The organism is Haloarcula sp. CBA1127, from assembly GCF_001485575.1.
GTDB lineage: Archaea > Halobacteriota > Halobacteria > Halobacteriales > Haloarculaceae > Haloarcula.
The window spans coordinates 1-163,503 of record NZ_BCNB01000004.1; the positions used below are offsets into that span (position 1 = coordinate 1).

At 55.7% G+C, this 163,503-nt stretch carries 144 protein-coding genes, 6 rRNA genes and 18 pseudogenes; 69 read left to right on the top strand and 99 right to left on the bottom strand.

Features of this window, described 5'->3' with window-relative positions; all coding sequences use genetic code 11:
• Nucleotides 1-691, top strand: a pseudogene (locus tag AV059_RS03285) (tRNA sulfurtransferase); the annotation flags it as partial.
• Between the two features lie 27 nt (nt 692-718).
• A pseudogene (locus AV059_RS03290) lies at nt 719-1,263 on the top strand (DUF5804 family protein).
• A gap of 34 nt (nt 1,264-1,297) precedes the next feature.
• Here AV059_RS03290 and AV059_RS03295 read toward each other — a convergent pair.
• The 7 genes and pseudogenes from AV059_RS03295 to AV059_RS03320 all read right to left on the bottom strand — a co-directional run bounded on the left by AV059_RS03295 (nt 1,298) and on the right by AV059_RS03320 (nt 11,203).
• Nucleotides 1,298-2,209: pseudogene (locus tag AV059_RS03295) on the bottom strand (PLP-dependent cysteine synthase family protein).
• Nucleotides 2,210-2,310: 101 nt separating this feature from the next.
• Nucleotides 2,311-2,729: pseudogene (locus tag AV059_RS21390) on the bottom strand (CopG family ribbon-helix-helix protein).
• Nucleotides 2,730-2,923: 194 nt separating this feature from the next.
• Nucleotides 2,924-3,046 (bottom strand): 5S ribosomal RNA (gene rrf, locus AV059_RS03300).
• A 134-nt stretch (nt 3,047-3,180) separates the two neighbouring features.
• Nucleotides 3,181-6,111: ribosomal RNA gene (locus AV059_RS03305) — 23S ribosomal RNA — on the bottom strand.
• Nucleotides 6,112-6,480: 369 nt separating this feature from the next.
• Nucleotides 6,481-7,952, bottom strand: a 16S ribosomal RNA gene (locus AV059_RS03310).
• Together the 16S, 23S and 5S rRNA genes form the textbook arrangement of a ribosomal RNA operon.
• 466 nt (nt 7,953-8,418) lie before the next feature.
• The gene (locus AV059_RS03315) at nt 8,419-9,306 is read right to left on the bottom strand and encodes a site-specific integrase (RefSeq protein WP_058992314.1); all 888 of its coding nucleotides are present in this window, start codon (nt 9,304-9,306) and stop codon (nt 8,419-8,421) included.
• 658 nt (nt 9,307-9,964) lie between these two features.
• Nucleotides 9,965-11,203, bottom strand: coding sequence for an orc1/cdc6 family replication initiation protein (locus AV059_RS03320; RefSeq protein WP_058992315.1), 1,239 nt, complete (start codon nt 11,201-11,203; stop codon nt 9,965-9,967).
• A 1,304-nt stretch (nt 11,204-12,507) separates the two neighbouring features.
• Between AV059_RS03320 and AV059_RS03325 the strand changes: the two genes are divergently transcribed.
• Nucleotides 12,508-13,437 carry an ADP-ribosylglycohydrolase family protein gene (locus AV059_RS03325; RefSeq protein ID WP_058992316.1) on the top strand — a complete coding sequence of 310 codons (930 nt, stop codon included), beginning with the start codon at nt 12,508-12,510 and terminating at the stop codon, nt 13,435-13,437.
• Between the two features lie 341 nt (nt 13,438-13,778).
• Nucleotides 13,779-15,506: a DUF262 domain-containing protein gene (locus AV059_RS03330; protein WP_058992318.1), complete on the top strand. Its 1,728-nt coding sequence runs from the start codon at nt 13,779-13,781 to the stop codon at nt 15,504-15,506.
• 296 nt (nt 15,507-15,802) lie between these two features.
• Here the strand turns inward: AV059_RS03330 and AV059_RS03335 are convergent, their stop codons facing one another.
• From AV059_RS03335 to AV059_RS03345, 3 genes are all read right to left on the bottom strand, one after another.
• Nucleotides 15,803-16,795, bottom strand: coding sequence for a metallophosphoesterase (locus tag AV059_RS03335; protein ID WP_058992320.1), 993 nt, complete (start codon nt 16,793-16,795; stop codon nt 15,803-15,805).
• 161 nt (nt 16,796-16,956) lie between these two features.
• On the bottom strand, nt 16,957-17,808 hold the full coding sequence (locus tag AV059_RS03340) for a hypothetical protein (protein ID WP_228841723.1): 852 nt from the start codon (nt 17,806-17,808) through the stop codon (nt 16,957-16,959).
• A 121-nt stretch (nt 17,809-17,929) separates the two neighbouring features.
• Complete coding sequence (locus tag AV059_RS03345; protein ID WP_058992323.1) at nt 17,930-18,283, bottom strand: hypothetical protein; 354 nt, start codon at nt 18,281-18,283, stop codon at nt 17,930-17,932.
• Between the two features lie 77 nt (nt 18,284-18,360).
• On the opposite strand from AV059_RS03345, the gene AV059_RS03350 reads away from it, so the two are divergent.
• The gene (locus AV059_RS03350) at nt 18,361-19,149 is read left to right on the top strand and encodes a CBS domain-containing protein (RefSeq protein WP_154020983.1); all 789 of its coding nucleotides are present in this window, start codon (nt 18,361-18,363) and stop codon (nt 19,147-19,149) included.
• 416 nt (nt 19,150-19,565) lie between these two features.
• Here AV059_RS03350 and AV059_RS21845 read toward each other — a convergent pair.
• From AV059_RS21845 to AV059_RS03365, 5 genes and pseudogenes are all read right to left on the bottom strand, one after another.
• Nucleotides 19,566-19,841, bottom strand: a pseudogene (locus AV059_RS21845) (SAM-dependent DNA methyltransferase); the annotation flags it as partial.
• 318 nt (nt 19,842-20,159) lie between these two features.
• Nucleotides 20,160-20,330 (bottom strand): annotated as a pseudogene (locus AV059_RS21850) (TFIIB-type zinc ribbon-containing protein); the annotation flags it as partial.
• A 155-nt stretch (nt 20,331-20,485) separates the two neighbouring features.
• Nucleotides 20,486-21,454, bottom strand: a complete 969-nt coding sequence (locus AV059_RS03360) for a hypothetical protein (RefSeq protein WP_058992326.1) — start codon at nt 21,452-21,454, stop codon at nt 20,486-20,488.
• A gap of 71 nt (nt 21,455-21,525) precedes the next feature.
• Entirely contained in the window at nt 21,526-22,170 is a 645-nt protein-coding gene (locus AV059_RS21405) for a helix-turn-helix domain-containing protein (RefSeq protein WP_079990715.1), read from the bottom strand.
• 172 nt (nt 22,171-22,342) lie between these two features.
• Nucleotides 22,343-22,759 (bottom strand): annotated as a pseudogene (locus AV059_RS03365) (hypothetical protein); the annotation flags it as partial.
• A 268-nt stretch (nt 22,760-23,027) separates the two neighbouring features.
• On the opposite strand from AV059_RS03365, the gene AV059_RS03370 reads away from it, so the two are divergent.
• The gene (locus AV059_RS03370; RefSeq protein WP_058992328.1) at nt 23,028-23,426 is read left to right on the top strand and encodes a hypothetical protein; all 399 of its coding nucleotides are present in this window, start codon (nt 23,028-23,030) and stop codon (nt 23,424-23,426) included.
• A gap of 145 nt (nt 23,427-23,571) precedes the next feature.
• Here AV059_RS03370 and AV059_RS03375 read toward each other — a convergent pair whose 3' ends face one another.
• The 3 genes and pseudogenes from AV059_RS03375 to AV059_RS23135 form a co-directional block, all read right to left on the bottom strand.
• A complete protein-coding gene (locus AV059_RS03375; RefSeq protein WP_154020984.1) occupies nt 23,572-23,874 on the bottom strand; it encodes a hypothetical protein in 303 nt (100 codons plus the stop codon).
• Between the two features lie 50 nt (nt 23,875-23,924).
• Nucleotides 23,925-24,218 (bottom strand): annotated as a pseudogene (locus AV059_RS23130) (DUF6884 domain-containing protein); the annotation flags it as partial.
• Between the two features lie 57 nt (nt 24,219-24,275).
• Nucleotides 24,276-24,972: pseudogene (locus AV059_RS23135) on the bottom strand (DUF6610 family protein); the annotation flags it as partial.
• 40 nt (nt 24,973-25,012) lie between these two features.
• Here AV059_RS23135 and AV059_RS03385 point away from each other — a divergent pair.
• The 4 genes from AV059_RS03385 to AV059_RS03400 all read left to right on the top strand — a co-directional run bounded on the left by AV059_RS03385 (nt 25,013) and on the right by AV059_RS03400 (nt 27,949).
• Complete coding sequence (locus tag AV059_RS03385; protein ID WP_228841726.1) at nt 25,013-25,654, top strand: hypothetical protein; 642 nt, start codon at nt 25,013-25,015, stop codon at nt 25,652-25,654.
• A 276-nt stretch (nt 25,655-25,930) separates the two neighbouring features.
• Nucleotides 25,931-27,172, top strand: coding sequence for a hypothetical protein (locus AV059_RS03390; RefSeq protein ID WP_195156613.1), 1,242 nt, complete (start codon nt 25,931-25,933; stop codon nt 27,170-27,172).
• An 80-nt stretch (nt 27,173-27,252) separates the two neighbouring features.
• Complete coding sequence (locus AV059_RS03395) at nt 27,253-27,612, top strand: winged helix-turn-helix domain-containing protein (protein WP_005532717.1); 360 nt, start codon at nt 27,253-27,255, stop codon at nt 27,610-27,612.
• 1 nt (nt 27,613) lies between these two features.
• Nucleotides 27,614-27,949, top strand: coding sequence for a hypothetical protein (locus AV059_RS03400; RefSeq protein ID WP_058992333.1), 336 nt, complete (start codon nt 27,614-27,616; stop codon nt 27,947-27,949).
• Here AV059_RS03400 and AV059_RS22735 read toward each other — a convergent pair.
• On the bottom strand, nt 27,946-28,455 hold the full coding sequence (locus tag AV059_RS22735; RefSeq protein ID WP_228841727.1) for a hypothetical protein: 510 nt from the start codon (nt 28,453-28,455) through the stop codon (nt 27,946-27,948). The genes AV059_RS03400 and AV059_RS22735 overlap by 4 nt on opposite strands.
• 997 nt (nt 28,456-29,452) lie before the next feature.
• Between AV059_RS22735 and AV059_RS03410 the strand changes: the two genes are divergently transcribed.
• Complete coding sequence (locus AV059_RS03410; protein WP_058992334.1) at nt 29,453-30,661, top strand: Cdc6/Cdc18 family protein; 1,209 nt, start codon at nt 29,453-29,455, stop codon at nt 30,659-30,661.
• A 318-nt stretch (nt 30,662-30,979) separates the two neighbouring features.
• Here the strand turns inward: AV059_RS03410 and AV059_RS03415 are convergent, their stop codons facing one another.
• The 4 genes and pseudogenes from AV059_RS03415 to AV059_RS03430 all read right to left on the bottom strand — a co-directional run bounded on the left by AV059_RS03415 (nt 30,980) and on the right by AV059_RS03430 (nt 33,163).
• Nucleotides 30,980-31,303 (bottom strand): hypothetical protein, encoded by a 324-nt coding sequence (locus tag AV059_RS03415; RefSeq protein WP_058992337.1) that lies wholly within the window; start codon nt 31,301-31,303, stop codon nt 30,980-30,982.
• 166 nt (nt 31,304-31,469) lie between these two features.
• Nucleotides 31,470-31,733, bottom strand: a pseudogene (locus AV059_RS03420) (hypothetical protein).
• Nucleotides 31,734-31,854: 121 nt separating this feature from the next.
• Nucleotides 31,855-32,619: a hypothetical protein gene (locus tag AV059_RS03425; protein ID WP_058992339.1), complete on the bottom strand. Its 765-nt coding sequence runs from the start codon at nt 32,617-32,619 to the stop codon at nt 31,855-31,857.
• Entirely contained in the window at nt 32,612-33,163 is a 552-nt protein-coding gene (locus AV059_RS03430) for a nucleotidyltransferase domain-containing protein (protein WP_228841728.1), read from the bottom strand. The genes AV059_RS03425 and AV059_RS03430 overlap by 8 nt, the downstream gene beginning before the upstream one ends.
• 1,079 nt (nt 33,164-34,242) lie before the next feature.
• Here AV059_RS03430 and AV059_RS03435 point away from each other — a divergent pair.
• The 10 genes from AV059_RS03435 (at nt 34,243) to AV059_RS03480 (ending at nt 48,374) form a co-directional block, all read left to right on the top strand.
• The gene (locus tag AV059_RS03435; RefSeq protein WP_058992341.1) at nt 34,243-35,472 is read left to right on the top strand and encodes a Cdc6/Cdc18 family protein; all 1,230 of its coding nucleotides are present in this window, start codon (nt 34,243-34,245) and stop codon (nt 35,470-35,472) included.
• A 765-nt stretch (nt 35,473-36,237) separates the two neighbouring features.
• Complete coding sequence (locus tag AV059_RS03440; RefSeq protein ID WP_058992343.1) at nt 36,238-36,693, top strand: pilin; 456 nt, start codon at nt 36,238-36,240, stop codon at nt 36,691-36,693.
• 9 nt (nt 36,694-36,702) lie between these two features.
• Entirely contained in the window at nt 36,703-38,769 is a 2,067-nt protein-coding gene (locus AV059_RS03445) for a hypothetical protein (RefSeq protein WP_058992346.1), read from the top strand.
• Nucleotides 38,766-39,596 carry a hypothetical protein gene (locus tag AV059_RS03450; protein WP_058992348.1) on the top strand — a complete coding sequence of 277 codons (831 nt, stop codon included), beginning with the start codon at nt 38,766-38,768 and terminating at the stop codon, nt 39,594-39,596. Before AV059_RS03445 ends, AV059_RS03450 begins: the two co-directional genes overlap by 4 nt.
• Before the next feature lie 2 nt (nt 39,597-39,598).
• Nucleotides 39,599-41,308, top strand: coding sequence for a hypothetical protein (locus AV059_RS03455; protein ID WP_058992349.1), 1,710 nt, complete (start codon nt 39,599-39,601; stop codon nt 41,306-41,308).
• Nucleotides 41,308-44,562, top strand: a complete 3,255-nt coding sequence (locus AV059_RS03460) for a VirB4 family type IV secretion system protein (RefSeq protein WP_058992351.1) — start codon at nt 41,308-41,310, stop codon at nt 44,560-44,562. Before AV059_RS03455 ends, AV059_RS03460 begins: the two co-directional genes overlap by 1 nt.
• 5 nt (nt 44,563-44,567) lie before the next feature.
• The gene (locus tag AV059_RS03465; protein WP_058992353.1) at nt 44,568-44,945 is read left to right on the top strand and encodes a hypothetical protein; all 378 of its coding nucleotides are present in this window, start codon (nt 44,568-44,570) and stop codon (nt 44,943-44,945) included.
• The gene (locus AV059_RS03470) at nt 44,942-45,406 is read left to right on the top strand and encodes a hypothetical protein (RefSeq protein ID WP_058992355.1); all 465 of its coding nucleotides are present in this window, start codon (nt 44,942-44,944) and stop codon (nt 45,404-45,406) included. Before AV059_RS03465 ends, AV059_RS03470 begins: the two co-directional genes overlap by 4 nt.
• Nucleotides 45,403-46,158 (top strand): relaxase/mobilization nuclease domain-containing protein, encoded by a 756-nt coding sequence (locus AV059_RS03475; RefSeq protein WP_058992357.1) that lies wholly within the window; start codon nt 45,403-45,405, stop codon nt 46,156-46,158. Before AV059_RS03470 ends, AV059_RS03475 begins: the two co-directional genes overlap by 4 nt.
• A complete protein-coding gene (locus tag AV059_RS03480; RefSeq protein WP_058992533.1) occupies nt 46,155-48,374 on the top strand; it encodes a type IV secretory system conjugative DNA transfer family protein in 2,220 nt (739 codons plus the stop codon). The genes AV059_RS03475 and AV059_RS03480 overlap by 4 nt, the downstream gene beginning before the upstream one ends.
• Nucleotides 48,375-49,003: 629 nt before the next feature.
• On the opposite strand, the gene AV059_RS03485 is transcribed toward AV059_RS03480, so the two are convergent.
• From AV059_RS03485 to AV059_RS22740, 11 genes are all read right to left on the bottom strand, one after another.
• The gene (locus AV059_RS03485) at nt 49,004-49,294 is read right to left on the bottom strand and encodes a hypothetical protein (RefSeq protein ID WP_058992359.1); all 291 of its coding nucleotides are present in this window, start codon (nt 49,292-49,294) and stop codon (nt 49,004-49,006) included.
• Nucleotides 49,295-49,437: 143 nt separating this feature from the next.
• Nucleotides 49,438-49,995, bottom strand: coding sequence for a hypothetical protein (locus tag AV059_RS03490; RefSeq protein WP_228841729.1), 558 nt, complete (start codon nt 49,993-49,995; stop codon nt 49,438-49,440).
• 173 nt (nt 49,996-50,168) lie between these two features.
• On the bottom strand, nt 50,169-50,414 hold the full coding sequence (locus AV059_RS03495; protein ID WP_228841730.1) for a hypothetical protein: 246 nt from the start codon (nt 50,412-50,414) through the stop codon (nt 50,169-50,171).
• A 128-nt stretch (nt 50,415-50,542) separates the two neighbouring features.
• Nucleotides 50,543-51,091, bottom strand: a complete 549-nt coding sequence (locus tag AV059_RS03500) for a hypothetical protein (RefSeq protein WP_050038647.1) — start codon at nt 51,089-51,091, stop codon at nt 50,543-50,545.
• Between the two features lie 197 nt (nt 51,092-51,288).
• Complete coding sequence (locus tag AV059_RS03505; protein ID WP_058992363.1) at nt 51,289-51,621, bottom strand: hypothetical protein; 333 nt, start codon at nt 51,619-51,621, stop codon at nt 51,289-51,291.
• 93 nt (nt 51,622-51,714) lie between these two features.
• A complete protein-coding gene (locus AV059_RS03510) occupies nt 51,715-51,948 on the bottom strand; it encodes a hypothetical protein (RefSeq protein ID WP_058992366.1) in 234 nt (77 codons plus the stop codon).
• A 138-nt stretch (nt 51,949-52,086) separates the two neighbouring features.
• Entirely contained in the window at nt 52,087-52,827 is a 741-nt protein-coding gene (locus AV059_RS03515; protein ID WP_058992368.1) for a hypothetical protein, read from the bottom strand.
• A 257-nt stretch (nt 52,828-53,084) separates the two neighbouring features.
• The gene (locus AV059_RS03520; protein WP_154020986.1) at nt 53,085-53,654 is read right to left on the bottom strand and encodes a hypothetical protein; all 570 of its coding nucleotides are present in this window, start codon (nt 53,652-53,654) and stop codon (nt 53,085-53,087) included.
• Nucleotides 53,655-53,814: 160 nt separating this feature from the next.
• Nucleotides 53,815-54,396, bottom strand: coding sequence for a hypothetical protein (locus AV059_RS03525; protein ID WP_058992372.1), 582 nt, complete (start codon nt 54,394-54,396; stop codon nt 53,815-53,817).
• A 194-nt stretch (nt 54,397-54,590) separates the two neighbouring features.
• Complete coding sequence (locus tag AV059_RS03530; RefSeq protein ID WP_058992374.1) at nt 54,591-55,319, bottom strand: hypothetical protein; 729 nt, start codon at nt 55,317-55,319, stop codon at nt 54,591-54,593.
• 3 nt (nt 55,320-55,322) lie between these two features.
• Nucleotides 55,323-56,207 carry a hypothetical protein gene (locus AV059_RS22740; RefSeq protein ID WP_228841731.1) on the bottom strand — a complete coding sequence of 295 codons (885 nt, stop codon included), beginning with the start codon at nt 56,205-56,207 and terminating at the stop codon, nt 55,323-55,325.
• Nucleotides 56,208-56,887: 680 nt separating this feature from the next.
• Here AV059_RS22740 and AV059_RS03540 point away from each other — a divergent pair.
• Complete coding sequence (locus AV059_RS03540; protein WP_058992376.1) at nt 56,888-57,568, top strand: nucleotidyltransferase domain-containing protein; 681 nt, start codon at nt 56,888-56,890, stop codon at nt 57,566-57,568.
• Nucleotides 57,561-58,061 carry a hypothetical protein gene (locus AV059_RS03545; protein ID WP_058992378.1) on the top strand — a complete coding sequence of 167 codons (501 nt, stop codon included), beginning with the start codon at nt 57,561-57,563 and terminating at the stop codon, nt 58,059-58,061. Before AV059_RS03540 ends, AV059_RS03545 begins: the two co-directional genes overlap by 8 nt.
• Before the next feature lie 530 nt (nt 58,062-58,591).
• On the opposite strand, the gene AV059_RS03550 is transcribed toward AV059_RS03545, so the two are convergent.
• The 9 genes from AV059_RS03550 to AV059_RS22245 all read right to left on the bottom strand — a co-directional run bounded on the left by AV059_RS03550 (nt 58,592) and on the right by AV059_RS22245 (nt 67,138).
• Entirely contained in the window at nt 58,592-59,461 is an 870-nt protein-coding gene (locus tag AV059_RS03550) for a hypothetical protein (protein WP_058992380.1), read from the bottom strand.
• A complete protein-coding gene (locus tag AV059_RS03555) occupies nt 59,458-60,408 on the bottom strand; it encodes a MarR family transcriptional regulator (protein WP_058992382.1) in 951 nt (316 codons plus the stop codon). The genes AV059_RS03550 and AV059_RS03555 overlap by 4 nt, the downstream gene beginning before the upstream one ends.
• Before the next feature lie 78 nt (nt 60,409-60,486).
• The gene (locus tag AV059_RS03560) at nt 60,487-61,149 is read right to left on the bottom strand and encodes a DUF6735 family protein (RefSeq protein ID WP_058992384.1); all 663 of its coding nucleotides are present in this window, start codon (nt 61,147-61,149) and stop codon (nt 60,487-60,489) included.
• Between the two features lie 136 nt (nt 61,150-61,285).
• Nucleotides 61,286-61,651 carry a hypothetical protein gene (locus AV059_RS03565; RefSeq protein ID WP_058992386.1) on the bottom strand — a complete coding sequence of 122 codons (366 nt, stop codon included), beginning with the start codon at nt 61,649-61,651 and terminating at the stop codon, nt 61,286-61,288.
• Nucleotides 61,652-61,748: 97 nt separating this feature from the next.
• Nucleotides 61,749-62,078: a hypothetical protein gene (locus tag AV059_RS03570; RefSeq protein ID WP_058992388.1), complete on the bottom strand. Its 330-nt coding sequence runs from the start codon at nt 62,076-62,078 to the stop codon at nt 61,749-61,751.
• Between the two features lie 469 nt (nt 62,079-62,547).
• Complete coding sequence (locus AV059_RS03575; protein ID WP_058992390.1) at nt 62,548-63,693, bottom strand: SOSS complex subunit B family protein; 1,146 nt, start codon at nt 63,691-63,693, stop codon at nt 62,548-62,550.
• A gap of 1,106 nt (nt 63,694-64,799) precedes the next feature.
• Entirely contained in the window at nt 64,800-66,221 is a 1,422-nt protein-coding gene (locus AV059_RS03580; RefSeq protein ID WP_195156615.1) for an ATP-binding protein, read from the bottom strand.
• Between the two features lie 413 nt (nt 66,222-66,634).
• Nucleotides 66,635-67,000 (bottom strand): hypothetical protein, encoded by a 366-nt coding sequence (locus AV059_RS03585; RefSeq protein WP_058992394.1) that lies wholly within the window; start codon nt 66,998-67,000, stop codon nt 66,635-66,637.
• Entirely contained in the window at nt 67,001-67,138 is a 138-nt protein-coding gene (locus AV059_RS22245) for a hypothetical protein (protein WP_195156616.1), read from the bottom strand.
• Between the two features lie 101 nt (nt 67,139-67,239).
• On the opposite strand from AV059_RS22245, the gene AV059_RS03590 reads away from it, so the two are divergent.
• The 4 genes and pseudogenes from AV059_RS03590 to AV059_RS21430 all read left to right on the top strand — a co-directional run bounded on the left by AV059_RS03590 (nt 67,240) and on the right by AV059_RS21430 (nt 70,068).
• A complete protein-coding gene (locus AV059_RS03590) occupies nt 67,240-67,449 on the top strand; it encodes a hypothetical protein (RefSeq protein WP_058992396.1) in 210 nt (69 codons plus the stop codon).
• Nucleotides 67,450-67,876: 427 nt separating this feature from the next.
• A pseudogene (locus tag AV059_RS22745) lies at nt 67,877-68,457 on the top strand (transposase); the annotation flags it as partial.
• Between the two features lie 154 nt (nt 68,458-68,611).
• Nucleotides 68,612-69,286 (top strand): hypothetical protein, encoded by a 675-nt coding sequence (locus AV059_RS21855; protein WP_154020987.1) that lies wholly within the window; start codon nt 68,612-68,614, stop codon nt 69,284-69,286.
• A gap of 278 nt (nt 69,287-69,564) precedes the next feature.
• Nucleotides 69,565-70,068, top strand: a complete 504-nt coding sequence (locus AV059_RS21430) for a hypothetical protein (RefSeq protein ID WP_228841732.1) — start codon at nt 69,565-69,567, stop codon at nt 70,066-70,068.
• A gap of 364 nt (nt 70,069-70,432) precedes the next feature.
• Here AV059_RS21430 and AV059_RS03595 read toward each other — a convergent pair whose 3' ends face one another.
• From AV059_RS03595 to AV059_RS21860, 4 genes are all read right to left on the bottom strand, one after another.
• Nucleotides 70,433-70,924: a hypothetical protein gene (locus AV059_RS03595; RefSeq protein WP_058992397.1), complete on the bottom strand. Its 492-nt coding sequence runs from the start codon at nt 70,922-70,924 to the stop codon at nt 70,433-70,435.
• A 10-nt stretch (nt 70,925-70,934) separates the two neighbouring features.
• Nucleotides 70,935-71,234, bottom strand: coding sequence for a ribbon-helix-helix protein, CopG family (locus tag AV059_RS03600; protein ID WP_058992399.1), 300 nt, complete (start codon nt 71,232-71,234; stop codon nt 70,935-70,937).
• Between the two features lie 335 nt (nt 71,235-71,569).
• Nucleotides 71,570-72,100, bottom strand: coding sequence for a hypothetical protein (locus tag AV059_RS03605; protein WP_058992401.1), 531 nt, complete (start codon nt 72,098-72,100; stop codon nt 71,570-71,572).
• Nucleotides 72,100-72,630, bottom strand: coding sequence for a hypothetical protein (locus AV059_RS21860; protein ID WP_154020988.1), 531 nt, complete (start codon nt 72,628-72,630; stop codon nt 72,100-72,102). The genes AV059_RS03605 and AV059_RS21860 overlap by 1 nt, the downstream gene beginning before the upstream one ends.
• Before the next feature lie 373 nt (nt 72,631-73,003).
• Between AV059_RS21860 and AV059_RS03610 the strand changes: the two genes are divergently transcribed.
• The 4 genes from AV059_RS03610 to AV059_RS03625 all read left to right on the top strand — a co-directional run bounded on the left by AV059_RS03610 (nt 73,004) and on the right by AV059_RS03625 (nt 74,956).
• A complete protein-coding gene (locus AV059_RS03610) occupies nt 73,004-73,216 on the top strand; it encodes a hypothetical protein (protein WP_058992403.1) in 213 nt (70 codons plus the stop codon).
• 123 nt (nt 73,217-73,339) lie between these two features.
• On the top strand, nt 73,340-73,936 hold the full coding sequence (locus AV059_RS03615; protein ID WP_154020989.1) for a hypothetical protein: 597 nt from the start codon (nt 73,340-73,342) through the stop codon (nt 73,934-73,936).
• Nucleotides 73,937-74,166: 230 nt separating this feature from the next.
• Nucleotides 74,167-74,424, top strand: coding sequence for a hypothetical protein (locus tag AV059_RS03620; RefSeq protein ID WP_228841733.1), 258 nt, complete (start codon nt 74,167-74,169; stop codon nt 74,422-74,424).
• 217 nt (nt 74,425-74,641) lie between these two features.
• Nucleotides 74,642-74,956, top strand: coding sequence for a hypothetical protein (locus AV059_RS03625; RefSeq protein ID WP_058992407.1), 315 nt, complete (start codon nt 74,642-74,644; stop codon nt 74,954-74,956).
• 342 nt (nt 74,957-75,298) lie between these two features.
• Here the strand turns inward: AV059_RS03625 and AV059_RS03630 are convergent, their stop codons facing one another.
• Together AV059_RS03630 and AV059_RS22750 are read right to left on the bottom strand one after the other, a co-directional pair.
• A complete protein-coding gene (locus tag AV059_RS03630; protein WP_058992409.1) occupies nt 75,299-75,562 on the bottom strand; it encodes a hypothetical protein in 264 nt (87 codons plus the stop codon).
• Nucleotides 75,559-75,828: pseudogene (locus tag AV059_RS22750) on the bottom strand (hypothetical protein); the annotation flags it as partial. The pseudogene AV059_RS22750 and the gene AV059_RS03630, both read right to left, overlap by 4 nt.
• A gap of 82 nt (nt 75,829-75,910) precedes the next feature.
• On the opposite strand from AV059_RS22750, the gene AV059_RS21865 reads away from it, so the two are divergent.
• Nucleotides 75,911-76,132 carry a hypothetical protein gene (locus AV059_RS21865; protein WP_154020990.1) on the top strand — a complete coding sequence of 74 codons (222 nt, stop codon included), beginning with the start codon at nt 75,911-75,913 and terminating at the stop codon, nt 76,130-76,132.
• A gap of 93 nt (nt 76,133-76,225) precedes the next feature.
• Nucleotides 76,226-76,588, top strand: a complete 363-nt coding sequence (locus AV059_RS03635; protein WP_154020991.1) for a hypothetical protein — start codon at nt 76,226-76,228, stop codon at nt 76,586-76,588.
• A gap of 1 nt (nt 76,589) precedes the next feature.
• Here the strand turns inward: AV059_RS03635 and AV059_RS03640 are convergent, their stop codons facing one another.
• From AV059_RS03640 to AV059_RS22915, 4 genes are all read right to left on the bottom strand, one after another.
• Nucleotides 76,590-76,850 carry a hypothetical protein gene (locus AV059_RS03640; RefSeq protein ID WP_058992414.1) on the bottom strand — a complete coding sequence of 87 codons (261 nt, stop codon included), beginning with the start codon at nt 76,848-76,850 and terminating at the stop codon, nt 76,590-76,592.
• Nucleotides 76,847-76,981, bottom strand: a complete 135-nt coding sequence (locus AV059_RS22910) for a hypothetical protein (protein ID WP_255356099.1) — start codon at nt 76,979-76,981, stop codon at nt 76,847-76,849. Before AV059_RS22910 ends, AV059_RS03640 begins: the two co-directional genes overlap by 4 nt.
• A gap of 807 nt (nt 76,982-77,788) precedes the next feature.
• Nucleotides 77,789-78,040, bottom strand: a complete 252-nt coding sequence (locus AV059_RS03650; RefSeq protein WP_058992418.1) for a hypothetical protein — start codon at nt 78,038-78,040, stop codon at nt 77,789-77,791.
• A complete protein-coding gene (locus AV059_RS22915) occupies nt 78,037-78,168 on the bottom strand; it encodes a hypothetical protein (RefSeq protein WP_255356100.1) in 132 nt (43 codons plus the stop codon). Before AV059_RS22915 ends, AV059_RS03650 begins: the two co-directional genes overlap by 4 nt.
• A 75-nt stretch (nt 78,169-78,243) precedes the next feature.
• Here AV059_RS22915 and AV059_RS03660 point away from each other — a divergent pair, with 75 nt between their 5' ends.
• Nucleotides 78,244-79,590, top strand: coding sequence for a hypothetical protein (locus AV059_RS03660; RefSeq protein ID WP_154020992.1), 1,347 nt, complete (start codon nt 78,244-78,246; stop codon nt 79,588-79,590).
• A gap of 95 nt (nt 79,591-79,685) precedes the next feature.
• Here the strand turns inward: AV059_RS03660 and AV059_RS03665 are convergent, their stop codons facing one another.
• From AV059_RS03665 to AV059_RS22920, 3 genes are all read right to left on the bottom strand, one after another.
• On the bottom strand, nt 79,686-79,937 hold the full coding sequence (locus AV059_RS03665; RefSeq protein WP_058992422.1) for a hypothetical protein: 252 nt from the start codon (nt 79,935-79,937) through the stop codon (nt 79,686-79,688).
• A complete protein-coding gene (locus AV059_RS03670; protein WP_058992423.1) occupies nt 79,934-80,230 on the bottom strand; it encodes a hypothetical protein in 297 nt (98 codons plus the stop codon). The genes AV059_RS03665 and AV059_RS03670 overlap by 4 nt, the downstream gene beginning before the upstream one ends.
• A 352-nt stretch (nt 80,231-80,582) precedes the next feature.
• The gene (locus AV059_RS22920; RefSeq protein ID WP_255356101.1) at nt 80,583-80,846 is read right to left on the bottom strand and encodes a winged helix-turn-helix transcriptional regulator; all 264 of its coding nucleotides are present in this window, start codon (nt 80,844-80,846) and stop codon (nt 80,583-80,585) included.
• Between the two features lie 268 nt (nt 80,847-81,114).
• Here AV059_RS22920 and AV059_RS03675 point away from each other — a divergent pair, with 268 nt between their 5' ends.
• The 6 genes from AV059_RS03675 (at nt 81,115) to AV059_RS03695 (ending at nt 84,590) form a co-directional block, all read left to right on the top strand.
• On the top strand, nt 81,115-81,432 hold the full coding sequence (locus tag AV059_RS03675) for a helix-turn-helix transcriptional regulator (protein ID WP_058992425.1): 318 nt from the start codon (nt 81,115-81,117) through the stop codon (nt 81,430-81,432).
• A 63-nt stretch (nt 81,433-81,495) separates the two neighbouring features.
• Nucleotides 81,496-81,795, top strand: coding sequence for a hypothetical protein (locus tag AV059_RS03680; protein ID WP_058992427.1), 300 nt, complete (start codon nt 81,496-81,498; stop codon nt 81,793-81,795).
• Complete coding sequence (locus AV059_RS22250; RefSeq protein WP_195156617.1) at nt 81,795-81,932, top strand: hypothetical protein; 138 nt, start codon at nt 81,795-81,797, stop codon at nt 81,930-81,932. Before AV059_RS03680 ends, AV059_RS22250 begins: the two co-directional genes overlap by 1 nt.
• Before the next feature lie 278 nt (nt 81,933-82,210).
• Nucleotides 82,211-83,092, top strand: a complete 882-nt coding sequence (locus tag AV059_RS03685) for a hypothetical protein (RefSeq protein WP_058992429.1) — start codon at nt 82,211-82,213, stop codon at nt 83,090-83,092.
• A 354-nt stretch (nt 83,093-83,446) separates the two neighbouring features.
• The gene (locus AV059_RS03690; protein ID WP_228841734.1) at nt 83,447-84,115 is read left to right on the top strand and encodes a nucleotidyltransferase domain-containing protein; all 669 of its coding nucleotides are present in this window, start codon (nt 83,447-83,449) and stop codon (nt 84,113-84,115) included.
• Nucleotides 84,105-84,590 carry a hypothetical protein gene (locus AV059_RS03695; RefSeq protein WP_058992431.1) on the top strand — a complete coding sequence of 162 codons (486 nt, stop codon included), beginning with the start codon at nt 84,105-84,107 and terminating at the stop codon, nt 84,588-84,590. The genes AV059_RS03690 and AV059_RS03695 overlap by 11 nt, the downstream gene beginning before the upstream one ends.
• A 239-nt stretch (nt 84,591-84,829) precedes the next feature.
• On the opposite strand, the gene AV059_RS21870 is transcribed toward AV059_RS03695, so the two are convergent.
• The 3 genes from AV059_RS21870 to AV059_RS03700 form a co-directional block, all read right to left on the bottom strand.
• Complete coding sequence (locus AV059_RS21870) at nt 84,830-84,976, bottom strand: hypothetical protein (RefSeq protein ID WP_154020993.1); 147 nt, start codon at nt 84,974-84,976, stop codon at nt 84,830-84,832.
• Nucleotides 84,977-85,067: 91 nt separating this feature from the next.
• Complete coding sequence (locus tag AV059_RS22255) at nt 85,068-85,205, bottom strand: hypothetical protein (protein WP_195156618.1); 138 nt, start codon at nt 85,203-85,205, stop codon at nt 85,068-85,070.
• A gap of 423 nt (nt 85,206-85,628) precedes the next feature.
• On the bottom strand, nt 85,629-85,955 hold the full coding sequence (locus AV059_RS03700) for a hypothetical protein (protein ID WP_228841735.1): 327 nt from the start codon (nt 85,953-85,955) through the stop codon (nt 85,629-85,631).
• A gap of 2,302 nt (nt 85,956-88,257) precedes the next feature.
• Between AV059_RS03700 and AV059_RS03710 the strand changes: the two genes are divergently transcribed.
• Together AV059_RS03710 and AV059_RS03715 are read left to right on the top strand one after the other, a co-directional pair.
• Nucleotides 88,258-88,542: a hypothetical protein gene (locus AV059_RS03710; RefSeq protein ID WP_058992433.1), complete on the top strand. Its 285-nt coding sequence runs from the start codon at nt 88,258-88,260 to the stop codon at nt 88,540-88,542.
• A gap of 386 nt (nt 88,543-88,928) precedes the next feature.
• Nucleotides 88,929-90,077, top strand: coding sequence for a Fic family protein (locus AV059_RS03715; RefSeq protein ID WP_058992435.1), 1,149 nt, complete (start codon nt 88,929-88,931; stop codon nt 90,075-90,077).
• Nucleotides 90,078-90,311: 234 nt separating this feature from the next.
• Here the strand turns inward: AV059_RS03715 and AV059_RS03720 are convergent, their stop codons facing one another.
• The 4 genes and pseudogenes from AV059_RS03720 to AV059_RS03735 all read right to left on the bottom strand — a co-directional run bounded on the left by AV059_RS03720 (nt 90,312) and on the right by AV059_RS03735 (nt 91,816).
• A complete protein-coding gene (locus AV059_RS03720; RefSeq protein WP_050007856.1) occupies nt 90,312-90,695 on the bottom strand; it encodes a type II toxin-antitoxin system VapC family toxin in 384 nt (127 codons plus the stop codon).
• A complete protein-coding gene (locus AV059_RS03725) occupies nt 90,692-90,916 on the bottom strand; it encodes an antitoxin VapB family protein (RefSeq protein WP_050007857.1) in 225 nt (74 codons plus the stop codon). The genes AV059_RS03720 and AV059_RS03725 overlap by 4 nt, the downstream gene beginning before the upstream one ends.
• A gap of 30 nt (nt 90,917-90,946) precedes the next feature.
• Entirely contained in the window at nt 90,947-91,195 is a 249-nt protein-coding gene (locus AV059_RS03730; protein WP_058992539.1) for a hypothetical protein, read from the bottom strand.
• A gap of 382 nt (nt 91,196-91,577) precedes the next feature.
• Nucleotides 91,578-91,816 (bottom strand): annotated as a pseudogene (locus AV059_RS03735) (hypothetical protein).
• A gap of 83 nt (nt 91,817-91,899) precedes the next feature.
• Here AV059_RS03735 and AV059_RS03740 point away from each other — a divergent pair.
• Together AV059_RS03740 and AV059_RS03745 are read left to right on the top strand one after the other, a co-directional pair.
• Complete coding sequence (locus AV059_RS03740; protein WP_058992438.1) at nt 91,900-92,160, top strand: hypothetical protein; 261 nt, start codon at nt 91,900-91,902, stop codon at nt 92,158-92,160.
• A 360-nt stretch (nt 92,161-92,520) separates the two neighbouring features.
• A complete protein-coding gene (locus AV059_RS03745) occupies nt 92,521-93,234 on the top strand; it encodes a hypothetical protein (protein WP_058992440.1) in 714 nt (237 codons plus the stop codon).
• A 351-nt stretch (nt 93,235-93,585) separates the two neighbouring features.
• On the opposite strand, the gene AV059_RS03750 is transcribed toward AV059_RS03745, so the two are convergent.
• Nucleotides 93,586-94,599: a hypothetical protein gene (locus AV059_RS03750; RefSeq protein WP_058992442.1), complete on the bottom strand. Its 1,014-nt coding sequence runs from the start codon at nt 94,597-94,599 to the stop codon at nt 93,586-93,588.
• Between the two features lie 539 nt (nt 94,600-95,138).
• Between AV059_RS03750 and AV059_RS03755 the strand changes: the two genes are divergently transcribed.
• The 6 genes from AV059_RS03755 to AV059_RS03780 all read left to right on the top strand — a co-directional run bounded on the left by AV059_RS03755 (nt 95,139) and on the right by AV059_RS03780 (nt 101,224).
• Nucleotides 95,139-95,879 carry a hypothetical protein gene (locus AV059_RS03755; RefSeq protein ID WP_228841736.1) on the top strand — a complete coding sequence of 247 codons (741 nt, stop codon included), beginning with the start codon at nt 95,139-95,141 and terminating at the stop codon, nt 95,877-95,879.
• Between the two features lies 1 nt (nt 95,880).
• A complete protein-coding gene (locus AV059_RS03760) occupies nt 95,881-97,626 on the top strand; it encodes an ABC transporter ATP-binding protein (RefSeq protein ID WP_058992448.1) in 1,746 nt (581 codons plus the stop codon).
• A complete protein-coding gene (locus tag AV059_RS03765) occupies nt 97,626-98,435 on the top strand; it encodes an energy-coupling factor transporter transmembrane protein EcfT (RefSeq protein ID WP_058992450.1) in 810 nt (269 codons plus the stop codon). Before AV059_RS03760 ends, AV059_RS03765 begins: the two co-directional genes overlap by 1 nt.
• A gap of 185 nt (nt 98,436-98,620) precedes the next feature.
• Nucleotides 98,621-99,367: a 2-phosphosulfolactate phosphatase gene (locus AV059_RS03770; protein ID WP_058992452.1), complete on the top strand. Its 747-nt coding sequence runs from the start codon at nt 98,621-98,623 to the stop codon at nt 99,365-99,367.
• The gene (locus AV059_RS03775; protein WP_058992454.1) at nt 99,367-100,143 is read left to right on the top strand and encodes a PHP domain-containing protein; all 777 of its coding nucleotides are present in this window, start codon (nt 99,367-99,369) and stop codon (nt 100,141-100,143) included. The genes AV059_RS03770 and AV059_RS03775 overlap by 1 nt, the downstream gene beginning before the upstream one ends.
• Before the next feature lie 352 nt (nt 100,144-100,495).
• Nucleotides 100,496-101,224: a hypothetical protein gene (locus AV059_RS03780; RefSeq protein WP_058992456.1), complete on the top strand. Its 729-nt coding sequence runs from the start codon at nt 100,496-100,498 to the stop codon at nt 101,222-101,224.
• A gap of 262 nt (nt 101,225-101,486) precedes the next feature.
• On the opposite strand, the gene AV059_RS22925 is transcribed toward AV059_RS03780, so the two are convergent.
• Nucleotides 101,487-101,618 carry a hypothetical protein gene (locus tag AV059_RS22925; RefSeq protein WP_255356103.1) on the bottom strand — a complete coding sequence of 44 codons (132 nt, stop codon included), beginning with the start codon at nt 101,616-101,618 and terminating at the stop codon, nt 101,487-101,489.
• A 311-nt stretch (nt 101,619-101,929) separates the two neighbouring features.
• On the opposite strand from AV059_RS22925, the gene AV059_RS03785 reads away from it, so the two are divergent.
• From AV059_RS03785 to AV059_RS03795, 3 genes are all read left to right on the top strand, one after another.
• Complete coding sequence (locus AV059_RS03785; protein ID WP_058992459.1) at nt 101,930-102,808, top strand: ParA family protein; 879 nt, start codon at nt 101,930-101,932, stop codon at nt 102,806-102,808.
• Complete coding sequence (locus AV059_RS03790) at nt 102,808-103,191, top strand: hypothetical protein (protein ID WP_058992461.1); 384 nt, start codon at nt 102,808-102,810, stop codon at nt 103,189-103,191. The genes AV059_RS03785 and AV059_RS03790 overlap by 1 nt, the downstream gene beginning before the upstream one ends.
• Before the next feature lie 331 nt (nt 103,192-103,522).
• Nucleotides 103,523-104,197 (top strand): dimethylmenaquinone methyltransferase, encoded by a 675-nt coding sequence (locus tag AV059_RS03795; protein WP_058992541.1) that lies wholly within the window; start codon nt 103,523-103,525, stop codon nt 104,195-104,197.
• 11 nt (nt 104,198-104,208) lie between these two features.
• Here the strand turns inward: AV059_RS03795 and AV059_RS03800 are convergent, their stop codons facing one another.
• The 4 genes from AV059_RS03800 to glnA2 form a co-directional block, all read right to left on the bottom strand.
• Nucleotides 104,209-106,026, bottom strand: coding sequence for an IucA/IucC family siderophore biosynthesis protein (locus AV059_RS03800; RefSeq protein WP_058992463.1), 1,818 nt, complete (start codon nt 106,024-106,026; stop codon nt 104,209-104,211).
• A complete protein-coding gene (locus AV059_RS03805) occupies nt 106,023-107,624 on the bottom strand; it encodes an aspartate aminotransferase family protein (RefSeq protein WP_058992465.1) in 1,602 nt (533 codons plus the stop codon). The genes AV059_RS03800 and AV059_RS03805 overlap by 4 nt, the downstream gene beginning before the upstream one ends.
• Nucleotides 107,621-109,018: a diaminobutyrate--2-oxoglutarate transaminase gene (locus tag AV059_RS03810; protein WP_079990717.1), complete on the bottom strand. Its 1,398-nt coding sequence runs from the start codon at nt 109,016-109,018 to the stop codon at nt 107,621-107,623. Before AV059_RS03810 ends, AV059_RS03805 begins: the two co-directional genes overlap by 4 nt.
• Before the next feature lie 113 nt (nt 109,019-109,131).
• The gene (glnA2, locus tag AV059_RS03815) at nt 109,132-110,469 is read right to left on the bottom strand and encodes a gamma-glutamylputrescine synthetase (protein ID WP_058992544.1); all 1,338 of its coding nucleotides are present in this window, start codon (nt 110,467-110,469) and stop codon (nt 109,132-109,134) included.
• Nucleotides 110,470-110,670: 201 nt separating this feature from the next.
• Between glnA2 and AV059_RS03820 the strand changes: the two genes are divergently transcribed.
• From AV059_RS03820 to AV059_RS03850, 7 genes and pseudogenes are all read left to right on the top strand, one after another.
• Nucleotides 110,671-112,524 carry an IucA/IucC family siderophore biosynthesis protein gene (locus tag AV059_RS03820; protein WP_058992467.1) on the top strand — a complete coding sequence of 618 codons (1,854 nt, stop codon included), beginning with the start codon at nt 110,671-110,673 and terminating at the stop codon, nt 112,522-112,524.
• 184 nt (nt 112,525-112,708) lie between these two features.
• A complete protein-coding gene (locus tag AV059_RS03825; RefSeq protein WP_058992469.1) occupies nt 112,709-113,899 on the top strand; it encodes an ABC transporter substrate-binding protein in 1,191 nt (396 codons plus the stop codon).
• Nucleotides 113,900-114,010: 111 nt separating this feature from the next.
• Nucleotides 114,011-115,924 (top strand): ABC transporter ATP-binding protein, encoded by a 1,914-nt coding sequence (locus tag AV059_RS03830; protein ID WP_058992471.1) that lies wholly within the window; start codon nt 114,011-114,013, stop codon nt 115,922-115,924.
• A gap of 74 nt (nt 115,925-115,998) precedes the next feature.
• Nucleotides 115,999-118,083 carry an IucA/IucC family siderophore biosynthesis protein gene (locus AV059_RS03835; protein WP_058992473.1) on the top strand — a complete coding sequence of 695 codons (2,085 nt, stop codon included), beginning with the start codon at nt 115,999-116,001 and terminating at the stop codon, nt 118,081-118,083.
• A gap of 132 nt (nt 118,084-118,215) precedes the next feature.
• A pseudogene (locus tag AV059_RS03840) lies at nt 118,216-118,547 on the top strand (transposase); the annotation flags it as partial.
• A 633-nt stretch (nt 118,548-119,180) separates the two neighbouring features.
• Complete coding sequence (locus AV059_RS03845; RefSeq protein ID WP_369815287.1) at nt 119,181-120,008, top strand: sulfite exporter TauE/SafE family protein; 828 nt, start codon at nt 119,181-119,183, stop codon at nt 120,006-120,008.
• A 1-nt stretch (nt 120,009) separates the two neighbouring features.
• A complete protein-coding gene (locus tag AV059_RS03850; RefSeq protein WP_058992477.1) occupies nt 120,010-122,463 on the top strand; it encodes a heavy metal translocating P-type ATPase in 2,454 nt (817 codons plus the stop codon).
• A gap of 412 nt (nt 122,464-122,875) precedes the next feature.
• Here the strand turns inward: AV059_RS03850 and AV059_RS03855 are convergent, their stop codons facing one another.
• The 6 genes from AV059_RS03855 to AV059_RS03880 all read right to left on the bottom strand — a co-directional run bounded on the left by AV059_RS03855 (nt 122,876) and on the right by AV059_RS03880 (nt 128,296).
• Nucleotides 122,876-123,871 carry a cytochrome d ubiquinol oxidase subunit II gene (locus AV059_RS03855; RefSeq protein WP_058992479.1) on the bottom strand — a complete coding sequence of 332 codons (996 nt, stop codon included), beginning with the start codon at nt 123,869-123,871 and terminating at the stop codon, nt 122,876-122,878.
• The gene (locus AV059_RS03860) at nt 123,864-125,312 is read right to left on the bottom strand and encodes a cytochrome ubiquinol oxidase subunit I (RefSeq protein WP_058992481.1); all 1,449 of its coding nucleotides are present in this window, start codon (nt 125,310-125,312) and stop codon (nt 123,864-123,866) included. The genes AV059_RS03855 and AV059_RS03860 overlap by 8 nt, the downstream gene beginning before the upstream one ends.
• Nucleotides 125,313-125,859: 547 nt before the next feature.
• Complete coding sequence (locus tag AV059_RS21880) at nt 125,860-126,411, bottom strand: hypothetical protein (RefSeq protein ID WP_154020995.1); 552 nt, start codon at nt 126,409-126,411, stop codon at nt 125,860-125,862.
• Nucleotides 126,401-126,613, bottom strand: coding sequence for a hypothetical protein (locus AV059_RS03865; RefSeq protein WP_058992482.1), 213 nt, complete (start codon nt 126,611-126,613; stop codon nt 126,401-126,403). The genes AV059_RS21880 and AV059_RS03865 overlap by 11 nt, the downstream gene beginning before the upstream one ends.
• 683 nt (nt 126,614-127,296) lie before the next feature.
• Nucleotides 127,297-127,908 carry a hypothetical protein gene (locus AV059_RS03875; protein ID WP_058992486.1) on the bottom strand — a complete coding sequence of 204 codons (612 nt, stop codon included), beginning with the start codon at nt 127,906-127,908 and terminating at the stop codon, nt 127,297-127,299.
• 139 nt (nt 127,909-128,047) lie between these two features.
• The gene (locus AV059_RS03880) at nt 128,048-128,296 is read right to left on the bottom strand and encodes a hypothetical protein (RefSeq protein WP_058992487.1); all 249 of its coding nucleotides are present in this window, start codon (nt 128,294-128,296) and stop codon (nt 128,048-128,050) included.
• 283 nt (nt 128,297-128,579) lie between these two features.
• Between AV059_RS03880 and AV059_RS21450 the strand changes: the two genes are divergently transcribed.
• From AV059_RS21450 to AV059_RS03890, 3 genes and pseudogenes are all read left to right on the top strand, one after another.
• A complete protein-coding gene (locus AV059_RS21450) occupies nt 128,580-129,038 on the top strand; it encodes a hypothetical protein (protein WP_079990718.1) in 459 nt (152 codons plus the stop codon).
• 166 nt (nt 129,039-129,204) lie between these two features.
• A pseudogene (locus tag AV059_RS03885) lies at nt 129,205-130,880 on the top strand (transposase).
• A 354-nt stretch (nt 130,881-131,234) separates the two neighbouring features.
• Nucleotides 131,235-132,257, top strand: coding sequence for a tyrosine-type recombinase/integrase (locus tag AV059_RS03890; RefSeq protein ID WP_058992491.1), 1,023 nt, complete (start codon nt 131,235-131,237; stop codon nt 132,255-132,257).
• 94 nt (nt 132,258-132,351) lie between these two features.
• Here AV059_RS03890 and AV059_RS03895 read toward each other — a convergent pair whose 3' ends face one another.
• Nucleotides 132,352-133,260 (bottom strand): hypothetical protein, encoded by a 909-nt coding sequence (locus AV059_RS03895; RefSeq protein WP_079990724.1) that lies wholly within the window; start codon nt 133,258-133,260, stop codon nt 132,352-132,354.
• Nucleotides 133,261-133,364: 104 nt separating this feature from the next.
• On the opposite strand from AV059_RS03895, the gene AV059_RS03900 reads away from it, so the two are divergent.
• The 4 genes from AV059_RS03900 (at nt 133,365) to AV059_RS03920 (ending at nt 144,295) form a co-directional block, all read left to right on the top strand.
• A complete protein-coding gene (locus tag AV059_RS03900) occupies nt 133,365-142,070 on the top strand; it encodes a right-handed parallel beta-helix repeat-containing protein (protein WP_058992493.1) in 8,706 nt (2,901 codons plus the stop codon).
• A 10-nt stretch (nt 142,071-142,080) separates the two neighbouring features.
• Nucleotides 142,081-142,824 (top strand): hypothetical protein, encoded by a 744-nt coding sequence (locus AV059_RS22760; RefSeq protein ID WP_228841740.1) that lies wholly within the window; start codon nt 142,081-142,083, stop codon nt 142,822-142,824.
• Nucleotides 142,825-143,177: 353 nt separating this feature from the next.
• A complete protein-coding gene (locus AV059_RS03915) occupies nt 143,178-143,978 on the top strand; it encodes a colicin D domain-containing protein (protein ID WP_058992499.1) in 801 nt (266 codons plus the stop codon).
• A gap of 2 nt (nt 143,979-143,980) precedes the next feature.
• Nucleotides 143,981-144,295 carry a colicin immunity domain-containing protein gene (locus tag AV059_RS03920; protein WP_195156619.1) on the top strand — a complete coding sequence of 105 codons (315 nt, stop codon included), beginning with the start codon at nt 143,981-143,983 and terminating at the stop codon, nt 144,293-144,295.
• Nucleotides 144,296-144,512: 217 nt separating this feature from the next.
• Here the strand turns inward: AV059_RS03920 and AV059_RS03925 are convergent, their stop codons facing one another.
• The 3 genes and pseudogenes from AV059_RS03925 to AV059_RS03935 all read right to left on the bottom strand — a co-directional run bounded on the left by AV059_RS03925 (nt 144,513) and on the right by AV059_RS03935 (nt 146,566).
• Nucleotides 144,513-144,782: a hypothetical protein gene (locus AV059_RS03925; protein ID WP_058992503.1), complete on the bottom strand. Its 270-nt coding sequence runs from the start codon at nt 144,780-144,782 to the stop codon at nt 144,513-144,515.
• A gap of 63 nt (nt 144,783-144,845) precedes the next feature.
• Nucleotides 144,846-145,669: pseudogene (locus tag AV059_RS03930) on the bottom strand (N-6 DNA methylase).
• Between the two features lie 456 nt (nt 145,670-146,125).
• The gene (locus tag AV059_RS03935) at nt 146,126-146,566 is read right to left on the bottom strand and encodes a hypothetical protein (RefSeq protein WP_058992504.1); all 441 of its coding nucleotides are present in this window, start codon (nt 146,564-146,566) and stop codon (nt 146,126-146,128) included.
• A 108-nt stretch (nt 146,567-146,674) separates the two neighbouring features.
• On the opposite strand from AV059_RS03935, the gene AV059_RS03940 reads away from it, so the two are divergent.
• Complete coding sequence (locus AV059_RS03940) at nt 146,675-147,064, top strand: hypothetical protein (protein ID WP_058992551.1); 390 nt, start codon at nt 146,675-146,677, stop codon at nt 147,062-147,064.
• On the opposite strand, the gene AV059_RS03945 is transcribed toward AV059_RS03940, so the two are convergent.
• The 15 genes and pseudogenes from AV059_RS03945 to AV059_RS21455 form a co-directional block, all read right to left on the bottom strand.
• Nucleotides 147,043-147,330, bottom strand: a complete 288-nt coding sequence (locus AV059_RS03945) for a type II toxin-antitoxin system RelE/ParE family toxin (protein ID WP_005532770.1) — start codon at nt 147,328-147,330, stop codon at nt 147,043-147,045. The genes AV059_RS03940 and AV059_RS03945 overlap by 22 nt on opposite strands.
• Entirely contained in the window at nt 147,320-147,616 is a 297-nt protein-coding gene (locus AV059_RS03950) for a ribbon-helix-helix domain-containing protein (protein ID WP_058992507.1), read from the bottom strand. Before AV059_RS03950 ends, AV059_RS03945 begins: the two co-directional genes overlap by 11 nt.
• An 82-nt stretch (nt 147,617-147,698) precedes the next feature.
• A complete protein-coding gene (locus tag AV059_RS03955; protein ID WP_058992509.1) occupies nt 147,699-148,085 on the bottom strand; it encodes a hypothetical protein in 387 nt (128 codons plus the stop codon).
• Nucleotides 148,086-148,161: 76 nt separating this feature from the next.
• Nucleotides 148,162-149,061: a transcription initiation factor IIB family protein gene (locus AV059_RS03960; protein ID WP_058992510.1), complete on the bottom strand. Its 900-nt coding sequence runs from the start codon at nt 149,059-149,061 to the stop codon at nt 148,162-148,164.
• A 55-nt stretch (nt 149,062-149,116) separates the two neighbouring features.
• On the bottom strand, nt 149,117-149,803 hold the full coding sequence (locus AV059_RS03965; RefSeq protein WP_058992512.1) for an SWIM zinc finger family protein: 687 nt from the start codon (nt 149,801-149,803) through the stop codon (nt 149,117-149,119).
• Nucleotides 149,804-149,932: 129 nt separating this feature from the next.
• A complete protein-coding gene (locus AV059_RS21885; protein WP_154020996.1) occupies nt 149,933-150,325 on the bottom strand; it encodes a hypothetical protein in 393 nt (130 codons plus the stop codon).
• Nucleotides 150,326-150,444: 119 nt separating this feature from the next.
• A complete protein-coding gene (locus AV059_RS03970) occupies nt 150,445-150,660 on the bottom strand; it encodes a hypothetical protein (RefSeq protein WP_058992514.1) in 216 nt (71 codons plus the stop codon).
• On the bottom strand, nt 150,653-150,856 hold the full coding sequence (locus tag AV059_RS03975) for a hypothetical protein (protein ID WP_058992517.1): 204 nt from the start codon (nt 150,854-150,856) through the stop codon (nt 150,653-150,655). The genes AV059_RS03970 and AV059_RS03975 overlap by 8 nt, the downstream gene beginning before the upstream one ends.
• Nucleotides 150,857-151,089: 233 nt before the next feature.
• Complete coding sequence (locus AV059_RS03980) at nt 151,090-151,455, bottom strand: hypothetical protein (protein WP_058992519.1); 366 nt, start codon at nt 151,453-151,455, stop codon at nt 151,090-151,092.
• Nucleotides 151,456-151,512: 57 nt separating this feature from the next.
• Nucleotides 151,513-151,743 (bottom strand): hypothetical protein, encoded by a 231-nt coding sequence (locus tag AV059_RS03985; RefSeq protein ID WP_058992520.1) that lies wholly within the window; start codon nt 151,741-151,743, stop codon nt 151,513-151,515.
• Nucleotides 151,740-151,946, bottom strand: coding sequence for a hypothetical protein (locus tag AV059_RS03990; protein WP_058992522.1), 207 nt, complete (start codon nt 151,944-151,946; stop codon nt 151,740-151,742). Before AV059_RS03990 ends, AV059_RS03985 begins: the two co-directional genes overlap by 4 nt.
• Nucleotides 151,937-152,251, bottom strand: a complete 315-nt coding sequence (locus AV059_RS03995; protein ID WP_058992524.1) for a hypothetical protein — start codon at nt 152,249-152,251, stop codon at nt 151,937-151,939. The genes AV059_RS03990 and AV059_RS03995 overlap by 10 nt, the downstream gene beginning before the upstream one ends.
• Complete coding sequence (locus AV059_RS04000; RefSeq protein ID WP_058992552.1) at nt 152,248-152,538, bottom strand: hypothetical protein; 291 nt, start codon at nt 152,536-152,538, stop codon at nt 152,248-152,250. Before AV059_RS04000 ends, AV059_RS03995 begins: the two co-directional genes overlap by 4 nt.
• Before the next feature lie 766 nt (nt 152,539-153,304).
• Nucleotides 153,305-154,188, bottom strand: a pseudogene (locus tag AV059_RS04005) (IS1595 family transposase).
• 203 nt (nt 154,189-154,391) lie between these two features.
• Nucleotides 154,392-154,715 (bottom strand): hypothetical protein, encoded by a 324-nt coding sequence (locus AV059_RS21455; RefSeq protein ID WP_079990719.1) that lies wholly within the window; start codon nt 154,713-154,715, stop codon nt 154,392-154,394.
• A gap of 719 nt (nt 154,716-155,434) precedes the next feature.
• On the opposite strand from AV059_RS21455, the pseudogene AV059_RS04010 reads away from it, so the two are divergent.
• Nucleotides 155,435-155,668 (top strand): annotated as a pseudogene (locus tag AV059_RS04010) (tyrosine-type recombinase/integrase); the annotation flags it as partial.
• 105 nt (nt 155,669-155,773) lie between these two features.
• Here the strand turns inward: AV059_RS04010 and AV059_RS04015 are convergent.
• The 5 genes from AV059_RS04015 to AV059_RS04035 form a co-directional block, all read right to left on the bottom strand.
• Nucleotides 155,774-156,727, bottom strand: a complete 954-nt coding sequence (locus AV059_RS04015) for a homing endonuclease associated repeat-containing protein (RefSeq protein ID WP_058992525.1) — start codon at nt 156,725-156,727, stop codon at nt 155,774-155,776.
• Between the two features lie 170 nt (nt 156,728-156,897).
• Nucleotides 156,898-157,020 (bottom strand): 5S ribosomal RNA (gene rrf / locus AV059_RS04020).
• A gap of 134 nt (nt 157,021-157,154) precedes the next feature.
• Nucleotides 157,155-160,085, bottom strand: a 23S ribosomal RNA gene (locus AV059_RS04025).
• 369 nt (nt 160,086-160,454) lie between these two features.
• Nucleotides 160,455-161,926 (bottom strand): 16S ribosomal RNA (locus AV059_RS04030).
• A gap of 466 nt (nt 161,927-162,392) precedes the next feature.
• Entirely contained in the window at nt 162,393-163,280 is an 888-nt protein-coding gene (locus tag AV059_RS04035) for a site-specific integrase (RefSeq protein WP_058992314.1), read from the bottom strand.
• Nucleotides 163,281-163,503 lie beyond the last annotated feature (223 nt).

Here is a 163,503-nt window from a genome sequence, read left to right on the forward strand (position 1 = left end):
GAGGCCTACGTCTTCTGTGAGAAACGTTCGGGACCCGGTGGCCTCCCGCTCGGGACCCAGCGACCCGTCGTCGCCCTCGTCAGCGGCGGCATCGACTCGCCTGTCGCTGCCTGGAAAGTGATGAAACGCGGCGCACCCGTGCTCCCCGTCTACGTTGACCTCGGTGACTACGGTGGCCCCGATCACCGGGCGCGAGCCGTTTCGACCGTCGAAACGCTCGCCACGTACGCACCCGGACACGACCTGTCGCTGTCCGTAATCGACGCCGGTGACATCGTCACCGACCTCTCTCAAAACCTCGGGTCCCCGAATGCTCGTTCTCCGCCGGTTCATGCTCGCAGCCGCCGAAGCTATCGCGAACGAGTGTGACGCCGTCGGCATCGTCACCGGCGAAGCAATCGGGCAGAAGTCCAGCCAGACGAGCGCGAACATTGCCGTCACCGATGCCGCAACTACGCTTCCAGTACACCGACCGAACCTCACCGTTGATAAGTCCAAGATTACCAATCACGCACGGTCTATCGGGACCTTCGAGGACTCGACAATCGACACCGGTTGCAACCGCGTCGCGCCATCACATCCGGAAACTAATGCCTCGCTCGAAGCAATTCGGGCGGCCGAGCCCGACGACCTGTTCGAGGCGCCCGAAGCCTGTGCCCGGGACCGCACTGTCGTCCCCATCGAAAGCTAAATTTCCGGGGCGGGCCAGGGTTGAGCCATGACGCAGGTCTGTCTCGTCGGGAGCGAGGACGTGAATCTCCGGTACGAACTCCTCTCTCGCGAGACCGCTCGGAACGCACTCGCCACCTACGACCTGCAGGAACCGTTCGAGAACACCGTCGCCGTCGACACCGTGAGCCTCGGCGCAGCTGTGGCGCTCCTGAACGATCTGAACTGGTATCTCGTCCGCTTTGCTGACGCCGCGTTCGTCCGTGACCCTTCGATCAGCGAGACGGAATGGCTCTCCCGGAACCTCGCCGCAGCGATCCGGACGACGACGTTGCTCCCGAGGATACCGGTCGCTTTCTCAAGGTGTACGGTATCGTCGAGTCGGACGTACCCGACGAATCTACTGACGAAGCCTCGTCTGAAGGTGAACCGGAGCCAACGCCCGACACACAGGCGATGGAGACCGAGCGCCCACCCGAGCTTGTCGAGCCGATGCTCCTGACACGGACTGGAGACACGATTCCCGAGTACGACCTTCGAGACGTGGACGACACGCTCACCGTCAGGGTGACCGAATCGGAGTTCGGGGCCTGACTCAATCACGCCGCGCGCGCAGAACAGACTGTTCTCAGTCGAACATTCCGGTCGACATATACCGCTCGCCGCTGTCCCAGTAGACTGTGACCACGAGTGGGTCGTCGACGCCGTCCGCGACGAGTTGCTCGGCTACCTCGCGCGCGGCGAGGTTCGACGCACCCGAGGATTGGCCGACGAGGATACCCTCATCGTGGGCGAGTCGTCGGCACTCGTCTTCTGCATCCGGGAGTTCGACCGTCAGCACGTCGTCCAGCAGATCGGTGTCTAAGTTGTCGCTGACGAAGCCCGGTCCCATTCCCTGGAAGCTATCTTCACCAGTGCCCGGCTCCATCCCCGAGAGGACGGCGTTGTCCGCGGGTTCGACCGCGACGATATCCATCTCGGGGTACGCTTCCCGTAGCCGACGGCCGGTACCGGTGAGTGTGCCGCCGGTTCCGACGCCCGCAACCAGCGCATCGACAGTCCGGTCGCCCACCTGTTCGAGTATTTCCTCGCCCGTCGTCTCGTAGTGCGCCGTCGGATTCGCCGGGTTTTCGAACTGCCGTAACTGGACGTGGTCGTCGCGGTCGCACAGTTCGTCCGCACGCTCTTTCGCGTCGGAGATGTCGCCCTCGACCAGTTCGATCTCCGCGCCGTAGGCTTTCATTATCTGGCGGCGCTCCGGTGACTTCGAGGACGGCATCACCAGCACCACGTCGTAGCCTTTGGTCGCGCCAACCATCGCCATCCCGATGCCGGTGTTGCCACTCGTCGGTTCGACCAGCGTATCACCCGGTTCGAGTGTGCCGTTTCGCTCGGCGTCGCCGATCATGTACTTCGCCGGCCGTCCTTCGCGGACCCGCCTGGGTTGAACGACTCGATCTTCGCTGCAACGGTTGCACCCTCCGGTGCGTGAACCGAGACCAGCGGGGACCCCGATTGTATCGAGAATAGAGTCTTCCATCGCCGCCGGCTACGCGGCCCCGACTTAAACGCCTACTGAAGGTCTCAAACGGTTCGTGGACTTCCAAGACACGGCAGCGCTTTCCGGCGTCGACACCCCCTTCACCTGAACAGGTTTATGTCGTCGACCGGCAGCACCGAGTAATCGACTGACAGCGTGTCTTTCGTAGCTCGGACTTTGCCCACGAACGCGGAAATGTCATCTAGCTGTCCTCCAGCACGAATAGTTCATACAGTACCCGGTCGCCGACGTGGACTGTGGAAGTTCGACGCAACAATGGACTCGTGGTCGTGACGGAGATGCATCATTTTCTCCTCGACGGTTGTCGTCTCGTAGTCGAACAACACAGTGACGATCGCCATCAGTTCGCGGTCCTCCAGCCGCTTGTCCTCGAACTCCCCATCAGATTCCTGACCGCTTCCCGAACAAACTCGCTGCGACCCGTGTACCCGTGTTCGTCGGCGAACGTGTCGATTCGCTCCTCCAGTTCGTCCGGCATCGAGATACTAACAACGCCCATGTATTAACTCGGCTCCGTTGGAGTATTAATAGTTTCATATCCGCTCGCACAGACTGGAATCACTCCGGATAGCGCTGCCGCTAGCTCGTATCTTGTAAACGACTGGCTTGCTGTGCTGATAGCCCTCACTTTGTATAAATACGGAAAGCCCACTCGGGAGAGACGATTCTCCTGAGTGGGCTGAAAGGTATGAATGGTGGCGGCGAACCAGATTTCCCAGAGGCTCGCGCACTCCAGTACTCCCCGGAACGCTGGTGGGCTTATCTTCCGTGTTCGGGATGGGTACGGGAGGCAACCCCACCGCTGTGGCCGCCTAACGTCGAGTCGCGGAATCGAACCGCGATAGTACCAGTCTCGATCGATCTCCACCGTGTGATTACGTGCGATCCAGTTTGCGCCTGGACTCGTTCAGCGACGAGATAATTCGTCGGTGAATGAGTCACAGTGCGTATGAATGATGGCTTTGGTCTATTAGTGCTCGTGGGCTTAACGTCTCGTTACCTCGACGCGCACACCCCGAGTCTATCGACCGCGTCTTATACGCGGGACCTCAGCGGTGTCTCTTTTCCAAGTGGGTTTCGAGCTTAGATGCGTTCAGCTCTTACCCCGTGTGGCGTGGCTACCCGGCACGTGCTCTCTCGAACAACCGGTACACCAGTGGCCACCAACCGTAGTTCCTCTCGTACTATACGGTCGTTCTTGTCAGACACCATAACACACCCAGTAGATAGCAGCCGACCTGTCTCACGACGGTCTAAACCCAGCTCACGACCTCCTTTAATAGGCGAACAACCTCACCCTTGCCCGCTTCTGCACGGGCAGGATGGAGGGAACCGACATCGAGGTAGCAAGCCACTCGGTCGATATGTGCTCTTGCGAGTGACGACTCTGTTATCCCTAGGGTAGCTTTTCTGTCATCAATTGCCCGCATCAAGCAGGCTAATTGGTTCGCTAGACCACGCTTTCGCGTCAGCGTTCCTCGTTGGGAAGAACACTGTCAAGCTATCTTTTGCTCTTGCACTCTTCGCCGGGTCTCTGTCCCGGCTGAGATAGCCATAGGGCGCGCTCGATATCTTTTCGAGCGCGTACCGCCCCAGTCAAACTGCCCGGCTATCGGTGTCCTCCTCCCGGAGTGAGAGTCGCAGTCACCGACGGGTAGTATTTCACTGTTGACTCGGTGGCCCGCTAGCGCGGGTACCTGTGTAATGTCTCCTACCTATGCTGCACATCGGCGACCACGTCTCAGCGACAGCCTGCAGTAAAGCTCCATAGGGTCTTCGCTTCCCCCTGGGTGTCTCCAGACTCCGCACTGGAATGTACAGTTCACCGGGCCCAACGTTGGGACAGTGAAGCTCTGGTTAATCCATTCATGCAAGCCGCTACTGATGCGGCAAGGTACTACGCTACCTTAAGAGGGTCATAGTTACCCCCGCCGTTGACAGGTCCTTCGTCCTCTTGTACGAGGTGTTCAGATACCTGCACTGGGCAGGATTCAGTGACCGTACGAGTCCTTGCGGATTTGCGGTCACCTATGTTGTTACTAGACAGTCCGAGCTTCCGAGTCACTGCGACCTGCTCCGTTCCGGAGCAGGCATCCCTTCTTCCGAAGGTACGGGACTAACTTGCCGAATTCCCTAACGTTGGTTGCTCCCGACAGGCCTTGGCTTTCGCCGCCATGGACACCTGTGTCGGTTCTCGGTACGGACACTATGCTCGTCTTTTCATGGGCCCCAGGTTGAATCACGTTTCCCTATACCGCCGTTCGTCCGCTTCGTGCCATTACGGCTTCCACGGAGTTGGACGGTTCGACCGGGCGAGTGCCCGGCGTGATCGACCCCAGGGCGTCAACTTTCACTGCATAGTGGCACGGGAATATTAACCCGTTTCCCATTTCGTCTCAGTCGAGTTGCGGTGAGACTTAGGACCGGCTAACCCTCAGCTGATCAGCAGTGCTGAGGAACCCTTATCCATTAGGCCGTCGGGGTTCTCACCCGACTATCGCTGCTACTATGGCCAGGATTTTCGTCACTAATCGGTCCACAGGAGCTCTCGCCCCCGCTTCCATCCAATTAGAGCGCCAATCTACTCGATTACCAGTATGAGTGGTACGGACAGGTCTCGGTGGTGGATTTGAGTCCCGATCATTTTGGGCGCCTCAAACCTCGGCCGGTAAGCTGTTACGCTTTTCTTAGAGGGTAGCTGCTTCTAAGCTCACCTCCCGGCTGTCTAGGGCTCGAGACCACCTTCAGAGGATTACACTTAATCCACACTTGGGGACCTTAACCTATCTCTGGGTTGTTCCCCTCCTGGTACACAGGCTTACCCCGCGCACCGGAATCCCCGCGTCAAACGGCGTCTGTAGGTTTGGAGTTTGACAGGTGTGCCGACTCCTCTCGGAGGCGGACACACCAATCGGTCGCTCTACCCCACAGACTACCTCGGCGGAGGTCATGCTTCGACATGTTTCGATTGGAACCAGCTGTTGCCGGACTCGATGGGCCTTTCACCCCTACACATAGATCACGAGAGGGTATTGTAGGACACCAACTCTAACAGACTTCCACGTGCCTTTCGGCACGCTTCATCTTGTCCATGCGTAGATCGTCCGGATTCGGGTCGTGTCCGTGTGGCTCCCCGCCCTTGAAGACGGCGGCCCTCGGGCAAAGCCCTGCGGCCATGTCGGTTTCCCTGTGCCTCCCCGGATGCTCCGGTTAGACTTGCCATACAGACACACTCCCTGGCTCGTTTTTCAAAACGTACGACAGAACATCGGCTTCCCGTGAGTCTTACTGGAGACTCGCGTCTCGGTCATTCGTCATGGGACCTTGTATGCCCTGTCGCTCGATCGCCAACTGATTTCATGCTCTATTTCGCCTCCCTTCTGAGGGTACTTTGCAGCGTTCGTTCACACTACTTGTTCACTATCGGTCTCAGGTTGTGTTTAGCCTTCGCAGTCGATGCCTGCGTTATTCGCGAGGGATATCCAACCCCCGCTACTCTGGCACTACCGCACAGCGTACTGGTCTCGAGTACGGGGTTGTCACCCTGTATCACGCTCTGTTCCAAGAGACTTCGTCGAGACGGTCGGCTGATGAGAGGTAGCCCTGACACCACATTGCCCGTGAGGGCTTCGGTTTGGGCTGTATCGCGTTCACTCGCGGTTACTGACGACATCACATTGCGTTTTCTGTTCCTCCCGATACTGAGATGTTTCAGTTCTCGGGGTTCCTCATTGCGCGAAGCAATTGTTAGAGAGATTCTCATTCGGAAATCCATGGTTCTTCGCCTCCGTGCGGCTCCCCATGGCTTATCGCAGCTTGGCACGTCCTTCATCAGCGCCTGAGCCGAGCAATCCACCAGCTGGCATAGTAGCCAACGTCGTTGTGACTCGTTCAACTGAACGAGTCCAGTGGACGCCTGGATCGCACGTACACACGGTTTCATACTCGCCCCCAAGGTGGAGATGGTGGGCGAATCGACCCTTCCCAGGCTCGGTTTTACCCGGCCTGGTGCATCTGTTGCCGTACCACATTCGAACGCCATCCCACACTTAAGGGGACGGATTCGTCCGCGATACGAAGTACGGACCCGTCGGGAGTTGCACCCGACATCCCGGTGAGGGGACATCCGCCTCGGATAGGTCTTGTGAGCCCAGCGGGCCCATGCAGTAGTCGGCGCTTGCCGACTCGCGGTGACTTGTGGTCACCAGTCAATGTAGGTGGGTCAGGCCAGAGGCCTGATCCCGGTCAGTAGGAGGTGATCCAGCCGCAGATTCCTCTACGGCTACCTTGTTACGACTTAAGCCCCCTTGCGGAGCCCAGATTCGACCGTCGCATGACGGCCTCATCCGGACCCCACTCGGGTGCTTTGACGGGCGGTGTGTGCAAGGAGCAGGGACGTATTCACCGCGCGCTTCTGACACGCGATTACTACCGAATCCAGCTTCATGCGGGCGGGTTTCAGCCCGCAATCCGAACTACGACTCCGTTTGGAGATTAGCTTCGCCTCTCGGCGTTGCATCCCACTGTCAGAGCCATTGTAGCCCGCGTGTTGCCCGGTCCATTCGGGGCATACTGACCTACCGTTGCCCATTCCTTCCTCCATTTTAGCAATGGCAGTCCTCCTAGTGTACCCAACCACCGCAGGGGTGTTGCTGGCAACTAGAAGTGTGGGTCTCGCTCGTTGCCTGACTTAACAGGACGCCTCACGGTACGAGCTGACGGCGGCCATGCACCTCCTCTCAGTAGCGTCGAGTAAAGTCGTCAACCTGACTGTCATTACTACTGTCGGGACCGGTGAGATGTCCGGCGTTGAGTCCAATTAAACCGCAGGCTCCTCCGGTTGTGGTGCTCCCCCGCCAATTCCTTTAAGTTTCATCCTTGCGGACGTACTTCCCAGGCGGCTCGCTTATCGTCTTCACTACGGCACATCACGTGCTCATGGCGCGTGACATACCTAGCGAGCATTGTTTACAGCCAGGACTACCCGGGTATCTAATCCGGTTCGAGACCCTGGCTTTCGTCCCTCACTGTCGGGTCCGGTCTCTCAACGTGGTTTCCCCATTGGTGGTCCGTCCAGGATTACAGGATTTCACTCCTACCCCGGACGTACCCGTTGAGTCTCTCGGCCCCAAGCTGTGTAGTTTCCACCGGACGCCGACCAGTTGAGCTGGTCGATTTCCCAATGGACTTACACAGCAAGCTACGGACGCTTTAGGCCCAATAATATCGGCCATCACTTGGACTGCCGGTATTACCGCGGCGGCTGGCACCGGTCTTGCCCAGTCCTTGTTCCTGTACCACCTTACGGTACAGAAAAGCGAGGGCTATATGCCCTCACACTCGGAGTCCCCCTATCGCACTGTCGTGCAGTGTAAAGGTTTCGCGCCTGCTGCGCCCCGTAGGGCCCGGTATCTTGTCTCAGATACCGTCTCCAGGCTCTTGCTCTCACAACCTGTACCGATTATCGGCATGGTGGGCCGTTACCCCACCATCTACCTAATCGGCCGCAGCCACATCCTACAGCGCCGGAACGTTTCCAACTCTCAGCACTCCAGCATGAGAGTTGTATCCGCTATTGGCCTCAGTTTCCCGAGGTTATTGCGGTCTGTAGGGTAGTTTGGCCACGTGTTACTGAGCTATATGCTACGAGTCTAAACTCGTGCAACTAGCATGGCTAAATCGGACTCCGATAGCAATGGCCTCCGGCAGGATCAACCGGAATGTGCTGATATACATCAGCGGCGGAAGTGGTTGCACTCCGTCGGAAGCAAACACATTGGTTCCTACGCCAATGTTGACTACTGCATGGGTCCGTGGGCTCACATCAGATTCCATCTTAACGGCGGACCGCAGGGGTGGAATCCTCATACACGAACACGAAGCCTCGGTGGCCTCGCGTTCTAAGCGAGTGACCCAACCCACCGTGTAGGTGGCGTTGGGGTGTCGTTCCGAGAACGCTGCCCGGCGCGACCTTCGCATTACATCCGATGAGAGGGGAGTATATAAATCAACGGTCTCGAAGGCGTCCTGTGCAGACCACACACGGCACACACGAGACCGATAGACTCGGTCGTCAGGTGGACGATTTGCGTAGACGGCCCAACGCACGGCGAGGGCTGTCAACACTGCCCGACACAACATATTGAAAAATCCGCTTCAAGCCCTCTGTCTAGCAGTTCAAAAGTCAGTTAGTCAATCGTCGTTTTGGACAGGGCAGAGCTATTTTCGATCCCAAAAGCGTCAGTCAGTTTCGCAGCCATTGCCTGTCGTCGGCGGCGGCGTCGATCAGTTTTAGAGAGGTATTGTTCCCAGACGACGGTCCCGGATTGGGCGCCTTGTTCGTCAGCGATTTCGTCCATTTCTGCGCGGATATCGACCATGGCGCTGGAATACGTCGAGTACCAGAACCGTCGTGCCGTTCGAGGCGTCGCCAGTTGGCCGTCGACGGACACATCAGCGCGGTCAGCGAGTCGTTTGGATCGGTTGGTAATCGTGTCGGAATGAACGTGTTTGTTTGAGTTGGCCGGCGAAGGGAATAGATACCCCTGCCAGTCGTCCGCCTCGGCCAGCTGGTCGATACGGTCGGTAACTGTGTGCACACCGTAGTGAATAGCGACAGTGCCCGGTCCATTCTTCCGCTCTTCGAAGACGATATGTGGGTCATCTCCTTCGAGAACAAATTGTGAAACGTGCAACTGGGCAACTTCGGATGGACGTAGACCCCACCCTGGGAGTGAAGTGACAAGGAGCGTTTCAGCTGGCGTGTCCGCGGCCGCAAGGAGGTGCTGGACATCGGCCGTCTGCAGCGATTGGTTATCGGCGTCTGGGCGTTCCCAGCCGTATTCGGATTCAACGCCGTCGAGTAGGTTGAAGGCGAGGTAGCCTTCGTCTGTCAGCCAGCTGTAGACCGGTCGAACATCCGCAACGAACGTGAGGCGTGATTGATCGCTCCCAAGGGTGTCAGCGATGTCGTCAAGTACCTCACGGGCTCGGCGTCGTTCAGCTGCTTTCTTGTCGATATCGTCCGCGTGTGCGAGGAGTGCATCCGTACCGTGGTGGTTTCGATAGGTTTCCACCCACGTTCGGAACCGAAAGCGCGGGACGCAAGCGTTGATTCAGCCAGCAGTTCATGCTCTTCCCGGCGGGTGAAATACGCGTCGACGGCTGTTTCTGTAGCCTCGTGTTCGATATCGAAGCGGCGCTGCGGTGATTCTGACCCCCGGATATCGATTTGTAACGCATCACCACTGACATTGTCGTGGATGAACTCGGTGAATGTTTGGCCGTGATGCTCTCGGAGTGCGTAGCGAATACCAGGACCGACTTAAGATCGGCCGAGTTCTTCGCAGGGGCTCGTGCCACCCCCCTTCCGACCATTGAATTCGTTTGCACGTCAATTTCATCGAAGGTTTCTCGTGGCGTTTGTATGCTGCCCGTTCTTGACGGAGTTCTGCACGACCGTCATCGACATTAACAACTGTCCCGTAGATGGCCCTACCGGGGGTCATCGAACTTGAACCTGCTACTTCTGCTACTTCGATAGTATCGATCGCTGTCCACGAGGGGGGCTGCGCTTCAACCTTATTATTATCTACTGACGAAAACGATTGAGGATCGGGAGTACTACTACCTGCAGTGGCGTGACGGTGAAAAAGTGAGAAGAGCCAGTACGTCGCGCCGGGCAGCCAAGTGTAGGCAAATTACTCCGGGAACGGTGGTGTGGCGTTTTCCTCATTACATCGTGGCGAACTCTTCGCCAGAGTCGGGCAGGTACTCAATGATACTTTGATGGGCTCCAAACTCGCTAATAATCGTCTGGAGAGCATCAACGACAGTCGCGATATCGCGATTGAGTTCATGCTGACGGTATGTACCACCGTCTTGCCCACGATGCTCCATCTCAGACAGTGTGAGATTAAGAATTTCGAAATCCGAGAGGAAACTACGCATGCGACGTGCAGTTCGCGGCTCTCGACCCTGGAACTCACAGAGCTCTTTGTATCGCTGATAGACGATCCGAGAGCGAGCGGGTGTTTCCCCCTCTGCAGCAAGCGTAGTCAGCGCGTAGAGGGTGAGTTGCTCGTGTTCGGTAAGGTCCCGCATAATGTCCATGCTCTGCTGGGCCTCGAGTTTCTCCTGGGCGCGTTCGACATGATCAGTCGTAACTGAATTTGCGTTTTCAGTGCGAGCGAGATCGCCAGCCTTCCGAAGAAGCGTGATCGCCCGTCGAGCATCACCACCATCTTGGCGACCAAGCGCGGCACACAGCGGAATGACGCCATCCTCAAGCGCACTCTCGTGGAAGGCTATCTCGGCCCGCTGTTCGAGGACCTTCTGGAGTTCTTCGGTGCCGTATGGTGGGAAGGAGATTTCTGTCTCACAGAGCGATGACTGGACCTTCGCATCGAGCTGTTCGCGGAACGTCGAATCGTTACTGATTCCGATGACACCAAGCTGGATGTTATCGATGTAGCCGTTGTTGTCAGCCCGGGTGATCTGATAGAGGAAGGTGTCATCCGTGATGTGGTCAATTTCGTCGAGAACAATGATGACGCTGCCAGAGAGCTTATTCAGTTCGTTCCAGAGGAGACGGTAAACCTTCGACTGGGGATGGCCAGTCTCGGCGATATGGTTTTCGTGACCGCGGAGATTATTCACGAGACTAATTGCAGCCTGATAGCTCGTACTCAGCCCGTCACAGTTCAGCGAGATGACGGTCAGATCGATTTCAAAGTGGTCTGCTGATTCCTGGAGTTCATTGAGTAGAAAGTTCGTGACAGCAGTCTTCCCGACACCGGTCTTGCCATAGATGAAGATGTTATCGGGGTACTCACCATTGATGATTGGCTGTAGGGCGGCTTCGTATTCCTCGATTTCATTGTCCCGGCCGACGATATCATCCGGCACGTACTCGACTTTGAGTGTATTCCGGCGCTTGTATAGCGTGTCGTCCGGTTGAAATCGAGGACCCATATTATGCGTGAGTGAGTCAGGCTACCGCAATAGTTGTTTCGACCATCGTTTCCGCTATTTCCAGTATAACCAGTCCTGGGTAGGCCTTCCACTATAGGAGAGGCACCCCAGTATTTCCACTGTATCGGCTGCGTTCTGTCGCGAGGTGGTTGAAGTCCGACAGGATGAGATTAGATAGCTACGGGATACCTGCCACTTGCTGCGATATGGATTAATGTTACCCCACTATTTCCAGTAAATGGTGTATCGTGGGGTACTGGACACACCCCACCGTTTCCAGTAAACTACAGTCATTACGCGATGAGTGGTGAGGGGTGGCGGAGACCACCGGCTTCCGGTATTTCCAGTAATCGCTTCTTTATATACGTTGGAGACCCCAACGTTTCCAGTATATCGGTGGAGTAGGTGTAACCACCAGAAGGAAGTGGGAAAGGTTTGCGTGGGTTATCGATACACCCTCTACACCCTCCCCCACTGTTTCCAGTAAAAAGCGGTGAAATAGCAACGGCTGTACAGAATGAACTCTGAATGACGGAAAATTTTATACACACGGCGTTATAGCTAGACCGTAGTACAACTAGAGCGGTATTGTTGTAGAGGCTAGTGCTGGTGAAAGAATCTTGTAGTGGAGTCCGATCCACAGATCTTCCTAGTTTTAGTGGAAATAATGGGGGGTGGGTGAACATTCCTGACTGTTCTATCTCTCTCTCATTCTAATAGTGGAAATGGTGGGGTCTGACGGACGTCAGACGATAGGGTGGTACACTCTTCCGGGGGTCTCAAAACCTACTTCGCGCCATCTTGAGCTTCGCCACGGTTGCCCTAATCTGTCTTCTTAATCCTAATCCGTATCTTGATCACATGGTTTTTGTCGAACACATCGTGAAGAGCTCTAAGAGTCGCACATTCTTCGCGCAGTGTCTCCAAACTTGCTGCATCTACCAACTTTGAGCGGAGCGCCGAACTGTCATGAAGACGGTCAAGCTACAAGAAAGACTTCATGTTACCATTTCACAGAGGTATGCGGCGGCGTCGAATATATACCTGCGTGAACCCGTCCTCATACTCTGTCCCTTCATATAACCCTGACAAAGATTCAGGATATTCAAATTCTTTTATTCCACCCTCGACAATATCGTCCACACGTTCACTGTACGTATCCGCTGTTACCCATGAAGGTTTTTAGCCATATGCCACGCAGTATTCGCTGAAATAAGTAAGCCTGACCGCTCTGGATTATAATTCCTGCAGTGGACAGAGTGTGAGACCAAACCTCTACACCGGCCGCGCTACCGTGTGTATCTATGTCGACAGACGAGATCACCGAGCGGGCGAAGGGAACGTTGCTGGGCCTCGCTTGTGGGGACGCTCTCGGCCGGCCTGTTGAGTTTCGGTCACCGGACTGGATCGCCGATCAGCACGGCACCGTGACAGAGATGCTCGGCCACGGGACCCACGGCCAACCACCTGGGGCCGTCACTGACGACACGGACATGATGTTGTGTCTCGCGCGTAGCCTTGCCAAGCAGCAGGCGTTCGACGGAGAGGATATTGCTGACCGGTTCGCCGAGTGGTGCGAGGACGGCCCCTTCGATATCGGGCTCATGACTGCTGACGCAATTAGTGAATACCAGAGCGGCACGTCATGGCGCGATGCCGGCCGTGAAGTCTGGCAGCGCCGCGCTGAAGGGTCGAACGCCGGGAACGGCAGCATCATGCGGTGTGCTCCGCACGCCATCGCGTTCGCTGAGGAGCCAGACACGCTTGAACGCGTGAGCAAGCAGTCCTCAGCGATTACGCATCATGACCCTCGCTGTCAGTACGGCTGTGCACTCCTCAATCAGACTATCGCTGGGTTCCTCCGTGGCGAAGAGTCGCCGCTCGCTGCTGCGATCGCACGTGTCGACGGCGATGGGCCGGACGAACTTGTCGAGACTATCCGTCTCGTTCCGGACCTCATCAATGAACAGCAACTGGAGAACACCGGCTATATCGTCCACACGCTACAGACCTCACTGTACGACGCACTGACGGCTGATAGCGCGGAAGAGGCCGTCGTTACCTCGGTCAACCGCGGCGGTGACACGGACACGCTGGGCGCTGTGACTGGGGCTCTTGCCGGCGCGCGTTTCGGTGCTTCGGGGCTTCCTGACCGGTGGCTTGAGACAGTCGAGTACCGGGAAGAGTTAGCTCTTCTCGGGCAAGCGCTTGCTACTAGCCAGATTAGTGGATAAGACACGGCACGGACGACTCCGAAAGCGTCGAGGAATCTGTGAAGCGGTCCAGTCCCTCAGAGTTGGTCGTCTTTCTGTTTCTGTTTCTGTTTTGCAATCTCGTGTCGTTCCCCAATTTAGATACTGAAAATCGGCTATGTGTTCTGAGGGATTTGAACCACAGTGGTGCCTGCTCCTCTCTGATTCAAATCACACAGTCGAAGCTCTTCTTCATCCTTGCACCCCCTCTTGCCCCCGCTGTTGTTCTAAAACTCTTCGGAAGGAAATAGGCAGGAGTGACTAAGTGTTATACAATTGGGTACTGACACAGATTTTATTCGTAGGCCATTTACAAGTAGTCTATGGCAAGCAAGTTTGATGCTGAACCGGTTCCAGTTCATCAACTCTTTGAGGGTAGGAACACTCTCTACAAGATTCCGGAGTACCAGCGCCCATACAGCTGGGAGAAAAGCCACATTGATCAACTGTGGGACGACCTCTACAAGGCTTGGGACAATAGCGGGGATGTCGATGATTCGTATTTTCTTGGAACCATCATACTGGTAGATAACGGTAATGACCGTCTGGATATATTGGATGGTCAGCAGCGGATTACCACGTTGATGATATTCTACGCTGTACTTCGGGACTTCTTTGATGAAGAACTGTCCGGCCAGCGCAACAGGATTAACCGGCGAATAGAGGAGTCCCCGGACAGTGATGATTCGAAGTACAGACTGATGACTGGGGAGAAGCATCATGACGTATTTGAGTCCACAGTCTTGTCTAGTGTCAACCTTGACGAGCAGAACAGATACACCGAAGCTGTCAAATACACAAAGAACGCCTTGGAGGACAAGTTTGACGACCCTGATGAACTGGAGGACTTTTTCGACTTTGTGGAGGAAGACACCGAGATAATACAGATAGAGACCTCTGAGCTGTCCTACGCCATCCGCTTGTTCCAGACAGTCAACAACCGTGGGAAGGACCTGACTGTCTCCGATCTGACTAAGAGCTACCTGCTTAGCCTTACTTCCGACGAGCAGCGAGACATTGTCACGGAGTCTTGGAAGAAGCTGTCCAGCAAGTTCGATGATGACTACGACCGATTGGACAGTGTTCTGTCCAGCTACCGGCTACATCTTCAGGATGCGAAGGCTGAGGAGGCAATCTATGAAGAACTGAAAAGCGAGTTTGATGCATCTCTGGAGGAAGGGACTTCGGTGGTGGAAATTGCCCGTGATATCAACAAGTACGCTGAAGAGTACCGGAACGTGGAGAACGAAGAGTCGCGGGAGATGTATATGATGTCTAACTTGAGTCATAGCCAACAGTGGAAGACTATCTTGACGACGGCCAAGAAGGAGGGTTTCTCTGAATACGATGAACTCGTTGATGCCTTAGTTGGGTTGTACTATTCGTACTGGGTTGGAGGCCACAATAGCCAGAAAATCAAGAGACCGTCCTACAAGATTCTGAGAAAAATCAAGGACGGTGAGGGTATCGAGGGAATTCGGGACTATATTGAGAGTAAACGGAGTGGCGATGATATCGCTCAGAAAGTCCAGAACAATTTGTATTCTGAGGTCTATGGCGAAAACTGGCATCGACCGCTTCTCTTGGCCTTGGAGTATAATCTTAGTGTGGACAAGAAGACGGGTGAGATCAAGCCTGGTCAGGATATCCACATTGAGCATATTTTACCGAAATCATACGAGACGGCGATGGAGAAGAAGGAGTATTGGCGCGAGCAGTTCGACCCTGAAGAGGCTGCCAAGTTGAGACATACTCTGGGTAATTTGACTCCGTTGGAGCAGGAGGTTCACGACGTTGTCTTGCAGAAACCTTTCCGGACGAAGAAGGCGCACTACATGGGTAAGGACGATACTTTGGCATCTCTTGGTGATGACCGTGAGGCGACGAGTTTCGATTTGACGCGGCGTGTTGTGGATGAGTATGAAGACTGGAATCCGGAGAATATCAGGGAGCATCGTAATTTCATCGTGGAGCAGTCTGCAGATCTCTTGAATTTTGAGACTGATCGTCTGCTTCAGGTAGAGGAGGTTGAAGTTGAGATTGAGCCATAGATCTGGGTGGGTTCGATAAGTACCGAACTAATATAAAATATATTATAAAACAGTGTTTTGCACGACACTTGTTCTGCTGACTACATCCTTTCAATCTTGCACAGTATCTCTAATTGAGTCGTGATAAGTAGTCGCAGGGTGCGGTAGGTATGTTCCTTCATTAACCGGATGACGTCTGTAGAGAACAGGAATTAGAACCCTTGCATCTCTCCTCCGTTGTCATGCTACAATGGGGTCGCCAGACCCGAGCTAATTTGTCTATCAAGAAGCGTTCAGGGGTGATGACGGGTCTGAGATCAGCCGATCACCAGTCGCTGCAAATCGGCATCATTGGGTGTGACGCGTACCAGCCACGCTGAGTCATACTGTGCATTGCCAATCGCGCTGATAGCGGCTGTCGATCCGAGATGCTGGATTATTGTGCCTGACCAAGTTGCGGTTTCTGGACTGTGGAGATGCCCTGCCAATATACAGTCAAATGTCACTCCAGAGGCACCAATCAACTTCCAAGCCGGTATCCCACTGTCCTGCCGTGGAGGGTCAATCTCGTTGTGGACCACGAGGATTTGCCGATCGATGGCAGCTGAGCTTGATATATCAGCGGCTTGTGAGAGAACAGTCTCTGGAGAGCCATGATCAATACCGAACAGTTCGACAGTCTGGTCGAGGGAGACACCCTCGGCGCCAAGATGGAATGTCTCGGCATCTGCGAGCTCATCATAGAAGTCTAGAGCGAGTTGGACACCGTGATTACCGGAGATGAAATACACCGGAATATTATGTTGAGCGAGGATTGCGAAGGCATTCTTGATGATTAAGAAATCCTCTTCGGTTGGCGCATCATCGAACAGATCGCCGGCGTGGACGATGGCCGCAACATCGTACCGAGTCGCATAGCCTACCGCGGCGAGGAACTGTCGTGCAGTACGATGTGGCTCGCCAGTCGCATCGGGACGGTTTTCGCGTCCGATATGACTATCACCGATTACGAGTAGGTCGACAGTGTTGTCTGGCCGACTCACTTTGAAATCAGCGGTACTGTGTAGCACAACAGCACCAGAGTCCCAGCGCGCACCCCGCCCCTGCTCTAACACATACCACCACCCCTCACGCCACCAGACATCAACCTCGTGTGTATGCCATATCTTCACCTCGAATTCGTTTTCTAGGTGGTCCTCGACAGTGAGGTGCCATCCCAGCGATGAAGTTGAGTGGTGCTGTGCTTCTTTTACCCTGACCTGGATCCTCTCAAGCCGTTCCCCATCGGCGATATCATCTTTAGACGGCAATAGCCCAGAGAAAGCGGAACAAGAGTATAGTTCTACGGAATGGAAAAAGGGAGATAGACCTCAAAAGTAGAATCTGACTCGTATTGTGAGTGATTGGGCACGCGTTCTCAACTCTGGCGTCCTTTCACTCTATCTCAGAGGGCGTAATTCAACAGAATCGTCTATTCCGCCCTGGACTGGTATTGCTGGACACGCTCAGCAATGGCAGACTGGAACGCGGACAGTGAGGTGACAAACTCGCCATCCACGAAGAGATCCACATACGCCTCGCGGGCCACATCCGCGACGAGTCGGTCACCTACTGTGTCGACAGTCACCGGCTGTCCATCTGCCTGCAGAGCAGCGACAGTCTGCTCGATTCGCTCGTCAGTCGCATACTCCGTCGCCAGCTCCACCGTTGACTGCGGATCAGACGCAGGCGCTGCATTTTGTTCTTGACGCCACGCGAGGCCACGGCCACCGGATTTGTCCCGGATCAGTATGCCCGCTGCCTGTCCCTCCCGCCACTCTGACTCAGGGAATCTCCCTTGATTTTCGTACCGAGTGAGATCAGTGTGTGCAGCGGCCAGTTCCTTCTCAATAGCCGGGATCGTCGGCAGTCCCAACCGTTTGAACACGCCAGCGGCCGCATCCGGCGAGAGAAACTGCTCCTTGCGACCGGACCAGATGTCGACACCGACGAACGGTGGGACCATGCTCCAGTCGTACTCAACCCCCTCGTTTCGAGTGGCGATCCCACAAAAGGTCACGTCGCTCGGGTCGTCAGTCGCCGCTTCGAGTGCCTCACGATCCAGACGCTCGTCGATCAGTTCGGCTGCTCGACGGAACTGCGGTGGGACAGCGGTGGCTGTATCGAAGGACTGCTGGGCTGTGGCGGACGTGACCAGTCCCGACGGCGCCACTTGAAATCGGAACTCCCCACCGGTCGGGAGTTCCTGCACCCAGACGTGTCCGGAGAACTCAACCTCGTCAAGCACGGGCGTCTCGGGGCACTGCTTCACGGGCCAACTCACACTGCCGACGATGGTAAAGGAGGTGGGCTACTCCGATCCAATCGGACACCCCGCGGTTCTCGACGTTCAAGTGTGGCCTTCCATAGAACCGTCCGTGAACACGGCTGGAGTGCAGTACCGCTCAACTCTTGAACTCAGCCAGAGAGCGGTTCTGTCCGCTCGCTACTGTCCGGCCAAGACGCACGTAGCGATACGTGCTGAGTGGATCATCGAGGGTCGCCTCGATCGCTTCCCGCTGGTCGTCAGGTAACTCCGCAACCGGAACGAGGGTCAGCGGATGCTGCGCTAGGAAGTATCCACTCGCCATGCCGTCGGGCGTGACCGTCAGTACTGACCTCGATTCCAGTTGCTCTAACTGTAGTTGTGCATCTCGATTCTGCAACACCGAACACGCTAGTTCGTCAACTGGAAAGAGCGAGGTGACTTCCCCGTGTGGCACCGTGGAACGTTCCGCCCAGTTATGTCCTGTGCGCATCTAAATGAGTATTATTATGCCCTATATTTATACTTTGGGTGAAAAGCTCCATATTCTGTTCGTCAGTATGAGTTGGCGTGACCGGATCTTTGTTTCAGTGTACGGCAGCTGACTTAGCGACAAAAAATCCCGACACACTCCCACCGGATCTGTCGGTCGGTGAGGCACACGAGTGGCTGGTAGCGAACGAGTACGATGTTGCCCCAGTCGTAACGGAGGACGGGCCACAGGGCTATGCCGATATTGAGATCCTATCAGAGGCGCCCGCAGAGGCTGCACTCCAGTCGCACCTGTCCACCATCTCACTCGCAAACATCATCAGTTCGGATGCGGCGTTTGGTGATGTGCTAACTGCGCTGTACGAGACACCGCGCTATTTTTTGGGTGGTCGCAACGAAGTGACTGGCATCCTGACCCGTGCGGATCTGAACAAGTCTCCGGCGTACATCCATCTCTTCGACCGCCTCTCAACACTTGAAGAGCAACTCGCCGAGTTGATTATCCAGCAGGATATCGATTGGAAGACGACTGTGTCGTTCGATGACGAGACGGTCAAGCGTATTGGCAAGCGTCACCAGCGTGCGCAGCAAGCCAACATCGAACTGGCCGAAATTCACTACGCACAGTTTTCGACACTGACACGGATCATCTCGGAATTCGAGTCCTGCTGGCGTGCTTGTGGGTTCTCGAGTCCAGGGAGTGCGAGTCGACAACTGAACGAACTCCGGACGCTCCGGAACGCCGTTGCTCACTCGAATCTGGTTCTCGAGACGACGAGTGATGGTGTACTCGAACAGGGTCGGACGATCAGTGATCTCGAACAGATCTATCGGACGTTACAACAGTGTCTCGCTGCGTTGGGATGATACAGGTTTGTCTGTCTCTTGGCCGACCGTCTGCAGTGGACAATGTGTGACACATAACAGACGGGCTACGTCATCGTCGGAGCGGAACAGAACGGCACAAAGGAGCCAACCACACTGACTCTGAAACCTACGAAGTGCGTGAGGAAGCCATGCGTGGAGACGATGACCGACTCGTTTCCCCACTGTTCACACTTCTAGAAGAGGGCTATCGGTTCGCGCCAGACAGGAATGCTCGGGCACTCGGTATCCTTCGAACCATTGTCTCCGAAGGCCCGAAATTCGGCTTCAATGTCGGCATTATCTCACAACGCCCGTCTAAATTGGATGCTGATATTCTCTCGCAGTGTGGGACACAAATCATCACGGGCATCACAAACTCAAACGACCAGCAAGCTATCCGACAATCCGTTGAAAGCGCCGGCGATTTCAGCCATCATCTCGCAGACCGTATGTGGCGTGAAGTGCTGGTCAAAGGCATCGCTCGACATCCCGTATTCCTCGTAAACAGCGCCCAGAACGTCCGCATCGGTGGCTGCCATTCGTTCTTGCAGCTGACCGAAGACTTTCGAGAAGAGGTCGACTGACCGTTGTCCCTCGGGATGGTCCATATCGCCGCGCTCGCGATAGTCATCCACGATTTCCAGATATGGATTGTCCCGGGCCTGAAGGGCGAACAGCATGAGATTGACCCACCTACTGTTTTGTCTGAGGGGAAGTTCTCTCAACAACTCGGTGACGGCTCTTACTCGACTTGGCTATTTGGGTCAAGTATGTAATAAACCACGGCTATTGTGACAGACATCGACACCGCCTGAATAGGTATCCAATTGCCCAGTAACAGGGAGAATACAAGGACAGCAATGCCAGTTAGAATACCTGCCAGAACTGCGAATGCTCCGCGCGAGAGAGTCCGTATCCGCGCATCTACACGACGATAGAGATGCTTCACAGTACCAATATAATCTCAACTGTTCCACATAAGTCTGGTCGATTTGGACGCTCACTGAATAGTCGCGATCGTACGTTCGCCACTCCGGCCCGTGGTCGATCTGGTCTTGTTCGGTCACCAGACCACAGTTCTCACAGTGCGTTTCCCGCCCGCTGCTGTCGAGTGTGCCGCCACATTCGGGACAGCCCTGTGCAACTGCAAACAGCTCTGTCTGGACAGTTTGCGAAGACATATTTCGAGACATCCTCTCACCCACCAGAGGAACACAAAATTGGGGCTCGCTGTCGCTGTGGGTAGTTTTTATTATTGTGTTGGCTGGATTGCCCACTCGATAAGACTGGTAATGTAGACTCTCGTTGAGATATGGTGGAAGCTACGGTAGGAAGCCTACGATGAGGACTCGTTAGTCGAGTTTATTTCGGTATCACAAGCCATGAGTGTCGAGACGGTGTTTGCCGTGAGTTCTCCCGAAGTATCAATGTCTACCTGTGTTGACGACTGATTACAATCGAAGTTTTCGGGAGTTACTTCTCTAGATACCATGGCTTCTGTTTCGACGACACTTACCGAGAGGGTGTATGTTCCGCTCTCACTGAGAGTGATCGCTACTGTACTTTCGGGTTCGAGGGTGTAGACCCCATCAAATTGAGTCACCGAGTTGTTCTCAACCAAAATTCGAGTTGTCCACGTTTTGTCCGACGGGTTCTGAAGCATGAGCGTGTGGCTACGTTTCTCAGAATCTGTGAGGGTTGAATCGCCGCCAAGTGTATACGACGCTATCTTATCTGTAGAGGCCGTTTCGGCGACAACACTGGGACACGCCATACGCGTTGAAACGCTTCTTGAATCGAGTGTATTGTCCTCTTGGATGCTGACCGTCGTCCTAGTCACATTACAGGTGAATTGGCTAGGATCAATAGTAACCTCTTCAGTCGCGTCCACCTCGGGAACCGTTACACGAGTGGTATACGTATTGAGGTCGGTAAGCGACACCACAATGTCCGCATTCGCTTCGAGTTCCACAGATTCCTCAAACACAGTCTCGTTGGCCTCCGAAATCGTAATCGTTCCCTGGCGGGTTTCTTTGGTTGGGTTCCCGAACGCGATGTGGTGAGCCTTTCTGAGACCACGCTCTTCGAGTGATGCGTCCCCGATAGTCCGCTCAGCGGTGTTGCTGGCTTCAATCAATGTCTGCTCCGGCAGTTGTTCAGCCTCTGTCTGTGCTTCCGCAGAAGTGGTTGTTGTCGTTTCTGAGTTTCCCTCGGACCCTCCGCTCGAAGGTATTCGGGAGATGCAGCCCGCCGAGATAGTTGTGAGGCCAATTCCAGCACTTGACAGAAACGTTCTGCGTTTCATATGCTATCATTGGAAGGGTAACGTATCGTCCTATCCCAGATTCAAAGGCCTCTTTAAGTCCCAGAAACCGTTCACATCGATTGGTTGTGATTTCGTGCTGGACGGTATGTCCGAAAGTACCACACTACGGCGAGGGACAGGATCACAAAGATGCCGGCTACGAAGACGAACCCACCTGGGCCAGTCCCAAACATGGCCAGCGAGTCCCACAGAGTTGGATCAGGCTGCTGAACAGGGAGTTCAGCAGTTCGGGGTGATGGTGAAGTTGTTGGCGCTGACCAGCGTAAATGAGTGATGGCACTGACTACTCCGACAATGCCCACTGCACCGAAGACGCGACGCAACGCGGTTGTGAGTGATGGGTTGTTCCGCTCTGCTCCTACAAAAAGGACAAGCGCACTATTGGTCGGAGCGTATACATCCATTTCACGCCCCTGCTCGGAATACCACGTTTCGATGACTTCCACCAAGTCTGCGTCTTGGAGTCGGTCGAGATGATAGCTAACATTCTGGACTGAGGAATCGATCTCAGTAGCAATCTCTGAAGCCGTGGTCGGTTCGGTATATATCTGGTTGAGAATGCGGCGTGCTGTTGCTGAGGCGACTGCTGACAGAATCTGCTCCGCAGATTCATCTTCGAATCCAACAAGCCTCGGCTCTAATTCACGGTCAGAAACGGTTCCGGGAGCAGGCTTTAGGGGTAATAGTGGAGACATAGTCGTCTTGTCTGCTTGCGTTACTATGTGACTGTGGCAGACTCAAAGAGATGTTTGAATCCAACTCAGATATGAGACAACGACCGGCGGAATAGATTCTTTGACAGGTGTTCTGATTCTTATTCTATTTTGACTACATATTAGAAGCAGATTCACCAGTTCCGTGGGACTGTTAGCTACTCGACCCACCCCCGATCTCAACCTGTTCGCTGTCTGTCGGGGCGTCGTCCGCAGTCTTCGTAGCTGAGTCAAACGGTGGCTCAGCGAGATAGAGCACTTCCTCGTCGTATGTCCGCTCGGGACGTTTCACACAGTCGACCGGCACGATAGGACTGCACTCAGTGCAAGAGGTTGCTGTTCCGTCGAAGCCGTTGATATTCACCGACCAGGGGATGACGCTTGCGAGCCGATACGTCTCTGCTGCTGGACGACGAGTACTAGCAGACCCGCAGCCAACGGCCCCACAGACATCGCAGGTGAGGAGATGGTCTCGATCTGCCTCGTGGAAGAGCGACGCCGCCTGCTCGACGTTGTCGCGGTCCTGAAGCGCACAGTCCCGGCAAATCGTGAACTCGAACACGCCATCCTCATCCTAATCTAGAACGTTCGAACTCCCGTGGAAGGGTTGGTGACAACGGCTCACTCATGCAGTCCAGAGCAGTACGTCGATGCCGATCAGTACAGACCGCCTCGAGATGACCGGCGACGCGGGCCATGCTCCTTAGCCAGGTTTGAATATCAGGCCGGCAGGGGACTGAGCCTGTACCTGTTCCGCGCTTCCTAACGGATCCGACGTCCACGACGAGTTTCACAGCCGCTGGCAACAGAGTTATTTCCAACTACACGCACCAGCACGTATGAGCGAACGAGCAGGCGTCGAGACGACAGAGGCGGAACGCTACGACGTGCTGGAGTACTCTGACGGGACCCACAGGGCAGTCCCAGCCGGGGACGGAACCGCCGTCCGGCAGGCCCACGAGGCAGAGGCACGGAAGCAACGCCGGTTCGCAACGCTCAGCCTCGCGGTCATGCTGTCAGTTGTCGCGGTGTCCGTCGGCGCTACCGTTCTCGGCGACATTCTTGATTCATCGATCGCCGGTCTCGTCGTCGGGATCGTCGGCGGTATCTGGCGATTCCGTCGCTGGGAACACGACGACATGCTGCCCGACCTCGTGGCAACGGCGGCCTCCGCTCACGTGGTTTCGGACTACATCGATGGGTTCGACCCCGACGAGGTCACCTCACCGTTTAATTGATGCGAGGGAGACTCCATGAGAATCTCGCTGAAATCCCTAAAGCGTGAACTGCGTCATAGAGTCCCGACGGTCGACCTATGACAGAGTGAACTATGGACTTACCCGGTGTGGCGACAAGCGGTCCAGCTGATGAGGCTAGGGCCGATCAATACTCCTCTGCGACCTCGTCGCGGAGCTGCTGCCCCAGGTCGGTGAAATAGAGTCGCCAGTACAGGGTCGCACCCATCGCCGATACCGTCAATAGCAAGTGGGTAACTTCGGAGGCCGTGTCCGGGGGGTTCGTCCGGCTGTACTCCAGCCCAGTTTGGGCGTACACCACAGGTGCCACCGAGTGAAGAAACGGCTCGATCGCGATCAGGTACGCCGCCATCACGAGCAGGGATGCCCCGAGAACCTCGATCGCGATCCGCATTCCGCCTTCCATCTTGAGGATATCGAACTCGTCCATCTCCATCTCCGCTCGCACGGTTGGTGAACTAAAGTGTCACGGTCAAAGTCATGTGTGTGCGACTCGATGCGTTCTCCACGCAGGTCCTCGATGGGCGTGTCGTATGGGGCGACCGTCTGCCGAGGTATCAAGATCCTGTGCTCTGCGGAGAGGACACCCCAAGTATTCGCTTGTCGGTCAGCAGTTCGAGCCCACTGGACAGCGGCCTCAGCATACGATCGCTTGACTGAGAAATAGGACGATGTGTAGAGGTTGCGAACCTCCACTGGATTATCGGCTTTCGCGTCACCGCACCCGGCAAGCACGAAGCGGCCCCGAGTCCGTTGTGTCTGTGTTGTCATTATCAGTCTCCCTCGTCCAGAGAGGGAGTCACAAAATCCTCTGAGGCTGCGTGGCCGGGTTCACTCGTGAACCCCAGTGGGGATGAGTCCTGCCCGGTATTCCACTCTGTCCCGCTCGTGTTGGCTCCGGTACGCGAGTGTCTGTCCGTTCTCGTACTCGACGACAATCGCATCCTCAAGGCCGTCCACAGTCGCTCTCGTGCCGTCAGCAGCCCAGACGGGGTCCATCGGTTCCGCTGTTAGCGGGGTCCGGTCTTTCTCCACGATCGGCCACACACCCCGGGATTTCCAGTATGACCGGATGTGTCGCAAACTCTCTCGAACCGTCTCTCGAATCGAGAGATGGTCCGCACTCCCGTAGCCGTGTGGTGAGAAGTACTCCCCGTGAAGTGCCGCTAAGTGGACCCCGTTCCAGTCGACGCCAACGATATCGGCTGGCTCCTCGCTGGTCACACGCGGTTGTGTTAGTTCCTCAATCACTGGATACTGTTTTGTCGGACTTGCCCCAGTAGATGCACTCGCCGTCCTCGCCAGTCCACGATGTCCGTGTACTCGTCGGCAGTCTGGTCAGAATACCCCATGGGTAGCCAAGTATCATGTCCTCGTCGATTACGTCGATTGCTTCGTGGCATTTCGGAACGATGATGACCTCAGTCCCCGGAAACTTCCGTTTCAGCTCCCGTCCGGCTTGGTTGTACCGTCTTGCCTCCTGTCGGTCGTATGCGTCCCCGAGCATCCCAACCGACGGCTCGTACCGCGACTACGATCTGTACGCTCGCTCGGACATCCCGCGCCGCGTGGCCGTCCGGGACGGTGTCGTCGTCTCGACGAGCGCGTCGCTCCACAGCACGCCGGATCTGGAGGCGACGATCGATGCCGGACACGGAGACACCAAGCGGTACCACGAGGTCGATACCACGTTCGAAGCGGTCACCGATGCGGTCGGTGCCAGCCGAATGGTGTCGATCGGCGATCACCCGACCCTCAACCCGACCGTCGCCGAACTCGGTGCCTACGCGTTCCGAGTCGACGACGAGGCCGCGTATCCCTTCCTGCTCGAACGGTACCCGGAGACGGTCGACCAGCCCGGCGAGCGGATGAAAGATGCCATCGAGGATCAACACTATACCGGCATGGCGGCGGCCGATACCATCGACATCAGGGTCGACGGCCAGCTGGCGACGGCGGGTGCTCGCATGCCGTTGCAGCCGGACGAACCTCGCGATCTGATCCACGATCCCCCCAGATCACCTGGGGCGTGGCCTTCGACGCGGAGAGTGAGACGGCCACGCTCCGTCACGAGCTCGGTCCGGAACTCGACGCCGACCGCCTGTGGTACGATCTCGTTCCCGTCGACGCGGTCAATCGGGTCGAGAACCGGTCGCTGTGGCCCGGTCGAGACACCGTCGGACCGGGCGACGAGACGACGGTCGACATGAGTGACCATCCGGACGCAGACGGCGTTGACGTGCGCTGGGGCCCGAAAGATCATCCCTACGGACTGCGGCTGTTCAGCTACGTCCCCGACCGCGGCGAGTGATATCGGGAGCTATCCGGCCGTGACGTATTTTACCACCTTCAACTGACAAATATCGCGACGATCGTCCCAGCGGGCGATCGATCACTTCTACATATATATCTGTCGCCGATGTTTGCCAGTGCGCGGCCGACGGGCCGGTATAAAGATAGCTGGCTGTCATCGATTACGTACCACGATGGTTCCACCAGACGATCCCTTCCGGCCGACGCGACGCTCGTTTCTCAACGGCAGTGCGACGGCCGTCGCGCTCGGTCTGACGACTGGGCTCAGTGGCTGTACTGGCAGCTTACCACCGCTGAGCAGCAAACCGAGGTACGGCCGTGTCGACGTTCCCGACGCCGGCCCGCCGGAGTACCGCCGCTGGCTCCCCGCAGGATGGGAGAGCGAGACCGACGAAGACTGGGTCATCACCTACGCCGAACCCGGGCGCTTTGACGGCCCTGTCCCCGAGGAGTTCGTCGCCAGACGCGGTTTCCAGAAGATGGAACTGGACTACTTCGGAATCGGGTACGAGAACTACGACAGTGTCACGAGCACGAACCTCGCCACGGTGATCGAGGCCGAGTTCACAGCCGACGACGTGGCGTCAACGCTCGCAGACACCGGCTACGAGCCTGACGGCTCGTATCGCGGCTACGACGTGTACGCCCGTTCAGACGTACGCAGACGGGCTGCAGTACGAGACGGCGTCCTCGTGTGGTCGAGTACTCGCAATCACAACGCACCGGACATTGAGGCGACGATCGACGCCGGACACGGTCACAGTCGACAGTTCCACGAAGAGAGTGACGCGTTCGCGGCGGTCACCGACGCGGTCGGCGCAAGCCGGATGTTGTTCATTGGCGGCTCTCATCCGGGGATCAACCCCGAGGTTTCCGAACTTGGTGCCGACGCGTTTCGAATCGACGACGATGTCGCATACCACCTGTTGATCGAACGGTACGAAACCGAGACCAGCCTCTCTGAAGAGCAGATGAAGCGTGCCCTCGGACAGCAGCGACACGAACTCACGAAAGAGGCACAGACCGTCGATGTCAGGAAGGACGGCCGATTCATGACGGTCTCTGCTCGAGTACCGGCCCGGCCGGATCGTGAGCGTGATCCGATGGACGATCCGCCACACGTCACGTGGGGTGGAGTGTTCGATGCCGAGACCCAAACCGTCACGCTTCGTCACGAGGTCGGCGAGTCGGCCGACGCGGACCTGATCTGCTACGACATCGATACGCCCGAGGATAAGGGCCAGGTCGAGAAGAAGCCACTCTGGCCAGACCAGAACACCGTGAGTGCCGGTGACGAGACGACGATCGACCTGGGTGACACTCCGACTGCGGAAGGGATCAGTGTGGTGTACGGCCCGATGAACGACGTTAGCTTCCGGATACTGTTCGAGCTGCCACTGGAGGGCGACCGATGAGCGCCACGGCCGTCCCTCGTTTCAGCACCTCACAGACGCCACGACCTCGGCCAACCGAGGGCAAGATACTTGTTCCACGTATGTCAGATGACGCTGTGGACGAGGACCCCGACGTTGCCGACGTCGTCGCTCTGCTGGACGACGAGCACGTTCGGTCGATCCTCGTCGCGACGAGTGCGGAACCGCTGTCGGCCAAGGAACTCGGCGAGCACTGCGATCTCTCGGTGTCGTCGATCTATCGTCGGGTCGACGAGCTCTGTGACTGTGCCCTCCTCACCGAGCGGACGCGACCGCGCCGCGACGGCCACCACGAGACGGTGTACGTCTCGACACTCGATCGGTTCGAGCTGACGATCCGCGACGGCGAACTGGACTGGACGATCGACCGGACGGAGAGCGACCCGGCCGACGAGCTCTCGCGGATGTGGGGACAGCTCTGAGATGAACGTCTTCAGCGCGCTTACCGACTTCACCGGCGTTGTCGGTCTCGCGGCCGGGGTGGCGGCGACCGGCTCCGCCCTCGTTGGCCTCTACATCGGCGGTCAGGCCTATCGCGGGCTCCGACGCAACGACGACCCGTCGATGCGATATCTCTCGATCGGGATGATCCTGCTCTTCGGCGTGACATACGTCCTGGCGGTGGCTGGACAGGGGCTCCTCACGTTCCGCATCGTCCCGATCCGCTACCAGAACGTGTTCCGGCTGATCGTCCGCCTCCTCCAGTTCGGGGGGCTCCTCCTGATCGCCTACTCCCTGCGTATCGCCACCGACTCCTAGACGACGCCTCGATAGCTTCCCACAACCGCTGACGCCCCCTCCACCATGTCCCGACTGACAGCCACTCCAGATGGTCCCTCACCGCTGACTCTCCGAGCCGTTCGTCTTCGCAGGCGACGAGGGCAGAACGCTCCCGACGATTGCATGCTGTACTCGTCGCTCACACCGGCCGCGGCGATCGCCTCGATCGCGATCTCCATCTCGACGCCTTCAACGTCCCAAGTCTTGCGGTGACTGTCGTCGACGGCCGGCTCCGCCTCGTTGGCGGAGAGGAGGTTCGCCGCGGCGCCGCCCTTCGCCACGGCGCCGTAGAACGTGGTCACCTCACCGACCGGAACATCCGGCACGTCCGCGATGGGCACGATCGCCCCCGGCGCCGCTTTCAGTTCTTCGAGCGTCTCCAGCACCGCCTTCGTGACGTCCCGCCCGCGCTGCACCTTCTCGGGCAGCTGCTTCGCGACGACTGCTCTCGACCAGCCGCCTTTCACTTCGTCGCTGATCCGCATTGCCTGCTCGTTGACCTCCGCGAGTTCGTCTTGCGTCAGTTTCTTTCGGGGATCCGTGCGCTCCGTCGGCGCCGGCTCGTCCCGACCACACAGCTCGCTGACGACCTCCCGCGTGCGCCGTTCACGACCATGAGTCGAACACGTTCTTCTACGGGGAAACGAACCTCGACGGCGTCCTCGATCTCGTGACGCGCTCGAAAAAGCCCGTCCAGGAGCTCGCTGATTCGACGACGGGGAAACTGAGAGACTACTGTTGAAATGTGATAGGGGGACACCGGGTTTCCGGTGAAATCTGAGAGATACTGAGACTTCGCACGCACACCGGATTTCCGGTGAAATCCAAATCAGCCAAATCACCGCTGAGTGGAACCACACGCACACCGGGTTTCCGGTGAAACAGAGAGCCATAGCAGTAACCAAGAACGCTCCGTATCAACTACTATTGCGTCAACTGGGGAGCGTAGACAGACACACCAGATTTCCGGTGAAATTGCCCAATAGAGAGAGTATAGCTGCTAAATCCATTGGTTACAAAAGGAATGTTCCTATGCTATCTGCGGATTCAGGGAAATCTGCAGGAGGAAGAACAAATGGAACCCATATCAGCAAGGAAATGACCAGATGCTATCTTTATTGCTATGTCTGACATAGTTTTATATACAATCCTAGCGTGACATTCCAGCGGCTGAATCGCTTTTCATAGATTAAAGCGAGATTTTCTCGCTTGTGATTTTCATCACTCCAATCGAAAACACTCCACAGAACCGTTCTATCCTATGTATCTCGAGATTTCTGTCTCTGTTCTACTCCGGTATTTCCTTGGCTATCCCGCCAATGCGGATGAGGTAGATCGAAGTTGAAACCATGTTTCCAGTGCATCTTAACCCCCGTTTCACCTGGACACTAAACACCCTCTATACGCTTTTCACCGGAAACGTGGTGTGTGTGTCTCGGGGAAAGTATCAAGACGTTTCACCGGAAACCCGGTGTACAAGCAATGTCCGACTCTGACGATCTCTTCATTCTTGAAGATCCCATTTTCGTGAACAAGGAACTGCTTGAAATCAGCCATCTCCCGGAGGAGGATCGCATCGTTGGTCGAGATGAAGAAATCAAGCAACTGGCTAATGCGGTAAATCCCGCAATCTTTGGCCAGAGTCCTAGCAACATCCTCCTGTATGGGAAGACTGGAACCGGGAAGTCTCTCTGTGCAAAATACGTTTCTCGTCAACTGGTCGATACCGCATCTGAGGAGGGTATCAACGCTGTCTACGCATATGTGGATTGTGCCCAGGACAGCACCGAAACCCAGTCTGTGCAAACGATTGCGGACTCAGTAAATACGGAGGAGAATGATATCTACATTCCCGACAAGGGAATTAGCACTGCAACCTACTACAAGCGTCTCTGGCGGATTCTCGATATGCATTATGACGTCGTCCTCATAATCCTCGACGAGATCGACAAACTCGAAGACGACGACATCCTGATGCAACTGTCACGAGCTGGAGAGGCTGGAAAAATTGAAGACTGTAAGATTGGTGTCATCGGAATTAGCAACAAAATCAAGTATAAGGATCGGATGGATGAGCGGGTCAAGTCCAGTCTTTGCGAACGAGAATTTGTGTTCCCGCCCTACGACGCTAATCAGCTCAATGAAATCATGAGTGCACGGAGCGACGCATTCAGAGAGGGAGTACTCGAAGGTGGTGTTATCCCTCGGGCAGCTGCACTGGCAGCTCGTGAGCACGGCGATGCACGAAAAGCGATTGACATACTTCGATATGCAGGTGAAATTGCCCAATCATCGGACATGAATACGGTTCCAGAAGACTTCGTTGTTCAAGCTCGAGAGCGGGCTGAGACTGACCGGTTCCGTGAACTCATTAGCGGCTCAACGCCACATTCTCGATATGTACTACAGGCGCTGACTATCCTTTCGGTTGATAATGCTGGCAATGGAGCTGGTGATATCGGTTTCCGAACAACCCGAATCTACGACGTGTACGAAGACATTTGCCGTCAGGAAGGCTCTGATCCTCTCTCGTTACGACGCGTCCGTGACCTTCTCAAGGAACACGCTTTCTTAGATATTATCGAACAAACGCGCCACAGTGGTGGTAGTGCAGAGGGGAGCTATACAGAGCATCAGCTCCTGGAAGACCCAGATGTCGTGCAACAGGTGCTCGAAGATACAATCAGCTGAATCGATTTTGTAAAGCAGCGTACTACCACTGTTCCGTATCTCTGGATGGACTTAGTTTCACCAGAAATCCGGTGTCTCTCATTAGCTGATAACCACTAATATTTGACTGTAGTCTCCTGATGTCATCGGAAACGTGGTGTGCTGCGTCTGAGATTCCAACAGTCTACCCCTGTGAGATGGTGGCACTTTTTCACCGGAAACCCGGTGTGGGTCGATGTGCTGACTCAACACTGTTAACCAACACTATATCACTCAATGCAGGTTAAAATTCCAGCTGTACGATGCGAGTATCTTGATCAGTTTCGTATAGTCAGGAACTCACTCGTCAGGATCGACCGGTCCCTTGTACTGTGATTTCACCGTGTCACCCTCTCGCCACTGCCAGTAGTAGTAGCGGTTGTCGTTGATCTCCTTGACCGTAATCGTCGCTTTGGCAGGGACTTCGTCCGGGAGATCGTCTGGTCGTTCTTCGACCTCTTCTTTATCTGCTGATTCCTTGAGACGGGTCTCACGTTCCTTGTGCTCAGCTAGCGCTTCAGCGTATGTAGCAACGTCACGCAGCCTCTTCGGATCCGACTCGTTGAGCGTGTTGACGATCTCCGTCGGGAGGTTCGTCGGTGGTGTCGGGAGTTCGTGGGACATCAACTTCTCTGTCTTAACCAACGCGGGTCTTCAACGATATGTCTGTTGGTTAAATAGAGTCTCCGTTAGACAGAACTGCCGAAAGAGCCCGTAAATACCCTGTGAGTGCACTATCCATCTGTGCCTCGCAGTTTTGTATAAGGGCGACTTGTTGGAGATCTGGGTGCTACTCCTCGATGCCAGCCTCCCAGCCCTTGTGGAAGTACGCTAACGCCAAGTCGGAGTCGAAGGACCGTCCGGAAGGAACGTGCTGCAAGACTTCTTGTTCTGGAATTGGTTCAACCACGCCTTCATCAAGCAGACTGTTGACGATATCGCGGCCCCGTTACTCATCGATCTCGACAGTGTCGGGACGCTGCCGGTCGCGGTCCTGGGCGATCTGTTCACGCTCAAAGCGCTCGTGGTCTGGAACTGTTTCGGTTGGGTCCATAGAGGGAGTCCCTCGCCCAACCGGGGATAAACAAAATTAGCGCTAACCAACAACTGCGAAGTATGGTGGTCGGTGTTGGTTAGTCTACACCACCGTTTCCGCAAAACCACACGAAACCGGCTCAGTTCGGGAGCTTCGGTGCTATCACGAACTGCATTGCTCCATCGGCGTCAGGGAATTCGGATTTCAGCACGAGCGGTACTGAGTCTCCGATATGGAGAACCCGATTCGTGCCGTCTGGTAGGCCAGCGTTTGCCGATTTGACGAGTGATGAGTCGAGTTTTACTTCCACGTCCGCAGGCTCGAAGGCGATGAGATCGGTGTCTTCCCACCGGTAGGTCATGCTGTCAGTGTCACCGTCTGCGGCAAACCGTACCTCTCTGGTTTCTGAATCAACGGTGAGGTCAAACCGGTCGGCAAGCATATCCGCTGCGTCAAGACCGAGCGAGATGTCGTCTGGACTCAGGTGGACGGTTGCCGGGATGTCTATATCTGGCATCTCGACAGGGTAGCGGAGCGATTCAACCGTCTCAAGATCGATAGTTCGCGTTATTCCGTCGATATTGATTTCCAGTGTGCTATTCGCTGCATCGAGTGCGAACTGTGCAAGGTCGCCTGCATCGCCGATCGAGAGCGCATACGCCTCTATTGACCGTTCTATTGCCCCGAAGCAGACCTCTATGACGGCTGTGTAGTACCCGTCCTGTGCTTGGAGTGTGTCGACGACTTCGAGGAGTCGACAGGCTTTGGTCAGCTGCGTCTCCCAGTCTGCGTCGGCGCTGATTCCCTCCTCGAATACCGTCCTCCCTCTGCCGACCATCTCGAAGGCGTCTTGCGCCCGTTCAATGGCGTCGAGCACGGCAGCAGGGTCCGAACCGTTACTCATCGTTGGCACCCTCCTCTAGAAGGAGGTTTTCGACGGTTTCGAAATCGCTCGTCTTGTAGATCGGAATGCCTGAGACGATAATTTCCCGAATATCATCCGTGTAGGCTGGAATCGCCTGGACAGCCTCAACGTCGATATCGTAGGCGTACCGGTCCCCATCGAATACCATGTCTTCGAGGTCCCGGGCGACGGCGTTCGCTTCCCGCTGGCTCTCTGCCCGCCCGGAGCGAGTGAGGACCCAGATATCGATATCGCTCCGTCGGTCAGCATCGCCCCGAGCGACGCTGCCGTACAGTATGATTCCGACAACGTCGGTGATATTGTCACGGAGCTTCGTTACCGCATTTTTGACCGGTTTGTGATACTCAGGTTGGGGAATCCGAAGAATAGGATCGTCTGGGATAGACAGTCGGTCCCTGTTGATCTGTACGAGTCGTTGGTTGCTTTCGGGAGATTCAATGACTAGGTCATTCGAACTGAGAACATCTATTGCTCGTCGCACTGACTGGTGTGAATGGCCGATCTGTGTCGCGAGTTCTCTCAACGAAAAGTCGCTAAATCGGTGGTTGGTTAAAAATAGAAGAATATCGCTCGTCGCTTTGTGTTTGAATAAATCTGGATTCGAAGTGGGTATCGGGAGCGAAACAGAGGCACCGACTAAATCAGCTCCTTCCGTCTGACGGTTCATATGCCGTAACACGGACCACTGGTATAAAAATATTATATACTTTCCAGAGTTTGCATAAGTATCGAATCGGTATCAACACTACTATACCTAGGGAGACTGGTATCAGTGAGCGGACCTCAGTACGTTCAGTCGAGGGGATAATCCGGCACCACGATTCGTGATCTACCGACGATGGCGAGGTAATTCGTACTGATCGTGATTATCCCCTCGACTGAACGTACTAACCTCAGAGAATACGGGGACACACACCCCGGGTGTCGAGTGTAAATCAACAGGATGGTGGGTACCCGATCAGGACACTGTGGCACATCTGATATTGTTAACTGCTGTTTCCAGGTGGTAAAGGACTCTAAATTCTTCTTTTAGCTTTTCGCTCTACTACTAGCTAGAAGTTATTTATATATTTTATTGTACCAGCAATAAATGAAATATATAATGTGTTATGAGCAGGTTTGAGACAGATATAGAAAACTCTCAGTATCATTTATAAGTGAATCTAGTCCTGTAGTGCATGGCTATCTCTGGACGACCCATGAGTTACACAGCAATCGCTACTGAGTTACCAATCTGTCCGCAGACAGTATGTACACTCGTGCTAACCGCATTTCTCCCTACTCTGACTAACGGTGACACGGTCTTAGACAGTCAGCATGGACAGTTTACACTCGACACCCGGGGTGTGTGTCTTCAAAATGTAGCTCATTAGACGCCTGAAGAGACATAGCGACTACCGGTGTTACACTCGACACCCGGAGGGGTGCACCACTTTCTTCTTTTTTGGAAATACACTATACTATTGTTGCCGCATATACTCTAATAACGGTAGAATCAATCGTTTACACTCGACAGATGGTGTGTGATGGAGGTATAGTTTTATATACTACACCGACTGTCGTGTGTAATATGAGGTGGCTCCTCTGGGGTCATATATTCATATGAGTAACGAGAAACAGAGTCCCCTCGACTCAATTTGGGAAAGTGAGGATCCAATTTTCGCGAATAAAGAGCTTCTCGATATTGAACACATTCCGGATGAGGAGCGGATCATTGGTCGTGAAGATGAAATATCTAACCTTGCCAATAGCATTCATCCTGCAATCCGGGGTGGAAAGCCCAGAAACACGTTAATTTACGGAAAGACGGGAACTGGCAAGAGTCTCGTTGCCAAGCACGTTACTCAAAGTGCTGAAGACTTCGCTCACGATGAAGGTACGAGACTTGATCGCGCATATATCGATTGTACCCAAGCAACGACAGAGACACAGGTGGTAATCAAACTCGGTCGGATATTCAACAGACCAGATGAAACAGATATCTCTGTACCTCCTTCGGGGTTATCGACGAATGCATACTATGATCGTCTTTGGGAGATACTCGATACCCTCCATGATGTCGTTATCATCATTCTCGACGAGGTTGACAAACTCCAGGAAAACAACGTGCTAATGCAACTCTCCCGAGCTGGTGAAGCCGGGAAGATTGATTCGTGTAAGGTTGGTATCCTCGCGATCAGCAACAAAATCTCGTTTAAAGATTCTCTCGATGAGCGAGTCCTCAGTAGTCTCCAAGAGCGTGAGTTTATCTTCCCTCCCTACGACGCAAATCAGCTCCGCGAAATTATGCGTCATCGTCAGGATGCATTTCGTGACGGTGTCCTCACCGATGATGTGATCCCTCTGGCGTCTGCATTCGCTGCACAAGAGCACGGTGATGCTCGAAAAGCACTGGATATTCTTCGAAATGCAGGCGAACTTGCAAAAGACGATAACAGTGATGTTGTGCAAGAAAACCATGTTCGGAATGCACGTGAGCAAGCGGATATCGATCGATTCTCTAAGCTTCTCCAAGATCAGCCTACACAATCGAAAGCAGCGGTGTACGCCCTTTCATTGATTGCAGAGGGGAGCAATCAGGAAGAGTTCCCTACTCGTAAAATCTATGAACGGTACGAGCAGCTCACGGAGTCACTAGATATTAACCCTCTCTCACAAAGACGGATGTCTGATCGGCTGAATGAACAGGCGTTTCTAGATATCCTCGGCGTCACGGATCGGGTTGGACGCGGCCGTGGGAAAGGCATGACTAATTTTTACTACCTTCTGGAGGAGCCTAAGGTCGTACAAAGTGCCATTGAATCTGATCAACGGTTTTCCTCCGAGCAGTAATTCACGATTTTACACTCGACAGTTGGGGTGTTTCACTCGAACTTACGGACTGATAGATCCCTAGAATATCTAAATAAGGGTCTGAATGGTGTGATACGCGATTTAATGCCTATTTACACTCGACACCTGGGGTGTTCCTCGATTCAGATACGAGCGAATGCCTATGCGTGGAGGTGCCGATTCATTCACTCTGTTCAGTTTTATTCCTGCTCACTCAGCATCGCAGAGTTGACCACATGGGGGAGTGTGCGGCGACATTGACGACATGGGAGTGGTCTACGACATGGACAACGTAAGGTTCTGGTTTCAGTCTGACTCGTCTAATGCCCCGCTTTTGCCTTCTATGAAACTAGCCTAATGATGTTCTATTGATCAGCTTCTATACTCTTCTTGTATCTAATTATATTAAATATGTTACCAGTTAGCACTGTCGATATACCTCCCCAACTGCAGTAATTTCTGATATACGGTTTGGAAACTCTGCGGCTGATAGACTAGTTAATGAAGCTACTAGTTGATGAACTAATATATAGTTCTATTAGCATTCATGCGGCTCGAAAATTAAGGCATTGCCGAGTAACACTACCTATCACAATATAGAACTCTTAATTTTGTTCACAAGTTTTTTTGATAGTCCCACTGTCAATACGTGCTGGTGGATTCAGAGCAGAATTCACCAACAGTATAAGAAAACTAATACAACAACGGTAGCGGGTCATCGGTGGGGAACCAGTGGACAACCAAACCACCCAGATAGAGACATCCATGTCAACACGAACTAACGCATCGAATGCATCGACCTCACAACCAACACTCTACACTCACGCAAAGCGCCGCTTCGCCGAAGCGTGGCTCACGCCTGGCGTGCGACAGGCAACGCAGTTGCTGTTGATCCTCACGCTATTTGCTGGCTCGGCGATGGGCCAGACCGACGTCGGGAACATTTACTGTAACACAGCTGTCGAGGACGGTGTCAACGTTGTCTTTGGGGCACTGGCTGGTCTTGGCCTGCCGGCGACGATGGTCTTCGTCGGTCGGAGCGGCCTGTCGTACATGCGGGCTTCGGGCAATCCGAACCAGCAAAACGAGGCCCGGCGGGACCTAATCCTCTCACTCGTCGGCCTGGGCGTTGTTGTGCTGGCAATCGTGGCTCCAGAGCTTATCACGAAGTTCGGGAACAACGTTGGCTTCGGCTTCTCGGACTGTGTGACGCCCTTCTAAGCACACAGAATGCCCTCAGCCCGCACACTGCTGGTAATCGCGGCCCTTTGCTCGCTGCTTTCGACAGCCGCGGCTGCGGGGCCTACGTCTGGGACTACCGGCCCGGCCCAGATCCAGACTGAGCGGGGGACGGCACACACCCTCACCGGTTCGAGCCACGGTGGCGTGGGGGTACTACAACAAAACGCCACCGCACCGAATGGCTCCAGCGGAGAGGGAACGGAAGCGAACGACACTGAAACAAACGAGTCCAGTGCCCGTGACCCAGCGGCCAACGGAACGGCAGCCAACGAAACCGCGGGCAACGAGTCCGTTGATCGGGGGCCGGCAGCGAACCAGACAGAAGTGAATAGGTCCGTCAAAATGGGAGCAAGGCAGAATCTCAGCGCGAAAGTTTCGTGCTATGAGAATGCCTCGAATCCACCAGCGAACGCCTCTGTCGGGGACAACGCGACGGCGGGTGTTCTCCCACCTAACCGGTCGTACAACCACAATCACACGCTCTTCCGTGCGCTGTGGTCTGGCGACCCCGATCATCCAGACCTCACACGGGCCGACCGGGCCGAGGCCGAGAACGGCACGCTGGCTGTTCTGCCTTCTTGCACGGGAGATATGCTCTCTCGCGAACCGTCGAACACGACGCTGTGGAACCGGCCTGAACATGACTCGTTCCGGACTGGTCTCGAGACCTCCTCGCAACCAGTGAACGTCACGGACACTCGCTCTGGACTCTGGATTCGTGACGCCTACGTCACGTTCTTTAGCGTCGAACCATCGACGGTTGTCCATCGAGAGTCTGGCACGGAGCGTCTGGTCCGTCCGAACGGAACCGTTCGTGCCATCCACGACTACCGGGTGTACATCTCGGAGTTCTTCGAGGACGACTTCCGCGTCCTGAACACGTCGATGAACACGACGCTGTATGCCAACGGCACTGCAATGGACAACAGCACTGCCGCCCAGCCCACGCTCAACTACACCCAGATCAACGGGACGGCTGAACTCCAGTTGGTGACGACGATCTCGATGAATCTCTCGGAGATTGATGATGACGAGATTGATGAGTACGAACTGACGGTCACGGACTCACAGACGGTCCAAGTAGAGAATCTCTCCGAGCGGGAGATAGTCGTCGAGCCCGGCGTCGTTCCGAACGGCAGAGGGGCCACGACCGACGACTATCGAATCGGGACTGTAATCCCCGGCAGCTGGCAGAGCGTCCAGTTCGACGCCGGATACGAGGTCCGGAGCAAGTGGCGGTTCTACACTCGTTCACCGCCCGGCTGGGAAAACTGGTCGGAGAACACGACGACGCCCGTACGACCGCTTGAAACCCATGCTGTCCGGGCTACGGAAGGTCCAGAAGTCACGGTCAACCGCGTCCAAAACGAGAGTTCCGACGGCTGGCGGTTCATCCCGTCGCTCGAAGCGACGTATCCGATGAACGCGACGGGAAATACGACGGCGAACGCGACCAACAGGACCACGCTCCCGCCAGAGATTCGGGTCAACCGGTCGGCGCCGTTCACGACTGCGGATCGGTTTACGATTCGGAGTGCGGAACAACTCAGGACAGAGAGCTTCGAGATTCGCGGACTCGTTCGCGGGAACAGCATCGAACAGCCCACGGACTCGACGAACCCGACGCCAATCCGGGAGGTCAACATCACCTCTGAAGTCGTCAATTCGACCGACAACTCGACGGACCTGCTAGTCAGGGTCGAACCGAAGGCTGGCTTCCCGATTGCGGCAGGGAACGTCACTGTCGCAACGGGACAGTCCCGGGTCGAACGGTCGTTTTCCGGAACTGACGAGATTACAGTCACTGTCGACCAGGGCGAAGTCTCCTCGGCGATAGTCACGTATTGTCCGACCCAAATCTGGTGGGAGCAAGGGCGTGCTGTCCCGGTTCGGGACACGCAAGAGCGGGTCGCCTATGAAGTGAGTCTCCCAGACCTATCGGAGTTCATCGACCTCGTTGTGGTGACGCTCCTGACGTTGTTGCCGGCTGTGCTGGTACTGTACGGCTACGACGTCTGGACGAGAGGCAAATTCATCGGTTGGTATAATCCATGACAAAGCAAGATATACCACGAAATAGCAGTATCGACCGTAGAACCGTGCTTGGACTCCTTAGCGGGGGTCTTGCCGCGCTTGCAGGATGCAGTGGCGGGCTGTCTGATGACAGCGGCGGAGGTGACGGAAGCGCCGGCCCGCCAGAAGAACAGTCCGACTACATCGAAGAGATATCGATTGAGATTGTAGAGAACGGCCGCCAATTGGCTCTGGAAGTGGCTGTGACCGATGAGATCGAGCCGTCATCGGTCAGCATCATCACAGAGTCCGGTCGAGAGTTCGTCAGCGACTATTTCAGTCCCGGTGAAACCCGGACCAGCCTCTCGCTAACAGAGGGCGAGGACTCGAATGAACCGCTGCCCCGGGGCCAGCACACGCTCTATCTCCGTGGCGACGACGTCGAAACTAAACTCCCACTCGAACTGGGAACCACGTTTGAACTTGAGGAAGTCGTCCCCGGGACCGAATATGAAGAGGTTGGTGACGACAGCTTGGGAGTGGTTCTTCGGAATGTGGGACAACGAACTGGCGTAGCGGTTCGGACGATTGTCAATGGGGAAAACAAAGACAGCGATCCGTTCGCTCCGATAAAGCCTGACGAAACCGGTATTGTCGAATTCAAATTCCTGCTTAATAATCGAGTTGCCAATTGTGCAAAAGTTGAAGAGACAACTGAGAGGGCTGAAAAATTAACTGTGGAATTCCTTTGGAGTAATCCAGTTGTACTCACTCAAACGATCAGCTACGATAACTCAAAAGGATGTAAAAAGTCGCTAGCTGGTACTCCTGAAGAAATTACCGAGACATCCACGGAGACGGAGACATAGCAATGCAGTCTGGCATTGGTGATGAAATCCTCGAAGAGATTGTCGAGAGAGTGATTGGAGAACTCTCGTCGGCAATTACAGCCGGTATGAGTGGTTTCCTTGATGAACTCAGAACGGATGTCATCGATTACTTCGAGGGGTTCTTTGAGTGGCTAATTGACCCGATGGTAGGCACACCTTCTCCGGAAGGGCCGAATTCAGCAGCCCCTGTGGACATCGCATTTGAATCCGCGACTAACGCTCCGTGGGACGCGTTAATCTCGAATATATACTTCGATGCAATCGTTGGGTTAGCGCTCGGTATCCAGTTCTCTGTTCTGGCGATGATCGGGCTTAGATACGGGTCGATGAACCCAGTCATTCGGAAGAAGCTTCTACGCCGACTCGGAGTTGCCTTCCTTTCGCTGTTCTTCTGGCTTCCAGTAGCCTCACTCGGAACCCAGTTCTTCGACGCTATCGGTCGTCATCTCTACGCTTCTGGACACACGGAGGCAGAGGCGGTTGCACTAATTGGTTCAGCCCAGCAAATTGCGGACCTCAGTCTAGGGATATTCCTTGTCCTCATCGTGGTGGGGCTGTACGTCTACCTGAAGGCGGCGTTCATCTTCATCACTAGGTGGCTGTTGGTCTTTCTGATGACCCTCTCGATGCCGCTGGTCGCGACATTCTGGGCGGTGGAAGTCTGGCCGTTGAACCGCTTCTCGGGACTGGCGAAACAGGTCGCCGGCGCGTACCCCGGAGTCCTCGCTGCGGGCATCCCGCCTGCAATCCTGATTCGGATGAGCTTCGAGGCGACAAACTGGGGACTGGCCTCCGACCTGTCGCTGTTCATCAGCCTCGTGACGCTGTACTTGGCGGCAAAGTCTCAGAAGGTCCTCATCCAGCGGAGTAGCCGCGTTGCGATTCAACTCAGCGAGCAGGCCCTTGCCGGTGGCAAAAAGCCACTCAAGGTGGGTGCGGCGGCCACTGGTGCAGCGGCGACGGCTGGCGCTGGAGCGGTCGGTGGACCCGGCGCAGCGATGGCGACTGGGGGCACGATTCGAGCTGCCTCAAGCGCCGCAAAAGGACGCGTTGGAAGCGCTGCCACGGGTGCCCAAATGGTCCACCGTCAGATGGCGGCCAACCCAGCCGGCATGAAGAGCGGTTCCAGTAGCAGCGGCTCCGGGAGCGGTGGTAGCGGTGGAAGCGGGACCAACGGCTCCGGTGGTGGCGGAAGCAGTGGCGGCGCAGGCGGTTCCGCCCCGCCCTCTGGGGGCAGTGGTAGCAGTGGGTCCGGTGGTTCAGGCGGTTCAGGTGGCTCCAGTGCCCCCGTCAGTGGGGGCGGCGGGTCCAATGGCGCGTCTGCCGGAAGTGCCCTTGACAGCCGGTTCACCAACTCCAGCAACGGGAGTGCTCCGTCTGGAGACTCCGATAGCGACGCTAACCCGATAGAGGACCGGCAGACAGAGGTTGAGCGGCAAACAGAACTGGAGCCTCAGACCAAGATTGAGCGCCAGACACAGGTCAACTCCGGTGACACCAGAGTCTACGAGTCTGGCTCGGACCCGCCGTTCTCCGACGAGGACAGTGCTGCAACCGGGACCGACACCGACAGCGGGTCCGATGGCTCTGAGTCGTATGACTCGTTGCAGGACGTGTTTGCGACTGATGACGATGTACTAGGGCCGGATGTGTACCGCGACGGCCTGCCCCACCGGGAGGACGACGACTAATGACTGACTCACAAGACGAATACAACACGAACATCATTCACGAATCCCTCGGAGATACAACCAACTTCTGGGGGGACTACACGCTGGGGGAACTCATCCTGTTCCTCATCCCGCCGTTTGGCTTCCTCGTCGCGATGGGAATGCCGTTCGTGCCAGCAGCACTGTTCTTCCCAGCACTGGCTCTCGCCGCGGTCGTTGAGGTCTTCCTCTACATCCTGCATAAAGTCCGCCCGGACCACTACCGACTGACTGAGTGGTTACGAGTCAAACTGTTCTGGCTCGTGAAAAAGCGTCAGTACACTCACGGGCAGGGCAATCAGGACACTCGTCAGGTTACGCGACTTGAGCGGATCATGCCCCACGGCGTTGAACGCGTCGACGGAGCATACCTCGGGGCAGTCGAGGTCGAGCCCGCGAATATGGCCCTGCAGGATGATGAGAAGTGGCGCAAAGCCGTCACGTCACTCACACGGCTGTCTGAATCGCTGACCGGGCGAGCGAAACTCCACGTCACGACGGCAGAGGTCGACAACGAATCCCACATCCAGGCACATATCGACCGACTCGAAGACCCTGACGCGAAGCGCCACTCAATCTTCCGCGGGGTGTTGACAGAGTTCGTCAACCGCTACACCGACGATAGCGGTAGTGTCGAGACTGAGACCGAGATCCAGCGCAAGTACTACATCATCGTCTGGGTGACCGACGATGATATCCACGACCTCCAAGTGGAAGGTGACTCTGTCACGGATTATCTGGCCGGGATTCCGGTCATTGGCCGACTATTCGGCCGGTTCGACAGCGACACGCTCACTGACGCTGAGCGAGAGGAATTCAAGGCCAAGAAACTGCACGACCGGCTCCAGACTGTCGACAGAGCAGTCAACAACATGTTCCGGTGCCGCAGTCGGTCGGTCAGCCCGCACGAGCTGGCACATCTGACTGAGGACTACTGGGCCTGCGAAACCCGGTCGGAACGTGAGTACGAAGAGGCGGCCTCCGTCTCTCCGGTGACGTATTCGGCACGGGAACTCATCAAGCACGGCGAGGGTGCTGCAGCCCACGACGCTGCGGAGGGCATGGACACTGACGATGTTGGCGGGACCGACTACGAGGTCGATGAGACGGACTTCGTGTCCCAGCTACACCGGCCCGGTGAAAACCACCGGTCGCTGGTCGCACCAACAGATATCGAGTGGGAAGCCGACCACGTTCTCATCGACCAAGAGACGTTTACCCGTTGCTTCTGGATCGAGACGTATCCGGAGCATCCGACGAGTGGGATGCTGGAGCAACTGCTGCTGGATACGGACCTTGCGGTGGATGTCTCAATCTACGTTGATCCCTACGACTCGGATGCAGCAGTCTCGGTGATGAAAGAGTGGATCTCGTCGCTGAAGATGCTGCAAAACGACAAGGGAGAACTTGAGGCTGAAGATATCGAGAAGGAGGTCAATCAGGCGAAGTACATCCGGCAGATGGTCCGGCGCAACCACACGTCGCTGTTCCGTGTCGGCGCGTTCATCCGGTTGACTGCCGAGACCGAAGAGGAACTGCGGAAGCAAACAAATCGCCTCGAAACGCTGCTGCGAGACTCGCCGTCGAACTGTGGGGTCAAGCGAACGACCCGCCGGCAGGAAGCAGGACTTGTGACTGTCTCGCCGATCGGGGCCAACGAACTCGGGCAGAACCGACTTTCCTCAATGACAGGGGAAGCGCTCGGGTCGTTGTTCCCGTTTTCGTCGAACTACCTCCGGATGGACGACGGAATCGAGTACGGACTGCACGGCCACAACGACTCCTCGCTGCTGATCGACCCGTGGGAACTGGAAACCGGCCATTCAGAGCTAGTGACCGGAATGCCCGGCGGTGGGAAAACCCACGGCACGCAGGCTCGGGCGATGCGGATGTTAAAAAAGCGGTCGGATGTCAAGCAGATCTACATCGACCCAGTCGGGGATATGCACGGCAGCGCGAAGATGCTGGATGCAAAGACGATCACAATCAGCGGCGAGACGCCGCTGAACCCGTGCGAGATGCATCCGACGCCGCCTCATGTCCTTGAACAATCCCCGGATATGCAGCCCGTCTCAGCGAAAAAAGACGAGGTGTACGGGGTCATCGAGAACTTCCTCCAGTCGCGGGATGTCGATCTGGAGATGCACAGCGGATTGATCACGTTCCTGATCGACAAGATATTCACTGAATCGGATATCGACCCAGCGGACCCGTCGACTCACACGCCGGAGAACTCGCCGGACCTGAGTGACTTCTTGGAGGTCGTTGACCGCCTCCAAGAAGACCCGGGAATGTTCCCGGGAGCGACAACGGAGTCCTCTCAGGAGAAAATCCAGCAGTACGCAAACGAACTCTCGATTGCGCTGCATCCGTTCCGGCCGGGAAGTACGTTCGGCAATCTCTCGAAAGAGTCGGACCTGCGGCTAATCGACGACAGCAGCAAGGCCGTCTATCTGGACCTCCAGCAAGTCGAAGGCTCGGGTAGTGGCCTCGGCAAGCAGTCGTTCATTATGCAGTTGCTGTTGTCGACGCTGTACCAGCAGGCGAAAAATATGCAGCAGAAGGTCGAGATCATCATCGACGAGGCCCACTATCTGTTCAACGACGACGCGAACTTGGAGTCGGTGAACCAGATTGCTCGGCACCAGCGCCACGCCGGACTGCGGCTGGTGATGCTGTCCCAGACGCTCTCGGAGTTTGAGGACAAGGGCGCAGCCGAGGAAATCGCGGGGATGTGCCCGATCAAGGTGCATCACCGCGAGCCAGAGTTAGGTGATGAGACAGCGAAAAGCGCTGGACTGACGAGCGAACAGCAGTCCTACATCCAGCACGCGGAAGCCGGGAAAGAGTCACTGGGCGACGGTCAGGGCTACTCCCAAGCGCTGGTTCGCGTCGACGAACATGGTGACTACCCACTGACGATCAAGACCTCGTGGGAAGAGAAGCAGATTATTGACCTTGACGCTGACGCGGAAGATGCGCTCGACGTTGTTGCTCACGAGGTTGACTCTCGCGCTGCTGACTTCGAAGAGTTCGTCCATTCCAAAGCAGTCGAGCAAGAGCTAACGAATCACGGACTGTCGCCTGAGAAGGCTGAACACGTCCTCAACGGACTCAGCGAAGAGGAGTTGGTGGACGTGGTGTCTGTAGCACTTGACCAAGCAGAGCCGGATGCAGTTATCGCCGATGGTGGTATCGAGTCGCAAGAGAACTCGGAGTTTGACAGTACGGAGTGACCCATATGAGTGATGTCATTTCGATTCGGTTGAATGCAGAACAGGGCGAACAGGTCGTCAAACAGGCTCAGAAAGTAGACGAAGAGCCATCGGAATATGTTCTGAACGCTGTTGAACAGCGAATTGACCGTGAGTTGAAAGAGCAACGAGCCAATGAGTTGAATCTTGAGTCAGAACTTGGTGATCTAGCAGATATTGTCGCGGCAGAGGTTGACGGGGCAACAGACATCGACACGGATCAGGAACTGTTCTACTCGGTAGCGCTGTGGGACTTAATTTCATCTGAGTTCCCAGCAGACAAGCGCGCTGCTGCGATGGAAGGTGCGTCAAAGAAAGTCCAAGAAGAGGTTGCAAACATCCGAAACAAGGAGGGTCAGGAATGACTGAGAGAGATACCCTACTCCAGATTTATACGACCGAAGCGTACAAAGAATTGTTTGACAAGTTGGCTGACTCCGCGGGCACGTCCACCTCGAAATACGGACACGAGGTAATTGAAGAACACATCGACCGAGAAACTGGGGAGGACCAGTATCGCCGGTACAACACTGACACGAGCATAGAGCTACTGCTAGAAGAGGCACAGCGCGAGGTGAAAGAGCTGGTAGCGGAGTTTGAGTCTGGAACGATGGAGGAAGTGAAGACCATTCAGGAGGTCAGAACCGCATACATCATCGCTATCTGGAAACTGCTCCAAGATGACTACTCAGCTGAAAAGCGACGGCTAGCGCTGAAATTTGCTGGTGAGCATGTTGGACAAGATCCGTGCCTCGAATCAAGAGAGAAAGGCAACTCTGAGTCAACTTCCCCGTCTGCTGTTGAATCGGCAGGTGAGAGCGCATGATGCTGAAAACAGACTATCAAGAAGGTGGTGCAGGGAACCTCGTCGATTACATTCAGCGTGATCGTGAACAGGACGCCGGAGCGACAGTTGACCTACGGAATCCCGCTGGCCGAGAACTGTCCGATCCAGAGGTGAATCGGTTTGTCGACAAGAGCCGAGAGTTCGGATTCCAGCGGCACATGATCGTCTCTCCTGACCCCACGGGACAATATTCGCCAGAAGAAGTCCGTGCCAACACCCGGGAATTCATGAACAGTGAGTTCGCCCAGCAGCCGACGACTGACTACGTGTATGGGGTCCACCGGGACACAGAGTTCCCACACGCACACATCGCGGCGACTGGCGAGCGCGCAGAGTTGGAGATGGACCGGGAAGACATCCGACAGCTACGCGAACAAGCAGCCACCGCGTACGAAGAGCCCGCTCGAACGCGAGACCCAACGGCCGCTGCTCGTGACTCACCAGACAGTCCCGTCCGAGTCGTAGATCAAGAGGCCCGGGAGCAATACCACGAAGCGGAACTGTCGCTGAACCCCGAAGCTGAAAAAGCGCTCAAGCGGGCGACTGAGAAGAGTCAGCAGAAAGACGCCGGACAGCCCACGGCTGAGAAAGCGACCGGTGAGCGCCAAACTGAGCCACTCTCAGAACGTGCTGCGGAGAGGGCCGAAGAACAACCGGAACCTGAACGCGAACCCGAAGTTGATCTTGAACGCGAGCAGGAACCCGAGCGCGAAGTTGGGTGGTGGCAGTGAGTTCGAGTTCCTCTGCGCCACCAGGACAACGCTCTGGGGAGGTTCCGAATAGTCTCAAGTACGACAACGTCGTTGGGTTCGTCTGGGCCGGGTTCATGCTGCTGTTCCCGCCGATGATTGTCGATAGCGACAAGATCTTCCCGAAGCGGTTCTGGGCGTGGCGCTACATCTACCTCGGGTTCGGACTGATTAGCGCGGCATTCTTCTATGACGTGCTGGTCCAGACACCCAGCGTCGCACTGCTGTTCCCGTTCGCACACGTTCTGGCTGCTATCTCGGTCGGGACACTGTTCGCTGACTTCACCGTGCCCGGATTGTCGCTGCCGATGGTCTCGTACTCGACGACGGTGATTCTGTATGCTATTTCAGTCGGCATCGTGTTCTCCGGAGAACTGCTCCGCCGGACCTCGCCGGAAATGCTCGCGATGAACCGGTGGGACCACGACGACGGGGAGTCTGTCGTTCCACTGGAAGAGGTCTCTCACGAACACAACGAGGCTGAGATGCCGTTCACGCTCGACCAGGATGTCTCTACAGCCGTTGTGGGCGAGACTGGGAGCGGGAAGACGTCGATGATGAAGCTGCTGGCTTACCAGTTCCCGTACTACAGCGACACGGCGGTCATCGCCCACGATACCGGCGAGGACTTCCAAGAGTTCTACGCGGAATTGGGCTTTGAGGTTCAACGCATCCGCCACGAAAACAGCGATGTGACCTGGAATCTGTTCAAGGATGCTGATTCGGAGTCAGACTTCCGTGAGGTCGCCGGCGCGATCTTCGGTGAGGCCGACGGCCATGACCCGTTCCACCGACCCGCCAAACAGACCTTCGCAGAGATGCTAATGTATCTCCATCTCAGTGCGAAAAAGAACAATCGCCGCCATGCCCTCTGTCACACCGATATCGTCTCCTTGCTCAACGAGGGCCACATCGCGCTCAAAGAAGCCCTTGACGAGTTTGACCGACTGGACTCGGGTCATATCGACCCTGATAAAGGGAAAGGCGCACAGAACGTCTACCAGACGATCAAGGAGAACGTCGACCCTGTCTTCGCTGGCGACTTCGGGGAGTACGGGGAGTTCTCGCTGCAAGAGTACATCGAGAACCCGGAGGGGCGGGTCCTCATCATCGACTCCAACCCCACGGAACTGGAAACGCTCGGGCCGATGTACCAACTGCTCGTAGACTGGTCGATCCGCTATGCGATGAATTCTTCAAACCCGACGGTCCACATCCTCGACGAGATTGACGCGCTGCCGTCGCTCACGCAGGTAACGAACCTCACGGCCCGGGGACGGAAGCATAAGGCTCGCGCACTGGTCGGCGTCCAAACCATCGGCCAGCTCAAGGACACGTACAGTACTATCTCTGGGATTGTGGGCAACTGCCCACAGGGAGTCTATTTCGGCCCGGGTGACACGGAGTCGACGGACTTTATCCTCGACGAACTTGGCGAGAGTCGTCAGTACGACCGTTCTGAGATGGTGTCGATGAGCCACCAGGGGCGCGGCGAGAACCCACGAACGCAGGCTCGGGACACGTACAAAGAGAAGGATAAGACGCCGATCACCTCTGGTCTGCTCCGAGACTTCCAGCCCGGTGAGTGCGTTGCCGTCTCTCGAACGACATGGGTCCACGGCCAGTCGTATGAACTGGAGGACGTTCGCGATAGTCTTCCGGAACAGGGTGCGGAGTCACCGGGCAGTTCGGAACCGGAACCTTCCGAGGATGACACCGAACTGGAAGAACATGACAGTTGGCTCTCGCTCGCTCAGTCGCAACTCGGGGAATTGGTTCGTGAGTCAGACGATGAGATTGAAGACGACGACTCGACGAACAGTGAGCCGGATCGTGACCATGACGTCGAGCCGACTGTCGACGCGACAGATGGGTTGGGCGACGACGATTCGAGCGACCCACTCGACCAGACAACAGCAAACACTGCTGTCACGTCTCCGGATGCAGACCACTCAAACCTATCAGATTCAGAAGACAAATCTACTGGTGTCGATCAAGGCCCAGACTCGGACGACAACACTGGGGGACTCTTCTCTGAGTCGGAGCCAAATCCCAGCATAGGCGGAACGGAATCTGCCGAGCAGGAAGGCGGTGAATCACCAACTGAATCAGACGCAGAGGGAGACTCAGATGAGACTGAAGATCGGGACGAAACCGAATCGAGAGAGCAGGGGCGAGACGTATCTGAGTTTATGTAACCGATCACTGCTATTGGCTCTTCTCTTTTGATAATAAAGCTAACACTTAGCTACCATTCTACGATCAGAATATTTGCCCTCTTCCTCATAATCAAATTTGTTCTGAGCGACTCTCCGCTCAAATATCAAAATTTGGTAAATTCTTTCATTTCTATCACTATCACCTCGAAATCGCAAGACGGCGTCGGTTTTGCCCGGTTTGAATCACCGGCACTGAATTACCACCCTCCGACTGAACTAGTACCAAATCGCAAGACGGCGGCGGGGTAATTCACCGATATACCCGGATTGTTTACACTCTTTATCTTGTCCGCAGGGATTCAGTCGTGAGGCGGATGAGTTTGACGAGAATACATAAGAAATAGAACATAGATGCCGGCGACGTATCTCGGAACTCGGATGGAGTGAAGGCTGCCCGCACAGTCCTCGCAAGCACCTATTGGAATACAGATATATCCCGGCACACCTGCCAGTGTCTGAGTGGAACTGCACACGACGGGCCAACCCACACGAGAGTCATGCGATTCCGATGCCCCAGCACGCCATCGGTTCACCGACGTCCAGCGCCACGCCGATCACGGACCCATCCGAACTGAGCCAGAGTTGGCAGACCCACGTTCGAGTCGCGCTCACTTCGAGCCTTCATGGCGCACAACTCGCCACTCACTGACTGAGGTCCACACCACCTTGTCCGGAGCTTTGTATCTGAATCCTAATAGGTTAACCTCGCATTGGTTTCGTCGCAGATATTCATCGTAATTCGGGAGTTCGTTTGTGATGCCATTCCGGTTCTGGTAGTCTTGGTTGGCGTATTTATTGAGACCAATGGACTTGGCGACTCCGCTCTTGAAGCCGCCTGCGCCGCCGATGGCTGCAGCGGCAGCGATGGCGGGGAGGCCACCACTAGCCGTCCCAAGCATGAGACCTGTACCACCACTCGTTGAGGTGGCTAATGGGTCCTGAACCGTGGTATTGGTCGCTGATGAACCCGGTTGGCCGTCAGTAGAACAGGCAATATTGGATCAGACTAGCAGTGGTCGCAGATGGATTCAACACACTACTGTTAGGTCTCGCCGATACCGTCGCCGTGGATATTGAGTTTACCGACGCCCTGGACTTTGTACTCGTCTGGCGGTTCTTCGCCCATATCGAGATAGATATCTCGGATCTGAGCGAGGAGGTGGGTCAGAACGAGCTTGTGGAACTCCTCTTGGTAGTCGAAGCCTTCGCCGATGTCTAGTGCGGGTATCACACAGAGGATGAGACTGTCGTCTAACTCTCGTGTCTGGCCGACAGTCCCATCGCTGCCGTCCGGTCGTTCATAGCTCAGCACAACATCAAGCACTTCATCGATACGGTTCTCCGGCGTGATGGTGAACGCTTTGTAGATACGCGCCGACTCGACAATGACGGACTCCCGGGGTTCAGAGGCGTATCCAGCGGGGTCGTCTAACGCCTCGTAGAAATCCCGGAACTCCCGGTGGAAATCATCGAGTTGGTACGCTTTCAGCGCTTCTATTCCCCGCTTGATATGGTCCGGGTCCCACATCGGCTTCAAGATATCTTCCTCCGGAAACTCCTGCTGAGCAGCGTACTTCGCTCGCTCTTCGACTTGGGACATGATTCGCTGTTCCTCCTCGGTTCGATCTTCCGGCTTTAGAGGATAGTCTTGCGTGCCGTGTTCTCGTATTTTACCATCCATTGAAATTGTTATAGCATGACGGTTCCCGTTCTCGTCATACACTTCGATTCCACAATTCTTCTCATCATGACCGAGTAGTCCTGTTTGCATAATTATTCGAATTCGGTCTCGTTATTGGTTGCAATTCCAGCACCACTAGAGTGGTCGCTGGACTGATACCGACCGGTCCCGACATCCCATCCCATTTTGATGTCACTGGCCCACATATCAGCTTTGGTGGTGACGGTGTCGACGGTGTCGGTAAAGCGAGTGCGGACATCGTCGGGTATGCGTTGGGCAATGCCGTCACCGTAGCGCTCGACAGATTTCTGTGTGGCCCAGCCTGCGGCGCCGCCCATGAGAGCGCCCGGAATGCCGCCAACCGCGCCGCCAATGAGCGCACCGACCTCTTTGCCGACGACAGATTTGAGCGCTTCGGCTGCGAGGCTCTGGCCAACGGAGCCGTCCTCGTGTTTACTGTTGAGTTCTACGTTGCACCGATACCATCGCCGACGATATTGAGTTTGCCGATACCTTCGACGCGATACTCTGCCGGTGGGTCTTCGCCCATGTTGAGGTAGATATCCCGAATTTGGGCCATCAGGTGTGACATAATCACATCAGTGAATTCTTCTTCATACTCGAACCCGTCAGCGAATTCCAGTTCCGGCATCGCGAAGATGAGTTCCTTGTTGGGGTACGACGGATTGGAGCCGATGCGGTGCTCACTACCATCGGTGAGTTTGTAGTCGATAACCACGTCTGATACGTCGAGTACTTCGCTATCATCGAAGTGGACGGCTAAGTTGACGATAATTGACTCTTGATTGACGGGACTATCGTCGATGTACTGCATCGGGTCTCTGAGCGCTTCGTAGTACTCTCGGAAATCTTCTAAGAATTGTTCCATGGGGTAGTTGCTGAATGCCTCGATACCAGCCTTGATGTGTTCTGGCCGCCACATCGGGCTCAGGATATCCGCCTCTGGGAACTCCTGTTGGGCTGCAAACCGTGCGCGGGCTTCGACCTGAGTCATTATTCGCTGCTCTTCCTCGGTTCGATTTTCTTTTTTAAATGGATACGAATTCTCGTCAAGTGTGTGCTTCTCAACATTTCCTGTCCATTCTACATTAACTATGTGACGAACATCTCGTTCGTCATACACTTCTACGCCGATGGCCTGATCATCGTGACCTAGTATGTCTATTCTCATTTTTATCAAATGATGTTTCCCTAATCAAACCGGTTACTGCTGTGCTTGCCTCCGTTCCCTGCAGCCCCTTGCGCCTCTTCGGCAGCCACTCTGGATTGAGCCATGCTTTCCTTGAAGTCTGAGTAGGCGTCAACGGTCAGGTCTGAGACAGCAGAGGCCGTGTTGGAAATGCCGTCCCGAAGGCCTTGCTTGTTCATTTGTTTTCCAGCGAAGGTGATTGTTCCGGCGAGGGCGACAGTCCCGGCGGCAACGGCGAGACCGCCAGAGAGTCCGACTGCGGTGGCAGCGGCTCCGGCCACTGTGCCGCCGGCTGGCCCCATCATCTCCCCGAGGAGTTTGCGGCCCGACCGCATTGAATTTCAATTCGTAGTCTCCCACGCCGACCGCATCGTGATTTGAGTTCATTAATCAGAACTGGTGTCTCAAACGGAGCCGTTGGTTCACTATTACTCCATATGCCTGTCATCCCAGACGTTGGTCACCGCCCCTCCAAGCATGACGAGAACCGCCCATTGAAGCGTCCAGATAAGCCCGATTACAGTGCCAGCGATGATCAATAAGAGCGAGACAATCATGTCGGGCACCTCGGGCCTGTCAGTCAAGTTCCGAACGTACATTCCGGTTCCAATAAACTGTGCCACTGCAAGCAGCCCGAATAGCCCCCAACTGTATTCGACCATTAATTCAATACAGCATTTATTTCGGAATATACTTGCCGATATTATCCTGCTAAAAACTCTGATTGCGTCTGTCTCTTTGCATCAGTGCCAACGAGTCGGCCAGTCAGTGTTGGACTCTTCGCTTGTTCAGGTCTTGTATCAGCCATCCGGCCGGGAGACAAGTCCATCGTGGAGGGTCGCCGTTTTGCCGATGCCTTCGACCTGGTATTCGGTGGGTGGTTCTTCGCCCATGTTGAGGTAGATGTCCCGGATCTGGCACATGAGATTGCTGACGACGAGTGCCTGGAATGATTCGGGGAACTCGAAATCGTCACGTTCGAACGTTAGTGCTGGGAGCGTGACGACAAATCGGTCAGCAGCGGGCGGATCGTCGGCACTTTTGACGGTGGCTCGCGTTTCACCACCGGTATCTGTATATTGGATGCTCGTTTTTGATGAGTCAACGAATTCGTTGTCATCAGAAATGTAGATGTGCTTCCGAATGCGGTCAACGGATTGGACACCGTCGTCGATACGCTCGCCCGTGTGGTCCCGAACGGCGTCGTAATACTCACGGAAGTGTTCGGCGAATGTCTCGGTGGGCAGGGTGCGCATAACTTCCATCGCTCGCTCTATCTCGCCCGGGAGCCACGCCGGACTCTCAATAATGTCTTCGTCTTCGAAGTGAGCGTGTGCCGCGTATTCAGCGCGTATGCGGACCTGCTGCATGATCCGCTCTTGTTCGTCCGTGCGCTCTGAAGCCTCACGCGGGTATACATCCTGTCCGTGTTTTTCAATATTCCCATCCCAATCGAGTTCAAACGTGTGTCTGTCTCCATTGGTATCGAAAACTTCGACACCAACCCCTCTCTCATCGTGTCCGAGTATGTTTGCTTCCATAATTACTTCCTTTCTTTGGTTGATTTATACCATCCACTTTGCTCTATATTTCTGATTTAATTATCTTCGTTGTTGAATCTGTTGTCTGTTTCGTGAGTGTTTGCTTTAGCACTGCCAGTCGCTCTCTGAGTGTCTTTCTGGCCCGGTGAGAAGTCAAGGACATCGCGGATACTGTCGGCGACATTGCTGGCGTCTTTCGGAACTTCGTTTGTGATGCCATCCCAGCTCTGATAATCTGTATCGGTCTGTTTCAGGATTTATCCGTTTGGTCGGGAAACAAGTCCATCGTGGAGGGTCGCAGTCTTGCCAATGCCTTCTACCTGGTATTCGGTGGGCGGCTCCTCGCCCATGTTGAGGTAGATGTCCCGGATCTGGCACATGAGATTGCTGACGACGAGTGCTTGGAATGACTCGGGGAACTCGAAGTCGTCGCGCTCGAACGTTAGTGGTGGGAGCGTGACGACGAAACTATCGAAGCCGTCTGGCCCCTCGGCGCTGAGATTTGTGACTTGAGTTTCTCCATCGGTGTCCATGTACTGGATTTTTGCCGGCGTTGTGTGGACAAGCTCGTTATCGTCAGAGATGTAGATGAGTTTTCGAATACGTACAACCGCTTGAACATCGTCGTCGATACGCTCGCCCGTGTGGTCCCGGACGGCGTCGTAATACTCGCGGAAGTGTTCGGCGAATGTTTCCGTGGGCAGGGTGCGGATGACTTCCATCGCTCGCTCTATCTCGCCCGGGAGCCAGGCCGGGTCTTCAATAATGTCTTCGTCCTCGAAGTGAGCGTGTGCCGCGTATTCAGCGCGTATGCGGACCTGCTGCATGATCCGCTCTTGTTCGTCCGTACGCTCTGAAGCCTCGTGTGGGTATGTCTCTTGTGCGTGATTGAGCACTGTCCCATCCCAACTTATTCTAATTATGTGCCTATCGCCGTTATTATCATATACTTCTACACTGCAATCTTCGTCGTCGTGGCCGCGTATTTCAGTTTTCATAATCTTTCACATTTTCACTGTCGAAGTCACTACCAGCTTCGGCATCGCCAGTCGCTTTCTGCGTGTCTTTGTCTCCACCAGAGAGGCCAACGACATCACGGATGCTGTCGACGGCGTTCCCGACGTCTTTCGGGACTTCGTTTGTGATGCCATCCCAGCTCTGGTAGTCTCTGTCGAGTTTATCGAGACCAATGGACTTGGCGACTCCGGTCCCGAAGCCGCCTGCGCCGCCGATGGCTGCAGCGGCAGCGATGGCGGGGAGGCCACCACTAGCCGTCCCAAGCATGAGACCTGCACCAGCGATCCCGCCTTTAGCGATTGACTTGAACGCACCTTTCTTGCCGCCGGCTTTGAGGTGGTCGCTGAAGTCTTTGTCGCCAATTTCGCCGATGCCTTCGCTCAGCGCATCGATGTCGTCGTTCTCGAAGGCTTGTTCGATAATTTCTTGTTGGGCCTCCTCGGATTTCTGGCGGAACTCGTAGCTGCTCATCTCGTCGAGGTCATGTTTCTGGGCAGGGTCCTCATCCGTCCCGTAGCCCGGTTTATCCCTGATGTCCCGCACGGACTCCATCTCGTAGGAGGTGTCGCTGACCGACGGTTCTGATGGCTGTGAGTCAGCACTGCCACCATCCGGAGCTACCGCTGAGGTGGCTGACAGCTCCTGGGCCGTGGTATCGGTCGCTGCTGAACCCGGCTGGGAGTCAGTAGAACAGGCAATATTGGATCAGACTGTCAGTGGTCGCAGATGGATTCAACACACTACTGTTAGGTCTCGCCGATACCGTCGCCGTGGATATTGAGCTTGCCGACGCCTTGGACTTTGTACTCGTCTGGCGGTTCTTCGCCCATATCGAGATATATATCTCGGATCTGAGCGAGGAGGTGGGTCAGAACGAGCTTGTGGAACTCCTCTTGGTAGTCGAAGCCTTCGCCGATGTCTAGTGCGGGTATCACACAGAGGATGAGACTGTCGTCTAACTCTCGTGTCTGGCCGACAGTTCCATCGCTGCCGTCCGGTCGTTCATAGCTCAGCACAACATCAAGCACTTCATCGATACGGTTCTCCGGCGTGATGGTGAACGCTTTGTAGATACGCGCCGACTCGACAACGACGGACTCCCGAGGTTCAGGGGCGTATCCAGCGGGGTCGTCTAACGCTTCGTAGAAATCCCGAAACTCCCGGTGGAAATCATCAAGTTGGTACGCTTTGACCGCTTCTATTCCCCGCCTGATATGGTCTGGGTCCCACATCGGCTCCAAGATATCTTCCTCCGGAAACTCCTGCTGAGCAGCGTACTTCGCTCGTTCCTCGACTTGAGATAAGATTCGCTGTTCTTCCTCAGTACGGTTGGCCCGTTCGTTGGGATAATCTTGCGTTGCGTGTTGATCAATCGTTCCATCCCACTCTACAGAGATGACGTGACGATTGCCATGCTCATCGAACACCTCTATGCCGCAATCTTCGTCATCGTGACCGAGTAAGCTTGTTTCCATGATTTACGAGTACTTGTCGTGGGTATTGTCCACACTCTCAACTCCGCCCCCAGCACCACCAGAGTGGTCGCTGGACTGATACCGACCGGTCCCGACATCCCATCCCATTTTGATGTCACTGGCCCACATATCAGCTTTGGTGGTGACGGTGTCGACGGTGTCGGCAAAGCGAGTGCGGACGTCGTCGGGCAGACGTTTGGAAATGCCGTCACCGTAGCGCTCGACAGATTTCTGTGTGGCCCAGCCTGCGGCGCCGCCCATGAGCGCGCCCGGAATGCCGCCAACCGCGCCGCCAATGAGCGCACCGAGTTCTTTGCCGACGACAGATTTGAGCGCTTCGGCTGCGAGGCTCTGGCCAACGGAGCCGTCCTCGTGTTTACTGTTGAGTTCCCAGAGGTCGTCGACCTGCTCGTCCGACCAGTCGTCGGAGACCGCGGCTTCGAACGCCTCGCGGTCATCAAGTTCACTGAGCGATTGCTCTGATGGCTCTTGATACCCGTCGCTGTCTGAAGTCTGATTTGCCGGTGCATCTGGTGTCGTTCCGTCTTCGTATTGCTCCAGAGTGGCTTGTCCTGATTCCGTCACCGACGTGGCTGACAAGTCCTGTGCCGTGTTGTCGGCCACCGACGAATCTGACTGGGAGTCGGTAGAACCGCCTTCCATCGGGACAGTCGATGCGACAACGCCCGTTTTAGACGCTGGTGTCGGGCCTGAACCGCCGGTGCCGCCGATTCCGACCACGCCAGCAACTGTGTTTTTGCCCTTCGACAGGCCTTTTGACACTGTACCGGCAGCGGCCCCTGCAGCGCCACCCAGCGAACCAGCGAACATCGACAGGGTGTACATTATGCTCAGGCCAGCCATCGCAGCAATTGTCATGGCTGGCATTGCCATCTGAATCCTAACAGCTCAAATTCACGTTGCTTTCGTCGAATTCAGCTATCGTAATTTAGAGCTGTATTCAGCCGGGACCCGGACAGTTCTTGGCGGGGATCGCGCCCGCTACTGCAGGCACGATTGGACCGAAGCGAGACGCGCGACCGCGCCGAGCGCAGCGCACCGTCGTCCGAGTGAGCGCACGCGAACGAGGACACGACAGACGAGCATCGCGAGTCTGGCAGTGGCGTCGCGCGCTGTCGCGACACCCACTGTTTATTCCAGTTGGTCCCAAGGCAGTGGACTCATGCCTGCAATTCATTTCACACACTCCGAGACTGTCGACTCACTAAGTATTAGCTGGAGGAGCCACCAATCAGCAACTGGTTCCTGATCTTGGAGCGTAAATAACGGAGCAACGACCAAGCTGATCGTCTCCCTCGCAGACCCACTCGGGATCGATCCTCCCACCTGCAAAGCTCTCGTCGAACCGTTTAGCAGTCGGGACTCTCTGCTGGATCCGACTCAGTCTGAAACTGGCCCAAGCAGTAGCAGCATCGTCTCCAGATCAGTGTCGGGCCAACGACGCTGGAACCGACAGCGGGCTTGAATTACCTGCATGGGATACTGCCCTATTACTCGACGCCGCTACCTATTTATATGCTGTTGCACAAAATCAGATAGTGTCTGAAATGGCGAAACGAGATATAACGGTCAGCATCGATGCATATCCTGACTCGGATACCGATGTCTTTCGTATCAGTGCCGCAGACGACATCCTACGACTGCTCGTCGATGCCCACGATGCGGAGTTTACGATTCCCGAACTCGTCGACGCCACAGGAGTCACCCGCTCGACGGTCTGGCGGGCTGTCAGCCTCCTCGACAGTATTGGGGCTATCCAAATTCGAGAGACGCCACAACGAAACTACATTACAATCAACCCAAACCGACTCCAGAAAGACGACCCAATCCTTGCCATTCCGCAGTCTGAGTTCCATGCACCGATCCGGACATTCGTTGACCGCGCGCAAGCCGCGCTGACTGACGCCGACGACGTCGACGAACTACTCGGCATCGTTGTCTTTGGGAGCGTTGCTCGGGGCGAGGCTGATCGCCAGAGCGACATCGATTGTTTCGTCGTTGTCGATGGTGATCGGACGACAGCACGCCGGCGGATTACCGACGTTGTTGGTGATCTCCAGTCCGACCGCTTCGACGGTGAGCGGTTCGCGTTCGAGCCGTATGTCGAATCTGCGGAAAGCGCATATAGAGCCGGGTCAAAACTCCGTGAAATATTCGCCGAGGGAATTACGGTGTACGGCAGCGACCAACTCGACTCAGTCCGAAAGGAGGCCGTCGCCGATGAGTAGTACGCGAATCGAGCAACTCATCGATAACGTGCAAGCCGCGTTCGACCGTCGTCCAACAGAAATCGAAACCGGACTAGCTGTTGAGGGTGCTGCCATCCTCCAATTGCGGAAGGCCTGTCGCTTACTTGCCGGCGCTGAGGCACTTCAAAACGCGAACTACTACACGCTCGTTATCGAAGCGTCGTTCGTCGCTATCGAACGGACTGTGGAATTCCGGCTCCTTGAACGCGGAACGATGCAGCCGGATGATCTCCCCGGGACGCATCCCGGGGTCTACCGGGAGGCGGCAGCGGCCGGTGTCTTTGGAGAATCGATGGCCGCAGACCTCGCAGATCTCTGGCGCGATCACCGAGCAAAAACCTACTATCAGGATGGACTCGCCTCAGCAGCGCGTGCCGAAGCGATGTACGAACTCGCAACTGAGATTCATAGATACATCACTGGGCGATCTCGAAAGGGACATGAGTGTATCTGTGGGGAGACAACACAGTAATCATCCCTGCCAAGAAATGCGGCTTCCTCGTTCCCTCCTCTTTGTCGGCCGGGATCGCGCCCGCTACTGCAGGCACGATGGACCGAAGCGAGACGCGCGATAGCGCCGAGCGCAGCGCCCCGTCGTCCTCGTGAGCGGTAGCGAACGAGGGCTCGACAGACGAGTATCGCGAGTCTGTCGGTGGCGTCGCGCGCTGTCGCGTCCACCAGTCACCCAGTATAGTGTCTCCCGGGCCGGCAGACCCACGCTCTTGACACGTAGACGACGGCCTGCTGATTGTCGGCGTTCGACGCCGGCTTACTCCGAAAGATGCCACCAATATCGATGACGTGGAATTGACACGAATTTTATTTCAGGGACACAGCGCGAGTCCAGATTCTGCAGACCATCTTGCAAACCGCTTCGCCGAGTTGAACGGTGCAAATTGGAGCGGTTTCCTAAACTCCCGTGGAGTCAGGCCTTGTGGCTTCATCTATGAGTGGGAAACCGAGAGGCATGCCGTTCTTGACCGGGGTGCATAGGAAACATGATCACCGGATCTGGACAGTATCTCCGTGTCGGTCTAGAATCTGCTTTTCGACTAACCGAGTAATAGCCTCGTCAACAGCGTCCGCTTGGTCGTCAGAAAGCGCCCTCACGTTTGAGAGGACACGGGTTCGAATTTTCTCGATATCAGTTAGTCCATCATCGACCGCACCGATGACGGTATACTCGACCTCAAATTCCGTCGCGAACGCAGCGATACGAGACGTGAACGTATTCGGAAGGCCTGACAGCGACGTGACCGCCATCTCGATGGTGAACAGCGGATGAGACCGGTCGCGGATGTGCCGTGCTTCTGTGGAGCCAGTGTTGAACGGGCGCTGTTCGTTGATTTCGGTCAGAATCGACTCGTAGTTGAGGCCACGCTGAGCGTACTTCCGCATGTCCTCGATATCGCGTCGACGGCCACTCGCCAGGTTGCCACCCGAGACTGCTTTTAGCAGGAACATATCCTCATCTGAGAGAACGAACGCCGTCGCGTGATCGCCGGTCCAGAACTCTTCCGCCCGGTCATGCATTCGGTCGGTTATCCACACCTTCCCGACGACTTGCCGCTCGAAGAGATCGATCTGAAACCCGCGGCCTTCGTGCTGGAGTTCGACAGTCTTCCCGACACCTGCGAACGACTCCGTCGGCTCGCCAACTACCGCAAACCCCTGTGCCTGAAGCGCTTGATAGACGTGCTCGAACTCGGATACAACACCCAGCGCGAGGTCGATATCCTCGGTCTGGTCTTTCAGTCCTCGAACCGTCATCGCCGAGCCGCCGAGGAGATACACGTCGACGGATTCCGAGAGCCAGCTGTCGAACTCTTCCAGAAATGCTCTGATCGCCTCGTCACCTTTGAAAACAGTCATAGGACACCGTACTGCTCTTTGAGCGCGGTAAATTCTGCTTCACTCGGGAGGAAGACAGGGAGGTCATCAGCAACCTCGAACTCTCCGTGTAGGTGTCGGTACATCGCGGCCACGGTTGTCTCCAGATCGTACCACATTGCCGTTTCTGTGAGGGTCTCCTGTTCGATATCCAGTTTCTCGATCAACAGCATCGAATAACTGACGCGGCGAGAGTCACTATCGAGGACGAGGGTGTGGCACACTACCTCCGAGGGCGTGAGGTCTTCATCCGGAGCGTACCAGAACGCGGGTTCACCGGCGAGGAAGAACTGCAAGCCGTACTCCTGAAATCGTGCGAGGCCAGTGAGACGCCACTCAGCAGCCGACTCTAGTGTATTCGTATCCTCGGGTGTCTGGACGCGGCTGAGTGCTCGCTCCGGGTCACACCACTCGACAGTCGCACTCGGGGCAAGTTCTCGAACTCGCGAACGATGTTCGTGGGTCACGACTGCTCGTGCGAACGTTAGCAGTGGCGAGAGGTCTTCAGCCAACGAGTATTCCGGTCCAGACGGCGACAGCATCGCACGGTGCTTGAGCGGCGACAGCGCGTTATGAACGCCCTGTCGAGTGATGTCGAGTCGGTCTGCGATTTCGGTCGCTCGACGTGGTTCGTCGAGGTACCAGCACACCCGTAACGTCGCTGGCGAAAGGATCTCAGTCCAGTCGACGTGCCTGAGCTTCGAACGGAGGTCTCGATACGACTCGACGACCGGATGGTCAGTCACCCGGACGAGTCGCCGGTTCTTCGACCCACGGGTCTCAGTGAGCAACCCGTTTTCGAGCAACTCGTCAAGGATGTCGTAGATGTGGTCCTGTGAATACTCGGTTTCGGTCGCGAGTTCGTCTGGCGTTGCCGCACGGCCAGCGCTAAGCGCGTCTAGCAATGCGAGGCCGGCCTTCGTCAGCATATTTGTAAATTATAGGTCCAATTCATATAAGTATGTTTTGGGATTTTTATTTACAAGCTGTGCACAGAACTTCTCGAACTATGAATGGTTCAGGCTTGCTTCCTCGAAGGGTGATTCTCTGGTCGGAATGAGCAGTTCCTGTTGGTCTCCGACCCGCTCGCCGAGCTTTTGTTTCAGGTACTGCCTCGCGGTCGACGGCGTGAAGATGTCCTTGTCGATCATGTCACCAACGACGTCTTTGAGCGCCATGAACTGCCCCTGCAGGTGGCCGTCGCCAACTGGCTCGCAGTTGTGCCAGCGTACTGTCGCGAGGGCGCCGTTCCCCACTGTCTCTGCTTGTTCGATCGTCTCCGAGTCGTATTGCAGGCCGAACCACAGCGTTCGGTAGGCGGTTACCTCGAACGTCGACGACACGACGAAGAACGCCTCGTGATGAAGATAGTCAAGATGGTCAGCGAGGATCTCCTCAAGGGTGAGCCTAGTGGCGCGGGGCTTCGGCTCGACGACGGTTGACGATCGATCCTTGCCAGCGAGGTAGCCATCAACGGCATCTGCCCCGAGGCCATCAGCCAGTTCCGCCAGCAACTGTTGCGCCCACCTAGAGTCAGTGTCTTCGCCACCGAACGGCGACTCGGCTGAGATACGCTGTTTGAGCTTCAGGCTCGCAGCGCCCCAGTGGCTGTAGTGGAGCGTATACTGTCCGTCTGTACGTTCGTACGCAACGAGTGCGCGGTGTCCCATTGAACAATCACCTCGCAGGGCGACCGCAACTGGATCGCCCCGCACCTCCTCGGGGGGACAAAAACAGACTCCTCGATTAGCCCGGGAACTGAGGTCCGTCTGGAGGACCCGATGACTGTTCGTAGCCGCCGGCCGCTCATCGTTCGTCGGCTGCGGTCTCAACCGTCGTCGCGTCGCCTTCGTAAACATCGGTATTGTCAGGGGCAGCGAGATCAAGTGGTTCGTCCTCAAGATCTGCTTTGAGAATACGGAGGTGTTGGGCGGTTTCGACGCCGACTAACTGCTTGACCGTCTCGAACTTGAGCTGCTCGTCGTAGTACTTCGTTGCGACGAGTTTCTGGAACGACTCACTACTGGCAGTGTCCTCAATGTACTCGTGAATCGCCTCAACAAGTAGATCTGTCCGATCCTTCTCGAAGAGTTCCGCAATCGCGTCTAGTCGGTCGACGAGATACCCAGGAGATTGGAAGTGAACCCGGCGTGGATCGTCGCTGCCACTCATTTCGTCTGCGAGTTTTGCACATAGCTGGATAGCCGTTTCGGCACATACAGAAACCTGCACATCAGCGGCCGTGGGGCAGGACCCGGTCCCGACAGTCTCAGCCGTGGTTCCGTGCGTTCAGCTCGTTGAGAAACCAGCCAGCCGTCGTTCCGATCCGAAGGCCGTCGACGTTACGTAATTCGAGTCCAGTCGTGGCGGTCCGGAACGGTTCGTTGTCGACGAGGACGCGATAGATAACAGTGCGGACGGGCTCGATTCCGTAGGTCTCGATGATGGTTGCCATCGCCGTATCGAAATGTCCGTCCTCGTGATCGTTTCGCGGGTTTTGCGCCCGTTCTAACACGAGATCGACTACATCATCGACCGATGCGTGGTCGGGATTCTCGGTCTGCTCATGAACGTCATAGAGGGGCTCAGTATCAGGCATTGCGAGTTACTCTGTGGCGTCGTCTGAAGTAGCCGTGCTACCGAACTCTTGGATGGTGACGCACGAATAACCAACAGAAACTGGACTGGGGCACCCGCGCACATCCCGGCGGTGGGCCGGATCGCGCCCGCTACTGCAGGCACGATTGGACCGCCGCGAGGCGCGCGATAGCGCCGAGCGCAGCGCCCCGTCGGCGTCGCGCGCTGTCACGTCCACCAGCCACTCAGCCCCAGTGTCTCACGGGCCGGCTGGCCCACGTCTACGCACACACCAGGCCACCAGCCCTCCCATAGCCCCCATCAGACTGACCCACGTCGACGCGCTGTCGCTGTTGGCGCTCCAGTCCGTGCGCGCGGTTGTTTCGCCGCCGCCCGGCTCGCCGGAGGCGGCGGCGAGGCCGCGTGCGCGAGCACCGTCGCGCCGCCTGAGGAAGCCCCCGCTCGATGGGGGACGCCCCCGCTATCGGGCGTCAGTCTGCGGAGTGGACGAGACCCTGATGGGTGGCGGCCCCATGCTCAGTGTCGAAGAGGTCCGAACACTCGGGACAGCGGGCCTTCCCGAGCGTCACGGCGACCGCGCGGTCAGTGTCCCGCTCGTTGGCCCACTGATGGGTGTCTGACTCAGCCTCCCACGACGCCGCCGTTCGGCTTTCGCCGGAGCAACCGAACGCACAGCCAGCGTGTCCGGTGGGCGCGGAACCGTCGCCGCGCTCGATGACGCACATGAGCGTGTCACTCGTGACTGCCACCGTCGCCATGCCGTTATACTCGTCTGGCTTGCCCCCGGAGATTCGCACCCGGTCGCCTTCGTGGAGGGTACGGACCATTTCGCCGCCGTGCATGGACTTGCCCCAGACCGTGACCTTCGCGCTCGTTCCCTCGTCGTCTTCGAGGTACAGCACTTGGTACTGGTTCCGAGCATCGGGGTCCTCGATGATGTGGGTCACTTCCCCCTCAACGGTACACTCGTAGCCGTAGGGCGAGACATCCGCGATAGGCGTGGGTGATTCCAGTTCGTCGCGGGCTTCCGCAAGCACGGTAAAGGACGCCTCATACAGGTCGTTGCAGTCGCCTATCTGCCCGGACACGAGGGCCGCGAGTCGGCGAGCCGCCGCCGCCCGTGACAGACTGGTCTTGTCTGCGAGCGTTGCGGCCTGCTGGTTGACTCGGGCCAGCGTGTCGCGGTCCATCCACTGCCGGGGGTCAGCCGGCGAGCGGAAACCGTCGGCACGTTCCGTCTCGGCTTCGGTGAGCTGGCGAGCCGAGGCTTCGCGGTCGGGACCGTCGACGTGAGCGCGTGCGACCTCGGAATGTCGGGCTTGCTCGGCCTCGCGTCCGTGGCGCTCCTCTTGCTGTTCCAGAGTTTCGCCAAAGTATCGGTCCGGCCCCACCTCGGTCGAGCGGGTCCAGTCGTAGCGCGTGTAATCCTCTTGACGGGCGTAGTAGTTGCCACGGCTGTCGCTGCCCTTGTTCATCCGGAAATCGAGTTCGTCGCCGTTCTCGGTTGCTGCGACCTGCTCTAGAAGTTGCTCGGGACCGCCGTCGACGTGGGCGGAGAGAGTAACCGTTTGGTTGCTTGCCGATGCTTTCTTACCGCTGGAATTGGTAGCGTACATTGTCTTTCTGGGGTAACGGAAAGACACTTGTCGGGTGTACCAGCACCCGATTTCTGCGGCGTGATACTGCTTCGTGAGCGCCGCCTGCGTCGTATCTTTCCGTACTTAATGGCACGGGTGCATATCACTTAAAGATAACGGACTAATTGGATTGTTTCAAGTGCAATATTTGGGTGTCTGGATGGTATCTAAGCGGCGTATTGTGTTTCTATTTTCGAGGGAAATTAGTATATAAAGAACGGTATGGTATTGACACCCCAGCGGGCGGTCCTATCGTGTGCGGTTGCGGTGAGCCAGCATCCCGCGCGGCCAAGCGAGTGCCGGATGGGTGAAAGCCCGGCAGCGCAACGGAGTGAGCAGCCCGGAACACAGGGCACGGAGTGCCCGTCCTCGTTCCGGCGAGGGAGCGCCGGCCGCGAGGGTTCCTCACCCAGACCGCGCGCGACTTAGACGCGTGCGTCGACTACTGCTGTGCCGCAGTAATTGGGTGGGACTGAAAGGGGCACGCCGCTGGCGCTTGTTGGAGTCGGTTCAGCGGCCCCTATCCGAACGCAGTGAGGATATGTCGCTGAGCGACCGCCAGCGGCGTGGGGCTTTCAAGATGTGCTGATCCGACACCGAACTCGTCGTCGCGACACCGTTTGCAGTGGTTCCAGTCCAGCATGCCTTAGCAGTCCCATAGCAGTCAGTAGTGACTCCGAGGGTAGTGCCACGAGTTCCGCCATTAGCAGTGCCGTGAGTCTCGCCTTCTGTAGTGCTATCTCCCTTGACCTTACCACGAGTGCGATAGTTTCCGACTCTAGGTATAGCAGTGCCAGAACCCTCCTCCCGCCATACACGTGACCCTTATACTCTGCACCCGTCTCATCCCTTCTCTGTTCCCGTCCCGGCACGGGAAAGAGCGAGAGTGCCGCCCAGCGGCGGCTGCTCGGCGGCCAGAGAGCACACCAGCCAGCCATCCGTTCCTGCCCGGCTGTCAGTCCCACGCCGACATACGCTGGTCTCTCGCGTTCTCAGCCGGCTTGCCAGCCCCACGCTGAGTGCGTTCGACTGCCAACGGGAGTGTAGTCGTGTCGCTCTCGGGGACACCCCCTACAGGGAAGCAACTAGCAGAGGAAAAAGTAAATCCAGGCAGGGATATGGACAATGCCGTCCTCATTATCAAGCACGTCTGCATTGTTGACGCAGATGCCGAATTCGGCATCACGTTTCTCGATAAATTCTTTCACTCCACGTAGTGACCGCGACGTAGAGTCGCCGTTCTTCACTTCGATGGGGACAAGGTATTCGTTCCCGTCAAGGATGAAATCGACTTCACCGCCTGAATCGTTGTAGTAGATGTCTGCGTTCTGAGCATTCGATAAGAAAAATTGGAGGCGTCGCGTGTGATCACAGACAGCTGTTTCGAAAATTGGGCCCATTGCATCTAAATTCTCCAGCGTCGATTCGGCAAGTGTTCCATTCAACGCATTGTATATTCCGACATCCTGCAAGTAGATTTTCGGCAGTCCGCCAGAGGAGTACTCGGACCCTTTGTAGGTCGGACATCGGTTGATCAAATAAAACTCGTCCAGATGCTCCAAATATGCGTCGACCGTCTGCCGGCTGATATCGGCCGCATCGGCGATACTGGACTTGCTCACTTTCGACCCTGTCGACGCGGCCAGTAGTGAGAGAACCCGAAGCACTTTCTCCGGCTTTTCGACTTTGAACACGTTCGCAAGATCGCCAGTGACTGTATTTCGCAGGTCAGTATCCAGCACAGTGTAGGAGTCGGCGACTGTCTCATCGAGGACGCCAGGATACCCACCTTTGAGGAGGTACTCGTCTTTCAGTCGCTTCAGCTGTGGCTTCTTATTCTCATAGAGCCCGAAGAAGCGCGAGAGCGCACCACGGAGTGCCGTTGAATCCCCTTCTTTCACACTTTCTGCGAGCTTGGAACGTAGTTTGGTAGACTCGTCATAGACTGTCTGCTCATCAATAACGGATTCATACCGGACGTACTCGATAAATTTCACCGGCAGCATTATCCGCTCGTCCAACCGGCCAATAAGCGTATCACCCGCATCACTCTTGATCAGAGTACTGATTGAACCAGTCGCAACGAACTGGAGATTCGAGTACGTATCAGTATAGTATTTCAGCGTGTCCGCCCAGTCCGGTGCTTTCTGAACCTCATCGATGAAAATATAGACTGTTCCATCCACGTCCCGGAAGTCCTTCTGAAGGATATTGTTCTTGAAAGCCTCAATCGCGTCTTCAATCACTCCTTCGGGCTTCGAGAGGATCGCACTGTTTTCAATCGTGAGATACATGATCCGATCACTGGGGATCTCGTCCTCATTGAGAAGGGACTCGATCAACTGTCCGCAAAGCGTTGTCTTCCCGACTTGGCGGGGGCCACGGACCGTCATGATCGACCGCTGGGAAGTCATCAACCGCTCTCTGATCTTGTAAAAATCTCGCCGCCGGTGTTCTGCCTTCTTGAGAGAATCCTGCACTTCCTCGCCCTGCCACCAGAGATTCATTCGGTTCAGCAGAGCCAGTAGATTCGCTTCATCCATACCCCTGTGTGAGACGGGAGGGGCATAATGTTGTTGACTGCAGTTAACGATATTAGATTGAGGTTGTGTACTGGAGTATACAATATAACAATGAGGATGAGGACTACGTTATACGGTTCGTGAAGGACTCCGCTCGAAGCTAAACATTGACATCCCCCTCTGCGTTCACGCGGAGGTTGATGTCAAACCACAGGGATTCGAGCGGTATCCATGTACGTTGCTCTCTGGGACTTCGAGTTTTCTATCGACGCGACTGTCAACTTCTTCGCCGGAACTTCGACAACAGGTGCGAGAGTACGAAGGCGGCGTTTGCTTTTATAACAGTCTCCCCATGTTTCGTATGAAACGATGTCTTCATTGGGGCAGAGTAAAGGCGCTCACAAGAGACGAGCGAGCAACCGTTTGAAGCGACCTGTGAGACTGGACATCTCGTTGATCTCGATCTCGACAAGACAAGAACATAGTAGCAGCTGCTCGCCGCATGCGGGGCACTCCTCGTAGTCACACGACCGATGGTGGAACTCGCCTTGCTCGACGCCACAGGCAGGACATGAGCGGTTGCGCCATTGTTCGGGGTCGATTACAGCAGTTGGCTCACCACTTTTGAGGGTTTGCCGCTCGTAGGTGAGATACTGGCTGCCCTCGCCCCACGGAATCGGGTCGAAAGCCTGCCCGTCGATATGGTAGCGTTTCTGTACACATGCCGACGCCGACTGTGGCCGACGGCAGTCGGGACAACACATCTACCTGTCACCTCGGTGACGGCCCTGAAAAACTTCGCCACTGGCCTGTGCCTGTCGATGCTGGGCACGAACGTCTGGTTGGTCGTCGGCTTCGGTATCTGAAGGCTGTTCGTCGACGGACTGCTGGTCAGTGCTCATGATCGGGAAACCCCTCACCCATCGGGGGGTCACAAAATTGGCAGTGTGTGCAAGTATCCGATAGAGGTCACTTAGGCCTCAGCGACGTCCCAGACAGAGAGATGGCCGTGAGAACAGACGCCGGCGTGACGGCCGACAGCCATGCATGGCCCGTATTCTCCGTCGACACATGCGATGCGCTCGGCATCGAAGACCGACGCGTCGCACCCAACGCTCTGCAGATCATGTACGCCTGGGATGAGTCACTGGACGCCACGCTTCACCCCTCCATCGCTTGTTGGCAGACTTCGTTTTCACTGGGCAGGTCCTAGTCGTGGTACTTGCGAGCGATGTGGCGCGCTCGTGTGACGGTGACCACGACGCCGGCTGCTGGAGACTGGTGTTCCTCAATACCTAGTTCAGGAACTCGGATAACGGATCCTCGGGCGTTATTGAAAATACTTCACCCGTACTCTATACAGAGCATGACCGACGATTGCTGCTGCTATTAGCAGCACTGCATCTGCTTTGCCACCGGTAGTTTGGGGTAATGCCATCACACCTGCCGTTAGAAGGTTGATTAGATATCCTACCACCCACCACACCGGTGAATCTCTTGAAATCGTCATCAGGTTACGTATCTACAATAATATATGGTGCTGATATTGACATTTCGTTATCCAAGAATGACGCCTTCTCCCTTATCTATTATATCATCGGTTTCGTCGGCCCCTTGATCAAGTAGATCGTCTATTTCGGCGGCAGCAAGAGATTCCGATGAAGCGGTGGCGAGCGATGCTTGACTCGTCAGTCGAGATGTACGATCTCGGTGATGTTTAGGCGATCGACGCAACCGGCGTGGATCGTGTCCAAGCGAGCCAGCACTACGCGAAACGGACGGATTACACGTTCGAAGCGGTGAAGACCACGCTACTCATCGATTGTGAAACAAGTGCGATTCTAGATATACATTGTTCGATGAAACAACTGCACGATACACAGGTGGTTGGCAGGTATTGGTGCGGAATCTTGACGACTTGACGGCTGTGGCGGCCGATAAAGGATACGGCTGGGAAGCACTTCGCACAAGGTTGCGCGCTGAAAGTATCACACCGCTGATTCCGCAACGCGGCACAGGTTTCCGAGGAAGGACGAGAAACTTACTCATCCATAATCAGGCGTAAAACCAGCGTTCGAATGCTGAGTCCGTGTTTTTCGGATTGCGAAAGCGATATATTGAGACGCTATGGGCGAGAACGTGGTTCGGTCAATTCCGCGAACTTGTCATGAAATCAGCGGTGCGAAACATCGAACGCGCAATCGAGGGGGCTGACCGCTGAACGCTGGCGTCTAAACAATGCCCAATGCGCGAATGCACCACATTTCTGTATGTTATGTCCTACGAAAAGTACGATATTGATCCTCTAACGAACTAATATAATGGCTTTTTATGATAATGGAAACAGTTATCAAATTGGCAGATGTACTGGATATATGACTCCAACAGCGAAAAAACCCGATATTGAGAGGATTACTGGGCGCTATATCGATGCTTGGGAATTATTCGGGGATGAAATATTTTCAGCTGAAGAACTTGAAACAGAGCTACTGCGTAATCGAGACCCGGAGGATGTACCTGACTCAGACAAAATTGACCAAGACCTTTACAGAGTTTCGGTTCTCGGTCTGGTAGAATGGTTCGGGGAAGGAAGGTATCGAGTGTCAATCCCACCTGAAAGTGATGAAGAACAGTGGTCAGATATTATCGAAAGTCAAGTTTCGTGGGTCCGTTCGGAAATTGACGCGAGAAGAGACGAGCGACGACAAAAACAAGATGAGCCAGAAGAGAGGAGCAAGGATGAACCAGAAGTTCTGGAGTACGACGGCAACCGATATATGTCTGCGTTTGTTGGGCCGAACAGTAATCTAAATAGCCAGGCAAGATATTACCAAGCCGCATTATCTCCACAAGATCACGACGGTGTGGTCCTACGTTCTTATCAAGGTGTTGCGAATGCGACTACGAAGTTGGCAGAAAAAATTTGTGACGATGAAAAAATGTCAGACACAGATTGTGTGTATCGTTTTGAAATTAGCGATGAGGAAATGGCCGATGTGGGGGATGATTTAGAATACCGTGTGTATCTCAAAGAAACTCGTCTCTTGTAATATCTTACAACGGCCGATTCAGCACGCAACCTGTGGACCAAACACTCGTGCTGACTACACCCTCTATATTCAGCAAGATGATTCAAACCTATCACTAACTGAGGATTTCAACAGAGCCAGATGACCCTGTACAAAATACGCGCCCTGTACTGACCAGTAGCCGTGAATGAGGGCTGTTGTGTAGTCTATCGTACCCACACCGGACTGAAGCAATAGCCAACCGACCGACACTGGAGCGAACACGATACCTACATATCGATCCGTTCACACCGGCGGGTATGAGCGAGTGGGTCGTCGACGCTCGTGGGGGCGTCTGCAACCAGTGCGACAGCGAGTATCAGCGCCTTGCACAGCACTGGTCGCGGAGCAAGCGGTGTTCGTATCGTGACCTGAGCGATGCCAAGCACGAGGCGATTCGGGGCTGTCTGGTGGGTGATGGGAATCTCGATAACCCCAACGACGGGCCGCCAGCGCTGCGGCTGTCCTCGATGCGGCGGCCTCACCTCACATGGGTTCGTGACCAGCTCGGTTGGCTTGTCCGTGGGATTACTCGCGACGATGCTGGTGCCTACCGCCTTCGGACACTCTCACATCCAGCCCTCGGGCGGTACTGGACATGGATGGACAGCCCGCCGTTGGACTGGACGCTACCGAAATCAAGTGCACGTGTCTGGTATGCCTGTGACGGTGAGCTAGTGTTGCCAAGGGCTCGACGCGGCCACGGGCCACCTGGACGCTCACCGACGATGGGAAGCGACGTATCAATATACCTGTCATGGTGATCCAGAGTGGGACAAACCATGCCCAGATTGTGGCGTTAGAAATTCTAAGAGATAGCTCAGCGGCAGCTGATGGGTGACAAGCGAACTTTTTTATATTCACCTGCGCTAATTTTGAGTGAGGACGCAGGCCACTCCCTTGCCTTTGTGGCGGGGACTGGCTTGGTAACCATGTGCGGTCACAGCGCACGTGTGCTGACGTCCGGCGGTTCCTTTACCGTTACAACTCGTTTAGCAGGTATTCCCGTACAACGTCCGATTGTAACCGATTGGCGAGCGACTGGAGTGGCTGACTACCTCTAACAGGCCCCAGCGTAGGGTCACTGTCGGTCAGTTTGAATTCAGGAACTACCGCCACTCATGCAAATTACTCTTCTTCAAAGAGGTTCTGTGCCCGCCGATAGATCGGCTGTCCAAGCCAGGAACGTTGTTCGGCGAGGTGGTCAAGCTTCTCCAGAGCCGTTTGTCTATCGAGGACCTGCCGGGTTACCAGTGCTTTGAGAACGATAGGCGAAATAGCGACCTGTGCGTCGACAGCGGTCTGCAGTTCCGGCAGGGCACGGAAATCATCAGTGATGAGGAACGCTGCGTCAAGATCGTTGCACAGGAGCGCACAGCTCCCTTCGCCCTCGTCAATCCGAGATGAGGACAGCGTGCCGTCAACGTCTCTGACAGTGAACTGTTCTGTGCTGTCGAGCACAGTCTGTGCGGCACGACCGTGGGTGTCGTCGTAGTCACTGGTCGCGTCGAGTTCGTCGATCACTGTCTCTGTAGTCGCAACCTCGAATTCGGTGAGCAACGTATCGAACAGGTCGACCGACGCCAGGGAGATGAGCGCAGCTGTATCCGCGACAATCATACAGTGCCCACTACAGTTGCGCGAGGTCGTCGGCCATTTCCTCGCCTTGTGCGAGCAGGGTCTTCGAGGCGCGGACGGATTCGGCGTCTTGCCGGCCGATAACCTGCTTCAGAGACTCAAACCCGATCTCATCATCTAGATAGAGGTCGACGACGGTCTGCTTGAATGCCTCTTGATCTTCCATCTCGTCTAAGTAGTCCTCCAGCGCCGCAACGACGATCTCCGTCCGGTTTTTGTGCGTTGCTGCAGCCGCGACATCCGCCTTCTCCACGAGGTTATCAGGCAATCGAAAGTTGACTCGGGTCGTCATGTATGTACAGTGTACACACAAGTTGATAAATATCCGGGGCCGTTGCTCAGGCTGAAGCGGTTGTTCTGGATTTATTTTTGAGTATATTATTCGGATCTAAGACGCTGGTTTTTGAAGACGAATCTCTGATCATTGTATATATTTTATTATGACCACGCGCAAGACTAATCCAATAGCTATTGCCGAAATATATAGCATTGCCAAAGCTGCCTCACCAACATACACCAGACCAGCCATCATTAGCAAAAAAAAGGAATAGGCAGCTATATTCGACCACGAAACTTGGTATGTTGTCATACTATTGAATGAGAAGGATTTCTAATTACTGAATAGTATTATTGGAGAACGAAATCCTGTCCCATATTTATTATATCTCCTATCTCATCAACTCCATCCTCAAGTGTGTCTTCTATCTCATCAACAACGTCTTGTCCTACTTCAACAGCATAGTCAGCGCTATCGGCAGCATCCTCAAGACTCTGAGACATTTCTTTTGCAACTTCTTTTGCCTCCTCAGTAGAGTCAATTCCTTCACACTCGACCCTAAAGGATATTGGATACTTCGTCTCAGAAATTTTCGTATCCGTAAGATATACCCCAACGTATTGTACCCCACACGGGGTGTTCTCTCGAATTGCGTCATTGGCTACACATCCTAAAACGGGTCCGGCGCAAAGTCCAGCCACAACAACTGCAACTTGGGGAGATGCACCTACCGTTCCAATACTGATAGTTGCGCAACCTATATCCTTTGCATTATAATCAATCCCGTGCTCGTCTAACCAATCATTTAACCGGTGGTCCGGGTCTTCAAAAGCATCACAAAGCTCATCCATCGGAATTCTGCCGAGGTAAGTTAGGGCCATTATGCGTCACCTCCATCAACGACTGGGACTGTATATGTGGAGGCTTGTCCAGTCTCAGACATTGTGAAACGACTTGCTGAACCTTGCGCTTCGTGAACTTTGACTGATTCTCCCTCATGCTGCGAGATACCGCGGACGGAGGCGATACCGTCTTTCTTATGGACATAGAGGATTGCGCCGTGGTCTTCGTTATCTGTCGCTTCTCCCGTGTAGGAGAACCCTAATCTGAGGGCAGACCACTGCTCATCTGTGTCTTCATTCATTATTTCAGCAGCGACAGTATGTTCTTCTACTTCAGCTTTGAAATCGTCACTCTCTATTTTTTCGCGGACAGTTTCGACGGGACCGGTGGACAGCAATTCTGTACGTAGTTGTTTGGCCTCTTGGCCAGACAGTTTCGTAATACTAAGCTTATCTTTTTCATGGCTTGTTTCCTTTGCCGCACCTGGAGCGGCAATTTGGGAGAGTCCGACACCAACTACTGTACTACTTGCGATTGACTGCAATATCTGACGGCGATCTGGATTCATTGGATCTATATCTATCGGGAAGTTCGCACCGGAGGGCAATTTATGATCGATACATGGCAACATATATATACTAATTCTATTTAGTAGTACCGGATTTCTTATTATATCATATTCTATACCATTGGCCTGAATATCAAGGCGCAGTAAGCATGTCTGTCATTTATGATTACCTACACTAAGGATTAACATTCACCTCGCACTTCGGGCCGCGGCTGAACTGGCGACTGAGTGCGGGCACCCGTACATGAGGCTATTGATGTGCAGGACTCCTTCGACCGAGCGCAGCAGGAGTTCCGAGAGCAAGCCCTTGAGGGTCTGCCACGCAGCATCACGTTCTTCATGAGATAATCCGAGGGGAGGGCGAGGTCAGACAGTGGCAATCAACGACCGATACGACGCGATCTCCGAGGCAACCTACGGCGGGTATGACCAGATGCCAATCGGCAAACGAGGGCACCGGACGAAGTTGATGAAGCTCCACGAGTACAACCTCGTTGAGTGTCGGGACAGTGACGGTAGCCGGATCTGGGCCTGTGACTCATCACTCTCGTCGCCGCTGGACCCTCAGGTACTGGTTCCGTGGTAGACGGATATCGCGCACTGTGTTCATGCTGAGAGTGCGTGAGATGGCGGTTGGTAAGCGCGCGAGTCTATCGATTAAAATTCACGGACAGGAAAATATACATTTAATCCAACATTTCGATTCGATATGAGTCCTCCATCCTCGCGTCGTCGATTCCTTGCGCTCTGTGCGACCGGCTGTTCCGCCTCTCTTACAGGGTGTGAAGCAATCAGCTCATCTAACGACACGCAGAGTACGACGACTCCAGAGATAATACAGTCAGCGAGTGGGCAGGTCTGGCAGAAGGAAGTGGATGTCAAACTCTCTCAAGCAGACCCAGCTATTTGGACCGAAGTCTTGCGCCTCCAGTTTGACTGTGAGCAAAACGAGGTATTCGGTGGCTTCGACCCGAAGTATATCGATGGGGCTGTCAATAACGCGTCTGTCACCATTTCATCGGAGACCCAAGACACTCTGATAGCCGAGTTCGGTCAGGTGAAGTACAACGTTAAGCTTGGACCAATAAACGAAGATGGCGACCATCTTCATGCACAGGCTCGCCGTGAGGCGTTCAACGGCCTACCGCTTGCTGGGCACGTATCTGTAGAGAACTTCTGGGTACAGGCGACTGATGACCTCCGAGTTGGGTACGTCCGTCCGACGGAAACTGAACCCCCCAGTCAGTCTCCAGCGTCTGTTGATATTGGCCGCTTCAACCTTGGTGACCGTTTCGACGGGTACTGACTGGCCGTCCTCAAGAAAGACCACACGTCAATCGCGCTGTTTAAGTCATAAGTCTCGCCCATACTGTGCGGTTTGTAGTTTGTCTGTACTGACCGATAGCAGAAGGGGAATGGCCAGCTGGCATGGTTCTTACTAACCAACAGGTGGTCGCTATCGCCGCCAACTGTTGGTTAGCGAATCCTCACTCCGGAAGTACAAGCCCGTTTTAATAGCCAGTCTCCCGTATTCGGTTGTATATAGCCGCAACAGAGGTCCAGACGGTCGAATTGCATGATGGGACTGAACTCGCCGTCCAGTACCATGGTGCAACCGGCGACGACACTGCGGAGTTCGAAGTCGAACCCAAAGCCGAGGACGATACGCGCCGGTGGCGGCTCGAAATCGAACGCACTGGCGGCTACGAGGTCGTCGAGGCGTGGGAGCGCGGCGTTGCAGCTGACCTCGACGCTCCTGACTGGGTGCACGAACTCGTTGATCGGGCGGTCTGAGGTGACTGTTCGAAATCGCTTATTCAGAAATACGCTCTAACTAGTTGTTGTCAATCTGATCATTTTGGCAGTGGTAGCAATGAAACGCCTGTTCAGTAGGTCTGCGAACTAACCACCCACTTGTTGTCAGTACAGTCCGGTTCTACGAAAGGACGTACGGAGACCGATGATAGCGTGTTCCTAAACAGTTTTCCAATAGGGAGATGTACGATTTCGTATGGCTACGTCGGAATCACGTGTCCCCGCCGATGTTCTGAACCTCTACGACGGACTCGCGGGGATTGTCGCGTTCACCATCCTCGCGTGGGCGTTCCTGTACGCAATCCAGCCAATCTTCGGCCTGCTCCTGACGGTCGCCTTCGGCTCAGCGTACGCGGCTGGCCGTATCGACGATCTCGAACACGCTGGTGTCGTTGCAGGCCTCTGGGGTCTCGTCCTCGCGGCATTCTGGGTTATCGGGACGTACCTCGGCGTTGGTGTCGCCGGCATCCTTGCCGTTATCGCGTACGGTCGCTGGCACGGCGTGTGGTAACTTGTATCGGCCTCATAATCGATTCGTCACCCGTTAGTGAACAATCTGTACTGACCGATATATACGGAAGGATAGTGGGCCATGACGTTTTCTGACTAACCAACAGTTGGCCGGTGCTGCCACCGCATGTTGGTTAGCGAGTCCCCATTCCGGAAGTCCAAGGGGAGGTTACGTACCAGTCGCTCGTCAGCTATGAATACACACTCGCCCCGTCGTGGGGCCTGCCACTAACAGGCCCCTGAGCTGGGTCGCGGTCCGTCAGCGGATGGAATCAGGAACCACCGCAACCCCTGCAAAATAGGCACGCAATTCAGCAAAAAGATAGAGGTATCGCCGTCTCGCTCAGGCCGTCGCCACGACGTGCTGGTGTTCGGCCTGGGCAGGCATCGGCTGCAGCGTCAGGTCCGCAAGCGCCAGTTCCCGGAGGACATCGGGCGGGACGCCCTCGGTGTCTTGGAGGACGGCGTCAACCGTCCAGGCGTCGTGTTTCGAGCGCACCGGCGGCGTCGTTTCGACCAGCACGGTCGGCACAGCCTCCCGGAGCGCACGAGCGGCACGCCGGACACGCTGACGGTTCTCGACCGTACAGCGAACGGTCTTACTCATGCCGTCAGCCCCCGAGCGATATCGCCAACGAGCGACCCACCGACGTTTGGGCCGATATCCCAGCCGCGTTCGTTGTTCGTGTACTCACACCACTGTGCGAGTGTTTCAAACGGCGTCTCGGCAAGTGGGACTTTCTCGGCGTCGCCGTCGGTCGCGACAACGGTAACGGCGAACTCATAGCTGTCCCAGTAGTGGGCCGCGCCTTCACCGCCGACGCCAAGGAAGAGAGGTCGGCCCTGGGTGAGTAGCTCGTGACCGGGACGGTCAGTACAAAGCGGATATTAGCGCTGTTACGACGAAAACCGAGTATCAAGAAGATATTTATTCTGCGGACCACCCACCGCTATTATGACTTCTAGAAGTGGATCTTGGTTCCACGGCTACGTATCATGGTATCTTCGAGGTGTTATTTGGTTCGTACAAACTGCCGTCGTGGGGGCGGTTTTGCTAGTCATTCTCGGGACGGAAGGATTACTCGGAACAGTCGGGACTGTCTTGGCTGGACTTCTCACCGCACTCCTCCTTTTCAGACAGGTAGATCTGCACATTCAACAGGAGATGAAAAACTGAGCTTACCGACACCGCGGTCCATATGTCTGTGTGCTGAGCGTTAATCTCAGTAAGTTGAAACCCACTCCTATCTAGCAAACGCACTGACCGTGCTTGAAGCGGGTATTCCAGCTGCTGAACTGTCGCCACAAGCCCAGAGTGGCGGCGACCTTTCTGGAACGACTCGACCCAGGCGAGGCACAGGCCGTAGCCGTTGCAGGGACCGTCGATGGGACCGTCATCACTGACGACGGCGATGCTCGCACAACCGCGACCCAACGAGACATCAGGTTACCCGGATCGATCGGCCTCCTCGTCAGTTTTGTCGAGAGCGATCTGATTTCTGCGGCGAGTGCAGATACGTATCTCAAACGTTGGATCGATGAAGCTGGGTTCCACTCGCCCGCCCGCGAGTTTGAGTTCCGGACTGAGACGTTTTCGTTCCAGTCACTCCAGAACGACGACGCCAGCCAATAGTCTAATCCGCTGTGGACTGGTGTTGCTGAACACGCTCAGCAACGGCAGACTGGAACGCGGATAGCGAGGCGACAAACTCGCCACCCACGAACAGATCCACATATGCCTCACGGGCCACATTGGCGACGAGCCGGTCACGTATTGTATCGACAGTCACCGAGTGTCCATCTGCCTGCAGCTCAGCAACCGTCTGCTCGATTCGCTTGTCAGTCGCATACTCCGCTGCTAAATCCACCGCTGCCTGTGGTTCGAGAGCAGTCACTGTGTTTTGTTCTCGACACCATTCGGCGGCACGTCGTCAATCTGAGTTCCGAGAACTACGGCGAACAGGAGTACGAACTCCAGTTCCTCGTCGACGGTGAGGTCCGTTCGAGGTCCACGTTCAGCTTCCAAGAGTCAGGGAATGTTGAGCGACGGAGTGGCGCCACGCTACTGGTACAGGGACCGTCGTCCGGTGAGACCCACACCTGCGGTGGAAACGTCTCCTGCTATCGGGCTGTGGTCGAGAGGGCGGTCAGTACGAAATCAATGGGGAGTTCAAAAAAGAGCGAATGATGACGTCGTTCGACGATTCGGACGCTGTCGTCCCCTGGTCAGAACGAGATGAACTCCTTGAGGCCGTGAAGTGACCAACGGAACGTAGCTGGCACATATACTAAAACGATCAGTGCAGGCGGTTCATGATTCAGCCATGTCGCCGATAGCTCCAGCCATGCCAAGAAGCATTAGTCCATACCCAGCAAGTCCAGCGGGGATTGATGCTTGGAGAAGCAAATACCCAGTAAATGCGCCAAGGCCTCCGATAATAGCTCCTCGCTTTCTCGCCGACCGGGTGGTCTTGCCACGAGACAGAGCGAGCCACTGTTGTTTGTGTGCCAAAAGCATCGACGTTACTGCACCGTAGAGTGGAAGAAGCGAGACCATGATCAGGTGGTCCGATGTGGCGAACTCTGCTGTAAGAACTGTGATTACTACTCCAACAGTTAGTGAAATGGTGTATCGGAGGGCGGGACGCATAGATTAACTTACAACTACCAGAAATAAGTACGATACGAAATCTGAACACAAAATTCGCACGCTTACCGAGCAGTCGTTTCTGGGAGGTACTCGAGAACTAAATGACTGCCAGGAAGCGGAGTTAGGACCGCTAACCAACAAATGTGGCTACGATCGTTCATTGTTGATTAGCGCTCTACTCGCCTACACCGTCGCTGCCACATGCTCATACCCTGCCTGCGACGGCGTCGGCTGTAGCGTCAACCCAGCAAGTGCCAACTCCCGAAGCACCTCCGGTGGCACACCCTCAGTATCTCGAAGCACAGCGTCAAGCGTCCACTGACCGTACTGACTGGCGCTCGGCGCAAGCACATCGACGGACTCGTTCGGTACCTCCTCTCGAATCGCCCGAGCAGCCCGCCGAACACGCTTGCGCTCTTCCACGGTACAGCTCATGCTTCCACCGCCCGAACGAGATCGCCGACCAACGACCCACCGACGTGCGGGCCGATGTCCCAGCCACGCTCCGAACGCGTGTATTCGCACCACTGTGCAAGCGTTTCGAACGGCGTCTCTGCCAACACAACCGTTCCATCATTACCAGTCCTGATAATGCTTAATTACATTTATACCATCGAAATTGAATATATCCAAATGTTATGCCAAAAGAAAATGTCTCTCGACGTGAATATTTGATTGCTACTGGTGCTGCTGGGATTGCTAGTCTTGCCGGCTGCTCATCAGGTGGCGACAGTGACACACCGAGATCGACCTCATCAGGTAGCGACAGTGATACACCGGAATCGCCCACATCGAGCGGTGAGAACAGTACCCCGACATCAACACCTGATCAGATTGGCGAAACACGTCTTTCCTCTGGAGAAACCCGCCTCAAGGTTAATGAAGCAGTTGTCACACAGACGCTATACACTATCGGTACATACGACAACAATGCAGTGACTGCGGAGGACGGGAAGCAATTTATTCTCATTGACGTACAGGCAAAAAAACAAACTGAAAACGGTAGTATACCCGAAATAGCAGACTACCGAATTGAGGCTGGATCGGTTTCCTACAGTATCAACAATATCGATTCTGAAAGCCTCAATCAGCCAGTGAACGCTGAGTTATATCAGGTTGAGGCTGGATTCGAAGGCCCTGAGGTTGGGAGTACCACCCGTGGATGGTTAGTATTTGAGATTCCTGCTGACATCTCTACCGGGACGCTACAGGTGCGTGAGATGCAAACACAGGATGACGAACCAGTAGCTTGGAAATTGCGATTTGATGATGCAAAAACAATTACATTTGAAGAAGAGATTGATTTCCCCGATAAAGCTAAATTGTCCGACACGGTCAAAGCTACAGTATCGGTAGAAAACACAGGGGGTCGGACAGGTCGGTATACCACTGTGGTAACGTCTGAACTTCTTTCGGATAGCCACACGCTTGAGTATACCCTTAAGGCAGGCGAAACCAAAGAGGAGACGTTTGAACTGCCCGTTAACAGCTACTATGAGGGTAATGCCAGTCTTTCGGTTGGCTCAGCAAAGACGGCGACTACGAATATCGTTGCACCAAATATCCAGTTAGGTGACACATGGACGGCTCCAAGCGGTATTGAGTATACTGTCTCAGACTTGGCGCTTACGCAGTCAATAGAGTCTGACAGATTGGAGGTAGGGGATGAGAAGCAGATCGCTATCGCTAGATTCACTGTAACAAATACGACGACAGAGAATCAGATGTTCCCTGAGCGCTGGGAAGAGCCATTAGCGATTGTGACTGGCGATCAGGCTTACACGAATATCGAGAATCGTTCAGTCGACGATTTGGAACTCACATCACCAGTAAGTGGGAGCATCTACCCGCGCACTCTCCTAGCCAGTGACCCCGGGGCTGAGGTTTCAGGTCTTATGATATTCTACCTGCCAGCGTCTATTTCGAAGAGTGATGTTGAAATTAGATTATCTCACAATGAAATCCGTGCTATCTGGACTCCCTAATCACATCATTGGTTTATCAGAATTGTTGTAGTGAGAGTTAGTTAACAGACAGTTGTGGGCGTTAGTCTGCCATTGTTGGTTAGCGTTCCACCCGCCTACACTGTCGCTGCCACGTGCTGATACCCTGCCTGCGACGGCGTCGGCTGCAACGTCAACCCAGCGAGCGCTAACTCTCGAAGAACCTCCGGCGGCACACCCTCAGTGTCCCGAAGCACTACATCCAACGTCCATTCACCGTACTGACTCGCACTCGGTGCGAGCACATCCACCGACTCAGTAGCCACTTCCTCCCGAATCGCCCTCGCGGCCCGCCGCACCCGCTTGCGCTCTTCTACAGTGCAGCTCATGCCCCACCACCTCGGACGAGATCGCCGACGAGCGACCCGCCGACATGCGGGCCAATATCCCAGCCACGTTCCGAGCGCGTGTACTCACACCACTCGGAGAGCGTTTCAAACGGCGTCTCCGACGACTCGACCTTCTCGGCGTCTCCCTCAGCCGTGACAACAGCCACGGCAAATTCATAGCTGTCCCAGTAGTGGGCAGCACCTGCGCCGTCAACGCCGAGAAAGAGCGGTCGGCTCTGGGTGAGTAGTTCGCGTGCGGTACGTTCTTGTGGATTGGATTGCGTAGTTGCCATTGGTTCTTGGACGGAACCACGTGCCTCGGTGTTCCAAGCACCGGGGCGATTTCGTGAGAAATCGACCAGCGGCGCGTGTGTTCCTACTTGTACTGTTTGTCCCCAACAACAAAAAACTATTGTTGGTCGACAATAGATAGGAATTGAGAACCATGTCCACAAGAGGGCCTGATCCAGAAGTCACAGACGAAGCTCTTCTTAATTCGATCAGGAATAGTGAGAGGCCATTCGCTACAGTAACAACGGTTACCGAAAAAGTGTCTTTAGGTCGTGAAAGGGTGCGTCAAAGGCTAAATAGACTAAGTTCGGAGGGCAAACTTAACCGGGAACAACTCAGTGGTAGTGTGGTTCTCTACTGGCTTGACGAACCATTCCTTCCGGACAAATAGCCACGCCCATCGTCTGTAACCCACCAGACGCGGACAGATCCCAGCTTATCTGTTGAAAGGTATCCTTCCTCTTCCAGTCGTTTCAGATGACGGCGAGTTGCTTCGCTACTTAATTCGACTTTGTCAGCTACATCTGAGGTTCCCAAAGCCGGTGGATATGCCTCTAAAACCGCCCGGATAAGGGCTTCGTCGCTGACAGACGGATTCGGTCCAGGTCGGTCAGTCACTGTATCCAAGTTCAGTCTATCTGGTAAAAAGTTCGACCATCCTGAAGTGTTGCCAGTTGGCAATAGTTAAGTGAAGGTGGCTATACATTACTCTGTACAGGAGGCCGACCGGCAACGGAGTCCGGTGTCCCGCTGAAATCATGATCACACGCGAGCTCACCCACGACGAGTCGCATCGCTCACCAACGCACTTTCGCCCACGCGCTCGCCTCATCCCTACCACCCAGCTGCGTGATCCAGAAGCCATTTCTATAAGCGGAGGCCACCAATGACGACCTACTACGCCCTGTCGGGCTTCCAGCGCGACCGGCTGGAAGCCATCGCCTCCGTCGAGAACGAACCGTATGGCCTCGCACTCAAAGCGTACCTCGATGAACGCTACGCCGAACCGATCAACCACAGCCGGCTCTACCAGAATCTCAGCACACTCGCCGAACAGGACTTCATCAACCGCGATGAACTCGACGCACGCACCAACGAATATACGCTGACCAACACCGGCCGAAAAGCACTCCAGCGCCACGCTGACACGCTCGCAAGTCTTTGTGAGCAGCCTCGGTCCGCCACTAGAGGGAGACAGCAATGACGGTAGTTACACTACTCTCTCACAACCTCACTGAGACCAACTACGCTATGGGGAGATGAGCCGATGACTCCTCAACCGACCGTCGGCGAAATTGTCGCGATCACGACCATCGACAGTGAGCCGCTGTTGCTGGTCAGTTCCACCACCGACGACCATGTCACCGGCGTCTTGCTGGCAGACCTCCCAACAGAACCACTCCGCCGGCTGCAAGCGTCCGACCCGGACACAGCCACACGCCGGCAGCTGGCTCAGGCACTCGGTCGGACTGACGACCGCCAGTCATTCACCGTACCAACGACCGACTACGCACTGGTTGAACGCGACAGCAGCCGTCCTCACCCCTTCGCAGGAGACGAGAACTGATGGCCCGTGCTGATCCATCACCGGGCCCTGCGACCGATACAGCGCCACCAGATACGGCCCAGTGGCGACTCTGCTACCACGTTGGCGACCACACCCACGATGTAGCCATCGAGCGCCGGGCGGTGATCAAGGGATGACTGGCGACAGCACTCACTCTGGTGTCGACCACGACTGGAGCCCTCCCACCAGCGGGAGCGTTCCACTACCAGTGAACCCAGTGCCACGCTGGCCGAGGCGACAGTGCATCCAGACAGCTAGTCACCGCCGGCGCAGTGCCACAACGCAAATTCACTAGACGGGGCAGGGTTGCCACGAGCCAACTGCCACGTCCGGAGAGCGCCAGCCACGTCACCAAGAGCCCGTGCTGTGGTCAGCCCCGCTCGGTTCGATTCCGGGCACGGGTCCTGTGGTCACGATGCCACGACACCCAACCGCCGACGACGACGGGACCGAGCGTACAGCCACCGATCAAGCGCTTGCCGATGCACTCGGGATAGATCTCGGACAAGAGAGTCCAGACACCGATGAACTGCAGTCACTCATCGCCCAGCTCGACGACGAAGTGTCACCCCCGGTTTCGAGTGTTCTTGAGCTATTGGTCGCAACTATCGATGACCTCCAAGAGCGCGTCAACGAACTAGAGAAAGACCTCGAACAGACACATGACGTTGCCACCACAGCGGTCGGCGACGCCGCCACGAACGAACAGCGTCTCGAAGACCTCGAAGCCCAGCAGGAGGCGACCCACGACGTAGCCAAGAGTGCTATCGCCAAAGCCCAGCAACTCGACGCCGAGACCGACCACCAGGAAGACGCCGAGCAGCTACCCGACGGCACCGAACCCAGTAGTTCGCCGCTGGATTTCTTCGCGAACTGCCGGCAGTCAAAGGTCAAGACCATGTTCGTCGAACGTGCGAATCGCCAGAACACCTACCGCGCCATCTCCGTCGCCAAGCGGTGGCCGGAATTTGCCACGAAGCGAACCGACGGCAGCGGCGTGTTCATGACCAAAGCCGACGTGCAAACAGCCTTGACGGCCGAACTCGGAAAGGAACCACACCGCCAGACAATCAAGCGCGTCTGGGAGAAGTTAGTCGAAATCGGCGGCGACGACATCGTCGAGAAGACCCGGCAGGTCGGACGGGAGCAGACCAAAACCGAACTCCTCGCGATGGATATGGATACAGCCGAAGGCTTGCTTGAGAAACGCTACATCGGCCTCGATCTGTTGGAAAGCAGCGACCACAAAGCCACGACGGGTGGCGTCACACCCGTTGTGGTAGAGTCCGCACCCTAACCCTGTGACACAAGCCTGTCGAGACAAGCATCGGCACTGAATCGACGCTGGTGGACGCGGTGGCACGTGCCCTGCCGCTGCCGACGCCGCTGTCTGCTAGCTGCAGGAACCGGGAGCGACCTCATTGTTTCAGGAGTGTAGTGAGTGGTTGTAACACAAACGGGGCGACGACAGCGATTCCACTGGTCACAACAGGTGTGACGCCACGCCCAGTCACATGAACTTCCTGTGGCTCTCGCCCTCGATTAGGGTTAGCGACGGTGTCCAGTTGCCCCGATATATCGTAAAACTAGCGAGCGGCTGTTGACAGACTGAGGCTGGGTTTTATACTAATACATTCCTAATAGGAATAGTATGCCTACTACGAAAGAGACGACAACGCTTGCTTTGGAGTATCCGTTTCCACAAGACCGGGTCTTTCGATATCAGGCGATGCAGGATGTACTCTCTCGCTTGATTGAGGAGCCATATAATGAGTTCACTATCGGCCAACTCGCGGAGATGATTGATGGAAATCAGGCAACGGTCTCGAAGGCAGTAAAACTGCTCAAAGAGCTCGGCACGGTGCAGACCCGTCAAGAAGGCCGGAAGCAATACGTGCGTATCCATCGTGACCGACTCACCAAACCCGATCCGGTCCTGTCGATCCCCCAATCTGAGTTTCATAAGCCTGTCCAGGCCTTCGTCAATAGCGTTCAGGAAGAGATTGATAATCTCGTTGGCGTCCTGCTCTTCGGTAGTGTTGCACGGGGGACAGCCGACCGCGCAAGTGATATCGATATTCTCGTTTTCGTCGAAGATGACAGGACACAGGCTCGCCGAACTGTCCAATCAATCGTAAGCTCCCTCCAAGAGACGAAATTCGAGGGGAACCGCTACACGTTCGAAGCATTAGTTGAATCGACAGAGAGCGCGAAACGGATTGGCGACCGGCTCCAACAGCAGTTTGACGAAGGACTGACACTGGTTCGGACAGATCAGTTGTCCGATATCCGCGCCGAGGTGTACGCGAATGAAAAATGAATCAGTCCTCAATGCACTGGAAGCCGCTGAACGTAGTTTCGAGCAAGCACCACAGAATGTTGAGGACGGACTCGATGTTGACGAAGCCGAATTGGTCCAACTTCGGCGAGCGTGTCGGCTTCTGGCAGCTGCGTCCCGCCTGCTTGATGACGGCTACTACACGGTTGTTATTGAGTCGTCATTCGTCGCGATAGAGCGGACGATCCAGTTCCGACTCATACACGATGGCGCGATGGACGCAGCCGAAGTCATCAGTAGTCATCGGCGACTGTACCAGCGAGGTGCAGAAATCGGACTCTATGATGACGCGTTTGGGGAGCGATTAGCTGCACTGTGGAACCAGAACCGGACAAAAACCTACTACCGGCTCGGAATTGCCACCGAATCGCAAGCACAGGCAATGCACGAACTTGCCACCGATGTCCATCAAGACCTCGTCAACGCGAGTCAAGTGCGCCACGAATGTCTCTGCTGATCGACGGACAGACGCCACACCAGCCATCCAGCCGTTCCTGTCGCCTGTCTGCCCACGCTACAAGTACTCGACTGCCAGCGACAGTACAGCCGTGTCCCTCTCGTTTCCAACCGCGCACGACGTTGATGTGCGCGCCGATATTCAGCTTACGACAAAAGAACAAAACCGTCGAAAAAAGGGACCAAGCAGCCCTTAACCCCGAACAACGCTGTACAAGCAAGCGTAGAACGCGGCACTTCTCACTCGTTTTCGAGCGCTGCGTAGATGTCTGCGTGGCGGCGTCCGTCAAGCTTCCCCATCTTAAGCGCAATCTTATGGCGTTTGGCGTCGCTTTCGGCCGTCTGGTATCGCTCGTACAATTGGCGGACCTCCTCGTCGATCATCACACGATCGACTTCCCTATCCAGTTGATTAACCGTTTCTCAACTGTCGAGGTCAATCTCCCTTGTGGGCCTGCCGTCAGTCGAGATTGGACACCTACTTGCTACCGTGAGGCTGGCCTTGGAAGACCTCACCACTGGCCTGTGCCTGTCGATGCTGGGCACGAACGTCTGGTTGGTCGTCGGCTTCGGTATCTGAAGGCTGTTCGTCGACGGACTGCTGGTCAGTGCTCATGATCGGGAAACCCCTCACCCAGTGGGGGGTCACAAAATTGGCAGCGCGTGCAAGCAACCGATAGGGCTCACTCAGGCCTCAGCGACATCTCAGACAGAGTGGTGGCCGTGAGAACGAAATCCAGCCTAGCGTCCGACAGCCATACCCGGGCCGCACTCTATATCAACACATGCGAGGCGCTCGGTATCGAAGACCGGTACGTCGCACCCAACAGTTCTGCAGATAATGCGTTCCTGAGACGAGTCACTGGACATCACACATCGCCTTCTATCGCTTGCTGACAGACCTCGTTTTCACTGGGCAGGTCCCCGTCGTGGTAGTCGCGAGCGGCATCTGATTGGGGCCTGCGTCACACAAATTGGGCCATCGTGTCGACCGCGGGACACACTCACAAATGGAGGGTGACTGCAAAATTAAACCGTCTCAGTCCATGAACTTCTGCTGTTGCTCCTGAGCCCACTCAAGTGCGTCGTCAAAGTCTTCAAATCCTTTTGTTGTGACGCTCTTAGCTTCATTGTTCTGGCTAATTGCTAGACGTGACAGCCCATCAGCGACATATGCAGTCGTTTTGACGCCAGATTCTTCGGACACTTCAGTCCAGTTCTTATTGACATGCTTGAGAACCTCGCGGTTAGCGTTTTCTACGTTCCCGATTTCAACAACGACACTATGCATATCTGGATCGCTTGCTGTCTCAACATAGTGTTGTTCAGCTTGTTCCATGTCGCCGCTCTCGACGGCTGCAGGCATATCTTCAATATACCAGACACCGACACCGTCTTACTTCTCATACTCGACATACTCTGAAATCGACTGTACCATTACACACGCTGCCACCTCTGTGTATATTAATCCACCCCGCACATTTCCAACTGTGATATTCAGGGTGTCTGCAATCCTGCCAGCAGAGCCATTCACCGACACCAGTGGTCTACATGAGAACTCCGGCGATCTTCGGGTCCTCGTAATTCAACGTATTCGACGATCCCTAATGGGCTTGTGAACGCTGGATGCTGAACTTACTGCAGGGCAGGGTCGGATTTCGCACTCTGTGACAGGGAGGGTAATGTGGGACATCTGGTCCTGGCTCTGTCAATGACCGCCGCTCCCGTCGTCTCCTTTCATCGGCCGTCGGAATACCTCATGGGATGATATCGGTTTTCGCTTCGACCGCTATTCAGAACGATACCTTCCGGGGAAGCCTTCTACTCTGTCGCGAAGCCTGTCGCTTGGGTGCTACTCCCGGAGAGCCCGTCTATTGCCCTCCAATAATGGATGTAAAACCGGTGAACGGAGCAGCGAGTAAAATCCCCAAGACGAAAATTGCCACGAAGCGGAGTACCCCCGCCACCTGGCGCCGATTCTTGGGGAGTGACTCTGCGAGTCCGGACAGCGCGAGTCCGACAACAAGAAACAAGACCCATCTAGCATCGTCTGCGCCGCCGATACTTGCGGTATACGCGAACATACACAAGAAGGTGAGCGACACGCCAAACTGAAAGAGTGCGTTGACGGCCTTGTGGCTCATTGAACAGCATCTCGCTGATATAGGGGACCATACGATATCCGTTCCTGCTCACGATACAAAGGAATGTTTCAATGTGATACCAGTAAAACGACCTCTCCTATGCTACGCGATTGTACTACCGGAGACGGGAGGCGACAGACTACAGGGCTCGCACTCTGTATGCAGCAGTATCCTCGGCAACTATTCGGCACCTGTCAGTAGCGGTGTGGTCCACACAGAAGTTGTCTGCGGCACTGAATGCTCACTCGCCCCAATCTGGACTCGTGTTATCCAGTCTGCCACCCGATGAACTTCTCAAACCCAAACGTAAAGCCGAGAAAACCGACAGCGAACACGAACCAACGGAATACATCGAAGGTACCAGTGAACGCAAGTACGTTGAAAATGTACGACAATGATGCACCAACGAATGCCGCGACGTAGAGGTTCCGTCGGATGTTCATACAGGCGCTTCTAACGACAGTGTGTTAATTCTTCATCAGCTACACGAACGTGTATTTTGTTTGCCGAATACAGCAACCGACTCGGTCGCTAGCTTATTGCGAATCGCCTGCGCTGCACGCCGCAGTCAGTTGCGCTCCTCGACGGTACAGCTGCCGCCTCAACATCTCGGGTGAGATCGCTGACCAGCGAGCCACCAACGTGTGGCCCGACATCCCAGCCACGCTCGCACGAACGTGTATACGCTAACTGACGCTGGTAGACAGCTACTCCAGCGCCAGGCAAGCACACTCGCAGGCCTGTGTGACCTGCCACAGCTCGTCACTGACAGAGGTGGGCAGTAATGTCTCTACAGCTAACACAGCGGTATCGAAAAGCGGCGGAATATCGGGACGCAGTCGGTTGATGCTGTCAGAGGCATACGGTCACTAGACGAGTGATTACCGACTGGTACCCTACAGTAATAACTGGACACTTCGTACATAACCGTTGCTATCAGGGCATCTCTCACAGGTCGATTCCCCAGTACAAAGTGGTTTGTTCTGTGCTGGTACTTGCTATGTGAGTGATAAATACAAATGTAGTTTGTGTCTCACATGAGGCAGAGCATGTCTCGAAACAGTCGGAAAAGCTGGCTCTGACCCTGTCACAACTGGTGGGTGTGAATACCAAGTGAAACTCGACAGGGTCCACCGCCCACTTGCTCCTGACACGAGTGCATATCAAGCGGTCTACGATACTTTCACGCGGTCTGTCGGGTTACTAAGACAGCATCCCCGATTCACCGGCCAACAACTGACTACAATCACGGCTAAACAACTTCTGTATCCTGTGCCCCGGAAAAGTGGGTGGCAGCCGGGGGAATGGCGTGCGACACACCTGTGAGGGTCGGTATCCACGACGACAGGTCCCAGCCCCGGGCCAATCGATGAATTGGAGGTGGAGTGGAGAGCGATTGAACGGGGGCCGGAACCCAACCAACCGTTATAAAACTGGTATCAAAATCATTTGTGATTCAGGGTTACAGTCGGTCAATCTGGCGAGGGCTGAATGTCTTCCATTTTGCTCTCAGGAGGCGGGCCGATGACTCCCCAGCCGACCGTCGGCGAGATTGTCGCTATCACGACCATCGACAGTGACCCACTGTTGCTGGTCAGTTCCGCCAGCGACGATCACGTCACGGGCGTGTTGCTGGCAGACCTCCCAACAGAACCGCTCCGCCGGCTGCAAGCGTCTGACCCGGACCCTGCGACCAATGCAGCGCCACCAGAAACGTCTCAGTGGCGACTCCACCACATGGTCGGCGACCGCACCCACGATGTAGCCACCGAGCGCCGGGGCTGGGACTCAAAGGATGACCGGCCATAGCACTCACTCCAGCGTTGACCACGACCGTAGTCACCCACCAGCGGGAGTGTCCCAACGGCACTGAATTGACGCTGATAGACGCGGTGGCACGTGCCCTGCCGCTGCCGACGCTGCTGTTGGCTAGCTGCAGGAACTGGGAGCGACCCCATCTTTGCAGGCGTGTAGTGAGTGGTCGTAACACGAACGGAGCGACCAGAGCGATGTGCTCGGTCACAACGGGTGTGACGCCGAGAATCAGATGGATGTGTTGTAGCTCTTGCCCCCGATTTTGGTTAGCGACGGTGTCCGACTTTCCGCATATATATGAATATCGGATATCTGGCGAGCTAACCAAAATATACCACAGGTGTTTTTGCCTTAGCCCGAATACGACGACTGCAAGCAAAATGGTGGGCAACAGCCTCCCGGATGAAGCACCTGGCGAGTACGTCCCCTTCGGACGCCGGCCATACTATCTTCCAGATCCACTGCCACCGGCACACGAACTCAACTTTGACACTGACTTCCAGCAGTTGCTGCAGGACGCGATCTATCAGCTCGGCCGGCTGGAAGGTATCGGCGACGAGACCGAAGCCAATCCGCTCCTGTACACGACGATGGTCCGTCGCGAAGCAGTTGAATCGGTCGTGCTTGAGGGTGCAGATATCGATATCGAGGACGTATTCCGGTCCCAGGAACTCGCCGATAGTGGAACCACTCAGAAGGATGTCCAAGAGGCACTCAATTACGAACAGACGATCACCGAAGGTTCGGCCCGACTCTCTGAGGGCGACCGTATCACACTCGGACTGTTGCAGGACCTGCACGAGGTACTGATGGCCGACGTGCGTGGCCACTGTGAGTACCCCGGCGAGTTCCGTGCGAAGCCAATCAATCTCCCAGCAGCCTCGTCGTTTCAGGAACCTTTCGTCCCGCCAGCACCCGACCGGATTCCGGAGCTAATGACGAATCTCGTCGAGTACTGCAACACAACCAGCGAGTACCACGATCTTGTCCAGCTTGGCCTTGTCCACTATCAGTTCGAGACGATTCATCCCTTTGAGGATGGGAACGGCCGACTGGGACGCATTCTCATCACGTTACAACTGATTCAGAACGGCTACCTCACGCAGCCGTATCTGTATCCGAGTGCGTATTTCAACCGCAACAAGATCGAGTATGCCGACCGGATGCGAACAGTCAGCGAAACAGGTGCCTGGGAGCCTTGGCTAGAATTCTTCGTCGAGGGGATTCGCTCGCAAGCTGCCGAGGCTGTCACCCGAACGAATGATCTCCGAGATCTCCGTCGGGAGTATGAGCGAACCTATGGACACGAAAAAACAGCCGCCGACCGGCTGGCGATGCGCCTGTTCAAGCAGCCATACCTGACCACGAACGACGTTGCCGAGCTGCTGGATGTAACCCAACAGACAGCACGGAACGCGATTCAGGAGCTTGAGGGACAGGATGTCCTGACCGAAACGACTGGCAAAAAACGGTATCAGGAGTTCAAAGCTGTCGATATCTTCGACATTCTCGATCAACCTCTGGAGTGAGAGCGGGTCATACGAACAAACCGCTCGAAAGACAGTGGGCAGATTGTTAGGTCGCAAATGAGCAAGCGAACACGAACTGCTCACACCTCAAACTGGCGCAACTGTACGGTCCCGGTTATATCGAGCAGGTACATCATATCTGTTCGCGGGCATCCCGGACCTCGGCAACAGCGTCCACATCGAGATCAACGGCGACTGCGGCGAGGGCGTCCCCGAGTCCGAGATCTTCGCTCATCAGTACTGTTGAACTTCCAGGCCTTGAACGCGATCAAAGTGCTTGTCACGCGTAACGATCCGCGCACCATTGTGGCGACACACCCCTGCGATGAGTGTATCACCGAGATTGACGCGCTCGCCGGCGTCCAAGAGTTCAGCCTCGATGAGAGCGGCTTCTTGAGCGGCTGCATCCTCTAACGGCAGGGGTTCCGCCCAATCAAGAGCGGATACAACCCGTTCTATTTGCTCACGGCCGCCGGTTCGTGCAGCTCCGCGATAGGCCTCAAAAAGTGCCAGTGATGGAGCAAAGAACGGTTTCTCTTCGTGATCCGCAAGATACTCGGCTGTGGCTTCGACGCCGTCAAGATAGTCGAGAAGGAAACTGGTGTCGAACGCAATCATCGTTCAGTCCTGTCTCGGAGGTCAGCGTCGAGATCGTCACGAGTTGCTTCAACGGCATCACGGAACCCTTCGACGTCGCTCATGGCTCCGAACCCCTTCATCAAGTCCCGATCACTTCCGGTCAGTCGAAGAATCGTGTCCGTGAAACTCTCATCCTCACGTTTGTGTTCTTTGAGCCGGTTGTACGCTTCGTCAGTGATGGTGAGACTTTTTGTTCCCATACATGTAGGTATAGACGTACACCTCCTTATTTATTGGGAGAGGGGATAGGAACTGATCCACGCAGGAGCAGCGTCGTGGGTGCCACCGTAGATCGAGTGCTCGGGATACTGGTCGTCATCAGCCTCGACAGCAACGATCACGTCGCCGCCGGAGCGCGAGATACCTGATACGCTTCCAATGACCTCGTCGAGTGGGCTGTTGCCATCTGTCCAATCAACCCGGACGCGGTCACCGTGGTCAAACTCGTACTTCTCGAAGGAAGGTGTAGGACTCGTGATTGCCTCCAGCCATAAGGAGACACAAAATCGTTCGTAGGCCAACCAAAGTGCTGATGTCTTTCGCAGATAGGAGGTCTTGTCCTGTTGGTGGTGCTCCACGGTTTCTGCACTGTCGCTGTCACTTATGAACGCACAGAGCCAAATTATGGCATGGGATGGTCCTCTGCACAAGTCGATCAAATCCAGAACGTTGGTGTTTTCGTGATACTGTTGGCTGATTGCCTTGCGTTGTTGTTCTACCCCAATACATGGACCGCCATCGCTGTCATTCTTGTCACAGCAGTCTATGTCATGATGACACAATTCCGTGAACTGACCAAATGAATTTTCGCCGTCGCAAAGAGGTATAGAGTACAGGCGGGTCTCCTCCGTCAGACTAGGATTACTCCAGCGGTTCGACCCACTCGGGAGCAGCGTCGTGGGTGCCACCGTAGATCGAGTGCTCGGGATACTGGTCGTCGTCAACCTCGACAGCAACGATCACGTCGCCGCCGGAGCACGAGATGCCAGAGACGGTTCCAATGACCTCATCGAGTGGGCTGCTGCCGTCTGTCCAATCAACCCGGAGCGGTCACCACGGTCGAAGTCGTACTCCTCGAAGGAAGGTGCTGTAGTACTCATGATCTCCTCCAGCTACAAGGAGACACAAAATCGCTTGCAGGCAGCCAGAGCGCTGATATCTTTCGCCGACAGAAGAAGAGGTAATGACCGAGTTCCGGGTCCGGAAACCCGATGGCTGGACAACCGTTTCGTTTCCCGACGCAGTCGACTCAATCTCGGTCGCTGGCGGCAAAGTTGACGGCCAGCTGTGCCTGACCCTCACCGGTGAGCGGGAGGACGGCCCCCGCATCATCGAAACCGGTGTCCTCAACGTCGACGAAAGCGACGAGCATCGACTGGAGAATACAGTACCGCGGACTGAGGATGGGACGAGCGTTGTACTAGACCGATTATTGCCAGAGTAGCAGTTGCCAGGTACAGTTTCTTTATTAAACAAAGGGTGCGAAATGTCTGCTCAATAAGACCGCATACTGAACGCCAAAATTTCCATCAGATGCCGATGCTGTTCACTGGATCGTGCTGAATACATAGCACATATTGTTCACTGTGACTGAATACCGGACACGGGTACAGACTGTGCTTCCAAACGGCATAACAGTGCAGCGGTTCTGTGAAATAGCAACCTCACAGTCTTACTTAAATGCGACTCACTGAACACACTCCGGTTGACCGGCAGTGTTGGACACCCCACGTTCAGACATTGCCAGACAATACTGGACATTATCAGAACGATTTTTATCACCTCGCGCATCCACTTTTGCAGTATGGGTGTAGATGTCTTTCTAATAGGACCGATGCTCAGAGACTCTTGGGACGATGCGACGGTGGCTACCGCCCACGAGGCTCTGACCTCGGTTGGCATCGAATCCACATCGGACCGGGACGGCGAGGTCGCGTGCGAGATTACAGCCGACGAAGATGGGTACTCATCAAGCGGGACCAGCTACGCTACCATTCCCGAATTCACCGAGCGGCTCTATAATGCAAAATCCGGAGATATTCACTACGAGTTCGAGTCGGAGCGACTCAGGGTCACACACCGATCCAGTGCTGAGTTCGGTAGCTGCCCCATCCCCGTCCGCCTAGGCGGACTGAACGCGCACTTCTTCGACACGCAAAACAGTGACGAAGACACCGTTGATAGACGGACAGAGAAACTATACGAGGTCTTTTATCGCCTCGCAGAGGCGATTGACCCCGATGTCGCGTCGCTCCTGTTATGGAACGACCACGGCAGGACCGACATGATACCGGAGGTGACAATCCCGTCCGAACACGATATGAACGCACTGCCGTGGCTGCTTCTGCTGAGCGAGTCTTGGATTGACTACTGTGGTGGGCGGGAACGCGTGCGTCAAGCGCCCGTTTACGACGTTCGTTCACTAGATACGGGAAGCATGATCCTGCGGGTGAAAGAACGGCCCTCAATCAATGGGTGCAGATACGATAGCGGGTTCGACTATCTATTTGATTCGTGAGTCAATACTCGCCCAGCGACTCTATCGTACTCCTTTTCGTCTGATAAAAATCTTAACGTAACACTGTTCTGAACTTACTCTCTGTATTCAGCCGGCTGTTGTTGGCGGTTATCAGGGTATTGACTGCGTTTGCGGTCACTGCTTGACCTGTACTGACCACTGGTCGTTATACTTGCCAGCAGTCCGTGGTGTTGACTATGATCTGTGCGTGCAGCAGGACTGCCGATACCTGTTATCTGCTGAAGGCTTCAACACGTCTGCAATATATGGAGTAATTCTACGTGTGACGGTCTGTATAGCCGACTGTGGCAGTTCACAGTAAGGAAACTACGCGCCCGTTTGACGCGATAGCTACCGCTCCCACGGGAAGGAACCATGCCGCTCGCGATAAGCTTCGATCTGGTCCTGAAACTCCTGCTCCTGGAAGTCAGGCTCATCGCTGTGGATGTCCTCCGGTGAGACACCGTCGGGAAGGTGCTCATAGCCTGTGGTCTCTTCCGTGTCGTCCTCCTGCTCGGGCTCGTGGCGGTGCTGTCCACACTCCCTGCAGGTCCAGATTAGCCGGTCAAGATGTGAGTGGCACTCGAACCCGTCGAGCCCATGTGACTCGTGACCCGTTATGGCGCCACACTGCCGACAGTGGAACTCAACGCCAAGTGTCCCCAGCTCGGATCTCGCTTGATGGCGCTGCACGATGCCGGGAACAAGCCAGTACGTGCCGTCATCCTGCTTGAACTCGTCTCTGAGGCGCTGGAACTCTGAGCGGTCGGTGACTGGTGACCCGTCCTCGAGGTAGATCCGTGGCTGGACGTCTGACTCATCCCAATCGGTCTGCTCGTCGGCCGTCTCCAAGAGCGTCTGTCCGCGGCCCTCCCGGATCGTGGTTTCGGTCGGAAGCTCGGGCCACCCCTTCGTGAGATTGGAGGCTGGCTCACTCCCGAACGCTGCACGGCACTTCACGGTCCCGTGGGAGGTTTCCTCGCCGCTCGCGATACTATCGGACACGGAGAAGGCCGCAGCGCCGAGGGCTCGTGCGTGGAAGGTAGTGTTTGCCTCGACGAGCGCGAGCACGACCCGACCGAACGTCCACTCCCCGAGTGGGCTGTCATCTTGGTCGTCGGTAGGCGTCTCTGAGACGCTGGTGTGAGCGCAGAACGGACACTGGCGCTCATCCCGGGGGATATCTTTCCCACAGGTCGCACAGGTTCGAGAAGCATCGTCTGGCTCGCTTGGATACCTGCGGGATTCGAGGACGTGTTCCCGCCCGTTCTCCCTCGATTTAGGGTCCGAACTTGCTGCATCACGGATATCTGCGGGGTCAAACTCGGGGTTCCGATCCGTCACACGCATGGTTGCGTTCGTCATCGTATTTAAACCTCCAGCTTAGAGGTGGCGCAAAGTAGAGTATGGACGTGTGCAGACTCCAGTAGATGATATTCTCACGAGAGTCCTTGAGTATCCATCTATACTATCCTACACCCTATATCTCACTATATTAATCTATTCTATATGTTCTCTTACTTCTGGAGAGATATGCTCATTGTATAATTGGGTGGATGATATGATATCGAAATGGAGTGTTTGGAGTGGGACCGACTTTTACTCTGTTTTCGTGTTCCGGGCATAAGGTGAACTCGGTCCCGATAGTCGGTCGGGACTGCATGATCCCTTCGAATTGGTTCTGCTCTTGAGTTGTATATAGTCTTATGAGTCCCAGTAGACGATTCATAGTAGTCAGTACATATATTATAAATATTCAAACACGTAATCAGTATGCGTTCCAGTGTAGCATGAGCACACTCTCGGCTGATACGGAGGGTTGGTTATCGTTTGGTAAACAGGACATGATGGTGTTCATACTCGTTATGTCCCTTACTGGGTTGCAGAATGCGTTCACAGAAATCATGCCTGAGTTCACGGTCGGACCGCTAGAACTGGGCGTTGGTGGCTTCATCTTTATCCCGATCGTGCTGGTGCTACTCTTCAGGACCTACTGGGCTGCAGTAGCTGTGCCTGTTGGCGAAATCGTATTCGGCGAAATACTGCTCGGTGAGTTCGATGGACTGGGTGCCATGGAGGGATTGCTCCTCATCCCTGTTTGCTATTATTTCGCCGCGAAACTGCTTCAGGACCCGGAAAACACCACTCAGTTGGCAATTGTCGTGTTTCTGGCTGAGGCACTCGAAGAGTTCTTCGCTACGTTCATCGATATTGGGAAGGTGTATATCGGGGTTGAAGAATTGGAAGCCGTACCCGGTCTCCCCGAGAGCATTATCGTGCTTGAAGGGGTCGACTTTCTCACACAGCTGCTGATCACGGGGATTCTTTTCGGCGTAATCCCCGCACTGTATCTCTACCCCAAGCTTCACCGGAAAGTCGAACCGCTGCTCGGTATGGAACCGTTTGAGGGTGAACGCGGCGGGTCGATGTGGCGTGGCTTTTCGCCGAAGGCGCTGTTGGCGGTGCTTATCGCCTTCCCGCTCGCCTTTGTGGCCGAGGCTGCCAGCGAAGTTGGTGGAGCGGTCAACGTCGTCTGGGAGCCGGAATTCCTCGCGACGTTCGGCCAGAGTTACATTGTAGTCCCGATTGTCGTTTCCGCTATCGTGGCCTCCATCGTCTGGTACCGCGCAACGCAAACGGCATAAGATGATGACAAAGACACATAACTCTCACATTGACGTTGAACAACTGCAGTTCCAGTATCCTGGTGCTGAGGAAGCCGTGTTGTCCGGGGCAGATCTGACAATCGAACCCGGCGAGTTCGTCGCCATCATCGGTGGGAACGGGTCCGGCAAGACGACGCTGTGTAAGTTGTTTAACGGGATCATCCCCCATTTTTACGAGGGGGATATGCAAGGACAAGTTACCGTCGCTGGACACGATGTCTCGGAAAGCTCTGTTGCAGACCTCTCTCAGCATGTCGGCTACGTGTTCCAGGAGTTCGACAACCAACTTGTCAGTCCGACTGTCTTCGAGGAAGTCGCGTTCGCCCCGATGAACTATGGGCACGAGGACTACCGCGAGCGAGTCCACCGAACACTAGATCTGCTTGATTTGAGTGGGCTGGAGGACCGTTTCGTCTGGGAACTCTCCGGCGGGCAAAAACACTTGGTTGCGCTGGCAGCAGCGTTATCGCTAGACCCCGACATCCTTGTCGTCGACGAACCAGCGGCACAGCTTGACCCAGTCAACGCCCGAGAGACCTACGACCGTCTCGCCATGCTCAACGAAACCCATGGGAAAACCGTGGTCACTATCGAGCATCAGACAGAGTTCATCGCCGAATATTGTGATAGCGTTGTCCTCGTTGAGGATGGCATTGTCAGTTGGAAATTACCGGTCGAGACGGCTCTGAATAAGCTCGAAGATCTCAGAGGGCAGGATGTCCATCCCCCACAGGTCACGCGTATCGCCGAGCGCATCCTTGATGATGCTCGCCCACTCCCGGTGACTCTTGCGGATGGCCTTGATTTGTTCACCGATTACGGCAGCAACACTGGAGCACGAACTGATGGATCATCGAAAGTGAACCAGACTGGGAAGCCTGTCATCTCCTTTGATAGCGTCTCCCATTCATATGATACACTCCGGAGCGGGACGAAAGACGTTCTCGATACTCTCTCACTGGATGTCTACCCGGACGAACGAGTCGTCCTCGCCGGCAGCAACGGTGCTGGGAAATCCACGCTCATGCAACTGGTGACTGGCTTGGAAACACCCGACGAAGGGACGGTAACCGTCGGCGGAACGGACACTGAAGATGTACTCCCGGAGCAACTGGCCGAGGAGGTGGTGTACGTCAAGCAGAACCCAGAAGAGATGTTTATCGACGATAGTGTCCGGGCTGATGTCGCCCACTATCTCGATGATAGGGACTACCCGAACGTTGAGCAGCGAGTTGATGAGGTGATCGAATTCCTCGACTTGGAGAACCTCCAGTCCCGGGATGGCCGTCTGCTCAGCGTCGGCCAGCAGCGACGGGCGTCACTGGCGATCGGGCTGGCGACGAACCCGTCGATTATCTTGCTTGACGAACCAACCGGCAGTCTCGACCTCGCAAGCCGTGAGGAGGTCGGTCGAACCATCAACCGGGCAGGCGAGCGTGTCGAGACGGTCGTGATTGCGACACACGACCTCGAACTCGCGGCATCGTGGGCGACTCGTGTTGTCGTGCTCGACGACGGTGACATCATCGCTGACGGTCCGCCAAGTGACGTGTTTGCTGACCTTCCTGCCCTCAAACAAGCAAACCTTCACCCACCGCAAGTGGTTCGCCTGGGGACAGAACTCGGTCTCAGTCCCGCACCGCTCACAGTTGAGGCGTTCACAGACCGACTGAACACGGCAAGTCCGTCGACCGAGACAGCAAAATCGCCCGTGGAGGAGCAGTGATGACGGCACTCGATGCGCTTCGCGATGCCACGTCTGTCGAGGCGATCAAGTCTGACTTGCTTCGGACGGCCTACGAGAATGAGGGTTCGTTCCTCCACCGCTTGGACCCCAGAGTCCTGTTACTCTGGTACGTCGTCTTCCTGTTCGTCCCGTGGCTGTTCTACGACACGACCGTCCTTCTCGGACTGCTAGCGTTCGTGTCAGTGCTCGCAGTCCTGTCACGGGTCAGTCTGTTTCTCGTCGGGCTGATGGCGTTTACTGTGGCAACGACATTAGGATCGTACGCTGTCGTGACTGTCTTCACGGGCGATCCCATCGCGGCAATTCGAGCGCTAATTCCGTACACGCTGAAGTTAACGATCATCTCCGTATCGAGTTTGGCAGTGTTCTCGAGCATGGGCCCAAAGACCCTCTCTCAGGGCCTCAGAAGTCTCGGGGTTCCACGACAGTTCACATTCCTCATCACGTACGGCTACCGGATGCTCCCAGTACTGTTTGAGGAATACCACGATCTGGTGAATTCGTTCCGGCTACGGAGTACGGCTCCTGACTCACCCGGGCGATTCCGCTGGCGTCATTACGCCTACCTGCTGAAGCTATCGGTACGTGCGTTCTATCCGATGATATTCAATGTCGCAAAGCGAAGTCGAGTCACTGTCGAGGCTATGGAAGCCCGGGGATTCTCGCATTCATTAACTGACGAGGCAAGCACGGAGCTTCGACTGGCAGATATGCAGATCCGGCCCGTCGATGTCGGTTTCTTTGCCGGCTCTCTCCTTGTCGTTGCCGCGCTCGCGCTTCTCCTCTAATGTCTTTCCACCGTTGACGGTTCCGCCCCCTTCGTGTTCTCATTCTCACTCTCAGACTGCCGTTCCGATTGGTTGTACAGGGGATCTACTGGTGTTGTACAGACTTATTGAGGCATATATATCGAGTGTAACGGGTGTATAGCACTCTTAGCGATCCTTTTGACATGACGGATTGAGTGAGAGATGTGAGCTTGATTACTGGTAACTCACTCGAATCGAAACTGCTGGAGACGATTATCCTCGGACGAGCAAAGATCCCGGATGACCCTGATCCAGGGAACTATGTCGTCGTCGACGTAGCGCAGTTCTCGACGACGGTCCCGGAGCTATTTGCAAATGGCGCGGAGTATATCTACATTACCGAGGAACGGGGGAACGAACCAGCATTCAAGGCTGAGCATCCAGACGCGAAAATCGGCGGGAGTTCCGGTCCAGATTATCGAGGCGAAGAAGGATACGACTTCTTCAATTCGCCGAGCTTTGTGCAGAATATTGACGTCGCTGGTCGACCGACTGCGATGACCTCGACCAACGGTGGGAACGCAGTCACGGATCTTCGCTTAGCAGGCGGTGACGACATCGATATCCTCGTTGGTGGCTTGACTAACGGGAAAGCGGTTGCCAACTATCTCGCAGACAGCGACCGCGAGACGTATTTCGTTGCCGCCGGCTCAAAGGGAAAACCCTCACCCGAGGATCTGGTTGGCGCGCTGTATATTGCTCGGCAACTGCACGGGAAGCCACTGACACCGGAACAACGCGAAATCTATCGAGAAGTCGTTCAGTTCGGGAAGGGACCGAAGTACGAGGAGAAACCCCAGATCAAGCGGACGGATCTTTACGAGTACACACTCGCGTTCAACAGCCGTGACATCGTTCCGAAACTGGAAGGGCAACGACTCTATGACGTAAGCGGCGAGAGCGAGACCTGATGCAGACCGATATCCACTCACATACTACATACTCGGATGGGTCGGATCTTGATGCAATGATTACGGCGGCTGAGCAGGCTGGTTTGTCTGCACTCGGGCTGACCGATCATTGTATCGTCACTGAAGACGACTTCGGGCGACGTGCGAAATACGACCTCGTCGAAACGTATCAACAACGTCGGAAAGCTATTGATGCTGCCAGAGACACGACTGACCTCCGACTGTATGATGCCGCCGAGGTAAGCTACGTCGAAGGTACTGAATCGCGAATTGCGTCGTTTCTCGACACGGCCGATTTCGCATACACTATCGGGAGCGTCCACTTCGCCGACCAGTACGACTACACCAGTGGGACGCAGTACGGCACTGCGTCCGCAACCCAACGCCGGAGAGCAGTCGAGCGGTACTACGATGCGGTAGTTGCACTCATCGAATCTGAACTCTTCGACGTAGTGGGGCATCTTGACCTCCCAGAACGTGTCCCAGCATTGCGGCGGCACACAACTCGGGACGATTATGACCGGGTTGCGCGGGCGCTTGGTGACTCCAAGACAATCCCTGAAGTGAATGCTGGCCGCGTCCATGGATCACTTGGCCGGGTACATCCTGACCCAGCGGTGCTAGATCTGTTCACTGAGTATGGAATCCAGTTCGTTCTTGGATCGGACAGCCACACGCCTGCGGAACTCTCACAGCGAGTCCCCCAACTACGAGCGGTGACTGGAACTTCAGACCGGTATCCTGTTTCTGAGGTACTACGTGACAATCAACAGTAAGTTCTGGAAACTGCGCTTCAGTGGGTTCGGTTGTTGAGTCTTGTTCTCCGTTCTGACCGCTTTTGGTGGTCTTCGATGCCATGATCCCGTCAGGGCGATCTCATTGGACGTACCTCACCCGACTGGGGCGAAAAAATAGGTCCCATGCGTGTGATACCAATCGTTGGATGTAGTTTCTTCACCTGCGAAAGCGAGTGAACCAAGTGAAAGGTAGACCTGCTTTCTGAGCACCAGTGACTGATTTTTCGTCCAAATTCGGCTATCGAATCGCTACGGACTTATTTCGAATACATTGCTTGTCTTGATAGAGAGCTATCACAAGCATCTTTACTGGTAGCTAATTTGTGCTGATATGGTCAACCGCCCTCAAGATTCCCTCCCTGCGGTAACACTGGTCGTTGTCATCCTCTTGGCTGGCTGTGCTGGGGTGCCTACCATAGACCAACAGGCTCCGACTCCCGAATCGACGGTGGAGAACTTTTCTTATCCACCGGGGTGGTCTCAGGAGGGGATTACAATCTCAAACGTCTCCACTGCACTGCAAACACACTCTGCGACAGTGAAGAACACCTCTCGCAAAAGCCGGTTGGTTACTATCAGCGGAGACACGAACCGCACGATAGTGCGAACGCTCGATGCCGATGCTGGCACCGCCGAAATACAGTTTGTCGATACGAGGTTCGATACAGAGTCACACACATATTATAACGCTGATGGTGTGTACAAGTATGATCGGATAACAGGTGAACTTGACCAGCGTCCCGGCAAGGATTGGGAACGAGACCGTGTCGCCTCGCACGAGGGACTTCGACGGCCCTTGCTGAGTCTCGAAATAAACGCGACAGAGACTGTCATCGTTGAGGGAACGACAGCTGTCAGATACACTGTGACTGGTATCAGAAATCCTGACTTTGCTCCAGCCAATACCGCAACCGGTCACATCATTGTTGCCGAGGAAGGATACATCGCAGAATTCAACATCACGAGAGGGAACGATAAGTTCACTCAGCAGACGATATACGACGTTTCTGAGTTTGGAAACGCGACGGTATCCCGGCCAGCGTGGATGCCCGAGGAGTAGCTTCAGTGCCACTGTTGAACGCTATTGGTCAGACGCTGGTCTCGGTGACATAGCCGTTCAGAGAATCTGCGAACTACCCTTTCCTGCCTCGGTGTGTGTTTGATTCGCTCGCGTTCAGGATACCGCACTCACTCCGTTCGTGTGGGTGGTCGCTGCACCACCTGTACTGACCGCTGGAGCAACCTACACTTCAAGTCGCTCCATCGGCTCAACCTCGAAGGTCAGCAGATGGGACCGAAGACGGGCGTAGGCCCCGTCGCCGTCAGTCGTCACACAGGCCACAGAACGTACGTCCGTCTGCTGCAAGCTGCCAGAGCAAGAGCTTTCGGTTCTGGTAGGTTGCAAGTTCGGCCAGTAATGCATCGCCGTTACCGTCTTCTGTTGAGTTGGACACGTCTTAGAACCACCAGCTGGGGGGTGACAAAAACTGTAACGGGAGTGACCAATAAACATGGCAGATACAACTGGTTGTTGGGTAGCAATTTCATAGACATGGCCAACGGCATTGTGTCACTCGGTTTTGCGGAGTTGGCCATGACTTCGTAGAGCAGCCCCGACCTAGAAGGCGGAACCCCACCAACACCAGCTGCCGTTTCAACACCAGCTAACCCGCCTACCTAACCTACCTCATCCACCTCACCCACCTAATCTACCTTAGGTGACTAATCCACAATATCTAAGCCACCTAAGGTAGATTAGTCAGCTATGAATGATGAGTCAACCCCACGCGCAGTCAGTGTAGGCGTCCTCAAGGGTGGCTTCGGTAAGACAACGACCGCAATCAATCTTGGTCGCGAACTTGCACATCGGAACGAGCGCGCATTACTGATTGACCTTGATGATAATGGCCACATGACGCTCATCCTAGGTCACGACGACGCATACCGGGGCGAGCGCTGGAACACAAACCACGCCGCTGACGTATTGCTCAACGGTGCGGACCCACATGACTACATCACGCAGGTGAGCGACGGTCTCGATTTGTTCCCTGCCCACGTCGACTTGGAGGATGTCCAGTCCGGACTCAAGGAGGCAACAATGGGGACGACACGCCTGAAAGAAGAACTCGTCGGCGAACTACTCGGCGAGAGCTATGACTACATAATCATCGACTGCCCAGCGAACCGTGGGAAGCTCAACGATAACGCGATGTACGCGACGGGGAACATCATCATTCCATTGCGACCGGAGAACGGCTACGAGACCGGCCTTACGAACACAGTCCAACGTCTGGTCATGGAGGCTCGTGAATACTTCGACCTCGACATCCTCGCCGTCACGCCGACAGACCTTAGCGACCGCATCGACCAAGAAACACGTGACCGCCGACTTCTACGAGAGATGACGACCCGTGAAGCCGTCGCAAAGCACGTTCCCAACTACGCGTACATCTCGCCAGATGACTGGGACGCCATCGACAACGGCTCATATGATGGCAATTTGCCAGGCATCCGCCACCGCGCGGCCATCGACAATGCCAACGACGAGGGCGTGCCATTGCGTGACTACGACGCTGAATGTGATCAACTCCAGTGCTACGACGAACTCGCACAAATCGTTGAGATCGGGGAGGTGCGTCGCTGATGGGCTTCGACGATCTCGAAGATGCCGCGGCCGAGCAGGACGGGGACAACACCAACACTGCCGACGATGCGGTTGAGACGGAATCGATGCCAGACACGACACAGACCGATAGCCGACAGTCGGAACACTCTACAGACGACAGTAACGATTGGAAGCGGCGGCCGGCGTTTCCCTATGACGACGCTTCTCAGGAGGCTATTTACCCACGCTCGGATACGTGGGATGAGTTCGAGGATACGCTCGACTTCGAAGTGAAGCGGGAACTCCGTGATGCCGGCCTGCGAGATATCCCGAAGCGGGAGTACCACGAGGCACTGCTCAAACTCGCTATGGAACACCCACAGCGGCTAGCTGAACTTGTCAAAAACGGACGGAAGGAGTGAATTCCTACTCAAACCGCAGTTGAAACGATTCGAGACGGCTCCAAAACGGCGATGCACCGCAACTGAGCCGACATTGAGGGGCTCCACGTTCGTAGACTCTAGGATGGAGAGAGAACAACTGGTCTCGCGCTCAGACGGCGGTCTTGCGGCTTGCCGAAGCCGTGCTTTGCGGTGCATCTGCGTAAATTGTCAAGAACACAAAATCACTCCCAGGCGGATTTTTAGGCCCGTCTAAATTTCAGTAGGCTTATTATTAGTTAACATAACATACAATTTGTATGTTACAAAACAACTCATTCGGTAGCCAGTGGATATCAGGGACAATGACAAGATGGTAATCGGTGATATCGATCGGCCAGCTGAGCAACAGCTGGAAACACTCAAACAGGTCGACCCAAACGAACTTGGCCATCACAATCATTTCGGGCATTCGTCACCAGAACTCAGCTTTATGCGGACTGCCCAGTCAGCACAGGTGGTTGGTTCGGCACTAACTGTACGGATTCCCCCCGTCGACGGGACGATGGTGCACAAGGCAATCGAGCTAGCGGGGCCAACAGATGTGATCATCATCGAGATGGGTGGCCACGAAACAAACGCCCCCTGGGGCGAGATTACAACCCACGCAGCCGTGGCGAACGGCGTTCGGGGAGTGGTTATCGACGGTTCAGTGACCGACACGAAGCCAATCACCGAGATCGGATTCCCGGTGTTTGCTCGCGGTCGGACCAACCGCACGGTCCAACGGCTGGGAGAAAGCTTGGGTGGGGATATCAACGTCCCAGTCCAAGTCGGGGGCGCAGTGGTGGAGCCGGGCGACGTCGCAATCGGCAACGAAGACGGGGTTGTGTTCGTCCCCCAAAATCGGATCGACCGAACTATCGAGCACTACACCGGAACCGACGAGGCGGAGTCCGCACTCATCGAGCGTCTTTATGATGGCGAGTCGCTCGCGGATATCTCGGGAGCGAACGACCGCATTGCCGATCTTGACGAGCAGGCGTGAGCGATGTGGGCTCAATCCCGTGATTCTGAGAGCCGAGTGACAAGTGGGTTCTCGACGCTGATGTAGACCGACTCCTCTTCGAGCGGTGCCGCCAGTTCATCGCGGCCCTCGAACCGCGTGCGGAGGTTACCCTTGGCAGGAATATGTGACTCTTCGAGCAGTGCAGTGGCAAAGCTGGATGCAGCTGGTTCGTGTTCGGCTAGGTCGGCGATTGCGGATCGCAGAGATTTGAGGAGTGTTGTCTCGTCGACGAGCCCTGCGACTCCGAGGGCGTTGATGACGCCGAACGCGTTGTTGATGACCGTGTAGTAACGGATACATTCGTCGGCGATACTGTCGGGACAGACCGTGTCGACACGGTCGGTGATGCCTGGGAGCCAGCCTTCGATCTCCTCGCAGCGTGATTCGGGGAGGTAAAACCCCTCATTATCCCTATAAAACCCTTCGACCGGCCAGCCGTCAATATCGAGTCTGATGAGGGTGTTCTGCTGATGGGCCTCGAGACCGACACCGAGTTCGAGGTACATCCAGATCACTGGTTTGAGTAGAACGGCCAGATACTCCCGGAACCACTCTCTAGCGATACCGCTGGTGGACCGGCCCGTTCTGTCGGCAATATCGCTCACTAGACGAGCGAGCCGTGATGGGCCATTGATCCCGTCCTGGCAAAGTGCGACGACTGGCGAGACGTTTGCTGCGGCCTCATCGCGGAACGGGTTCTCTCGAAGCACTGTCTCGAAGCCGGACTCAGGACCGTCACCGACATCGAGTGTCAGCGCTGCGGGATCCCGCAGGATAGAAAACTGTGGGAAACGGTCGGTAATCCGGTCGCCGAACCCGGTATCCAGCAGCTCCGCCGCGGCTACCCCAAGCTTGAGTTCCGGAATCTTGCCCGTGCGCTCGGCATTCGTGATCTGGACCGCGAGCGAGGTTTTCACCATGAACGGAGCCTCGGGCGACCACAGCGTGCGAACCGAGGTGGTAGGATAAAACGTCGGCCCGAACGCACCGAGATCGGTGAGTCGTCCCTCATCGAGTACCCCCTCAACGTGTGGCTGTGAAATGAGGTAGGAGGCTTGCCACGGATGGGTGGGGATCAGGAGACGACCGTTGTCAACGGCGCGCTCAGCCCTGGCCGGAAGCTCCGTGGGGGCCTCGTCGAGTCCCAGCAGAAGCCAGTCGGTCGCGTGTCGCTCGTCGGTCGACCACTGGCTGACGAGATCCGGATCGGCGGCGAAATACCGGAGCTGGAACGATCCGTTGAGCTCCGGTGCGTAGGTGGGTGCCTCGTGATCGGCGATTCCCTCCCGACTCTTGGGTGTCGGATGAAGATGGTGGCCGTAGATCAGTGACTGTTCAGCCTCTTGGAACAGGATGGGCTCATCGGTCGCTCGGCAGGCATCGTCGCGCGCTGAGACGAAGCGCTCGATAGCCTGCCGTGAGGCGAACAGTCGACGGAGGAGGTCAGTACCCTCCGTCAGAGTGGTGGTGTCGGCCGATAGCGCGAGTTCCCGTCGACAGAGCGTAGCGACCGTTCCCGCATCAATCGGTTTCGGCTCGCCACCAGCGGCCCGGCCATAGGCGGGCAGCTCGAAGAGGTGTCGGCCGGTCGGTGACTCATAGCGGAGCGGGACGATCAGTTCGAACTGCTGTTGTGGCAGCAAAATACGGACCGCGTCGCCCTCGGAAGCTGCGTCCGAAAGTGCTTGCTTGGAGCCGACAATCTCACCGGCATCGGTTTCGCGGAGATAGCAGTTCAGAAACGCGTGCAGCGTTGCCGACTCGGCGCGGTCGGCTGCAGTCTCGCAGCCAGCGCTGACACCAGTCATTGTTCCACCTCCGATCCACAAACAGGTGAAACATCGAGTTCACCGTCCGATTGGTCCGGCTGGCTGGCGGTGACTTGGGCTTCGGCCTGGGCCGCATCCTCCTTCAGGGCGAGTAGCAGGTCATGTACATCGTCAGCCGTGGTACGTGGGTTCAGAAGGGTGAATTTCAGATGGACGCGGCCGTCGACCTCGGTTCGAGCAACGACGCCCTCCCCCGAGAGAAGTAGCTGATCTCGCGCCCATCGATTTACCTGATCGGCCCATTTGCCAGGTGGTTTCGTTGGGTGGTCATGGTCCGGTGTATACCGGAACGTCACGATGTTGATCTCCGGAGGGCAGGCGAGTTCAAATGCCGGGTCTGAGCGAACGATATCAGCGGCTTGGTCGGCAAGCTCGATGGTCCGGTCGATCAGTTTCCCCATCCCCTTGCGGCCGAGCGTCCGAAACGCGACGTACGGTTTCAGTGCGTCGAACCGTCGTGTCGTCTGCAGTGATTTTGAGACGAGGTTGGGAACCTGGTCGCCAGTTGGATTGAGGTAGGCAGCGTTTCGTCCCATGAGATCGAACCGACTCCCATCGGCCAGCAGGAAGGCCCCACAAGAAATCGGCTGATACAGCAGCTTGTGGAAGTCGACGGCCAATGAATCAGCGCGCTCAATACCGTCGAGGGCCTCAGCATGGCTGTCGCTCAGCGCGAGTGCCCCACCCACGGCCGCATCGACGTGAAACCAGAGCCCATGTTCGTTGGAGAGATCGGCAAGTGCCGGCAGCGGATCGATACTCCCGAAGTCGGTCGTCCCGGCCATCCCGACCAGCGCGAACGGTCTGCAGTCGGTCTGCTCCAGGCGGTCGAGTTCGTCGGCGAGTGCGGTAGGGTCCATCCGATGTCTGTCGTCGGTTGGGATCGCGATCACGGCATCTTCGCCGAGTCCAAGCTGGGCGGCCGCCTGCGCAACAGTGAAATGGGCATCGGCCGAGGTCAGGATCCGGAGCTCGCTGGCTGCTGGTGGCAGCCCCGCCGCCCGTACCGAGTGATCGAACGCGTCGGCGGCGTACCACTCACGTGCGAGGAGCAGGCTCTGGAAATTCGACTGTGTTGCACCTGATGTCATCACACCATCAGCACTCTCTCCAAGATCAAACAACGAGGCGAGGTCATCGATCAACCGTTCTTCAAGCACCGTCGCAGCTGGGGCCTGATCGAACGAGTCCAGCGACTGGTTGAGCGCCGACAGCATCACCTCGGCGGCCAACCCTGGTACCATCGGCGGACACTGGAGATGCGCGTTACAGGCCTTGTCAGTTGGGTATACAGATGCTTCGAGGAGATCGGTTGCGAGGTCGTCGATCACCTCCTTGAGTGGCTCGCCCGACTCGGGGATTGTCTCGTGGTCGAGTCGGTCCTGGTGTGCCGCATACGTCCCTCCGGAGTAGGGACCCTCGGTCTCACTGACCGCCGAGATCACCGCGTCCCGACAGTGATCTATCGCCGCCGCGTAGGCGTCGTTCCCCTCCGGTGTCCCAAGGAACAGCCGTTCGCCGAGCGTGCGCCCATCGAGTTGCTCCCTTCCAATCGCATCCGGATCGTGGGATCTCACACTGCCCCCCCATAGCTGTCGTCGACAACCGCCTCGACTGCCTCACTGAACCGACTAGCGATTTCGTCGACCTGACTGTGGGAGAGTGTCAGCGGTGGCAGGAACCGCGCAACCGCTGAGTCACGGCCACCGGTCTCGATCACCAACCCCCGGTCGAAACACGCCGTTTGGACTGCCGATGCAAGCTCACCGTCAGGTGGTGGGAGTTCGCTGCTGGCCTCCGGGTCAATGAACTCGACGCCCAACATCAGCCCACGACCCCTCACGTCACCAACAACCTCAAAGTTCGCAGCCATCTCGGTCAGCTGATCCTTTAGACGTTCGCCAACTACCGCAGCGTGTTCATCGAGATCATTTTCCATGATGTAATCAATCGTTGCCCGACCCGCCGCCATCGCGAGCTGGTGGCCACGGAAGGTGCCAGCATGAGCACCTGGCTCCCACTCGTCCAGAGACTCGTCATACATGACGACTGCTAGCGGAAGCCCACCGCCGATTGCTTTCGAACATGTGATTACATCCGGCACGATGTCGGCGTGTTCGAACGCCCACGTCTCGCCCGTCCGGCCCATCCCAGTCTGGATCTCGTCAACGATCATCGGAACACCGTGTTCCGCAGTGATCTGTCGAATCTCCTGTATCCACTCTATCGGGGCCGGGTTGACACCGCCCTCACCCTGCACCAGTTCAAGAATCAGTCCGGCAGGGTCGGTGACACCACTCTCGGGGTCGGCAAGCACACGTTCGGCAAACCGGCTCACTGGTTCGTGATCAGCCGGGTCCAAACCGAACGGATGTCGGTATGGATCGGGATACGGGAGGTGGTGGACGTTCGACATCAGCCCTGGTACTGACTCCTTGGCCGCCGTATCTCCCATCAGACTGAGTGCTCCGTTGGTCATTCCGTGATAACCGCCCTGAAAACCGAGCACGCTCCGGTTTCCCGTCGCGGTTTTGACGAGCTTGAGGGCTGCTTCGACCGCATCAGTGCCTGCTGGAGAGCAGAACTGGACCCTAGCGGTGTCGGTGAACTCGTCAGGTAAGCTCTCGAACAGCGTGTCCACGAACGCTTCCTTTTCGGGTGTCGTCACGTCGAGCGTGTGAAGCGGGCGGTCTTCAGCTAACAGCCGCTCGACTTCCCGCGTCACGGCTGGATGGTTATGTCCGAGTACGAGCGTGCCAGCTCCGGCAAGGCAGTCGATGTACGTCTCGCCGTCGGCATCGACGATTTCAGCACCCTGTGCCCGCTCGACGGCAAACGGTAACGACCGTGGATAGGTCCGAGCATTAGACTCACGTGCCTTCTGACTCCGCTGCAACTGTTCGTTCGATTGGTTGTATCTCGGTGGAGAGTCGGCCGACGATGGTTGGCCATCTGATTTGTCTGTTTGCATGATGTGTTTTTAGGTCAGCCTAAAAATTCATAAAAGCTTTGATACTGGTAACATATCAGAGAATTTTGAACTCGTACCACCAGTTCCACCGACAACACGACCGCCGGCGAGAATCAGTAGACGCTCCGGAGCCGATCTCGTTGCCAAGAGTTGGCGCTTCGAGTAAAGGCCTCCCAGTGACTGCGTTTGACGCCGAGATACGTTTCGAAGAGGTCGGGACCGAGCGCGCGCTGTAGCGTCGTGTCGGCTTCGAGCGCGTCGAGTGCCTCACCAAGCGTCTGAGGGAGCCGGTCGATACCGCGGTCGGCCCGTTGGCCTTCTGAGAGGGATCCAGGGTCGACAGCAACCGGTTCCGGCGGTTCGAGGTCACGTTCGATCCCGTCACGTCCGGCTGCCAGCAGACCGAGCAGCCCGAGATAGGGATTGGCAGTGTTGTCGGCCGCCCGGAACTCGATTCGTGTCGAGCCCGCTGGGTTCTGTGGGTCTGGGGCCGGAATCCGAACGAGTGCCTCGCGGTTGCCTCGTCCCCAGCAGGCGAAGGCGGCCGCACCGTATTGCGGACGCAATCGTGCATACGAGTTGGCCGTCGGGGCAGCAAGTCCACAGAGTCCGGGCGCGTGTTCGAGCACGCCGGCGACGAACTGCCGACCGGTTCGGCTGAGCCCCTGTTGATCGGCGTCATACATCACGTTGTCGTCGTCCCACAGAGAGAGGTGAATGTGACAGCCAGCGGTCGCGTTATCGAACGGTTTTGGAACAAACGTCGACTGGTAACCCTGCTTGCGCGCAACGCTGTCGACTGTCTCCCGGAGCAGCACGTAGTCGTCGGCCGCCCGGAGTCCCGACCGGTGGCCGGTGACGATTTCGTGTTTCCCGGCAGCGTACTCCGGATAATACTTTTCGACCGAGATCTCTTGTGTCTTGAGCGCGTCAGTGATCGCTAGGATCGTCTCGTGAGTCTCTCGTGTGCTTGCCGTCGAGTAGGCACCCCGATGGCCGACACGCTGGCTCTCTCCATCTTGCTGTTCGAACAGGTGGAACTCGCTTTCGAACGCAACAGACGGAGCCAGCCCGGCGTCGGCGAACTCCGTTTGGAGTGCTCGCAATGAGGACCGTGCGTCGACGGCCCATGGCTCACCATCGAGTGTCTTGATATCGCATAGCATTGCCCCAGCCCGATCGGCGTACGGGAGCCGCCGAAACGTCTCTGGGTCGGGTTGAAGTATCACCTCACCCGCCGCGTCGAACCGTCCGTCCTTGTCGCGTCGACCGAACGCGTTGTACGTCTGGACCAGCTCGGAGATTGTGACACCGGTTTCGACCGCCGAGTCGACTTTCTCAACATCGACTGCATGAGCCCTGACCGCCCCGCTTTGGGTAACAAATAACAGGCGAATGAGATCGATCCCCTCGTTGGCACATATCTCGCTTACTCTGTTTGTAGACGTCATGTACACCTGCATCGACATTTATTTAGGCCAACCTAAAAATTTTCCTGTAGACCCAACCAGTCAGAATACAGTACCAATTGGCCAAAGAGGTCAAAAAGTTTTTATATTTTTAGGTAGGCCTAAAAGTATGACACCTCTAACAGTAGGAACCGATTGCGCTGGATCACACCGGTCCGTCGAACCGACCATGGAGGAACAGTAATGCAGAACCTCTCGCAACTTGAGTCGGCACTTACCGACGAGATTTGGACAGCAGTCAACCAAGATCTGTTTCGGAAGGTCCTCGCGGAGTTCATGTATGAGGATATTGTACTACCAGTACCGATAAACACGGTTCCGGCCGACAAGAACGAGCCCGGAGACTCCTGGACTCAGTACCACCTCGGGCTAACCGACGGCGTCGAATACCGGTTCTCGGCCCAGCAGCGACCCCTCGACAGCTATCGTATCCGTGAGGGGACGATTCGTCGACGAAACGGCAGCGGAGAGTGGCGTTCGGCGACCGACCCTATCCAGTTTTTACTCGACTCCCGAGAGTACATCGGTGTTGAACCAACGACTGCTGCCCACCTCGTCAGAGAGTATAACAACACGCTCATCGCCGACGCCCACATTCGGGCCCGGAAAAGCCAACACGACGCGGAGTCGATACTCGACCTTCCCTCTGCAGCGGTCGAAGGGGAGATGGAGGGCCACCCATGGTACACTTACAACAAGGGTCGGATCGGCTTCGGTTACGATGACTACCGTCAGTACGCTCCTGAGTCGAAACAGCGTCAGCACCTCTCGTGGATCGCGGTGAGCCGTGACCGGGGGATGTTTCAGGCCGTCGAGGGGCTTGAACACACTGAGCTGCTCAGCGACGAACTGGGCGATTCCTATGACCAGTTCTACGAACAGTTGGTCGACCGTGGACTCGATCCAGCCGACTACTTCTTGATGCCGGTCCACGACTGGCAGTGGAACGACAGCATCGTCCAGCTGTTCGCCGAGGATATCGCCACCGATAACATCGTCCCACTGGGTGAGGGGCCCGATGAATACCTCCCCCAGCAGTCAATCCGGACGTTCTCGAACGTCACCGATCCTAAAAAGCGCCACGTGAAACTCCCTATTCGCGTACTCAACACTAACGTCTATCGGGGAATTTTGGGCGAGCAGGCCGAAGCCGCCCCGGCAATAACTGAGTTCATCAAGTCGACTCGGGACAACGACGCCTTCCTCCGGGACGACTGCGAACTACTACTTCCGGGAGAGATCGCCAGCGTCAACTACGAACACCCGACGTTTTCACAGTTCGACGAGGCTCCCTACCAGTACCACGAACTGCTTGGCTGTGTCTGGCGGGAGAGCGTGGTATCGCTCATTGATGCCGACGAGCGCCCTCTTACGCTGGCTGCGCTCATCCACGAAGATCTCGATGGTACGCCGGTCGTCTCGCAGCTGGCAGATCAAGCTGGCCTCGACCTCGGAGCCTGGCTTGATGAGTTCCTTGGCACACTCCTCGACCCCTTGCTCCACTACCTCTACAAGTACGGCCTAGTGTTCATGCCCCATGGGACGAACGTTATCCTCATCCATGACGATGGATATCCGACACGGATTGCTGTCAAAGATTTCGTCGACGAGGTGGCCATCAGTGACCACGATTTCCCGGAGCTGACCGCTATGCTTCCGAACGACCTTCGAGACGACGACCGATACAAACACCATATTCTTCATCAGGCACGGCCGGAGTCACTCTGTCACCGAATCGTCGGTACGCTGTTTGTCGGTGTATTTCGGTATATGGCCGACCTGCTGGCTCGCCACCACAACTACTCCGAACAACGGTTCTGGCAGCAGATCCGAGCGGCTATCGACGATTATCAGGCCCGGTTCCCCGAACTCAAAGCACGGTTCGAACTGTTCGATCTCTACCGACCTCGGTTCAAAAAGTACTGCCTCAACCGCAACCGCATGGTGAGACACGGCTATGAGGACAGTTCCACGCGTCCGGACGTAGCAACTCATGGAACGCTTTCCAACCCACTCTCAGAAGTCGACCGACAGTAACCCATCAAGTGGCAGTCCCAGTTTTTCACTGGGATTCAACCGAGCCGACAGACGGCGTCTGCTGAGGAGCTCGTCGCTCGATCCGGTGGGAATCTCCGGCAGTCGGCCCGACTCTCAGTAGGTCTGGACAATTCTGATAAACAGAAACGACAAGGATTAAGTGTTTTTAGGTTAGCCTAAAAATATGGGATATAACAACCGATCAACACGCCGCCAGCTACTCGCGGGGACGGGCCTCGCGTTCGGTTCGGCACTGGCCGGCTGTGCGTCGATATCTGGATCAGACGACACGGATGACTCCAATGAGTCGACTACGACAGAACAGGCAGACAGCTACGAGGCCTGTATCGAGCCAGTAGGCTGTCAGACTTTCGAGTCGGTACCTGAGACCTACATCGTCAACAACGGCGAGTGGGCCGATATGGCCTTTGCACTGGGTAAACGCGATGGGTTCCTGACGTCGACTAACATGATACCCGGATTCCTCTTCGAGCCGTTCGGGCTGGACGTACCGCCGCGCTCGGAGACAGAGTCGATGTCAGCGGTTAGCTGGGACAAGGAGATCTTCTACGAGCGCGAGCCCGATGTGATCTTGATGGACCCCAACTACATGCATGGCACCGGCTGGGACGACTCATGGGACGAGGCAGACACCCAGGAAATCAGCGAGAACGTTGCTCCCTTCTTCGGGAACAACATCCTGCGTCGACGAGATTTCCACGACTACAAACTCTACTCGCTGTACGAGGCCTTCGAGCGGCTTGCTGAGCTGTTCCAAGAACGCGAGCGCTACGAGGCAATGGTGTCTGTTCACGACGACCTTCAGAAGGAGATCCAATCGCGGCTCCCGTCGGATGGCGGCCAGCCGACGATTGGTCTTGTCAACAGTGCCACTAATCCGAGCGAAGGGACGTTTTATCCGATGAATACGGACGCGGACGGTATCGAAATGAAACCGTACCAGGATCTCGGCATCGAAAGCTCATTCACCCCTGAGCTGGTCGAGAGTGGAACCATTGACTACGAACAGCTGCTTGACGTCGATCCCGAGATCATCGTCGTCCACTGGGGAATCAAAACCACCGGCGACACTGATAGCTTCTCGTCGTCGGCGTTCCACAAGCAGTTCGTTGAGCCAATGGAGACCGATCCGGTCGGCAGCCAGCTGAAAGCGGTCGAGGAGGGCAACATCTATCCCGGTGCGTTCGGCTCGCAAGGCCCACTGGTGAACCTGCTCCAGACCGAGATGGTCGCCCAGCAGCTCTATCCCGAGGAGTTCGGCGAGTTCGAGCCCGAACGGTTCCCCGAGGTAGCCGACGACAAACAGCTGTTCGACCGCCAGCGGGTGAAAGACATCGTTCAGGGACGCTTCTAACTGACGAATGCAGTCAACACGCCACGTAATTGGAAATAACGGCCCCAAACGACCGATCACTCTGCCAGTCTCTATAAATAACCGCTGTCTAAAACGTGGTTGGTTACAGCTGTGAGTTCAGATGAATTTGATTCCGGTACAGGTGAACTCGGAACACGCCAACAGGAGGTGACAAGCCCTCTTCTCCGGCTGTTTTTGAACTACGGCCGTCCAGAAGCCAGTTGGCTTGGGGTGGGGTTGGTGGCCAGTCTCGGTGCCCACACCGCGACGCTGGTGACGCCGCTTATCCTCGGGACGACTATCGACGCTGTCTTCACCGGAGAAAGTCCTTACCGACTCCCGCTGGTCCCAGCAGCGTGGCTACCTGTCGAACCGACCGCGCAGTTTTGGTTGTCGGTGGCGCTCATCGGCGCCTCACTCGGTGTCACGACCTCGCTGACCTGGGTCCGTGGTGTAGCAATGAACGTGTTCGCATACAAAGTGTTACACGAGATCCGGATTGATGCTTACGAACGGCTCCAGCGTTTGGATATGTCGTTTTTTGACGACACACAGACCGGCGAGGTAATGTCAGTCCTCAATAACGACACCTCGAATCTTGAACGGTTCCTCGACAACGCCCTGAGCCAGAGTGTCCGTATTCTCGCCATTGTTGTGGGAATCTCGGTCGTCTTGTTCCACACGAATGCACAACTCGCCGTTGTCACGTTAGTTGTCGTTCCATTCCTCGTCGGTTTTACGTGGTGGTTCATGCGCGTTGTCGAACCACGGTATGCAACCCTACGCTCGAAGATCGGGAAGCTGAACACGCAAATCGAAAACGGAATCAGTGGGATCGAACTCGTCAAAACAGCGAACACGGCTGCACGTGAAAACAGGCGGATGCAGGGTGTTTCACATGGATTGTTTGAGGCGAGAGTCGACGTCTCAAAGTTGGCGTTCCTCTACCGACCGGGGATGAAGCTGCTGACGGGGACCGCCCTGCTCGCAACGTTCATTATCGGCGGTATCTGGGTCTTCTCAGGTCCACCCCCGGGATTCTCCGGCGAACTTAGCGTTGGCGAGTTTGTCGTGTTCATTCTGTTGGTCCAACAGCTCACCGCGCCGCTCGCACAGTTGTCGAACATCGTCGACTGGTACGAAAACGCTCGCGCCTCAGGCAAGCGAATCTGTGGTCTGTTCGATGTCCCGGTCCGCATCCACGAGTCAACCGACCCTGTTTCGCTCAATACCGTCGATGGCCATGTCGAATACGATGACGTCAGCTTCGCATACGAAGCCGACGAGCAGATTCTCGACAGTATTAGTTTCACTGCTGAGCCGGGCGAGACGATAGCGCTGGTCGGTCCAACGGGAGCCGGTAAATCGACAGTCGCCAAGCTCCTGTTACGACTGTACGATGCTGACGAGGGAACTGTCCGAATCGACGGCCACGATGTACAGAACGTCCGTCTTGGTGATCTCCGTGAGTCAGTCGGCTACGTAAGTCAGGGAACAGTGCTGTTCGATGGGACTGTGGCCGAAAATATCCGGTACGGACAGTTTGATGCGAGCGATGAGGCGGTCAGGGAAGCCGCCCGGGCTGCCGAGGCCCACACATTTATCCAGGCGCTTTCGTCCGGATACGACACCCGCGTCGGTGAGCAGGGCGTCAAACTCTCCGGAGGACAGCGTCAGCGGATTGCGCTGGCACGAGTTATCCTCCAGGACGCCGATATCATCCTGCTCGATGAGGCGACAGCCAGCGTCGATACCAAAACCGAGGCGCTGATACAGCGGTCACTTGATCGCGTCACTACCGATCGGACCACTGTTGTTATCGCCCATCGACTGTCAACAATCAAGGATGCTGACACAATCCTCACACTCGATAACGGACGGATCGTCGAGTGTGGAAGCCACGAAGAACTGCTGGCCGAGGACGGTCTCTATGCAAACCTCTGGGGTGTCCAGGCGGGCGAAACCGACTCGCTTCCCGATGCGTTCCTCAAACGGACGTCAAAACCATCTGTAAACAACAATTAACGATCAGCAACACTAGACCGAACCCCAAAGACTGGATGCAAAAATGATTTTAGGCCAGCCTAAAATAAAGCCGTATGACACGACGGCTGTTATCCGATACAAACGGTGAGGATGATCTGCTCGACCACGCAGCACTGACAGAACACGAACGAAGTGGACTGCCTGCAGCCTACTATTATGCCGACCAACACGACTTTGCAAGTCCCGCTGACAAAGGCTACCGCCGCCAACTGGTCAACGCTAGACGATCGATCCTCGAACGGTTGCTCGGTGGATTGGCTCGGGATGCTCCAGCAGGAATTCCAGAGCCAGTGGTTGTCAGCATCGACGGGGCCACGAAAGCGGCGGTAGACACGGTTCCAGGGGCGGACGATGTAGCGACACTCGTAGAGCGCGTTCCCGATTCAGGAGAGGCCGAGCAATTGCTCGTGATCCGGTTTCCAGCTGTGACGGCTTCTGTCGTTGCCCCTGTTGTAACAAGTGGGCCGTACGGTCGTTTTCGGTTTGGTAAGTGGGCTGTGATCTGTCGTCCCGACGAAGTCAATCCAGTTGGGAGTCCAGAAGCAGTCGTGAGACTTCTCGAACGGGAAGAAGCGTTTCCAACGGCCGACGACGCCGACCGCTTCCGCTTGGAGGTGGGCAAGAGCGTTGCAAACCTCGCGTTGGCGCGTCTCGGTCAGCACACTCTCTGGAGCCATCTCGACCAAACGCCAGTACCGACAGCCGACCGACCACGTCCAGCCGCCGACACTGGTGCCTTTTTTGATCGGCTCGTGACCGGTGGTCACCCGATCCATCCGGGTGCAAAGCTGCGGCGGAATATGTCGCCGACAGAGCTGTTGTCGTTCACGCCGGAGTTCACCGATTCAATCTCCCTCCGATTTGTTGCGGTCCACAGGACGCGCACGCTGTCGGTGTCGGCCGACGAGAGAGCGATCTCCGAGTGGCTCTATGACCTGTTTCCCGGGTTAGCATCGGCGGTTGAACAGTCACTCCCAGCCGGTCGTGACCGGAGTAACTACATCGTTCTCCCTGTTCACCCGTGGCAATTCAGACATGTGGTGCCGGCGCGCTATGCCCAGGCGTGTCGAAAAGGTCACGTTGTCCCCATTGTAGACTATTCGCGGTCGGCAACACCATTGTTATCACTCCGGACAGTCGTTCCTGATGCCGACGAAACGTCACGCACCACGCCGCCACACCTCAAACTCGCCATCGGCGTCCAGACGACCAACGCCGTCCGCACGCTGTCGCCAAGCGTCGTTGCCAACGGGCCACCGCTCGGAGAATTCATCAGACAGCGGTGTGAAATCGAATCCTTCGACCGCTTCGGGGTTTGTACCGAACCAGTTGCCGCCTGTTATCACCCACCTGATGGCCCCCATTTTGACGGAGAGGGCTACGACGATGCCCGTCATCTTGGGGCACTTATTCGACGCCACCCTGCAACCCACTCAATCGTTGCTGACTGCGAACAGGCAGTAACGGCTGCAAGTATCCTTTCGTGTCCTCCACCGGACGACCAGTCGGTTCTTGCTGCACTCCTCGATACCACTGCCACCAATATGATCACGGCGGATCGGTCTGAGACAGTAAAGACGTTCCTTGAGGCGTATCTCGACGCTGTTATTCCCGGGCCACTCACGCTTCTCGTCAAACAGGGTATTGCGCTAGAAGCCCACCTCCAGAATACGGCCATCGTATTCAACGACGGCCGACCCACAGGCGCACTGTGTAGTGATTTCGGTGACATCAGTCTCTGCACACCACGAGTCGGTGATATCGACTTTGACCTCTATCCCGAGTCGGAGATTTGTACAGCCGATCCACAACCAGCCCGTGAGAAGCTGTGGTACTCCCTCTTCCAGAACCATTTAGGTGAGTTGATCGGCCGACTTGTCGCGACAGAACCGGTCGAGGCAGACGACTGCTGGTCGCTGGTGAGAGAGCGCTGTGAGCAGGTGTTCGACCGCTTAGCTGCTGAACGATCGGTTCCAGATGCTCGCGTCTCGGCCGACCGCGAGTCGCTGTTTGCACCACGACTGGTGCATAAACCACTGACTGCCATGCGAATGGCTGGATCCAATGGCGGACAACCGCACACGACAGTCCCCAACCCACTGTCAGAGATGACACCCAAACAGACAACATTTCAGTAACAACGTCTTTCGACTCTGAGACGGCTGATGTCGTCGTTTATTAAGGATCTCATCTTCAGTGGGAACGACACTTACCTTGTCCGATCGAAAAAGGCCGGAATCACACCCCTTACGCTGTTTCCCGGTACCAACGTGCCAGCGACAAGCGGCGACGGGACGACGGTGTTCGCGACGAATCTCAGAGTCGGGCCAGATGAGGCCGAGGCGTTCTGTCGGCGCTACAGCCGCCGCTGGCAGATCGAAAACGAGTACAAGTCCATCAAGGGTGATTTCCTTGCGAAGACGTCCTCAAAGGACTACCGCGTGCGGTTGTTCTCCTTCGTGCGGTACTCTTGTACAATATCTGGCAACTCACGGACTTCTTGTTGAAAGCGGATGTCGACGGCGAAATGGACTACGCGCCGGTCCTGACAGCGGGTGAATGTGTGGAATTGATCGCGTCAGTGTTGATTCCGCCTGACTGAGGGCCTTCAATCTCGCCGGTTGCGCAAAAGTGGCGACGCTCTTCGAAATCACCAGGTTCCTACACAATTTTGCAAAAGTAGCAGATTCTGTAGACGGTCGGTGCTGGAACTGACCCAATCACCGCAACAGTCACGGAAGACAAGCCAAAATCTGGGAAGGAAATACCCCATCCTCCGAAACTGTGAACTTCCAGATACGGCCACTAGTTGAGACTGGAGCTCTCAATGCATACGGCTATGCTTCCCGCAGTTTCATTCAGAGGGCCGTGGTGAATCGCTAGATTTCGCGTGATTTCACTGTTTTACCACCCGTTGGTGTTATGAACTGCACACATCAAGACCTGTTACAGAAGTTTACCATACAAAGTTCGCGTACCCGAAACGGAGTATGAACAAGAACTAGAGCGAACTTGCAAGCTCCGAGCGTGTGTGGGTTACCATAACAGCGTTTTGAGGGCTGAAATCTGCCTTGATCGGGTCGAAGATTGCACTTTCTGGAGAACGGATTAGCTGTGGTATCATACCATTGTACTGATTCACGTTAGCGATCCCCGAAGCCACGGCCTGAACCGAAACCCACTACACACGACGATTGGTACACCCTAATCTATGCTGGCATTGCCAGCCTTGAGTATGATATCCGCAGTTCTCGTACAGTTGAGTGAGATTAGCATCACAAATGGCTACGGCCTGGTAGTGTTTTTCTTGATTGGTCTCTTCGGGGGTGCACACTGTCTTGGAATGTGTGGCCCGCTCGTTGCAACCTATGCCGAGCGTATGGAAACTCAGGACCGGTGGTCGAGCGCACTCACTCTGTATGAAGTGCGTCAGCACACGCTGTTCAACATTGGCCGGACGATGAGCTATGCTACCATCGGATGCGTCTTCGGGGCTGCCGGCGCGTTACTGTACGGAACCATCGGGCTCGCCGGATTTCTCCGGCCAGCTCAGGGTGTCGTCGGTATCTGTATCGGCGTAGCAATTATCATTATGGGACTCACCCGGTTAGCTGGCTACAAACAAGGAGCCGTTGAAGGAGTTGTTGCCGGTACTGGTATCGGCTCACTATTCGCGCGAACCTACGCAGTCATTTCAACACGGGTCGACCGCTGGGTCAACGGTATCGGCATTATCGGCCTCGGTGCGCTTCATGGATTGTTGCCGTGTATGCTTCTTTATCCGGCATTCCTGTACGCGTTTGCTCAGGGCTCACCTGTATATGGCCTCCTCTCGCTCGGTGCGCTCGGGGCAGGGACGGTCCCCAGTGTGTTTCTCTACGGAACAGTTATCCAATCAGTGAGCACGCGCCAGCGACAGGTAGTCCATTACGGACTCGGTGTGTTGTTTGTTGGGCTTGGATACATACTGGTAGCAATGGGACTCATGCGGTTTGGCGTCATGCTCCCATTACCAGATATCCCGTACTATCAGCCGATCTCCGAATCGGGGGCGGTTGCGTAACATGTCCACCTGTACACTCTGTGACCTCCCTATCGAAGATCCGATTACCGACGATGACATTGACGGTGAGTTCTGCTGTCGGGGCTGTCTAGAGGTCGCACACTTGGTTGACAACGGCGAGGATGTCGACCTTTCGGTTGCGGCCGTCCGTGACCGCGTTGAGGCCGAGAATTCCAGGCCAGATGTCCCCGAGGGCGCCGAAACGGCCTACCTCTCGATAGACGGAATGCACTGTCAGACCTGTGAAGGATTCATTGAACTCCTTGCCGAAGAAGAGGACGGGGTTCACGAGGCACGCGCGAGTTACGCGACTGAAATGGCGCAGGTGGTGTACGACCCTGACTGTATCAATCGCAACGCGATCGCTGCGGCACTAAGTCGACTGGGCTACCGAGCCCACGGTCCCGACGAAGAAAACGACTCACTGCGTTCACGCGTCGAGTTCGGCAAATACCGTTCGGCGCTCGCGGCGGTTCTGATGATGCCTGTGCTGATTCTCTACGTTCTGTTCATATACCCGGTATATCTCGGCATCTATCCCGAGAATTTTCTCTATGGGAGTACTGTTGAGGCGATGGTGTTCTGGCCACTAATCGTCTGGAGCACACTCATACTCATCGGACTTGGATACCCGGTCTTCCGTGGAGCCTACGTGAGCTTGAAAGTCGGTCGCCCAAACATGGACGTGTTGATAGCTATCGCAGTACTCGCAGCGTATCTCTATTCGCTGGTGGCCTACTTCACAGGCGGGCGTGACCCGTACTTCGACGTCGCAGTGATGGTGCTCGCAATCGTCACCATCGGAAACCACCTTGAGTCACGGGTCAAACACGCTGCGCTCGGAAATCGCGCCGACCTCACGGATTCACGCGTGGATAAGGCCCGCCGGCTCGATGACGACAGTGAGGCCACTGAAACCATCGAGATTGCAAAGTGTGAGCCTGGCGACCGGCTGTTAGTCAAACCTGGTGAACGGGTCCCGGTTGACGGCCATATCGTCGACGGGACTGCCGCAATCGACGAGGCACTCATCACGGGTGAATCCCTCCCACAACGAAAATCTGAAGGAGACAGTGTACTCGGCGGGTCGATCCTTACAGACAATGCGATCGTCGTTGAAGTTGGTCCAGAAAAAACCAGTACGATGGATCGCCTCGTCGAACTCCTTTGGAACGTCAAGAGTTCTGCCACAGGCGTTCAGCATATTGTCAACCGCTTTGCGGTACTGTTCGTTCCGTTCGTACTTGGACTTGCCGCGTTGACTGCCACTGGCTGGTTCGTCCTTGGCAACGATCCAAACACAGCTATAATGGCCGGTGTCTCCGTGCTAGTGGTCTCGTGTCCGTGCTCGCTCGGTATCGCTACCCCACTTGCTCTTGCGGCGGCTACCCGCGATGCCACGGACAATCGCACGCTTATTCTCAATGAGACAGTACTTGAGCGGATCGACGACTCCTCGGTCGTTGTGTTCGACAAGACTGGGACGCTCACTACTGGAGAGATGGAACTCGTGGATGTCGTTGGCGACGATCCTGACGAAGTACTTGCGATGGCGGCTGCCGTCGAACGTCGGTCAAGCCATCCCATCGCCGCTGCGATCGACGATGCCGCCCCACCGACCACGCGCTCGGTGTCAAGCTTCAAAAGCGCCGACCGTACCGTGTCCGCACTCGTCGAGGATACGCGTGTAGTTATCGGCCATCCAGACTCCTTCGATGCTGACGCGTGGACGATTTCCACGGAGATCGAGGCAGCCGTCACACACGCCTACGAGTCGGGCACTCATCCCACGGCTGTTGCTTGGGAGGGCGCCGTCCGAGGAATCGTTACAGTCCGAGATACGCCGCGTGAGAACTGGGACCGCGTCGTTTCAGATATCACAGACGCGAACCGGGATATCGTCGTACTGACTGGCGACGACGAGCGGATGACCGAGACGTTTGCGAACCACCCCGCAGTTGATCACGTATTCGCAGGCGTGCGCCCCGAGTCCAAGGAAGTGATCGTCCAAGGACTCCGCGAGCGCGGTACGACGACAATGGTCGGCGACGGAACGAACGATGCTCCCGCACTCGCAAGTGCCGACCTCGGGATCGCGGTGTCAAGCGGCACCGATCTGGCGATTGAGGCCGCCGATGCAGTAGTGCTTGATGACCGTCTCGATGCCGTTCCCGAAGTCTTCGAGTTGGCAAGTGTAACTCGAAGCCGGATCAAGCAGAATCTCATTTGGGCGGCTGGCTACAATGCCATAGTACTTCCATTGGCAGTGTTCGGCGTCATCACGCCGTTGATTGCCGCCGCTATGATGGCTATCAGTAGTCTCATTGTCGTCTTTAATTCGAAACGCCGACTCCTCGCAACGGATGGAGACCGCTCGGCTGAGCCCGACTCTGGTGAGGGCACCGAACGACTCGGACCACCAGAAAAATCACCTGATTCACGAGGGGGTTCCTGACGGCCAGCGGCAGCGCTGGCCCGTCGTCTCAATGCATATGGAACTACTTTCTTTCGGTAGCCCCAGTTGGGTGTTTGTTCGACAACCTGCGACACAATGTGGTCCTCGGCAGCCGAAACCGATACTGGACCGCCGGACGCGGTTCGTCGAGTATTGACGCAAACCAGAGACGGAGACTTCCTAGGGCCGCTCGTAGTAGCCGTGATTGACTGCCGCTTTCAGCCCCTGTCAGTGTTCCGATGGGAAATCCGTGGCGATCCGCTCGATCACGTTCCAGTTGCCGGCACAAGTGATGTATAACACCGAGAACGATACTCAATCGCCAAGATGCGATTCCATCGTATCGTATACATCGCCGATCGGAGAGTCACCAGCACTGAGCAGAGAACGGAACGGCGAGAGGTCAGTAGGGTTACCCCCCGTAGCCCTCACCCTCGATTGGGCCGCGAAACACGCCGTAGAGAAACTTGAAGTACCACAGCACCAGCAGCAGCACCGGGAATCCAAGAACGGTCACGAGGTTCAGCGCTAGCGGCGACACGACCGCTTCCCTAACCAGTAGCCCGGTCGGCGGATAGATCGTCGGGTACAGCAGAATTGCGACCAAGATCGTCAACAGTGTGGGAAGCGCCAGTGCGCTCGCCAGCCAGGCCCGGTACTGGCCGCGTCTGGCCAGCACGCTCCCGATCAGCCCCACGGCGACCGAGAGGGTGACGACTGCAGCCACGGGAAGCGAGAGCACTGTGTCGGCAGCGCCACCCGCGTCGGTCAGGACAACAGTTCCCAGCAGTACGATAACCCCACCAAGGTATGCCAGTGTTGCACCGATGCCGTACGTACGTAGTTCTGACGCTAGGCCGGGCTCGGTTTTAGCCGCGAGGAACGCCGCACCTGTGACGACCGAGACGGCGACCAAGCCGACACCAGTCAACGCCACTGGTAGCGTCGCCCCGCCGAACAGCCAGCGACCCGCGAGCATCCCCAACAGGAGCGGCGCAAACACGCTCCCGCCGATGAACGCGTAGTCGGTGTAGCGCTTCCAGCGCTCGTCGTCGCGCTGCTCGCGGAGTTCCGGACCGAGGCCGCGGAACACTAACGCGACGACGAACCCGAGCGCGAGCAGATAGTTGTCCGCCAGCAGGCGCGAGTACACGCGCGGGAACGCCGCTAGCAGCATCGTCCCGAAGGCGACGACCCATACCTCGTTCGCGTCCCAGACCGGTCCGAACGCCGCCAGGAACGTCTCCCGCTCGTGTTCGTCCGTCCGGGTCGCGTAAAGCATCCCGATACCGAAGTCGAACCCGTCGAGGACGACGTACATTCCCAACGCGAACAGCACGGCGCCGAACCAGATCTCCGGCAGGGACTCAACGAGGTACGCGTCGACGGGCAACAGCGCGTCAGTCATCGCTACTCACCCACGGAATCGGGCCGTGCCAGCGGCCGCCACTCGACTCCCGGACGCCGAGTGACTGGAGTTCCTCTCGGACCAGCCACTTCAGGATGTACAGCGCAGTCAGCAGCAGCCCGACGTAGAGCACGACAAACGCAACCAGGGTCAGTGTCGCCTCGGCCCCGGTCAGCGTCGATGACACCGCCTCGCTCGTCTTGAGCTCGCCCTGGATGACCCACGGCTGCCGGCCGATCTCGGTGACGTACCAGCCGGTGAGCAACGCAGCGTAGCCGAACGGCGATGCAGCGATCATCGCCTTCAGGTAGCGTGTGCTGTCGGAGAGTCGCCCGCGGTACATGAGGTACCCGCCCCACAGTGCCAACCCGATGAACAGGAACCCGAGCCCGACCATGAAACGGAACGACCAGAACACGAGTGCTACGGGGGGGTTCTCCTCGTACTCGTTCAGTCCGATGACCTCGGCGTCGAAGTCCCCGCCACTGGCGAGGAACGACCCGACTGCGGGAAGGCTCACGGTAACGAGGTTCTCGGCCCGCGGGTCGGTGAGTGCCTCAGGTGACTTCGGAAACGCGAGCAGGTGTAGGTCGGCCTGCCCCGTCTCGTAGTGAGCCTCCATCGCGGCAAATTTCTGTGGCTGGGTGTCCTCAACGTGGCGGCCGTAGGCATCGCCGTGGACCGCTTGGAACGGTGCGGAGATGATCAGGAGTACGACAGCCAGCTTGAGTGCGGTGTTCCAGGCTTCAGTGTCGGGCTTTTTCCAGACGATGTACGCCGAGACACCCGCGACCAGCAGTGCGACCGAAATAACCGACGCGTTCATCATATGGACGTACATCCAGGGCATTCGCGGGGTGAGGAACGCGGCGAGCGGGTCGGTTAGTTTGGCGACTTCCATCCCGTTGCGGGTGACCATCTCGTAGCCCCGTGGGGTCTGCATCCAAGCGTTAACGATCAGGATCCAGAACCCCGATAGCCAGGCGCCGAAGCCGACGAGTACCGACGAGATGACGTATGTTCGGTCCTCAACGCGGTCGCGGCCGTACAGCAACACGCCAAGGAAGACGGCCTCTAAGAAGAACGCCATCTTCGCTTCGAAGGCCAGTGGGCCGCCGATCAGTTCACCGGCCACCTCGGCGAACTGTGGGAAGTTTGTGCCGAACTGGAAGCTCATCGGAATCCCGGTAACTGTACCCATCACGAAGCCGGCGGCGAAAACCTTCACCCAGAACGAGCGCAATCGTGCATACCGCTGCTCGCTCGTCCGTACGTCTTTCCAAGTGAAATAGATAACAAACGGGGCGAGCCCGATCGAAAGGGACGCGAAGATGATGTGAACGGAGATTGTCCATCCGAACTGCATGCGACTCGCGAGTTCCGGAGAGAGGGACGCCGTCCATACTGAGCTGACGGCGTTCAGTGGTATGATTGGACCCATTCACCTCACGCTACAGCACAATAGCTTATGAATAGGCCCTCGGTTTCCACTTTGAAGAATTCACCACAAAGTATTCGATTATTAGAACCGTACTCCTTGGACACCTCAATTGCCGGAAGAGTATACGAAAGCTGATAGATAGAGTTGACTGGTGAGTACGAATACTCACCGATGGTGACGGCAGATAACACGCTGACGCTATTGAAGAAAGAAACCGGAATCGGATAGTGAGGGTCTCCACCCGTAATAGCGCAGTGTCTGAGTGGCAACGCTGTCGGAAGTCACCGAAATTCGTGTATGTAGTTGGGATTTAAACAGGAAATGGCCGTTTGGAGAGCAATCTGAGCCAGTTCCCGATCACTGAACCAGCCGAAACAACGCATCATAGCACCGCTAAACCCGCTGTAGTCTCAGCTCAGCATTTCCATGGAAGTTGAGACCGGTGCGATCAATGCATATGGTTCGATTTCTGCCTACATACTGTAGAGAGTCTGCATTCGGTCACGCTACTGGTCAAAATATATACTTCTCAAGTATTTCAACAGAATCAACTTTCTTGAAACCATATATCCCGGACGTATACTTTGAGATTACACGTATGCTGGTGGTCACGAAACCGGACGGTCAAATTGATTTCTTTCGGGACGGTGTCTCGAAGTGTGCTGAATTCAATATTGGGTTCTGACAAGATATTCCCTTCTCCGTCAAAATAGGCCTCTCGTTGAGCTTCCAGTCTTTTTTCATCGGGACTATTCGGCATCGCAACAGCTACGCTCACATTTGATGGATCATCTAAGTTTTTGTCAATTATTTCGTTAACCGTTTTTGCTGCGGTCTGTGGGCACTCCTTTGTAAGCCATTGCTCTACTGACAATGAGCCGACCCCGTCAATCTGTACCTCGTCATTTTGTGAATCGTAGCCTACATCTTCACCAATTCCTTTTTCAATTGTAAGCGGGTCACCACTCGCTTGTACTGGTTCGTCGTGCCAATCACCAGGGAGTGATTCTTCTGGAGAAGATTCAGATCCACTCAGGCAGCCTGAGAATATGGCAATACAGCCCGTTATACCTATTATACATGTCCGCCTAGTTTGCATGGATCTCCCTTGAGCCGACACGTGGGCCGATACCGTGGAGTCGCCCAAGTGCTTGTGTCGCCTCGGCCAGCGGTGTAATGAGCTGTTCAGTGTCGGTTGAAGGGGGAAGCGGATCAGGTCGGAAGGCCGAATATGTCCCCTTTGGTGTCGTCGTGGGAATGATTTCACCAGGGGCCGTCTCGTCGAAATCATCTCGCTCCATCAGTGGTATCTCTACAAATATGCTGACCACTATTGGTATTTGCGTCACTAAATCAAAATAGTAATAGAGCTGATTGCACCGTTACAACTACTCGGAATCTCTGGAGACTGTTTTGATACAGATCTTCCTTTCCTCTGGTTTTGCGAGTGAAACACCTGTTCAGTAAGCGTGCGCACTGAAAAGCAGAATTCAAGTAGTTTCATATTTCAAATATATTCTATGGAAGCCCTCCAAAAGAACAGCAACACACCCAGTTTCCCCGAGTCAAGTATCGTCCTTATTGGCCTCTTGTTTGCTATTGTCGGCCTCACATTCCAAGATTCGTTCGGATTCACTTCTATTCTCGCTGCACTAGGAATCGGCCTTGTAATCGCTGGGACGGTGTATATCGCTGTCGAAGGAACCGAATTAATCCGGCTATCACTGGCATTCATTTCACTTGTGGCGCTGCCACTGCTTTCCTACGGTAGTGTTGTCCGATGGATTGGCGGGCTCATGATTGGTGCCGTCATCGTTAGCGCAGTGTACACTCGAATATCGGCATAAGCCAAATATTTGCGTCATATATCGAATGACAGGTAGTCAGCCTGTACTGACCGAAGAGACTCATCACATTGAGGCGAGTTCTCACCAGCGGATTCGAGAGTGAAACAGCCGTTCAGTAGTGCGTATCTTCTTGTCAGTCAAGCATCCTCGACGATGAACGTCGTCGAGATGGTGCTACCTCCCAACCCGAAGAACGCGAATCGATACTCGCCCGGTTCGAGTGGCGAGCAGACGTGATAATCAGGGTTGTGGCCGTTTCGACGTTCCATTCCTTCGCTGGTGGCCGTGAAGGTCCACCGAAAGCCACCGCCGGGGTACACGCGGACGCCTAAGTCTGTCCAACCGGCTTGGCTTGTTGTAAAATAGACCGGCTCCCACCCGTCGTGCTGCCGGAGAATATTGTATTTGTATTTTTCTCCGACCCCCCGCGGATTGTCTCCGACGTTTGTGAGCGTGAATGTGATGCGCTCACCTATCGTGACCACATCCTTCGATGCCGTCAGTTCGAAACCGTTGGCCCGTTCTGGGTACGAGTCACCAGCGGCGCGGGATACCGGGCGTGGGTCATCGTCGCAATCGATTGGGTCAGGTGGTGTCGTCGTCGGTAATTCCCGTATTTGCGGCTCCGGAGTCATCTCTGTGTCCGTCTTGCTGGTTGTCGGAGTGGAATCGGTCGCTGATTCGGAGGAACACCCTGCCACCAACGAGAGACTACCGGTGACGAGTGCGAGGGCTTGACGGCGGCGCATACGTCAATTGGCTGATTAAATTGGTAAATGCTTTCTCTGTACTGACCGAATCGACTCATCACATTAAGACGAGTTCTCACCAGCGGATTCGAGAGTGAAACAGCCGTTCAATCGGAGTGCGTATTGATGATTGTGGATTTTAGCCTCTGACCTCGATACTTGTGTACAGTAGCCAGAGGAGAATTGGCCCGAATACGGGAATACCAAGAGCCAGCAGAAACATTCCACCAGTCCACGCGAACGGGTGGTTGTCGTGCTGGTTCGCTTCCCGATACATCCCAACTGTCGGGACTCCTATGAGGAGAGTGCCCACTATGAGGAGGAGTACTAGCATTTCAATTCTTGCCTCACCGGGGAGTACTCCACTCAGTAAAAGTATCAATCTCATACCAACTATCACTTCTTCAGTACATCAAAGCCTTCCATATCTGAAAAATGCACCTACTGTACTGACCGAAGCGACTCATCACATTGAGGCAATTTCTCACCAGCGGATTCGAGAGTGAAACAGCCGTTCAGTAGGAGTGCAAAGAATACAATTGAACCGGTGACGAACGCTAACGAAGACACAACGGATATAACATCTTGCACAGAAGATGAGCGTGCTTGCTCGGCTGATAAATTAGGATACTAAAAAAAACATTCCTTATATATTTCAGTAATTCTATAAGATGGGATCAACATCAAAAAAGCGATTCAGCGGTTGGGCGCTAATTATATATGCAGTAGCATTGCTTATTATCTCTGGTTTGCTCATCGATGCTCCCTCGGAGCCGACGAACAGAGCTTACACCACAGAGACGAATGAATCGCAAGTGTCTCCCGATGACAAGGTAGTCAGTTACAATAACCTTTCAGCAGCGGGCCAAGACGTGTTCGACCAAGCTCTCCGTGCTGATGGGATTGCCACAGTGAATCAGTCACCGCCAGATTTTGACTATCCAGGTGACACGATGGACTATACCTACGTCGAAAAAGACGGGAGTATATACACTATAGGCACTGGATCAAATACATGCAGGGTGTGTGCCTTCGTGGAGCCACTTAGTATCGTGACTGGACTCGCGGGGGTCATCCTGTTGCTGTGCGGAGTATGTCGCTTGGTGAGCGTGGAAGCTGGCGCTACATAGAGCTGATGATCGTAGAGCGTCTTTTCACGGTCTGGTTTCAGCTCGGCCGCAGGTCTCGTTCACGACCAATTCTGATCAACATTAGAGCTGTTATCGCCTGCAAGTCATAGTCACTGTACTGATCAGTTAGACGAATTTTTGGGCAAGTCGTGACTAGCATCTTGTAGTGGTTGCAAGTCGTGATTCTCGACGCGCTGTCTTTCGACGACTCGCACGGCAGCCATACGCTGAATGGTCAGCATATGGTTCGACGCCACTCTATGACCGGAGTTCTCTCGCCGGCCTGAAAGAAGACGTCTGGACCGTTGCGTCCACATGGTTCGACCATCAGGCACACCACTCCACCGACGAGTTCGTGTCTCACTACTCAGTAGCGTATGTCGAGTTTGGACCACACGACAGTATTCGGGAGCCACCCAGTACGAGATGGGCCAACTGTTCCGATTATTTCTCCTCAAAGAACTTCACGGCTGGACCCACGAGACGGCACTCCTCACGTACCTTACTCACCACTCTGAACTCCGTGAGCAACTAGGCATAGAGACAGTCCCGGACCAGTCGACGCTATGGCGTACATGGAACGAACGGTTCACTGCAGATCTTCGCGAGGCAATTGAGGAAACTGCGCGGACGGTTCTGATCAAAGCCCAGGACGTAGGTGTCGCTGTTCCACGCGAGCCAGAACGGACCTTTCCATCACAGGATGACGGAGCGGACAACTCAGACACAGACGATCAAGCTATTCTCGACGAAGCGGCATCGATTACGGACCACATCAGCCACATCGTCTTTCCAGCCTTCTCGTTAGATCGTGGTGATAGTTGTGAAATCCACGAAAACGCCTACTGGGACTTACAAACGTATCTTGGACTTCGGGAACGGTTGGCTGCGAACGAAGGAGCCCGGAGTTTCGTCTATGAGTCGACCCGGGATCGGACCCCGTTGGGCCACGCCCATCGCGATCAGATTCGTGATCTCTCGGTTGAACAGGTTCGAGAAATGTACCGGCAAGCCATCGGTAGACTCTTGGATGAGGTCGCTGAGACAGAGGAGTTCTTCCGAGCCGGAATTGTCGCCATCGACATCACCGAAGCGGAACCCTTCACGGGAGATAGAACGGGCCACAAGGACGAGATAATCGGGACGAAAGAGAAGACCGACGAATACGCCTATCAGTGGGCCACCGTCCAATTAGTCGGCAATGCAGTACCGATTGTGCTGGACGCACGACCAGTTCGGAAGGGTGAGTCCCGCTTAGAAATCGTTGAGGACCTCTTGGATTCGGCTGAGGAGATGGTTCACGTCGATAACGTGTTGATGGACCGGGAGTTCGACAGCCAACACATTTTGGAGATGCTCAGCCAACGCGGGCTCTCCTACGTCGTCCCGAAGCGGATGCAAACCAGCGAGAAAGCGCAGGCCAAGCGATTGCTCCAGCGCGGCCAGGATCGATACGAGACCGATAGGAAACTGCATCTCGGGAAGAATGAATGGCACGAGACGACGCTGATCTACCGACGGAAAGAGGACTCAGAGTACGACGACCACCGGCAGTACTCGGTGTTCATGTCCAATCGCGGTAGTGGCTTCCTTACTGAGTACGGGTACCGGTGGGAGATTGAAAGTGGCTACAGGTCGATTAAGCGATTCATGGCCGCGACGACATCGAAGCATTTCGGACTTCGATTCTTCTACCTTGCGTTCGCATGTCTGCTGTACTCGATTTGGCGAGCGGTTGATCTGCTTGTGCAGGTAGAGTTGACCGGTGAGTATGAACACTCGCCAATTGTGACAGCGGACAATACGCTAACGCTGTTGAAGAAGGAAACTGGAATCGGGTAGAGAGGGGACTCTCCCCGTAATTGAGCGACTTTGAGTGGCTACGCTGTCGGAACCCGTCGAAATTCGCGTGTATGGTTGGTGGTTCAACAAGATTGGGAGTTTGGAGAGCAATCTGGGTCAGTTTCCGTTCACTGAATCGGCCGAAACCACGCATCACAGCCCCACTAAACCCCTTGTAGTCTCAAGTAACACTTGAGCGAGAATGATATAGCTACATAGAATTTATCAGACACAGAAAGCCCGAATATTCAGATACAGAGTGCCTGAAACGGCGATATTCGGGTTTTGGAAGTAGGTTTGTATTAAGGAAATAAGCACCACCAAATTTACCCGGACCGCCGCTGTATGGGAAGCATGGATCGGCTTCCGCCTGAGTACGACGCTACTCCCGGGGATGACGCCCTCGAAACAGCCATCGAGAAACGACTGGTCGATATCGACTCCGGACGCTACCGAACGAACGTCGCGAGCGTGCTGCGGAAGTTCGCGGCATGGAGTCGGGACCAGCATGGTATCACCAACCCCAAGGACATTGACGATGATCTCTGCCGGCAGTACGCTCGTGAGCTAGCCCGAGCCGACGATCGGGACGATATCTCGCCGGAAACAGCACGGCGGTACTTCGCCTACGTCCGCTCATTTCTCACCTGGGCCGTCTACGAGGGCCTGATACCGACGAACCCGGCTAAAACCAACCACGCCGAAGGCCCGCTTCCAACCGACGAGACAGAAACTGACCAACAGTACTGGACGACACGCGACCGTGAAGCCATCTGTGCCACTGCGACCGCTCGTGTCGACGACGCCGGCGAAAGCGACGGTGTCGACCGCAGGGCGGCCTATCGCGACCAGGCACTCGTCTTCTTGCTTGCCTACTCTGGAGCCCGTAGCGCTGAACTCGTGGCCGTCTCCGATGACGAGGAACGGAACGGTCTGCGGTGGCGTCAGGTCAATCTTGATGCTGGCACGATGCAGGTGTTCGGCAAGAATCGCACCCGAGAGTCTGCACCCATCCTTGACGATGCACTTCATCCACTCCGGCGCTGGAAACAACTTCGAGAGCCCGACGAGAACGAAGCCGTGTTTCCGCGGCTGGACAACGCTGCGAAGGCTCTAGACCCGACACCGTCGATCACAACGCAGTCAGCCCGGAACATCTTGGCAGACCTGTGTGAGTGGTCTGAGTATGACTTCGAGGAGCCGCTGAAACCACACGGCGCTCGCCGTGGCCTCGGTCGAGAAATCTATCGCGAGAACCCACAGCTGGCTCAAGACGTACTGCGGCACAAGTCCATCGAGACAACGCACGAGGGGTACGCTCAGGAGGCCGCTAAACGGACTCGCGACGAAGCGAACGACATTATTTCCGGCGAGTAGCTTGCGGACATCTCTTCACAAGGGACCAGACAGACGACGCCCCAACCGGGCTAATTAGCGAGGTGAGAACGTATCGTGTGTTCTGGAACCGCTCCTACAACCGACGGTAGATGATGATCCCACCGAGAACAGCGACGATCATGCTCCCGGCAATAAGCAAATTCGTCGGTGCGCTCCCAGACGGCTCGACATTGTCTGTGGCCGCGGTCTGAGACGGTGTGATTGCTGGCCCACCACTGCTGGTCTGGGTCGAGGTTGATTCCTCGGTGTCCGTTTCGGTCGAGCGTTCAGTCACTGCGGTCGTCGTTGTTGTTGGGATGTCACTCGGCGTTGTTTCCGTTCCTGTCGGTGTATCCGTCGCTGTTACTGTGTCACCAGAGTCACTGCCACTGGAATCGCTATCATCGTCATCACCATCATCATTACTACCGCCGGAACTCGACGAGTCTTCCTCAGTAGGAGTTTCCGTCTCAGTCGGCGTAGGCGTTGACGTGTCTGTTGGCGTTGATGTGGCTGTTTCCGTCGGCGTTGGTGTCGACTCATTCTCATCGTCGGTCTGCCCTTCGACGGTGAGGATGCGCCCTTCTGTGCCGGTGACCGAGTAGGCACTGCCGTTCTCGTCACCCAGCGCCGCAACATTCACGGAGAGCCCGATAGCTCCGGGATTCTCGGCTTGGACAGTGACGGTCGCGAGTTCCACCGGGCCGCTCTGGAGCGTGTTCATTCCCGTCGCCGCCAACTGCACTGACGCCCCGCCGTCGGGCTGCTTGGCGTACGCTGGGCTGTCGGCATACCTGACGCTCTCGATGGTCGCGACGCTGCTGTCGTTGAGCGACACTGTCGCGTTGAACGTACCGACACCACCGCTGGCCTCGCCCACCACCAGCTCGTACTCGACGGTTGCGCCCGGATCAATGCTCTCTGCAGCCGGCGAAAGTCGAACCTCTGTCCCGCCGGCACCAGAAACGACAGCAGTACTCCCAATCAGCGCAGCGCTAACCAATACTATCCTCATGAGACGAGCGAGTTGCATCGATATTATCGAACCCGATTTCCACAGTATTAAATAAACCGGAAATATTTCTTGAATTAACGCTGGAATACTTCATGTCTAGAGGCCACAGTCGTACTCGTGGGGGTATCGAACTCGTAAGTGAGCAGGCACGGCCGCTGTTGGCGGTTATCCTGACCGTACTGCTCGTCACCAGCCCAGTCGTCGCAGCGGTTCCGGCCGGCGCACTCACACAGGCCGGCAATGCAGGCAACACCGGTACGGACGCGGGTAACACCGGCATCGGCACTGGCGTCGGAAACACGGCTGTGACACCCGACCCGGTCGTTGACTCGGCGAGCCCGACCGACCCGAACGGTGATGGACGCTTCGAGGACGTCAACGGTGATGGCAGCTTCGACGTCGTCGACAGCCAGGCGTTGCTTGCTCATCTCACGAACGCCTCCGTCCAGAACTACAGTTCGAGTTTCGACTTCACTGGGGACGGACGAGTCACGGTCAGCGACGGCCAGTGGCTCTACGTTCAGGCTATCAATCCAACCGAGACCGACGCCGACGGCGACGGCCTCAACAACACCGTCGAGGTCGCGCTCGGCACCAACGCATTCGACACCGATACCGACAGCGACGGAATCGGCGATTGGACCGAAACCAACGGTGGAAAGCCGATTGACACGGACGGCAATGGAGTCATTGACGCCCGTGATGCTGACAGCGACGGCGACCGCATCCCTGACTTGCGCGAAGGCGACGGTGACACCGACGGCGACGGGACGCCCAACTACCGCGACACCGACGACGACGGCGACGGCATCAGCACCCGGACCGAAGCGCTGGACGGCCAGAATTACAGCCACGATGTCGACTTCGACGAGACGGTCAACTGGCTCGACACCGACGCCGACGGCGACGGGACCCCCGACGGTGTTGAGGGTCAAAACGACAGCGACGGCGACGGGATGCCGGACTATCTGGACAACGACCGTGACAATGACGGGCTCCCAAACAGCTACGAGCGCAACGTCACGAAGACCAACCCCGCCGACAACGATAGCGAGTCCCCTCTGACGAACTACACCGAAGCGGACAACGACGTCATCGACGGGATGGAGGACTTCGACAGGGATACGCTGGGGACATACATCGAGTACGCCATCGGCACGGACCCGTTCGTGAGCGACACGGACGATGACGGGCTCTCAGACGGCTTCGAATACCGGAACGACCAGTTCGACCCGGTCGATGCCGACACGGACGGTGACGGCACAAGCGACGCTTCGGGCGACCTCGACGGTGATGGACTGACCAACGGTGCGGAGGCCCAGCGCGGGACCCTGGTCGACCGACCCAACACCGACGGCGACTCGCTGAACGACAGTCGAGAAATCGAGCTGGGAACGGACCCGACGCTGCCTGACACGGACGCCGACGGGCTGAACGACGACGAGGAACTCAAGCTGGGGACAGACCCACTTGTCAACGACACCGACGGTGACGGCGTCCTCGACGGCAACGAGACCTTCGAGACAGCAACCGTAAGCGACGCTTTCGACCTAAATATATCGGTTTCAGGGAACGGAAACCAAGCGGCCAGTATCTCGGTCAGCGAGGCTACCAATCCTATCGCGGCATCTGACACGCTCAACGAACAACGTGTCGCCCCTGTCGTTGATATTACCACCAATAACTCGTTCGAGAACGCGACAATCACGTTCCAATACAACGAATCAAAACTTGGCAATCGGACCGAGTCGGCGCTTTCAGTGGCCCGTTATAATCGGACCCTCCAGACGTACATCTCGCTGAACTCGACGGTTGATGCAGCGAACAACACAATTTCTGCCGAGACACCCCACTTTTCGACATACACCGTACTCGTTCAAAACGAGACTATCGAGAGATATAGGGTGGGTGGCAATCCGTCCTCGACGTACGAGTTCAATAGCACTGACTCGCTCTCGGACTGGAATGCAAACGGGTCGGTGGAGGTAATGGACGGTTCGGTCAGGATTGGTTCACTGCAGGACAAGGAACCGATTGGAGCCTATCCAGTCCGCCTCGAAGACGCGGGCTACGACGAACCGGAAAACCGGAGTGAAATATCCGCCGGGAGTAATATCACAAGTAGTGTTGCTGATGTCGAAGCCCCGCGTTCGCTGGGCCCGGTGACCTCGGTGGGACACGAACCGGCGAACCGGAGCTATTTGGCTAACATGAGCCTCGGGACACGTGGCGATGTTGGGCCATCCAGTGGTAACTACGAACCCGAAAATCCTGACTTTTTCATTCGGCGAAACCAGACGGAGACTGACGACGGTGGACTAGACAGATGTCCTGAGAGTCGTGAAACAGCAAGACCCACCACTAATCCGTTTTTTATCCCTGCAGGCGTCGAGGTTCCTTCAGGAGCAACGATTGGTGGGAACTCCTCCAACCCATTTGAGTACGGGTATATCAGCGAGAACGTCACGATTGGAGCAAATGTAACAGTCTTATCAAATTTTACTGTTGCCGCGAACGTCTCAGTTCCAGCTTCCATTACTGTACTCGGGAATCTGACGATCTCAGAGAACGCCACGTACCCCGACAGTGTGGCTGCCCTAGATAACGTGACTATCGCAGCAAACGTAAGGAAACCGGCGGTCAATAACACCACTGTCGAGACAATTCCCGACGAGGGGTGTATTCGGACGGCATCTCTCAGTGCGCCCCCGCGGGGGACAGGGCGGTTCCACTCTCTCAGACAGCCAACCGGAACCCCTGGTCTACAGTCGGCGGACCCACGGGAACCTACGAACTTCAATTCGACTCAAGATGCTATCAACGCTTCTGAGCCGGGCGATATCATCTACATCAACAGGACGGAGGCGGGCTCGCTCACTATAGATAAGCCGCTGACGATCGTCGGTCGCGGGCCCGAAAGGCACGGTGCGAACGCGACACGGTTCTCCTCAATAACCATCGGTGCTGAGATAAACGGGTCGGTCAGGCTCCGAAACCTTAATTCTGAGAAACTGAAACACAACGGTTCAACGGCTGAGATTACAGTCGAAAACGCTCGTATCGGACGGCTCGCCGCTAGCCACAGTTCGTCGTCGTGGAACGTAGTTTCGACATATATCGAGCGTATTTTCGCCAATAACGCACGGGGTAACTGGTCGATAACTGATTCTACCGCCATCAAACCTGGCGCTATCGCGAATCAGGGTCTGTACGCACGGAACAGCAGCGGAAATTGGAATATAAACAACTCACGTATCAGCGGTATCGCAGCAGAGAATTCCTCTGCCAACTGGTCGATAACCAATTCGAATGTGTTCCGCACCGGTATCGATGCGGACGGGTCGTCGGGATCATGGAGCATTCGACGAACCACAATACCGGACATAGGTCGTTTGACAACTGGGGGGCAAACGGGCATCCGCGCGAGCGAATCGTCTGCCGACTGGCATCTAAGTCGTGTTGAGATCGACCAGACGGATTTCATGGGCATCCTCGCTCGTGCAGCGTCCGGTAACTGGACTCTCAACCGAGTGTACATCAATGACACTGGTAAAACTGGCTATACCGGAGCTGCAGTCTGGATGTCAGGCGCTTCGGGATACTGGAATATAAGCCGAACACTCATTTCCAACTCCGCTGAAGAGGGTATCTTTGCGGCGTACTCCAGCGCAAATGTATCTCTACGGTCGGTTACGGTTCGCGATACTGCCGGACTCTACCTCAGTAGGGCACGTGGCGACTGGGTCCTCAACAGGGTCAACATTAACGGGGTAGTTGATTACGCTGGGACGCAGGAGTATATGCCGGATGTGAGGGCGTGGGAACGAATTGATCCACAAGACGAGGCAATCTGGGCGCAGGGAGCCAGTGGCAATGTCACACTCTCTAACGTAGCAATCACAGGAATCTATGATGAAGGGATATCGGCACGGTTTACATTCGGACGCTGGAATATCCGTTCGACGACGATTACGAACACGCAGGGCCCGAGTATCGACATGAGGTCTGCTTCGTCGGTCACGGTCTCGTCCAGTAAATTGAATGGTCAGGTTAGAGCACGTGGCATTTCTGACTCGCTTTCGCTCTCTAACACGACAATTGAATCCGAGTATAACGACGGTATCAAATTAAATTCTGCCACGGCAAACGTTTCCTTGGATCATGTCGCTATCGATGCTAACCGATACGGACTGTTCGCAAAGAACTCGCTCGGAGACACGTCTCTGAACGCAACGAGGATTTCGGTCAACGTCGCACCGATAAACGCCAACCGTACTACCGGCGACTGGTCGCTGCAAAATGTTGAACTAGTTCAGAATTTTACCGCTACTCCAGCAGTACTCGCGTCGGAGTCATCCGGTACGTGGTCACTGCGTAGAGCAAACATATCAGCTGAAAACGGTGGTATTGGCGCAACCGACAGTAACGGTGACTGGACGCTTGCGAATGTGTCCGTGGATGCGAACGCTGATGGCATTGCCCAAGGTGCGAGTATCGACAGCGACGGAATAACTGCCGCCGGTTCGAGTGGTGACTGGCAATTAACGACCGTCAAAGTCACAAACGCCAGCGATACAGCGCTCGATGCCTCCGCCAGTTATGGTAGCTGGTCGCTGCAGAACGTTTCTCTGGCGAATCTGTTCGCCGGCAATCTGATAACGTCAATCGATGCGGCAGATAGCAGGGGAGCCTGGGATGTCAGTCAGACATACACACAGAACAACATTGCCGCAGAGATGACCACCGGGCAATGGAATTTTACGGGTTCAACGGTGGATGGCCGGATAGACGCGTCGAGAAAGTCTGGTACGTGGAGTCTTCGGGGCACTTCCATTGCTGGCAGTAGGGGTGGGCTCGTATCAACCGCATCGTCCGGGCCGACGGAACTGCGTAACGTTTCGATACGTAGTTCTACAAATCGCGCGCCAATAGAAGCTGACAGTTCCCTCGGCAGATGGGCAATAGAATCGGTCGAACTGTCGGGAGGAAACACCGCAATCTCCGCGGTAGACGTCTCCAATGAATGGGAGGCTCATCGAATTGCCGTGCACAATGGGACCGGTATCACGGCAAGTGGGGATGGCATCTGGTCGGTCTCGAATTCCACGTTTTCCGGTGACTACGCCGGTATTATTGCTCGTGGAACCGGCTCCTCATGGTCCGTTAGCAATAGCCAATTCAGCGAGTACAACGGCGGTGCAATCAGGCTTAGCCAGAACGGGTCTCGTTCGGACGCCCGAATTTCAAATGTCCTATTTGAAGATGTACAAAATGGAGTTGTGTTGCGGTCCACTGGTTCAAGGGTAACTACTAATAATATAGCTGTCCGGAACGCGTCTGACAGTGGCATTTATCTCACCGGGTCGGAGAACACGTTCCAGATTCGAGATAGTACGTTCAATAACACGAACTATGCCCTCAGACGAATCAGTGATGGAACCTCATCGCCGGAGGACGTAGATCGGTTGGACTTCGCCGCAACTAACATCGATATCAGCGGTGGCGAGGTAGGTATTGGGGGGAGTGACTGGGATCTCAAGCATGTTCGAGTCGATGGCGCTCGTACTGGATTGAACATCGTTGAATCAAACGCGCGCCACGTGACAATTCGGAATACGTCCACCGGTGTCGTCAGCGGCAGATCAGTTCCAGGACCGACGACTGTAGCCGGGCAGCCAACGATCACCGATTCCGTGTTCCAGCGAAACGGCCTGGCAATCAGAAATACAAATGAGCCACCAATCCAAGCGCAAGGAAACTGGTGGGGTCAAGAGGGTGGCCCAATCGGTGCCAGACTAAACAGAAATCTCAACGCCGATGACTCTGGACAAGTCGTCGGCGACGCGGATACTTCGAATCCCTGTAACTCGAACTGTCTCCCCCCTGGTGCGTTCGGTTACAACGCCCAAACGAGCAGTATCACGCGCTCGTTTGCCTCACTAGCCTCACAGCGGACCCCCGCTTCCATCAGGTATCAAACACTGATTGACAACGGAACAGCCTCTATCAAAGTCAACTCAAGAGACGGGTCCACCGTCGTCGCATCGAACGAGACCAGCGGTGAGAGTGCGTTTAGCTGGGCAAATACGACTGTGACACCAAGCCAGGGCACACCCACCCTCTCCATCGAAACGAACGGTTTCGCCAGAATATATGTCGATCGCGTAGGGCTTAGCCTCCAACAGGATACCGACGGTGACGGGGTGCCTGATCATATCGAGCGAGGCTTCAAAACTGGGACTGGTGAGACAATACGGACGGACCCAACTGACCCGGATACTGACGGCGATGGGGTACCGGACGGTGAGGAGATCGGAGACTGGATTCGCCTCTCAATAGAGAACGAGTCCGGTAGTTATGAGCGGTCCTATTATCGACTCAATAGCGACCCGACCGCCGTCGACACTGACGGGGACGGGCTCTCCGATAAAACTGAACAGGAAGGTTGGAATGCACACTTAGCTACAAGTCCTGACCAAGGTGAGCGATATGAGAATGCAACAAAAGACGAGAGTCGGGATTCAGTTAATAAGTTGACGGAAGTCACAGTCTCGTCTGATCCACTGTACAGGGATACAGACGAAGATGGCGTAGATGACTTGCTAGAACACCAGAGCGGGATTGACCCGAGACAGCGTGATTCTGACGGCGATACTATCCCTGATAAGAAGGAACTACAGGAAGGGTCTGACCCAGCGATTCATGATCACTCTGCGCCAGTCGTCTATCCGCTCTCGGTAAAGACGAACAACGCTCAAGGAACCAGCTATACCGTCTCATTCAGCGTTGTAGATGACAGCGGGTACACCACTATCAATATCTACAAAAACGGAAAGCGCCAGATCCAGGTTACGGAAGTCAATGAAGAAGCGGGGACATATCCTGACCGGACCTTCAACGTGGACCGGGAGGCGGTGGGGACCATCATCACAGGGACAGGAAAATTCTTCTCACCCACCACAGTTGACATCGAGACGACCGATATTCACGGAAACAGCAAACGACAAACCATCAGTGGCCCAGACACCTACGGTCAGGCCGCTCGTGAGTATGAAAAGCTGCCCACTGTAGCTTCAGAGCGTGGATTCATCTCCTTCATGGGGTACGTCTCAGCGGGCACTACGGTTGGGAAAGAATCAGTCGTCGGCATAGTCGAAATGGTCGCTCACCCGCTGCAGTATGCCGAGCAAATGCACCAGCTCGGACAGACGGTCACATCGAACCCGGCGATTGTCTCCAAAATGCCCGGAATGATGGCCGATCAGACCCGCCAGCAACATGAAACCCGAAATCCGTTCGACCGAGGTGAGAAACACTACAATACATTCGGTGGGGCATGGTCGCTTGGATACTCGACTGGAATCGTTCTCCCGGCAGCTCTAACTCGTGGTGAATCGCTCGGCGTCCAAGCAGTCAGCTACTCCCGCAGACTGCAGCGTGTCGTTAACGCGGTCGACTCGGCAATTCCATCCCATGTTCCAAATGGAGTGCGGCCCGGTGTGCTCCGACAGGCAGGCAAAATCGATAGTACGCTTCCAGATACGAACGTCCGGACGGGTACACTGAGCGCCAAACTCAACAAAATGCCCGGGCCGAAGCGCAAGCAGGTTACTGAGCAGTTTGACGAACTTGATCCACAAACCAAACGATATCTCAGCAAAACCGATGTTGACGCACCGGCGACAAAGAGTGCCAATCTGTTCCGGAACGCCGGGCCGAGTGGACGCAAGACGCTGAACAAGCTTGCCGACACCGACCGGAAGGCGGCAGATGCACTACTGGAGATTGATGATGCCGCGACCCAGCGGCGGTTCACTCGAGCCTACGACAGCGGCGAGGTCGACAGTGGCGAACTGTCGACGGCCGTCAAGCGCTACGACAGTCTCGACGCGAGCGGCAAAGACGCTGCCGACGATGTCCTTGCTGCAACCGGCGACGACGGCGCCGAGCTCATCGCCAAAGCCGACGGCGAAACCGTCCGCATCCTCGCTGACGGCTCCGGCGACCTCGACCAGTCGTTCCGCCGGGGCGTCGCTCGCGCGGCTGATGACAACAGCGTCGACTCCTTCGACCAGATCGACAGGGCCGTCAAAAAGGTCGACAACCTCGACAGCACTCAGCAACGACGGGCCAAGCAGCTCATCGCCGACACCGACGGTGCTGGCGTCAAACTCGTCGACGAACTCGACGACGACGCACTTTATCAAGTGCTTGATTTGGATATCGACCGGGCTGACCAGTTCCGGACCGCCGCTGCCCGAAACCTTGATCAAGGATACGCTGAGGCCGACGACGTGGAAAAATTCGCCAGACATGCAGACAATCTCGAGGGCGTCGATGGATTGAATAGCGGTCCCGTCAGTGATTTCATCCAAGCACGTGACTCTGGGAACGTTCGCGGTGCGCTTGACGAAGTGCGCCGGGCTGACGAAATCGGTGCAGCGAATATCGAGCGGATGAATATTGAAGTCTATGATGGAAAAGAAAGGGTTGGAGAGTTAGACATCCAAGTCAAGGAGTCCGGCAAGATAGTCGAATCGAAAGGCTCGTTCGGATATGATGAACAACAAGTCAGATCCCAATTCAATAAGAAGCTCAGTGCGATGGAAGAGCACGATAGCGTAGCCTTTGACGGGAATACCTTGGAAGTACGAGCTAACAAAATAGGCGACGACGACATAGTGGCGTCCCAAATTACACAGATGGAAAAAGATATATCTGAGATGGATGAGTGGAATCATGCGGATGTTGATATTAAAGTCGTTGATGAATCAAGCGACAAAATAATCACTGGATAGGTCATCAAAAATGAAAGATTACGACAGTATTGAACTCGGATTTGTATTTGAGGAGCCCCCCTCTCAGCAGGCACATGAGACTCTATTTAGTATGTTTTATAACCAAGGCGATGGGTCAAAAGGCGAAAAACATCATGAGATTCATTACCGTGATGGTGATCATAGAAGTACAATTGATGCCGACAATGAGGAGGCGGCTGAAATTATGACTACTGCTTCGATGTGTCACGTTTCTTTATCAACTGGCCATTCAAATATTGATCATACGATCGAAGTAGGATTCGATAATTCTGGGATGGGATTGCTGGCTACGTCACCATATCATCACTTATCTCTAACTACATGGATATATTCGCTGGAAGATCCAAAAAAGGAGGCTTTAGATACCGTCAAAAATAGACGAATGAGGTATGTACGCGGCTTAGCAGAGATGGCACAAATATTTGGGCCCCTGTGGGGTTTTGGCCGCCGCGGTGGCCTCGCTGTCGGCGAGGACGAAACCATCGAAGACCTTGCCACGAGGACCAAGCCACCACTGTACGAGTACAACGTCTTCCGCGCCGAAACAGTGGAGGCGATTGGCCGCGAGCAAGTCCTGTCGGCACCGGCCTACTACGTCGAAGAACTCGATTGGGGTGGCGTTTTCATCGCCGTAACCGAGCCCCCAAAACAGTGTGGACATGAAGGCCAGCAGTGTAAGGAAGTCGCCGACCAGCTCGGTCTCTCGCTAGCGAAAACGGAACGCTATCACTGACTGCTCTCGTGTTCGATTCTTTTCGTTTGAGTGGTCCCCTGCCTGACGGATTGTCAAAATCGTCGAGGGTAGCTAAGCACGACAAGTGAAGCGAACAGACCCGTACCCAATGCCGACGTGCCGACCGGCCGGATGAGCGCAAAACTCGATGACATGCCTGGGCCGCGCTGTCAGCAGGTCACCGAACAGTTCGACCGACTCGACAGCGGTGGCAGGGACTACCTCGGCAACACGGACATCGACGACACCACGCTGAAGGCCGCCGATCTCTTCGAGAACACCGGCCCGAAAGGTCGCCAAGCGCTCAACGACCTCGCCGAGACGACCAAGACGCCGCCGACGTGCTGTTACGGATGGACGACGCCGCGACCCAGCGGCGGTTCACCCGGGCCTACGACAGCGACGCGGTCGACAGTGACGAACTGTCGACGGCCGTCAAGCGCTACGACGAACTGGATCCGAACCAAAAGTCGACAGCCGACGAGATGGTGGCGCGTGGCGGTGACGACGGCGTTTCACTCCTTGATGAGCAGGTCTGTAACAGTCCCTGTGACAGTTTCACTGAGGCCTGGCATGAACTCAAACAAACCGACTCAATTAGCTCTTACGACGCAACGACGTTCCATAACAAGCTCTTGGATGCTGTGCGACGAGACTCGATAAGTGACGAGCGAGCAGCGGATCTGCTCGGGGACGCAAAGAAGATCGCCACTGACGAGGGTCGTGATGCCACGAATGTCATCAACAGAGACAATGTATTCTCACGAAAACTCATTCAGCGGTACGCTGACTCTGATTCTACAGGCGTAGACACGCTGCGAAAGATGGACGAACTGGGGGAGGTTGATCTGCTAGACAGTCAAATCGATAGCAAGTATAAGCATGCTGATGACTTCGGTGTAAACGGGAACAAGAACCCGGAGAACAAAGAACGGTTCAAAGAGGCTATCGCTGAGCACGCGTTTGACCCTGATACCGAGGTAATCGAAAGGAAGTACAAGCGACTAGAAGGCGATCAATCAGTCACGCACATTTACAATTCGAGAACCGGTAACAACGTTATCGTGGACGATGGAGAGTTCTTGACTGGATACAAGCTGACTGCTGACCAACGTCAAAATATGGAAAGTACCGGGATTATTGATGGTGAATGACTATGAGCGCTAATGAGAGAGCGGAGAAATATCTGGATCTCATAACTTCCTATACAAATGGCAAAATGGAATCGTCAGAATTTATGCATAGATACTTGACAGAGTTCAAACAGGATTATCACGATGTGCCTGCAGACGAACCATACGAAGTCCTCGAGCCGCTGTTCTTTGCATGTGATAGTTATTGTCCCCATACAGACCCTCAGGAGGTACGGGGCGGTATCGGTGAAGAGCAATTCTTCAAAGAAGCGGCCTATGCGCGGAGAGAACTGGAGGAGTTGCTGGACGAAATGGAGGAAAGCGGGTCCACCGAATAATGGACGAAATGAGCGATGACAACTCGATTACGCTCGAACTGACCCGGAACGGGGCGATTGTAATGCTGGAGTGATTAGAGCGAATTGATAAACCAGATGATAGGGAGAACCTGGAACCGTTCGAAGCGGCTGTGTTGAGAGGCCGTTACCGCTGGTAAAGGATGTCACTGGCAACATGAGCGGGTTGTTGCTCCACATCTGAACAAGGCCGGGAATCCTACTCGTCGGCCTCCTCGTCGTCTTCCTCGGGCTGAATATCCCGAAGCCGACCACCGATCTCCTGCTCGTACTCTTCTAAGAGCTCGTAGAACTCTGCAATCGTCTCCTCAGCAGTCTCACCTTCCGCTGCAATCGTCATTCTGTCTTCGTCCCGTGTTTCGGTTCCTCGTTTCAGCCGGGCCTCCATACTACAGCCGACATCTGTTCGTTTGACCTTCTCAACTGAGTCTGGAGCCGTGTCTTGATCTTCGTCTGTTTCGTTTGACATGGTTCTTTTCAGGACGCTCTCACTGGAACGCCCCTCACCCGACTGGGGCACACAAAACAGTCGTCAATCGCTGCTCTCGAACGCATCCAGACTGGCCTGCTCGCTCGGGACGGATGTTGCAACTGGAGCTGTTCGATCCTCCGTGCTCGCAGCTCTCTGTTGCTCTGGATTAGGGTCGTTGCTGTCCTCAACCGTATTCTCGAAGGCGTCGGTCACCCACTCACGAAGTTCAGAGACTTCCTCGTCGTCTAGCTCGCGAACGCTGCCGCCCAACGCAGAGTACGAGGTCTGCCACGCTCGTTGAAACTCAACGGTCAGCGAGTCGCCCTGAATGATATAGGCGTCCAGATTCAGGAAACAGCAATTCAGTGCTGTCATCCGGGCACACAGCGGGTCCTTGTCCTGCCCGAAAAGTAGCGCGTCTGGCTGCTTTCGACCGGCGACCAATAGCATCCGACCGCTCCCACAAGCCGGATCGAGAACTGTCTGCCGGGCATCGGTATCACCTTCATCTACAACGCCGGCGATTTCAGCGTCATCTCGCAGACGGTGTGTGGGGTGAAGTGCTGGCCGAAGGCATCGCTTGACATGCCATACTCCTCGTAGACAGCGCCCAGAACGTCAGCATCGGTGGCTGCCATTCGCTCTTGCAGCTGGCCGAACGCTTTCGAGAAGAGGTCGACTGACCGTTGCCCGTCGGGATGGTCCATGTTGCCGCGCTCGCGGTAGTCATCCACGATATCCAGATATGGGTCGTCTCGGCGCTGCAGTGCGAACAGCATGAGGTTGACCCAGTCTCGGAAAACGGTGTGGGCGCTGTGTCCTCGCTGGTGGATCTGCTCAAGCGTTTCAACAATCTCGTCGACGTCGATCTGTGGCGAAGCCATACTCTCTCAGCCACCAGAGAGTCACAAAATCTGGCCTGCCGGTTGGCGTCGCTCAGGAGTTCTACTCGTCGGTCTGATCAGTACGGCAAACTACCTACTGTTTTGTCTAAGGGGAAGTTCTCTCAACAACTCGGTGACGACTCTTACTCGACTTGGCTATTTGGGTCAAGTATGTAATAGACCACAGCTATTGTGACAGATATCGACACCGCCTGAATAGGTATCCAATTGCCCAGTAACAGGGAGAATGCAAGGAAAGCAATGCCAGTTAGAATACCTGTCAGAACTGCGAATGCTCCGCGCGAGAGAGTCCGTATCCGCGCATCTACACGACGATAGAGATGCTTCACAGTACCAAGATAATCTCAACTGTTCCATATAAGTCTGGTCGATTTGCACGCTCACTGAATAGTCGTTTCAACCGCGCTCACAAGCAAAGAAACCCTTCTACAGTAGTTACAGTAGGCCGTACAGGTCTTCGACCAAGCGTCGATAGCAGTCTTGACTGGAGTCCGGAACCGGATCGACCTCTTCTCTGTCCTTCGCGATGACACTGGCGAACTGCCTGGGCGGCTTCCAACTGTCGTCTGTTTCCCGGGCATCCAACTCTCTCATAAGCGCGTGTTCACCGTCAGCGGTGACGTACAGTACGCGAAGCCCCGGCTTCTCGCTCAGCGGCCCTCTAAGTAACTTCCCGGTTCGTGTATTGACCAACCACTCAAGCCGGAGCCCTGCCCGGCACTGGATCGCGTACAGCTGCACCTCGTCTTCTTCGGGAGGTTCTGTGCGGCCCTTGTCGGCCCACGATTGGGGCAGCGACCGGTTGTCAGACTCGTCTTTCCAGCGCCATTTTAGCTTTTTCTGACCGCGATTACCACGTCGGTATTTACTGCTCATTATTGTATTCTCTCAGCCACTAGAGAAACACAAAATTCGCTTCTTATTGCCTCTAAGACAACTTTTTTTTGCTGTTTGAGAATTTAATGGTTAGTACGAGGACTCATGATGAAAACAGCCGAGTCCCCCGCCACGACTAGCGAGTGTTCGCCCCCAGACCAGTGGATATCCCGCCAACCCAGTGGGACCCGCGATCTTGATTTCCGGCAGATTCGTGACGACCGGTCAGCGACGTGGAACGCTGCGCTCGATGCCGATGTCGATGTAACGGAGGGCGGTCGTCCGGACCTGTTCCTTGTCTTCGTCGACGACGACTGTCCGGTAAACTGCTCGCTGGCCGAGCATCCCAACGGGACCCACGCTGGCTGGTGCAGCTGCGAGGTCTTCCAGGCGACGACCGTCTGCCCGCATCTCTGTGTTCTTCGCCAGTACGCTGCCCTCGGCGATCTCGGCCTTCCAGAACGAACAAACGATAGTCAGTCGTCGTCTGCTGTGTAAGCACCACTCCGGTGTTCGATTCTGTGGACTTCAAGAACCGAGGCATCGTGTGCGAGTACACACGCAAGACGGTACGTACCAACCCGAAGCTTCCAGAACGGCCCGCCAGTCAGCGGCTCTAGGAAATCCTTTGGCTCCCGCCACGTTGAGTCAACAACCTCATCGAGTTTTGAAACGATTCGGTCCTGAACGTGCGTATCAAGATCACTGAATTGCCCAGTAGCACGCTCAGTGAACTTCCACGTCCACTCCTCGTCACTCGTCATTACCGTCTGGATCCATCATCGCACGGACTTCCTCACGCGAAACCAGTTCAGCATCACCCACGCGGAGATCGTGCTCGCTCGCGGCGATCTGTTTCCACCCACTCCGACTAAATGCGGGATGTTTCACTGCATCCCGAGCGACGTGGCGAAGGAACTCGCTCCGTGAGTTGAACCCCTCTTCTTGCCACGTCGCATCGATATCCTCAAGAAAGGATTTGCTCAATCGGAGGTTTATTTGTACCATCTCTGGACCACCGTTTCCAGTATCGCTATCTGCATCAGACATATACAGATGCTATACGCTGGTGTAGTATAATTCTTCACCTATTGTCGGGAGCATGAGTACTCTGCCGAATAGTGTATCGTCATCAGTCGTTGCTCACCGTGACATCAGTCAGTGGCCGGACATCAACACGTCCAGTCCGGTCGTGGTCAAGACACTGGCACAGTCGCTTCCGAACCGTCGCTCGCGAACACGGTTCGACGCCAACACCCAATCGTGGATCGTCTCGAATCTGAACATACTCCGCGTCGACGTCCAGTTGCGTGTGCTCGACCCGACACCAGATTGTCTTCTCCCCTTCCTGCCCTAGGTCGGTCACATACCGAGCAGCCAGCGCTTCGTGGTGAAGGTCGACGAGAACTCGTTCGACAAACGATACGACCTTCGTTGGCGACCGCAGCGCTGGGACCGACCCAAGAGCAGTCTCGGAGTCGTGCTGTGCCGCCGATTCGGGAGTATCAGTTACAGACATACGTTCTCTCGCAGGACGCGCTTTCTGGCTTGCCCTGCACCCCATCGGGGCACGCAAAACAGGCCGTCGCGATGTCTCAACCAACGATGTGCTCCTCGATCTGCTGGAACCACTGACGGACTGTCGACGGGTTCAGATCCATCGCCTCGCCGATCGTCGCCTGTGTGAGTCGTATATCTGACTCCCGGCTAGCGAGGTCCAGAGCGCCGGCTGCAACGCCATCCGGTCGCCCGTTGACCTCAGCGGACTCGGTTGCCCGCTCTGCCAGTTCGAGTGCCCGCTGGCGAACCTCCGGCGCAACGTCAAGCGGGAGATCCGAGCAAATCCGTGCCACCCAGTCCACCGGGAGCGATACCGGAATCGAGAGTTCGAGTTCCACGAGGAACGTCCGGTAGCAGTTCCATATACGTGAGTCGGAACACCGAGCAACGTCAGCTACTGTATCCATCGTCACGAGCCCGTTGCATCGGCAGGCAGCGTACACAGCGGCCGCTGCACCGCCTTCAATCGACCGGCCGACTAGCAGGTCCTCGTCCTGCGCCTCCCGGAAGAACGTGGATGCCTGCTCTTTCACCGACCGACTTTCAGACAACGCACTCGCGATGCGTCGGACTTCACCGAGCCCGTGAGCAAGGTTCCGGTCGCGCTTGCTGGTGTACTTCGACCGACCGTGGAGCCGCCGCTGGCGAGCAAGCCGTCGACGCCGTCTCGAAGGGATGTCTGCACTATCGACGCTCCCAATGTTCGTCGACAGGCCTCGGTCGTGGCGAGTGGCCGTCCGGGGGGCACCCGTCCGCTTCTGTTCCTCCCGATTGTACGTTCGCCACTCCGGCCCGTGGTCGATCTGGTCTTGTTCGGTCACCCAGCCACAGTTCTCGCAGTGCGTTTCCCGCCCGCTGCTATCGAGCGTGCCGTCGCACTCGGGACAGCCCTGTGCAGCTGCAAACAGCTCTGTCTGGACAGTTTGTGAAGACATTGAGAAGATCCCTCTCACCCGACTGGAGGCTCAGAAAACACGCTGCGGCGCCCGGTCAGGCGTCGGGCAGTTTCCCATCCGGGCGCGGGACTCGCTTGGCTTCGATCTCGATCTCGACCCGGCGACGGTGCTTGCATCGCTCGGCGGTATCGGGACAACTGCATGTCTCCTCAAGCACGTCAACCTCGTACCGGCTCTCTGACGCCGAGTGGACCTCGTAGCGACCGGGCTTTGCGAGAAAGGAGACGTCGATGTCTTCCCGTTTCGCTCGCTTCGTACGCGGTTCATCCTCGGAGGTGACGGCCAATGGGTCCTCCGTGGGGTCTGTGACGCCGCCGTCGTCGAACCGAACCTGCATGACTCCGCCGTCAGCGACCGCTTTTCGAGGTTCGCCGTCGACGTGCATACCGAACTGGTCGTCGAGAGCGTCATCGTCGACCCATTGTGGGATGGGTCGCTCGCCGGTCGCGAAGGCGACTCGCTTCTCGTGCTTGCACTCTTTTCCGGGATTGTACTGCTTCCACGGGCACTCACAACTCTCCGTTCGAGTGTCGACAAGGTACTCTGAACCAGACCCGGAGTTGACCAGGAAGAGGTCGTCGGCGTTTCGTGCCCGACCAACCGAGTCCATCACAGTCATCACTTGGGTCAACGCCGAAACAGTGCGGCTGTTCGGGCTGGCCTCTGCAATCTCACTCTCGTCGATGCTGCCGGCGTCGCTACTGGATTCTGTGGTAGCCATGAATGACAGGCGGCACGCCCTCTCTAGGACGCCCCTCACCCCACAGGGGCGCAGAAAATTCGAGGATTAGAGTCGTTGTGAGGGGGTGAATCTATTCTCGGGCAGGAGTGGGCAGTACGGAGGAGAGAGTTAACACGAGTACGCGAATCTGATGTCTTCTGGTTCAACTAAGATTTGAACGTCTTCCCCGTCGTGCGAACAGAGAAGGTCATCCCCGGCAGGTTCGTATTCGTGTCTTATCTCGTCTCTACCATCTCGTGAGACAACGAGATGGTCAACGCGATTTTCGACACCCTGTGATTCGTCACCGTGCCCCGCTGACAACGAGTACGAGTGATCGAGTAACAGGGAGCCATCTCTCGCGTAGACGGCTACAGAAAGCGAGACCTGTTGATCAGTGTGGTTCCTCGGGATGATTTCGACGGTCGTTCCTTCTCCACTCCGCTCTCCGTCAAGGCCGAGGCAACCAGTTATTGTGAGACTGCACCCAAGAGCGGTGGAGAGGAGGGCACGTCGTTTCACGCACAAAATTCCAGTTGGAATCTGGAAAAGCCTTCTCACCGGTTTGTAGGTACGCACGCTTACTGAGCAGACGTTACAGCCAGCACCACGGCTAAAGAACCTGCCTTCTCACCGTCCAGTTAGAGCTCGGTCGCCTGCATCTGTTCGTGGGCGTCAGGATTGACCACCGGGATGACGCCCTCAATCTCTTCCTTGCCATACTCCTCACGAATCAGATCATGGATATCGTTCGCGAGGGCAACAGCCTCGTCTTGCTTGGAGGAACTCGCCTCGTTTTCGGGGAAGTCAGCTGGCCCGATACCCTCAACAATGATGAACAGGTGGTCGTCACTCATTGTCGACCTCCTCGACGAGTAGCGTTGTTTCGGGCAATGTATCGCGGGAGGTTGACAGGCTCTCCAAAGTCTCCAGCGTTTCCTCGACCAACTCGACCAGTGCCTCCGAGGCATCGCCAAAGTGAACGATGGCGTCGGGGTCGGGATAACTGTCGTATTGCTGTGCAGTCGCCTTGTCTGTCTCGTTCTTACTCATAATCGGTATGTAGAGCGCCCTCAGTGGGACGCCCCTCACCCCACTGGGGCACAGAAATCACCCGATGACGCGCTCTTCGGATGCCGGTTCATCGCGACGGGCCTTGCCTGCCTCTAGAAGCGGGACCGCCGGACCGGCCTGCCGGTCCAAGGTGGAGCGTGTTCCCCGAGCGCTTGCGCTCGGGAACCGTGAGCGTGAGAGAAAGCGAAAGAGAGGCTGGTACGATTCCTCGATTAAGTCGCGATGACGTTCCCGTTTTCGTCGATGGTGTACCTGAGTGGGTACACGTTGCCGTCGATATGCCGGGACTTCTTCGGGAGCGTCTCGTTCAACCACTCTTCACGGTCGGCGTCGGTTTGGATGTCCTCGTTCGGAGAGTGGACGCTGAACAGGTCCATACTGACCCAGCGATTGACCGTCTGCTCGCTGGACGGTGAGTACACCTTCACCTGCTCCTTCTCAGCGTCAACACCGACCACGGCGAGTGCAGACGTGCCCTCAGCCGTTTTCAGTCCATCGCCGATATCCACGGCCTCGGGGTCGATGTCGAGGCTGTCGCATTGCTGTGCAGCCGTCTCGTCTGTCTTGTTCTTACTCATAATCGGTAGGCGGAGCGCCCTCAGTGGGACGCCCCTCACCCCGTTGGGGCACAGAAATTACGCGACGGCTTTCTCATCGGCATCCGATTCATCGCGACGGACTTCGCGTGCCCGCAGTCGAAGGCGAGACTGGACTGGGGTCCGGCTCTCGTGCTGGTTCTCGTAGGCGAGATACTGCTGGATCGTCTCGATAGAGTGCATACAGTTGATGCCGGCGACGATTGGCTGTAGGTGGTCGGCGTCCAGCAACCGCTCTGGGGGGAGTTTGTCGAGAATTGGGTCGCTCATGTGTCTCCCTCCCGGAAGTCATCAAGTGTCGTCCTTCGCTTGTACCGACAGTCCGGGTAGTGAGCTAGAAGCGTCTCGTCGACTGCCTCCCAGAAGCCGACCTTGTGTGGAACGACTGACTGCCAGAACCGGGCGCGTGCCAGTGCTACCCCAACACGCTGGCGTTCCTCACGACGCCACTGCTCGCGCTCGATCATCGCCATGCCGAGGCCCCCTCCGGGCGCTCTGCCATGTACGAGCTGGCAAGCTCCAGCCCAGCATCGAGTGTGCTTCGCGTCCCGACCAGTTTGGTCGCCCGTTCGAGCGTCCAGCCAGTGTCGCTTCGCTTGAGCAGGACTGTGGCCCCGGTGTCGGGAATGTGCCAGCCGATCGTGTCGTTGCCGACAGCGAGAAATTCCCATTCACCGACGGCGGCCTCTTGTGCCGCGCTTTGCTTGTCAATTAACGCATCCGAGCGCGGGCCACCAGCGCCGAAGTCACCCAGTGTGGCTGTTCCTGCTGAGTTCATGCAAGGACCTCCCGGCGGTCCCAGCCAGCAAGTTCAGTTTCGATGGCGTTGATGGTGCTCACAATTCGAGACTCTAGCGTGTCTGCCTGCTCGCTGTCGACGTCTAGAAGCGAGCGAAGTTCGAGTACATCCGGCAGGGCAATGCTGTCCGACTGCTGGGCCACCGCACGGAGGACGACTGCTTCAAGATCGGCGCTCCCGGACTGCGCTTGAACGGTTGTCGCGATGGACTCGACGAACTTCGGAGTGGTTGGCTGAGACGGGGCTTCCGAACGACTGCGGGACATATTCTGAGACATCCTCTCACCCGCTAGAGGAACACAAAATAGGAGCGCGCGGCAGCCATGTATAAAAAAGAGCGGTGAGAGTCAGACCCATTCATGAGTGCCTAGTACATATCCTATGAAGGCGATAGCGGTAGTACCGAGAATAGTTGATATAAACGCAAAGGCTCTCTTACTACGCAAATCAAGGATCCCCAAGCTAGCGAAGAATCCGGTAATGGAGAGCAGTATATACGCCACATCATCTAATTGTGAACTGTCAGAGACGGGTGCTGGAACAATATCTATACATGACAGTTCGGTTAAAAGCTATTTTCATTAGTCTAGAAAATCATTACCTGATATGTCAAACCATACCCGGAGAGACAGGATTTGGAACAAGGCTTTACAAAAAGCCTTAGCGGATGAATCGCTCTCTCTCTCTGAATCAGATTCAGAGAGACGTTTCTGAGCCTGTTAGCAGCCACATTATCCGGGATACGATGAGTTCGATGGTTGATTAAGACTGGCTGTCTAAGCAAGAGTCAGAACCAGTTGTGTGGATATCTGGCTCTCAGATTCCAGATATGAAGAGTAGTGAAAAAGTCGTGAGAAACACACGTCTGCATAGAAGGTAACTGAGGCTACGAGTCTTGTAGAGGGGCAAAAGTACGTTGGTGTGGTTGAGCGGTTTAGCAACAGCGAGAATACCAATGTGAAACTTCCAGAGCATATGGATCGGACGTTTGTGAATTTGGGACCAACGCTCATGTGTAGCACATTGTTGATTTCAGAGCGTTGCCCGGATAGCGTGTTTGAGAGCATCTTTTCCCGTTTTCGATACAGCTCTCGACGTAGTTGGAACACTCTGAGATACTGTGTCAGCTTGTCCTTAGAAATTCCTCGATGGGGCGAGAGCCACCGTCGCGTCAGCGACGCGTGGCTCTCGCAGGTGTTGACGTGTACCTCGTCATCGGCGTATTCGCCATCACCGTGGACGACGTATTCACGGTCGAATGCGTCGTCCGCTTCGAGCGGGTCGTACGCTCGAAAGCCGTCGGTATAGACAGTGAGCGACTCCTGCTGGCGGTCGGCCAGCAGGAGTCGAATCGTCGATTCGTCTGCGGCTTTCGACGGGATCACGTACCGGTCTCCGGTGGCGCGATCAGCGATGATGAAAATGGGTGGCTTATCGCCGTTGTACGTACCACGCCCACGCGTGGACAGGCCACGCGAGCGCGACTCTCGGTCGCGCTCGCGGCCTTTCTTCCCGGCGTTGACGTACGCTTCGTCGATTTCGACGGGTCCGACAAGACTGAGAGAAGGCGCATCGAGCGCTTCGCCAGAGCGCTCGATGCGCCGGTGCATCGTTTTGTGTGTCACCTCGATTTCGCACCGTAGTTGGCGGAGACTCGTGTTAAACCAGAGGAACGCGTAAATTGAGAACAGCCACCGTCGGAGCGCAATCTTCGAGTGAGCGAAGATTGTGCCAGTCTTGTCGTTGAACGTGCGGTCGCAATTCTTACAGAAATACCGTTGAAACTCTCTGTAGCTGCCGTTTCTGACCGTGCGGTCAGAACGGCAGCGAGGACAGGTAACACCGTCACGCCAGCGAACCTGCTCTAACAGGTCCGCTGCGACCGATTCCGAGCCAAACACATCTAGCGGAATCATTCGTGTCGGGCACCGCTGACGCGGTGCCCTTGTCCTCTTCGACTCCACAGCTCCCGCTCAGCAGTATCAACAATCTCCTACGCAAGAGCGAGTATGTGTTCATCACAGCATGTCCGATGATTCCTTGAGCTATTTTCCGACTTCGCTGTTAGAACCGTCTTGTATCCAAAGACAGCACAAATAAGAGATTACGGTAAGTGCGCTCACGCAACTTGCTGCCAAGATGGATTCGCTTCGAGTTTTTGAATAGCGGATTGGAGCTCCAACTGAATCGCTCCATAAAATCGTTCTCGGCCAACAGGAGTCTGGATGCAGATAATCGCAGTTTCACTTGTAACCTCGAAAGCCGACAATCGCCACTGCTCATGCTGATGAGCCCATCTGCTGAGAACCCCCGTTTTCTCATCCTGAACAGTGGATTTGCCTAGCTCCCAACTCTGTCGGGTGAGATGAGACAGATTAAATGGCACCACATCAGGTAACGTGGCGGAACCCCCACTTTCACCTTGGTTGTTATGAACTGCCATATCACGATGTTTAGAATCGGTCATCAAAAATGTGTCTATCTAGGTGACTGGAACATACCGCAACTCGGGGCGGTTATACCGGCCGTCAGGAAGTTAGATAGTTTTGTAGAGTTGAACTTTAGCGTTGAATGTGCGAGTGTATCCCCGGTGATCAAAATGACAAATTCAACTTGTTTATCTAACGTCGTGCAAGATACACAGCGCGAATCGGTCATCGATCTAATCGGTTCGGATGGCACGGCTGACACTCTCGGTGCAGGTCCACGGTTAATGCCGCAGCTATCCTATGACTCGAGAGGTTCACATATCGAGAGAGACGGAGCAGACAAACGAAAGGATAGTACGGGGACTGTATGAATCGTCTGCCAGCGGTGACACCGAGAGTATCCGGTCCATCATGTCCTCCGATATTGAGTTACATATGCCCAGTGGATTCGCCGATGACGGACGTTCTACGGGATCAATGAGACGCTGGGCCGACCCACCCCACGCGATGTCGAACGAGGCGACACGGGTCGGACGCCGCTCCCATTTCTCTCACTCAGGACCGGGCGGGCCACGTCGTCCATTTTCGTCGGTATGAACCGTTAGCGGGCTTATTTCTACGGAGCGGCAAGCCACAAAATGCGCCAATCTTGGGGGGATGGGACGTCACATGCTCCAGTCCCCGTTTTCCCTGGCGCTGTGAGTTCCTCGACGCACTCCACCCAGTGACCGAACTCCGTCGCACCGCTGCCCGAGCTGCGGAAGCGACCGGTGACGACGACTTCGAGAAAGTGAGTACTCACGACCTTCGCCGTCGATTCGCCCAGCGGCTGCTCGTCGACGAGCAAATGAACCCACGTGTTGTGATGGCCGTCGGCGGGTGGGATAGTTTCGCCGCAATTGAACCGTACCTGAACGCGCCCAGCGAGAACGTTATCGACGACGCCTTCGGTGCTGTCGAAATCTGAGACCGACCAAGCATCAGTTGAGCGTGACACTATTGCGCAATGGTGTGCGCGTCTCTTTTGTCTCGTTGCGTCTCAAAATCGTCAGACGATACAATTCCTTCTCACTTAATCAGACAAGTAGTCAACATTTTCTGGATATGGGTACTCCGATTCCAAGTGCTTGAGAATCTTCTTTGGATACGGGGTGTAAGATGGTTCTGTAGAAACTCCTTGAGGCCAGCACTCTTCAAATACTGATTTAATATCAAATATATTAGCAACCCTTGCACAAGGATTGCCATATGATTGCCCGATAGTAGGGCGCTTCGCCCCGAACGATTCAAACCACTCTTGCAGTCTCTCAGCACCTTCCTCACAGTCAACAGGGATACCCCATCCACTACCAGCAGTAAAGTACCCACCTGACTCTAGGTATCCTCGTACAAACGGCGCACGAAGACTGGTATCCAACGCTGGAATTTCAGTCTCTTGCTCCTCTGGGTCTGGATATCCAGCAGAGAGGAGATTATTAATAAATGTGCGATTTGAAATGATTGTCTCGACTCTCTCTTGTTCCTGATCGGGTGCAGGGCTGAGGCGTCGAATTGAGTATTTGCTTTCAATAGCTTTGGAGAACCCTCTAACGAAGTGTTCCTTGCTTACGGGCCGAGACACATGGAAGGTAACCTGTCCCTCACCACGCTGGATTGATGAGTATGCAATAAGCGTTCCCAGCCAGTACGCTTTGTCCGATGAGTCTAATTTACTGAAATACTGTTCGTTGATCTCGGTTATGGCGTGTTTCCCCTCACCCCGTTCATATACCTCTAACCCCGCTTCGCGCTTAGCCTCATTCCATGTGCCAAAGGCACTCTCTATAACATACCCGGACACTTCGAGGTCTAGCGAATTGAATTGGCGTAGCGACGGTGACCGCCCTAGATCTTCTTTCGCATTTTTTAATAGTGTAATCATTTTCTCCTTCTGCTCGGCAGGTGTCTCTTCCGAAACTTCTTCAGGATTATCAGGGAGCGTCTCAGACAGCATATTGTCGATTGATCTGGTATGGTCATCAGACATATATATAATACAAATAATTTAACCATACAAAGTTAATGTGAAGTCGCCAGCCGAGAAGCCCGCCGCAAGTGGCGCTGTCGACGACTCATTATTGAGCCGCTTAGTTGCTTATAAATACGGAAAGCCCACTCGGGAGAGACGATTCTCCTGAGTGGGCTGAAAGGTATGAATGGTGGCGGCGAACCAGATTTCCCAGAGGCTCGCGCACTCCAGTACTCCCCGGAACGCTGGTGGGCTTATCTTCCGTGTTCGGGATGGGTACGGGAGGCAACCCCACCGCTGTGGCCGCCTAACGTCGAGTCGCGGAATCGAACCGCGATAGTACCAGTCTCGATCGATCTCCACCGTGTGATTACGTGCGATCCAGTTTGCGCCTGGACTCGTTCAGCGACGAGATAATTCGTCGGTGAATGAGTCACAGTGCGTATGAATGATGGCTTTGGTCTATTAGTGCTCGTGGGCTTAACGTCTCGTTACCTCGACGCGCACACCCCGAGTCTATCGACCGCGTCTTATACGCGGGACCTCAGCGGTGTCTCTTTTCCAAGTGGGTTTCGAGCTTAGATGCGTTCAGCTCTTACCCCGTGTGGCGTGGCTACCCGGCACGTGCTCTCTCGAACAACCGGTACACCAGTGGCCACCAACCGTAGTTCCTCTCGTACTATACGGTCGTTCTTGTCAGACACCATAACACACCCAGTAGATAGCAGCCGACCTGTCTCACGACGGTCTAAACCCAGCTCACGACCTCCTTTAATAGGCGAACAACCTCACCCTTGCCCGCTTCTGCACGGGCAGGATGGAGGGAACCGACATCGAGGTAGCAAGCCACTCGGTCGATATGTGCTCTTGCGAGTGACGACTCTGTTATCCCTAGGGTAGCTTTTCTGTCATCAATTGCCCGCATCAAGCAGGCTAATTGGTTCGCTAGACCACGCTTTCGCGTCAGCGTTCCTCGTTGGGAAGAACACTGTCAAGCTATCTTTTGCTCTTGCACTCTTCGCCGGGTCTCTGTCCCGGCTGAGATAGCCATAGGGCGCGCTCGATATCTTTTCGAGCGCGTACCGCCCCAGTCAAACTGCCCGGCTATCGGTGTCCTCCTCCCGGAGTGAGAGTCGCAGTCACCGACGGGTAGTATTTCACTGTTGACTCGGTGGCCCGCTAGCGCGGGTACCTGTGTAATGTCTCCTACCTATGCTGCACATCGGCGACCACGTCTCAGCGACAGCCTGCAGTAAAGCTCCATAGGGTCTTCGCTTCCCCCTGGGTGTCTCCAGACTCCGCACTGGAATGTACAGTTCACCGGGCCCAACGTTGGGACAGTGAAGCTCTGGTTAATCCATTCATGCAAGCCGCTACTGATGCGGCAAGGTACTACGCTACCTTAAGAGGGTCATAGTTACCCCCGCCGTTGACAGGTCCTTCGTCCTCTTGTACGAGGTGTTCAGATACCTGCACTGGGCAGGATTCAGTGACCGTACGAGTCCTTGCGGATTTGCGGTCACCTATGTTGTTACTAGACAGTCCGAGCTTCCGAGTCACTGCGACCTGCTCCGTTCCGGAGCAGGCATCCCTTCTTCCGAAGGTACGGGACTAACTTGCCGAATTCCCTAACGTTGGTTGCTCCCGACAGGCCTTGGCTTTCGCCGCCATGGACACCTGTGTCGGTTCTCGGTACGGACACTATGCTCGTCTTTTCATGGGCCCCAGGTTGAATCACGTTTCCCTATACCGCCGTTCGTCCGCTTCGTGCCATTACGGCTTCCACGGAGTTGGACGGTTCGACCGGGCGAGTGCCCGGCGTGATCGACCCCAGGGCGTCAACTTTCACTGCATAGTGGCACGGGAATATTAACCCGTTTCCCATTTCGTCTCAGTCGAGTTGCGGTGAGACTTAGGACCGGCTAACCCTCAGCTGATCAGCAGTGCTGAGGAACCCTTATCCATTAGGCCGTCGGGGTTCTCACCCGACTATCGCTGCTACTATGGCCAGGATTTTCGTCACTAATCGGTCCACAGGAGCTCTCGCCCCCGCTTCCATCCAATTAGAGCGCCAATCTACTCGATTACCAGTATGAGTGGTACGGACAGGTCTCGGTGGTGGATTTGAGTCCCGATCATTTTGGGCGCCTCAAACCTCGGCCGGTAAGCTGTTACGCTTTTCTTAGAGGGTAGCTGCTTCTAAGCTCACCTCCCGGCTGTCTAGGGCTCGAGACCACCTTCAGAGGATTACACTTAATCCACACTTGGGGACCTTAACCTATCTCTGGGTTGTTCCCCTCCTGGTACACAGGCTTACCCCGCGCACCGGAATCCCCGCGTCAAACGGCGTCTGTAGGTTTGGAGTTTGACAGGTGTGCCGACTCCTCTCGGAGGCGGACACACCAATCGGTCGCTCTACCCCACAGACTACCTCGGCGGAGGTCATGCTTCGACATGTTTCGATTGGAACCAGCTGTTGCCGGACTCGATGGGCCTTTCACCCCTACACATAGATCACGAGAGGGTATTGTAGGACACCAACTCTAACAGACTTCCACGTGCCTTTCGGCACGCTTCATCTTGTCCATGCGTAGATCGTCCGGATTCGGGTCGTGTCCGTGTGGCTCCCCGCCCTTGAAGACGGCGGCCCTCGGGCAAAGCCCTGCGGCCATGTCGGTTTCCCTGTGCCTCCCCGGATGCTCCGGTTAGACTTGCCATACAGACACACTCCCTGGCTCGTTTTTCAAAACGTACGACAGAACATCGGCTTCCCGTGAGTCTTACTGGAGACTCGCGTCTCGGTCATTCGTCATGGGACCTTGTATGCCCTGTCGCTCGATCGCCAACTGATTTCATGCTCTATTTCGCCTCCCTTCTGAGGGTACTTTGCAGCGTTCGTTCACACTACTTGTTCACTATCGGTCTCAGGTTGTGTTTAGCCTTCGCAGTCGATGCCTGCGTTATTCGCGAGGGATATCCAACCCCCGCTACTCTGGCACTACCGCACAGCGTACTGGTCTCGAGTACGGGGTTGTCACCCTGTATCACGCTCTGTTCCAAGAGACTTCGTCGAGACGGTCGGCTGATGAGAGGTAGCCCTGACACCACATTGCCCGTGAGGGCTTCGGTTTGGGCTGTATCGCGTTCACTCGCGGTTACTGACGACATCACATTGCGTTTTCTGTTCCTCCCGATACTGAGATGTTTCAGTTCTCGGGGTTCCTCATTGCGCGAAGCAATTGTTAGAGAGATTCTCATTCGGAAATCCATGGTTCTTCGCCTCCGTGCGGCTCCCCATGGCTTATCGCAGCTTGGCACGTCCTTCATCAGCGCCTGAGCCGAGCAATCCACCAGCTGGCATAGTAGCCAACGTCGTTGTGACTCGTTCAACTGAACGAGTCCAGTGGACGCCTGGATCGCACGTACACACGGTTTCATACTCGCCCCCAAGGTGGAGATGGTGGGCGAATCGACCCTTCCCAGGCTCGGTTTTACCCGGCCTGGTGCATCTGTTGCCGTACCACATTCGAACGCCATCCCACACTTAAGGGGACGGATTCGTCCGCGATACGAAGTACGGACCCGTCGGGAGTTGCACCCGACATCCCGGTGAGGGGACATCCGCCTCGGATAGGTCTTGTGAGCCCAGCGGGCCCATGCAGTAGTCGGCGCTTGCCGACTCGCGGTGACTTGTGGTCACCAGTCAATGTAGGTGGGTCAGGCCAGAGGCCTGATCCCGGTCAGTAGGAGGTGATCCAGCCGCAGATTCCTCTACGGCTACCTTGTTACGACTTAAGCCCCCTTGCGGAGCCCAGATTCGACCGTCGCATGACGGCCTCATCCGGACCCCACTCGGGTGCTTTGACGGGCGGTGTGTGCAAGGAGCAGGGACGTATTCACCGCGCGCTTCTGACACGCGATTACTACCGAATCCAGCTTCATGCGGGCGGGTTTCAGCCCGCAATCCGAACTACGACTCCGTTTGGAGATTAGCTTCGCCTCTCGGCGTTGCATCCCACTGTCAGAGCCATTGTAGCCCGCGTGTTGCCCGGTCCATTCGGGGCATACTGACCTACCGTTGCCCATTCCTTCCTCCATTTTAGCAATGGCAGTCCTCCTAGTGTACCCAACCACCGCAGGGGTGTTGCTGGCAACTAGAAGTGTGGGTCTCGCTCGTTGCCTGACTTAACAGGACGCCTCACGGTACGAGCTGACGGCGGCCATGCACCTCCTCTCAGTAGCGTCGAGTAAAGTCGTCAACCTGACTGTCATTACTACTGTCGGGACCGGTGAGATGTCCGGCGTTGAGTCCAATTAAACCGCAGGCTCCTCCGGTTGTGGTGCTCCCCCGCCAATTCCTTTAAGTTTCATCCTTGCGGACGTACTTCCCAGGCGGCTCGCTTATCGTCTTCACTACGGCACATCACGTGCTCATGGCGCGTGACATACCTAGCGAGCATTGTTTACAGCCAGGACTACCCGGGTATCTAATCCGGTTCGAGACCCTGGCTTTCGTCCCTCACTGTCGGGTCCGGTCTCTCAACGTGGTTTCCCCATTGGTGGTCCGTCCAGGATTACAGGATTTCACTCCTACCCCGGACGTACCCGTTGAGTCTCTCGGCCCCAAGCTGTGTAGTTTCCACCGGACGCCGACCAGTTGAGCTGGTCGATTTCCCAATGGACTTACACAGCAAGCTACGGACGCTTTAGGCCCAATAATATCGGCCATCACTTGGACTGCCGGTATTACCGCGGCGGCTGGCACCGGTCTTGCCCAGTCCTTGTTCCTGTACCACCTTACGGTACAGAAAAGCGAGGGCTATATGCCCTCACACTCGGAGTCCCCCTATCGCACTGTCGTGCAGTGTAAAGGTTTCGCGCCTGCTGCGCCCCGTAGGGCCCGGTATCTTGTCTCAGATACCGTCTCCAGGCTCTTGCTCTCACAACCTGTACCGATTATCGGCATGGTGGGCCGTTACCCCACCATCTACCTAATCGGCCGCAGCCACATCCTACAGCGCCGGAACGTTTCCAACTCTCAGCACTCCAGCATGAGAGTTGTATCCGCTATTGGCCTCAGTTTCCCGAGGTTATTGCGGTCTGTAGGGTAGTTTGGCCACGTGTTACTGAGCTATATGCTACGAGTCTAAACTCGTGCAACTAGCATGGCTAAATCGGACTCCGATAGCAATGGCCTCCGGCAGGATCAACCGGAATGTGCTGATATACATCAGCGGCGGAAGTGGTTGCACTCCGTCGGAAGCAAACACATTGGTTCCTACGCCAATGTTGACTACTGCATGGGTCCGTGGGCTCACATCAGATTCCATCTTAACGGCGGACCGCAGGGGTGGAATCCTCATACACGAACACGAAGCCTCGGTGGCCTCGCGTTCTAAGCGAGTGACCCAACCCACCGTGTAGGTGGCGTTGGGGTGTCGTTCCGAGAACGCTGCCCGGCGCGACCTTCGCATTACATCCGATGAGAGGGGAGTATATAAATCAACGGTCTCGAAGGCGTCCTGTGCAGACCACACACGGCACACACGAGACCGATAGACTCGGTCGTCAGGTGGACGATTTGCGTAGACGGCCCAACGCACGGCGAGGGCTGTCAACACTGCCCGACACAACATATTGAAAAATCCGCTTCAAGCCCTCTGTCTAGCAGTTCAAAAGTCAGTTAGTCAATCGTCGTTTTGGACAGGGCAGAGCTATTTTCGATCCCAAAAGCGTCAGTCAGTTTCGCAGCCATTGCCTGTCGTCGGCGGCGGCGTCGATCAGTTTTAGAGAGGTATTGTTCCCAGACGACGGTCCCGGATTGGGCGCCTTGTTCGTCAGCGATTTCGTCCATTTCTGCGCGGATATCGACCATGGCGCTGGAATACGTCGAGTACCAGAACCGTCGTGCCGTTCGAGGCGTCGCCAGTTGGCCGTCGACGGACACATCAGCGCGGTCAGCGAGTCGTTTGGATCGGTTGGTAATCGTGTCGGAATGAACGTGTTTGTTTGAGTTGGCCGGCGAAGGGAATAGATACCCCTGCCAGTCGTCCGCCTCGGCCAGCTGGTCGATACGGTCGGTAACTGTGTGCACACCGTAGTGAATAGCGACAGTGCCCGGTCCATTCTTCCGCTCTTCGAAGACGATATGTGGGTCATCTCCTTCGAGAACAAATTGTGAAACGTGCAACTGGGCAACTTCGGATGGACGTAGACCCCACCCTGGGAGTGAAGTGACAAGGAGCGTTTCAGCTGGCGTGTCCGCGGCCGCAAGGAGGTGCTGGACATCGGCCGTCTGCAGCGATTGGTTATCGGCGTCTGGGCGTTCCCAGCCGTATTCGGATTCAACGCCGTCGAGTAGGTTGAAGGCGAGGTAGCCTTCGTCTGTCAGCCAGCTGTAGACCGGTCGAACATCCGCAACGAACGTGAGGCGTGATTGATCGCTCCCAAGGGTGTCAGCGATGTCGTCAAGTACCTCACGGGCTCGGCGTCGTTCAGCTGCTTTCTTGTCGATATCGTCCGCGTGTGCGAGGAGTGCATCCGTACCGTGGTGGTTTCGATAGGTTTCCACCCACGTTCGGAACCGAAAGCGCGGGACGCAAGCGTTGATTCAGCCAGCAGTTCATGCTCTTCCCGGCGGGTGAAATACGCGTCGACGGCTGTTTCTGTAGCCTCGTGTTCGATATCGAAGCGGCGCTGCGGTGATTCTGACCCCCGGATATCGATTTGTAACGCATCACCACTGACATTGTCGTGGATGAACTCGGTGAATGTTTGGCCGTGATGCTCTCGGA

Coding starts and splice junctions, on each gene's coding strand:
- AV059_RS03320 (WP_058992315.1), bottom strand. CDS start 11,203: ATGGGTCCTCGATTTCAACCGGACGACACGCTATACAAGCGCCGGAAT.
- AV059_RS03325 (WP_058992316.1), top strand. CDS start 12,508: ATGTCGACAGACGAGATCACCGAGCGGGCGAAGGGAACGTTGCTGGGC.
- AV059_RS03330 (WP_058992318.1), top strand. CDS start 13,779: ATGGCAAGCAAGTTTGATGCTGAACCGGTTCCAGTTCATCAACTCTTT.
- AV059_RS03345 (WP_058992323.1), bottom strand. CDS start 18,283: ATGCGCACAGGACATAACTGGGCGGAACGTTCCACGGTGCCACACGGG.
- AV059_RS03360 (WP_058992326.1), bottom strand. CDS start 21,454: ATGAAACGCAGAACGTTTCTGTCAAGTGCTGGAATTGGCCTCACAACT.
- AV059_RS21405 (WP_079990715.1), bottom strand. CDS start 22,170: ATGTCTCCACTATTACCCCTAAAGCCTGCTCCCGGAACCGTTTCTGAC.
- AV059_RS03370 (WP_058992328.1), top strand. CDS start 23,028: ATGAGCGAACGAGCAGGCGTCGAGACGACAGAGGCGGAACGCTACGAC.
- AV059_RS03375 (WP_154020984.1), bottom strand. CDS start 23,874: ATGGACGAGTTCGATATCCTCAAGATGGAAGGCGGAATGCGGATCGCG.
- AV059_RS03390 (WP_195156613.1), top strand. CDS start 25,931: ATGGTTCCACCAGACGATCCCTTCCGGCCGACGCGACGCTCGTTTCTC.
- AV059_RS03395 (WP_005532717.1), top strand. CDS start 27,253: ATGTCAGATGACGCTGTGGACGAGGACCCCGACGTTGCCGACGTCGTC.
- AV059_RS03400 (WP_058992333.1), top strand. CDS start 27,614: ATGAACGTCTTCAGCGCGCTTACCGACTTCACCGGCGTTGTCGGTCTC.
- AV059_RS22735 (WP_228841727.1), bottom strand. CDS start 28,455: ATGCGGATCAGCGACGAAGTGAAAGGCGGCTGGTCGAGAGCAGTCGTC.
- AV059_RS03410 (WP_058992334.1), top strand. CDS start 29,453: ATGTCCGACTCTGACGATCTCTTCATTCTTGAAGATCCCATTTTCGTG.
- AV059_RS03415 (WP_058992337.1), bottom strand. CDS start 31,303: ATGTCCCACGAACTCCCGACACCACCGACGAACCTCCCGACGGAGATC.
- AV059_RS03425 (WP_058992339.1), bottom strand. CDS start 32,619: ATGAGTAACGGTTCGGACCCTGCTGCCGTGCTCGACGCCATTGAACGG.
- AV059_RS03435 (WP_058992341.1), top strand. CDS start 34,243: ATGAGTAACGAGAAACAGAGTCCCCTCGACTCAATTTGGGAAAGTGAG.
- AV059_RS03440 (WP_058992343.1), top strand. CDS start 36,238: ATGTCAACACGAACTAACGCATCGAATGCATCGACCTCACAACCAACA.
- AV059_RS03445 (WP_058992346.1), top strand. CDS start 36,703: ATGCCCTCAGCCCGCACACTGCTGGTAATCGCGGCCCTTTGCTCGCTG.
- AV059_RS03450 (WP_058992348.1), top strand. CDS start 38,766: ATGACAAAGCAAGATATACCACGAAATAGCAGTATCGACCGTAGAACC.
- AV059_RS03455 (WP_058992349.1), top strand. CDS start 39,599: ATGCAGTCTGGCATTGGTGATGAAATCCTCGAAGAGATTGTCGAGAGA.
- AV059_RS03460 (WP_058992351.1), top strand. CDS start 41,308: ATGACTGACTCACAAGACGAATACAACACGAACATCATTCACGAATCC.
- AV059_RS03465 (WP_058992353.1), top strand. CDS start 44,568: ATGAGTGATGTCATTTCGATTCGGTTGAATGCAGAACAGGGCGAACAG.
- AV059_RS03470 (WP_058992355.1), top strand. CDS start 44,942: ATGACTGAGAGAGATACCCTACTCCAGATTTATACGACCGAAGCGTAC.
- AV059_RS03475 (WP_058992357.1), top strand. CDS start 45,403: ATGATGCTGAAAACAGACTATCAAGAAGGTGGTGCAGGGAACCTCGTC.
- AV059_RS03485 (WP_058992359.1), bottom strand. CDS start 49,294: ATGCTTGGGACGGCTAGTGGTGGCCTCCCCGCCATCGCTGCCGCTGCA.
- AV059_RS03490 (WP_228841729.1), bottom strand. CDS start 49,995: ATGTCCCAAGTCGAAGAGCGAGCGAAGTACGCTGCTCAGCAGGAGTTT.
- AV059_RS03495 (WP_228841730.1), bottom strand. CDS start 50,414: ATGGGCGGCGCCGCAGGCTGGGCCACACAGAAATCTGTCGAGCGCTAC.
- AV059_RS03500 (WP_050038647.1), bottom strand. CDS start 51,091: ATGACTCAGGTCGAAGCCCGCGCACGGTTTGCAGCCCAACAGGAGTTC.
- AV059_RS03505 (WP_058992363.1), bottom strand. CDS start 51,621: ATGCGGTCGGGCCGCAAACTCCTCGGGGAGATGATGGGGCCAGCCGGC.
- AV059_RS03510 (WP_058992366.1), bottom strand. CDS start 51,948: ATGGTCGAATACAGTTGGGGGCTATTCGGGCTGCTTGCAGTGGCACAG.
- AV059_RS03515 (WP_058992368.1), bottom strand. CDS start 52,827: ATGGAAGCAAACATACTCGGACACGATGAGAGAGGGGTTGGTGTCGAA.
- AV059_RS03520 (WP_154020986.1), bottom strand. CDS start 53,654: ATGCAGCAGGTCCGCATACGCGCTGAATACGCGGCACACGCTCACTTC.
- AV059_RS03525 (WP_058992372.1), bottom strand. CDS start 54,396: ATGGAGTCCGTGCGGGACATCAGGGATAAACCGGGCTACGGGACGGAT.
- AV059_RS03530 (WP_058992374.1), bottom strand. CDS start 55,319: ATGGAAACAAGCTTACTCGGTCACGATGACGAAGATTGCGGCATAGAG.
- AV059_RS22740 (WP_228841731.1), bottom strand. CDS start 56,207: ATGCCAGCCATGACAATTGCTGCGATGGCTGGCCTGAGCATAATGTAC.
- AV059_RS03540 (WP_058992376.1), top strand. CDS start 56,888: ATGGCGAAACGAGATATAACGGTCAGCATCGATGCATATCCTGACTCG.
- AV059_RS03545 (WP_058992378.1), top strand. CDS start 57,561: ATGAGTAGTACGCGAATCGAGCAACTCATCGATAACGTGCAAGCCGCG.
- AV059_RS03550 (WP_058992380.1), bottom strand. CDS start 59,461: ATGACTGTTTTCAAAGGTGACGAGGCGATCAGAGCATTTCTGGAAGAG.
- AV059_RS03555 (WP_058992382.1), bottom strand. CDS start 60,408: ATGCTGACGAAGGCCGGCCTCGCATTGCTAGACGCGCTTAGCGCTGGC.
- AV059_RS03560 (WP_058992384.1), bottom strand. CDS start 61,149: ATGGGACACCGCGCACTCGTTGCGTACGAACGTACAGACGGACAGTAT.
- AV059_RS03565 (WP_058992386.1), bottom strand. CDS start 61,651: ATGAGTGGCAGCGACGATCCACGCCGGGTTCACTTCCAATCTCCTGGG.
- AV059_RS03570 (WP_058992388.1), bottom strand. CDS start 62,078: ATGCCTGATACTGAGCCCCTCTATGACGTTCATGAGCAGACCGAGAAT.
- AV059_RS03575 (WP_058992390.1), bottom strand. CDS start 63,693: ATGTACGCTACCAATTCCAGCGGTAAGAAAGCATCGGCAAGCAACCAA.
- AV059_RS03580 (WP_195156615.1), bottom strand. CDS start 66,221: ATGAATCTCTGGTGGCAGGGCGAGGAAGTGCAGGATTCTCTCAAGAAG.
- AV059_RS03585 (WP_058992394.1), bottom strand. CDS start 67,000: ATGTGTTGTCCCGACTGCCGTCGGCCACAGTCGGCGTCGGCATGTGTA.
- AV059_RS22245 (WP_195156616.1), bottom strand. CDS start 67,138: ATGAGCACTGACCAGCAGTCCGTCGACGAACAGCCTTCAGATACCGAA.
- AV059_RS03590 (WP_058992396.1), top strand. CDS start 67,240: ATGGCCGTGAGAACAGACGCCGGCGTGACGGCCGACAGCCATGCATGG.
- AV059_RS21855 (WP_154020987.1), top strand. CDS start 68,612: ATGACTCCAACAGCGAAAAAACCCGATATTGAGAGGATTACTGGGCGC.
- AV059_RS21430 (WP_228841732.1), top strand. CDS start 69,565: ATGAGCGAGTGGGTCGTCGACGCTCGTGGGGGCGTCTGCAACCAGTGC.
- AV059_RS03595 (WP_058992397.1), bottom strand. CDS start 70,924: ATGATTGTCGCGGATACAGCTGCGCTCATCTCCCTGGCGTCGGTCGAC.
- AV059_RS03600 (WP_058992399.1), bottom strand. CDS start 71,234: ATGACGACCCGAGTCAACTTTCGATTGCCTGATAACCTCGTGGAGAAG.
- AV059_RS03605 (WP_058992401.1), bottom strand. CDS start 72,100: ATGGCCCTAACTTACCTCGGCAGAATTCCGATGGATGAGCTTTGTGAT.
- AV059_RS21860 (WP_154020988.1), bottom strand. CDS start 72,630: ATGAATCCAGATCGCCGTCAGATATTGCAGTCAATCGCAAGTAGTACA.
- AV059_RS03615 (WP_154020989.1), top strand. CDS start 73,340: ATGAGTCCTCCATCCTCGCGTCGTCGATTCCTTGCGCTCTGTGCGACC.
- AV059_RS03625 (WP_058992407.1), top strand. CDS start 74,642: ATGGCTACGTCGGAATCACGTGTCCCCGCCGATGTTCTGAACCTCTAC.
- AV059_RS03630 (WP_058992409.1), bottom strand. CDS start 75,562: ATGAGTAAGACCGTTCGCTGTACGGTCGAGAACCGTCAGCGTGTCCGG.
- AV059_RS21865 (WP_154020990.1), top strand. CDS start 75,911: ATGACTTCTAGAAGTGGATCTTGGTTCCACGGCTACGTATCATGGTAT.
- AV059_RS03650 (WP_058992418.1), bottom strand. CDS start 78,040: ATGAGCTGTACCGTGGAAGAGCGCAAGCGTGTTCGGCGGGCTGCTCGG.
- AV059_RS03660 (WP_154020992.1), top strand. CDS start 78,244: ATGCCAAAAGAAAATGTCTCTCGACGTGAATATTTGATTGCTACTGGT.
- AV059_RS03665 (WP_058992422.1), bottom strand. CDS start 79,937: ATGAGCTGCACTGTAGAAGAGCGCAAGCGGGTGCGGCGGGCCGCGAGG.
- AV059_RS03670 (WP_058992423.1), bottom strand. CDS start 80,230: ATGGCAACTACGCAATCCAATCCACAAGAACGTACCGCACGCGAACTA.
- AV059_RS03675 (WP_058992425.1), top strand. CDS start 81,115: ATGACGACCTACTACGCCCTGTCGGGCTTCCAGCGCGACCGGCTGGAA.
- AV059_RS03680 (WP_058992427.1), top strand. CDS start 81,496: ATGACTCCTCAACCGACCGTCGGCGAAATTGTCGCGATCACGACCATC.
- AV059_RS22250 (WP_195156617.1), top strand. CDS start 81,795: ATGGCCCGTGCTGATCCATCACCGGGCCCTGCGACCGATACAGCGCCA.
- AV059_RS03685 (WP_058992429.1), top strand. CDS start 82,211: ATGCCACGACACCCAACCGCCGACGACGACGGGACCGAGCGTACAGCC.
- AV059_RS03690 (WP_228841734.1), top strand. CDS start 83,447: ATGCCTACTACGAAAGAGACGACAACGCTTGCTTTGGAGTATCCGTTT.
- AV059_RS03695 (WP_058992431.1), top strand. CDS start 84,105: ATGAAAAATGAATCAGTCCTCAATGCACTGGAAGCCGCTGAACGTAGT.
- AV059_RS22255 (WP_195156618.1), bottom strand. CDS start 85,205: ATGAGCACTGACCAGCAGTCCGTCGACGAACAGCCTTCAGATACCGAA.
- AV059_RS03700 (WP_228841735.1), bottom strand. CDS start 85,955: ATGCCTGCAGCCGTCGAGAGCGGCGACATGGAACAAGCTGAACAACAC.
- AV059_RS03710 (WP_058992433.1), top strand. CDS start 88,258: ATGACTCCCCAGCCGACCGTCGGCGAGATTGTCGCTATCACGACCATC.
- AV059_RS03715 (WP_058992435.1), top strand. CDS start 88,929: ATGGTGGGCAACAGCCTCCCGGATGAAGCACCTGGCGAGTACGTCCCC.
- AV059_RS03720 (WP_050007856.1), bottom strand. CDS start 90,695: ATGATTGCGTTCGACACCAGTTTCCTTCTCGACTATCTTGACGGCGTC.
- AV059_RS03725 (WP_050007857.1), bottom strand. CDS start 90,916: ATGGGAACAAAAAGTCTCACCATCACTGACGAAGCGTACAACCGGCTC.
- AV059_RS03740 (WP_058992438.1), top strand. CDS start 91,900: ATGACCGAGTTCCGGGTCCGGAAACCCGATGGCTGGACAACCGTTTCG.
- AV059_RS03745 (WP_058992440.1), top strand. CDS start 92,521: ATGGGTGTAGATGTCTTTCTAATAGGACCGATGCTCAGAGACTCTTGG.
- AV059_RS03750 (WP_058992442.1), bottom strand. CDS start 94,599: ATGACGAACGCAACCATGCGTGTGACGGATCGGAACCCCGAGTTTGAC.
- AV059_RS03755 (WP_228841736.1), top strand. CDS start 95,139: ATGCCTGAGTTCACGGTCGGACCGCTAGAACTGGGCGTTGGTGGCTTC.
- AV059_RS03760 (WP_058992448.1), top strand. CDS start 95,881: ATGATGACAAAGACACATAACTCTCACATTGACGTTGAACAACTGCAG.
- AV059_RS03765 (WP_058992450.1), top strand. CDS start 97,626: ATGACGGCACTCGATGCGCTTCGCGATGCCACGTCTGTCGAGGCGATC.
- AV059_RS03775 (WP_058992454.1), top strand. CDS start 99,367: ATGCAGACCGATATCCACTCACATACTACATACTCGGATGGGTCGGAT.
- AV059_RS03780 (WP_058992456.1), top strand. CDS start 100,496: ATGGTCAACCGCCCTCAAGATTCCCTCCCTGCGGTAACACTGGTCGTT.
- AV059_RS03785 (WP_058992459.1), top strand. CDS start 101,930: ATGAATGATGAGTCAACCCCACGCGCAGTCAGTGTAGGCGTCCTCAAG.
- AV059_RS03790 (WP_058992461.1), top strand. CDS start 102,808: ATGGGCTTCGACGATCTCGAAGATGCCGCGGCCGAGCAGGACGGGGAC.
- AV059_RS03795 (WP_058992541.1), top strand. CDS start 103,523: ATGGTAATCGGTGATATCGATCGGCCAGCTGAGCAACAGCTGGAAACA.
- AV059_RS03800 (WP_058992463.1), bottom strand. CDS start 106,026: ATGACTGGTGTCAGCGCTGGCTGCGAGACTGCAGCCGACCGCGCCGAG.
- AV059_RS03810 (WP_079990717.1), bottom strand. CDS start 109,018: ATGCAAACAGACAAATCAGATGGCCAACCATCGTCGGCCGACTCTCCA.
- glnA2 (WP_058992544.1), bottom strand. CDS start 110,469: ATGACGTCTACAAACAGAGTAAGCGAGATATGTGCCAACGAGGGGATC.
- AV059_RS03820 (WP_058992467.1), top strand. CDS start 110,671: ATGCAGAACCTCTCGCAACTTGAGTCGGCACTTACCGACGAGATTTGG.
- AV059_RS03825 (WP_058992469.1), top strand. CDS start 112,709: ATGGGATATAACAACCGATCAACACGCCGCCAGCTACTCGCGGGGACG.
- AV059_RS03835 (WP_058992473.1), top strand. CDS start 115,999: ATGACACGACGGCTGTTATCCGATACAAACGGTGAGGATGATCTGCTC.
- AV059_RS03845 (WP_369815287.1), top strand. CDS start 119,181: ATGATATCCGCAGTTCTCGTACAGTTGAGTGAGATTAGCATCACAAAT.
- AV059_RS03850 (WP_058992477.1), top strand. CDS start 120,010: ATGTCCACCTGTACACTCTGTGACCTCCCTATCGAAGATCCGATTACC.
- AV059_RS03855 (WP_058992479.1), bottom strand. CDS start 123,871: ATGACTGACGCGCTGTTGCCCGTCGACGCGTACCTCGTTGAGTCCCTG.
- AV059_RS03860 (WP_058992481.1), bottom strand. CDS start 125,312: ATGGGTCCAATCATACCACTGAACGCCGTCAGCTCAGTATGGACGGCG.
- AV059_RS21880 (WP_154020995.1), bottom strand. CDS start 126,411: ATGCAAACTAGGCGGACATGTATAATAGGTATAACGGGCTGTATTGCC.
- AV059_RS03865 (WP_058992482.1), bottom strand. CDS start 126,613: ATGGAGCGAGATGATTTCGACGAGACGGCCCCTGGTGAAATCATTCCC.
- AV059_RS03875 (WP_058992486.1), bottom strand. CDS start 127,908: ATGCGCCGCCGTCAAGCCCTCGCACTCGTCACCGGTAGTCTCTCGTTG.
- AV059_RS03880 (WP_058992487.1), bottom strand. CDS start 128,296: ATGAGATTGATACTTTTACTGAGTGGAGTACTCCCCGGTGAGGCAAGA.
- AV059_RS21450 (WP_079990718.1), top strand. CDS start 128,580: ATGGGATCAACATCAAAAAAGCGATTCAGCGGTTGGGCGCTAATTATA.
- AV059_RS03890 (WP_058992491.1), top strand. CDS start 131,235: ATGGATCGGCTTCCGCCTGAGTACGACGCTACTCCCGGGGATGACGCC.
- AV059_RS03900 (WP_058992493.1), top strand. CDS start 133,365: ATGTCTAGAGGCCACAGTCGTACTCGTGGGGGTATCGAACTCGTAAGT.
- AV059_RS22760 (WP_228841740.1), top strand. CDS start 142,081: ATGAAAGATTACGACAGTATTGAACTCGGATTTGTATTTGAGGAGCCC.
- AV059_RS03915 (WP_058992499.1), top strand. CDS start 143,178: ATGGACGACGCCGCGACCCAGCGGCGGTTCACCCGGGCCTACGACAGC.
- AV059_RS03920 (WP_195156619.1), top strand. CDS start 143,981: ATGAGCGCTAATGAGAGAGCGGAGAAATATCTGGATCTCATAACTTCC.
- AV059_RS03925 (WP_058992503.1), bottom strand. CDS start 144,782: ATGTCAAACGAAACAGACGAAGATCAAGACACGGCTCCAGACTCAGTT.
- AV059_RS03935 (WP_058992504.1), bottom strand. CDS start 146,566: ATGAGCAGTAAATACCGACGTGGTAATCGCGGTCAGAAAAAGCTAAAA.
- AV059_RS03940 (WP_058992551.1), top strand. CDS start 146,675: ATGAAAACAGCCGAGTCCCCCGCCACGACTAGCGAGTGTTCGCCCCCA.
- AV059_RS03945 (WP_005532770.1), bottom strand. CDS start 147,330: ATGACGAGTGACGAGGAGTGGACGTGGAAGTTCACTGAGCGTGCTACT.
- AV059_RS03950 (WP_058992507.1), bottom strand. CDS start 147,616: ATGTCTGATGCAGATAGCGATACTGGAAACGGTGGTCCAGAGATGGTA.
- AV059_RS03955 (WP_058992509.1), bottom strand. CDS start 148,085: ATGTCTGTAACTGATACTCCCGAATCGGCGGCACAGCACGACTCCGAG.
- AV059_RS03960 (WP_058992510.1), bottom strand. CDS start 149,061: ATGTCTTCACAAACTGTCCAGACAGAGCTGTTTGCAGCTGCACAGGGC.
- AV059_RS03965 (WP_058992512.1), bottom strand. CDS start 149,803: ATGGCTACCACAGAATCCAGTAGCGACGCCGGCAGCATCGACGAGAGT.
- AV059_RS03970 (WP_058992514.1), bottom strand. CDS start 150,660: ATGAGTGACGACCACCTGTTCATCATTGTTGAGGGTATCGGGCCAGCT.
- AV059_RS03975 (WP_058992517.1), bottom strand. CDS start 150,856: ATGAGTAAGAACGAGACAGACAAGGCGACTGCACAGCAATACGACAGT.
- AV059_RS03980 (WP_058992519.1), bottom strand. CDS start 151,455: ATGAGTAAGAACAAGACAGACGAGACGGCTGCACAGCAATGCGACAGC.
- AV059_RS03985 (WP_058992520.1), bottom strand. CDS start 151,743: ATGAGCGACCCAATTCTCGACAAACTCCCCCCAGAGCGGTTGCTGGAC.
- AV059_RS03990 (WP_058992522.1), bottom strand. CDS start 151,946: ATGGCGATGATCGAGCGCGAGCAGTGGCGTCGTGAGGAACGCCAGCGT.
- AV059_RS03995 (WP_058992524.1), bottom strand. CDS start 152,251: ATGAACTCAGCAGGAACAGCCACACTGGGTGACTTCGGCGCTGGTGGC.
- AV059_RS04000 (WP_058992552.1), bottom strand. CDS start 152,538: ATGTCCCGCAGTCGTTCGGAAGCCCCGTCTCAGCCAACCACTCCGAAG.
- AV059_RS21455 (WP_079990719.1), bottom strand. CDS start 154,715: ATGGCAGTTCATAACAACCAAGGTGAAAGTGGGGGTTCCGCCACGTTA.
- AV059_RS04015 (WP_058992525.1), bottom strand. CDS start 156,727: ATGTCTGATGACCATACCAGATCAATCGACAATATGCTGTCTGAGACG.